We start from the raw sequence: 205817 nt of genomic DNA, 5'->3' as shown, positions 1-205817 counted from the left end.
TCAGCGCCAATGGTACTTGAACCGCAGGGTTCTGGGAGAGTAGGACGTTGCCAAGCACAGTAATAAGGAACCTTTTTGGATGAAAATCTGGAAAGGTTTTTTTTATTTAATGATTTCTAGGCTTGTTAGGCTATACTAATAAGAAGTTTTGATGACCTTTTCAAATAAGGTAAGCAATGAAGAAGCATTAAGTGTTGATATTACTTATAGGGACTGTCATAATATATACTTGACATGAAAAAAGCCCTTTTGATAATATTGCAATCATATATTACGGCAGCTACGAAAATTGAAGGAGGATTATGGTTGTGTGGAATACGAAATTTGAAAAAGAAGGTTTAACCTTTGACGATGTGTTGCTAGTACCGAGAAAGTCGGAGGTTTTTGGAAAAGAGATTGATATTTCTACAAAATTAGCTGACAACATTAAACTGAATATTCCCCTACTTAGCTCTGCTATGGATACTGTTACGGAGTCCAAGTTGGCTATTGCCATAGCAAGAGAAGGTGGAATTGGAATTATTCATAAAAATATGTCCATTGCCCAGCAGGCAGAGGAAGTGGATCGGGTTAAACGGTCGGAAAGTGGAGTTATTACGAATCCTTTTTCTTTGACTGCAGACCATCATGTGTATGATGCCGAAGAGTTGATGGCTAAATACCGCATTTCCGGAGTTCCGGTTGTAGATGAGAATAAAAAATTGGTAGGTATTTTGACCAATCGGGATCTTCGTTTTGTTCATGATTACTCCATCCTGATTGGAGATGTTATGACACGTGAGAATTTGGTAACAGCTCCTGTGGGAACTACGCTGAGTCAGGCGGAGGGGATTTTGCAGAAGCATAAAATTGAAAAACTGCCGATCGTCGATGAGAATAATACGTTAAAGGGCCTTATTACGATTAAGGATATTGAGAAAGCTATCCAATTCCCGAATTCTGCGAAGGACAAGCAAGGGCGTTTACTTGTAGGAGCTGCGGTTGGAGTATCCAAGGATGTAATGGAACGCGCAGAAGCGCTGGTTACAGCAGGAATTGATATGATCGTCGTGGATTCAGCACATGGTCATCATATTCATATTCTTCAAACGGTAAAAAAACTTCGTGAGCAATACCCTACTCTTCCTATATGTGCGGGTAACGTAGCTACTGGGGAAGGGACTAGAGATCTAATTGCAGCAGGAGCCTCGATGGTTAAGGTAGGAATCGGACCAGGTTCTATCTGTACAACCCGAATTATTGCCGGTATCGGTGTCCCACAAATTACGGCAATCTACGACTGCGCATCTGTAGCCAGGGAATATAATGTACCTATTATCGCAGACGGCGGAATTAAGTACTCTGGGGACGTTACAAAGGCTATTGCAGCTGGAGCAAGTGCTGTGATGATCGGAAGTCTGTTTGCGGGTACAGATGAAAGTCCTGGTGAATCGGAAATTTATCAAGGCAGAAAATTTAAGGTATACAGAGGTATGGGTTCTTTGGGTGCTATGAAAGAAGGCAGCAAGGATCGTTATTTTCAAGAAAATGAAAGTAAGCTGGTTCCTGAAGGTATTGAGGGACGCGTTGCTTATAAAGGTCCTTTGGCAGATACAGTGTTTCAACTGATAGGTGGATTACGTTCCGGCATGGGTTATTGCGGGGCAAGCACGATTGATGCCTTGATTAATGAAACGTCTTTTATCAAAATTACAGGTGCGGGCTTGCGGGAAAGCCATCCTCATGATGTGCAAATTACGAAGGAAGCTCCGAACTATTCATAATATGAGTAAGCTGTGAGAAGATGGGGCCTTGCTGGCTGCCATCTTCTTGCTTTTGAACAGGCTTGTTGGCTTGTGGTACAATAAGAAATACGTGTTTGTAGAATGAAAATAGGAGTTGATAGTGTTGTTATTGTCGGTAAGACGCGTGTCGATGGTGTTGGCTACTGCACTGCTTGTCCAAATAGGCTCGATGTCGGTGATCCAATCCCAGCCTGCAATGGCGGCCGAAGCGGTTGATTTGAAGCTGGATGCCAAATCGGCTATTTTGATGGATGCTGCCACAGGACAAATTTTATACGAGTTTAATTCAGACACAGCGCTCCCCCCTGCAAGTATGTCGAAGATGATGACGGAATATTTGGTCATGGAGTCAGTAAAAAGCGGTAAACATAAATTGGATGATATGGTTCCAACGAGTCAATATGCTGCAGATGTCATCGGCTCTGGGGATCTCTTGGCATTTAAAGAGCAAGTTAGTCTTAAAGATATGTTCTCAGCGATGTCGATCTATTCGGCAAATGATGCATCGGTGGCACTAGCAGAGTTTATTAGTGGCAGTACTGAAGAAGATTTTGCGAAAATGATGAACGAGAAAGCTAAGCAGTTTGGATTATCAGATCAGGCCCATTTTATTAATGCAACAGGCTTATCAAGGGCTGATCTAGGCAAATATGCACCCAAGGAATTACAGGGCGAAACCATGCTTACGGCAAAAGATGCGGCACTCATAGCTTATAATCTTATTAAAGATTATCCCGAGATTCTGGAGACGACTAAAATTCCATCGAAGAAATTTCGCGAAAAAGATAAAACGCCAATGATAAATTGGAACTGGATGCTGGAGGGAAATAAGGATAATACGAATTTTAAGAAGTATGCATATCCCGGTCTGGACGGATTAAAAACAGGGTCTACCGACGATGCAGGGTACTGCTTTACAGGTACAGCAGTGCGCAATGGGGTCCGTTTAATCAGTGTGGTAATGGGAACTCCAAAAGAACCAAAGCGTTTTGAGGAAACACGCAAGGTGCTGGATTACGGATTTAACAATTTTGAAAAGAAACAGGTGCTTGCAGCGAATTCGGAAATAGATTCGTTAAAAGTGGTAAATATTAAAAAGGGCATAGAACTGCAAGTTGGTCTTGCTACTCAAGAGGAAGTTTCGTTGGTTGCCAAAAAGGGAGCTGCTCCTGAAGAGTTCAAGATTACGGCTGCAGCCGTGGATGAAAGCAAGCTTGTTGCTCCGATCACCAAAGGTGATGTACTCGGAACGGTGAAAGTAAACTACCAGGGGTACGAAAAGACGACGAATTTAATTGCTACTGCGGATGTGGTACAGGCGAGCTGGTTCAGATTGATGTTCAGAGCAATTGGCAGCTTCTTTAGTGATATGCTCGCAGGCGCCAAGTCCTAAGAAATACCTGCTAACGGATTGTATATTCCATGGTATTCCTGTAAAATGATTGTTTAGTGGTTTGTGGATTTATTAAAAATTATCGTATATATGTTTGGAGGAAACGGAAATGGAAACAGGTACATCGCGTGTAAAAAAAGGTATGGCAGAAATGCAAAAGGGCGGCGTCATTATGGACGTCATGAATGCAGAGCAAGCAAAAATTGCTGAAGCAGCAGGAGCTTCCGCTGTTATGGCTTTGGAGCGAGTGCCTTCGGATATTCGTGCTGCCGGTGGCGTAGCTCGTATGGCTGATCCTACCGTTATGGAAGAAGTAATGAAAGTAGTTACGGTTCCGGTTATGGCTAAAGCGCGGATTGGACACTATGTAGAGGCGAAGATCCTTGAATCCATGGGTGTCGATTATATTGACGAGAGTGAAGTATTAACGCCTGCTGATGAGGTTTATCATATTAACAAAAGAGAGTTTACGGTTCCTTTCGTATGCGGAGCAAGGGATCTTGGAGAAGCTTTACGTAGAATTACTGAGGGTGCGTCGATGCTTCGTACGAAGGGCGAGCCGGGAACGGGTAATATTGTAGAGGCTGTTCGCCATATGCGGATGATTGTCGGTCAAATTAATAAGGTGAAATCGATGTCCAAAGATGAGCTCTTCGCTGAAGCCAAAAACATTGGTGCACCTTATGAACTATTGCTGCAAATTCATGAAACAGGCAAATTACCAGTCGTTAACTTTGCGGCAGGTGGTGTTTCCACTCCGGCGGATGCAGCTTTGATGATGCATTTGGGGGCAGATGGAATTTTTGTAGGATCTGGTATTTTCAAATCGGAGAATCCTGAGAAATTTGCCAAAGCGATCGTGGAAGCGACCACGCATTACACGAATTACGACTTGATCAGAGAAGTATCCAAGAACCTGGGTGCTCCAATGAAGGGTATCGAAATTTCCAAGCTGGATGCGACACAACGTATGCAAGAACGCGGCTGGTAAGGATCGGTTAAGAGGTGACAATGATGAAGATAGGTGTATTGGCTCTTCAAGGAGCAGTAGCTGAGCATATACGATTAATTGAAAAGGCCGGCGGAGAAGGCATTATTGTGAAAACCATTCAACAGCTGGATGAATTGGATGGAATCATCATTCCCGGTGGTGAAAGTACAACGATAGGCAAGCTGATGCGGACGTATGATTTTATCGATAGCTTGCGTGCGTTCTCGAAACAAAAAAAGCCGATCTTTGGTACTTGTGCTGGATTGATTGTGATTGCCAAGGAAATCGAAGGGCAGCCGGAAGCTCATCTTGAGCTTATGGATATGAAGGTAGCCCGAAATGCATTTGGACGGCAGCGTGAAAGCTTTGAAACGAATCTGGTTATTAAAGGAATCGCGGACGATGTTCGCGCCGTATTTATTCGGGCTCCTTTAATTAACGAAGTCGGCCAAGGCGTTGAAGTGTTAGCAACTTATCACGATCAGATCGTTGCTGCGCGTCAAGGGCATCTATTGGCAGCTTCGTTTCATCCTGAGCTGACTGATGATGAACGGATGCATGCTTATTTCCTCGAGATGGTACGTGAAGCGAAGCAGGAGGGGTCTCCTTGTTAGATGTGAAGTTGTTCCGAACCGAAGCCGATTTACAACGCGTAGTGCAGGCGATGAAGAATCGCGGCAAAACGCTGGACGATATCAGTCGTTTTACCGGCCTTGATTCGAAACGTAGAGAACTGCTACAGGAAGTGGAACAGTTAAAGAATCGCCGTAATGTCGTTTCTCAAGAAGTTGCCGCTTTGAAAAAGGCCAAGCAGGACGCAGATGCGCTAATTGAGGAAATGAAGGGTGTCGGCGATCGAATAAAGGTGTTGGACGATGAGATTCGTGTATTGGAAGCGGATCTTAACGTTATCATCATGGCTATGCCGAATATTCCAAACACAAATGTGCCTGTTGGCAGCTCAGAGGAAGATAATGTGGAAATTCGCCGTGTTGGCGAGCCCATTGTATTCTCTTTTGAACCTAAGGCTCACTGGGAAATCGGACAGCAGCTGGGAATTCTTGATTTTGAGGCTGCTGCGAAAGTAACCGGCTCGAGGTTTGTTTTTTATAAAGGCCTTGGGGCGCGTCTGGAACGGGCTCTAATCAATTTTATGATGGATCTGCACAGTGATCAGCATGGGTACGAGGAAATGCTGCCACCGTACATTGTAAACCGCGACAGCTTGACTGGAACCGGACAGCTTCCCAAATTTGAGGAAGATGTATTTAAGCTGGGAGGCACCGATTATTTTCTGATTCCGACCGCAGAGGTTCCAGTAACGAATTTTTATCGTGATGATATTTTGACGAGTGAGCATTTGCCGCAAAAATTCGTCGCCTTCAGTGCGTGCTTTCGTTCAGAAGCCGGTTCTGCTGGTAGGGATACCCGCGGTCTGATTCGTCAGCATCAATTCAATAAGGTTGAGCTGGTCAAGCTTACGGCACCGGAGCAGTCCTACGACGAGCTGGAAAAGCTGACTGCTGATGCGGAAAAGGTGTTGCAGCTGCTTGGCCTTCCTTATCGTGTACTGGACCTGTGTACGGCTGATCTGGGCTTCTCCTCGGCGAAAACGTATGATTTGGAAGTATGGCTGCCAAACAGCGGGATGTATCGCGAAATTTCGTCCTGCAGTAATTTTGAGGATTTCCAGGCAAGACGTGCGAATATTCGCTTCCGCCGTGATGCGAAAGCGAAGCCTGAGTTCGTTCATACCTTGAATGGATCGGGTCTCGCATTAGGTCGTACGGTTGCAGCTATTCTGGAAAACTATCAACAAGAGGACGGAAGTGTGACCATTCCAGACGTACTAAGACCTTATATGAATAATCTCACCAAGATCAGCAAATAATTAGTGAGAAAAGCTTGATAATTGATGCTGTTCTGTGATACAATGCTTTTTGTCACCTGGAGAGGTGGTCGAGTGGTTTAAGGCAGCGGTCTTGAAAACCGCCGAGGTCGTGAGGTCTCCGTGGGTTCGAATCCCACCCTCTCCGCCATTTTATTTAAATGGTATGGATTTAGTGATAAGAGCTAAAATGCTAGGCAGCAAAACGCACTTAGATGCCTTGAATGAAAAGAGAATACCCCTTCCCGTTCTACATAGCTGTTCACAGTCGTGTATCCTTTTAAAAAGGGTATGCGGCTTTTTTAATTTTAATGTCTTTTATTGGCTTTTGTATGCAGGTATATAATATTGCGGTCTATCGCACCTTAAAGGGTGTGGAGGTGTTCAATAGATGATAAAGACGGAAAGCTTGGCTATAGACCAAACTCAATTGGTGAAGGCATGGTCAGACGCGATGCCTACTGTATTGAACTTATCGGATCGAGTAGAGGTAAAAGCTGATGAGGCGGACGCAAATGCCCTGTGGGTGAATATTCAGACAGAAGGCCGATCTTTGTATAGTTTTGATTTTAAATGCGTGTACAAGGACTCCAGAGAGGTTAAGGTAGAGTTTATTGATGTTGAGCAGGACGGAGTCCATGTCAATGAGCAGACTGAAATCATTCAAACACTGATTGAGGATTACGTACGTCATATTCATGAATGTGCGCAACAACTGCATGCTGTAACTCATCATTAAGAAGGAGGCATAGGTATGCCAAAAAATATTGCACAACCGGTCCAATCGCCCAGCGGTGACCGAGGGGAAAATGTTGACCATCAACCGAACAAGCCTTTAGCAGGCTCTAAAAAAGTGAAGCAGGCGAACCATTCCCGACATAATCATGGTGAAGGCTAGTTAAGACACAGTGATTTAGGTGCCAGGTATACAAAAAAGACTGTTGAGGCTGCTCAACAGTCTTTTATCCTACACGCTTGTACGCAAAAAAGGTGATAAGGTCGTATACGGCATGTTGGATTGTTCGATTAAACCGACAAAAGGAAAGGCTAACCTCTTACATATCATTTGTTACATGTTATTTGTAGATAAATGCTGGTAACACTCCATCATCATGCTGTGGGCAACATCTTCATTATCGGTATATCCATAAATGGTACCCCCGACAGCCAGTTCTTCACAAACGTCATCAAAAACCGAACAAATGGTGATCGTGAAATCATTATAAACTACATAGAACCGACAAACATCTGACATGTCGCCACACCTCATTCGTATAGTTTCCTCATTCTACCATGAAGAATTTAAAAAGAAAATATAAATTAATGAGGTCTTTAGGATCGAGGTCACATACTAAATAGCGGTTTTAACTGCCCTTATTTCATACATGCTGTGGTTAGAGCTTATAATATGATCTGGTTTAGGCTGGCCTCTGCTTTTCCTATGACCTTCCAGATGGACCTCACTAGTTTCCCATGCTTTCCAGGCTTCTTCTGATTCCCAACGAATCATGATGATAACCTCTTCATCGCCACGTCTCACTTTTTTCACCAGAATGCTTAAATCGATGAACCCGGGAGACTTTTCGACGGCTCCTTCTTGACTGAAGCGATCAACAACTTTATCGGAGGTACCCTCTTTTACAATTATGGTTATGGTTTCAATTAACATGAATGACACATCCTTCATAAGTGGTAATGAATATCTAATATTTTATTGATAAGGATTATCATTGTCAATTGATATATGAGAGACTGTACGTTTCCATAAATAAAAAGAAGACACGGATTAAGGTGCCTTCTTGTCGCTTGCATGATAATCATAAGCGCTAATATAGGTTGAAATGGAATCTAAGATCTATGCCTGCTGCTGTCCGATTGTATTCAGTTCTGCCATATCCTCTGCGGACAAAACAACTTCAGCAGCCTTTGCGCTATTGGCAATGCTGCTGCCACGACTTGCACCTGGTATCGGAATAATCGCAGGAGAAAGCTGCAAAAGCCAGGCCAGAGCAACCTGTTGAGCAGACACCTCATATTTATTTGCTATACGAGAAAGGACGGGATTGCTGCCGATCTGGCCTGCTTTGCTAATACCATTAAGCGGGCTATAGGGTAAAAAGGCGATTTGATTGGCCTCGCAGTATTTGAGAACATCGATTGATGAATGATCAAACAGATTCATTCGGTTTTGTACGCTGGCAACTTCAATGATCCCTTTGGCCTCCTCCAGATGGGCTACAGACACATTAGAAAGCCCAGCGTGAATCAGCTTGCCTTCCTTTTGCAATTCAGCCAACGCGCCAAGAGATTCTGCAAAAGGAACTGCGGGATCGGGACGATGGAATTGATACAATACGATTGAATCCAAACCGAGTGCCAATAGACTATCCTCGCAAGCTTGACGCAAGTAGTCCGGATGACCGTTCGGTTCCCAGCGTCCATCAGGGCGTGTAAGGCCGCCTTTAGTGGCAACTATCGCTTGGGGATGCTGCTGCAAGGCTTTGGCTAACAATCGTTCATTATGCCCAAAATCATCGTTATTCAAGCAGTAAGCATTGGCTGTATCAAAAAAGGTAATCCCTTGTTCGAGAGCAGTATGTATGGTCTTGATGCCTTCTTCTTCTGAAGGTCTACCGCTGATCGATAAAGGCATACCTCCCATTCCGATAGCGCTAACAGAAAGGCCAGTCGAGCCTAATTGACGGTGTGGAATTGTCATATTCTAAATTCGCCTCCAATAGATCGTGATTTAAGCTGTATTCAGTACAATAGAAGCAGGTGAAGATGATATACAGCTTAATCTATTGTACCAAGTATTTCCATAAGATATAAGTAGTTAAGATAAACTGCGTTAGTTACTTTGATGTAATCGTAAATCAATTCGATACAGGTGGTGAAACTGGTTCAAACAAGTTTGGACTGAGACTTTTTTCTGACGATGCTTTGTGGTACAATATTAGTTACCGCGTGCCCGTAGCTCAGTAGGATAGAGCGATAGTTTCCTAAACTGTAGGTCGGAGGTTCGATCCCTCTCGGGTACGCCATTTCAACCATTCTTATTGATAAGACAAGCCACCTTTAGCGGGTGGCTTTTTTGTGTTGTTCCAAACTAACTGCAAGAGAGTGTCAGCCTTCCTCGAACCCCAACAAGATATAAGCTGAATGAGAGCAACTTAGAAATCGTAGCAAGCTGCTGAAAGATTTTAAAATCGTATTTTTCGATAAAAGATCGTTATTTCTAGTAAAGACACCCTTAATAAATTCATCTATACTCAATTTTGAGAAGGATCATAAAGGGAGTGCATGCGATGAATAACAGAAAGATAGTATTTGATAGTCCGTGGCAGGTGGAAACTATAGAAGAGAATTTCATTAAACAAAGCCTTAAAGAGCAGGAGGTTCTTGTAAAAAAGATATTTTCACTAATTAGCCCCGGAACGGAGCTAGCCATGTTATCCGGTAAAGAAAGCTGGGCTCATTTACCAACCACTCCTGGATATGCATCTGTGAGCAAAATAGTTGAAGTGGGGAACGGCATAAACAATTTTAAATCAGGTGACATTATTTTCCATTATGGAAATCATTCTGAGTTTCAAATTGTTTCTGTAAAAGGGACTTTTCTAAAAGTTCCGGAATACCTCGATTTAAAATGGGTACCCTTCACTCGTATGGCAACCGTAGCATTTACTTCAGTTCGCGTTTCCAAAATTGAGCTTGGCGACTTTGTAAGCGTTACCGGACTTGGGCTTGTTGGAAATATGGCGGCTCAGTTGGCGCAATTACAGGGTGCCAGTGTTATAGGGATAGACTTATCGAAGGAACGGCTTCGGATTGCCAATGAATGTGGTGTAAATTACACCCTTGATGGCAAGGAAGGAAATAAAGAACAAATTACTGAAATCACTAATGGTATTGGAGTATCTACTCATATTGAGGCATCGGGCTTATCTCAAGTAGCAGTAGCAAGTCTTGACTGGATTTCAAAGTTAGGTGAAATCATTTTTCTAGGTACTCCCCGTGGTGAATACGATACGGATGTGACCGACATTTTTAACTACTGCCACCTTTACGGTCGAGGCTGTATCACTTTTAAGGGAGCGCATGAATGGCGCTATCCAATTGAACCCAACGAGTTTGTTAAACACTCTTTAGTCAGAAACTCGAACATTGTATTTGAGCTTATGAAACAGAAGAGGCTGCAAATCGAGCCATTAATTAGCCATGTGCTAAAACCGGAGCAAGCAAAAGAGGCTTATGAAGGATTGAGAATCAATAAAGATCAGTACAATGGTGTTCTCTTTGACTGGTCATAAGGGGAGGAAATCATGATCAAAGGATTAACCCGTTCCGGATTAGGGGTATTTAGGGATGATGAACAGTACATTACGAGGGCTGCCCAATTTGGATTTCAGTCAGTAGATCTTGATCCGTTGGAACTAATCCAGCAGTATGGTGGCGACTACTCCAAGCATTTGTTAGAAAGCAATCGGGTGATTGTCGGAGCATTTGGTCTAACTGTTGATTGGCGAACGACTGACGAGCAGTTTCGCGAAGGACTTAAGTCTCTGGTCGAAACCGCCGAAGCGGCAGTCTCCATGAATTGTTTCAAGTGCTGCACTTATATTTTGCCGTCTACCGACCAGAATGCGGCTGCATTCATGACGACTGCAACACGACGAATAAGGCTTTGCGCCGATATTTTAGGAGCTTTTGGTATCCGATTGGGCCTGGAGTTCGTCGGAAGCCATCATTTGCGGACCAAATGGACCCATCCTTTCATATGGAGTATGGCTGATACTTTGGATTGGATCGATACCATTAATTCGAAAAATGTAGGCCTGTTACTTGATTCTTATCATTGGCATACGAATGGTTTAGATGTCCAGGATCTATTGAATTTAAAGCTGGAGCAAATTGTTCACGTCCACATAAACGATGCCTACAAAGTACCTATTGAAGACCTGCTGGATCATGAACGTCTGTATCCAGGGGAAGGGGGAATCAATCTTGTTGGCTTTTTAAAAAGTTTGAAAACGATAGGATATTCGGGGGTTGTGGCGCAGGAAGTTATATCATCGACGTTGAGCCAGGACTCAACAGAGCTATTGACTCGATCGAAGACGGCTTTTGACAACGTTTTTGGAAATATTTGAAAGCACTTTCATTTGAAAATATGGAGGGGTTAAAATGAAATTTCGAAAAAAAAAATTTACAACTATTCTGGTCATTTTGTTGATTGTCGTAATAAGCTTGTCTGGGTGCGGGAAAGCACTACCCGGCAATGAAACCGGTCCTGCCGGCAAGATTAAGCTGACCTTCGGACATTTTAAAGTGTCAGAGTCGAAGGGTGACCAGTTATTTAGACAAACGCTGGAGGCGTTTAGAAAAGAACATCCTGAAATCGATTTGGTGGAAGAAGCCATCGCCCACGATCCGTACAGGATTAAGATGACGACTCTTGGCGCATCTGGTGAATTGCCCGATTTGTTTATTGCCAATGGCTCCATGCTGATTGACTACATTCCAAAAGGATATGCCGGAACTTTCAATGAAGCTCTGGATAAAGACCCGCAATGGAAAAACAGCTTCTTGCCTAACAGTTTCGATGAATTCAACACCAATGGAAACATTTACGGAGTACCTATTCAAATGTTTTCAGTACATGTGATCTATTATAATAAAGATATTTTTGACAAAGTGGGCATCACCTCATTTCCCCAAACATGGGATGAGTTCCTAGCAGCAATCAAAAAACTAAAAAATAATAATTATATTCCAATTACAATGGGAAATAAATCGAATGTACCGGTAGGTTCGACCTTATTTGGCACATTGGCTGACCGCTTTACGGGGGTTGATTGGTTCAAGGCTCAAAAGGCCGGTACTGCAAAATTTACGGATCCGGATTTTGTAAAGGCATTGGCAACACTGCAGGATCTGGCAAAAATGGGCGCATTTAATCCGGATATCAATAGTATTGACGGTGATCAGGCCAACACACTCTACTTTAACAAACAAGCAGCCATGACCATTAATGGTGCTTGGACAACTGCCGCTATTACGGAAAATGCGCCTGATGATATTAAAAAGGCTACGTTATTGGCTACCTTACCGCCTGTTCCGGGAGGAAAAGGAGACCCAAAAGCAGTTGCCGGGGGATCCGGTTGGTCGTTAGGTTATAACGGAAAGTTAACCGGAGAAAAAAGAGATGCGGCTCTGGCAGTAATTAAAAAGCTTTCCGACGAAGCTTATGGCAAGCAGCTCATCGAAAGTAACGGTCAACCTGCGATAAAAGTCTCGAGCTATGATCAAAACAAAGTCTCTTCGCTAGGTCAGCAGTACTTCAAATTTGTAAGCGACAAAAAGTATACACCGATCTATGATATCCAATTAAGTCCAGCATTGGTCGAAGCGATTTATAAAGGAATTCAGGATCTGCTGATTGGCACAGTCACTCCAGAGGATCTCGCCAAAAAAATTCAGACTGTTCGAGACTCCCAGAAATAGTAGTGAAGGAGTAGATAATTGAATGAGCAGCAGAGTGTTCAAGTTGAAAGCGGGGCCAATGTTTCGTTATTTGGTTCCTATCTTCCTTATTTATATATTTACAATCATACTACCCTTAATGCTCTCTATTTATTTTAGCTTATTGAATGAATCCGGAACCAAATTTGCGGGATTAGACAATTATCTGGCATTGGTTAAGGACCGTGATTTCTGGTATTCATTCAAAAATAATTTAATCATTGTATTGTTTTGTGTTCTAGGGCAAGTCGGAATTGCGTTCATCCTGGCATCTTTGTTTATGTCCAAAATATTGAAATTTTCCAGACTGCACAGGTCTTCCATTTTTTTACCCGTTGTATTAGCTCCTGTAGTGGCAGGATACTTATGGTCGCTCATCTATAATTACCGACTCGGCTTATTAAATCGGTTTCTAAATCTTATGGACATACCAAGCATTCTTTGGTTGGATGAGCCCAAGTATGTGATATATGCCGTTTCGATTCCTTTAATATGGAAGTATATTGGCTTGTATCTCATCATATTTTTGGCGGGTATGCAGAATATCTCGAAAGATGTATTAGAAGCTGCAGATATCGATGGCGCAAGCTGGCTGCAAAAAACAGTTTACGTGATATTCCCGTTACTGAAAAATGTCATACGAGTAGCTCTGATCCTGTGTATATCCGGGACCATGAAAGTATTTGACCACATTTACGTAATGACAGGCGGGGGCCCCGGAACAAGCTCTATGGTGATGGCCCAATACGCATTCAATAATGCCTTTACCATGGGCAAATTGAGCTATGGAAGTACCATCTCCATAGGTATGATGATTTTATCCGCAGTCACCATCTTTGCGATATCAAAACTTATTAATGCTGGGGGAAATAAATGAACAATCCTACGAATATATCGTTGAAGTTTTTTCATGTATTTACGAATATTTTCGTTTTATTATTTTCATTGTCTGCCCTGTTTCCAGTTATATGGATGTTGTATACATCTTTAAAAAGCAATAAGGAATTCAGTCTAAATATTGTGTCATTACCCTCGAACCCTACTTTTATGAATTATGTAAATGCTTTTAAAGTAGGCAAAATTGAATATGCCGTATTCAGCAGTTTGTTTAATACCATTATTGCCGTACCGTTGATTGTCTTGTTTTCCTTTATCCTTGGTTACTTTTTTTCGAGATTTCAGTTTAAAGGTAAGCTTGTCATGTATATCATTTTCTTATCAGGGATGATGATCCCTCTTCATTCATTACTTGTCCCTATTTTTGTGCAATTCAAATGGCTGGGAATGTTAGATAATCGATTTACCTTAATTCTGCCGTATATTGCATTTAATCTGCCTGTGGCAATTTTCTTGTTTGACAGTTTTATCAAAGACATTTCAACTGAAATTGATGAGTCAGCCTATATGGATGGGAGTTCATTCGATAATACGATGTTTAAGATTATTTTCCCAATTTGTCTTCCCATCATGTCAACTGTTACGATCCTTAGCGTTTTAGGAACATGGAATGAGTTCTCCTTTGCCTTAGTATTGAATAAAACGAAAGAATTGTTCACTCTTCCTATCTGGCTAACGTTTTTTAGCAGCCAATTTACTACCGACTACACAGGTAAAATATCCGGTCTTGTCATTACTTCGCTCCCTACTATTATTTTGTATCTGTTCTTTAGCCAGAAAATCATGACTGGGATGACAGCAGGAGCCGTAAAAGGATAGTCAGTATCGCAGTTTTTGATAAAAACTCATTCTTATCGCTAAAGACAGTCCTTTAGCATGATTTTATAATAATAAAGAAATGTAATCTAAAATTTAAATGGAGGCATATACATGACCGAATTTATCGGGAAGATCGCCGTACACGCCATTACTTGGGGACAGGATCACTTCAAAGCTCTCGAGGAGGCTTCGAGGCTAGGTTATAAAGCGATTGAACCTTGGCCTTCCCTTGCTCTTGCGTATGAAGATCGAACGGAGGAATTGAAAGAAGTTTTGGCGCAGCACAGCCTTGTAATGACCGCTTTATACGGAGGGGCATCTGGTGAGACGAAGCGCAAGTTTATTGATCCATCCAAACGGCAGGATATTATTGAGTACAATGTCCGCTTGGCCAAGATTATTTCGAAGTGCGGAGCCGCACATCTGGTTTTTGGCCCTGGAGGTCCGCGTCAGAAACCATCCACTTTGGAAGAGTTGAAGGAAGCTGCGACTACAATAAATGAAGCTGCCAAGCGAACTTATGAACTTGGGGTGAAAGCATGCGTTCATCCTCATCTCGGAACTGAGATTCAAGATGAGAATGAATTAGACATTCTAATGAGCTTATGCGATCCCAATGTAGTGTTTTTTGCTCCTGATACAGCTCATTTAACGGGAGCCGGAATGGACCCTGCAGCAATCATCCGAAGATATGCAGAACGTGTTGCTTATATTCACCTCAAAGATTTGACTTCAAAGGATGCTACAATAGAGGATTTTCCAATGCTGATCGGTAATGAAGCGCTTCCTTTATTTTGCGAGCTTGGACTGGGTACGATCCATTTCCCTCCTGTCGTAGAAGCATTAAAAGAAATCAACTATACAGGCTGGGTTACAGTTGAAATCGATAAATCGACCAGTACTCCTTACCGAAGCTTAGAAATTTGTCGTGATTTCGTAGAACATCATTTACAAATTCCTGTTAGAGGAGTGTGACTCACAATGAGTCATAAGCAGAAAGTTCGCATTGGTATGATCGGATACAAGTTTATGGGCAAAGCTCACAGCCACGCTTATCGAGATCTTCCATTTTATTTTGATTTGGGTATTGAGCCTGTTTTGCAGACTATGGTTGGCCGTGACAAGACTTCCGTCAAGCTTGCATCCGAGAAATTCGGATGGTTATCGTATGAGACAGATTGGCGCCGTTTGATCGAAAGGGAAGATATTGATGTCATTGATATCGGGACTCCCAACAATACGCATGTTGAAATTGCCATAGCTGCAGCAGAAGCAGGAAAGCATATTATTTGTGAAAAGCCATTGGCTCTTAATACGCAGCAAGCTCTAAATATGTTGAAGGCCGTTCAAAAAGCCGGAGTCATCCATATGGTTTCCTATAATTATCGATTTGTACCCGCGATACAATATGCCAAAAAATTAATACAAGATGGGATGTTAGGGGAAATCTATCATTTTAGAGCTCAATATTTGCAAGATTGGATTATGGATCCAGGCTTCCCGTTAGTGTGGCGTTTGCGTAAAGATGTATGCGGTTCAGGATCATTAGGCGACCTTATGGCACATTCTATCGATTTGGCCAGATTTCTTGTCGGTGAAATCAAAGAGGTCACCGGGATGATGGAAACCTTCATCAAGAAGAGACCATTAGGTGAAATGTCAGGAGGATTAAGCGCCAGTATAAGCGGAGAATCATTCGCTGATGTGGATGTGGATGACGCCGTTGCTGCAATGGCAAGATTTGAGAACGGTGCTGTTGGTGTGTTCGAAGCTACCCGGTTCGGAAAAGGGAATAGAAACGGGAATCGACTTGAAATAAATGGTTCGAAGGGCTCGATTCGGTGGGATATGGAAAGTATGAATACGCTTCAGTTATACTTGGAAGAGGATACGCCGGGAATGCAGGGATTTAGATCCATTAATTGCACTGAAAGCGTTCACCCCTATGGCGAGGCCTACTGGCCGGCAGGTCATATTATAGGATATGAGCACACCTTTATAAACCTGATGCATGATTTTATGAAGGGGATATTGACAAATACAAATCCGAATCCAAACTTTGAGGACGGCTACCGGAATCAAGTGATTTTGGATGCGATAGAGAAGTCCGCGTCAGCTGGAAAATGGATGAAAATTAAGTATTAAGGAATATTAGTATGGATGTTGGAGGGGATATAATGGAACCATGGATGAATACTATTACGCCTTTCGTGAGGTCTGTGAAGATTCTTAAATCTTTCTCTCTAGCAGGGGAGTGGATGGATTACGACCATGTTTTTACTTATATCGAACAAGGAGAAGCGGAGTTTTTTTTGGATGGCGTAAAATACTATGTTAAAGAAGGCGACATTCTCCTCATGCATCCATACATGTCACACATTATTCGATCTACTTCAACATTTCCTTTAATTCAATATATTTTCCATTTTGATTTGTATTATGATGAACAACGAGTTGTATGGAAAGAGACCGGTATAACCATGGAACAGCAAAAAATAAGAGTGGAGAAGGAAATGCAGTTTACTTCCATAGCTCCAATAGCCCATGTGCATCTATCGGACCGCATAGATTTAAAGAAAAGATTTTTAATTATGTACAAGGAGTTTTTGGATCGAAACACAGGTTATTTGTTGATCATGAAATCGATATGTTTGGAATTGTTAGTTCTGTTTTTAAAGGGTCAAGCGGAGCCAAAGAAAAAAGAAGGAAAAGTGACTAAGGGCTGGGCAATAATCGAAAGCACGATTAATCATATCAATGAACGTTATTGGGATCCTGAGTTAGATAATGCTTCAATAAGTAAACATGTCGGCATATCGACCAACCATTTATCTTACTTGTTCAAAGAAGAGCTTGGAATTACCATCCATAAATATTTGACCCACATAAGAATTGAACAATCCAAGATAAAAATCATTGAAGGCAAGAAATCATTAACAGCGATTGCTGAAGAATCAGGGTTCTCAAGCATTCATCTATTTAGCCGGTCATTCAAGGCTACGGTCGGTATAATGCCAAGTATGTTTGCAGCGACTCAATCGAAGGTTATAACAAAGTTACAATAAGAAGGAGATTAGCTATGACCCTATTTAAGTTTTCTGTTGGCCCCTGGAACGTCCACGAAGGAGCAGATGCATTTGGACCTGAAGTAAGAAGCTCCATTTCATTCGAGCATAAAATAAGGAGATTCAAGGAAATTGGCTTCTCAGGTATCCAGTTTCATGACGATGATGCTGTTCCTGATATGAATAATTTATCTGAGGAGCAGATTAAGTCGCATGCTCGTGACCTCAAGCATTTTCTGGATACACAAGGACTAGAGGCAGAATTCGTGGCCCCTCGTTTGTGGATGGATTCTCGGACTATTGATGGGGGATTCACCTCCAACTCTGCAAGCGATCGGGAGTTTGCTTTATGGAGGGCACTCCGGTCCATTGATATCGCTAAACAATTGGGTTCCAATAAGCTCGTTTTGTGGCTCGCACGTGAAGGAACTCTCTGTGCTGAGAGTAAGGACCCGGTTTTGAGTTTACATCGATTGAGAGAAGCGGTCAACGCCATACTGGAGTATGATCCTCACATCAAAATCTTGATTGAGCCCAAGCCCAATGAGCCTATCGACCGAAGCTTTATTCCCACCGTCGGACATGTCCTTGGATTTGCCAACGGAACTAAAGACCCCAATCGGGTAGGGGCGCTTCTGGAATCAGCTCATGCTGTGCTCGCCGGGTTAGAACCGGCATTAGAGATGGCTTTCTGCTTGGCACATAATAAACTGTGGGGCGTACATTTAAATGACCAAAACGGGTTGCGTTATGACCAAGACAAATCATTTGGTGTGGAAAATATCCGTTCCGCCTTCAACCAACTCAAGGTGCTTATCGACAATGGATACGGCAAAAACGGGGAATACATTGGTCTTGATGTAAAGGCAATGAGAACACAATCCATTGAGGAATCATTTTGTCATTTGGAAAATAGTTTGAAAATTGTTAAAATGCTGGAGTCTAAGGTCAATCGTTTTAATAAAAATGTGTTGAAGCAATACCAGGAAACGAGAAACTATGAAGCGCTTGAAATGTATGTAATGGAACTTTTACTAGGTGAGAAATAAAGAAAGCTGGAGCATGGCACAAAAGATGAATATGAAAAATGATTCGGAGTGCCTGATGATGTAAACTAAGCGTTGGATACTTATTCGCATTTATTATCAAATATGCAGGTCGCGGCGGAATTAAGCGTTAACTGTCGGTTAATATATTAATGATACGAAATAAACGGACCTCCTGCGGAAAATTGCGGGAGGTTTTTTCTTATGGAATCCCGCTGCCAACATCTGCCTGACGGCCCATAGTGTTCATATGCGAAAAAGAAGTGTTCATTCCTCTCATTTTCGCATCACGCCTATTCTTTTATACTGAAAGAACAAGTTACTTTTGGAAAAAAGGTGGGCACTATGCATACACAACCAACGATAATTCCCTCAAAAAAGCTTCAAAAAAAGGCTCCTTTCACCCTAAAGGGTCGCTGGGAATCACCCATTGCCGGTTACTTATTCATCTCCCCATGGCTTCTTGGATTCTTGCTGTTAACCTTGTGGCCTATGATCCAGTCCATCTATTATTCATTCACTAAATTTACACTGCTGGATGCCCCAGAATGGGTTGGCTTGAGAAATTATGAGCGCATCTTTGCCGATGATGATATTTTCGTTCAGTCACTCCAAGTGACCCTGCTGTTTGTTGTTCTTTCGGTGCCGATCAAGCTATTTAGCGCTCTAATGGTCGCGATGCTACTCAATAAGAAAATCAAAGGTATTTCCATCTACAGAACCTTTATCTACTTGCCCTCCCTTATCGGAAGCAGTATTGCTGTCGCTGTGCTGTGGAAAAATATTTTTGGTATCGATGGATTCATCAATAAGTTTCTAAGTGTGTTTGGCATCAAAGGCATCAGTTGGATCAGTAATCCAAGTACTGCTCTCGCTACACTCATTATTTTAGTTGCTTGGCAGTTCGGCTCGTCAATGGTTATATTCCTTGCAGGCTTGAAGCAAATTCCTGCTGAATTATATGAGGCTTCCTCCGTAGACGGTGCTTCGAAGTTCAGACAGTTCTTTACGATAACCATTCCTATGTTATCACCTGTACTGCTATTCAACCTGGTGCTGCAAACGATCGGTTCATTTCAAATGTTTACGCAGGCCTTCATCATTACTAAGGGGGGTCCGGTGAACTCCACCTATATGTACGCTTTATACTTATACGATCGGGCCTTTTCCCGATATGATATGGGCTATGCTTCCGCACTGGCCTGGATCCTACTTGTGATTATCGCGATATCTACCGCATTAATCTTTGCCTCGTCCCGGTATTGGGTATTCTATGAGACAGAAGGGAGAAAGTAATAATGAGTCCTACACTGCGTCGAACAATCAGTTCCCATCTGTTTTTGTCCTTGTTTAGTATAATCATGGTTTATCCGATTTTGTGGTGGGTTGGAGCCGCGTTCAAATCCAACGAAGAAATGAGTTCACCAAGCTTATTTCCAACACAATGGCTGTGGAGCAACTTTACTGAGGGGTGGGTAGCTCTTCCCAAATATACCTTCACTCATTTTTATATGAATACGTTCGAATTGATTTTTGGATTGTTAATCACCTCGGTGATTTCCTGTTCTTTGGTTGCTTTTGGTTTTGCTAGATTGGATTTTCCGCTTAAAAATATGTGGTTCTCCATTCTCATGGTTACGCTGATGCTTCCGAATCAGGTGACGATGGTTCCGCAGTATATTATGTTCAACGTATTTGGCTGGGTAAACTCCTACCTGCCGTTCTACGTTCCTCACGCACTGGCAGGAGGAATAGGCGGTACGTTCTTTATTTTCCTGCTGGTCCAGTTCATCCGGGCGATTCCTAAAGAACTGGATGAGTCGGCCAAAATGGACGGCTGTACCTGGTTCGGTATCTATTGGAGAATCATAATGCCGCTTACGAAGCCGGCGCTAGTAACGGTTACGATCTATTGCTTTCTGTGGAACTGGGATGATTTCTTCGGACAGTTGCTGTACATCAATTCCGTGGATAAATATACGGTGGGGCTTGCGTTGAAATTGTTCGTGGATAGCCAGTCTGCTCTCCCTTGGGGACAGCTTCTTGCGATGTCATTTCTGTCCATCGTACCTGCTTTGATCCTCTTCTTTCTGGCTCAGCGTCATTTTGTGGATGGCATTGCTTCGGGTGCGGTGAAGGGGTAGAATAAGATCACATTCGTATTGTGAGTAAGGGAAAGCTGCGCTTGAAGGCAGCTTTTTTTCCATTGAGGTTAATGGATAGGAAAGGTGGACCACTGATGAATCTGTTTAAAAGGGTACGAATAGATCGGCTGTTTTTTGGCAGCTTTGCAGCATTTATTGCCGTATTTCTGCTGATTTTCACATGGATTAGCTACAGTATTACGGCCCGTGAGCTAGTGGATAACACGTCCTATTATCAGCAGGATTTATTGAATGAACTGAACAAACAGCTGGATATTCAATTGAAATCAATTGAGCAAATGTCGCTTGCTGCATCTAGAAATATAAATACCATAAGCTATGATCCATTGGATCCAGACTTATTTGGGCGCCTTCGCCGTAAGGATGATATAAGGAATTTGCTGTCGAGTATTACCTATAGTACGACAATGGTGCAGTCTATTGACTTGTATATGGACAATCCCAGCTTAACCGATTCACAAAGTCCAGTTCAGTTTAAAGATATGCAGCATGTGAGGGGGGAATTGTGGTATCCGGAAGTTCAAAATAATGATTTTGCCTGGATTGCCGAGCACACGCTTCCAACGAATAACGGACCGCAGCAATTTATCAGCTTCGCCCGAAAACTATATAATAATTCTGATAAATACTACGGGGTACTGGTCTTGAATGTGAAAGCATCGGCCATTGAGAATCTGGTTCGTGGGGAAACGGATGGGAAACAAAGAAACCGAGTGCTGCTCGATGCCGGCGGCAAGATGATAACTTCCATAGGGAATACCATGCTGTACGAGTCGAGCCTGGATCGAATCCGAGGCAAGGAGGGGAAGTCGGACTACATTCATCTTCCTGATGTAGAAGGAGAGGAAGCCTTACTTGTCTGGAGTAAAGTCCGTTCGGACTGGATGCTGGTCGAAGTGACACCATGGAAGAACATTATTCATGGCAGCGTGCGGCTTGCCTATATTATTGTATCCGTGGGGCTAACAGCTATTTTGATAGCTTCGTTCTTTACTTTGTTTTTATCGAGGCAATTTATCAAGCCGATCCAACTGCTGCTGGCGATCATGGACCGTGTTCCGGCTAATGGGTCTATTACAGATGAGTTGCCAACTGATTACAAGAATGAGTTCGGTAGTTTATTCATCGGGTACCGTAGGCAAATGGAAAGAATAGAGGAGCTCATGCTTTCATTACAAGCACAGCATAGGCGGCAGCGTGAAGCAGAAATTCAAGCACTTCAGGCTATGATCAATCCGCATTTTCTGTACAATACACTGGATCAATTAAACTGGCTCGCCATTGAGTCAGGACAAGAGAAAATCAGTAAAATTTTATCCCTCGTGGGGAAAATGTTTCGAATCGGCCTCTCCAATGGGGAAACGATGATCTCGATTCGCGATGAGATCACTCATGTGGAATGTTATTTGCAAATTCAACAAATTCGCTGGGGGGACCGGATTTCTTTTACAATCGAAATGGATGAAGGGCTAAAGGAACTGTATATTCCCCGATTGACGCTGCAGCCATTTGTGGAAAATGCTTTTATTCACGGATTTCACGGTAGGAAAACAGGCGCAATCCACATTTCAGGGCACGTACGGGATCAAGAGGTCGAGTTTCGTATTATTGATAACGGAGCAGGGATCAAACCAGATTGGGATAGGCAGAAGCCAAGGAAAACAGGTGGTTACGGGATAAGGAATGTAAAGGAACGGATGGCTGCCTATTTTGGGGCACCTTATGGCGTGAGTATGAAGAGCCTGGATGGGGAAGGCACTCAGGCCACCATTTTATTGCCGAGAATACACAATAAACAAGAGGCGGGGGAGCAATTCTATGTGGAGAGTTCTCATTATTGATGACGATTTTCAGGTATTGGAAGGGATGAAGAAGTCGATTCCATGGCAAAAGCTTGAAGCTCAATGGGTAGGCGAGGCAATGGATGGGGTAGAAGGACTCCAAAAGATTCGGGAAACCGATCCCGATATTATCATCACGGATATTTATATGCCTATTATGAACGGCCTTGAGATGATTGAGCAGTTGAAAAGAGAAGAGATCCCCGGCGAGGTGATCATTCTAAGCGGCTATTCGGATTTTCAATATGCGCGTCAAGCGCTGCGTTTGCAGGTGAACGACTATTTATCCAAGCCTGTGACCTTGGATGAGCTCCATGACGTGCTGGAAAAAGTCATTAAAGGGCTTGAAGCCAAGGAATTGAAGAAGCTGGAGCAGGAGGAGGTTCGGCAACGGCTAATGATGTACGAGCCTTTTGTTCAGAAGGAATGGTTGAAATCGGTAATTACCGGGACATTGGACAAGACGGTACCGAGGGAAGGGATGGGATTACCAGAGTCTTCGCATTGGATAGAACACAGCCACTTGGTGATGGGAATCGAGCTCACGAGCACAGATCGGATTTCTAACCTGACCGTATCGGATTGGAGCTTATTTCGGTTTGCCTTTGCTAATATCATTCGTGAAATCCTAGCTGAGGACTGGCCGAAATCTGAATTCATCGAATTGCACAGTCATCATGCTACTATCGTGTTCCATATCGAGCCGCATTCAAGCGATGAAGCACTTACAAGGATTTGCAGGATTGGTGAGAGGATTACGGAATGTATTGACAAGTATCTTAAACTAAAAATACGGACTGGCCTTGGCAGCGTGAAAGCCAACTGGCAGGAGCTCTCCGATTCGACTGATGAAGCCTTTTTAGATTTATTACAGCAGCTGCTTATATCGGGGCAAGGGGAGCCGTCCTTTGTTCCTTGGGAAAAGCAGTCCGCTTTCCGTCCGATCAAATTTTATCAGGAGCTTGCGGCTGCCATTGTTATTTCTAAGGAAGAGGCTACGATCGAGATTATTGATGGTTATATCCAGCAACTGCGGCAGCTGCCTGATATCAACTCGGTTTATCTGCAATATTTGTGTAAGGAGCTTTGGACAATCTTGGCTTATTCTTTATACAGTGCGGGTATTGTGTTAGACGAGCTATTTCCCGACATTGATTTAATAAAGGAAATTGAACAAATTCATACCGTAGAAGAGCTGCGGCCATGGCTGCAGGACAAAATTCATGTTATTGCTTCAAGCCGTCACTGGAATGAGAATTCCAAGCATAAGGAGGCAGTGGATTTTATGATCCATTATGCACATGATCATTATGCAGAAGAGATTAACTTAGAGGATCTGTCCAAGCAGCTTTATTTATCTCGTAACTACTTAAATCGGATTTTTAAAAAGGCGATTGGGGAGACGTTTACAAATTATTTGATACGCACAAGGATGGAAAAGGCTAAAGCCTTATTAATAGAAAGGAAATACATGATTTACGAAATCGCGGAAAGAGTTGGATACAAGAATGTGGCTTATTTTAGCTCCTTATTTAAGAAGTATTACGGGATGAATCCTAGTGAAGTTGGCAAAAAATAATTGTGGGCAATAGTGATACAATTGTGTTCATTACTCTTATTTTTCTTATTCCCGGTCATTTATATAATGAAAGAGTGATGATGGACTGCTGATATAGGAAGGGGTTATAAACATGAATAAGCAGATGAGAGTATGGGGTCTACTGTCCATGACAGCGTTAGCTTCATTAGGATTGGCAGCTTGTGATACGAATAACAAGCCAAGTGAAGAATCTGCCGCATCCAGAGTGGGGGCAACAGATAATAAGCTAGTGAAGCTGCGCATTGTATGGTGGGGCTCGCAAGCAAGGCATGATGCCACTTTGAAGGCATTAGATGCTTATACAAAGAAGTATCCTAATGTTACTTTTGAGCCAGAATTTTCTGGATTTGACGGGTATGCTGAAAAGTTGGCAACCCAAGCCGCTGCTAGAAATGCCCCTGACATTATCCAAATGAATCCTAACTGGTTATTTGAGTATGCTGGTAGGAACCAGTTGGCAGACCTTACCAAGGGTATAAATACGAATGATATTGATAAACCACTTGTAGAATCAGGGATGTATAAAGATAAACTGTATGCGATTCCTCTTGGTAATAATGCTACTGGTATGGTGTACAACAAGAATGCTATTGATAAGTTGGGGATCTCAGCGCCGACCAATGGCTGGACATGGGATCAATATTTCCAATTCGGTAAAGATACCAAAGCGAAGCTTGCTAAAGATAAATATGTTCTTATGGATGCAACCAGCGATTACAATATGTATGCTTCCTATCAAATAAGCCAAGGAAAAGGATATCCTATTACAATAGATGGCAAGTTTAACATCGATAAGGATACGTGGCTTACATTCGTTAAAAAGTATGCTGAGCTTCGTAAAGACGGAGTTGTCCCGCCAGCTGAAATCGCAACGACCGATATCGAGTCAGACGTGAAGATGGATTTGATAAATAATGATACTTTGCTGATGAGGCGAAGTTTTGCAGCACTGTTCCCGGGTTACGATGGGGTTAAGCCTGGAGCCTATACACTTGTGGATCAGCCGAGGGGAGCCCAATCGAGTGGGTTTCTGAAGCCTTCTATGTTCTGGTCGGTGAGCTCGGATTCCAAGTATACCCAGGAAGCCAAAAAGTTTATCGACTGGTTCGTCAACGATACAGAGGCGGCGGATATCCTTACTACGACAAGAGGTGTTCCAGTCTCCAAGAAAGCACTTGCCTACCTGACGCCTAAGCTGACTCCAGCGGACCAGTTGCAGATCGAATTGATCAAGAATGTGGGGCCGGATGCCCAACCATTCAATCCTGGGGCTAAAGGTTGGAGTAATTATACAACCAAGGACTTTAAGGATGTTGGGGAAAAACTGATGTTTGGTAAGATAACTCCAGAGGCAGCATACGATGAGCTTGTAAAAAAAGCGAAGGATTATCAATAGCACTAAAGGTTCAAGCCACTCCTCGGAGTGGCTTTTTTGTATTTATATGCCTGTTGAGCAGCTATGAGCATGAAGGATTTATTGGCACATCGTACGCTTAAGCGATGGTCTTTATGTGAGTATAGACAGTTTAAAGAATAATGACATTATCAAATAGATGCATCTGTCTTTAACTCAAGTTCGGAAGATTAAACAGTAACTGAAGGGCGCTCTCATGCGGGGAACCGTATGTGAACGTCCTCTTTACGTTCAGACGGGAGATCGCTATTTTCCACTTGACTAATCCGTGTATCAATCGGTTATAATGAGAACAAATGTTCTAGTTGTGGAGGTTGTACATATGAATTTGAGTAAGCATTATCGACCGGAATTAACAGAAAAGGAACAATCGGAATTATTCGGACGTTTATCGGTTTCGCAATTTAACAATTTGAGCGTGAAGATTACATTATTCGGAGAGTATGAGGACCGACGAATAACCGGCATCGTAACTGGAATAGACCCGCGGCATCAACTTATTAAAATCGAGACAACGGGTACAAAGTGGGATTGGCATCTTATCGACTTTGCGAATGTAGTTGAGGTTGAGTTTGAATAGAAGCGGTTGTTGCGTTCGTAATTGACGTGTTTCGTTTACTTTGTTACGTCCGCTGAATCATACGTTCAAGATGCATCGCCAAAAAGCCTATTTCATCCTCAGGTACTGTCTTGCCAAGTGAATCATTCAAGTACATAGACAAAACAACCGCTTTCAGGTACGTGTCCCCGTACTCTACTTTGATTTTATCGAGCAGGGGATTCTGAATGGTCTTCCCTTGTTTGACCCGTTCAATTAAGCTCTTCAAATGGCTGATGAAACGGACCGTAGAGAAGGAGTCGTCAAAGCTGTATCCAAGCTCCCTCGCTTCTTCGATGATCTTGGACACCAGCTTGACCACCGTCAACGATTCCGAACCTTTTTCTTTATTGCGCGCTCCGTTAAAATGCATCGCGAGGAAAGCCACCTCATCCTCCGGAAGTGTAACATCCAAATGATCGTTCAAAAAATCGACAGAACGTTTGGCTACCCGATACTCCTCGGGGTACATATACTGGATCTCATAGGCAAACGGATTCGTAATATAAATCCCGCGTTTTTGCCGTTCTACGGCAAAGTTGATATGATCGACAAGCGAGGCATGGATCGTTTCGGAGAATTCGCCCTCGAGCATTCCCTGCGCATAGGCAATGACCTCTTCGGTAATTCCGATAATTTTTACGTCAACGGCGTTCAGAATTTGCTCATAGCTTTTCATAACTTCCGAAGTGTGGAGCAGGAACTCCTGGGTAATAGAAACATCGTCAATAATCATTCCCGGCTCCTTCTTAAACCCGATCCCTTTGCCGAAAGCAATCGAATTTTTTCCGGTGGAAAGGTGCGCCATAACTACATTATGAGAAAGAACATGAATAATCGTGCGCTCAATCATAGGTTACCTCCGCACTATTGGGATTCCGGGTTGCTAGGGACGGTAACAGTTTCTTCATGGATTCTCTGATCTGCTCCGATTCTGTCCCAAATACAAGATGAACATTCCCTTTCCCGAGTCGAATCACTCCAATGGCTCCCAGCTCTTTGAGCTCGGGTTCTTTGATCAAGCTCTCGTCCATAACCAAGAGCCTTAGCCTGGTTATGCATGCATCTACGGAAATGATATTTGAAACGCCTCCGATGTTAAGCAGGATGCTTGCGGTTCGGTCTCTTTTGACCCCGGGAATAATAATCATTTCATCTGCGGTATCCCCTTGAGCACCTTCTTTCGCTAATTCGCTTCCAGGTGTTTCAAAGTGAAAAAATCGTATGAAAGTACGGAAGGTAAAGTAGTACACCACAAAATAGATCAATCCGACAATCAAGATCCAGTAAAGCTTCGACGAAAAATTCAAATTCATCGCCATATCAATAAATCCGGCCGAAAAGCCAAAACCGAGCTTCGCTTGCAGCATGTTCATAATCATCATGGAGCATCCGGTAAGCAGCGCGTGAATCACATAAAGACCTGGTGCGACGAACATAAAGGCAAACTCGATCGGTTCCGTTACCCCGGTAAGAATGCTTGTTAGCCCTGCACTGTATAATACCGGCACGATTGTAGACCGATTGGAAGGGTGCACCCCTTTAATCATGGCGAGCACTGCGGCCGGAAGGCCGAACATCATGACCGGATAGAAGCCTGTCATAAACATTCCAGCTGTAGGATCTCCGGCAAAATAGCGCGTCATATCCCCTGTAACTGCTCTCCCCGCGGGTGTCACGTAATTCCCGATTTGAAACCAGGCGATATTGTTAAGGATATGATGCAACCCTGTTGGGATTAATAGTCTATTCAGAAACCCGTACACGAATACCCCCGGGCTTCCCGCATCTACGATCCACATGCCGAATTGATTAATAGCAATCTGCACGGGCGGCCAAATAAACCCCATGATGACACCGAAAACAACCATGGCAAGAGAGGTGATCAACGGGATGAACCGCCTTCCACCAAAGAAACCGAGCGCCTTCGGCAGCTTAATATTGTGAAATTTCTCGAAAAAGGTTGCTGAAATGACACCGCAGAAAATACCTCCAAGAATGCCCATATCCAATTTCTCCACAACGCCTGGAGCGCCTGTTTCGAAGTGCTTCAGAACATTATTGAAAACCAGATAACCTGCCGTTGCCGCCAAAGCCGCGATGCCTTCACCCGATGTTAAGCCTATCGCAATGCCGATAGCAAACAGCAGCGAGAGATTATCGAATATGGCGCTTCCGCCCGATCCGCATATTTGTGCAAAGTGTAAAAGAATCGGATTGTCGAATTTAATCGAGCCAATGCGCAGCAATATCGCCGCGACAGGAAGGACGGCAATGGGGATCATTAACGAGCGTCCTATTTTCTGCAGCATATACATGAGCCTCATTCCAGCCACCCACTTTTTTCTTAGTATAAAAAATCTTATACGATTTATAAATACCTGTACAATAAGAAATTACACCTCCCTATATCGAATTTTTTCGATGTAGAGTAGGTGCTTCTTATGGGGGAAATCATGCGATTACAATCGTTTCATTTTACGGCGCCAGCAGTAATTCCGCTTGCGATCTGTTTCTGGAAAAAGATGTACATAATGAGAACCGGAACAATCGTGATCAGCAAAGCTGCAAATAACGGTCCCCATTCTGTGCGGTATTGCATCTCGGCTTGCATGACGGCAATTCCGATTGGCAATGTGTATTTCTCCGGATCATTCGTCAGAATGGTTCCGACAATATACTCGTTCCATGTAGTCAGTACGGTCATGATTCCTACCGTAATGAGACCTGGCTGCGAAAGCGGGAGCATGATTCTGAAGAAGGTTCCAAAATCCGAGCACCCGTCAATGGATGCGGACTCTGCAAGCTCCTTTGGCAAGGATTTATAAAATCCTACAAGGACAAAAATCCCAAAAGGCAGCGCGCTCGCCGCATATACCAGTATAAGTCCGGTCCACGTATTGATCAAATGGAGGTCATTAATTAAGAAAAATAAAGGAATAAGCGCCAGGTTAAACGGTACCATCATGGATGCGATGTAAAGTACGTATAAGACGTTGCTGCCCTTAAACACATATCTTGCTAATATATATGCTGTAGTAGCCGCTAAAAGCAGCGACAGCAACGTACTGCCCAATGTAACGACAATCGAATTGATGAAGTAAGTGCCGAAATGATATTTGCTCCATACATAGGAGAAATTCGACCATAATAAAGGCGTTTCCGGCAAAGACCAAGGCTTATTCAAAAAAAATTGCTCATTGTTTTTCAATGCGTCCAACAGCGTCCATAGAAGCGGATAAAGAACACTTACACTCCAAATAAGGAGAACAGATCTGGAAATAAATTTAAGCAGCGGGTTATTGATTTGCTGATTCATGATCCCCCTCCTTCGTAACTGTACTTATCATTGGCCCATCTCAATCGTATCGCGTTTCATCAACCGTTGTAGCACTAGAGTTGTAATGAGCGACATCACGAGAATGACGACCCCGATGGCTGCTCCATAACCAAAGTGATACTGCCTAAAGGCCATTTGATATAAATAAGATCCCATAACCTGAGTGGTGTTGTCGGGTCCTCCGACTGTCATAATCCATACAATAACGAATGAGCCGTTTAGCGTAGTAAACACGATATTCAGAATGGAAACCTTCATTTGCTCCCAAATAAGCGGTACGGTGATGTTTGTAAACTGTCTCCACTGATTGGCACCGTCTATATTGGCCGATTCATAATACGAAGCGGGAATATTCACTATTGCAGCAATCATGAGAATCATATAGAAGCCGATACCGGCCCAAATGGTTGGAGGTAACAGCATCCAGATCGTATGTTGAGGGAAGCCGAGCCAAGTGATATCCACCTTATTTTCTGTAAATAAAGATAGGAAAGCGTTAAGAAAACCAATTTGAGGATTGTATATAAAATTCCACAAAACCCCTATGACAACGACCGAAATAACATTCGGAATAAAAAAGATAGCACGGAAAAAGCCAGAGCCTTTGATGTTGAAGCGTGTAAGAGCCACCGCAAAAAATGTGGCAATAATCATAATTCCAATTACTTTACCTACGACCAAGAAATAATCGTTACCGATAGCAATATGCATAATAGGGTCCGAAAGAAGCTCCTTAAAGTTACCCAGTCCTACGAATTCTTTTGTTTCCGAACCTCCCGACCAATCAAAAAAGGAGTTGTATAACGCCTGCACAACCGGATATACCGTGAACAAGCAGAAGAACAGAAAAGTCGGAATAATGAATGCAGCGATAAATAGCTTCCGTCCCCACTGAGCTGATCTTGTTCTCACTCTTCATTCACCTTCCCTCTTGGCAACTATAGCGGAGGAATCGAAAGAAGATTCCTCCGCACAATCCCATCTCACTTGTTAATGCCTACTTTTTCGCCTTTTTGGCAGCCTCGCTTACGCGTTTTACCCACTCATCCGGCGTAATCGTGCCGATCGTTAATGCAACGGTTGCATCCTCCATCGCTTTGTCTACGTCAGCGTTAAACTTGAAGTCGGGAACTACAACCGTATTGGAGGAAGTTAGGGCAGCCGCTGCATCTTTAACAAAGTTAGGGGCTTTGGAGCTGCTGATATCTCCTTTAATGTTGGAAGGAGCACCGCTTAACTCTGCCCACTGCGAGGCTTGCTCTTTAGAGAATATGAAGACCAGGAATGCTTTTGCCGCTTCCTTGTTTTTTGCTTTTTTCGCAATAGCTACGGTAGCGGTTGAAGTGTATGCAACCACTTTTCCGCCTTTTTCTTGTGTAATGGAAGGGGTAAATCCGAAATCGAAGCCTTTAGGTACGTCTTTTGACATTTCATTAGGCAGCCACAATCCGTTCGGGATGAAAGCGTCTTTGTGCTGCAGGAACAACGATTGGGAATCCGTGTGGTTAATTTGCACCGATGCTTTGTCGATGAATCCTTTATCACGCAGCTGCACGATTTTGTTCAAGCCTGCCAAAACTGCAGGGGTCGAGAAAGCTTCAGCTTTGGATTCGCTCATATTTTCAAGGACTTTGTAGTCGTTGTTGTTGGCAGATACAATTGCCGGGTATAGGAACGCACGGTTAATATAATACGGGTACTTACCAGTATGAATGAAAGGGTTAGTACCGCTTGCTTTAATTTTGTCGCTAACCTCCAAGAATGAAGGGAAATCATTGGGAGTTTCCCAACCCTTCTCTTTGAATAAAGCTTTATCCCAGAAAATACCCCAAGAGTTCAGTACAAGCGGAACCGTGTAAAGCTTACCATCGTACTGATTCGGCTTTTGGGCAAGCAAATCGAGGATTTTGTCGCCGTTTACGTTTTTGGCATCCTTCAGGTATTCGGTTAAATCCTCCAGCTGTCCGTCCGTTACCATCTGACGGTCGTTCAGCTCCGGTCCGTCAATGTAGACGAAGTCAGGCGGAGTGCCGCCAATCCAACGTGGTTTGTTTTGTTCGTTGATTTTGGGCCCGGCGCTCTCTTTAATTTTCAATTCAGGGTTTGCTGCTTGAAAGTCTGCGATTACTTTCTTCCACCATTTATCGCCATAACCGCCGACGAAGTATTGGATTTCGAAATCGCCTGTCAGTTTTGTTGCACCTGCTTTTATTGTGTCTGATCCTGCATTTGGGGTTGAAGGTGCTGTCGGTTTCGCGACTTCTGTAGAGCTGCCGCAGCCGGCAGCCGTTATTGCCAGCATTGCTGTCATTACCGTCAAGGAAAGTTTACGTAATTTCATGAGATCGTTCTCCTTCTTTTATGGTTTGGTGGACTAGTTTGGATCATGCTGCTTCTAGATTACCGCGATTGTTCGGGCTCCCTCCTTTTCAGAATGCTCGAAAACAAAATAAAAAAGGGCATAGTTATAGAAGAAGACTTGCACTCTTCAATAACTAATGCCCTTGTGGTAACATGTTATTAAAATAAATGTATGAAATTGGGTTTTAAACTAATATTTGTTTGGTCAAATAGATATTACTACAAGCTGCGATGATCGTCAATACTAAAATGTAAGCGCTAAGCTTTGGGATCGCAGGGTTAACGTATGGCTTTCCACTCTTATACAGAAGCAGTTTTGGATCCAGTAACGAGCTTGACTCGTTGAATAACCTCATATTCAAGCTGTGTAGTCTTTTGCTCCAATCGCTTACCAATGAAGAATACGTCTACCAATGGCCAGATAAAAGCAGTGAGCCATCCAAATAAGAGTAAGCAGATAGCATAACCGATATCACCAAGATAAAAACGGTGACCTCCTAAAACACCAGTAAACCACCATAACACGTAAGCGATGGTCTTACTTTTTTTTCTAATTTCCACTTCGCTGCCAACCATCGACAACTGTTCTGACGTAAGGTCTCTTTTTAGCATGAGATTATCCAAGATATATTTCTCCTTTTTACGACAAAATTATGTAATATACATACTAATACTGATTAATATACAGCATTTTACAAAAATTTGATAGAAAAATTTATCAATTTTGGTTTTTAAACAAATAAAATCTGAATTGTGACAGAGAGATGAGTCTGCTATTGGCTTGACCAACGTCAATAACAAGATTTCACTTTGCTCGCTATTACCCAGAGATCGCAGAACTTTATTTACTGTCACCACAGGTGTAATATGAAACACATTAAATCAGTAAATATGAAAGACAGATTACCTTATTCGTGCTAACCCCTGATAGGGAAGCGCACTCATTGATAAATATTACAAGTCTGGAGGCTGGTCATGATGCAATATGAATATTTGCTGCGTGTTATATTAGCTGGAATTTGTGGTGCGTTGGTTGGGTATGAACGAAAAAACCGTATGAAGGAAGCGGGGATTCGTACACATTTTGTTGTTGCACTCGGTGCTTCTCTGATGATGATTATTTCTAAATATGGTTTTCAGGACCAAAACGGGTGGGAGAATGTAGCTTTCGATCCATCGCGTATTGCTGCTCAGGTGGTGAGCGGGGTAGGGTTTCTGGGAGCAGGTATGATTTTTATGCAGCGACTGACCATAAAAGGACTTACCACTGCAGCAGGTATATGGGCTACTGCAGGGGTAGGTATGGCTATTGGAGCCGGTTTGTACGTATTGGGGGCAGGCGTGGCTATCATTATTTTTGTCGCTCAAAAGCTTTTACATGGCCGTTTCAATTGGTTATCCTCCCCCAAAACGGAACAGCTGGTTATTCGAATTACGAACGAGCCAGGGGCGACCTCCCAAATTCAACAGCTGCTGGAAGAGAAGCATATTTCCATTCTAAGCTTTCAAGCCGAAAGTAGTGGTATTAGCTCGGAAGACATTACATTGGAGATGATTGTAAGATTTCCGGGCTCTTATGGAGTGGAGCAATTACTGCCGATTGTGCAGGAGGCTTCGTTCGTAAGAGCCGTTGAACTCAAGTAACAACTCAAGTAACAACTCAAGTAACTGAGAAGCAATCCATCCTCTAGCGTAAAGGATACAGCAATTTGGTATGTCACCTTTGTCTACTCCCTTTGTCGGATCAGCTTCGTTAGGCGACCCTCAGCAGTCCATTCAACCACATAGACATCTCCGCGGGAATCTACGCACACTCCGTGCGGGGAGCTAAACTTGTCAGGTCGGAAGTATGCTTTGGGCAGGTTAGGCCATCCTTGTTGTTTGTACGCCTGCTGATCCTCTCCAAGATGGGTGATCAAACGATCGTTCTTATCCAGAATCGTTACGCGGCTGTCCAAATCGGGAATATAGACCTCATCACCGAAAAAATAAAAGCTGCAGGGTAAATCGAGATTATGCTCCATAAAACGTTTGTGCTGACCATCCAGTGTGAATACCTGAATGCGATGGTTTCTACGGTCCGCGACATACAGCTCTGGTTCATTGCCGCGCAAATTGACAGAAATCCCGTGCGGCTCCAGCAGCTGGCCCGGATCGGAGCCGCGGCCTCCCCATGAACGGATATAGCTGCCTTCCGCATTGTACTGGTGAATATAATATTGTCCATATCCGTCAGCCACATAGATGTCTCCATTCGGAGCGACACATACATCTGTGGGAACATAGCGCCGCGAGGCATCATAAACGTCTGGACGGTCGGGCTGTCCTTGCTCCCATATCAGCGTCCCGTCTGTAGTGGTTTTAACCAGGAGCCCGCGCAACCTGTCTGTAAAATACAAATATTCCTTGCCATCCTGATCCTGATGCAGGTAGAAGCCGTGGGCTCCGCCCTCAAATTCCTTGCCCCATGATGTAAGAAAGCGGCCGTCCCTGTCAAACACAATAACGGGGTCCTTACCTGTATGATGCACATAGACATTATCCTGCGAATCAACGCATACGCCGTGGGTATAGCCATAAGCCATGTTTGCAGGCAGTTTACCCCAACCCTCCGCTATTACATAGGCATGTGAAGCACAACCGATCACGTGTGTATTCAATATTCTCATCGATCTCCTCTCCATTGGGATTTACATAATCATATCATTATTTTTGATATACAACTGGAAAATGCTCCCCAGCCAAAATATCTCCCTGTTTAATATCCACATAGGGCAGCATCGGATGTTTTCCGGATGGCTCGTAGCGGGTATGACCCGGCATATAATGGACAGCAATGGCTCGGCGTTTCATATTTGATCGATTATTCGGGCTTCCGTGCCAGGTCAGGGAATGATGATAGCCAACCTGCCCTTTCTTGATCTCAAAGGGAACTGCTGTTAGATCCGCACCTTCCGGGAGTAATTCGGGCTTGCGGTGATAAGGCATAAACTGCTCGTTGCTGGCCAAATATTTTTGCTGATCTCCCCATTTGTGACTCCCCGGAACCATCCACATGCAGCCATTGTCGATAACTGCATCATCAAGGGCAACCCAGGCGCTGACAAGATCTGCAGGCTGAATGATTGGCCACAACGGATGATCCTGATGCCATGCCGTCGGTCCACCAGTTACTGGTGGCTTGTATTGAATCTGATCATGCCATATACGAAGCGTATCGGTCTGACATAGCTGAGCGATCTCTTCGCAAATACGGGAGTGACCTGCGTGCTGCAGAAAGGCCTCACTTACCATCCAGATATTGACGATTTGAATGACCTTCTCGTTGGCGACCATTTTCATCCCGTCATAGGGGGATTCGCCTTCCTTCATATTACGGTTTAGAACCGGCTGCTTGACCGATTTCCCTTCCATAACGAGATCCAGCTCCTCACGCAGCCGTTCAACCTCGCTGTCATCCAGCACAACCCCGCCTTTTAAAAATCCATTCCGTTCAAATTCCTCGATCTGCGCCGCGTTCAGCATGTAGTATTCCCCTCTCATTGAAACCAGCTTATTTGTGGTGATATAGTTAAGTATAAGAACTTGTGAACGGTACGTATTTAGACAAAACCAAGAGGCATTTACACTTTTCCAATATCCTAGTAGGAGTGACTTACTAATGAACGTAGGTTCCCTTCTGACGCTGACGCCAACGATTAATTTCGCTCACCGCAGCCGAGTGGACGCACATGTAACCTGGGGTCCCAGAACGATCCCCGACTGGCAGTTTTTTTATGTTATCGAGGGAGAAGCAGAGTTACTGTATAACCAAAAGCAGCAGCGGATCAGGGCGGGGGAGTGTGTTCTCTTTGGTCCTGACAGCCCGAATCAGCTAAACACCCTTACAGAGGCATTATTTTACAGCATTCATTTCCATTGGTCCCATCCTTCACCAGTACCCGTCCATCCGGCTTACCGCATCCGGGAAAGCTCCTTTGAGGACCTTTCCTGTCAGGCTCCGGCGTATCATATGGATATTCCCGAGCATGGCAGTATCGTCATTCCTCCCTGGTTTGATCTTCCTGAGCTGGAGCAGATATTCTTAAGAATCGTGAAGGAATATCAGCTGGAGCAGCCAGGATATGCCTTCGTGCTGCGAGCTCTGCTGATGGAGCTTATTGCAAGCCTCATGCGTCATGTACTGGATCAATCCTTTACGCGAAAAGCCAGTAAAATAGAGTCGGCGCTTGAAATCATGCGCATCCATCCCGAGCAGCCGTGGACGGTCGAGCAGCTTGCCAATCTGTGCGGCTACCATCCGATCCATTTTACGAAGCTCTTTAAGGAAGAGATGGGTAGAACACCTAAGCATTATTTAATCTCGGAACGGATGAAGCGAGCGAAACAGATGCTTCTTGGTGAGCTGACGCTCAGTGATATTGCCGAACAGTTAAATTACACCAGCATTCACTATTTCAGCAATCAATTCAAAAAGGAAACGGGCCTGAGTCCAAGCGAATTTCGGCAGCAGGGCAGTCGTACTTTTCATTGATCCCATTCAATTTGCTACGGCCAGTAAGGTTATGCTGGTGGATGATGTAATTGTAAGTAAGAACAGACTATGGTTGACAAGGGGACGAAGCCCGCGCTGGATATGGGTTTCGTTTTTTTTGTAGAGTGGAGCTTTAATTCGTAACAAAATGTAAATAAATGTAAAATGTATACTGATTTCACTCTATCTATGTCAGGCAAACCACAAGGGGTTCAACGGCTAACTGTTCACAGATTCTGATAGGAGGAAGAAAAAAAATAATGTCGAACATTAATAGATAGGACGGTCATGCAGGTGGAACGTGTTTTTTGTTGAGCACCTTCATTTCTATTTATTTCATGCGTATAAGGAGAATAGGGTATGAATGTAGGGTCCATGTTTAAACTTAACAATTACACACGCAGCTTGAGAGGGAATTATTTTCGCAAAAGTCTCATTTTTGCCTTAATAATTACTAGTTTGCCAACAGCTATAATTGGAATTAGCACTTATTTTATTGGAATCAAGCAGGTGGAAAAGGAGGTTTATCAGAAAAATCAGTATCAGCTTGAGCAAGTTTTTAAGCGGTTTGATCAGCAGTTCTCACAGCTGGAGATGACCGTGGACAAAGGGGCAGCTAATTCCCTATTCGATGAAAACCTGAGGGACATCAATTTTATAGACGAATTCCGGGTTATTCAGGACATTTACAGACTGCTAGCCGTTGCTCAAAGCTCGGATGCCATGATTATGCGAATCGATTTGTATTTGGAAAATCAACAGCTGCTGGTTTCTAATGACCGGGGTGCCATTCGGCTCAAAGATGAGCCGAACCAGTCGGCCTATGCATCGATTCTGAAATCGGGGGAGCTGATGTATTGGGCTGATGCGGAGAGCTACTCACCGAGTGGAGGGTCTTTGTTTCCTCAAGTGTTGATTCATAAGCTTCCATTTGTCAGTACGCGGCCTTACGGAGCCTTGTTAGTTTATTTGGACAAAAACCTGATCGATAAAGAAATTACGCACCTGACTCCTTATGAGGATGGCATTTCCTTTATTATGAAACCGAATGGCGATTGGATTACGTCCGGTAAAGAGTCAGACTCAGCCAGACAGCCCTTAAAGGATTTCATAAAAAGCAAGGTGATGAAAAACGAAATCAACTCCGATTCATTTACAGTGAAGTGGGAGGGGGCGGAGTATTCAGTTGCCACAGCTACCTTCTCGCGAACAGGTTGGCGATACGTCATCGCAACACCGCTATCCCAATTAGTGGAGCCCATCACGTTAACATCCAAGCTGATGCTGGGTGTCAGTATGCTGGGAGTACTTATAGCAGCTTTGCTGTCCTGGTTTGCTTCGCAGCGTATGTACAGCCCGATCAAGCGGTTGGTTCAAATGTTTGGAGGGAATATCAGCAGCAAAATGCAGGATGAGGATCGGTCTGATGAGATCAAATATATAGAAAACAAATGGCTCAATATTACCCGTGAAAGCCAGCTGTTCCAGTCCCTGTTGGAAGAGAACCGTTACAGTATGAAAAAGGGATTTTTGCTGCAATTGATTCAAGGACAGCTGTATTTCTTTTCTGAAAAGGAGCTGCGGGAGCGAATGGAGGTCCACGGCTGGGATACTGTCGATAAGAAGTTTGCTCTGCTGCTTATTCAATTATCCCCATTTTCGGAAACCAGCAAAAGGTTTGTGGAGGGGGACGAGCAGCTTGTCACCTTCGCAGCAGCTAATATTATTGAGGAGCTTTCTACGGATAAAGTCAACATGGAAACGATCAATCTGCATAACTTAACGGTGTCTTTGCTCGTATCCTTTGAACAGGATAAGCCCAAGGAACAGATCAAGAGCGAGCTTTTCAGATTTTCAAATGAGGTCATCACGATGATTACCAAGTTATTGGGCGTTCATGTTGCGGTAGGGATCAGCAGACCGGTCCATGAGCTGAAGGAGCTGCCAAAAGCCTTGGATGAGGTCAAACAATGCCTGCATTTCCGCAATATTGGGGAGCATGGTCAAATTCTGAGCACAGATGATTTCATTTCGTATGTCAAAGAGAATCTGGACTATCCTTATCAAATTGAAAAAGAGTTCATCCATGCGCTCCAAATGAGGGCTGAGGCAGAAACGATTCAAAAATGGAATGAGTTTATGCTGGTACTAACACAAAATGCCGGGAAGGCCTTTCAGATTCAACAATATATGGCTCAACTGCTCGGCAGTGTTCTACGAGCGATGATGCAGCTGGACGTCGCACATGCCAGCGCGAAGCAAGGTATCAATCTGTATGAGCAGCTGTTCAAGCTCAAAGAAATCGACGAAATCAACAAGTGGTTCGTCAATGTCGTCATTCACCCCTTTCTCCAGACCTTGTCGGAAAAGCAGGGGATCGAGATGAAGCAGACAATCCGCAAGGTTAAGGACATCATTGATCAGGAATATATGAGAGATATTTCGCTGGAATATTTATCAGATAAAATCGGAATTTTACCGAAGAGGTTAAGTGCTGTCTTTGCGGAAGTCACCAATCAAAACTTTATCGACTATGTAACCGAGGTCCGTTTGGAGAAATCCAAGCAGCTGTTAAGAAATACCGATTTGAAGGTTACCGAGATTGCAGCCAGAGTGGGCTACCAGCCCTCTTACTTCAACAAACTATTTAAGAAGTCAGAAGGTATGACACCTGGTGAATATCGGGAATCGGGTTTAGGGCTATAATGCGTTCAGCATATAGCCTTTTTTCGTGCGAAAACACGCCAAAACCAGCCCAAAGGAAAAAGTGATATGCCAGTTAATCATATTGAGAAATTGTTGGATTGTGAGAAATGGCGCTGTCCTGTACATTGAGAGCATGAAACCTGTACATGAAAGAAGGGTGGTAAAGCATGCCAAACACAGTATCAGAATTAGATAAAAAAACCGGGCCAGCAGGAAGCAAAAGTAAATCCCAATTAGCTGTAAAAGACATTCTGCGGGATAAATATTTATACCTGTTAGCCCTTCCTGGAATTCTTTATTTTCTTATTTTCAAGTATATCCCCATGGGTGGCATTCTGATCGCGTTTCAGGAATACTCCCCTTATCAAGGCTTTTTGGCAAGCAAATGGGTGGGACTTGAGAACTTTGAACGCTTCTTTATGGGCAGCGAATTCTGGAATCTCTTTAGAAATACGATGATGATCAGCCTGTTGAATCTCGTGTTTTTCTTCCCGGTACCCATTGTTGTGTCTCTCCTATTAAACGAAGTGAGAAACATGAAATTTAAATCAACGATTCAAAGCGTTGTGTATTTACCCCACTTTTTCTCGTGGGTCATTATCGCGGGCATGACCTTCCTCCTATTTTCCCGTACCGGAGGGATTGTCAATAATGTAGTCGTCATGATGGGCTTCGATAAAATCGATTTCCTGACGAATCCGGATTATTTTTGGATCATGCTTACGCTGCAATCAATATGGAAGGAAGCGGGATGGGGAACTGTTATTTTTTTGGCGGCGATTGCCGGAACGGACCCTGCACTTTATGAAGCAGCCAAGATGGATGGTGCGAACCGATTACACCAAATGTGGTATGTGACCCTGCCAGCCATTAAAAATGTCGTCATTACCTTATTGATCTTGCGTCTTGGACAAGTGATGGACGTAGGCTTTGAACAAGTGTATCTAATGACCAGCAGTGCGGTCTCCAGTGTTTCGGACGTATTTGAAACCTATGTATTCCGAATGGGGGTCAAAAATGGCCAATTCAGCTTTACAACAGCCGTGGGGCTTTTTAAATCGGTAGTGGCCTTGATTCTGGTCGTATCGACCAACTGGTTGGCCAAGAAATTTGGCGAAGATGGCTTATATTAAGGGGGCAGGACAATGAAAAGAAATATCAGGGGATGGACTTTCGACTTTGCGGTCACAAGCATACTTACTTTCGCCGGGGTTATTACGATTATCCCCTTTCTATATATCGTATTGGTATCCTTTGCAACACCTTCAGAATACATCCAAAAAGCGGGAGCATTCATCTTTCCGACTGAATGGACACTAGTGAACTATCAGTATTTATTATCCACCGGAGCCTTTATCCAGGCAGGAGCCAACAGTGCATTCCTTGCTATTGTCGGAACTGTGCTGAGTCTTGCGGTTACATCAAGCTTTGCTTATGCGTTATCCAGAAGGCGGTTGAGGGGCAGAAAGACGTTATTGCTGCTGGTTTTGATCTCGATCTTGTTTAATCCCGGTATTATTCCGCCATATCTGGTTGTCAAAAGTCTCGGGCTCATCAATAGTATCTGGTCATTAATCATTCCTGCGTTAACGAGTGGCTGGTACATTTTCCTGATGAAAAGCTTTTATGACAGTATTCCTGTGAGTTTGGAGGAAGCAGCGAGCATTGACGGGTGTAATGACATGGGAATTTGGGTGAAAATCATTCTCCCTTTGTCATTACCCTCCCTGGCGGCATTTGGACTGTTTTATGCGGTAAGCTATTGGAATGTATTTTTTCACGCGATTTTGTACATTAATGATTTCGACAAGTGGCCGCTTCAGGTGCTGCTGCAAAACATGCTGATCGATTCCTCGACCAGTGGCGGCGACCTTGCCATCCAAATCGCTTCTGAGCAAGAAATGCCGAAGGAAACCTTGAAGATGGCAGCCGTTGTTGTTGCCACAGTACCCATTATTCTGGTATACCCATTCCTGCAGAAACATTTCGCAAAAGGCGTTATGGTTGGCTCTGTTAAGGAATGATATATAAACATGTTGAGGAGGTCATAAAGATGATTTTCAAGAAAAAATCAGTTATGAAGACAATACCGGTCATGTCTGCAGCTGTTTTATTGGTAACAACTGTGGCTTGCAGTTCGAATCCGGGACCGACAAGCAGCACAGGTGACAAAAAAGAAGCACCTACGTCAATCAGCATTATGTCCACTTTCTTCTCGCAGGAGCCCCCAGGTGAAGATAATGTGATTATCAAAGAGATTGAAAAACGCACGAACACGAAGCTGAAAATCACTTGGGTATCGCCGAATAACTATGCCGACAAGCTAAACGTCACGTTGGCGTCAGGGGATTTGCCGGATTTGATTCTTGCCGACTATCCGCAAAGATATCCGTTGGTTAAAAGCATGTCGCAACAGGGGGCTTTCTGGGATCTGACAGCTATGTACAAAAATTATCCGAACCTGGCCAAATTCCCTGAGCTTACCTGGAAAAACCTTGCATTTGGCGATGGTAAAAACTACGGAATTCCACGTGTAAGACCTGTTTATGGGCAAACCGGGTTAAATGTCCGCAAGGATTGGCTGGATAAGCTAGGACTCAAGGAGCCTACCACAACAGATGAGCTGTATGAAGTGATGAAGGCTTTTGCAACCAAGGATCCTGATGGAAATGGAAAAGACGACACCTACGGCTTTCTCGGATATACAGACCCGACAGGTGTAGGGAAATTTAATGTTATTGAAACGGCGTTCACGAAAACCATTGGAGATTGGAAGCTGGAGGATGGGAAATTAACACCTATCATCTTCCTGCCATCACAAAAAGAGGCTCTTGTGTACTTGAATAAGCTGTATGTGGAGAAGCTGATCCCTGAGGATTTCAGTATTCTGAAGCAAACGCAGACGCTGGATATGATGAAGGCAGGAAAAGGTGGTCTGGATGCTGTTCCTATGGACCAGGCTTGGGAATCAACAGCTGAGCTTAGGAAACAAAAACCCGATGCTTATGTGAAACCTCTTACGTCCTTGAACGGTACAACGGTTACAGACCCAGGTTCATTTGGTATGTTCTTGATTCCCAAGAAGGTACCTGAGGCTAAAGTGAAGAAAATCATGGAATTCATGGATTACGGTGCTTCTGATGAAGGCTCCGATTTGGCTAATTACGGCTTTAAGGATGTTCACTTTACGGAGCAGGACGGCTTTAAGATCCCTACGGAGCAAGCTAAGAAAGATAACGTTTCTCAGCAGGCGATGGGACAAATTTTCCTGAAATACGACAAATACCAAAAAGCCTATAAGGCCGGTATTCCTAAAGACTATTACGATCAACACACCAAGATCATTGACGAACGTACTAAATCCGCGGTTCTGGATCCATCGATCGGTGTTGACTCGGATGCCTGGGTCAAATATTGGCCTGAATATCAGAAAAAAATTATCGACATGAAGGTCAAAATGATCGTAGGCAAGGAAACTACCGCCAACTACGACAAGTTTGTTGAACAATTAAAGACAGATGCCAATTTTAATAAAATCATTCAAGAAATGAACGAATCCTACAAAAAGAAAAACGGTTGATCATGAGCTGGACCCATCCTTGTTAATAATGGAGTGAACCTACATGAAATTATCATTTACCACTTTAGGATGTCCCGAGTGGCCCTTAGACAAAATTATTACCAGCGCCGCACAATACGGCTTTGACGCCATTGACTTTAGAGGTTTAACAGGTGAAATGAATATTTACAAGCTTCCCGAATTCTCCGAGCAGGTGGAGCAAACTCTTCAGAAAATCACGGCTGCCGGTCTTCGTGTATCTTGCTTTTCAAGCTCCGTCCATTTATTTTCGCAAGAAAATTTGGAGAAAAATAAGCAAGAGATCACCGAATTTTCGAAGCTCTGCAAGCTTTTTGGTACACGCTATATTCGTGTGTTTGGCGGTAAAATTGGCGATACGAACCGTGAGACGGCTATTCAGCAGGTTGTTCTGCATGTCAGTGAAATGGCCAAGATCGCCAAATCGTATGGGGTTAAGCTTCTGATTGAAACGCATGATGATTGGATTTCTTGCGTAGATATGAAGAAGGTGCTGGAGCAGGTGGATACTGAAGCTGTTGGCGTATTGTGGGATGTCCATCATCCGTATCGAATGGTAGGGGAACAGCCGGAGGATAGCTGGAATGCATTAGGACAATGGATTGAGTACACGCATGTGAAGGATTCACGTGCCGGAGCTAGCGGTGGTGAGGATTTTCAATATTGCTTGACCGGAGAAGGTGATATTCCGCTGAAAGAGATCTACAAGTTATTAATACGTGAAGGTTATAAGGGCTACTTCACATTGGAATGGGAGAAAAAATGGCATCCGGAATTGGAAAATCCCGAGATTGCCTTTCCACAGTATGTACAATATATGCGTAAATTAGCAGCGGAGGTCAACGTATGAATAAGGTCAGAGTAGCAATTATAGGCCAAGGACGCAGTGGTCGGGATATACATGCTTATTCCTTAAGTCAAATTAAAGAGCAATATGAAATTGTTGCTGTAGCGGATCTGTTGGAGGAACGGCTGGAAAGAGCCAAGCAAGAGCTGAATTGCGATGTGTATGCAGATTATCATGATCTTTTTAAGAGAAGCGACCTGGATTTAATTATTAATGCATCCACCAGTAATTTCCATTATTCAATTACCAAAGAGATTTTGGAGCACGGCTTTAACGTTTTATGTGAAAAACCGCTCGCCCGAACGGCAGCCGAGGTCGACATCCTGATTGATACTGCCAAGCGAACAGGGAAACTGCTTGCCGTGTATCAGCAATCGCGGTATGCGCCTGCGTATCGTAAAGTTCAGGAAATTATACAATCTGGCGTTATCGGCAGAGTAGTCCAGGTCAGCATTGCCTATAACAATTTTGCGAGAAGATGGGATTGGCAGACCTTACGCGCGAATAACGGTGGAAATCTCTTGAATACGGGACCCCATCCGGTGGATCAAGCACTCCAGTTTTTTGGTAGTGAGGCGATGCCTGATGTGACTTCCATTATGGACCGTGCGAATACGGCTGGTGATGCCGAGGACTATGTTAAGGTGATCCTGCATGGACAGGGACGTCCTGTCATTGATGTCGAGATTTCCTCCTGCTGCGCCTACCCGAGCTTTACCTATAACGTGCAAGGAACCAAAGGCGGTATCAAGGGAAGCACAACACAACTGAATTGGAAATATTTCAAGCCGGAGGAAGCTGGGGAACTGAAATTAGTGACTACACCTTTGGTCAATGAAAAAAATGAACCAGCCTATTGCCGTGAACAACTGAAGTGGTATGAGGAAAGCTGGGATATCCCTGCAGACCAAGGAAAGGATTTATTCCATACGATGGCACAGAGCTTTTATGGCATGCTGTATGAGACCATCGTACATGGTAAAGCACTTGAGGTTACACCTCAACAGGTACGCCAGCAAATTGCTGTCATGGAAGAATGCCATCGTCAAAATTTGTGATCCAGCTTGGTCAGGATAACAACTCGCTCGTAGATTAAATTGAAGCATATACTTGCAACGCAGGCCACTCGTCAGAGTGGCTTTTTGCGTGCGCCCAGCAGTAGCACTAGAGCAGTAAGAGAGCTATCCCCGAATTGACAGGGGAACCACTTCTGCGACAATAGTACACAATATATAAGTGTAAATAGCTTAATAAATTGAATTACGCGTATTATATAAATTTATTATGTACAATATACTTTGTTTAATGTACAATAAATATTAAATAAAGCGTATTATATATAATTGTATAAGGGGGACTTTAACTTGGGACTTGGTGTAGGTATTAGTGGAATGGGGAGAATCGGAAGGCTGTTGGTCAGGAAAATTTGCTCGGATCAGCAGCCAACGGTTCAGTTAAAAGCACTGAATTGTGTTTATCCGGTTGAGACGATTGCTCACCTTTTGAAATATGACACCGTACACGGAAGATGGGACGCCAATATCTCAGTACGTGATGGAAATTTAATTATTAACGAACAGCAGATTGAAATGATTTCGGAACGGAATCCTGAACGTATCCCATGGGAGCGTTGTGATGTACAGCTAGCTGTTGATGCAACAGGCAAGTTTAATAACAGGGAAGGAGCCAGCAAGCATATCGCAGCGGGTGCATCTCATGTCTTGATCACGGCTCCAGGCAAACAGATGGATCTGACTATCGTGATGGGGGTCAATGATCATGAATATGATCCCGGTAAGCATCGGCTTTTGTCCGCAGCTTCTTGTACAACCAACTGCCTGTCCCCTGTCTTGTTTATACTGGATCAAGCGTTTGAGGTTCAAACAGGTTGGATGACGACCATCCATTCCTACACAGCTGACCAGAATCATTTGGACAATCCTCACAAGGATCTACGGAGAGCAAGGGCTTGTACCGAGTCCATTGTTCCTACAACAACAGGGGTGGGTGAGGCACTTGCAGACGTGCTTCCCCATTTGGCCTCTCATATTCAGGGAATTTCTCTCCGTGTTCCGACACAGGATGTGTCATTGATCGATTTGACAGTGAAGGTTTCTCAGCCCTACAGCTTGGAGCACGTCAAAGCCGTTTTGAAAGAGGCATCGGAGAAAAGTTTATCACCCTATGTTGGTTATACAGATGAGCCTCTCGTATCTGCTGATTATATTGGTTGCGCTAAATCCGCGGTTATCGATGGTCCTTCCATTATGGTCATGCATGATCAAATTAAGGTATTAGCTTGGTATGACAATGAATGGGCCTATGCGAGTCGTGTTGTTGAACTGGTGCAGCGGATATCGGAAAGAGTAGATCAGGTAAGGAAGACTCCACAGCTGACTTAGAGGAGGACTTATGGCGGTTTGATGAGCTGAGCTATTACGAGGAGTGGTTGGAGCTTGAAACGATAAGCCACTCCTCAGAATGGCTTTTTTGGCATGTCATTGACAACTCCAGCAGTTAAGGTTTATTTTTTAGATGGCTGTTGTTCTCAAGAAGGGAGCCGTCCATGAGGAAATTGTCTATCCGATTGTTGAAACCGGAATCATTCCAAAATAAGCTCTTAATGTCTTACATTATGATTATTATGATTTCCGTGCTGGCTGCTTTGCTGATTTATGGAGTTAATTTATACAATCAAACGAGAGGTTATTATGAGGATTTGCTGAACGAGCTGAGCAATCGAACCAATGTCATCTTTAGTGATTTTATTTCCAACGCTTCGCTGAACTCATTTTTTTATTTAACAGATCCCAAGCTGCAATCGATTTTGACCAAAAGGTACCAGTTGGAAAGCAGGGAGCATATAGAGGATACCCTCTACGTTCAGAGAGCGATGGATCAATTGGTGCTGATGAACGGGAATATGGCATCCATCTCCGTCATGGCGCCTAATGGACTTGTTTACTCTAGCATGTCCGCCTCTGAACCCTTAATGAAGCCGACGATTGAGAAAATGAGCAGGCAGGAGCTGCTGAATGGCAACCTGGTCATCTCCTCTCCCTACGAGAACAACACGAGAGGCAACAAAGACAAAATCATATCGATTGTCCGATATTTGACGGATATCAATATGAATAAAACGTTTGAAAGCTATGTGAAAATAGATATTCGCTTCAAAGCTTTGCAAAATATTTTTGGCGGTATTGCCAATACCAACAATGAGCTGGGCACGATTGTCATCGTAGATGGCAAGGTCATTTACCATTCCAACCTTCCGTCTGAAGCTTTGGACAATAAGGAAACTCAGGCAATTGCAGCCCTGTTCAATGATCAAATGAACAATGGGAAAAAATTTCTGAAGCTCAATATGAACCAAGAATCGTATTTATTTAGCGCACGGGTTAACGATATGACCCAATGGAAGGTTATTCATTACATTCCGACAAGGCTTATTGACCAGGCATTCCTCAATAACACTAGGAACTATATGCTGTTAAGTTTGGTTTCTCTGATCGCGGCCATCATGCTCGCCTTGTTTTTTTCCAAACGCTTTATTAAACCGATTCACAAATTGAACAGCGAAATGAAGCTGGTCGACTCCGGATATTTGGACAGGGTGCCGATGCATGAGAACCGAATTGATGAAATCAGTCGATTGGTCACCAGCTACAACGATATGATTCACCGTCTACGGGAAAGCAGAGAGCTTGAGATTGTTTCCGGGCAGCTGCAGAAGCGGGCGGAAATGAACATGCTTCAGGCACAAATCAATCCGCATTTTTTGTACAATACGTTAAATGCTATACATTCCGTAGCCGAGCTGAACAGAGTCAGCGATATTTCGACGATGGCAAGATCTTTATCCGATATGTACCGTTACAATATCAAAACCGGTGATGAAGCAACCCTGCACAATGAACTGGAGCAAATCAAAAATTATATCAGGATTCAGCAAATCCGGTTTCTCGGCAAATTTCAAGTTGTATACGAGATTGATGAGGCGCTGCTTCCCTACAAAATATTAAAATTTTTGCTGCAGCCGTTGGTCGAAAACTCGTTCTATCATGGGCTGGAGCCCAAGGGCGGTAAAGGTACGCTGATCCTGTCTATCACTCAAAAGGGGCATCTGCTTCATATTCGCGTCGAGGATGATGGGGTGGGGATGGATGAGCACAAGCTGGGTGAGCTGAACGAGATCTTTTCCAATCCGTTTCAGGCTGCGAGCCTGGATTCCAAGGATAATTTTGCTTTGCGCAATGTGCATGCCCGTATCAAAAATTTTTATGGTGAAGAATATTGGATCAAGCTAAGCAGCCAACAGCAGGCAGGGACCTCTATTGAAATGACCATACCGGTAGTAAAGGAGTTGGATGCAAATGAGAATACTCGTGGTCGATGATGAATATTTCTCCAGGAAAGCACTGGTTCAGATCGTCCAGGACTGGAACCCGCAGGCTCATGTCTGTGAAGCAGAGGATGGCCAAGAAGCGATAGAACAGCTGCACAACGTGAATCCTCATCTGGTCTTGTCCGATATCCGCATGCCTATTCTTGACGGTATTGGACTGGCGGCCTACATTCATGAGCACCATGGGGACACCATCAATATCATTATTAGCGGCTATGATGATTTTAAATATGCGCAGCAGGCGATTCGTTACAAGGTGGAGCATTATTTACTTAAGCCTGTAGATAAGGAGCATATATGGTCATTGCTGAAGCAATATAGTCATCAAACGGAGCTGTCCTCGGAAAAAAGAATGGAAGAGGGCTTCGCCGCTTTATTGTATGAAGGTACGACAAGTAAGCTTGATCCGGTAGACATGGATGATATCGGCGGTTATGCCATTGCGATCCTGCGGGTCAATGCGGATTATAAAGAGCCAGTCAAACAGCTCATAAAAAAGACGTTGTCAGCCTGCAGCTTGCGATTTGTTACGATTGTTGATAGGCGGTATTCCGGTATGCTCCTGGTATGGATGTACGAGCTGAATCCAGGCTCAGCAGCAGGAGCAGCTGTAAACCAGGAAGGTTTGAAACAGATCATTCGAGATGCACTGCATATGGGCGAATGTCATGTGTGCGTCGGAATAAGTGGAGTACATACGGATATCAAGGAGCTTACGGCTTGTTATAAAGAGGCTAAGAGTGCGCTGCTGTACAGGCTGATCTCAGGGGATAAACGCATTTATGACGCGGAATATGCAGCTATGAACCGGCCCTTCAACTATGGAGCTATCGATGAATGGATTTCGGGCTTATACCACAAGCTGGTGAAGTATCAGACCAAGGAGGCTGTCGAAACACTAAGCCATTTTTTTGCAAATGTTGTTGAGCCCACGTTATCTGTCAATGTGCTCCATGATATGTGCGCCAAAGTAACAACAATGCTCAATTCGGTCATTGAACTGACGAATGCACGAAGCGATGCGGCCGAAGCTTATCTGGAGCAGATAGACCTGCATGAAGTTGATGCTGTACAGGACATTATCGATGAATTTACCCAGGTGATGATCAGGCTCGGCGAAAGACTGGCACAGAACCGAGCCAAAACGGATATGATCGAGGACATTCAATACTATGTACAGCACCATTATCAACAGGACATTATGCTTGAGGATCTGGCAAAAACGATGTATTATACGGACCCGACTTATTTAAGTCGCCTGTTCAAGAAAAAAACCGGAATGCGATTTTCACAATTTCTACTCTCGGTACGGATGCACAACGCCAAAGCCATGCTCGAAAACGATACTTCCCTGAGCATATCCGAAGTATCAAGCGCGGTGGGCTTTAACGATTATTCCTATTTTATCCAAATGTACAAAAAATGCTTCGGGGAAACGCCCGGTAAATATAAAAGCAGCAATCACAGTAATAAGCCTACAGATTCTTGAACGGACTGTAATAGTCATTTTTATCATATTCAAAAAGTCAGCTATCTCCTATTTTACATGAAAGCCCTTAAGTATACTTGAATGGTCAGACAACGAAAGGGGTCAATAGAAATGAATACAGCAGGAAAATGGACTTCTGTGCTACTAGCTTCAACTTTAGCAATTGTAACCGCTTGCTCGAATGAAAATGCTGGCGGATCCGGTGCAGGTAAGGATGGAAAAGCTGAAAGTCCGAGCACAACACCCGCAGGACAAAAGGCGAAAATTGAATATTTTCAGATGAAATCCGAAATGGTCGATGTGGTTAATGAGCTCATCAAAGATTTTCAAAGTAAAAACCCTAACATTACCGTGGAGCAGAACAATGTCCCTAATCCCGAAAATGTATGGACTATGCGTGTTTCTACGGACGATGCTCCTGCAGTATTCACCCACTTCCCTCACAATGCGGTGTTCCAGCAAATGTCCAAGGAGGGCAGAGTCGTTGATTTGACTGGCGGCCCCCTGATGGCTAACGTTTCTCCAGCGCTCGCTGATTTAAGTAAAATTGATGGTAAAAACTATTTGGTGCCAATAGCTGTAGCTACTTTGGGCGTACATTACAATGTCGATATGTTTAATGAGTTAGGTCTGAAAATTCCACAAACCTACGATGAGCTGATTGCAACCGCTGACAAAATCAAAGCAGCCGGCAAAACGCCTTTCTACTTCCATGATAAGGATTGGAATGGAATCCGTCAGGAAGTGGTGTCCCGGATGGGGCTGCAAATTCCAGATGTTCAAAACTTCCTGGATAGCGTGATGAAGGGCAAGGCTCATATCACAGATAACGCTGCCTTCAAGCCTTTTGCCCAAAAATTATACGACCTTCGCAAATATTCGCAAAAGGATGCTTTGGGTACAGGGTACGATGACGCGCTTCGTGAGTTTGCCAACGGTAAATCAGCGATGTGGTACACGGGCATCTGGGCTATTCAACCGATCAAAAAGTCCAACCCTAACTTAAAATTCTCGATGTTCCCGATGCCAGCGGCGGATTCAGCCAATACGAAGGTTCAAGTATCTGTGGATACAGCTATTGGAGTTCCGACCAAAGGGAAAAACCAGGCTGAGGCCAAAAAGTTCATTGAATACATGTCTTCGAAGGAAGTTGTTCAAAAGTACGTCGATTTGAGCGGCTATCCTGCAGCGATTAACGGAGTTACCAATAATAACAAAGAAATTACCAGCTTGAGCGATCTGATTACTGCGGGCAAGGTGTATCCGACAATTGAACGGGTATGGCCGCCAGGAGTTAATGGAGATGTAGGCAAGGCCACTCAGGAAATGTTGGCAACAGGTGATATTGATGGTTATCTGAAAGCTTTGGATAAAATCTTTTACAATAAGCTGAATCAATAACAATAAGGGTACAAACGATGACCCCGCGGCGATGGATATACAGTCGTGGGGTTTTCTATCCCTATCATTCAATTAGAAAGCTTGGAGGTGGACTATGGAGATTGTCAATCATACAGGACTCGCTGTAAAAAAGAAAAAGTCACTAACCGCTAATAAAGCCAGTCTCATTTTCTTTTTGCTTACATTGCCCACCCTGTTGTTATATATCGTTTTCTTTTTATTTCCGGTAGGTATGGGTTTTTACTACAGCATGACGAACTGGGACGGCTTCTCTTTGACTTACCGCTTCATCGGTCTGAAAAACTACATCAATATCATGAAGGATGACCGGTTCCTCGATTCTATGCAATTTACGTTCATCTATACGGCACTGGTCGTGGTCATTAAGCTGTCCATAGCTTTATTGCTGGCTATCCTGCTAAGCGGCAGTCTGAGGCTGCGTGGTTTTTTTCGATCTGTATTTTTCTTTCCTGCCGTATTGAGTATGCTGACGGTCGGGCTCATCTTTAATCAAGTCTTTTATGCGGTGCTTCCGCATGTGGGAGAGGTACTTTCACTGGATTGGTTGTCCAAAAATATCCTGGGAAGCAAAAATACGGCGATGTATGGAATCGCACTAACCAACATTTGGCATGGCATTGCAACGCCGATGGTTATTTTTATTGCTGGACTGTCCAGTGTGCCCAAGGATTTAAAGGAGGCTGCTGTTATTGATGGCGCCAGCCCGCTGCAGCGTTTTTTCTCAGTAACGATCCCATTCCTGATTCCCATGTTAACCGTTAATTTGGTTATTTCCATCAAAGGCGCGCTCACTGTGTTTGATTATATCGTAGCCATGACAGATGGAGGTCCGGCACATGCGACAGAGTCGATGGGCTTTCTGATCTATAAGCATGGGATGACGGAGATGAAATTTGGTTACGGTACCGCCGAGGCCATTTACGTATTTCTAATGATAGCTATAATTTCGTTTATCCAAATCAAGCTGCTTAATCGGAAGGAGGCTGGACAGCTATGAGAATAAGCGGAATCTCTCGAACGGTTTCCTATCTCGTTCTGGCAGTCGGCATGTGCCTGGTACTAGCACCGATGTATTTGACCTTGACCATTGCCATGAAAACACCGGCTGAAACTGCCAAGAACTTTTTTGCATTGCCTTCCGGATTTTATATGGGAAATTTTATAGAGGTCATTCAAAAGGCTAATTTCTTTAAATTTCTTGGCAATTCCGTCTATGTAACGGTTGTTTCTATTCTGCTTATGCTGCTGCTGATCCCCATGGTTTCGTATGCGATATCGCGTAATTTTTCCAAGCGGTATTACAAGCTCCTGTATCTGCTTGTGATGTCCGGTATATTCGTCCCATTTCAAGCTGTCATGCTGCCAATCTATAGACATATGAGCAACCTGAAGATGCTAGATCAGAATGGTCTGATCGTGATGTATGTGACGTTGGCCTTTGCGCAGGGACTTTTCTTATGTGTCGGGTTTTTGAAAAACATTCCGATGGAGCTGGATGAAGCGTCGAAAATCGATGGAAGTGGAGTATGGACGACGTTCACACGAATTATTTATCCATTGATGCTGCCGATTATAGCTACGGTCATTATTTTGAACAGCCTGTGGATCTGGAACGATTTTCAGCTGCCTTTAATTATTTTGAACCGCCATCCCGATTTTTGGACGCTGCCGCTCTTTATTTATAATTTCAAAAGCGAATATTCGTCCAATTTCAATTTGGCATTCGCCGGGTTCTTTATTTCCATGCTCCCTATTATAATTTTATATGGGTTTACGCAAAAATATATTATTGGTGGACTTACGGAAGGAGCGCTTAAATAATGGTATCATCCAATAGGATGAAAACAAATCGTGTTCTGAACATCGCACATCGGGGAGCTTCAGGTTATGCGCCCGAGAATACGCTGGCAGCCTTTGCACGTGCCATTGCGATGAATGCTGATTATTTGGAGCTGGATGTGCAGCTTAGCCGGGACGGCCGACTCGTTGTCATTCATGACCAAACCGTTGATCGTACAAGTGACGGGACCGGCCGTGTGGTTGACTTGACCTTGGAGCAGCTCCGTGAAGTGGATGCCGGCAGTTGGTTTAATAAGAAGTTCACGGGTGAGCGTATTCCAACGCTGGCTGAGGTGCTGCACTTAAGCCGTGGCAAAGCAGGTCTGCTGATCGAAATCAAGTGGGCTTCGATGTACCCGGGTATTGAGCACAAGCTCGCGGATGAACTAATCGCGCATGGTTTGGATAATCCGAACGCCAGCGGGATTATCATTCAATCCTTTGATCAGGAATCACTGAAACGGTTCCATGCGATTCTTCCGAACGTTCCCATCGGAGTGCTTGTTGAAAATCAGAAGGATTTGGTCACAAATAAACTTGCGGAGCTGGCAGCTTTTGCCGACTATATCAATCCTTACATGGGTCTGGCAACCAAAGAAATCGTTGAGGACATACACAGCCAAGGGATGAAGGTATGCTTATGGACGGTCCGTTCACCAGGTGCAGTTAAACCCCTGTTAGAGCTGGGAGTTGACGGACTCATATCGGACTATCCTGATTATATTCGCGGTTAATTTCCCATGCACATTTTATTTCCCGCGCAATATCCAAGGTGAATAACGGGTCGGAGGGTGTGGCAGGAATAAGTTTCAAATCCCATTCATATATACTGATAATGGCATCTATGTTGAGCCGGAGATCACCTATACCCATAGGGGAACGAATGTAATCATTTAATGAATGGGAGTGGTAATGGATGAAACTGCTTAAAACGAAAGTGGCTGTGCTCGCGATATGCACAGCGGTGATGCTTCCGAATGTAGTGGGTGCTGCGACGGCAGCCGATCCGCTGAATACCCCTAATGTAAGCACAACCCCATCCAAGATTCCCCCTATAACAGGTGAAACGAATGTAAACGGTGTCTATGTTCCGGGATATTATGCGATTAATAAAGACTCGAGAGTGGCTTTCATTTATGGAGGCATCGGTGTTGTGGTTGTAAATAAAGGAACGGCATTACCGAAAGGCTCTTATTACATCAATTAAAATTAGAATTTTCATTGATTGGCATCAGGAGAACCAAGCTTTTAATCAACAGAAAAGACGCGTAGTTACGGTTTTTAATCCGTAGCCCTGCGTCTTTTTTGTGCTGAATCGATATCTAACCCATCTTGTCACCTATGCTTCGCGTAAGGTAATATATTAACAGATAAAGTTGGGATTTTGTACCATTCATATCATCAATAAGGCATTTTCGAAGGAGTCCGAGATATGGAAAAAGGTCAAACAAATGGGGATTTTCAGGGATTTGTAGCGCGTCATTACGATGTATGGTTTAAAGATACATACAATGTAATGGATTATCTTTTTTATAAAGGATATGTGATCGACAATCAGGGACCAGCTTTGGAAGTAGGCTGCGGCACTGGTCGGATGCTGCTGCCCTTTGTGCAGGATGGTCTGGAAGTAGAGGGCGTCGATTACTCGGAAGATATGTTGAAGGTATGTAGAAGTAAAGCAGATCAGCTTGGAATTGTGCCCACCTTGTATCATCAGCCTATGCAGAATCTAGATTTGCCACGGCAGTATCACACCATCTTCATACCTGGGAATACGTTCAATCTACTGACGAAGCATGAGGAGGCGTTAGAGGCGTTGCGGCGTCTGCATACACATTTAGTTGATGGGGGTCAGCTAATTTTGACGCTAACCGTGCCGAGAGAGCATATATTGAACGAACAGCCCGATATATGGAAACGCATCGCTGAGGCTCAACGTGAAGATGGGGCTACAATCAGGTTGAGCGAACGGGTTATGTTGGATTATTGGGAACAGCTCAAAACGAATTACAATAAATATGAAGTGTTCATCGAACATACGCTCGTCGAAGTGCATGAGGACACGATTCAACTGCGTTGGTTTTATCAATTGGAATTTGAGCTAATGCTGAAGGCTGCTGGGTTTAATAGTATCGAGGTCACCTATTCACAAGGAAACCGATCCTACATGATGATAAGCGCACGTAAGTAAGGGTCAAATATCCGATTATCCATTTTTATCCGAGTCGGTATAGTAGCTGCTTTGAATAAATTTTTCCATTGCCTGAACCCGCGATTTAACTCCTAATTTTGCATAGATTTTTTTTAAATAATTATCGACCGACCGCTTGCTTACGAAAATTTCATTAGCAACCTGCTCTTGGGTCGCCCCTTTGACGACCAAAGTCATAATTTGGATTTCATCTTTGGTTAGCAGTACTTCTTGAGTGGGCAGACTCTTCATCAGCCGCATGCCGCGGTACAGGGACAAGGGGATCATTGTACAGTCGTCCATAATACACCGAATCATATTTTGGATCACACGCTCGCTCGATTCCTTGGAAATGATACCGCTAACGCCAAGCTCAATCAAATGATTATAAAGGTCAGACACATCGATACCCGTAAAAATAACAATGTGCGTATCTGGAGAGATATCCTTAATTTGTTTGGCTACGCTGCTTCCAAATTGATCCGGGAGGTTGTAATCCAGTATGATCATGTTCGGCTTGTGAAGCGCGGTCATCTCCAGACATGACTTGCCGCTCGCTGCGATGCCTATTACCCGAATATGTTCAATTTGCTCCAATATCGTTTGCGTTGCCTTGGCCATAACGGGATGGTCATCGACAATGAGTATACTTCTTTGCATCTTCAGGCTACCTTTCTCATCGGTATGGTCACAGATAGGTAGACTCCGCTTTCCATATCCTTTCTAATGTTCAACTGTCCGTTTAAAGAAAGAATCCGGCTTCTCATTTGCTCAAGACCTGTTCCGGAGGATCCAATTTCTCTGCTGGTTTCTGACTGGGCCTGCAGCCCAATACCATCATCCTTATAAACAAGCAGGAAGTTATTGCCTTCAGCTGTTAAGGTGATGCTGACTATAGAAGCAAGTGAGTGTTTTTTGGCATTATTCAATAGCTCCTGAACAATCCGGAATACGTGTCTCTTGGCATCCAGATCCCGATCTTCAATCCTTTCGGCCCCTTGGGCCATGAATTCAAGCTGGAATGGACATATGGGAGTCTCGTGCTCTACCAGCTTGCGCAGTGTGTTAATCAGTCCGATTTCATGAAGCAAATGCGGATGCAGCTCAAAGCAGTTTTGACGCAAGTTCGTATTAATAATTTCCACGTAATCGAGAATGCCCTTCATTTGCTCGATGTCTTGTTGAGGGAATTCGGGTTTCTCGATCAAGGAAGCAAATCGCTTTTTGAGAAAAAACAAATCCTGCATGGTCGTATCGTGAAGATCAGTTGCAATCCGCCTGCGCTCGTCCTCTTGAAGCTCAAACATCAGCTTACGGAACCAGACCAATTCCTGCGCACTCTGTTCACTGGGCATTTGTGAAGCCAATTGCTGCAATCTCATATTTAGCTTATGAATCAAATGCATATTTTCCAGACTGACGGCAAGATAAGAAATAATAAAATTTAACCACTGCATGTCTTCCTTGCTTAGTGCTGTATTTGTCTTTTTGTCGGTCATTATCAGATAACTGGTGTACTCCTCATGACGATTAATTTCAAAACGCAGTAAGGAGGGATAATTCCACGCTTCCACATCGGCCGAGCCCTCGATAGCAGGCAAAGAGATTTGGCCTTCAGTAACCGTTTCGATCCTATCTTGATACTTGTAGACGATAGCGGCGCCAAATACTTGCAGCGTATTGACGATATCGACCAGAACCATTTCTTTAAGCTCCCGAAAGCTGGAGATCGAACATAGGTTGTTGGCAATCTTTTTCATGGCACGATTCAAGTAATATTTGCGGGGAAATATAATAAACTCCAGCTTCGTCGTAAAATATTCAAACGAATACAAGATAAAGGCGATAGTCATAACTGTAAAAATAAAGCTGAGTGCTATATGTTGTGAAGTCAACGTGTACTGAAAAATAAGAGTGTGTATAGCCACCAAGCAGATGCTTGGGACGATTGAAAGCATGACTGTAAACAGTACACGACGAAGAACGAGATCAATATCGTAGAGCTTCTTGGCCAGTATTAGATAGGCAAAAGATAAAGGGAAAAACAAGACGAAAATAGAAGTGTACAAAGAACTTACCCAATCATAACTGAAAAGCAATTGGGGAATAAAGGAAAGCAAGGCAAATGGAGAAAACGAGATGACGAGAGACCACCATACCGTCTTAATCATCGTAGCGAGAGGGGTTGATTCTCTGCCATGTTTCCGATAAATAAATAATAGAAAAATAAAATTCAGAAAAAGTCCAATCAAGAAAAATAAAATGACAATTTTCTCATTTATTGTGTAAAAATAATTAGCCATGTTTTCTGATAAAAAGGTTAGCCTTAATACAAAAAGTGTAATTATGGTAACGTACAAAGGTTTCATAATTTTTGAAGAAAAATGTATTTTACCTTTTTCATTGAAAAAAACGATTAAAAAATGAAGGAATACAATAGGAAGGGCGATCATTAAGCTACTTATACAAATTTTCCCGATTGGATCTCCTCTCTGGGATGCGCCTATACAAGCGTAAATAAGGCCAATATTTAAAAAAACCAGCGAAAGAAAACGCGCCGATACGGAATTACGTACCTTTATATAGAGTAAAGCTGCAAAGAAAAGAGTCATGACTGCCTCAATTTGAGGAAGTGCGTCTGTGATTGAACTAGCTTTTAAATTTTCTGTATTTTCTTGAAAAATATTGCCATCTCGGGAAATGGTGATTGTGTCTGCTTGATCAATGGATCTCCACCTTCGTATGGAAAAATAAGTGTCTGGATCTTGACCATTTACATTTTTTATAATATCTCCGACTTGTAAATTGAGTTTTAAGCTGGCACTATCTGTTTCTAATTTACGTATGGACCATTCCTTTTGTTGGTTTTGTGATAACATGATTCCGAGATAAGGATATGTAATCGTGATATAAGTACACCAACCGTATATTAAAACAAGAAGGATTATCGTCATTCGAAAAAAAATTTTTTGTCTCAACTCTAATTTCCCCTTGCTTTTTTATAATTTCTGATATAATAAAATTGTAACATTTGTAAAAAAATGTCGTTAAAGGGGTGGTAATATGTCGAGTGTGGTGTATTCGTCAGAATTACAGCAAGTCGTTCGTACATTTAAGCAATATGATTCACAAAAAGTCATGAACTTCTTCAAGGATAGTAAATGGTTCGAAGCTTGGTCCATTTCCGCAGCAGAAGCGCAAGTTGTTATGAAGACGTTCTCCAGAGCAGCGAATGATCGTATCAAAAAAGCGGTCAACGAAGATTATTGGCAATAATAATTTACTTAATTTTACCAAAATAATAAGAGATTGTATATTGGGACTTCCCTATTATGCAGTCTCTTTTTGTGTTTTGTCTTGGGTCTAAAGATGCAAATATCTTTGTATAGTTTTGCAAACGCTTGGTTTTCTTGTCGAATGACCTTGGTAGAGCAGGATCTATTAACAATAAACAGTAAATTTTGTAAGTATATATATCTATGAGTCTTTAGAACTATAAAGGATTGTATTGCGTTTGTCGAAGTAGAAAAGAAGGTAAAATACCCAGTGAAAGAAAGAATCTGTTTCATATAGGGAAATCGATCACAGATCGAACCTTACAAGGAAGAGAGAAAATCGGAGGATGCAGGGATGAAACTTACACTGTTTAAGAAATTGTTATTTAGTTTTCTGCTTGTGCTATTGCTTCTGTCCACCATCAGCATAACAGCAATTACCAACATGGGCAGCATGGGAACCACCTCAAAAAAGACAACTCAGGTGGGACTGCCTAATGTTATTCTGCTCAGCAATCTGAATCACGATCTGATGGAGCTTGACGATCTCATTCTGCGTATTCAATTGAATATTGAAGATCGAAGCGCTGATCGGGAGATGGAGAGCATTAATTCCAAGGATATGGCTCTATCCCAGCCGGATAAGGCAAAAGCGAAGTTTGAAGAGATTCAGGGGAAAGTAAAGTCCCTCGAGCACATCGGCTCCGAAACAGCGGATAAGGGCCTTATACAATATTTCAATGACAATTGGGCCAAATATGCGGCTGCGTTCCCCTCGCTTTTAACTGAGGTACAGAAACACGGTCAGCAAGGGCTGGATTTGATTCAACAGACGAATCAGCAGGTATCGATATGTACGGTAGTCATCAACGAACTTACCAAAAACAACCAGAAGTATGCGAATGAATGGGGCGAAGAAATGAACACCTCCTATTATTCGGGTGTCATCTGGGTTATCGCACTAAGTATACTTGCGATTTTGGTAGGCTTGACCGTATCCTTTTTAATTGCACGGCATGTTTCCGTACCGATAAGAGCAATGAGCTCGATTGCCAAAAAGGTTTCTGAAGGGGATTTATCTGTCACACACCTCACATTAATTCGCCAGGATGAGATTGGTGAGCTGAGTGCGGCATTTGAACAAATGACACAGCATACACGCACCATGATATTGAAAATTAATGAGCATGCTGATCTGGTAACCGTTTCAGCGGAACAGCTCAAATCAAGTTCGGGAGAAATGCAAACAGCATCCCGTCACATCGCTCAAACCGTTAAAGAAGTGGCTACAGGTGCAGGTGAACAAACGCTCAGCATGGAGGAAACCTCACGCTCCATGGAAGAGGTGGGTGCAGGAATCGGACGTCTGGCGGAAAATGCATCCTCGATTGCGGAGACAGTCGAATCATCCAGACAGCAGGCTGAGCATGGCGGTGCTTCCATTCAAAATGCCGTGGAACAGATGGGCTCGATCAATGAATCGGTCGTTCAAACTGACCATATTATTCAACTGTTGGGAGATAAATCGCAGCAAATTGGGGAAATTCTTCATGCCATTCAGGACATTGCCCAGCAAACCAATCTGTTGGCGCTCAATGCGGCTATTGAGGCAGCGCGAGCAGGTGATCATGGGTTAGGTTTTGCTGTGGTAGCGACAGAGGTTCGCAAGCTGGCCGAGCAATCGAGCCAGTCATCTGGAGAAATTGCAGCGCTGTTAGGTGAAATTCAATACGGAATCGGGGATTCCGCCAATGCCATGACCAAGGTGAAGGAAGAAGTTTTAACAGGGATTGAGCGGGTGCGGGAGACGGAAATTAATTTTGATCATATTTTGCAATCGACCACCCATATTGCCTCGCAGGTTCAGGAAATGGCAGCGACCTCGGAGCAAATGTCGGCAGGAGCCCAGCAAATTACCGCTTCCGTCTTTCAGGTTGCAGAAATTGCACGGAGATCGGCTTCAGCTTCACAAGGAGTGGCCTCATCGGCGGAGCAGCAGCTGCAAGCTACGGACGGTGTAAAATCGTCAGCTCAATCTTTATCCGAAATGACGGAAGAGCTGCATCTTTTGTTGTCCCAGTTTAAGGTTTCTTAATCGTCCAGAAGCATATGTTGTGCGTTCATTTAGAGCCTTGTTTCAGCCATTGCTGGAGCGGGCTTTTTGTTATGGAAAAAAATAATTAGGCGCGTAGTGCAGTGTATTTGCGTAAATATGCGTCTATCGTTATGGAGAGGAGGGGGAGAACGATCACAGAAGAAACCCGATGGATCGAACGGATTGTGGCTGGCGACCACGAAGCTTTTCGCTTATTGATGGATAAATACAATACGTATCTGTTTCACGTTGTTTATTCGGTGCTTCGATCGACTGCGGACGCTGAAGATGTAACCCAGGAAGTGCTGCTCAAAATTTATGCTTCTCTCCCTCGGTACGAGCATAAAGGTTTGAAAACATGGATGACCAGAATTGCCGTGAACAAAGCGATTGATTACAAACGGTCGCTGGAACGAAAGCGGGAGCAGCTGACGGACCAGCTGGAAGAATTGATACCCAACGAGGCTAATGAAACGACAGTAGAGGATGAAGTGCTGCATACACAGCTTCAGCAGCGGGTACGGGACTATTTGCACGAGATGCCGGATAATTACCGCCAAGTGGTGGTTGCCTTCTATATTGAGGATAAAAGCTATCAGGAAATTGCCACAGAGCAAGGCATTGCGTTGAAAACCGTAGAGTCCAAGCTGTATCGGGCCAAGCAATGGATTCGCAAGCATTGGAAGGAGGATGAGCTGATATGAAGCATTATACCGGGGAGCAGTGGATGACTTACGTGGAGCAGGGATTAAATGATGAGGATAATCAACAGATGGAACTGCATCTGATTACCTGTGATTCATGCATGGAGCTGTATATGCAAAGCCTTGAACGGGTAGTCGGCTCGTATCCTTCGCTGTCTGATGAAGCAGCTCTGGCAGACAGGGTCATGTTGGCAATAGAAGCAGCGGATCCCATAAGTCCAAGCTCTACGGCTTCAAGACTAGCTCCATTGGAAGAAGCTGGATTCGGAAGCCAGAAGCTAAGAAACCCGATCACGTGGATGAGAGCTCCGTTGTTCCACTATGCTGTTGCTGCGGTAATCACGCTTGTCCTGATGAGCTCAGGTATATTTCAATCCATAGTGGATCACCCGGTTGGGATAGATAGGGCTTCCAATGGGGATGCGCAGTCGGAAGCAGCGCAGGAGCCTGTATCCGTTTCTAAAAAACTGATGGACAAAACCATCGTTGTGCTGGACTCCATCCAGCCTAAACAAGAAAAAGGGGGAAATCGTTAATGCCATCCAAACATCCGATAACCGCACTGCTGTTATCTTTAATTCCCGGTCTTGGGCATCTGTACATCAACAGGATTATCAGAGCATTTTTCTATGCAGCCAGTTTTTTTGGGCCGTTGCTGTTAGCGTTTCTGATAGTGCTCGCAAAAGGATTACATCGTTATGAAGGGCCGTTGATCATTCTGATCGGTTTCGCTCTTCTGGCAGGGGCAATCAACCTGCTGGATATGTTCATCACGGTTGTGGGGGGCAGAGAGCCGTTCGCAGCGAGGGTCAGGCAGAGCTCGTACGGGGACGATGCGCAGGAATCTTATTATTCAGATAACGCGCAGGCATCTCATGGTGATAATGAACGTGTAAATACTATACTACTGTCCTTTATCCCGGGGCTTGGTCATTTGCAGTTGGGGATGATGCAGCGCGGGCTGGCTTTTTTGATCGCATTTTTTGGTGCCTTGACGATGATCGTATTCGTTGCGTCTGTCACCAACAGTGACCGATTTATCGTGTTTCTAGGGGTTTTGCCCATTATCTGGCTATATAGTCTGTTTGATTGCATCCAACAGCTGCAGCGCAAGAGGCAAGGTGAGATGCTGCTGGACCGGACGTTTCTGGAGGATTTTCAAGCAAGTCGTGAGGATGGCAAGAGAAGTAAAGTTATTGCAACCTTCTTATCCATTGTACCCGGAGTGGGACATCTGTATCTCGGCTTGCAAAAACGCGGACTGCAGCTGATGATCGCTTTCTTTTTGAGCATATATATTCTCGATGTACTGAGGCTTTCCATCTTTTTATTTCTGATTCCGATTCTTTGGTTTTATAGCTTTTTCGATGCGCTTCAGCACATCTCGAAGCAGGGGCAGGAGCCGTTAAAAGATGTCCCGATCGTCGATTGGCTGGTCAATCATCAAAAATGGGTAGGTATGGTGCTGCTCGCTCTAGGGGTCTACTACCTGACCGATGAGATGCTGCTCACTGCATTGGATCGGTGGTTTCCTAAAGAGCAGATTTCGATATTATTTCATCGTTATTTTCAAACTGTAGTCGTCTCGATCCTGCTTATTGGCGGTGGCTTGCGGCTGCTCGCTGGAGGCAACCGCAGACCGTCGGATCACAAGAAACGTTAACCACGTTTCGCCCGCAGCTTGCGGAAAAATTGCGTCAGCAGCAGACTGCATTCTTCCTGCAAGACGCCACTAATAACATCAACCTGATGGTTGAAGCGATCCTCCTGAAGCAAATTCATCAAGGTTCCGGCGCAGCCGGCTTTGGGGTCCACCGTACCGTAGATGACCTGTGGAATACGTGCCTGGACAATCGCCCCGGCACACATGGGGCAAGGCTCCAGGGTGACGTAGAGCTTACAATCAAGCAAGCGCCAAGCTTGCAAATACTCACTGGCCTGCTTGATCGCAATCAGTTCTGCGTGAGCGAGCGGGTCCAGCGTGGATTCTCTTAGATTATAGCCGCGGCCAATAATCTGATTTTGCCATACAACAACAGCCCCGATAGGCACCTCGAGCAGCTCTTCAGCCTTGCGTGCTTCTTCAATTGCGGCCTGCATATATTCAATGTGCTCTTGCACAGGAAACACCTCTTCTAGCAGTTGGGATGTGAATAAACAGGGAACAAATATTCGGTTGTGAACATGCTGTGGATAAAGCTGTGGATAACCCGGTGGTTATGCACAAATCACTTGAAATCGCTGTGGAAAATGCCATTATCCGATAAACTTGCTGCGAATCTCTGCACTGGGAATCATGCAGCTGTCGTACTTGCCGAACCAGCGATACCTGCGCTTGGCAATGAATCGGTAGACAGCGTCTCTAATCGGTTTAGGTATGGCTGTGAACACGGTGAGCAGACGCCAGGCACCCCCTAATCGTTTGCAAATTTGCAAAACTGCCGAAGAATGGGTGTAGACAGAACGTCCTTCACAGAGTATAACCGAATCCAGTGAATCGTTCTCATTCTTCAATATACCGGAGGCTAGCAGTTGTATGGCGTAATCGGATTGAAGTGGAGCAAATCGGAACGTATCGTGCTGATCATGACGTAGAATGAATTGTACCCATCCATTACAAAATCGGCAAACGCCATCAAACAAGACAATTGAATGCGTTTCCAGTGATTGTTCGGGTTTTGGATCATTTTGAGCTGTCATGGCATCACCTTCCCCTTAATTTGGAGCATTATATCACATTTTCATCAAATACAAATGAATTTATTGTAAATTCCATGAAAAAAGCTTGCAGAGATAAAATCGAGAACGTATAATAACAGCATCACCTCATATAGGTATTATGTCCTAAAATGCTGTGATTTTCATCACCAAATGATACCCGTAGGCAAACTTGCTGAAAAGCAAGGACGCAAAGCTCAGGGTCTAAGGTTTCTTGCATGAAGAGACTATGACAGCCTAGCCGCCGATGAAGCTTCACTAGCGGTGTGCAACGGCTGTTTTCCAGACTTGATGTCGGAGAGCGGCCTTTATTATTATATCGGCATGAATCAGGATTGAATTACAGAGATATCAATGTGAGGAGTGGGATGACGATGCTATCCAGATCTGTAACCTCAGGCATAAGTTACGAATACACGGATGAGATATTCAAAAACCCGTCCACTGTCTTGATTCATAGCCGTACTGTTGTGGAGAAAAATGATTTTGTGTCCACAGGTCTGTTATCGTATGCAGAAGGTGACATTTTGGAAATTGAAATTCCTGAATACAAGGTTTTTGAGCTGGGAGATTCGGTGAAACTGACCGTATATTCAGCGGGAGGTATTTTTACATTCCAATCGACTGTGGTGGCCAAGGATGAAGGCTCGCTAATCGTGATTAACCCACCGCAAAATCGGCAGCGGTTTATAGAAAAGCGCAGCAATCCCCGGATTGAGGTCAGTGAAAAGGGCACAATCCATAAGCTGATCCGTCTGGATACGAATGAAAAGCAACCGTTAAGCAAGGCTGTTGGGCTGACCGTTCAAAATATAAGTGTGAGTGGACTTGGATTTACTGTCCGGGACGAGTTCGATCTTGGGCACGATTCAGTCGTAGATGCCGAATTGGATCTGGGCTTTTCATTTCCTTGCGTATGCGAGGTCATCAGACGTGAAAAGATCGAGGGCGGTTATTATTACGGGGCCCAATACGTGCAGCTGGCTTCAGACAAAGCCAATTCATTAAGAGCTTATGTATTGAAAAAACAGGTGGAAGCGCACTTTAGCAAAAAGAATTTGGAAATGATAAAGCGTACATTCAAGTAAATCAATAACGGCATAAGCTTGGTTGACTCCGCCCCTCAGGCGGATTTTTTTGCATAGTGACAATAGTTCTTTAAATGCGATATAATAACTATTTAGGGATACGGAAAACATTTAATTAAGGAGTTGTCCTATACATGGCTTTAAAAGCTGGAATCGTGGGTCTGCCGAACGTAGGAAAATCCACTTTATTTAATGCGATAACACAGGCAGGCGCCGAAATGGCGAACTACCCTTTTTGTACAATTGACCCAAATGTCGGTGTGGTAGAGGTTCCTGATGAGCGTCTGGTTAAGCTGACGGAAATTGTCATACCTAAGAGCGTAGTGCCTACAGCTTTTGAATTTGTCGATATTGCCGGTCTGGTTAAGGGCGCGAGCAAGGGAGAAGGACTTGGCAACAAGTTTCTGGCTCATATCCGTGAGGTGGATGCGATTGTTCACGTAGTGCGCTGCTTCGAGGATGAGAACATTACACACGTATCCGGCGGCATCAATCCGGTTAGCGATATTGAGACGATTAATTTGGAGCTTGTATTGGCGGATATTGAATCGGTTGAAAAACGGATCGAGCGTTCGCGTAAAAATATTAAGGGCGGCGACAAAAAGTATGCAGCTGAGGTCGAATGCCTGGAGCGTGTGAAGGAAGCCTTGTATAACGACCAGCCTGCGCGCAGTGTGGAATTAAGCGCTGATGAGAAGCTGCTGATTCGCGATCTGCATTTATTGACAATGAAGCCGATGCTGTATGCAGCCAATGTAAGTGAGGATGAAGTGGCTACTGCTGATGATAACCCTTATGTGCAAAAGGTTCGCGAGTTCGCCGCGGCTGAAGGTGCGGAAGTTGTGCCGATCAGTGCCAAGGTAGAATCGGAAATTGCGGAGCTGGAAGGCGAGGATAAGGCGATGTTCCTGGAAGAACTCGGTTTGCAGGAATCGGGCTTGAACCGTCTGATTAAAGCCGCTTATCGACTGCTCGGTTTATATACGTATTTTACAGCTGGCGTACAAGAGGTTCGTGCATGGACGATTGTCGAGGGGACCAAAGCACCGCAAGCGGCGGGTGTGATTCATACCGATTTTGAACGTGGCTTTATTCGAGCTGAGGTTGTTGCCTATCAGGATCTGGTCAATGCCGGCTCGATGAATGGCGCCAAGGAAAAAGGCCAGGTACGTCTGGAAGGAAAAGAATACGTCGTGAAGGACGGAGATGTGATGCATTTCCGCTTCAACGTATAGCGAGGCATCGGACGCGGGAACGATGTAAGCATAGTGGTTGGTCATTTGAACCTATACGGATGATGTGGTCTTAACTAACGGATAAGGAGTGATTGGTATGATTGACAAGTTACAGTCGTTGGCAGGTCGCTATGAGAAGCTGAGCGAGCTGCTGTGTGATCCTGACGTAACGAGCGACACAAAGAAGCTGCGCGAGTATTCCAAGGAGCAGTCGGACTTGCAGGAAGCTTATGACGCTTATATCGAATATAAAGGCGTTGTCGAGCAATATGATGCCGCACGGGCAATGCAGAACGAGAAGCTGGATGAGGACATGCGCGAGCTTGTAAAAATGGAGCTGGATGAGCTGTCGGAGCGTAAGACAGAGCTTGAAGAGCGGATTAATATCCTGATGATGCCCAAGGATCCGAATGATGACAAGAACGTCATTGTGGAAATCCGCGGCGCGGCTGGCGGAGATGAGGCGGCATTGTTTGCCTCCGATCTATACCGGATGTATACGAAGTTTGCCGATGTTCAAGGCTGGCGGACTGAGGTTATGGATGTCAGCATGAATGATCTGGGTGGCTTTAAGGAAATTATTTTTTCCATTAACGGCAAGGGTGCCTACAGCAAGCTGAAGTATGAGAGCGGCGCGCACCGTGTGCAGCGGATTCCGACGACGGAATCGGGCGGACGGATTCATACATCGACTTCTACCGTAGCGGTTATGCCGGAGATGGAAGAATTCGATATTGAAATTCATGACAGTGACATCCGTGTCGATACGTTCTGCTCCAGCGGCGCGGGCGGACAGTCGGTTAATACAACCAAATCAGCAGTTCGTGTGCTTCACGTTCCAACGGGGATTATGGCTACTTGCCAGGATGGCAAATCGCAAAACTCCAATAAGGAAAAGGCGCTTCAGGTGCTGCGTGCGCGGATTTTTGATAAGTTTCAGCAGGAAGAAATGAACAAGTATGCGGGCGACCGGAAAAGCAAGGTCGGCACCGGTGACCGCAGCGAACGAATTCGGACTTATAATTATCCGCAAAGCCGTGTGACTGATCATCGTATCGGTCTGACGCTGCATCGTCTGGATGCGGTTTTGAATGGAGATATGGATGAGCTGATTTCCACGCTGACGATTGCCGCGCAATCGGAATTGATGGATCGGGGAGAGCAAGCGTAAACAGATGTCCTTCGAACATAAGTTGACTATTCGTGAAGCCTATGTGGAGGCTTCTTCTTTTTTGTTGCAGCACGGGGCGAGTGAGGCTGCCAACAGTGCAGAGCTGCTGCTGCAGGATCTGCTTGGGTTAACGCGCAGTGAGATGCTGCTTAGCTGGCAGGAGCCATTCCCGCAGGAGCAAGAAGCTCGATGGAGAGAGCTTCTTGCTCGCAGGGCGTCTGGCGAACCGGTGCAGTATATCCTCGGGGAGCAGGAGTTTTATGGGCTCCCCTTCATGGTGACACCAGCGGTGCTGATTCCGCGGCCGGAGACGGAGCTGCTGGTTGAGCAGATCGTGCTGATCGGCAAGCAGCTGTGGCCGGAGATGGTTGTTGGATTGGAAGGAAGCTGCGTGAAATCGGGAGTTGATCGAGATCCGGACTTGGATGAGCAGCCTGCTCAAGGCGGGGCTACTGGTGAAGTCCTGGAGGCGAAGCATAGGGCAGATACCGAAGGTGCAGCTGCAGGTCGGCCGCTTATCGCCGACATTGGTGCCGGGAGCGGGGCGATCGCGGTGAGCCTCGCTGTGCAGTGCCCGCAGTGGCGCGTCATGAGCTCAGACATATCGCCGGCTGCGCTTGCGGTGGCTCAGGCGAATGCGGAGCGCCATGGGGTTGGCGAGCAAGTCACCTTCTTTGAAGGTGACTTGCTCATGCCTTACATCGAGCGCGGCTTGCAGCTCGATGGGGTCGTATCCAATCCGCCGTATATACCGGAGGCGGATGAGGTTGAGCTGCAGCCGGAGGTAAGGCTGCATGAGCCGCGATCTGCGCTGTACGGAGGCGCAGATGGGCTTGATCTGTATCGCCGACTGACGGCACAGCTGGCTGAGCTGGAACGGCTGCCTGCACTGGTTGGTCTTGAGGTGGGTATGGGTCAGGCAGACGAGGTGGCGAAATTACTGAGCCATGCGGGAGAATGGGATGAAATTCGGATCATCCCGGATTTGGCAGGAATTGCACGCCATGTGATTGCGATCCGCTATCCCGTGCGATGATCATCTTGACAGTTGTTTGGTTGACATTAACATAAGAGTGAATCTATCTATGAGAGATAGATTACTAGAATCATAGAATGATAGGTTTAACCTCTCTCGTATCGGTGCATACTGTTACTAGAAAACAAGACGCAGCGAAACGCGAGAGGGAAGGTATCATTCATGAGAAAAAACAACGGTTACCGCCATCATATCTATGTTATATTTGCACTCATCATCCTGATTTGCAGCTGGGAAGCCAATCTTCAGTCCTCTATCATTTTGGCATCAGGAATAGGTTCTGAGGCAGAACGGACGAATGGAGCGGGTAGTATTCCTCAGGAATCGATCCGTCTGCGGATTTTGGCCAATTCCGATTCACCGGCTGACCAATGGATCAAGCGCGAGGTGCGTGATGCCATTATCGAAGAAATGCAGCAGTGGGTTACTGAGCCGCAGGGTATGGAAGCAGCTCGTGCTGCTGTTCGTGCCCATTTACCAGAGCTGGATAGAATCGTTGGCAAGACTCTGGGCCAATATGGATTCACTACTCCTTATCAGGTGGAGCTGGGAGTTGTACCTTTCCCTGCAAAAATGTACGGGAGTCAAATTTACCCTGCTGGCGATTATGAAGCGCTTCGTGTATCGATTGGGGCGGCAGAGGGGCAAAATTGGTGGTGCGTGCTATTCCCTCCGTTATGCTTTGTTGATTCTGAGGTTATTGCCAAACCATCCAAGGAACTCGCTGCAGACGTTGGATCACCTGCTTTGAAGGTGGGACAAAAGACTTCGACAGATCTAAAGTCTGAAGGAAAAAGCAGTCCGTCGGACAAGCTTGTTCAGTCTCAGACTGAAGCAGTACAGCCAGAGATTCATTTCTTTCTGTGGGATTTACTGAAGAAGATATTTGCTTAAAAGATCAAAAACAGGGCAAGCCCTTGAGACCAAATAGATATTATGATGAATACATGCAGGAATTTTGAACCATGAACAATGGATCCTGCACAGATTGGAGGCCTATGCGATGACAAAATTATGGAAAGCTACTGGCGACGATCTGGAGCTCGAGGAGCTGACAGAGCCCGCGCGAATTCTTCGCGAAGGTGGGTTGATCGCGTTTCCTACGGAAACGGTATATGGCCTTGGTGCCGATGCCCGGCAGACAGATGCGGTCAATAAGATTTTCATGGCAAAAGGACGGCCCTCAGATAATCCGCTTATTGTACATATTGCAAATCGGTCTCAAATGGCAGGGCTGGCAGCTCCTCCGGATGAGACTGTTTCGCGTTTGCTGGATCTTTTTTGGCCTGGGCCTCTGACAGTCGTTCTTCCTATCAAACCAGGCGTTCTCTCACCTCTGGTCACAGCAGGCCTGTCTACGGTTGGGCTGCGTATGCCGGACCACCCGGTCGCCTTGCAGCTGCTTAGGGCTGCTGGCTGTCCAGTAGCAGCCCCCAGTGCGAACAGCTCAGGGCGGCCAAGCCCTACAACAGCCGCACATGTGTACGATGATCTGGCCGGTCGAATTGACGGTATTGTGGATGGGGGGGCTACAGGCGTTGGTCTGGAATCCACAGTGGTCGAATACACAGCGCCGATCGGGGATGGAGGAGGCGTGCTTCATATTTTGCGGCCAGGTGGTGTATCGGCTGAGCAATTGATTATGGCGCTGCCTGGCATCGAGGTGCGCGAAGCCTCTGTACACCCGGATTCATCCTTAGCGCCACGCGCCCCTGGGATGAAGTACGCGCACTACGCGCCTCGCGGTGCGATGACCCTCGTTCAGGGCAGCGCTCCTGAACAGGTGCTCGCTCGCCTCCAGCGCGAGCTCGACCAAGCCCACGCACGCGGAGAGCGTACAGGCGTACTCACTTATCGTGAGCACGCCGATGCACTGCGCGCGGATACGGTTGTCGCCTGCGGAAGCCTGGGCGACCTTGAATCCGTTGCGCACGGGCTGTACGCCGCGCTGCGCCAATTCGATGAAGCCGGCGCGGACTTCATCGTAGCCGAAGCCTGCCCCGAATCGGGTATCGGGGCCGCTATTATGAACCGGCTGCGCAAAGCGGCAGCCAACCGTATTATCCACGTGTAGCAGCAGCCATAAGTCCAAACCCAGTCATGATTCTCTACTTGTCCGCATATGTTGATGAAGAACAGGACAGGGGGTCGACAGGAGATGGACTGGGCGTCACCACTGATGGTGGGGCAATTCATAACCATACTGGTCATGGCAGTAGCCTTAGGTCTGGATGCGTTATCGCTGGGTATCGGAATCGGGATGAAGGGCATTCGAAAGTGGGATATCCTCAAGCTGAGCCTGATGATTGCGGTATTCCATATGGTCATGCCGCTTGCGGGTATGTTTATGGGCAGCTATATGGGTTCGTTATTAGGTGGAGTAGCGACGATAGCAGGAGGCATCCTGCTTGTGATTCTTGGTATACATATGATCTACAATTCCTTGAAAGGGGAGGCGGCGAAATCCGTTGATCATAAAACCTTTCTGGGCATGCTGCTGTTTGCGATTAGTGTCAGCATCGATTCATTCTCCGTCGGCGTATCGCTGGGCATGTTTGCCGGTGACCGTGCGCTGACGGTACTGATGTTCGGTACGGTAGGTGGAGTCATGTCCATTACCGGATTGATGCTTGGCCGTAAAGCGGGACGTTGGGTCGGAGAGTACGGGGAAGCCGTAGGTGGAGTCATTCTGCTGGCATTCGGTGCACGCTTTTTATTATGAATCGGATTCAGGGCTACAGCTACATATCCATTTTTACGTCGTTTTGAGGTACAATAGGAATAGGGCTCAACAGCCAATCATCATAGAGGAGAAAGGCGGGGATTTCTAATGAACCGAATATTGTTTGTGTGTACCGGGAATACGTGCCGCAGTCCGATGGCAGAAGGTATGCTTCGCGCGATGTTGAAAGAGCAGGGGATGAATCACATAGAAGTCCGTTCGGCCGGGACCTCAGCGGGTGATGGCTATCCTGTTTCCACTAATGCAGCAGTTATATTGCGGGAAAAAGATGCTTTGCAGGCGATTAGCTCTTCCTCATTAACAGGATCTTTGCTGGATTGGGCAGATGTGGTGCTCACCATGACCACGAGTCACAAGCAGCAAGCGATCCAGCGTTTCCCGGCATTCGTAGACAAGATGCACACACTCAAAGAATTTGTGAGTGATGATCCTTCCGCTAAAGCGCGTATGGACGAGTTGGCTGCGTTGATTGCTGAGCTTCAGTTCAAGCAGTCTTTATCCCAGCAGGTGACGATGGAGGAACGAGCGAGAGTGAGACAACTGGAGCAGTCTTTGCCCGACTATGATATTGCCGACCCGTTCGGCGGATCTTTATCGCTATACAGACAGTGCGCAGCAGAAATCGAGGAATGCCTGCATCGGTTGGTACGACGTCTTAAAGCGTGAGATTTTTTGAAAAAAAGTTCAAGGAAATAGGTTTTTTTACGGCTTTACAGCCTTGATCATTTCCGTTATGATAAGAATAAGAAGCAGGACCTGATGTAACTGGCGACGAGTGGGGCTTACCACAATGGAGCATCGGGGCATACGGCCGGTCGCCTGGGCAAAGAGCATTGCAGTGCTGATAGTGGCATGCAGTATGCTCTTTTTTCGTTTAGGATTCACCATATTTGATTTCATTTTTCTGTACGCATTACGGTATAATGGACAAATTGGATGACAATCAAACTCATCATACGATAGTGTCCAGAAAACTTGTCAGGAGGCGCATCAAATGAAGATAGTAATAGGCTCTGATCATGCAGGCGTTCAGTTGAAGGATGGAATTATTAAGCTTGTGCAATCTTTGGGCCATGATGTGACAGACGTAGGCTGTCATAGCACGGATTCCGTGGATTATTCGGATTATGCGATCGAGGTTTGCAATAAGGTTGCCGCAGGAACGGCCGACAGAGGGATCTTGCTTTGTGGGACGGGAATTGGAATGACGATTGCAGCTAACAAAATCGCCGGCATTCGCTGTGCGCTTGTACACGATCTGTTTTCGGCCCAAATGACCCGTCAGCACAATGATTCCAACGTACTGGCAATGGGGGAACGTATTGTCGGACCGGGACTGGCTGAATCCATTGTGAAGGTTTGGCTCGAAACCGAGTTTTCCAACGGTGAACGTCACGTGAACCGCATTCACAAAGTAATGGAATTGGAAGACAAAGTCACTCCTCAATCGTAATCATTCGTACAGCTTGACGAAGGAGGCAACGGGGTATGGACATTCAGTCACAGGTAGAACAAGTGCTGCGTGAGCTGGTACAGGCAGGTAATATCCAGACAGGACAGCTGCTTGTGATCGGGACGAGTACGAGCGAGGTGATGGGTCATCACATTGGTACTTCAGGCACAGAAACGGCTGCCCAGCCTATCTTCGCTGCGATTGAAGCCGTTCGCGTCGAGGCGGGTTTTTACCCGGTATTTCAATGCTGTGAGCATTTGAATCGGGCGTTAGTCATGGAGCGTGCAGCGATGCTGGCTTACCGGCTGGAGCCGGTGTCGGCGATTCCCGTTCCGCGTGCAGGCGGCTCTATGGCTTCATATGCCTACAAGCATTTGCAGCAGGCCTGTCTCGTTGAAGCCGTGTCGGCCCATGCAGGCATAGATATCGGCGGAACGCTGATCGGGATGCATCTGAAGCCGGTCGCGATACCGCTGCGTCCCTCGATCCGGATCATTGGCCATGCCTCGGTGCAAATGGCCTATACCCGTCCGAAGCTCATTGGTGGTGCTCGGGCTGTATATGTGGTAGATGAGAGTTCTGCTGACAACGGATTTTGTGATTAAACCCAATTAACTATAATGTAGAAGCTTACGAAGTAAGTTTTCTGCGAAAATCTAAAGGAGGATTTTATTATGGAACAATTACGTAAGCAGGACCCCAAAATCGTGGAGGCTATGAATCTTGAAATCGGTCGTCAACGTGACAAAATCGAATTGATCGCATCGGAAAACTTCGTCAGCGAGGCGGTACTGCAAGCAATGGGTACGGTACTGACCAATAAATACGCTGAAGGCTACCCTGGCAGACGTTATTATGGTGGTTGTGAGTATGTAGACATTGTAGAGGACATCGCTCGTGATCGTGCCAAGGAATTATTTGGAGCCGAGCATGCCAACGTACAGCCGCATTCCGGCGCTCAAGCCAACATGGCTGTTTACTTGGCAGCTCTACAGCCTGGAGATACGGTATTGGGCATGAGCTTGGCTCACGGTGGTCACTTGACCCACGGCAGCCCGGTTAATGCATCCGGTATTTTATACAACTTCGTTTCCTACGGTGTTAGCGAAAGCGACTCCCGTATCGATTATAATGATGTGCGCAAAGCGGCATTCAAACATAAGCCTCGTATGATCGTAGCTGGTGCCAGCGCATATCCACGTACGATTGATTTTGAAGCTCTGGCGTCGATCGCTAATGATGTAGGCGCATTGCTCTTTGTTGATATGGCACATATCGCTGGTCTGGTAGCGGCTGGTCTGCATCCAAACCCGGTTCCACATGCACACTTTGTAACGACGACTACCCATAAAACACTTCGTGGTCCTCGCGGCGGTATGATCTTGTGCCGTAAACCATGGGCTGCTGCCATCGATAAAGCTGTATTTCCTGGTACCCAAGGTGGTCCTTTGATGCATATTATTGCTGCTAAGGCTGTATCCTTTGGCGAAGCTTTGCAGCCGGAATTCAAAACTTACGCACAAAAGGTTGTCAACAATGCCAAAGCATTAGCGGAAGCTCTAATTTCCGAAGGTATCGATCTTGTATCCGGTGGTACCGATAACCATTTGATGCTGATCGACCTGCGCAACACGAGCATCAGCGGTAAAGAAGCTGAGCACTTGCTGGATGAAGTTGGGGTTACGGTTAATAAAAATGCGATTCCTTTCGATCCAGCCAAGCCGATGGTAACCAGTGGTGTTCGTGTTGGTACTCCGGCTGCAACTTCCCGCGGTATGGATGAAGAAGCAATGAAAACTATTGCCAAGATCATTGCCTTGACTTTGAAAAATCCAACTGATGCTGCTGTACATGACAAAGTCCGCGGTATGGTTAAAGATTTGACTGCACAGTTCCCTTTGTATCCGGGCCTGTCCTACTAATACCTGATTATCAGGCTCGCCTCCTCAACTAACGAGTGCGATCTATAGACCATAGCCAAGAGGCTGGAGATGATGTAGAGATCTCCGGCCTCTTCATGATTTCAGGAAACGGCCTGGGACCACTCCGAAACTGAGCAGCGATTGACACGCCATGAACGCTCTTCGCATTGGCTTCTATGAGTTCGTACATGAATAGGAACGGTACATTCATTGCGTCCAGCCCGCCTTTTTACGCTGGAGCCTGACAGTCGCTGAGTCTGTCGTCAATGCGCGAAACTTGTTGGGATAACATCTCACAGGTGTGGTATAATAGACGAGATTTGGCGTAAAGGGGAATTGTTTATGGGAAAATTATTTGTGTGTGATCATCCGTTGATCCAGCATAAGCTTACGTACATACGGGATGAATCCACACTAACCAAAGATTTTCGCGAATTGGTAGATGAAGTATCGACACTGATGGCGTACGAAATTACAAGAGACATTCCGCTTGAAACCGTGCAAGTCAAAACACCAGTGACCACGACGGATTGCAAAGTGATTTCGGGCAGAATGCTGGGACTTATCCCGATTTTGCGTGCAGGACTTGGCATGGTAGATGGTATTCTGAGATTAGTACCCGCAGCCAAGGTAGGTCATATCGGCTTGTACCGTGATCCAGAGACACTTGAGCCTGTTGAGTATTATGTAAAGCTGCCTACCGATGTACAGGAACGGGAATTGATCGTGATAGACCCGATGCTGGCAACCGGAGGTTCTGCGAATGCAGCTATAACGGCGCTGAAGAGCAGAGGCTGCTCGCAGATCAAGCTGATGTGCCTCATTGCGGCGCCCGAGGGTATTCACGCTGTACAGCAAACGCATCCCGATGTGGATATATATGTAGCAGCTATTGACGACTATTTGAATGACCACGGTTACATCGTTCCCGGACTGGGAGATGCAGGTGATCGTCTGTTCGGTACGAAATAAAAATCAGCAAGCAGATGAATCTATAACAGAAAATGTACATAGGGGGACAGCCGTCCATGGGTAAAACCAAAGTAATAACGATTTTCGGAACCCGGCCGGAAGCCATCAAGATGGCGCCGCTGGTACTTGAGCTTCAAAAGCATTCTGAATTTATCGACTCACGTGTATGCGTTACCGCACAACATAGGGAATTGCTGGATCAGGTTCTGGAAACATTCCATATTACACCTGACCATGATTTAGATGTCATGAAGGATCGTCAAACATTGAACGAAGTGACCGTACGGGTGCTTCAAGGGCTGGACCCGGTATTCCGCGAAGAAAAGCCGGACCTGGTGCTCGTACACGGAGACACGTTAACGACATTCCTGGCCAGCTATGCGGCTTTCTTACAGCAGATCCAGGTGGGTCATGTGGAAGCAGGTTTGCGTACCTGGAACAAAATGTCACCGTATCCGGAAGAAATGAATCGCCAACTGACCGGCGTATTATCCGATCTGCATTTTGCTCCGACCCAGTTATCTGCCGACAACCTGCGCAAAGAGAATAAGTCAGAGGCAACAATCTTCGTAACAGGAAATACGGTGACAGATGTGTTCCAGTATACGGTGCAGAATGACTTTACCCACAATGTACTGGATTGGGCAGCAGGTAAGCGTCTGATCCTGATGACCGCGCATCGCCGCGAAGCACAAGGTGAGCCACATCGGCAAATTTTCCGTGCCGTGCGTCGGATTGCTGATGAGTTTGACGATATTGCCATCGTGTATCCAGTTCACCCGAGTCCAGCTGTAAGAGAGCCGGCCTACGAAATGCTGGGTGATCATCCGCGTATCAAGCTCGTAGATCCGCTAGATGTACTGGAGCTGCACAATTTATATCCGCATACCCACATGATTTTGACTGATTCCGGTGGGTTGCAGGAGGAAGCTCCTTCGTATGGAGTGCCAGTTTTAGTTCTACGTGAAACAACAGAGCGGCCGGAAGGTATTGATGCAGGAACGCTGGAGCTTGTCGGAACCGACGAAGAGCATGTGTATAATCGAACCCGTGCATTGCTGACAGATCCGGTATTGTATGAAAAAATGAGTCAGGCTGCCAACCCCTACGGCGATGGAAAAGCATCGGAACGGATCGTGCAAGCCATCCTTTACCATTTTGGACATGCTACAGCAAGACCGGAGTCATTCCAACCGTGACAATCCTATGACAAACGTCAGAGCGTGCAGTAGTACTGTTTGGTTTGGAATTGCTAAAAACGTTGATATAACAGCATTTTTAAGAATTTCATCCACAGTTATTTAGAGAGAAAGACAATTGACAAACCCGACGTTGCTTCGTTACAATAAGTGAGGATTCTCAGGAGGGTGTATATGAAACAGCCAAACCGTAATGATAATCCATGGCGTGCAGCTGCTTTAACGACGGCTATCGGAATTGATCTTGTTGTCTGTTTACTGGCAGGGTATTGGTTTGGAGATTGGTTAAGCCAAACACTTGGCGGGCAGTTGTGGTTACTGGGTGGTTTTTTGCTGGGGCTTACGGCTGGAATCATTAGCATTTATTTTATGATTAAGCAGTACGGAGGGCTATAAATGAACGAGTTTACGGCCCATCTGAAAACGTTTCAAAACGTCTTTCTATTTTTCTTATCCTTTTGTCTGGTTGCTTGGGCGCTTTTCGTGGAATACCGACCCTATTCAGCAGGTTTGATGCTGGGGGCTGCCGTTAGTATGATTAACGCAAGGTATCTGGCCTGGAAAATTCGCAAGCTATCGGATAAGGTTATCACCGCTCCACCAGGGCAAGGGATTCCGAGCAAGGCTAACATAGGCTTTCTGACTAGAGCGGCCATAGGAGGTTTGGCGGGTCTTATCGCAGTCCGGTTTCCGGAGCAATTCGCGTTAAGCACAACCGTCGCTGGATACCTTATCGCTCAATTGGCAACACTTGTATTGGGTATTATTTCTGTCAAAAGATCCAAGAAGTAAATCCATCTGTGGAAAGGGGTGAAATTGGAAAACATGGAGCATCAAGTACCGGGAGTAGAATGGTTTGGATTTCACTTTGATCTGTCAGCGCTTCTCATGATTGGAGTGACCAGTGTTCTGGTATTAATACTCGCGATTGCCGGAACGAGTAAAATTTCGGTAACGAATCCTTCGAAGCTGCAAAACTTTATGGAATGGGTTGTAGAGTTTGTTGAAGGGATCATCGGCAGTACTATTGGTTCTAAACATGGGAAGCCGTTTATAGCACTTGGTTTAACCCTAATTATGTACATTTTCATTGGAAACATGCTGGGGCTGCCGTTCTCGGTCGTAACCTCAGATCACGTGTCATGGTGGAAATCACCGACGGCGGATATTGCCGTTACTGCAGCACTTACGGTTATCGTCATTGCGCTTAGCCACTTTCTGGGTATCACACGCAATACGAAGCACTATTTTGCTCATTACTTTGAGTATAAAGGGGTTATGCTTCCGCTGCATTTGATTGAGGTGGTATCCAAGCCGCTGACGCTTGCTTTCCGTCTATACGGAAATATTTATGCAGGTGAAATTATGATTGGTGTCATTTTGGGAGCGGGTTGGTTTGGAATATTCCCTCTAGCCATATGGCAAGGTTTTAGTGTGTTCGTTGGCGCCATTCAGGCATTTGTATTTACAATGTTGACAATGGTTTATATTTCACAAACGTTGATTCACGAAGAGTCTCACTAAGGTACAAGACTTACCTCGGGAAAGTCTCGAGTTATTTATAAAAAAACTTTACAATTTAAGGGAGGATTTTCTTAATGGGAGCTTTAGCATTAGTAGCAGCAGCAATCGTATTTGGTTTAGGGGCACTTGGTGCAGGTATTGGTAATGGTTTGATCGTAGGTCGCGCTTTGGAAGGTATTTCTCGTCAACCTGAACTTCGTGGTACTTTGCAAACAACGATGTTTATCGGGGTAGGTCTGGTAGAAGCAATGCCGGTTGTTGCATTGGTTCTTGCATTCATCTTGATGGGTCGTGCTTAAGAAATCGTTTGGCGGGGATGGTTGCAAAAGCCTCCACGCCTTCGTTTTGCCTACGCTATGAGAAGGGAGTGACGTTACTTGCATATTGAATGGTCCACGTTTTTTATTCAAATCGTAGCCTTCTTGCTTCTATATTTACTGCTGCAAAAGCTGGCGTTCGGTCCTTTGTTTGGCATGATGGAAAAACGCAGACAGCTTGTTAAGGATCAAATTCAAACGGCTGAAAATAACCGGAAGCAGGCTGAGCAATTGTTAGAGGAGCAAAAGCTGGCTCTACAACAGACTCGCAAAGAAGCACAAGACATTATCGAACAAGCTAAACAAATCAGTTCCAAACAAGCAGACGAAATTACAGCTGCTGCACGTGCGGAAGCGACTCGCGTGAAAGACGAAGCGATTCGTGATATTGAGAATGAGAAACATAAGGCGGTTGCCGCCCTTCGCAGCCAGGTTGGCGCGATGTCTGTTCTCATTGCTTCCAAAATTATCGAAAAACAAATTGATGAGAAATCTCAAGAGCAATTGGTAGAGCATTACCTGAAAGAGGTAGGAGGCAACCAATGAGCCAGGATACCATCGTAGCCAAAAGATACGCAAAAGCGCTTTTTGAGCTAGCCAAAGAACAGAACAAGATTGCTCAGGTAGAAGAAGAACTGAAGTTTATCGTAGCGGTTTTAAAGGAAAACAGTGATTTGCACAAGCTGATCAAGCATCCAGGGATCGGGACTGTATCCAAAACAGCGCTGCTGAAAAACATTTTTGAAAGTCAGCTTTCGGAAATTACCTTTAGCACTTTGCTGTTGCTCATCGATAAAGGCAGGGAAGAATTGCTGGAATCGCTAGTTGGTTACTTTGTAACGATTGCCAGTGAGGCTCTTGGTCAGGCAAAAGCCATTGTTTATACGCCGGTCGTTCTTCAACAAGCTGAGCTTGATCATATTGCTGCAACATTCAGCCAATTGGTTGGCAAACAAATTCGTGTTGAAACGGCTATTGATACAAGCTTGTTAGGCGGAATTAAAGTGCGCATCGGTGATCGTCTGTATGACGGCAGTTTATCCGGCAAGCTGGATCGACTGCAAAAATCCTTGAATTCAACTCAAGCACTGTAGATAGGGGTGAGGAAATATGAGTATCAAACCTGAAGAAATCAGTACGCTGATTAAACAGCAAATTGAACAATATAAATCTGACATTCAAGTCGTTGACGTAGGTACAGTTATCACTGTCGGTGATGGTGTTGCTCGTGCGCACGGTCTTGAGAATGTTATGGCAGGCGAATTGCTTGAGTTCCCCAACGGTGTTCTTGGCTATGCCTTTAACTTGGAGGAAAGCAACGTAGGTATCGTTATTTTGGGACCTTTCACGGATATTCGTGAAGGCGATCAAGTAAAGCGTACTGGTCGTATCATGGAGGTTCCTGTTGGTGAAGAATTGATCGGCCGTGTTGTTAACGCGTTGGGTCAACCCGTTGATGGCAATGGTCCTCTGAATACAACAAACACACGTCCGGTTGAATCACCGGCTCCAGGTGTTATGGCTCGTAAATCCGTATTCGAACCGATGCAAACCGGAATTAAAGCGATTGATGCGATGATTCCAGTAGGCCGCGGTCAACGTGAGTTGATCATCGGTGACCGTCAAACAGGTAAAACGGCTATCGCGATCGATACGATTATTAACCAAAAAGGCAACGGCGTGAAGTGTATTTATGTTGCTATTGGTCAAAAACAATCGACTGTCGTTAACGTAGTTGAAACCCTACGTCGTGCTGGCGCTATGGAATACACTATCGTTGTAACAGCAAGTGCTTCCGAGCCTGCTCCAATGTTGTGGCTTGCTCCTTATGCAGGCTGCGCAATGGGTGAATACTTCATGTACAAAGGCGAGCACGTATTGATCGTTTATGATGACTTGTCCAAGCAAGCAGCAGCATACCGTGAGTTGTCGCTCTTGCTTCGTCGTCCACCGGGTCGGGAAGCTTACCCAGGTGACGTTTTCTACCTGCATTCCCGTTTGCTTGAGCGTTCAGCCAAGCTGAGTGATGCACTCGGCGGCGGATCGATCACAGCTCTTCCGTTTATCGAAACGCAAGCTGGTGACGTATCCGCTTATATCCCAACGAACGTTATCTCGATTACAGATGGTCAGATTTTCCTGGAGTCCGATTTGTTCTACTCCGGTCAACGTCCAGCTGTTAACGTAGGTATCTCCGTATCCCGGGTAGGTAGCTCCGCACAAATTAAAGCAATGAAAAAGGTTGCCGGTACGCTGAAGACTGACCTCGCCCAATACCGCGAGTTAGCCGCTTTCGCAGCGTTCGGATCCGATTTGGATAAAGCTACGCAAACTCGTTTGAACCGTGGATTGCGTACATTGGAAATTTTGAAACAAGGCGTTCATCAACCGCTGTCCGTTGAAAAACAAGTCGTTTCGATCTACACGGTTGTTAGAGGACATCTGGATGAATTGCCAGTACAAGATATTCGCCGTTTTGAAGCTGAATTCTTGGCTTTCGTGGATACGAAGCATCCTGAAATTTTCCAAAGTATCCGTGATACGAAAGATTTGACTACGGATAACGAAAATGCTTTGAAAGAAGCGATCAAGCAGTTCCAAAAGGGCTTCGCTACTTCGACTGTATAATAAACAATGAACAAGGGCTTCTCTTTACAGGGAAGCTCGGTGTTCCATTTTAAGTCTTTTAACAGGCTTTTCGAGTGAAGGCTTTTCTTATACAGAGAAGCTTCGAGAGAGAGGTGAGTCAGTTGGCAAAAGGAATGCGCGAAATTAAGCGCCAGATCAAGTCCGTACAAAACACAAAGCAAATCACCAAGGCGATGGAAATGGTAGCTGCATCGAGATTAAGAAAAGCTCAGGCAGCTGCTGAGGCATCACGACCTTACACGGATAAGCTTAAGGAAGTTGTCGGCAGTATCGCTGCAGGCAGCAAAGGTTTGAAGCATCCCATGCTGCAAAATCGTGAAATCAAGAAGACCGGATATCTTGTTGTTACGTCAGACCGCGGTCTCGCTGGTGGCTATAATGCTAACGTACTGCGCAGAGTGATGCAGGAGATCAAGGAAAATCACAAATCACCTAGTGAATATGTGATTTTTGTAATCGGCCGTAAGGGCAGAGATTTCTTCCGTCAACGCAATATCGCGATTGCTGAAGAGGTAACGGGAATTCCTGATTCTCCAAGCTTCGCGGATATCAAATCGATTGCGGCATCGGCAGTGAAAAACTTCGAGAACGGCTCTTTTGACAAGCTGTATCTGGTTTATAACAAATTCGTAAATGCTATCACGCAGGAACCGATGATTAAGCAGCTTTTGCCTATGGAAAACATGGGTGGTGTTGCATCCGTTGCTAACTATGAGTATGAGCCGTCACCTGAGGGTGTACTTGAAGTGTTGCTGCCTAAATATGCGGAAACCTTAATTTATAGTGCGGTATTGGAAGGTAAAGCAAGTGAGTTTGGGGCAAGAATGACGGCAATGAACAATGCGACGAAGAATGCAACCAAGATGATCGGATCCTTGACACTGGTGTATAACCGTGCTCGTCAGGCTTCGATTACACAGGAAATTTCGGAGATTGTTGCCGGTGCAAACGCACAAGCTTAAAACTTGCTAGTAAAGAACGTTTTGCTACAGCAAAACTCAGCACATGCTTACGAAGCAGCTTTATTCAAAAATAAAGCTTTAGGATTTGCTTACGAAGAAAGTTTTGCTTAAGCAAAACTCGAAGGAGGAGAAAACATTGAGCAAAGGACGCGTTGTGAATATAACGGGGCCGGTTGTCGACATTGAGTTCGAACGTGGACAGCTCCCTGAGATTTTGAATGCAATCACAATTGAGAAAAAAGCCGAAAAAGCTGGCGAGCAGGATATCAAGTTAACTGTTGAAGCAGCTGTACATTTGGGCGATAATCTGGTTCGTTGTGTTGCGATGTCAACTACGGATGGTCTTGTTCGTGGTACAGAAGCAATCGATACAGGTGCAGCGATTTCAGTACCGGTAGGTGCAGCAACACTTGGACGTGTATTTAACGTATTGGGTAACCCGATTGACGGTAACGAAGAAGTAGACCGTACATTAACGAGCCCGATTCACAAAAGCGCGCCTGCATTTGAGAACTTGTCAACGCAAGCGGAAATTTTGGAAACAGGTATCAAGGTAATCGACTTGATGGCTCCTTACGTTAAGGGTGGTAAAATCGGCTTGTTCGGTGGTGCCGGCGTAGGTAAAACCGTAACGATGCAGGAATTGATTCACAACATCGCATCCGAGCATGGCGGTATTTCCGTATTTGCCGGTGTTGGTGAGAGAACGCGTGAAGGTAATGACTTGTATCACGAAATGAAAGAATCCGGCGTTATTGACAAAACCGCAATGGTTTTTGGTCAAATGAATGAACCTCCAGGTGCGCGTCTGCGTGTAGCCCTGTCCGGTTTGACAATGGCTGAATATTTCCGTGATCAAGAAGGCCGTGACGTGCTTCTGTTTATCGATAACATTTTCCGGTTTACTCAAGCGGGTTCCGAGGTATCAGCCCTACTTGGACGTATGCCTTCCGCAGTAGGTTACCAGCCAACGCTGGCAACTGAAATGGGTCAATTGCAAGAACGTATTACTTCAACTAAACAAGGCTCTGTAACTTCGATCCAAGCGATCTATGTTCCTGCCGATGACTATACCGATCCGGCTCCTGCTACAGCATTTGCCCACTTGGATGCAACTACAAACCTTGAGCGTAATATTGCTGCAATGGGTATTTTCCCGGCTGTTGATCCACTCGCATCCTCTTCCCGTATTTTGACTCCTGAAATTGTTGGTGAAGAGCACTACAACGTAGCACAAGGTGTTAAGAAAACATTGCAACGCTATAAGGAATTGCTGGATATTATCGCAATTCTGGGTATGGATGAGTTGTCTGAAGAAGACAAGCTTACCGTATACCGTGCAAGACGGATTCAATTGTTCTTCGCTCAACCGCTTCACGTTGCTGAGGCGTTTAACGGGATTCCAGGGCTTTTCGTACCGATTAAAGATACTGTGCGCAGCTTTAAGGAAATTCTTGAAGGTAAGCATGATCATCTTCCGGAGCCTGCATTCCATAACGTGGGTGCAATTGAGCAAGTTATCGAAAAAGCAAAAACCATGTAAGTTCGCATTAGCGAATTGAATGTATGCTACAAATTGAGTTTGCATACGCAAACCATATGAAGTAGAGCTTTCCATATGGAAAGCTCAGATGATGCTTACGAAGTAAAGCTTTCCTTACGGAAAGCTCTTAGGAGGAGTCCAAGTGAGTACTTTCTTGCTGGAAATTGTTACCCCTGAGCGTAAAGTGTACACCGATCAGGTGGACATGATTAGCGTGAAGGGTGCAGAAGGAGAGCTTGGTATTCTGCCAAATCACATCCCTTTGGTGACTCCATTAAAAGTGGCGCCGGTTATCGTGAAACAGGGCGGTAAGCAGCATTATATCGCCGTGAATGGTGGCTTTATGGAGGTACGTAAGGATAAGGTGGTCATATTGGCGGAAAGCGCCGAGCTGCCGGAACAAATTGATGTCGATCGTGCTAAAGAAGCCAAGACGCGTGCTGAACAGCGTATGTCTTCCAAACAGGATCAAGTCGATTTCAAACGCGCTGAACTGGCTTTGCAAAGAGCGGTTAATCGGATCAACGTTTCCAGTAAATCTTAAGGAAACGGACATAAACGGAGGGACACATGTTCCTTCGTTTTTTTGTGTTTTATAAAAAATGTGATATGGAATATTGATTAGACACCTAAACACCCATTTGATATAATTGTGGGGCATATACGAACAGAAGTTATGTGCATGTTCTGATTTGCAAATGAGGGAAGGCTTCGCGATTGCAACTTGGGTGCGCTTACAAGCTTACATGAACTGGACTTTTCTTATAAATCTGACAGCACATTTCCATAAAGCTTAACTATTTATAGCATGGGGAGGCGAGTCGTTCACGATGTATATGAACAATTACGTTGTCGTAGCCATTTTTCTCATTCTTGGTGTATTGCTTCCTGTTGTAGCACTTACAGCAGGCCGTTTCTTGCGTCCTTACAAGCCGCTGGATGAGAAGTATACTACTTATGAGAGTGGTAACGAACCGGTCGGCGAGAGCCATGTGCGCTTCAACATCCGGTATTACTTATTTGCGCTGATGTTTGTCATTTTTGATGTGGAAACTGTATTTTTGTACCCATGGGCCGTTGCTTTTAAGCAACTCGGCTTGTTTGCTGTTGTTGAAATGGCGATTTTCGTAGGACTGCTTGTGGTTGGATTAATTTATGCTTGGAAGAAGAAGGTGCTGCAATGGACTTCAATCTAGAGTCAATTAGTCCGGAAGAAAGAGAAGAGCTGGAGCGCAATGTGTTTATGACAACGCTTGAGCAGGTAAAAGCTTGGGCAAGAAGTAATTCGTTGTGGCCTTTAACCTTTGGATTGGCATGCTGTGCGATTGAAATGATGGGTGCCGGAGCTTCTCACTACGATTTGGACCGTTTTGGCGTTATTTTTCGGACTTCACCAAGGCAATCCGACGTTATGATCGTGGCAGGCACCGTAACCAAGAAGATGGCTCCATTGCTGCGCCGCCTGTACGACCAAATGCCAGAACCCAAATGGGTAATTGCGATGGGCTCCTGTGCCACCGCCGGTGGGCCTTACGTCAAATCTTATGCCGTTGTTAAAGGCGTGGATCAGGTCGTACCGGTTGATGTCTACATTCCAGGCTGTCCGCCGAATCCTGCTGCTTTGATTTATGGAATTAACAAGCTGCAGGAAAAAATTCGTTATGAGGCGAAAACCGGCAAGCAGGTGACTAATCGATGAGTGATGAGCAAAAGAAAGATGAATTGGATACAGATAAACAGAATACGGATAAGCTGAATACAGATAAAACTCTGAAGGAACCACAACTGAACGAAGAACCGCCGAAAGCTGCTGCTGATGCAGCGGCAGATCCATCCACTGTCACCAAGGAACCAGATTCAGCTGTCAGATTACCGACGTCAGGGGAATCGCAATCAGCAGCTTCTGATAAGACGGGTAGCCCAAACACTGAGAGCTCCTCAGTCGAAGCGGCAGAAGCTTCAGGCGCAGCTCCTGGGACTGATGCATCTACAGTAGATGCAGAGCAGGAAGCAAAGGCCAAGGCTGACGCGGAAGCGCGAGCTGCCAGGGCCATCGCGCGAGCCAAAAGGGCTGAGGCGGCAGCAGGAGCGTCTCCTGCTGCAACACCAGGCGCAGCTTCGGCAGAAGCTCCTGCGGGTGACCCTGCGGCAGCGGATGATGAGAAGGAAGCGAAGGCGAAGGCTGCCGCAGAAGCACGCGCTGCTCGTGCCGCTGCCAGAGGCAAGAAAACAGAGGGTGAAGAGGATGCAGGGCCTAAGGTCCCTTCTCCTTTACAGCCGCGGCTGGATCATTGGGTAAAGCTGATCAAGGAGCAGGCGGGCGAGGCTGCGATCGAAGAAGCTTTTATTAATGAAAGGGATGCACATCTGCCTTATGTGATCATTAAGAACGAGCACTGGGCTGGAGTTGCGTTATTGTTGAAGCAGCATTGTGAGCTGAAGCTGAACTATTTGCGAAATGTTTCAGGTATTGATCAGGAAACCCATATGGAGGTTGCCTATCATTTGCTTAGTCTGGATACGAAGGCTGAAATGTGCGTGAAAGTGAAAACGTCTCGTGAAACACCATCCATAGACTCCGTCACACCGATATGGCCAACCGCCAATTGGAATGAGCGTGAGATCTTTGATCTGCTCGGTATTGATTTTCCCGGACATCCGGACTTAAGAAGAATAATGATGTCCGACGATTGGGTCGGCCATCCGCTGCGTAAAGATTATGAAGCGCTTGATCCGGAGGTGTAGAAGCTTTTGATTAGAACGGAAGAATTGCTGTTGAATGTTGGACCTCAGCATCCTAGTACGCACGGGGTGTTTCGAATTGTAGTCAAGCTGGATGGTGAGATCATCACCCATGCTGATCCTGTTATGGGCTATCTTCATAGAGGGACGGAGAAGCTCGCAGAAAATTTATCGTATACCCAAATTATTCCTTACACGGATCGAATGGACTATGTTTCGGCGATGACCAATAACTATGTGCTTGTACACGCAGTAGAAAAGCTGATGGGATTGGAAATACCGGAAAAAGCTGATTTTTTGCGACTTATTGTGATGGAACTGCAGCGGGTTGCCAGTCATTTGGTATGGTGGGGAACTTATTTGCTGGATATTGGAGCGATGAGCCCGTTTTTGTTTGCATTTCGCGACCGGGAAATTATTATTGATCTGTTCAATGAATTGTGTGGTGCCCGTTTAACCTATAATTATATGAGGGTTGGCGGCGTGAAGTGGGACGCTCCCGAGGGCTGGATCGAAAAAGTACGCAAATTCATACCCTACATGAGAGAGAAATTGATTGAGTATGGTAATTTAGTCAGCGGCAATGAGATTTTTCTGGCACGGATCAAGGGTGTTGGTAAGTATGATGCAGAAACAGCGATTGCTTATGGGTTGAGCGGGGCTAATTTGCGCTGTACGGGAATCAATTGGGACATCCGCAAGGATCAGCCTTACTGCTTGTATGACCGGTTCGAATTTGATGTGCCTGTAGGTACCAAAGGGGACTGTTATGACCGCTATTTACTGCGTTTTGAAGAGATGAGACAGTCGCTGCGGATATTGGAGCAGGCCGTCGAGCAGTTTCCTGCAGAGGGTGAAATTATGGGTAAGGTGCCTCGTGTGCTTCGTGCTCCTGAAGGAGAGGTATATGCCCGAATTGAGTCGCCTCGCGGTGAAATCGGATGTTATATCGTGTCCAGGGGCAAGGATAAGCCATATCGGTTGAAGTTTCGCAGACCTTCCTTTGTAAACCTGCAAATATTGCCCAAATTATTGGTTGGAGAAACTATGACCAACCTTATCACGATACTCGGAGGCATTGATATTGTCGTCGGGGAGGTGGACTGCTAATGGCCCAACTGTTAAATGAGCAGTTGACGTGGATCAACTTTGCAATTTTTTTCGCATGGGGCGTCGTCTTGCTGATGGTTGTATTAGGTTTCGTTACGTATGCGATTTATTTTGAGCGTAAGGTTATCGGCTGGATGCAAATGCGTATTGGTCCCAATCGGGTAGGTCCGCTCGGACTCTTGCAATCGGTAGCCGATGTACTGAAGCTGTTAATCAAGGAGGATACGATTCCTCATAAGGCGGAGCGGGAACTGTTTATTTTGGCTCCCGTCATCACGTTTATACCGGCATTTGTCGTTATCGCAGTCATCCCGTTCAGCGATAAGCTGTTCAGTACGAATCTGAATGTCGGGCTGCTGTTCTACGTGGCACTATCGGGAATATCAACGATTGGCATTGTGCTTGGAGGCTGGGCTTCCAACAATAAGTATGCGTTAATCGGCGGTATGCGTTCCGCGGCACAGATGATCAGCTATGAAATTCCGTTGGTCATTTCAGTTATCGGTGTTATCATGATGTCAAGCAGCTTGAACCTGAATGTAATTGCACAGGCGCAGGCGGGGGGATTCTGGCATTGGAATTTCCTTCCCCAAATTATTGGTTTTGCTGTGTTTGTAATTGCTGGAGTGTCAGAGCTGAATCGTACTCCATTTGACCTTCCTGAGGCGGAGTCAGAGTTGGTGGCGGGCTATCACGTAGAGTACAGCGGTTTCCGGTTTGCGTTCTTTATGCTTGCGGAATATGTTTATGTATTCGCTATTGCCGGTCTTGCAACTACGCTGTTCCTGGGCGGATGGCATGCACCTTTTGCTTTTCTTGATTTTATTCCAGGCTTAGTCTGGTTTTTATTGAAATTCTCAACCATCGTTTTCTTCTTGTTCTGGATTCGGGCTACGCTGCCGCGGATTCGCGTCGATCAATTGATGGGATTGGGCTGGAAGGTCCTGCTTCCGTTAGCGTTAATCAATGTTCTCGTTACTGCTGTTTATATGAGCATTGGCTGGTCATAAGCCCTTGCAGTCGGTGTATTTCTTCAAATAGGAAGGGTGAGAATTGATGAAAGGGATAGTGAAAGGACTCAGTGTTACCCTCAAAAGCATGACACAAAAAAAAGTAACCTATGCTTACCCTGAAGTACCGATAAAGATGCCGGACCGGTTTCGGGGAATTCAACATTTTGATCCTGAAAAATGTATTGTGTGCAACCAATGTGCCCGTATTTGTCCAACTGAATGTATTACGCTAACAGGTAAAGCAAATCCGGATCCAGAGAAAAAGGGCAAGGTTATCGATACGTACGATATTAATTTCGAGCTCTGTATTTTGTGCGATTTGTGTACAGAGGTATGCCCGACAGAGGCTATTGTCATGACCAATAACTTTGAGCTTAGTGCTTACAGCCGTGACGATCTCTTTAAAAATATGGCATGGTTAAACGAAAACAATGTGAATGTGCGGAAGGAAAACAATTCAGCGCTTCCGAAAGGCGGGGCTAAGTAGCATGTTGAGCAATATGGGGACTTTTTTGTCCAGCGGCGAGAACATTGCCTTTTTCATCTTTGCTTTAATGGCTATCGGCGGTGCGATCTTTATGCTGAGCTTCACAAAGGTTGTGCATATGGTCGTAGCTATTGCAATGACGTTTATTAGTATGGCTGGCTTGTATGTCATTCTGAATGCCGAGTTTGTCGCTTTTGTGCAGGTGCTGATATATGCAGGCGCCATTTCGATCCTGATGATATTCGGAATTATGATGACCAAGCATCAGGGTGAAGAGATCGAACCAAAACGGCCTGTGTACAATACACTACTCTTCATCGGGGCAGCAGGGCTGTTCGGGGTTCTGTTCTACGCCATCCAAAACACAATGATGCCCACAGGTGAATTCAAAGACGTAGCAGACAACACGCTGGAAATCGGGAAGCTGCTGTTCACGCAACATGTCATTCCGTTCGAAATTATGTCTGTGCTGCTGACGGTGTCTTTTATCGGAGCTATTGTTGTAGCCAAAAGGGAGGAGGATTAATCGTGAGTGGACTGAGTGGATTAGCGATACCTTACTTGACACTGGCGGCTATTTTGTTCTGTATAGGGCTGTATGGCGCTTTGTCCAAAAAGAATGCGTTGATCGTGCTGCTGTCGATTGAACTGATGCTCAACGCGGTCAATTTAAATCTGGTCGCGTTCTCCAAGCTCGGGATACATCCTAACTTAACGGGACAGATTTTTTCTTTGTTCAGTATATCTGTCGCGGCAGCAGAGGTTGCGGTTGGCATAGCGATTTTGATCACGTACTATCGCAACAGAGGCACAACGGATGTTAATGAAATGAATTCGTTAAAACGATAAGACGTTGTTAATGGGGTTCATAACGCTTTCGACGTAAGCTTGCTAAAACAAGCTTGAAGTAACGCTTTCGATGTAGCTTGCTGTGCAAGCTTGAAGGAGGACTTAAATTCATGGTATCGGCCTACTCACAGTACGCCTGGCTTATCCCGTTGTTTCCGTTGCTTTCTTTTTTGATTATGACTGCTGTTGGTCGTCAATTGAAAGATGCAGGAGCCTACATCAGTATTGTTGCCATCTTCGCTTCCTTTGTAGTTTCCCTGATGATTTTTATCGAGCGTTTGGGTGGCAATATCGAAGATTATACATGGAACAAGCTGCAGTGGATTAAGCTCGGAACGGGTTCCCTCACAATGGGATTCGAAATCACAAATTTAAATGCGCTAATGCTGGTTATTGTGACCTTGGTTAGCTTGCTTGTGAACCTGTATTCCAAGGGATACATGCACGGTGACGAGCGAATAAATGTATTTTTTGCTTACATAGCGCTGTTCACCTTCTCTATGCTGGGTCTGGTTATTTCGGAAAATTTGATCGAACTGTACATATTTTGGGAGCTTGTCGGGGTATGTTCGTTCCTGCTTGTCGGTTTCTGGTACTTCAAACCGGAGGCGCGCGCTGCTGCGAAAAAAGCTTTTATCGTTACACGGATTGGCGATGTCGGGCTGCTGATCGCGATATTGCTGTTATTCTGGGCAATGCCAAATCACGCAATGGATTTCACCTCGATTCATAATGCATTTACTACTGGTAAAATTTCCGGTGGCACAGCTACACTGATTGCCATTCTGATCTTTGTGGGTGCTGCGGGAAAATCGGGGCAATTTCCATTTCATACCTGGCTTCCCGATGCGATGGAGGGGCCAACGCCAATCAGCGCGTTGATTCACGCGGCGACGATGGTTGCAGCCGGTGTATATTTGGTTGCCAGAACGTTTGACATTTTCCAGGCTTCGCCAACAGCGCTTCTGGTCGTGGCATGTGTCGGTGGCTTTACGGCTATTTTTGCCGCAACTATTGGTACAGCGCAAAATGATATTAAGCGTATTCTTGCTTATTCCACAGTCAGCCAGCTCGGATATATGATGATGGCTCTTGGAATCGGAACGTCAGTGGCTTATACAGCCGGTATTTTTCATTTACTGACGCATGCCTTCTTTAAAGCCCTATTGTTTCTTGGGGCTGGAAGTGTCATTCATGCTGTCCATACACAGGACATCCATGAAATGGGCGGAGTCGGCAGTAAAATGAAGGTTACCGCATGGACGTTTGGGATCGGAACGCTTGCGCTATCCGGTATTCCTCCTTTGTCTGGATTCTGGTCGAAGGATGCTATATTGTCCGAAGCGTACTCGCACAATATGCCATTATTTTGGGTAGGGCTTATCGCTGCGTTCTTCACCGCATTCTATATGTCAAGATTGTTCTTCCTTGTATTCATGGGCAAGCCACGGAATCAAACCAAGCTGCATGAGTCTCCTACAAGTATGACGCTGCCATTGATTGTTTTGGCTGTACTGGCTGTAGTTGCGGGATTCGTGTTTACACCATTCAGTCCATGGCTCGGCACCTGGCTAAGCGGACATGCAGAGGCGGAACATGCCAATATCGTCGTGATGGTGCTGTCCACACTGGTCGGTTTATTGGGTATCGGACTTGGTTATTTGGTCTATATCAAGCGGTCGATTCCAAGCGATGCCGTATCCAGCCGCGCGCCGTGGCTCGTTCGTTTACTACAGCGTAAATATTATATCGACGAAATCTACCATGCTGTATTCGTAGAGCCGCTCAAAAGCCTTGGCAGTCTGCTCCACCTATTTGATGTGTATGTGGTAGATGGTATTGTTCGATTGGTAAGCTTCTCGGTGGTCGGCGTAGGCAGGGTAGGCTCGCGTCTACAAAACGGACATGTACAAACCTACGGGCTTGCAACGCTGTTGGGTCTGCTTATCTTGATCCTGGCTATAGCCGGAAGGAGGTTCATTAATGCCGGATAGCTTGCACCTCTTATCGCTCATTGCTTTTTCACCACTGATTGGTGTTCTAATACTTCTATTTGTGCCCAAAAGTCAAGGGTTTTGGATCAAAACCATTGCGATCATCACGACACTTATCCCACTGGGGTTGTCCGCGTGGTTGTATGCGGCATTTAATCAACAGGTGGCGGGTATGCAATTCAAAGAGGAATTAAGTTGGATTCAAGTACCGCTAAATCACGAGGTATTAAACGGGATCACTTCATTTTTCTTTGAATTTAAGTATGTGATGGCGGTTGATGGTCTTTCCTTGCCGCTCGTCTTTTTGACAGCATTGGTTGCCTCGATGGCGGCACTTGCTTCGGTGTATATCAAAAAACGCTGGAAGTCGTATTATATTTTATTTTTGCTGCTGGAGACCGGGATGTTCGGTGTGTTTATGGCTCAGGATTTGTTCTTGTTCTTCGTGTTTTTTGAAATTACAATTATTCCGATGTTCTTTCTTATTGGGATATGGGGATACATGGATCGCGAAAGAGCGGCTAATAAATTTCTGATCTACAATGGGGTTGGCTCAGCCATCATGCTGATTGCTTTCCTGATTCTTGTCAGCACGGCGGGCTTTGGACAGATCTCGAATGAGACAGGGACTTCCATATATTACAGCGGGGATATTAGCGTCATAACGAATCATCTGTTCGAATCTGCAGACTCTCCTGTGAACCAGGCGGATATAGAGGCTAATCCGTTCTATATGGGTGCTGGCATGAAATGGACCTTGTTCATTATGCTGTTGGTTGCGTTCGGCATTAAGCTGCCGATTTTCCCTTTCCACACCTGGATGCTCAAGGTGCATACGGAGGCACCGCCTTCTATTGTCATGATCCACTCCGGTATTTTGCTGAAGATGGGGGCTTTTGGTCTAATCCGCTTCGGGATTCTGCTCTTTCCGGAGCAGGCGACGGCATGGGCGACAGTGCTGGCTGTGCTCGGCGTCGTTAATATTTTGTATGGGGCTATTCTGGCTTTTGTACAAAAGGATTTCAAGCTGGTGCTGGCCTACTCGAGTATAAGCCATATGGGTATTGTGCTGCTCGGTATCGCTGCGTTTAATACGATTGGGATGGAAGGCGCAGTGTTTCAACTGGTGTCCCATGGCTTGATCTCGGCGCTTATGTTTCTGCTCGTGGGTGCTATCTATGAACGAACGAAAACAACGATGCTGGATGAGCTTGGCGGCTTGGCGAGAACGGTGCCTTTTATATCGGGAATTTTGTTAGTATCCGGTATGGCTTCACTCGGTCTGCCTGGATTATCTGGCTTTATAAGTGAATTTCTTGTGTTTGTTGGTTTATTTCAAACTGCGAAGATCCTTACCGTGGTTGGAACGCTGGGTGTTATTTTTACGGCTGTTTACATTTTACGAGGGGTCCTGGGTATTACCTACGGCCCGACCAAGGTATTGCCCGAAGGTATTCGCGATGCGCGGTTAGTGGAGGCAATCCCGATGATCACACTGGTTGCTTTTATCGTTGTATTGGGCATATATCCAGCCGTGCTCAGTGAACCTCTGCATCAAACCGTTAATGGCTTCGATCAATTTATCCATACAATAGCAAAGACAGGGGGCTAGACCGGTGGAACAACTACATCTCCAATGGAGCGATCTTGGATATATGACACCGGAGTTGACTCTGGTTATTGCTGCGGTGGTATTATCGTTGCTGGATCTGGTGCTGCCTAAGCGAATCAATCGAACCATGCTGGGCTGGTTATCCTTGGCGAGTATTCTCATTTCTATAGGCTTTGTCATTAGCTTCCTTCAGCCTGTAGAACCGAAGCAGCTGCTTGGTCTCAGCTATAGAATTGATGATTTTGCCAATATCATTAAGCTGATCCTACTTACAGGAGCGGGCTTTGTTACCTTTATGAGTATCGGCCTGATTAAAGAACGCGAAATCCCGCATATTGGCGAGTTTTTCTATTTGCTGCTTCCGGCAACATTAGGTGGTATGATCATGGCCTCCTCAGGGGATCTGATTACCCTATTTGTAGGCCTTGAACTGCTGAGCATTACCTCTTACATCTTGGTCGCGATGCGCAAAAAAGATCTACGGGCCAACGAAGGTGCCTTTAAATATATGGTACTTGGCGGAATTTCCTCGGCTATTATTTTATACGGAATGTCTTTTTTATACGGGATGTCCGGATCGACCAATATTGTGGAAATTCGCAATGCAATCGGTCAAAATGCGGCAGATCTGCTGCCATTGATCTATGTTTCATTTTTCCTGCTGCTGGCAGGCTTTGGATTCAAAATCGCCGCGGCCCCCTTTCATATGTGGGCTCCTGATGTGTATCAAGGGGCGGCTACGCCGGTTACAGCTTTTCTCGCTGTCGTGTCGAAGGCTGCTGCTTTTGCCATCACCTTCCGCATCTTGTATGTGGTATTTGCAGTAGGGCCTTTGAGTCAACTGCCGATTCATGGAGATGTGCTGCTATCGTTAATGGTAGTTGCAGCGCTTGCGATGGTCATGGGTAATTTTACGGCGCTTCGTCAAACGAATATGAAGCGACTGCTGGCATATTCAGGCGTTGCCAATTCCGGTTACCTGTTGGTACCGCTGGCAATCTACTTCTCTGATGTCCATTTCTCCAACTTTTCAGAGTTCGCCTTTTACTTGATTGCCTACCTCTTTATGAACATCGGAATCTTTGCTGTCGTGATGATTATCGAGCATTCTACAGGTGATGAGACAACGAGTGGTCTTGCCGGGTTGTACTATCGGGCACCAGCGACGGCAGTGGGAACTGTGTTTCTCGTGCTTAGTTTAGCGGGACTGCCGATATCGGGTGGATTTTTCGGAAAGCTGTACATTCTACTTGGAACCTTGCAAACACACAATTATTGGCTGGCCGCGGTGATGATCGGGACGAGTGTCGTCTCCTATTACTATTACTTCGGATTGATCCGTCAAATGTTCATGCGTGGTGATATGGAATCACGTGAGGTATTCATTACATGGCCGCTCGGTATTACGCTGTGGTTGTGCGTTGCAGCCAGTATTGTCATGGGGGCTGTGCCGCAGTGGGTGCTGAACTGGATTGAACAAATATTTACGCTAACTCAGGATTTGCTGTTCATAGGCTGATCCTGTCTGGTTAGGAATTCAAGCCCGGTAACTGCGCAATTTGCGCGCTTGCCGGGCTATTTTTATAACATAAGAATTTATAAGTTTTCAGTGGAGCTGAAGGATTCTTATGTTTCAAGAAAACCTACCTCTAAACCGCGATCGCTCATCTTTGAAAGGCCTCGATAGAGGTTTTCTTATTGCTTGTATATGGACCAATTCGTTGTTCATTTCAGAGCTTTCATCTCCATAAAAGCAGAGACATTAGGTACTACCTGGAAAGAGCATTAACAGCTGTAAAGATAATTCGAGTCCACCTGTTTGCTGAAGGAGTCTCTTGGGTAATTACCAGCATGTAATGTTCATAAAACCTCCACTATTTACTATCCCTTTTTCTTCAATCAAGGCAGGTAAATCATATCTCACTATCGAATACAAGAAGGCTACACCATAATGAAGGAAAAGGAATCAAGGATATGCTTCTTAAACAAGTCATCGTGAAGCTGCTACATTGTATTATTGGAGTTGCTCTGTTCACCTCATTCTCAGGTATTATTCATGGAGAAGAGCAAGCTGTCACCATTGCTGCTAGCGGTGATGATCCTTTAGCGGTAAAGCAGTCCTATTTAAAACAAATCCACGCTGAGGAAGCCTGGGACACAGTTAAGGAGAACAATACCATTACAATTGCTATTGTCGATACAGGTGTTGATTTAAAACATCCTGATCTCGTGTCTAACCTTGTTCCTGGAGTAAATCTGATCAATAGTAAACGAACACCGCAGGATGATAATGGTCATGGCACGAATGTTGCAGGGGTAGTTGCTGCAGCAGGAAATAATGACATGGGAATTACCGGTATTTTGTGGAAAGCTCAAATCATGCCGATTAAAGCGTTGGAGTCGGATGGTTCTGGCGGCGAGGCTAAGCTTGCTGAAGGGATTCGATACGCAGTTGATCATGGTGCCAAGATTGTCGTGTTATCTCTCGGATTAAATAAGTATTCCACCCTCATGAGCGAAACTGTCAAATATGCGGAGGAACATGATGTACTACTGGTAGCGGCAACGGGGAATGAAGGTAACAGTGTCAAGTATCCGGCTGCCTACGCTACCGTATTGGCTGTTGGGGGGATGACAGCAGACCGTGTAGCAGATGCCCGTTCCAACAAAGGAATGGAGATTGATCTGGTAGCCCCTTGGGATGTGTTTACAACAGCTCTTGGGGGTTCGTATGAATATAAGGATGGTACCTCCATGGCTGCGCCCCAGGCAGCAGCTGTTGCAGCTCTGGCGTGGAGTCGGCACCCTGAGCTGAAAGCTTACCAAATTCGTCAGCTGCTCAGACAGACGGCAGATAATCTGGGATCACCTGGCTGGAACGCTTCCACAGGTTATGGCTTGCTGCGTGCGGATCGTGCTGTCAGTGAAGCGCCGCTGCTGGATATGTATGAGCCCAACAACCGCAAGGATCAGGCTAAATCGATATCCATAAGCAAGATGCTGACGGCTTCCTTCTCGGACGGTTCCGATCCGGATTGGTTTTACTTTGATGCTCCTTATGATGGAACTGTTCAACTGACGTTTGATTTAGCTGCGGACCAGCAGGTTGCTGTACAGCATACAGATGCTACCGGCGCCTTTACGAGTGTGACGGCGGTTCCGGGTACTCCAATAGATCTGAAAGTAAATAAGGGTCGCAGCTATGTGCTGCTTCAGCTCGCTAATCGCAATTGGAAGCAGGAGGTTCCTTACAAGCTTACAACTGCTTTTCAAATTTATCGTGATCAATTTGAAGATAATGACCGACAGTTCAAAGCTTACGTGCTGCCATCCAAAAGTCAGAGTCTGACCGGCACCTTTCATCAAAATGAGGATCAAGACTGGTTTGAATTTCCTGTTGAGCAATCAGGTAGCTTGAGTATTGAAGTCAGCGCGGATACGGCAAGAATGGATCTGGTGCTGTTCGTGCAAAAGCAAGGCGAAAAAGCCTATACGGTGGACGAGAACGAGGATGGGGGCTCGGAATCCTTGAGTCTTCCTCAAGTATTTCCGGGAAATTATTATATCCGGGTTACGAACGTGAAGGACTACGCATTTCCTATTGCAGGCGAATACACGTTGAAAATTAACTATGATGTCAAGCAAATGGATCCGAATGAGCCGAACAATCGATCTTATCAGGCAACGACGGTTTCCTTAGGCACAGCCTATTATGGTTTAATTGATAAAGTGGATGATCTGGACTGGTTTCAATTCAAGCTGGATGAGGAGAGCATGACCCAGATCGAGCTCACGGATATACCGGATGGCTCGACGATGTTTTTATCCCTATTTGATGGGGCCTTGAAGCCTGTGTATAATACGGATGGAACACTTGAAATTAGGGCAGCACAGCGCTTATCAGCGGGAACGTATTATGTGAAGCTGAGTGCGAACCAACCGTTTGACCGCAGTCTGTACCAATTCATTGTAAATGCTAAGCCGTTAACAGGAGGATTTTCAGATATTCGCGGACATTGGGCACAGGATGCGATTCTTTCTATGAGCGCCAAGCAGATCGTCAATGGTTATGATAATTACACATTTCGACCGGACCAAACGATCACACGTGCTGAAGCGACCGCGATATTGGGGCGTGCCTTTCAACTAACACAGTCCAAAACTATTGCTTATACGGATCTTACAACTAAACACTGGGCATATGATTGGATCGCTCGTGCAGCAGGGCGAGGCATTATCGATGGCTATCCGGACCGTTCGTTTGCTCCTGACCAACCGATCAGCCGAATGGAAATGACCTCTATGATGGCGCGGAGCATGAATATAACGGGCAATCAGCGAGGTGCAGTGCCTTTTACCGATGTGGATGACCAGTATTGGGGCGTCGGCATATTGAGGCAAATGAAAGCTGGAGGATGGATTGGCGGTTACGCTAATGGTTCCTTTCGTCCTGACCAACAAGCCACACGTGCTGAGTTCATCACCATGCTGACGCAAATACTACGGTAACCGTTCTTAAGCGAATGAATCGATCAAGATTGTAATAAAGGAGTCCTCACATGGATTATGTGGAACAAATGAATTCTTCACTTGGTATGAATGGCTTACTGAACATCTTTATTGCTTTGTTCTGCATAGGATTCTCCTGGTGGGCACTGCAAGAGCTGCAGTTGGAACGAATATTGAAAAGACCCAGAGGCATGCAGGCCAAGCTGCTGCAAATTTTGCTTTCTATCGCATTGGGCTATCAGGTTGCCAAATTTATTATTGATTATTTCCATTGGTCCACCTGGCTTCCGGGGATGTTTTGAGTCGAATTCCGCATAAACAAGGTGGATTTTGTCAACAATGGTTAGTATAGCGACCTTAAATTTTTAGTTGGTTTCGAATCCTATCTTACAGATCAGATAGATAAATCAAATTTACACGCTGCAGGTTCAATGCTAAACTAGACAAAGCTTGCATAGAAAACAGCGCAGAGGGGGACCATGATGAACAGAATTATTGTCCGCGGCGGCCGACGATTGTCAGGCAGAGTCAAAATACATGGGGCTAAAAATGCCGTCCTGCCAATTATCGCAGCCTCAATTCTGGGTATAGAGGGAGATAGCGTTATCCATGATGCACCTCCTCTTGATGACGTTATTGTGATTAATAGCGTTCTGGAAAGTATCGGAATTGAAGTCGAATACCATAACGAAACGATACGTATTAATGCACAAAATATTCGTACTTGTGAAGCATCCTATGAACTGGTACGTAAAATGAGGGCTTCATTTTTGGTCATGGGTCCTTTATTAACCCGCATGGGACAGGCGAGAATTTCACTCCCTGGCGGCTGCGCGATTGGTACGCGTCCAATCGATCAGCATTTGAAAGGCTTTGAAGCGATGGGGGCGGAAATTGAGCTTGGTCAAGGCTATATTGAAGCCAGAGTGCAAGGAAGACTGAAAGGCGCCAAAATTTATTTGGATGTAGCCAGCGTAGGGGCTACCGAGAATATTATGATGGCAGCAACCTTGGCTGAAGGGACAACAACGATCGAGAATGCGGCCAAGGAGCCTGAAATCGTTGACTTGGCTAATTATTTAAATGCGATGGGTGCAACGATTCGTGGTGCTGGTACCGGATTGATCCGGATTGATGGCGTGGATAAGCTTAAAGGCGCTGTACATACGGTAATTCCGGACCGGATCGAAGCAGGTACATATATGGTCGCTGCGGCTATTACACGAAGCGATTTGTTTATTGAAGGAGCCATTGCCGATCATTTACGTCCGATTATCTCCAAGCTGCAAGAAATGGGAGTCCAGATCGAGGAAGACGAGAACGGATTACGTGTCTTTACCGACAAACCGCTCAGAGCCGTAGATGTGAAAACATTGCCGTATCCAGGATTCCCTACCGATATGCAGTCCCAGATGATGGCCTTACTGCTAACGGCTGATGGTACGGCCATTGTTACAGAAACTGTGTTTGAAAATCGTTTCATGCATGTTGAGCAGTTGGTTAACATGAACGCTCAAATCAAGGTGGATGGACGAACCGCTGTTATTAGCGGAGGCAGTAGACTGCAGGGAGCCAAGGTTTGTGCGACCGACCTGCGTGCCGGAGCTGCTTTGATTCTGGCAGCGCTTGCCGCAGATGGAGAGACGGAAGTTACAGGAGTTCATCATATTGATCGGGGTTACGTGGATATCGCCTATAAGCTACAGCAGCTGGGTGCCGATATTCAGTGCTTATCCCATAAAGTAGTTCCTGTAGAGGAAGAAGAAGAGCTGCAGCTATTCTCAGTCAGCCCGATATTAGCTTAATTGCGCATAGCGTTTACGAAGAGAGACTCTTTCCGGTTTAAGGAGAGGGTCTTTTCTTTGCACAAGGCTTGTTCTATTCTATCTTTTTGATTCATACAATGAGGTGACTAAGCAGAGTTTCAGGCTCAGTGATCTTGGAGTTGACAAAAGATGGAGGGACAAGCCTTGGACCCAAAGAAAGCAATTCGCCTAGCGCTCCTGTGTTTGTCCAGCTTTGTTGCAGTAGTCGTAGCGGCGCCTTCTATCCTCTGGAAAAATAGTGCGTCGGTGTCGATGCCATCTGTCATATCGGCTAATCCGACTGCCGAGACTGACCCATCGATGCCATCCGTCTATCGACAGGGATCGTCGTCGCTGTATATCCCCGTCTATCTCACAAAGGAGAAAAAGGTAGAGTCACTGCCGCTAGAAACATATGTACGAGGGGTATTGGCTGCGGAAATGCCCATAGAATTCGAGTTAGAGGCGTTAAAAGCTCAGGCGATGGCTGCTCGTACCTATATTATTCGCAAGCAGGTTGAGCAGGAAATGGGTAACCTGCCGCCTGGTGAAGCTCTGGTAACCGATACGATCAATCATCAGGTTTATGTGAGTGATCTCGAGCTCAAAGCACGCTGGGGATCACTGTATGAGGGTAATTCGGACAAGCTCGACCAGGCCATTCGGGAAACAGAGGGAGTTATTCTAACCTATGATGGGAAGCCAATTGAAGCCAATTTTTTCTCTACCAGCAACGGGTATACGGAAAATTCGGAAGATTACTGGAATTCGTATATTCCCTATTTGCGCAGTGTGCCAAGCCCATGGGACCGTATGCTCTCACCACGTTTCAAGGAAACCGTCGAGATGTCGGCGGCTGCTTTAAGAAGTAAGCTGGGCATTAGCAGCACACTCTCTGTTTCTACGGGTAGTGGTAGCGGCTTGCAGGTTGTAGAGCTGTCCCAAGGGCACCGAATCAAGAAGCTGCGGATTGCAGGCAAGGCGTTCAGCGGGCGTGAAGTGCGCGAAAAGCTTGGATTGAATTCATCCCAATTCCAGTGGAGCTGGCAAGGAGACCGCTTGCAGATCACGACTTTTGGTTACGGCCATGGCGTGGGTATGAGCCAATGGGGGGCACAGGGGATGGCCCTTGAGGGACGTAAGGCCGAAGAGATCGTCAAATACTTTTATACCGGAATTGAACTGGGCGAAGCTGCAAACTTCTCAAAAGGAAATAATTTGCAAAAAAAATAGTAGTTTCGCGTATAAAACTCGCAACCGTGGCAACAATGGTTAGCGAGGTGATAGTCTATGAGTGATCAAAAAAGAGATTTACAGACCAAGCAAGAAGCTCCTAAATCAAACACGGGAGCGCAAGGCAATGCAGCATTTTCGTGGAAAAGATTGTTGTCCAAAAAATGGGTATTTCCAGCAACCTACATGGCAGCGGCGGCAATTATCTTAACGTTAATGTGGGTTTATCAAGACGCCGGCAAATCGGTTCTCAAAGGCGAGTTCGGGGTCGGGCAGGATATAGCCAAATCGACAGTAACCGAAAACGTAATGAAGCCTGAAACGCTGCCAGTCAACGTAGCCACAGAAACGATGCAGAGGCCTTTTAAAGAAGCGGGCGAGCTGGAAGTAACCTTGCCTTTCTTTGACAGTAAAGCTTCTAGCGAAGTGCGCCAGGCTGCTATGGTTGAGTACGGGGATACCTTCACTCCACACATGGGTATCGATTATGCCCAACCCGACAATCAGCCCTTTGATGTAGTCGCAGCTATGAGCGGCAAGGTAACGGCAGTAGAGAAAAATCCAATCGTGGGCAACCTGATTGAAATTACGCACAGCAATGGCCTTGTGACCGTATACCAAAGCTTGAATGAGTTGAAGGTCGCTAAGGATGCTGACGTCAAAAAAGGCGATGTCATCGCCAAGGCAGGCCGCAATGAATTGGAAAAAGATCAGGGTGTGCACCTTCACTTTGAAGTTCGTCAAGGCCAGGGCGGCCCTGCTGTGAATCCGGATCCCTTCTTTAGCGAGCATTAATTCCCAGCATAAATGAGTGTTTCTTGGAGCGCAATTGCGCTCTTTTTTTATTTTTAGCGCTTTTTTTGAAAATAATGGTCATATAAAGCTTGTCACGCTTGGAAACAGAGAATATAAGCTAGCTCCCCTCATATAATGTACCAAACTGACTCGAGTAGGGAGGCGAGGGGAGTGCACGATTACATCAAAGAGCGAACCATTAAAATCGGACGTTGCCTAGTGGAAACGAAGCACACGGTTCGCACCATTGCAAAGGAATTTGGTGTTTCAAAAAGCACGGTGCATAAAGACCTGACAGAGCGTTTGCCAGAGATTAATCCCGATCTGGCTAATCAGGTAAAACACATTCTGGAGTATCACAAATCGATTCGTCACCTGCGGGGAGGAGAAGCCACCAAGATTAAATATCGCAAAACCCGTAATCCGAAATCGCATGACAAGCTTGTAACAGCCAAATAATCAGGGAACTGAAAGTCATGAAAAACCTCCCGAAAACACGTCTAATAAAAGAAGCAGGTTTTGTCGATAAAAATGATATAAAAAAAGAGGAATTTGCAATTTAATAGCGAAATTAGTTGAGATAACGGTTATAATAGGAATACCGCTTCTTTTCGAGGATGGACGGTTTTGTTTAGGGAGGAACTTTTCAATGTTAAGCAAGGATATTGGCATCGATCTAGGGACAGCGAACGTCCTTATTCATGTGAAGGGACGCGGAGTTGTGCTGGATGAGCCGTCTGTCGTCGCAATAGAAAGCGATACAAAGCGGGTGTTGGCTGTCGGTGAAGAAGCATTCCGCATGGTGGGACGTACACCAGGGAATATTATCGCCATTCGCCCGCTTAGGGACGGCGTTATTGCCGATTTTGAAATTACAGAAACCATGTTGAAGCATTTTATTAATAAAGTAGGGGGCAAAAAATGGTTCAGTCATCCCAGAATCCTCATTTGTGCCCCTACCAATATTACATCTGTAGAGCAAAAAGCGATTCGTGAGGCCGCAGAACGAAGTGGAGCTCGCGAGGTGTTTTTGGAAGAAGAGCCGAAGGCAGCAGCTATTGGAGCAGGCATGGATATTTTTCAACCCAGCGGCAACATGGTTGTGGATATTGGCGGCGGAACTACAGATGTTGCTGTATTATCGATGGGAGACATCGTTACCTCTTCTTCGGTGAAAGTAGCAGGCGACATGTTTGACTCGACGATTATGAAGTATGTGAAGACCAAGTACAAACTCCTCATAGGGGAACGTACTTCAGAGGATATTAAAATCAGAATCGGAACTGTGTATCCAAGCGGTCGCCGGGAATCGATGGACATACGTGGCAGAGACATGGTCAGTGGCCTGCCGTTAACCATTACTATTAACTCGGAAGAGATTTACGAGGCACTATGGGATCCGGTTTCTTCGATTGTTGCATCGGCAAAAAGCGTGTTAGAGCGAACGCCTCCAGAGCTGTCGGCTGATATTATTGATCGTGGTGTCATTCTTACTGGCGGTGGAGCACTGCTGCATGGTATTGATCAATTGCTGGCGGACGAGCTGAAGGTTCCTGTTTTGATAGCTGAGGATCCTATGCATTGCGTCGTCAAAGGGACGGGTATTATGCTGGACAACCTGGATAAAGTAGTCAAGCGTAAATTTTGATCGAAATTGCCTTCACACCAAATCGCCAGCCTATAAGGGGGAGCCTCGATGTTAAGAGGACTATACACTGCTGCATCTGCCATGATCTCGCAGCAGCGGAAGCATGATATTGTGACCAATAACATCGCGAATATCAATACGCCAGGCTTTAAGCAAGGGTACGGAATTAATCGTTCATTTCCCGAGATGTTAATTTCGAGAATCAATAATGGCCTGGGTGAGCCCGGTGCTGTACCTGTTGGTCGTCTGAATACAGGCGTTATGGCAGAGGAGAATATCGCCTTGCACACACAGGGGGATATGCAGGAGACGAACAATCCGTTTGACTTTGCGCTGGTTTCGAACATTCAATTGCCAGGAGCGACGTTCGATGCATCGGGTAAATACGTAGATGCCAACGGACAGCGGACGATTCAGCCGCAAGCCTTTTTTACAATCCTTAACGATAACGGTGAGCAGCGTTTTTCACTAAATGGGAAGCTGTCTGTAGATGGGACAGGCCAACTCATTACCCCGGATGGTTATCGGGTATTGGGAGGAGATGGGCAGCCAATCCTGCTGCTGGATCCTGCAACACAAACGCCTGTAACCAATTTTCGTATTACGAAGCTTGGACAGTTCACAAATTCCGATGGTTTGTTATTGCAAAATGCAAATAATCAACCGTTGAATCTACTAATTAGCCGTGTTGAGGACCCTAACCAACTGGTGCGTGAAGGAAATGGCTTGTACCGACTTAATGCAGGCAGCGAAGGCTTGGCCAGAGCCGTTAATCCGGATGATCAAGTAGAAGTGCGTCAAGGATTTGTTGAGCGTTCCAATGTGGATGCAAGTCAATCGATGGTGGACATGATGGCGGCATCACGTGCTTATGAAGCGAATCAGAAGGTTGTTCAATTTTATGATCGAAGTATGGACAAGGCAGTTAATGATGTAGGCCGTGTATAATCCATCCTTATGAGGATGTGTCAACAAGCCAGCTTTTATCACAAGGCTTCACAGAAAGCATATTCGGTATCGAATCCTGCAATCAGGTTCGAAGCGCGGTGCCGGTAGGAGGAAACAAGATGAACAACTCCATGATTAATTCATCCGTGTCCATGCATGGGCTTCAGCAAAAGCTGGACATGCTGGCTAATAATATCGCCAATGTTAATACGACTGGTTACAAACGTAAGGAAGCTTCCTTTCAAGATGTTCTTACCAGTTTGAAACAGCAGCCTAAGGGCTTTGAGAAAGAAGGCAGACTTTCCCCTTTGGGTTATAACCAAGGCTGGGGCTCACGGCTCGTACAAGCTCAAATGACAATGCTGCAGGGCTCCCTGAAGGCTACGGAGAACCCTCTGGACACAGCGATTGAAGGCAATGGTATGTATGAAATTAATACTTTTGTGAGAGATGCCAACAATAATTTGATTCCACAGACGGCATGGACCCGTGACGGCTCGTTTGAGCTTACCCCCTCTGGTGCAGACCCTAACACCTTGCTGTTAACCACCAAGGATGGACATTATGTAATGGGCGCAGATGACCAACCGGTTCAGGTTCCGAGCAATCACCGCGTGAATATTCAACCGGACGGCAGAATCATGGCATACGATGATGCTGATAAAACAGCGCCACCTATTGAAGTAGCTCAAATTAAGCTTGTGCGTGTCATTCGTCCACAGCTGCTCCAGCAATTAGGAGATAATTTGTTTACTTTGCCAACAGGTCTGGCCAACCAGCAGGATGTGCTTCAAACTGTTGATGCTGCTAATAACATGGTTGATCCTATTACAATCAAACAAGGCTTTTTGGAACAATCCAATGTGGTTCTATCTGAAGAGATGACAGATTTGATTCAAGTACAACGCGCGTTCCAATTAAATTCCCGAGCCGTTACTTCTTCGGATACGATGATGGGCATTGCGAATAACTTGCGCAACGGCTAGCAGGAACCCTTGAAGTGAGGTTGGTAAATATGGCGGAAGCAAATGATGAAAAGGCTCCAGCACCAGCGCCAGCTCCCAAAAAGAAAGCGAAAGTGCGCAAGAAACGAAGACGCTGGGTTGTTCTTGCCTTGCAATGGATCGGCATTCCTTTATTGTGTATAGTCGCTCTTGGCATTGGTTTGGTCATCGGTTACGTATATATAGGTAAACAACCGATGGACGAGGTATACGAGATTGATACTTGGCGCCACCTGTACGATTTGGTATTTGCCGAGACTTGAATAGCTTGACTTCTGACTCCCTGCCAGGGAGTTTTATTTTTGTTACAACAACGGTATAATAAATGGAAAGGATCAACGTCTTGTGGGGGGAGGGCATCATTTACGTGCGGAACTTACCGAACCTGTTAACACTATGCCGTTTTTTATTAATCCCCCTGTACATACTGGTTTTTGAAGCTGGTTATATGCGTACAGCTTTTCTTGTCTTGCTGGTCGCAGGCTTGACGGATGTATTGGATGGCTACATAGCACGCAGCCGCAATCTGGTCACCCCACTTGGCAGCATGTTGGATCCGCTTGCGGATAAATCGATGATGATTACCGTACTTTTATCATTGGTTTACTCTGGAATGATTTCGTTAGAAGCAGCTATTGCCATGTTTGTGCGTGAGGCGGGAATGATTATCGGCTCGGCCATTTTCCATTTTCGTGGCAAGCAGACCGTTCCGGCTAACGCTATGGGTAAATTAACAACGGTTTTATACTATGTGGCTATTATGCTCATTATTTTTGAATTACCCCTGGCAGAGCTTTATTTATGGTTAGTCATCGCGGTATCCTTTTTGACATCGATCATTTATATTGTCCAGTTCTACAAACTGAATAAACGAGAATTTGAACGTAAATGATGATGGGATCGTTTAAAAAGAGCTTATGTAAGGGTAAGCATAATTCGAAAGCATGCAAACCGATACATAAGCTCCCTTATATCAACCTTCAATACTGCAGATCATGAAGGAATGCTGTTAGTGTAAGTTAAATCGGTACATTTTATACCACACCTTGGAGAGGAGCAATGAAACTGTGTTAGATGCCGTACAAATTCAAGCGATTATACCCCATCGATATCCTTTTTTGCTAGTAGACCGAATTTTAGAGGTAGAAGCAGGTGTCAGTGCCAAGGGGATCAAAAATGTAACGATCAATGAACCGTTTTTTGCGGGACATTTTCCATCATATCCGGTAATGCCGGGCGTGTTGATCGTCGAGGCGCTCGCTCAGGTCGGAACGGTTGCCATGCTATCTTTGGAAGCCAACAAAGGAAAGCTTGGTTTTTTTGCGGGAATTGATGAGTTTCGCTTTCGCGGACAGGTCGTACCTGGAGATACTTTGACGCTTGAGGTTACCATTACACGATTAAAAGGCTCTATCGGCAAAGGTAAGGCTGTTGCCAAGGTAGGCGATAAGATCGTAGCTGAAGGTGGATTAATGTTTGCGTTATCGGATGCAGCCAAAGAATAGGAGATGAATTTATGACGGTACATAATCGAGTTCAAGAATTATATCAGCAATGGATAACAGATCCGGCTATTGATGAGAGTACAAAGGCAGAGCTTAACCAAATTAAAGAGCAGCCGAAGGAAATCGAGGACCGCTTCTATCGTGATCTTGAATTCGGTACGGGGGGGCTGCGTGGTGTTATCGGGGCAGGAACCAACCGGATAAATCGTTATACAGTCGGTCGGGCCACACAAGGACTGGCTGCCTTTGTCAACGCATTGGGAGCAGAGAATCCATCCGTGGTCATCGCCTACGACTCCCGCAATCAATCTCCGGAATTCGCACTGGAAGCTGCCAAAGTATTGGCTGGTAACGGCATTAAAGCCTATGTATTCGAATCGCTGCGGTCAACTCCGGAGCTCTCCTTCTCTGTAAGGGCTTTGCAGGCTTCTGCTGGTATTGTGATCACAGCAAGCCATAATCCACCTGAATACAATGGATACAAGGTGTATGGCTCCGATGGAGGCCAACTCGTTCCTGATCAGGCGGAACAGGTCATTGCTGCTATCCAGCAGGTACAATCCTTTGCAGATGTGAGACGTGAGAAACGGACGACAGCTGAAGCCAAGGGTCTATTGGAGTGGATTGGTCAAGATATCGATGAGCAATATATCAAGACAGTAACCTCCGTGAGCCTTAATTCAGATATCGTGAAGCGGAGTAGCAGTCAGTTTAAAATCGTATTTACGCCGCTGCATGGTGCCGGGAATCTGGCCGTACGAGCAGCCCTAAAAACCATAGGTTTTAGTCAAGTCGTGGTTGTAGCGGAGCAGGAGCTTCCAGATGCTAAATTTTCTACGGTGAAATCTCCAAATCCGGAAGAAAAAGAAGCATTCACACTCGCTATTCGCAAGGCCAAGGAAATGGATGCAGATATTATTATCGGTACGGACCCTGACTGTGATCGGATGGGTGCGGTTGTCAAAGATGAAAAGGGTCAGTATTTTGTCCTGACGGGCAATCAATCGGGCGCGATTATGGTCGATTACCTGCTTAGCAGCCTGAAAAAGCGTGGCCAGCTTCCCAACAATGGTGTTGTCATCAAGACGATTGTGACGAGCGAAATGGGAGCGGCTGTAGCCAAGCATTATGGTGTCGAAACCATTAACACGTTAACCGGCTTTAAATATATTGGTGAAAAAATGTCGCAGTTCGAAGCATCAGGCGAATCGACCTTTTTGTTTGGATATGAAGAGAGCTACGGATACCTCGCTGGTGATTATGCCCGAGATAAGGATGCAGTCATTGCCTCGATGCTGATCTGTGAAGCAGCTGCCTACTACAAAAGCAAGGGGAAAACGTTGTATGACGTTCTTCAGGAGCTTTATGTTCGACATGGCTATTTCCTTGAAAAGCTGGAGTCTCGCACCTTGAAAGGCAAAGATGGCGTTGAGCAAATTCAAGGCATCATGAACAACTGGCGTAATCAACCGCCTACGGAAGTGAATGGGCAAACCGTTACTAAAATCGAGGACTTTTCACAAGGGCTATATGGATTGCCAGTTGAAAATGTGCTGAAATATACATTGGCTGATGATTCGTGGTTTTGCTTGCGGCCATCAGGAACAGAACCGAAAATAAAAGTGTATTTTGCTGTCCGCGGTACAAGCGCAGAAGCAGCCACTGAAGCCATCCAGGGATTAGTTAGCTCCGTGATGAGCAGAGTTGACCAATAATACGGCAGGAGTGAATGTATTGATCGGGCGTTACTTACAATGGAATAAGAAAAGCATGAAGTGGTTATGGTGGCTGGTTATCCTCGGGATGCTGGCCTCCATTCCTGTTGCTTTTGAAAGGTCGCAAACAGAGGAAGGCTCGGGTCGTAAGGTTGAGTTTGTGTTTGATTATCGGGATTTGCTGGAGATAGCAGACCTGCAGACAGACCCGCGGCAATTTGTGAACACACAGCTGAAGGAATTGAAAAAAAGCGGTGTGCATTCAATGGCACTTTATGAAGCGACATTGAACGAATTGCGATTGAGCCGCCGTATCGAAATCTTCTCATCACACGAAGCGACTGCGCTTACGCAAAGTCCGATATCGCCTAACGAGAATTTCACCTATATTTTATTTGCTGAAAAAGAATCGCAGGACAAACTGGAAGCGTTGATTACCAAAGCATTTACGAGTCTGAATGCCAAAGTACGTCCGTGGACCTTCAAAAATCAAAATGGGCTTATTATAGAAATGAGTCGTGATGAAGCCGGACTGGTCACGATGGACCCGGACCCGATTGCATTGCAAACACTTAAGGAACAAGGCTTTCATATCGTTGTTCGCATGTCCAATCGCCGACCTTTCAATGCGGAGCAGATGGAAGTGCTGCTAGCTAATTTGCAAAAGTACGGTGTGACACGCTTCATTGTTGATGGAGAGACTGTGCCTGGTTATGTAAGTGACACTAATCTCAAAAATCTGGACACTATGGCCGAGCTTATGAAGAAATATCAAATTGGGCTGGCGAACATCGAGCTGCAAAAAACGCAGCAAAAGGGCTTTAATCGATTGGCGAAAATGATTCAATACGATGTCGTCCGTCTTCACTCCTTTACTGAGCGAGACGGTGAGAAGCTGACCGAAAACCTGACAGAAGCTGAATTAGCGGATAGAATTCAAGGGGTATCTGACAGATTCGTACTTGCGGTCAAGGATCGCAACATTCGTATGGTTTTTCTGAATGCACGTGCTGTTAAGAACCTTGATAAGGGCAAAATCCTGAATCCTCTGGATTCCCTATACGAAAGCTTAACGGGTACGGATGGAGCTATCAAGCGTATCGAAGCAGCTGGTTATGTAATGGGACCTGCAGGGAAATTTGTATTGGTGCATTCCAACTGGCAATCAGGAGCCAAGCTGCTGCTCTGGATCGGTGCTGTGGCCCTAATTGCACTGACGGTTTCTTATTTTGTTTCCGAAATTACGCTGCTCGTATTTTTACTTGGAATGGTGGGCTCTGCCGGATTATTTGTACTGTCATCCAGTTTATTCGCCCAAGGACTCGCTTTAGGAGCAGGCACATGTGCGCCGATCGTGGCCATGATTATGGCCGTAAGATCTGTTCGCAGCAAATATCAGTCACGCATGGGGTCGCAGTTGGGATATGCGATTTGGCTGCTGCTGAAAACTTCGGCAATATCCGTCATTGGGATCTTTTTTATAGTGGGTCTGCTGAACCAGATTACGTATTCGCTTGTACTGGAGCAATTCCGGGGTGTTAGCCTGCTGCATTTGCTTCCAATAGTAGCGATCGCTTTCTACTGGCTGCTATTCAATGATAGTCTTTCTCACAAGGATAAGCTCAATAAGGCTAAAAAGCTGCTTGCTTCTTATATCAGCGTCCTATGGATTATCGGGGCAGCGGCCATTGCTGCTGCCGGGTTCTATTATTTATCACGAACAGGTAACGAGGGACAGGCCTCAGCCTTTGAAAAGCTGTTCCGTTCCTTCCTGGAAAATACATTGGGCATTCGCCCGCGCACGAAGGAATTTTTAATTGCCCATCCTTTGTTTATTTTGGGTGCTTACCTGGCGGTCAAATATCGTAATGCGGTATTGCTGGTCTTGATTGGAGTCATTGGTCAGGCATCTATCGTAGATACCTTTGCCCATTTGCATACGCCGTTGCTTATTTCATCCGTCCGTATTGTGTACGGTCTAGCATTTGGTATATTGATTGGGATCGGTTATATCGCAGTTTGGGAAATTGTCATAAGGAGTTGGCGTCGTTGGACACCCTTGCTGCTAAAAAGATCGTAATATCAGGGTACTACGGCTTCGATAACAGTGGGGATGAAGCGGTATTGCAATCGATTTTGCTTGCTTTGGAGGAGCAGGGTCGCCAACAGGGTATTCGTTTTATTCCTGTGGTGTTGTCTGCCAATCCGGTCAAAACGAGTCAAACCTATGGTGTCGAAGCCGTGCACCGGATGAGTCCGGGTGCGATGCTTCGAGCGATTCGCAGTGCCGATGGTTTAATTAGCGGAGGTGGCAGCCTGCTGCAGGACGCCACGGGCGCGAAGACAATTCCTTATTATTTGGGAGTTTTAAAGCTAGCCCAGTGGCTTGGGAAGCCGACTTTTATTTATTCGCAAGGGATTGGGCCCGTTTATCGCGGCATGTTCTTTGGGTGGATACGTTCTGTATTTAATCGCTGTTGTCTCGTATCCGTACGAGATACAGAATCAAAGCAGTTGCTGTTAAATATGAAGGTTTCAAGTGAAATTATCGTTGTGCCGGATCCGGTAATGGGGATGCCGCTTAGTGAGGGAGAACAGGGCCAAATCGAACCTTTGCCAACAGATAAGCCAATCATAGGTATATCGGTTCGATATTGGAATCAGGATCGGTCAGAGTTAAAGGCGCTTGCAGAAGCTGTCTCCACGATTTTGAAGCAGACGGATGCGCATATTCGTTTTTTACCCTTTCACCTGCCTTCGGATGAAGAGGCATCCAACGTTATAAAAGCTCAGCTGGGCAGCCAGCATGATGATCGGATTTCGATTTCTCACGGAGCTGCACATCCTCAGCAGATGCTGGCCGAGGTAGGTCGCTGCGATTTGTTGATCGGTATGCGACTGCATTCCTTGATATATGCTGCGTCACAGCAAGTGCCTATGTTGGGGATTTCCTACGATCCGAAGATTGATCAGTTTTTAAATCGTTTGGATATGCTGGCCGTGGCACATACGACTGCGATTCATAATGAGACGGGTGCCAGCATAGTCGCTGAGGCTGTCAAACTATTGGAGCAGCGGTCGAAGTGGCAGGCTGATAAGCAGCCGCTTATCGAACATTTGAAAAATGAAGCACAAACTCCAGCGAAGCAGATCGCATTATTTTTCAATAAAGGAAGGGATCATCATTGACTATACCTAAAGTATCGATATTCGGTGTTCCCTTCTCCAAGTTAAGTATGAATGAGACCGTTAATTTGATTACACATATGATTGAATCCCGGGAACCCCATCAAATTATTACGGCCAATCCGATTATGGTCATGTCGGCTGTGGACAGTTCTGCCTATATGCAGCTTCTTCAAGCGGCTGATTTGGTTGTGCCGGATGGAGCGGGCATCGTATGGGCTGCCAATTATGTGGGGAATCCCGTTGCTGAGCGGGTAACCGGTTTTGATTTACTTCATCGGATGATGCAGCTTGGAGAATCGAAAGGCTGGAAAGTATATTTGTTAGGCGCTTCTCCGGAAATGATAGAAGCAGCGGCCAGCAGTTTAAAACGACAATATCCTGCATTGCAGCTTGTTGGTTACCGTGATGGTTACTTTCAGGCAGATGAGGATGCTGCTGTTATTGCGAATATTCGGGAGCATGATCCGGACATCCTATTGATAGGTCGATCAGCCGATAAGCAGGAGCCGTGGATTGCACAATACAAACAGCAGCTGCGAGTTCCGGTTATTATGGGCGTAGGAGGAAGCTTCGATGTGCTGTCGGGTAAGCTGAAGCGTGCGCCGGTGATTTTTCAAAGGCTCCGTTTGGAGTGGTTTTATCGTCTTCTACAAGAGCCGTGGCGTTACAAAAGAATGCTTGTACTGCCGAAATTCGCAATGAAAGTGATCCGTGAAAAGAAAAATGTGCAAAACATGGGAAAATAGCGTAATTAAGACTGGAAATCAACAACTTTCATTTAAAATGAAGGTAGTAATATGCGCCCGGACGGAGTATAATTTAAATTGCTTTCTGGGCTTTTATAGATACAAAGGGGCTGTGTAAATAGAATGAACGTATTGTACGGAATTGGCTTTGTAGTGGCCTGCTTGATTGCCTTGCTGATGACGCCTTTGGTGAAGCGCTTTGCATTTTGGGTAGGGGCTGTGGATGCACCCAATCACCGGAAGGTACATAGTCGGATCATGCCTAGACTAGGTGGACTTGCTATTTTCATTGCATTTGTAGGAGCGTATTTCGTGGTTTCACCTGCGGTTCAATCCGATGTAGCATTGGGTCTGTTGGTAGGTGGAGCGATTGTCGTGCTGGTGGGAGCCTTGGATGACCGGTTCGACCTTTCCCCAAGAATCAAGCTGCTTGGACAAATTATTGCAGCCTGTGTCGTTGTGTACTCAGGGGTCGTTATTGATTTGGTTAATGTGCCTTTTGGAGATACGATGATTTCCTTGACGTGGCTGTCTGTACCACTTACGATCTTCTGGATTGTTGGCGTAACGAATGCAATCAACTTAATTGATGGCTTAGATGGTTTATCAGCCGGCGTCTCTGGCATTGCGATAACTACGATTCTTGTGCTTGCTTTAATGATGGGGAATGTGACCGTAGTTCTACTCAGTGTCATTCTGCTTGGCAGTATTATTGGTTTCTTATTTTATAATTTTCATCCGGCCAAAATTTTTATGGGGGATTCGGGCGCACTGTTTTTGGGATTTGCGCTGGCTACCTTATCCATTCTAGGGTTTAAGCAATCGATCGTGCTATCTCTGCTGGTTCCTATTATGATACTCGGGGTTCCGATTTCGGATACGCTATTTGCGATATTAAGACGTTGGGTCAATAAAACACCAATCTCCAAGCCGGACAAAAGCCATCTTCACCATTGTCTGCTCCAATTGGGCTTTAGCCATCGGCTTACGGTTTTGATCATCTATGGAATTGCATCGATATTTGGTGCATCAGCAGTTCTTCTATCTTATATGTCGGAGCAAGAAGTTATCTGGGGAATGGTTTTGCTGATTGTCGTGTTGATTGCCATTCTCGTACTGGGTGCGGAAGCGATCGGAATCATCAGCCAAACGAAAAAGCCGGTTTTACGATCACTGCAAAAAATCAGAGTACTGTTAAGCACACGTTCACGTATGACCAAATAAAATGAAAAAGAAGCCTCGAACCCATTAGGTTCGGGGCTTTTGCTTATGTAACAGTTCGGTTGAAATCAAGATATGTACATGGAAAATAATACGTGATGACGTAAACGTATAGTTCGTTGTATACTAAGTTTCGTAAGAGAGGCAATACGAAATTGATAGACAACCTGATATACGATATCAGATGAAATGAGTTGATCAAAAAATAAAAAGTTTTTTTAGAACAGCGCAACTTTTTATACAACGCCGCGTTTAATACATTGAAACACAAAACAGCAGGTTGGTAAGCAAGAGGTTGGATATATTTTGCAACGCACCTCTTTACCTTACTAGGATTGCAGTGTATAATGTACAAGGGTGTACGATTGGCTATCTTTTCATTCTATTGTTTACTAGTTTCTGCAAACTTATACGTTGCAGACCTTAATAAATAAAAAATTCATTTCGCTCAACTCTGGGAAGGGGGTGAAACGGCTAATGAGTGCATCGAGCTATAATCCATCTAAACAGAACTCTAAAAAACCGAAAGATATTCGAGGAGGAGAACAAAAGGTTATGAAGAAAAGTTTATCTACTATTTTATCCCTTGCTATGGCATTCTCGATGTTTTCATCTGTAGCACTTGCTGCAGAAGCTGACGCTACTAAAACATCCGCTGATTTTACGGATCTTAAAGATCTGGACGCAGCTACAAAATTAAAATTTGATGCATTGATTTCCGCTGGTGTATTTGACGGCGTAAAAGAAGGTACCTTTGGTCTTAAAGACGAAATGAACCGTGCTCAATTCGCTAAAGTAGCAGCTTTGATCTTTGGATTGAAAGTTGACACTACTTTGAAAGCTTCATCTTTCACTGATGTTAAATCCGATGATCCAGCTAACGGCTACGCGCTTCCTTATATCGAAGCAGTTAAAGCAGCAGGCATCACTGATGGTTATGCACCTGGTCAATTCAACCCAGCTGGTAAAGTAACTAAAGAACAACTGGCAGCTTTCTTGCTTCGTGGTCTTAACAAAGACGCAGCAGCAAAAGCAACTCCAGGTGTTACTGACACTACTGTATCCGATTGGGCTAAAGGTTATGTAGCATTAGCTCTTCAATTGAAATTGCTGAGCAATGGTACTGACGGTAAATTTGGTGGTACTTCCAATGCAACTCGTGACTTGTTGGTTCTTAGCTCTTCAGAAGCTAAATCCCAATACAAAGGCGCGCCTTTCAATGGTAAATATGCTATCAACTCCTTCAAAGCAACTGACGCTGACAAATTGGCTATTCAATTGAATGGTGCTTTGACTGACGATGCTGCGAAAAACCTGAAGATTGAAATCAAAAACGGTAACGGTCAAGTGGTTACTAACTATACAACTAAATGGAGCGACGACAAAACAACTGCAACGTTGACTTTTGATACGAAGTTCCAAGATGGATCTTTTGTAGCTACAATCAGTGGTTTGACTAACATTGATGATACTGCAAAAACTCAAACAGTTGCAGTAACTAAAGAAAGAATTGCTAAGATCGAATTCTTGACAGCTGCTGAAACATTGCCAAGAACAACTAACAAGTTGAAAATTGAGTTCAAAGCTACTAACCAATATGGTGCTAAATCCAGCTTGACTTATAACAACTTCTCTATCAACACAGGAAGTGATGTAACTGCTGTTGGTGTATCTGGTGAGCAAGCATTTACTCTTCAACAACGTCTTAAATCAAATTTAGCTGCAGGTGCTGCACCTGAAAGTGCTCTGGAAAGAAATGACCGCGTTTCGGTTACTATCATCCATGAGGATTCAGGCGTAACTGCAAACAAAGTATTCGCAATCGGTGAAGCTCAAAACGTAGCTAAAATCGAAGTTGGAGACTTGAAAAACAGCTCTAATGTAAAAATCGATTCCGTAGAAGCACAAAAAGACACGTACCTTGACATTAAAGCTATTGACCAATATGGTATCCAAGTTCAAGATTATGATACGCTGAATAAAGGTGTAACATTCTATTCAACTGAAGGTAACGTTAAGAAAGTGGTTAAAGATGGTAGCAATGATGTATGGTTTACAACTTCAAGCGAAATCGGCGACGATGCAGCGGACCTGAAGTTCCAATACAGCAAAAATGAAGCAAAAGATGCAATTACTTTAAACATCATTGCTAATGGTTCTGGTCAAGCGGTAACTAAAACAGTTAAAGTAACAGCGTCTAAAACTCCAGCAACTGTAGAATTTGGTTCTTACAACTATACTTTGGCTGAAGGCGATGATGTAACAAAAGTTAATAATGATACAGACCTTCAAAAGAAGTTCTATGTACCAATTATCGTTAAAGACGCTAAAGGTGATGTTTTAACTAAGCAAGAAATTGCTGATAAAGCATACAAATTCAATATTTATTCTACTGGTAGCATCAACCTTGCTTCTATTAATGTACCTGATGACAATGGTGGAACAAGATCAACGCCTATCGTACAAACTGGCGAGCATAAAGGTGAAATTGCAATTACGGGTGCTAGCTCCAAAGGTAGTTCGGGTATCGTAGTTTCTCTGCAAGATGCGCCTACTGTGAGAGTGTCGCAAAATATTTCTGTTGGTGAAAAACGTAAAGCTGACAAAATCGCATTCTCCGCAGCTCCTAAAAAGTATCAAGTTAATGGAACTGATAATGAATTGAAATTGAAAATTTATGATCAGCATGGTGGAGAGTTAAAACTGAATGATAACAATTTAAAAGTGAAGTTGGAACTGCAAGCTAATACTTCATTGGAAGGCGCCTATGGATTAAGCTTGAGAAGTAATGATGTTGCTCTTGCAAATGGTGGTAAAGTTGGTTCTGGTGCTGTTGCTACTACGAAGAGATTTGATCTTACACCTTCATCAGTATCGAGAACTGTTTATGCACAAGAGTTTCTTAACGGTGCATACAGCAGTCAAAATCAAGGCTTCTTGAATCTTGAAGATGTATTTGATAAATCTTTCAAATTCTTTACAAACACTAAAGATTCTGCAGGAAATCTGATTACTGCAAAACCTGCTTCATACACATTTACTGCAAGATTGTATGATTTGTCTGGAAGTACAACTAAAGAAATCAACACTGTAACAACTACTCTTGAAGTACTTGATACAGCTGATAGCAAGAACAAACTGAAATACGAAGCTTACATTGATAAAGGTGTTAACAACACGATTCTTGCTGTTGAAGACTACCTGAACAATGGCATCAGCGGTTCAGTTACAAGATCAACTTATGCTAAGCTTACTAAAGAGCTTAAAGTAAGAGCGAAAACTAATAGTGGTGAGGATGTTGCAGTACCGAACACCATTACATCTGTAACTAGCTCCAACCCAAGTGTTGTTGCTGCTGTTGCTGATTCAGCGACAACACCAAACAAATTCATTGTTGGTCTGGATGCAGGAACATCGAAATTACAAGTAGTTTACAAAGATGCTAAGGGTGATGTTTATACTACACCACTTGATGTAACTACGAAGAATGAAGGTCCTGCTATTGCAAGTATTGCTGTTTCAAAATCAGGCAATACAATTTCTAGAGCCCGTATTGATGCAAACATCGCTAACAATTTGTTCGCTTGGGATGATCAACTTTTCAAGAAATTAACAATTAAAGATCAATTTGGTAATGAGTTTGTTTCAGATCGTAATCCGAAAACCCATAAAGATGATGATGGGGCTAATACAACAGATCAATTTGTTCAAAAGCACTCTAGTGTTCTTGGCTTAACATTCTATGCAACTGATGTTATACTAGCTGATAAAGCTTTAACTGTTGCAGCTAATAATACTGTTGAAATTAACAATGATGGTCAAGTTAAATCTGTCGGATCGAACGTTAAAGCATTTACTTTAAATGTTATTGCTCCAAGTGGTGTCACCGCTTCGTCTTCGATTGTTGTGAATAACAATGAAAAGAATTCTGACGGTATAACAATTAAAACTGACGGCGATGGCCCAGCTTACTAATATTTAAACTAAAGGAGACCTTTCGGGGTCTTCTTTTTTTTTACGCTTTATTCAGATATACTTAAAATCATATTGTCTTATGAATAGGAGGAACTGAATGTTTAAATATACCCTAAAAGTTTCGGTTATGGCTGCAATGCTTTGGACAACTTCTATTGTAGTTACTAACGCTGATGGAGTATCAACCAACCCTCAAGCAGGAACCATTGACGACCCCGTTATTACCAAGAGCTATTTTGAACAAAACATTAAATTAAAAGTTGCTGAAGAACTGAACAAGCAAACCATTACGGAAGAAAAAGTTAAACAAATTATTGCAAGTGAACTTTCATCATTCAAGCCAAATCCAGTGGATAGTGGTAAGACAACAACTACTCCCGTAGTGGACGTTCCCAGTCAGACTGGCAGTTCAAACTTATCAGTTATCAAGTTGGACCCAGGCCAATCCATCTACGGCGGGGCAGGAACAGAAATTATCGTTCGAACCGGAAAAGTAACAATTGTTAGCTCAGACGATAATGGGATCCCCGATGTAACCTCGGGTAAAGATATAGCTGCAGGATCAGTTGTTGATTTAAATCATCTGCTTATAGTTCCTCGCGATGGACGAGGTATTAAATCAGACCCTAAACTGAAACAAGATATTTATGTGATGATACGTGGTTCGTATTTGATCACTAATGCTGACGGCAGTAAAGTAACTACATAAATTTTGCCCTATATGACAATAGTTTATACGAGTGCTGATCCGTGTAATGGCCATACTACGATTATCACGGACCGGGAGGTGAATGACTGTGGCTAGTCGTAAGAAAATTGTGCCGGAAAGCCATCAAGCCCTTGATTTACTTAAATACGAAATTGCAGCTGAAATGGGATTGCCGGTAGGTAAATCTTTGGCTGACATGAATGTTGAATTTGCAACGGAACTGGGTGCTATATCCTCAAGTTCAGTCAAGGAAGATTACTGGGGACATATCACATCCAGAGATGCTGGAGCCGTAGGCGGAGCGATTACAAGCAGATTAATTAGGAAAGCCGAAGAAACGATGTTTAGTTTATAATGACTTATATTAAGATTAATTAGAACTCATGCAATTTTATTGACAGTACCCTGCAAATCCAGTAACATAACTAAAGAAGGTCATATTGAATGTAACCTTTTCCGATAGGAAAGGGTTGATTTTTTTGTCCAGGCTTCATCCATCATAGGATTAAGAAGAAGCAATTTTCTACGAAAATTTTAAGGAGGTCGATAGTATATGTCATCAACACCACGCGGTCGACGCTTATTTACATCAGAATCAGTAACAGAAGGACATCCAGATAAAATTTGTGATCAAATTTCTGATGCTGTACTTGACGCATTTTTAGCTAACGACCCCAATGCTCGTGTTGCATGCGAAGTATCTGTTGCAACAGGCTTAGTGTTAGTTATTGGAGAAATCTCAAGTCAATCCGAATATGTAGATATTCAATCTATTGCTCGTCAAACGATCAAGGATATCGGCTACACTCGCGCTAAATATGGTTTCGATTCCCAGACATGCGCTGTGTTGGTTTCTTTGAATGAACAATCTGCTGATATCGCACAAGGTGTTGACCGTGCTCTTGAAGCGCGTGAAGGTTTAATGTCCGATGATGAGATTGAAGCAATCGGAGCAGGAGACCAAGGAATGATGTTCGGATTCGCGGTGAATGAAACTCCTGAGTTAATGCCGCTTCCTATTTCTATTGCACATCAACTTTCACGTAGATTAACAGAGGTTCGTAAAAATGGTACTTTGCCTTACTTACGTCCTGATGGTAAAACTCAAGTAACGGTTGAATACGATGGAGATACACCTGTACGTGTAGATGCTATTGTAGTATCCACCCAGCACAGTGAAGATACAACGTTGGAGCAAATCCAAGCAGATATCAAAGAACATGTCATCAAGCCGATCGTACCTGAGAAATTCCTTGATGCAGATACTAAATATTTCATTAACCCAACTGGCCGTTTTGTAATCGGTGGACCACAAGGGGATGCTGGTTTAACAGGACGTAAAATTATCGTAGATACATACGGTGGGTATGCACGTCATGGCGGCGGAGCTTTCTCCGGTAAAGATCCGACAAAAGTAGACCGTTCAGGTGCTTATGCTGCACGGTATGTTGCCAAGAACATTGTAGCAGCTGGTTTGGCTGATAAATGCGAAGTCCAATTGGCTTATGCCATTGGTGTTGCGCGGCCGGTTTCGATTGCTGTTGATACATTCGGCACAGGAAAAGTTAGCGAAGAAAAGCTGGTTGAAGTGGTTCGTGCACATTTTGATTTGCGTCCAGCTGGTATTATTAAGCAGCTTGAACTTCGTCAGCCTATTTACAAGCAAACTGCAGCATACGGACATTTTGGTCGGACAGACGTCGATCTTCCTTGGGAGCGTACGGATAAGGCTGAGTTGTTAAAACGCGATGCACTTGCATAATATTTTTTGAGACAAGCTCTAAATAAGCTGTAGAAGAAAAGGCAGGTGGGATGATTCCCATCTGTTTTTTGTTTGTCAAGGATCATCATTATTACATATTTGGACACCTTTATATATTTTACGATGCGAATAACGTAACTTTTTGGCTGTTTATAGAGTATATAATGAGTAGAACGGGAATAAGAAGGGAGAACGCAGCGTGGTTAAGCACAATAAATTAGCAATGAAAGCCATAACAATCGCACTATCCGCTATGATTCTTTTATCACCAATTATAACAACTGACAAGGTTTTTGCAGATGAGCCAACGGTTACAGAGGTTAGTCAAGAGATATTAACTTCAGGTGCCATTATGAAAAAATATGTTTGGAAATCGATTCGCAACAAAAAGGAAGTAACTGTGAACGGAAATGTCGTTGAGGTGGATTTGACGAATCCGCTTGTAAAGCTTGATGTCATGAGTGGTACAAACAATCAATTCACGAAAAAACAAAGTGTACTTGGCATGACGACGGAAACTGGAGCCGTTGCCGGTATTAATGGCGATTTTTACAACACGCAAGCTGAAGGCGTCCCGATGGGCCCTGAAATAGCGAATGGACAATTGATGGCAACCCCGCCGTATTTACCGGGTTTCTATACATTTGCGTTATCCAAAAATAATGAGCCTATCGTCGATTTATTTACGTTTCAAGGCAGTGTAACCGCTAAGGATGGATCTAAATTCACATTAGGCGGTATTAACAAAACGTATTACTGGTTTGAGCCAGGTGGTGAGCACAGCCATATTGATGCGATGTTTATGTATACCAATGCGTGGGGACAGGCTGACCGATCCAATGATGGGACAACGGTACCTACCGAGGTTTTGGTAGAAAACGGAGTTATTAAGCAAATTGCAGAAAATACGATCATTAATGTCATAGCGCCGAAAGATGGTTATGTATTGAGATCATCCGGCTTGGCCGCGGATTTTGTTAAGCAGCATATGAAGGTTGGCGATCCACTTACTGTCGATTATTCTGTACTTCCACAGGATGCAAGCAAAACGTATGATACGAAAAACTTTAAAATGATGATTGGCGGCCATACGATTATGGTCGATGAGGGCAAGCCGGCTGAATTTTCGCGGGAAGTCGACAGTTTGTGCTGCAACCGATCGAGAACAGCGATTGGCTATTCGAAGGATCAAAAAACAGCTTACCTTATTACTGTTGATAATGCAGGTGATAGCAAAGGGTTGTCTATGACCGAGCTTCAGCAGTTCATGATCAAAGTAGGCGTATGGAAAGGTATGAATTTGGATGGAGGCGGATCTACACAGCTGGCCACACGTCCTCTCGGAGAAACGACACCGGTTCTTACTAATAAAACAGAAACCGGTATCCAACGTAAGGTTGTGAATGGCGTAGGTGTCTACTCGACAGCACCTAAGGGTGCCGTAAAGGGCCTGGTTATACAAGCACCAAGCTTTTTGTTTGTGAATGAGCAGGCAGCATTGGGCTTTAAAGGCTATGATGAGTATTACAATCCACTGGTGGATACCGATAAAATACCGGCTACATGGTCTATCAGCAATGATGTGGGTACTTTTAAAGATAATATTTTTACACCGAGCAAGCCTGGAACTGCGCAAATTAACGCGTCGTCAGGAACAGGTAAGCAGTCGATTGCCATCGAGGTTGTCGGGAGAGATCAAATTGCCAGTTTGAAAATTAATACCCCTAATATGGTACTGTCCCAAGGGGGCAGCTACAAACTTCCGGTTATAGCCAAAACGAAATCTGGCAAAACCCGAGAGGTGCCTGCTGAATCCATTCAGTGGGAAGTGCTGGGTATGAAAGCAGAGGTTAAGAATGGCATTCTGAATGTCATTGATTTGGCAGGAACGAATCAGGCTCAGCTCATTGCTCGATACGATGGTTTTAGCACCATGCTGACAATCGCCGTAGGCAAGGACAAGGTTTGGTACGATCTGGAGAAGAATGCGGTCATGACGATGTCGCGGAGTAAGCCTGAGGGGGTAACCTCCTCGGTTTATATTAAAGAGGACACGAGTAAGAATCACTATTTGGAATTAAACTATGACTTCACGCAAGGAAAAGGTACGAAATGGGCTTTTGCCGATTTCGATGCCGGAATTCAAGTCGATGGCCAGCCTCAATTTATGAAGCTTAAAGTAAATGGGGATGAAAGTCTCAATGCTTTGAAGACGGAAATTCGGGATAGCGCAGGCAGCGTATTTTATGTGGAACTGGCACCGATCTTGAATTGGAAAGGTTGGCAGGTTGTTACTGAGGACTTGAGCAGCTACAATTTTAAATACCCGATCACAGTAAGAAGCGTTTATGTGGTCAATGAAGAAATTGGACAGGATGAGCGAGCGGCTAAAGGGAAGATTGAACTGGATGACATTACATTTACGTATAAGGGTGATATTGTAACGCCTTCTAACAATCAGGTTAATCTGACCATTAATAAAACAACCGTAGCTGTGAATAAGAAAAATATGACGCTCGAGCAAGCACCCGTCATTGTAAGTGGAAATACGCTGATTCCGATTCGTTTTGTCGCAGATGCATTGGGCGGTACGGTGAAGTGGGATGAGAAAGAGCGTAAAGTGACTGTGATCCGTGGAGATAAGCTTATCGATTTATGGATTGATAATCCGGAGCTTATTATTAACGGCCAAAGAGTAACGGCTGAGGTCGCGCCCAAAATCATGAATAATGTGACTGTCGTTCCACTGCGTATTCTGTCCGAGAATATGGGTTGGAAGGTGACTTGGGACGAGAAAACGCAGCAAATCACCTTACAATAATTAGTTCGTTATAACTTCTTACAAACGCGTCGAAATATGGTACTATATTGCATAGGAGTCTGTTCGGGACTGCACATTTTGACGAGCAGACTTTTGTGTATGGAATCGCTGGAAGGAGTCTGACTGGCATGCAAGTGGATGCTTTGGATCGCGTTATCAAAAATGCGATTGATGTCATGGAAAGTAGCAAATATCAAATTTTCGAAATCTGTGAAAGTGTTCGGTCAGAACGACAAGCTCTGAACAGCGAATTACAGCAGGTTATGGAAGAAACAACAAACACGATTAATAAAGTTGACCGATTTGAAATGGAGTATCGCCGGGCACGCGTGCGTCTTACCGAAGTCAGCCGTGATTTTAAGCGGTTTAAGGAAGACGATATTCGTGCAGCTTATGAGCTTGCGACTCAAATGCAGACGCAGCTTGCCATGCTCAGAGAAAAAGAACTGCATTTGAAGGCAAGACGGGATGATTTGCAAAAGCGAATCAAAAATGTAGATAAGCAGCTTGAGCGTGCCGAGTCGGTCGTGTCCCAGGTTAATGTGGTGCTGGAATATTTGGATGGTGATTTGGATCAGGTTACGCGTTTATTGGAATCAGCCAAAAATCGCCAACTGATTGGGTTAAAAATTATTTTGGCACAAGAAGAGGAACGAAAGCGGATTGCACGGGAAATCCATGATGGATTAGCGCAAACACTGGCTAATGTCGTGCTTCGTACCGAAATAGTTGAACGTATGCTGAACAGGGATACGATTAGTTCCGCCAAGGAAGAGCTTGTCGATTTGAAGATTCAGGTTAGAAGTGGGATCGAAGAGGTTCGTAAAATCATTTTCAATCTTCGTCCGATGGCTCTGGATGATTTGGGCCTTGTCCCGGCACTACGAAAGTTCATTCAGGATTATGAAGAAAAAACAAAAATACGCACCAAAATCGAACTGGCTGGGAAAGAAGCACGGTTGCCTTCGGGAATGGAAGTTGCCATTTTTCGAGTTGTGCAAGAGGCTTTCTCCAATGTATTAAAACATTCGCAAGCTTCCCATGTAACTTTGGAGCTCACCTATCAACAGCAGATGGTGAAAGTAACCGTCAAGGATAACGGGATTGGTTTTGTAGTCGAGCAGATCGATAAAAAAATCGATAAGGGCAGTCATTACGGACTGATGGGAATGCGTGAACGTGTTGAACTGCTGGAAGGCAGAATGGAAGTGGAATCAGACGTAGGTGCAGGGGCCAAGGTCTCAATGCTGATTCCTATCAAACTAGAATCGAAGGAGGGGTAATTATGGAGTTAACAGCAGGGGGTACGAAACGCAATATTCGATTAGTTCTTGCCGATGACCATCAGTTATTTCGCGAAGGTGTCAAGCGGATCTTAAACATGGAAAACGACCTTGAGGTTGTAGGCGAATGCGGTGATGGGATTCAAGTCATCGAACTGTGCAACACGCTCAATCCGGATATCGTCCTTATGGATATTAATATGCCTATTGAAAATGGTGTAGTAGCGACTGGCAAGCTGAAGGAAATTTTTCCGGACATCAAGGTTATCATTTTGTCGATTCATGATGATGAGAGCTATGTGTTTGAAACGCTGCGCAAAGGCGCTTCAGGTTATTTGCTGAAGGACATGGAGGCCGAGTCGTTAATTAACGCGATTCGCTCTGTAGTAGCAGGACATGCTTATATCCATCCCAAGGTGACAGGGAAGTTGATCAATCAGCTGCGGCGTATGACCTATCTGGATGAGGTTGGTGTAGCAGGTGCGGGCATCGTCTCCAAAGAAGCAGGGGTCAAGTACATACATAGCGACAGCAGTCCACTGACAAGAAGAGAAGCGGAAGTATTGCGTTTAATGGCTGAAGGCAAAAGCAATAAGATGATCGGCGAATTTTTGTTTATTAGTGAAAAAACAGTCAAAAACCATGTAAGCAGCATTTTACAGAAAATGGAAGTTGATGATCGTACGCAAGCTGTTATCGTTGCGATCAAAAACGGCTGGGTCACGTTGTAGCCTTAGGAACCAACCAACTCGTCGCGGCATATAATGGCTTAAGGAGGGAGCCGCGATGATGGTGGGGTTATTATGGATTGTGGGCAGTTATGCTGCCAGTATCGTCTTGATGCATTGGTATTATCGGCGGGAGCTGCAGACAAACCCGAAAAAAGTATATGTCTGGTTGATCACGTATAATAATCAAACACAGGTGGAATGGTTCATTCGATCCTTGCAGTTCTTCTCCAAGCTAAAGGGTAGAGATATTCAGATGATTGTAGCGGATCAAGGCTCCACGGATGAAACTTTGGCGATTGCTGAACGGTTACGGGTTACCTATCAAATTGAGATACAAAGCTTTGACGAACAAAATACGCTGGATGAATGGATAGCACGACACGAAGATCAGCAGGTTATGGTAATTCGGCTCGGGCATCAAGAAATTTTAGAAACCGCTTACAAAATGCTGTGAAAATTCAAGTGGTAAGGGTGAGAGATGAAGACGGTCATTTATGCATTAATTAACGATAAAGCTTATTCGTGGCATTTAACTTTGGATGTAAGGGCTGATATGGCCTATTGGTTCGGCGAGCATCCGAATTCTTTGAAAATTTGGGTGCTTGAACCTGCTGTTTCATTTGGACAAGCTCTTACGTTGACTGCCAAGCTGAATGAAATGCAGGAAAGCACCAAGCATGCCAAGGGTTGCTCACCAGACCTTCTGCTGAAGGCGATACAACAACAGGCAGAACGCTTGGACATACCATTAGCGAGACGAGCTGGCAGCTACCAGGGGCTTCTGCTGGAGTGTGACTCCCTGCAATGGAAAGGGTACAGGCAGACGGCGGAAGGAAGTGTCACAGTTCGCCAGGATGAGCTGGATGGGCTTATCAGCATCTTGCAAGGTCGCAGCTTACTTGTAGATGAAACAAATCAATTGATGGAACACCATGCGCTGCAGGAGGCTATGAAGGACCCGTTACTCTATGTGCAAATGGGTTATTTACAGGGTAGGCTGCAGTTGAGTCAAGGCATCAGCTTGCACTATAAGCGAACCTTTCCATCCTTCAACCACAAGCCGGTCTACGAATGCCGACGTTGTGGAGCGGATGCCAAGCACATAGTGATGACGGATTGTTTGTTTTGCGGGACCTCTTGTCCTTATTGCGAGCAGTGTCTGACGATGGGCCGCTCACGCTATTGTTCTATTCTGATTAGTGCACCTGCTAACCCAAATATGGATCAGGAGATGGGTTCGAAGGAAGAAGAGCATGATTTCCAACCCTATATCGAACCTTGGGGATTGAGTAATGTGCAGGCGGAAGCCTCTTATTTAGCATTAACATTTTTGAAAGGAAATAAATGGAAGGCTGGCGCCGAATCCAAATTACATAATAAACCGCAGCAATTTTTGATATGGGCTGTTACTGGCGCTGGTAAGACCGAAATGATTTTTCCGATGATTCAATATATGCTGAGCCGAGGCAAATGCGTTGTAATCGCTACTCCCAGACGTGACGTGGTGCTGGAACTCAGGCCAAGACTGGAAAAAGCTTTTGCTCCGCTGCCTGTAGTCACGTTGTATGGGGGAAGCGAGCAGCGTTGGGATACAGGAACTCTGACGATAGCCACCACACATCAATTGCTGCGATTCGAAGGGGCTTTTGATCTGGTTATTATTGATGAGATCGATGCGTTCCCTTATCACAATAGCCCCATGCTTGAATATGCGGCACGTAAGGTCTGCACGATCGGTGGCGTAACCCTGCTGCTGTCAGCAACACCTCCCAGACAGCTTCAGAGAGCCGCTGAGCGCGGTAGACTTCCTCATGTGAAGGTGGCAGCAAGATATCATCGTCATCCGCTGCCAGTACCCGTCCTGCTGCCCACACCTTCCTTGTCACAGCAGCAAAAACGTGCAGCTATACCGCGCAGCCTTCATGATAAACTCAGCATTTCGTTGAACAGGGGCGCCCAAATTTTTATTTTTGTACCGAAAATCCAGCTTATAGAGCCATTTGTGCAGCTCCTGAGACGGATATTTCCTGGTATTGTCATACAAGGCACCTCCTCCAAGGACGAGCTGCGCGCGCAAAAGGTCATCGATTTTCGCAATAAGAACATCCGTATGTTGGTGACAACGACGATTCTGGAGCGTGGAGTGACGATAGCCAAATCGGATGTATATATTATGGATGCCGATGCCCAGCTATTTGATTCGGCGTCACTCGTGCAAATGGCCGGTCGCGCGGGTCGTTCTGCAGATGACCCGGCAGGTCTGGTATTCTTTGCAGCCAAGGAACGAACACGAGAACAAGTGGAAGCCGTTCGACAAATCAAGGCGATGAACGCCTTAGCCAGAAAGAAGGGATATTTACGTTCAAAGGGAGAACAGAGCCCATGAATACACCGGGAGGAAGATTAACGGAGCAGCACGAAGGACGACATGGCGGTAACCAAACACAAGAAAGTCCCAATAACCCGCGTAATCAAGATTCGGCTTCGGTTAACAGTACTGGAGCACGTATAAGTCAATGGTTATCAGATCGTCTGAAGCAAGCAGAGCGCCTGTTGTCGCCGAGCCGTTATTCCTGCATCGCATGCAGCGGTTCCTATACCAAACGTGGAGAGCTGCCTCTCTGTCATACTTGCAGCGCCTCCATTCCATGGATCTTGCATGTTGAATGCGAATGCTGCGGTCGCCCCGAGATCTGCGGGGATTGCAGTCGGCGCCGAGAGACCTATTTTGTGCAAAATCGCAGTGCTGTCAGCTACAATCCTCTTATGAAGGAATGGTTGGGAATTTTTAAGTACCGAGGCCGCGAAAAGCTGCGAGCCTTGCTCGGCAAAATGCTGCTGCACGCCTATCATATGCATCATAGACAGACTGATCCTCAAAGCGCTGCAGGTTCTTATGTTGAGCTGTTGACCTACGTGCCTTTAAGTGAAAGGCGATTAGCCGAGCGTGGCTTTAATCAAGCCCAGCAGCTAACCGAAGAGCTTGGTCGGTTAACCGGTATTCCGGTAATTGGACTGCTCGAAAGAGTGCGCCATACGGATAAACAAAGCTTCAAGACGCGCGGGGATCGATTGGCCGATTTACAAGGGGTATTTGCGCTTAATCCTGCTGCCCGCAGCAGCTTGCAAATGATGACGGCACGTAAGGCCGTAAGACTGTATGTTATTGATGATGTATATACCACTGGCAGTACATTGAGTGAATGTGCAAAAGTGATCACAATGGAGCTGGATATAGCCGTATACGGGATTAGCTGGGCAAGATAAATATTTATTTCCATAAACGTTCCAAATTATAGTGTACAAGCCTTTGACTTGTAAGCTACACTAGATGTAACATGATGCTATTTTTTGATGTTTCGGAAGGGGATAAAATAATGACTTTAAATGTGGCTAATTGTCAACGTTGTGGGAAAGTCTATTTAAAGAATATGTATGGCATGTGTGGGAATTGTATCAAGGAAATCGATTTGCAGTATGATAAGTGCCTGAAGTATTTAAGAGAGTTTCGTTCCTGCTCAATCACTGAATTAAGCGAAGCCACCGGGGTATCTCATCAGCTCATCACCAAATTTATTCGTGAAGGGCGCATCTCCATCAAAGGCAACCCGAATATGACCTATGATTGTGAAGTGTGCGGTACCGCAATTCGTGAAAATACGATGTGCGAACCATGTCGCTCCAAGCTGGCTAAAGAAACCAACCAGATGCATGAGGATGAAAATCGTAAAAAGCTGCGGGAAGCACAGGAGAACCACAACACATTTAAAATACAGGACCGTTTAAAGGATCGTTTCTAAAACAAGGCATTCTCAAAACTTAATATAAACTTTTGCTGTAACTTCACCGATAAAAGGTATAACGCTTTATCGGTGAAGTTATTTTAATTGAAAGAAGGTGTTTTTCATGAAGATAAATGGAACTAATCGGATCGGTGCCGTTAATCAATATCAAAAGAACCATGATGCTCTGTCTGTCTCCACAACCGGTAAATCCGGTAAGAAGAAAGATCAAGTGGAGATATCGAATGAGGCCAAGGAGCTGTTAGGTTCATTGAATCCTTCAAAGGTGGAACACTCGAAAGAAAAGATTGAATCATTAAAAAATTCAGTCGCAGCAGGAACTTACAAATTGGATGCCAGGACACTTGCAGAAAAGCTTTTTCCGTTTATAAATTAATACTGAATCTAAACAACTAGGTGGATGAGTCGTATGGCATTTCAGGCTTTGATTCAAACAATGACGGCATTCAACGATGTACACGATGCATTGTGCGAGTTGGCTGAAGAGAAGAAGCAGGTGCTCATCCACAACGATGTGGAGAGGCTGACACAAATCGTGGCTAAGGAAAACAAACTGATCAAGCAGCTTGGTGAGTTGGATCAGCAGCGTTTGAAAGTGATTGGAGAATTTTTAATGGAAAAGGGCTACAAGCCTAATCCCAAAGTGACTGTGAGCGATTTAACGAAAATTATTTTTAATATGGAAGAAAAGAAAACATTGCTAGCGCTGCAAAAGCAGCTTCTGGGTACGATACGAAAGCTTAGGGAAATGAATCAATTGAATCAACAGCTAATTGAGCATTCGTTATCTTTCATCGATTATTCTTTGGATCTAATCGTGGGACCACCCGATGATGAAGCCTTTTATCATAAGCCTCAGCACAATGCTCGTGGCAACAACAAGCGACTTGGCATTTTTGATACCAGAGCATAACAGGCACAAGCCTCACACTATACACGAGCACGATCAATTGGAAGGAGACCTCGCGCTATGCGGTCAACATTTGGTGGAATAGAAATATCGAAGCGTGCCTTATTTACACAACAAGAGGCGTTGAATACAACCGGTCATAACGTTGCCAATGCCAACACACGGGGCTATTCCCGGCAGGTAGTTAACATGGTGGCGGCAAAGCCGATGGAAGCCATTGGACTGCAGAGGAGCACAGTTCCAGGACAGATGGGGCAAAGCGTTGAGTTCACTTCTATCACCCGGGTTCGGGAAAATTTTCTGGACTCACAGTATTATAATGAAAACAAATCTTCAGGAGAATGGAATATTCGTCAGGATACACTCGATAAACTAGAGGCTATCATTAATGAACCGTCAGACACAGGTGTTAGACAAGTCGTTCAAAACTTTTGGAATGCTTGGCAGGAACTTAGTAAAGCTCCAGACAATCTGACAGCGCGTGCAGTAGTGAAGGAAAGCGCACTCGCAATGTCGGATGCATTCAATCATACATCCAAACAGCTAAGCAATCTTAACAGCGATTTAACGGATAATATCAATGTGAAGTCAACCTATATTAATTCGACTGCTCAACAGGTCGCTGCGTTGAATAACGAAATTTACCGTATAGAGGGCTTTGGTAATAATGCTAATGACCTGCGGGATCAGCGAAATGTACTTCTGGACGATCTATCGAAAACGATTAATATTACGGTTCAAGAAGATGTCAACGGATATAGAGTTTCTATGGGTGCCCAGGTGCTGGTAGACGGCTTTAATGTCGCATCAACCGTAACTCCGGAATCTCTCCAGGGCAGCTTCGGAGGTGATCTTTCCAGCGGTGAAGTGTACGGTATGATTTACTCACGCGATAAGTTGGTATCTTCTTATTCAAATGAAATAGATACAATGGTTAAAACATTGGTCGAGGGCGATATTAAGGTTACATTGCCTGTAGGTTCGGTTGTACCTGAAGGAACTGCCGTTGGCAGTAAAACCTATTCAGGATCGGTAGCGGATAGAACACTGAAAGAAACAGACAATAGAGAAATCACAGTTAAGGGCTTTAATGGGCTGCATAAGCTTGGTTACAGTATGGATAATGGAAAGGCTGCGTTGGGGACAGATTTTTTCATGAGTTCAAGTGGAACTCTCTCAGCAGCAACGCTTAAGGTCAACCCAACTATAGAGAATGATGTTTCCAAGATTGCGGCATCACTGAGAACTTACGTTGATCCTACAGATAGTGTGGAGAAGGTGGTTCGCGGTAACAACGATATGTCTTTGCTTATAGCTGGATTAAGAGATAAACCATTTAACTTTGACCCTACTGGTTCTGGGGCTGTCGTGTTGAAGGATGGGACCGTAGATGAGTTCTTCCGTGCTGTAGTCGGGCAGCTTGGTGTGCAGGGTCAGGAGGCCAAAAGGCAAGCAACGAACCAGCAGGTTTTGGTTGAACAGGTGGAAGCCAGAAGGCAATCGGTTAGCGGCGTTTCTATGGATGAGGAAATGTCTAATATGATAAAGTTTCAACATGCATATAATGCGGCTGCCAGGGCAATGACAGTATATGATGAAGCGCTGGATAAAGTAATTAACAGCATGGGTGTAGTAGGCAGATAATCTACAAAACTAAGTGAAGTTTGAGGTGAGTCGATTGCAAAGAGTGACACAGTCCATGATGAGCAGCCAATTCCTACGGAATTTGAATACCAACATGAACCAAATGGACAAACTGCAAAATCAGCTGTCAACAGGACAAAGAATTAATAAACCATCGGATGATCCCGTTGGAATAAGCTTCTCCATGCGATATCGCAGTGAATTATCTGCTAATGACCAGTATCAATCCAATGCCAGTGCAGCCACATCCTGGTTGTCGTATACGGATACGGTTCTGGGGCAGGCAGGAGATGTACTCCAGAAGCTAAGGGAGTCAGCGGTCAAGGCTTCTAATGGTACCAATCCGCAGGAGGCTTTGGATACGATTAAATCTGAGGCTTCTCAGCTGTATGAGCAAATGGTGGACATTGGTAATAGCCAGTTTAATGGAAAGTATGTGTTCAATGGCGAACTTACGGATGTGCAGCCATATACATTGGCTAATGCTCAAAATGAGCAAGCTGATGAAGGAACTATTCGCTTTGAGATCGGTGTAGGTGTGAAGATTGGAGTCAATGCATCAGCCAACAAAGCATTTGGATTACCGACAGATCCAGATAATGTATTCAAGATCACACAGGATTTCGTGACTGCCTTGGGAAAAGGAGATTTTACAGGGATTAATAAAGCGATCGGGGATTTCGATTCCCGGATGAACAAGGTACTTGACATGCGTTCGGATACAGGGGCCAAGATGAATAGAATCGAGCTTTCTGAGGATCGCTTGAAGGATGTTGCAATTAATGTTGCGAGTCTTCAATCCAAGACAGAGGATGCCGATATGTCGGTTGTTATTACGAATATGAAGGTTGCCGAGAACGTATATCAAGCTTCTCTTTCCACGGGGGCCAAGATCATCCAACCGAGCCTGGTCGATTTTCTCAGGTAAAAGGAGTCGAATTATATGTTTCCACTACCCTCGATCCAAATTCGTCAGGAGTATGCCCAGATCGGGATTGATGCTGATTCAGGTCAATATGATATTAGACAGCCTCGTCCAACGATGGAGTTGCAGCAAACCTCGACCAAGCTGGAAATGCATCAACCGAATGGTGAATTAGAAATAGATCAAAGTAAAGCGTGGGACGCATTAGGCTTGCCGGGCACGTTGGAGGTTATGAATCGGATCTACAGCCAATCTCGCGACATCGCCTTGCAAGGTATTGCCAGAAGGGTAGAAGACGGTAATCGAATGTACGCTATTCACAAGGGGGGAAACCCAATTGCTGATATAGCGGTGGAGCGCAGCCAGATCACCGGATTCTCAGAATTAGACTTTGTTGGAGAAGCTTCCTATGACAATGTGGATATTCACTTCAATCGTAGGGACCCGGAAATACAAGCAGAGCGAGGCGGGGTCCAGATTAATTCCCAGATCAATCCGCCGGAAATCGAGTACCAACGGGGTAAGCTTGAGTATTCGATGCTGCGGTGGGGCAAGGTCGAGATCATACCACCACAAATTGATACGTTAATGTGAATGTTCACATGCTATGGATTGAAACAGATCTATAGCTTTTTGTTTTTTATTTGAAGGTTGAAAGGATGGAGATGAATGAGATTGTTAACATCAAGATTTGGTGAAGTGGATATTGATAAAGAGAGTACATTTGTTTTCACACATGGACTGCCGGGCTTCGAGGAATTACAGCAATTTACTTTCTTACCCATACAAGAAGATTCGCTCTTTCTATTCATGCAATCCGTAGATCAGGGTGATCTGGCCTTCGTTGTTACGAATCCGTTTGAGTTTTTCACTGACTATGAATTTGATCTGTCGGAAGCGGTTAGAGACGAGCTGCAGATTGTTAAGGATACGGATGTTATCGTGCTAAGTATGGTTTCGGTTCAGGATCATATCCAAGAGGCTACAGTGAATTTGATGGCTCCTATTATAATCAATATTCAGCACAAGCTTGCACGTCAAATTATTTTGCATGGATCATCCTATAGCATTAAGCACAAGCTATTTCCTAATAACCACAAGGAAGAATCCCTGCCTGGTAAGGAGAGTTTCACATGCTAGTACTATCGAGGAAAAAAGGCGAATCCATCATCATTGGAGATCATATAGAGGTTATCATACTGGAAAGTGAAGGCGATGTTGTTAAGATAGGCATCCAAGCGCCAAAGTCTGTCGACGTATATCGAAAAGAAGTGTACGAGCAAATCAAGCAAATGAATCAGGAATCGACAATAAGCCGGAACAAAGCAAGTTACTTAGGTAAAATGTTTAAAAATAAAACGGAACAATGACGAAATACAAATTATTTTAAAAATCGAAGAAATGCTCTAAACAATTCGATGTCGAAATTCGATATATAATATAGGTGCTTCTAATTAGGTGCGGCCGACCTATTAGAATAGTCCAATATAACTAACCACATGGATGTGGTAGTAACTTTCAAGGAGGAAGAACAAATGAGAATTAATCACAACATTGCAGCATTGAACACTCACCGTCAATTAACTAACAACAGCGGTGCAACGAACAAAGCACTTGAAAAATTATCTTCCGGTCTTCGCATCAACAAAGCGGCTGACGATGCAGCAGGTCTTGCAATCTCCGAAAAAATGCGTGGTCAAATTCGTGGCTTGACTACAGCTAGCACGAACGCTCAAGATAGCATTTCCTTGATTCAAACGGCTGAAGGCGCTTTGAATGAAACTCACTCCATCCTTCAACGTATGCGTGAGTTGGCTGTTCAAGCATCCAATGATACAGCAACTGACTCCGACCGTGGCGAGCTTCAAAAAGAAGTTTCCCAGTTGAAATCCGAAGTTGACCGTATTGCCAGCACAACAGAGTTCAATACTAAAAAGTTGTTGAATGGTAGCCTGACTGCTGCAAAAACTGTACAAGGATCCATTGATGTATCCAATAGTTTCAAAGCTGGCGATATCGCAGCAACAGGTGGAACTGCTGGAGCTGGTCTTGTAACTGACATTAGTTCAGCAGCTGCTGGTAAAAATGGTACTGGTTATTCATTAACTGGACAAGCAGCACTAGCTGAAAAAACTGTTATTGAAACAGGTGTCAATGATCAATTTATAATTGAAATTAATGGTACACCTGCTGCTGCTGAAGTGAAAATTGCGGCAAGCTCAGGTGATGGCTACACTCGTTCGCAGTTCGTAGATGCAGTTAACGAGGCTATTAGAACTGCTGTTGGTGCAGCTAATAATGGTAATCAATTCAATCAGGCAGTTGCCAGCTTGACTGCGGACAACCATTTGCAGATTACTACTGTATCAACTGGTAGCTCTTCAGCAATAAAACTTGATGTGAAGGCTTCTGCAACTGCAGGACAAAGCGCGACTCAATCTATGGGCTTTGCAGGAAAAGCTAGTAACATTACAGGTACTGTAGACTTGAAAAATGGTTTTACAACTAGTGCTGCGGGTACAGGTATTGATTTGGATTTCTCTATTCAAATTGGTAAGGGCGCAGCAACGGCTATCTCTTTTGGTTATACGAAGGGTACTAGCTACACATTTGATAAAATTAAAACAGATCTGCAAGATAAATTGGATACGGCATATGGAAAAGATATCGTAAAGGTTGGCGATGACGGTAGTGGGCATCTTTCTTTGACATCTAAGATTGCAACGGATACCTTCAAAGTAACAGCTACTGGTGCTAATTTATTTGGAAGTGCAACACCGGCATCAACTGCAGATACTTTGGCGGCTGCGGCAATTACTAAGGGAACAAATACCACTATTGCTATTGCAGGTGGAACAGTAATATCTAATGGCGCCAACGATCAGCTTAAATTGACTGTTGATGGTGGAACTGCACAAACTATTACTTTAAAAGCTGGGAATTATTCCACTCCTAAAGATCTTGTTAACGAGATCAACAACCAAATTAATAGCAATAGCAATCTGGTTGGCAAAGCGAGAGCAGAGCTTGATAATAATGGTAAGATCCAATTCGTATCGAATACAACTGGCGCTTCTTCCAGCATCACAGTTGATACTTCTTCCTCTGCAAGTGCAACTATCGGATTTGCTGGTGCAGCCGGCGTAATCAATGGTTCAGATATTGCAGCTGGTGTAGATTTTACTGCTGCTGCTAAAAACACAAAATTTGATGTAACTTTAGGAAATAAAACAGTAACCATTGATTTGTTGGGCCAAGATGGAATTAATACGAATGGTGCTGCTGCATCTAAATTGAGCTCACGCGATGCGGTTGTTAAAGCATTGCAAAATCAATTAGATAAATCCTTCGGTGTTGGTGCAATTACAGTCAACACTGTTACTTCTGGTGCAACAGATAAGTTGTCTTTTACAACTAATGCGCGTACATCTACATTTAAAATTGAAGATGGAGCAGCGGGCGGCGGCGCTACAGTATTGACAGGTGCTGCTACTAATTCCGGTTCGGTTTCTTCATCTGGAGTTAACACAAACGCTTATGGAACTGATCTGGTTAAAGGATCTTTATCCACAGGAACTTCACTTTCTACATTAGCCGATGTGGATGGGAATGGTCTAGGCATCAAAGCAGGGAACGTCATCAACATTAGCGGTACACAGAATGGTAAGGGCTTCTCCACTTCAGTAACGGTGAAGGGCGATTCAAGTGTGGCTGATATCTTGAATTCAATGCGCAATCTGGATGCTTTCAAGGGTGCTACAGTTTCCTTGGATACTACTAGTGGTAAAATTCAAGTTACCGGTGCAGATGGAGCTTCGAAGGATATTTCCAACCTGAGCTTCTCAGCACAAAAATCCGCAACCGACACTACGGGTGTAGCAAGCTTTAATACGATTTTCGGTAAATTCACTGAAACTCAACAAGCACAAAATGCAAAATCAGACAATTCATTGACTATGCAAATCGGTGCAAATGCAGGACAATCGCTTAAAGTCGACATCAACGATATGGGTACAGAAGCATTGCGTATTCAGGATGTGGATGTTTCCACGGCAGCTGGTGCACAAACAGCAATCAGCGTAGTGGATAACGCAATTGTTAATCTTTCTTCCGAACGTGCTAAGCTGGGTGCTTACCAAAACCGCTTGGAACACACAATTAACAACTTGGGAACTTCCGCAGAGAACCTGACTTCATCTGAATCTCGTATTCGTGATGTAGACATGGCGAAAGAAATGATGGAGTTTACAAAAAACAACATCTTGTCTCAAGCAGCTCAATCGATGCTAGCTCAAGCAAACCAACAGCCACAAGGCGTACTTCAATTGCTTCGTTAATATTCATACGTATAGACAGAGAGACCTTAGTTTTACTAAGGTTTCTTTTTCTTTATAATATAAGGTAAGTGAGGAATACCTATGGAACGATATTTAGAAGTAATGAAACTCACAGCAGAACTGTCTGAAACTTGTCTGGAAGGGATAGAGCATATTCCGGTACAAATAGAACGGGGATTATTTGAGGAGTCTATGAGGCTATTTGTAGATGTGATTAGTGCGTATTCTCACATTGAACGCTCACTTTTATTAATCGGTAGATTGCTCCCTATGGAGCGTATAGAAGATCTCAATGCTTTAATAATTACGTCTATTGAAGAAATCGTAGATTTGTATGAAAACTTGGAATGGACTAAAGTGTTGTATATTATCAGAACAAGACTAATTGTTATATTTGTTGATTGGAGAAATAGCATACAGACCTTGGTGTTTCCGTATATATTGTCTTAATCTTCACAATTTAGCTGAAAAAATGTGGTATGTATAACTTCATTCTTTACTGCAAAATGTCGATATAGTACTAAGGTATTTAACGACAAAAAGGGGTAGACAAATTATGCGTAATCGAACTTTGCTTGTTCCCAAATATATGAATGAGTTTAATTGTATTGGAACTGCTTGTGAGGATACTTGTTGTGTGGGATGGCGTGTTGAAGTAGATAAACCAACTTATAAAAAATATAACCAATTGGTTAACTCTGATTTGAAGCTGTTGCTGGATAAACATGTTAAGAGGAATCGCTCAAATCCAAGTGACAGTAAATATGCCAAAATCAAGTTAGCTTCTGGTGGTGCATGCCCTATGCTTACTGAGGAACGACTTTGTAAGATTCAAGGCCAGTTAGGAGAAACATACTTATCAGATGTGTGTGCAACGTATCCAAGAGTAACGAACATTGTAAACAATATTATGGAGAAATCCGCAACGATGTCCTGTCCTGAAGCAGCCCGTCTTGCATTGTTAAATCCAGAAGGTATTGAGTTCGATGAGGTTGAAGAATTGGGGGATGTTCGCAGCATCATTTCCAAAACGATTGATACAAGTAACAAAATTATGAGTAATAAACTTGAGCGTTACTTTTGGGAGCTTCGTATTTTTTCCATTCATGTCTTGCAGGACCGGCGTTATTCCTTAACAGATCGTCTAGTCATTCTAGGTTTTTTCTACCAGAAACTTGAAGAGTACAAAAATGATTCTAGAATTAGTGAAATCCCCGTTCTAATTGGTTCGTTCTCCAATATGTTAGAGGACGGTTCAATTAAGGAAAGTTTGTCAGGAGTACCTTCACATGCTGCTGTTCAAATGGAACTTTTAAAGGAGTTAGCTGATGAACGAATATTTTCAGGTGTAAGTAATCAACGTTACTTTGAGTGCTTTGCGGCATTTCTTCATGGAATTCAATATAATTTGGACGATAGCGTTGAAGACATTGCAGAGAGATACGATGAAGCTTATACAAAATATTATTTACCTTTTATGGAAAACTACGAATATATACTTGAGAATTATTTGGTGAATTACGTATACAAGAATACGTTTCCCTTGGGTATGTATAGTTCAGTGTTCGATGAATATGTATTAATGGTACTTCACTATGGTTTAATTAAAATGCATTTAATAGGAATGTCCCGATTCTATAAAGAAAATTTTAATCTTGATTTGGTTATTACGCTTATTCAGTCGTTTGCAAAAACGGTTGAACATAACAATCAGTATATTGGACATATAATGAAATTAATGGAAAAAAACAATTATAAATCAATGGCTTACATGGCGATTTTGATTAAAAACTAAATCAGTATTTTAATATAGGAAATCTAGTTCTTTTATCTAATAAAATAACAACCTCTATCCGATAAACATAGTAATTAGACGAATTGGATGGAGGTTATATTATGAATCATGTAAATGGTGTTAACACATCCGGTGGCACGGATCGATTTATCCCTGTAAGTGTAGTATCAGCTAGTGTAGAATCCTCTACAAATCCAATCAAAGATTCAGAAGCTGCCGTACTTACTATGCAGTCCACTACCGAGCTGAAGCAAGCTCAATTACAAGGGGAGCTTCTTCCGATCAGTGATGAAAATTTTATTAAGGCGATTGATAAGGCACTGAAGGCTATTCAAGGCAGGAATACAACGTTTGAATATTTAGTACATAAACAAACGAAACAAATTGTCATTAAAGTATTGGATAAGGATTCGGGTGAACTCATAAGAGAAATTCCTCCTGAGAAAAGTCTTGATTTCATATCGAAATTGATGGAGAAAGCGGGTCTATTCATTGACCAACGCAGGTAGAGTAATCTAAAACAAGTCAAAGCGGGTGATGAAATATGGCAGTAAGTCGTATGTCTGGATTGGCCTCCGGTATGGATATTGACGCAATGGTCAAGAAGATGATGTCGGCAGAACGTAAGCCTGTTGATAAAATGTCGCAGCAGAAACAGATATTGCAATGGCAGCGTGATGATTATCGTGAAATGAATACCAAGATATCTACTTACCGCAGTGACAAGCTCTCCTCATATAGGCTAGAAGCTACGTTTTCAGTAAAAAAAGCGGAGGTTTCCGGAAGTCCTGACTCGATAAGCGTGACTCCAACCGGGAATGCAGAAGTAGGATCGACCACTATTAAAGTAACAAGTCTAGCTACATCAGCTTCGAACTCTAGTGCCTCCAGTATTAAAGTTACGGACAAAACATTTGATCCAAGTGCTACTCTAGGCAGTCAAGATGACAATTTATTAGGTAATTTTACAAAAACAAACGGTGTGTATGATAAGCAGACCTTCAAAATCAACGGGACAGAAATAACCATAGATCCTGCTGTGGATTCTTTTAACGATGTTGTCAAACGAATCAATACCAAAACCAATGTTACAACCTTGTTCGATTCAGTGACAGGTAAAATTTCATTTAGTGCAAAGAATACGGGACTTACGAATATCAGTACTGATGGAAAAGTAACCAATATGGATAAAATTCAATTCAATGACGTCAAAGGTGACTTCTTAACCAACACGTTGAAGGTGACTACAGCCAGCGGGACAGCGGCGCAGAATGCGGTGTTTACCATTAATGGTTTGGAAACTACCAGAGACAGTAACACGTTTACTGTGAATGGACTCAAGATCACGTTAAAGTCACCGACGACTGGAATAGGTGCTCTTGTTAGTGTGCAAACGGATGTAGATAAAATAGTTGAGAATGTTAAAAGCTTCATAACCGATTACAATGAGATTCTGAAGGCGGTCAATGTTAAGAACAGTGAAGCGCGTTATCGGGATTATACTCCTTTAACCAGTGAACAAAAGACTGATATGAAGGAAGACGATATTAAACTATGGGAGAGCAAAGCAAAGAGTGGATTACTTAAAAATGACACCATTCTAACAACAGCTTCCAGCAATATGAGGTTTGATATGAGTACTCCTATATCAAACGGCAGTAAATATAACTCAATGGCCTCTCTGGGTATCTCAACAGGAGCTTATACTGAGCAAGGGAAATTGTACTTGGATGAAGAGAAGTTGCGAGCAGCATTGGCTGCTGATCCAGAGAGCGTGAAGAACATCTTAACACCCGTTGGCGATGGCACCAATAAATCAACTATGGGAGTAGCCCAACGTTTGTATTCGGATTTGAATAAGACTATCAGCAGCTTTAAGCAAAAAGCAGGGCTTCCCAGCGCCTATGATTCATCCGATCAGGACACCAGCTTGTTAGGAGCACAGCTTAATAGAATAAATAAAGAAATTAATGCCCAGAACAAAAATTTAACCATTATTGAGAACCGTTACTACACACAGTTTTCGGCTATGGAATCAGCTATTAATAAATACAACCAGCAGTCTTCCTATATATCGCAGAACTTTGGATCTGGTAAATAGGCTTATTAAGTTGAAGGGGGGCGTCTCATCATGATGAATTTAAATCAGAATAAGTATATGGAAAACTCCATTCGTACTGCTTCGCCTACACAATTATTGATCATGCTATGCGATGGTGCGATCCGTTTCTGCAAGCTAGGAATGGAAGCAATCAGAAAGAAGGAATACATCGAGGCAGGCTCCCATATTGGAAAAGTCCAAAATATTATTAACGAATTTGTATTGACATTGGATGTCAAATCTCCGGTAGCAGATGGGTTATTAAAGCTGTATGACTATCTTCTCCACCGATTAATAGAGAGTAATATCAAAAAAGATATTGCGATCATAGAAGAGGTCGTACAATTCTTGGTGGATTTGAAAGAAACATGGATAAGTGCTGCAACAGCAATCAGACAGGGAAATACTTCTGGAGCACAGCATGTATAAGGTATTTGAGCAATTAGAGAATGCAACTGTGCAGATGGTACATAATCTGGAGAACGCTACTTTCGAGAGTCTTGTTGAATTCGTTGAGCAGCGTGATTTGCTTGTTGAACAGCTGCGTCAAGCGAATTACGAGGGAGACGAGAGGGAACGTTATAGTACGGTGTCCAAACGCATTCTACAGCATGATGCAGTCATTCTTGCCAAGATGCAGGCGCTTCAAGATGAGGCAGCTCTTCATACTAACAAGTTTACCTCGAGCAAAAAACAAAAATCCGCATACGAAGCGGACTATACCTTTGATGGTGTGTACATGGATAGACGAAAATAGATGCACCCTAATTTTATTAGTACTCGAAGTCACCGTACAAACGGGTTTGTACGGTTATTTTGTATGTCATAAAACTGTAGTTTTTATGGATGTATTAGAGAATATATTCTTATACCTGTGATCCCTGGCCAATATTTCAGTGTATAAACCGGGTGAATTCTGTGGACAATGTGGATAACTCTGTGTACAACTTTTTTGAAAATAGCCATGTAAGCTTATTTCTATTGCATTTGTGCCTGTGAATTAGTTATTAACGTAATGTTAATACGTGAATTTTCTAAATATTTGGCTAACAAACCGTGGATAGAATTGACACCTGGAAAGGGAGGGTGATATATTCAAATTGTGGGTACAATGCGTACTGATTCAATCATAGAGGGGAATGTTTGGCATGCAGGGTAAAGTGAAATGGTTCAATGCAGAAAAGGGATATGGTTTCATCGAGCGTGAAGATGGCGGGGATGTATTCGTGCATTTCTCTGCAATCCAAACAGAAGGTTTCAAATCTTTGGATGAAGGCCAGGCAGTTGAATTTGATATTGTCGAAGGCGCTCGCGGTCAACAGGCTGCTAACGTTACCAAATTGTAGGTTTCGGTCTCTTTTGCCAATATGGCATAGATCATGATTAGATGTAGAGCATTCTTTTATCAGACAGCACCTCGCGGTTTTGTGCGGGGTGTTTTTTATTTGTCCGATTTGCTTGAACTTTATGGATTAAGGTTAAATGTGGAAGAGGATTGTAAAGATTCTTTGAAGATTAACGGGGATTATAGTATACTGGGTTCATGAAAGGAGGAGAAGTACAATGAAATTCAACATCCGTGGACAAAACATCGAGGTAACCGAAGCGCTGAAAGACTATGTTGAGAAAAAGCTGACCAAGCTCGAAAGGTACTTTGAAACTCCCCCTGCTTCAGAAGTAAAAGTAACGTTAAATGTAATTAAAGGATTACAAACCGTAGAGGTGACCATTCCATTAACGGGTGTCGTACTGCGGGCAGAAGTGAAAAACGCCGATATGTATGCTTCCATTGATCTGGTAACGGACAAGCTGGAAAGACAAATTCGCAAACACAAAACCAGAGTGAACCGCAAGATCCGTCAAGAGGGCGGCCTCCAGGATGCATTACGGGTAGATTCACCTGTACTGGTTGAGGAAGAAGATGAAGATTATGAATTGGTGAAGACCAAGAGCTTTTTAATGAAGCCTATGGATATTGATGAAGCCATTCTGCAAATGAATATGGTGGGACATAGCTTCTTCGTATTTTCCAATATGGAAACTGAACAAGTGAACGTCGTCTACAAACGGGATGACGGTAAATACGGCTTGATTGAGCCGGCTAGATAAGACAATGAACCGGGAGCTTGCCTGAATAGGGCAGGCTCCTATTAGATTGATAGAGCTTGAATAGATGAATGCCAGCATATATTGCCAAGGATGGTCAGGGAGAGCTTCTGGCGGTCCTTTTTGCGTAGAGGACGATGACAATTTTCAAGCTTCCTTGCGACTCGCGCTGCAAACTGCTACAATTTAAGGCAAACCGTTTTATAAAAAGGGAGATGGGCCCATGTTAGGACTCGTTAAAAAAATATTCGGCGATTCCAACGAGCGCGAAGTTAAGCGGCTGTGGAAAACTGTCGAAGTCATCAACAAGCTGGAGCCGAGTATCGAAGTATTAAGCGATGAAGAGCTGAGAAATAAAACTGTGGAGTTCAGGGAGCGACTGGAAAAGGACGAAACTCTGGATGATTTGCTGCCGGAAGCTTTTGCCGTCGTGCGTGAAGCGTCCAAGCGTGTATTGAACAAGCGTCACTATGACGTCCAATTAATCGGGGGTATGGTGCTCCATGAGGGCCGTATCGCGGAAATGAGAACCGGAGAAGGGAAAACCCTTGTTGGGACCCTTCCGGTGTATTTGAACGCTCTATTAGGCAAAGGCGTCCACGTGGTGACGGTAAATGATTACCTTGCTCAACGGGATAGCTCGGAAATGGGTAGAATTTACGAATTCCTCGGTATGACGGTAGGTGTAAACCTGAATACCCTGGAGCATGATGAAAAGCAGGCTTCGTATGCTCAGGACATTACCTACGGAACGAATAATGAGTTTGGCTTCGATTACCTGCGTGACAACATGGTGCTGTATAAAGAACAAATGGTACAGCGGCCATTATATTTTGCGGTTATTGATGAAGTGGATTCAATTCTGGTCGATGAAGCGAGAACGCCGTTAATTATTTCGGGACAAGCTGCCAAATCGACAGACATGTATTATATGGCGGATCGCTTCGTGAGTCGGTTAAAGGATGAAGATGATTATATTATCGATGTAAAAATGCGCTCTGTTACCTTAACGGAAGCGGGTGTTACCAAGGCCGAACAGACCTTTAACATTGAAAATTTATTCGATCATGCAAATGTGACGATTAATCACCATATTACGCAAGCCTTGAAAGCTCGTGTCATTATGAAACGTGATGTCGATTACGTGGTTCAAGAAGAAGAAGTCGTGATCGTTGATGAATTTACAGGTCGTATGATGACTGGTCGCCGCTACAGCGAAGGTTTGCACCAAGCGATTGAGGCAAAGGAACAGCTGAAGGTTCAGAATGAATCTATGACATTGGCTACAATTACGTTCCAGAATTATTTCCGGATGTATCGCAAGTTGTCCGGGATGACAGGAACGGCGAAGACCGAGGAAGAAGAGTTCAAAAAGATTTACGGATTGGATGTTATTATCGTTCCTACGAACCGTCCGATGATTCGTCAGGACAACGCGGATATTGTATATAAATCAGTGAACAGCAAGTTCCGTGCCGTTGTAGAAGAAATTGTGAAGAGGCATCAGAACAACCAGCCAATGCTCGTGGGTACGGTGTCCATTGAGAATTCCGAGCGTTTATCCGAGATGTTGAAGCGTAAGGGAATTCAGCATAAGGTACTAAATGCCAAATTCCATGCAGAGGAAGCGGAAATCGTTGCACGTGCGGGTCAGCCGGGTTCGGTGACAATCGCCACCAATATGGCGGGACGCGGTACGGACATCATGTTGGGCGATGGCGTACCAGAAGCGGGCGGATTGCATATTATAGGTACGGAGCGTCATGAAAGCCGTCGGATTGACAACCAGCTGCGCGGTCGTGCGGGGCGTCAGGGCGACCCGGGCTCCTCACAGTTCTATCTATCGATGGAAGATGAGCTAATGCGCCGTTTCGGTGCGGAGAACATCATGGGCATGATGGATAAGCTTGGTTTTGAAGAGGACCAGCCGATTGAGAGCAAGCTGATCTCCCGTGCGGTTGAATCGGCACAGAAGCGGGTCGAGGGTAACAACTTTGACGTGCGGAAGGTCGTCCTACAGTACGATGATGTGATGAATCAACAACGGGAAATTATTTATAAGCAGCGCCGCGAGGTACTTGAATCGGAAAACATTCGTGATATCGCGCTTGGGATGATTTTGCCGGTTGTGGAACGTATTGTAGAAGCGCATTGCCCTTCGGACCTGGTGCCGGAGGAGTGGGATTTGCAGGCTATTGTTGACTACGGAAACGGAACCTTCTTACAGGAAGGTCAACTGACAGCTGAAGAGCTGTGGGGCAAGGAACAAGATGAGATCACGCAGTACATCAAGGATCTCGTTCAACGTATTTATGAAGAGCGCGAGCAGATGATTGGCGAAGAATTTATGCGTGAGTTTGAAAAAGTGGTTGTGCTGCGTGCGGTGGATTCGAAGTGGATGGATCATATCGATGCGATGGACCAGCTGCGTCAAGGGATTCATTTGCGTGCCTATGGCGGTACCGATCCATTGCGTGAGTACCAGTTTGAAGGCTTTGCAATGTTCCAGGAGATGATCCAAAGCATTCAGGAAGAGGTTGCTACCTACATCATGAAGGCGCATGTGGAAATGAATCTGGAGCGTCAGCAGGTCGTCGAAATTCAGGCGGTACCGACGGACGGAGAAATATCTCTAAAAAAACCGGTCGTTAATGACGCCGACAGGATTGGTCGGAATGATCTTTGTCCTTGCGGCAGCGGCAAAAAATATAAACAATGTCATGGTGCTTCGTAAGCACAGTTTAGTAACAGCTACAATAAGCTACAAGGTGCAGGAAAAGGGATGCCGGTGGAATGAACCCGGCTCCTTTTTTTGAATAACAGATCACAATCATAAAGGAGACAACCCTATGTTGGAACCAGAAATAAAGCAGGATTTACGAGAAACAGCGGTGCGTTTGGCTGAGCTTAGGGGGTCTCTTTGACTTAGATCTGAAGCTGGAGCAAATCGCCAACTATGAGGAAAAAATGTCGGCTCCTGATTTTTGGGATGATAATGAGCAGGCACAGAAGCTGATTGCCGAGATGAATGCCATTAAAGGTGATACGGATCATTTCCTGCGGATGGCCGCTGAGTTTGAGGATCTGGAAATGCTGGTAGAGCTGCTTCAGGAAGAGCAGGATGACAGCATGGCAGCCGATATCGTGAAGGGAATCACTGCACTCGTTAAGGAACTGGACAGCTTTCAGCTGCAGTTGCTGCTAAGCCAGCCCTACGACAGGCTAAATGCGATTCTTGAGCTCCACCCGGGAGCAGGGGGTACAGAATCGCAGGACTGGGCGGAAATGCTGCTGCGTATGTATCGGCGTTGGGCGGAGAAGCGTAATTTCAAGGTCGAAGTGCTCGATTATTTGCCTGGCGATGAAGCAGGTGTCAAAAGCGTGACACTGTTGATCAGTGGGCACAATGCCTATGGCTATCTGAAGGCTGAAAAGGGTGTTCACCGATTGGTGCGGATTTCACCATTCGATGCGTCGGGACGACGCCATACCTCTTTTGTATCCTGTGATATTATGCCGGAAATCGATGACGATGTGGAAATTACGATTCGTACCGAGGATCTGAAAATTGATACGTATCGAGCGAGCGGCGCGGGCGGACAGCATATTAATACGACGGATTCGGCAGTACGGATTACGCATATGCCAACCGGAGTTGTAGTGAGTTGTCAGCAGGAACGATCGCAAATTAAAAACCGTGAGAAAGCAATGAAAATGCTCCGTTCCAAATTGTACGAAAGAAAAATCGAAGAGCAGCTGAAGCATCTGGCCGAGATCCGCGGTGAGGTGTCCGATATTGCCTGGGGCAGCCAAATCCGCTCCTATGTGTTTCATCCTTACAGCATGGTCAAGGATCATCGCACTTTGGAGGAGTCCGGCAATATAGGTGCGGTGATGGATGGCGATTTGGATGCCTTTATCGATGCGTATTTGCGTCAGCAGATTAAGCCGAAGGCAACAGAACAGTAAAATCAGTAATCGAAGTTTGGATAAACAGAGCAACTTGTCGTGTAAGTGACTGACAGGGTTCATAATTCATGTATGTTCAGTAAATCCTACACATAACCCATACCAAAACTTGAAAGCAGGGTTGAGGGCAGTGCAGCTGACTAAGAGCTGGAACTTATGCCTAATACAAGGCTTGATGAACAGGTATGGGAAGTGTGTGGATTTTTGTGCTTTCAGCTGAAATGGTCAAGGGTTCGATTGTGTCATTCAGATGAAGACAGACAGGGGTGTGAGCGATGAGAGTGCAGCGGCGAGAGCGGAGAGTGGAGAAGCTCAGGCGCAAGAGCAGGCGTGATATCGTGGTTGAGTATGGACTGCTGTTGTTGGGGTCCATGATCATAGCAGCCGGATTTAATATGTTTCTGAGTCCGAATCAGGTTGCATCCGGAGGGACTTCGGGTATCAGTATTATTGTACAGTCCCTTTTTGGCTTCGAGCCGGCAATAACCCAATGGGTTTTGAATATCCCTTTGGTGATGTTAGGAACGTATCTGCTGGGTCGTCAACACGGGGTCAAAACAGTAATTGGTGCTGTACTGCTGCCGCTGATTATTTTGCTAACCCGAAATTTGCCTGCTTTGACTAATAACCTGCTGTTGGCCAGCATCTATGGAGGTATTTTGCTCGGGATTGGAGTGGGTCTTGTTTTTCGTGGTAAAGGATCTACGGGTGGATTGGATTTGGCTGCACAAATATTGCATAAGTATACAGGACTGAGTCTTGGGTTGGCTATGGCGCTGCTGGATGGCTTTGTCATATTGACTGCGGGAATAGTGTTGTCGCCAGAAAAAGCTCTGTATGCACTCATCGGTCTGTTCGTGACGAGCAAGACCATTAATATTGTGCAGATTGGACTCAGCTACTCCAAGGTTGCCTTTATCATTTCGGATAAATCAGAGGAAATCCGTCAGCAAATTTTATTGGAAATGGATCGTGGGTTGACACAGCTGCAAGCTACAGGAGGATATACGGGACAGAATCGAATGGTTTTGATGGTGGTAGTTGGGCAAACCGAGGTCAACCGTCTGAAAGAATTAGTACAAAAGACAGACCCAACAGCTTTTGTCATATTGAGCGATACACATGAAGTACTTGGGGAAGGATTCAAATTCAATGGTCATGTATAAATGAAGGGGATATGAGGAAAGACGCGACAGGATGACGCCATAAACGTAACATAATCGTAAGAAGCTGAATATATACGAGCACAGTGTAGCATGGTAAAATTCATAGGGGCCTATAACATCTGAATCGCTGTTGTCTATCTTCAGGGAAGCAAGATTTATATATACGATCCTGCAGTTGAGGATTATTTGCAGTGGATTAAGTTTGAATAATTCATTGAATTATTATTCTTTTAAATGTATAATAATACATACTTTATGTTTGGGGGATACGGCTATGTCTATGAAATTAAGAGCTGCTATAATCGGGGCAACAGGATACGGTGGGGTTGAATTAATTCGACTGCTGCTAACGCATCCGCATGTGGAAATAACATCGGTTATTTCTTCATCCAACGCTGGTGCGCCACTTGCCGACGGATACCCGCATTTGAACCAGATTGTACTTGATAAATTGGATGCTATTGATGTGGAGCTTATTAAGCAAAAATCCGATGTTGTCTTTCTGGCGGCACCTCATGGAGTCGCAAGTGGATTGGCACCGCAGCTGATCGACGTTGGACTGAAAGTTATTGATGTATCAGGGGATTTCAGACTGCAATCAGGAGAAACCTACGAGCGATGGTATAAGCACAAGCCGGCTGATCCTGCTTATTTGGCAAAGGCGATCTACGGACTGGCCGAGGTATTTGGCGAAGAGGTAAAAGGATCTACATTTATATCCAATCCAGGCTGCTATCCTACCGCTACCTTGCTCGGATTAGTGCCGATCGTGAAGCAGGGCTGGGCAGACACGTCTTCCATTATAGTTGATGCCAAATCCGGTGTGTCCGGAGCAGGTCGAGGCTTGGGTTTGACAGCGCATTTTTCGGAAATGAATGAAAATTTCCTGGCTTATAAAGTAAATAAGCATCAGCATACTCCGGAGATTGAACAGGTGCTCGGTCGTGTTGCTGGGGAAGAAGTTGTCATTACCTTTACCACACATTTGGTGCCGATGACACGCGGGATTTTATCGACTATTTATGTTAATCTGAAACAGAAGCATACGGAAGATGAAATTATCGATCTTTATCGTCAGTATTATGAAGGACGTCGTTTTGTACGTATTCGCGAGAAGGGCAAATGGCCTGCAACCAAAGAAGTATGGGGCTCGAATTATTGTGATATCGGACTGTCTCTGGATGAGCGGACGGGTCGGTTGACGATCATTTCAGTCATTGACAATATTGTAAAAGGGGCCGGCGGTCAAGCGGTTCAAAACTTGAATTTGATGATGGGCTGGGACGAGGCGACCGGTTTGGCGTTCACTCCTGTATACCCGTAACTCGTAAAATTAAGGAGTAGATGAACAGGTGAGCAAGCAAACAAAGGAACTAGAACTATATTCGGTCGTGCCCGAGGGTTCGATTACGATGCCTCAGGGATTTCGTGCTGGTGGTCTGCATTGCGGTTTGAAAAAAACGAGCCGTTTTGATCTTGGTGTTATTGTCTGCGAGGTTCCCGCACAGGCTGCAGGCGTATATACACTGAATGCGTTTCAAGCGGCGCCGCTGCATGTAACCCGTGAGAGCGTAGCCGTGGAAGGCAAGCTGCAGGTGATGCTGGTTAATAGCGGTAACGCGAATGCTTGCACTGGCAAGCAGGGAGATACGGATGCGCGCGGAATGCGTTCAGCAGCAGCTGAAGCATTTGGTGTAGCGGAGCATTTGGTAGGCGTCACATCAACAGGCGTTATTGGTGAGCTGCTTCCTATGCCGAAGGTGCTTAGCGGTATCGAAAAGCTGCCTGCACAAGTGAAAGCAGATGGTGGAGAAGACTTTTGCCAGGCGATTCTGACGACGGATCTCGTGCAAAAGATGACCTGCGTACAGCTGAACGTTGGCGATAAGACGATACATATCGCGGGATCGGCCAAAGGATCGGGTATGATTCATCCGAATATGGCAACGATGCTTGGATTTATGACGACAGACGCCAATATTGAAAGCGCACAGCTGCAAAAGCTGTTGAACGCCGTAACGGATTCCACTTTCAATATGATAACGGTAGACGGTGATACGAGCACGAACGACATGGTTGTCGTGATGGCGAGCGGTCTGGCTGGTAACGATACGTTAACACCTGAACATCCGGACTGGGCTGCATTCGAAGCGGGCTTTAAATATGTTGGCGAGTATTTAGCCAAAGCGATTGCTCGTGACGGAGAAGGCGCAACGAAGCTGATCGAGGTCACAGTGGCCGGAGCTGCGACACAAGAAGCTGCACGTGCGATCGCCAAAACCGTCATCGGCTCAAGTTTGGTGAAATCCGCCTGCTTTGGCGCTGACGCCAACTGGGGACGTATTATTGCCGCTGTCGGCCGCGCCGGTCAGCCGGTTCAAACGGAAACCGTCGATATCAGCTTGGGCGATATTGTCGTACTGGAGCAATCCCGTCCGGTTAAATTCGATGAAGAACGCGCCGCTGAATATTTAAAAGGTGATCTGGTTGTCATCCATGTCAACCTGCACATGGGTAATGAAACTGCCACCGCTTGGGGCTGCGACCTTACTTATGATTATGTAAGAATTAACGCCGCTTACCGGACATAGGGAACCGAACAATTTTATTTGAACTCAACGAGCTAAAGCAGATTTTTATCCGAATCGTAAACAGCCATAATAACTATGTTAAAAATAATCAAGAAAACGATCACTGTCACTCCCTAGTCACTTTTCCCTGCTGTAAACGATGTGCGAATCGTTACAGCGTGTGCAGAGCGAAGAAATTGCACCCATCACTAAAACCAACTCCAAGCACCCAAATAAGCGTGTCCCGCAGGGACGAAAAGCGCTGACAGCATCACCAAAGTTCGCAAACGTTCCGCGGCCACAAGTAAAGCGTGTCCCTTAAGGGACGAAAGCGATGTAACCATGCAATACCATTAACAAGCACCAACAGCATCAGTATTCCTCGGCTTATAGGGGGAGTCCAGAGGGCACAGCCCTCTGGGGCCCTCCCTATCAGGGAGGGTTTGGGAGGGTAATCACCAATGTTTGTCATGAAATGTGGCGGTAGTACGCTGGCGGCGCTGCCTAATTCTTTTTTTGAAGATATGAAACGACTGCAGGATGAGCAGATCATTCCGGTAATTGTACACGGAGGCGGACCTGCGATCTCGGATACGCTCAGCAAGCTGGGCATCGAAACCGAATTCGTCAATGGGCTACGCAAAACGAACGAAGCCGTACTCAACGTTGTCGAGATGGTTTTATCAGGGCAGATTAATAAAGAGATCGTTCGCAAGATTCAGCTAGCGGGCGCAAAAGCAATCGGCATCTCTGGTGTGGATGGTCATTTGATTCAGGCAGAACCGGTAGCTAATGCCGATGAGGTTGGCTTGGTAGGTGATGTGACCCATGTGAACGCAGAGCTGCTGCAAGGCATCATCAAGCTTGGCTATATGCCGGTAATCGCTCCGGTTGGCCTGGGAGCAGACGGAGGTCAGCGCTACAATATTAATGCCGATACAGCGGCGGGTGCTGTAGCTTCACATCTGGGCGTGGAGAGAATGATTGTCGTGACCGATGTACCAGGCATTATGAAAACGATCAACGGCGAGAAAAAGGTGCTTCCGCTCGTTACCGTGCAGGAAATAAACGAAATGATTACAAGCGGCGATATTTATGGGGGCATGATTCCGAAGGTGCGTGCAGCGATCCAATGCATCCAAGGCAAGGTGAGTGAAGTTGTTATCGTTAACGGAGCAGAGCCGGAAGTGTTGAGCAGAGTCATTAAAGGTGCAGAGATCGGTACACGAATCGTCAGATAGCCGATGACCATGAGTTCCTCAAGCAGCAAGCAAGCGTAATGCAACAACAAACCAATAAATCAGGAAAAGGAGTGAGCTGGCATGGGAGAAGGAGCCAATTCTTTATTTCCGAATTACGGCAGCAGGTACGGGTTGACGTTTGTGAAGGGTGAAGGCAGTCGACTGTGGGATGAGCAGGGCAAGGAATACCTCGACTTGATGAGCGGAATTGCTGTTACGAATCTGGGGCATGTCCCTAAGCAGGTTACCGAGCGTCTGAAAGCGCAGATCGACCAGCTATGGCACACCAGTAATTTATTTCATATACCGAATCAGGAAAAACTGGCTCAATTGCTGACCGCTAACAGTTGTGGCGATGCTGTGTTTTTTTGCAACAGTGGTGCCGAAGCCAATGAAGCGGCGATCAAGCTGGCCCGTCGCTATTTTAATAAAGTACTGGGCAAGCCGGAGCAGTACGAGATTATTACGTTTCAGCAATCTTTTCATGGGCGTACATTAGCGACACTGACGGCAACTGGACAGGATAAGGTAAAAGACGGCTTTGCTCCATTGCCGGAGGGCTTTGTGTTTGCGCCTTATAATGATGCAGAGGCACTGAAGCAGCTAATCGGTCCCAAAACCTGCGCGATTATGCTGGAGATGGTTCAAGGTGAGGGTGGTGTGAACCGCGCTGAGCCGGAGTTCATTAAGCAAGTGACGGCTCTTTGTGAGCAGCATGGGCTGCTATTAATTATTGACGAAATCCAGACCGGAATCGGTCGTACCGGCAAGCTGTTCGCCTATGAGCATTATGGCATTCAGCCGGATATATTTACATTGGCCAAAGGCCTTGGCAGTGGTATGCCGATTGGTGCCATGGTCGGTAAAGAGAAGCTTCGTGAGGCATTCTCTGCAGGCAGTCACGGCTCTACATTCGGCGGCAATTATTTGTCTACAACGGCGGGTGTGGCAACACTGGAGACGATTTTGAATGAAAAGCTGTCCGAGCGCGCGGCAGAAATGGGCGATTATATCGTTAATGAATTGTCGAAGCAATTAGCCGATAACCCATTGGTAAAGGAAGTACGTGGTTTAGGATTGCTGATCGGGATCGAATGCACGCAGCCGGTTGCCGACTTGGTCACAACACTTCAGGAGCAGGCTGTTCTCGTAATCTCAGCAGGGCCGAACGTAATCCGATTGGCACCGAGTCTGTTGATAACGAAGGAAGATGTCGATCGGGGCATATCCGTAATCCGTTCGGTACTTAGCAAACAGGCGGCCGCTGCGGTACAATAAAAGCTGAATTTATTTTTGAGAGGGGCAGAGAACCTTGACAATCACAGAGCAACAACTAGCCGTGGATTTAAAAGGCAGAGATTTTTTGGGTCTATCTGACTTTACAACCGAGGAAATTCAATATTTGCTGGATATGGCGATAGATTTGAAAAAGAAACGTAACGCAGGGGAAGTATTCCATCCTTTGAAAGGCAAGACGTTGGGAATGATTTTTGAAAAGTCATCTACTCGCACAAGGGTTTCTTTTGAAGTCGGGATGTATCAATTAGGTGGTCATGCCTTATTTTTGAGCAGTAACGATTTGCAGCTGGGACGTGGTGAGACGATCTCCGATACAGCACAAACGATGTCTCGCTACCTGGATGGCATCATGATTCGTACTCATGCCCACCGCAAGGTTATTGATTTGGCTCGCGGCGCAACGATTCCCGTTATTAACGGACTGACCGACCGGTCGCATCCGTGTCAGGCATTGGCCGATTATCAGACGATATTGGAGCACAAAGGGCAGCTGCGCGGTTTGAAGGTCGCTTATATCGGGGATGGCAACAACATGGTGCATTCCTTGATCATGGGTGCAGCAAAGCTCGGAATCGATTTTGCGGTAGCTTCGCCTAAGGGCTATGAGCCTAATGAGAAGATTGTAACCTCAGCCGTAGATGTAGCGAACCAGACAGGAGCCAAGCTTTACGTTGGCAATGACGTCAAAGAGGCAGTAGCGGATGCCGATGTTATTTATACCGATGTGTGGGCGAGTATGGGTTTTGAGGAAGAGCAAAAAGAACGTGAAATCGCCTTTAAACAATTTCAGGTGAACGAGGCGCTTGCCAGTCTGGCGAAAAAGGATTACCTGTTCATGCACTGCTTGCCTGCCCACCGTGGCGAAGAAGTCAGCGAGGGTGTTATCGATGGACCGAACTCGATCATTTTTGATCAGGCCGAAAACCGGTTGCACGCCCAAAAAGCGATCATGGCAGCGATTATGTAAAGCACTTATTTGTTCATTTTAATTGTAATTATCAAAGGAGCGCGGAATCAAACATGGCTAAACAAAAAATAGTTCTCGCCTATTCAGGCGGTTTGGACACTTCGGTTATTTTAAAATGGTTAAAAGAAACGTACGATGCTGAAATTATCGCTTTTACAGCAGATATCGGGCAAAAGGATGAGCTGGACGGTCTGGAAGAAAAGGCGCTTGCGACAGGCGCATCCAAAATTTATATCGATGATCTTCGCGATGAATTTGCCAAAGACTTCATTTATCCGATGTTTCAGGCAGGCGCCTTGTATGAAGGCCAATACTTGCTCGGAACAAGCATTGCGCGTCCCTTGATCGCCAAGCGGATGGTCGAAATCGCCCGTCAAGAAGGCGCTACAGCGATTGCCCACGGCGCAACAGGTAAAGGTAATGACCAGGTGCGCTTCGAGCTTACAGCGGCAGCCCTGGCGCCTGAGCTGGAGGTTATTGCCCCATGGCGTCTGGATTCGTTCCGTGAAACCTTCCCGGGCCGTGCGGAAATGATCGCATACGCCGAGAAACACAACATTCCGGTAACGGCTTCGGCCTCCAAGCCTTATTCCACTGACCGTAACCTGCTGCATATCAGCTTTGAGAGCGGCATGCTGGAGGATCCTTGGTTTGATCCAAGCGCAACCTCGAACAAAGACATGTTCGTTTTGAGCGTTGACCCTGAGGATGCGCCGGATCAGGCAGAATACGTAGAATTGAATTTTGAAAAGGGTAACTGTGTAGGGGTTAATGGCGATCTGATGACTCCGCTGCACGTGATGGAGTATTTGAATGAATTGGGCGGCAAGCATGGAGTTGGCCGTGTCGATATGGTAGAGAATCGTTTTGTAGGCATGAAGAGCCGCGGCGTGTATGAAACACCTGGTGGAACGATCCTGTTCACTGCACATCGCAAGATGGAGTCGTTGACGATGGACCGTGAGGTTATGAGCCTGCGTGATTCGTTGATTTCCCGCTATAGCATACTTGTGTATAACGGCTTCTGGTTTGCGCCGGAGCGGTTGGCCGTTCAGGCTTTAGTGGATGAGAGCCAGAAGAATGTAACAGGTACGGTACGCTTGAAGCTGTACAAAGGCAATGTCATCGGAGCGGGTGTTCAAAGTCCTGTCAGCTTGTACAACCCGAACATTGCAACGATGGAAGCTGATCCGACTCAGGCTTATAATCAAGGTGATGCGACCGGATTTATTCGTTTGAACGCTTTACGCTTGAAGGTTTCCTCCGGCGTGGAGCAAAATGCGAAGTCGTAAGTAACGTATCAAGGAAAGCAAAATCCGAGTTGTGAGCAAATAGAAGGCATAGGCTTTTCTGAGCTGTCGCATAAGCAGCTTGGGAAAGCCTTGCATTGTGTATAAGAGACTCAAGATAGAATCAACTATGAACACACGGCTTTCATGCAGAAAGCTGTAAGAGAGGGGCTGTAACGGTGTCAAAGCTGTGGGGTGGACGTTTTACGAAAAAAACCGATCAATTGGTAGAGGAATATACGGCTTCCATTTTGTTCGATAAAGAGTTGGCAGAAGAAGATATACAGGGCAGTTTGGCGCATGTGACCATGCTGGGAACCTGCGGAATTCTTCCTCTGGAGGATGTCGACAAGATCAAAAACGGCTTGCTCAAGGTACAAAGCAAGATCCGTCAAGGGGACATCGAGTTCACGGTAGGCGACGAGGATATTCATATGAATATCGAGAAAGCGCTGATCGAGGAAGTGGGTCCCGTAGGCGGGAAGCTGCACACCGGACGCAGTCGTAACGATCAGGTCGCAACCGATATGCATTTGTATTTGCGTAAGCGCGTTGTTGAGTTTGTCGGGCTGTTGAACAAATTACAAGAGGCACTTCTTGGACAAGCCAGTCAAAACCTGGATACGATTGTGCCGGGGTATACACATTTGCAGCGTGCCCAACCGATTCTGTTTGCTCATCATCTGATGGCTTATGTGTCGATGTTCCAACGTGACATCGAGCGCCTGCAGGATAGCTACAAACGGATTAATGTGCTGCCGCTTGGTGCAGGTGCATTGGCAGGAACAACCTTTCCGATCGATCGTCATTTTGTAGCGCAGCAGTTGGGCTTTGACGGTGTGTACGAAAATTCGCTGGATGCGGTGAGTGATCGTGACTTTATTATCGAGTTTCTGTCAAATGCTTCGATGATCATGATGCATTTGTCACGCTTATCAGAGGAAATGATTCTGTGGTCGTCAACGGAGTTCCGTTTTGTCGAGCTGGACGATGCGTTCTGTACGGGCAGCAGTATCATGCCGCAGAAGAAAAATCCTGATGTGCCTGAGCTGGTTCGCGGCAAAACGGGCCGTGTGTACGGTAATTTGTTTGGTCTGCTTACGGTGCTGAAATCATTGCCGCTGGCCTATAACAAGGATATGCAGGAAGACAAGGAAGGTATGTTCGACACGGTACGGACACTACAGGGCGCGCTTCAATTGTATGCTCCAATGGTCAGTACGATGAAGGTCAACAAGGAACGGATGCGCCAAGCGGTCAATCAGGACTTCTCGAATGCGACCGATATTGCTGATTATCTCGTGAATAAAGGTCTGCCTTTCCGTCAAGCGCATGAAGTGATTGGCAAAACGGTGCTGTATTGCATCCAAAACGGGAAGTTTTTACTCGACTTGAAGATTGAGGAATACCATCAATTTTCCGATCTGTTCGAATCCGATATTTATGCAGTGCTGCAGCCAGAGCAAGTCGTGAATGCACGTAATGTGTACGGTGGAACGGCAACCGGACAGGTTAGTGCTGCCATTAGCCGCGCTGAGGCAGTGAAGCAGCAGACGGATGAGTGGTTCGAGCAGTTTTATAATAAAAGCAAGTAGGCCGTTAATTTAATAAAATTAACTAAAAACCATAAGAACGCTGTTTGGGCGTGTTTATGGTTTTCGGCTTTTTATTAGACAATGAGACTGCCTCCAGGTCAAGATTCCCGACTTTTGGAGACAGTTTTTTGTCACTTTATGTTTAAAAGCAAAAACGGGGGCTTATGTTAAATTGCTTACTATCCCAATTTTTTCAGACTCTTATTTCGCTTTCCAATAAAAATGACTAGTCCTATAATTAATAGGATGAATGAAGGTATTGCAGTTCCAATACCTTGACCAGCCTGTAAATGTGAAAACACTGCGCCTGCCATAAGCAACACTAGTCCTCCTGAGACAAGTAAGGCGATTCGAGGCTTCCAAAACCCAACCAAGAGACCAATGGCTCCCAAAACCTCACATGCACCGACAAAGTACATAAATCCGAGGGAATATCCAAAAGCTTCTGTAAAGAGCTGGCTTTGTTCTGCATTTCCAGTTAGCTTCATGACACCAGTAAGAATAAAAGCAACGACCAGCAATCCTTGAAAGATACGAATGATCCACTTCATATATGCATTCTCCTTTTAGTAGTTATCCTAATTCCTTAGCCCCAAGTCCGATTTTTTTCATCAAATGAATCAACTGCTCTTTTTCTTCATTACTGATAAAGGATAAATTGTGAGATATCGTTTCAACATGTTTTGGGAAAATCTCGTCAAAGAATAATTTTCCTTTCTCAGTAAGGACGACATTTGATGTTCTGCGGTCCGTTGGACTAGCTTCTCTTTTTACCAATGCTTTTGTTTCAAGTTTATCTACTACGTAGGTGATACTCCCACTTGGGATCGAAAAGGTTTCACTAATCTTCTGGACTGGATGAGGTCCTTTACTATAAAGAAGCTCAAGAATCATAAAGTTAACCGGGTCTAACCCGTGACTTACAATATCTTTTTTAACATTTTCGAATACGGTCCTCGAAGCCTTTCCCCATACTCGAATTAACCTTAGATCAAGCTGACTTTGTTCATCCTCTTGAAACATTGATTCCTCTTCCTTTCAAAAAATAAAATTTGTGGTACATTTTTTGAGATTCCGGGTACTATCAGTAATTAACACATCAGTTGGCAGTTTGATTAAGAAAAGACGCACCTCATCCATTACATTACCCTAACATTATATATCCTATAATTAGTTCTTATTTATCCTAACATTAGGATAAATGGTTGTCAATAAGAATTGAATACATTGTCGATACGGTGATCAATTCCGTCTTGAACTCACAAAAAGAGACTGTCAAGTGAAAGAAGCGAAGAGACAATCAAGCCCAAAAAAATTATATGGAACGCTGTTTGGTTGAATGACTTTTGCTAAAGGGTCAAAAAGGAAAAGAGCAGGAGGAGTTTAGAGAGGAACTTGTCCCGTTTTGAAAGACTAGGAGTTGATGGAGAAATCAACTCTTTTTTGTTGGAGGAAGATTCACCTATGATCGAGGGTGCAAAGCTATTTGCAAAAGTGAACTCCAATCCGGCCGTACTTAGACGACTGTTTGGATTGGAGCTTTTTATCTGTACACAGGTCCCTTAATCCCATCCTCGACCAAGGGTACTTCATAAGGCTTGGCTGGTTGAAGCTTGGGATCAGGCTGACCCGAGGGAGTGGTCGGGTATACCGCGATAATCGTCGGCTGTGCGGCATAAGTATCCAGCGAGATACGCTCTTGAGAAATGATCCGGTCTGCTTGTTTCTTATAGCGTATAGTATCCACCACATAACCTGGTTTACCTTCACTAATAAGCTGCTTCTTGCCAGGTGATAAAGTAGGATTAGCCACATAGCGGATTTCGGGCTGAAGCGTGCGAATCGTATGGGATTCGATAGCATACGTCGTATCGATGGGAATTTGACCGAATAGTTTAACAGTCATTTGCCGATCATCTACCGACGTTCGGATGAGCAAGTACTTGTCTGTACTATTGCGAAATTGAAAATTAATGTGCCCAGCAGCAAAGGTCGCATCTTGTCCAAGTGGAACATAGCTGACTGGCAAGGAATGATGGCGTCTTTCGACAATCGTAAGTCCAGCACGCAGTACGGCATTGTAAAGGGTGGAGGATACCTGGCAGATGCCACCGCCGATCCCAGGGACAAGCTTGCCATTTACGATAACAGGCGCCTCCTGAAAGCCGAACCGAGCCTCTGTCTGTGCAATATAGGTTGCATAATCAAAGGTATCCCCCGGTTTCATCAGCAGGTCATGGATCGTCGATGCCGTTGAGCGGACGTTGTGCAGGCGACCTTCGCTCGTTTGCATGAGTGGTGTAGAGAACTCGCTGATTTTGCGATCTACCCCCTGAGCCTGGAGAACGGAAAGCGTGAGGTCTGGCTTTTGGGTCACAAAGGAGAGAGGAATATCGATGGGTTCCACGCTTTCCTCTGATTGGGAAGATATCCGATCCCTGGTCCCCAGTGGACGAATTTCCTTTTGTAATTGCTGTAGTAAAGCGGTCTCGTCTACACGGTTTACTGGCCTATCAGGGATATAGCTGATCTCATCGGTAGGCCCCACAACGCGCTGAGCAGGGCTTGGTTGTTGTCCATACAGAGTGGACAATTGCAGGAGAAGTGCTCCATGAAGGACAGCGGGATCAAATTCGTAACGGAGTGCCTGATGCCGCTCACGCAGTTGCCAACGGGATACCGCACGAGTCCAGGGTGACCCCGTACGGAGCTGTGCCAAGGGCACAAGTGCATCTTCTACGGACACACGAAGACCCAACTGCTCCATCGTAGCAGTGAAGGCTGGTAGCTTCAAATCGGGCAGCGTACTGACCAAACGAATGGGCTGCTGCCGCACAAGCTGTGTGTGTTCGGTAAGCTGCTGCTCAAATTCCATGTAGGTAATTCCACCCACATGCCATTCATCTATTGTATATCCAGCAGGCATTCGATTCTGCAGGCCGTATAGAGCAATCCCCAGACAAGCGATAGCAGTTATCATCAACATATAAACAAACAGGCGTATATAAGGGTTCCGGTATTTCACTATAGGATGCACTCCCTTTTTTGAAAGTACCTTGGCCGTTCAAGAGGTTCTGCTCGTACACTTGATGTATATGCGATCCTCTTGGGGAACTTGACTAGTTCTCTGTTCCAGCAAGAAAACTGAAAAAATGCTGAAAATCATTTCCATACGAAGGAATTTGGCTGTTAGTGTCGAAACCATATAAGCTAGCGAGGTTAATCAGCGTGATGATTCGAACAGGATGGCTATCGTTTACTCAGGTAGCGGGCACGTATAAGAAAATTTATACGTTCTTATCTACTTAAACAATCAGGATGTGATACCGTGATAGAAATGCAAGATGTGTGGAAAACGTACCCAGACGGCAGTCAAGCATTGAAAGGGATCACCGTCAAAGTGAATCGCAACGAATTTCTGTATGTCGTTGGACCGTCCGGCGCAGGAAAATCGACATTTATGAAATTGATTTATAGAGAAGAACGGCCAACCAAGGGGAGTATTTTCGTAAATGGTTTTAACCTGGAGAAGCTTAAGCAGCGCAAAATACCATACGTGAGGCGCAATATCGGCGTTATTTTTCAGGATTATCGGCTGCTGCCCAAGTTGACCGCTTTTGAAAATATCGCTTTTGCGATGGAGGTTATCGAAGCGCCGAAGAAGATCATCAAGAAGCGTGTGCTTGAAGTGCTGGAATTGGTCAAGCTGCGGGATAAGGCGAGCTCATTGCCGACTCAGATGTCCGGTGGCGAGCAGCAGCGGATCGCGATTGCCCGGGCTATCGTGAACAACCCGACGGTTATTATCGCGGATGAGCCAACAGGTAACCTTGATCCCGATACCTCGTGGGGCATTATGAAGCTAATGGAAGAAATTAATTTTCGTGGTACGACCATCATTATGGCAACCCATAATAAAGAAATTGTGAATACGATGCGTAAACGTGTGCTTGCGATTGAAGATGGTCAAATTGCCCGCGATCAGGTCAGGGGTGAATACGGCTATGAGGATTAGCACAGGGTTCCGCCATATTCGCGAGGGCGGTAAAAATGTGATCCGCAATGGCTGGATGTCATTTGCTTCGATCAGTTCGATTTCGATTTCGTTGTTTATTCTCGGTGTCTTTTTGCTGCTGACCTTGAATGTCAACTATTTGGCAGAGCAAATCGAATCACAGGTTGAAATTCGTGTGTATCTGGATGTGGAAATTCCTAAAGATCAAATACAGCCTCTGCAAAATGAAATTAGCGCGATTCCTCAGGTCGACAAGGTGAAATTTGTTTCTAAAGAAGAAGGCATTGTATATTTACGCGAAAAGCTTGGTGAAAGCGGTAAACAACTGCTGGAAGGCTTTGAGGGTGAGAACAATCCGCTGAACGATTCGTTTACTGTCGAGGTTCTGGCACCGCGCGAGGTGGCGAGTGTTGCCCAAATGATTACGGAAATCAATAATAAAAAGCCGACTAAACCGATATATCGTGTCAGCTACGGGCAAGGAACGGTAGAAACGATGTTCAAGGTCACGAAAATTGTCCGTTATGTAGGTCTTGCTATGGTTGCAGGACTGGCGCTCACGGCGATGTTCCTGATCGCGAATACGATTAAGCTGACGATTATCGCGCGGCGGCGTGAAATTGCTATTATGAAGCTGGTGGGAGCGACGAATTCGTTTATTCGCTGGCCATTTTTCATAGAGGGCGCATTGCTTGGCGTGGTAGGTTCAGTCATACCGGTTGGTGTCCTGCTGTACGGCTATTGGCAAATGATGGAGTCCACCCAATTGGATTTAAATTTATTGATGATTAAATTGCTGCCATTTCAACAGATCTACATGACGATGTCATGCTTATTGTTGGGGATTGGAATCTTAATAGGCATTTGGGGAAGTACGTTGTCCGTTCGCAAATTTTTACGGGTCTAAACCGGTTGCTAGTAATCACTTAACGTCCATACCAGTCTAGTCTAATTATGGGGGGAACCGCAGTTTGAAGAAAAATGTGTTAACTTTCATCATATCAGCAGGATTGGTCAGTACGTTAATCGTGCCACAGCTTGCAGGGGCAGCTAGCTCTGCTACTCAGCGAATTGAGCAGGAGCTTAACCAGCTAAGAAAAGGTCTTTCTGATAATCAGAAAAAGGCCGCCGAGTCAAAATCTGCAATTGATAAAATCGCGCAGGAGAAGCAGGCTGTCACTAAGGATCTGAATACGCTGTTAGCCGAGATCGTGACGGCCAATCTGAAGCTGAACGATCTGAATAATCAGATTAGTGCGGGCAAGGAAAAGCTGGCTGTTAACGGCAAAGAGCTGGAAGAGGTTGAGGAGCGTATTGATTCTCGGGACAAGCTGTTGAAGTCGCGTCTTCGATTGATGTATATGAACGGTGTGGTTTCGTATGCGGATGTGCTGCTGAGCTCTACGAGCTTCGGTGATTTTCTGGATCGTTTGAACGCTTTAAATGCTATAGTAAATCAAGATAAGCATATATTGGAGGACAATCGCAAGGACAGAACGGAGAAAGAGGGCAAAGAAAAGCAGATTAAACAGGAGCTGAGTCAGGTTGGGGATTTGTATACCCAGCAGGCTGTTCACAAATCCGATCTGGATAATAAAGAGAAAGAAAAGCAAGTCATGATCGCCAGCCTCTCGCAAAAGGAAAAGGAAGAGAAACATACGCTCGAGGATATTAGTGAAGACTCGGAAAAAAAACTGGTTGAAGAGGCACGCAAGCAGTCGGCGCTCGCTGAAGCGAAGCGCAAAGATGCTGAGGCTGCTGCGGCAGCCGCGGCGGCTAAAGCCAAAGCAAAGGCAGGCAATAGCGCCACCCCTGGCAACAGCACTACTCCTGCTCCGGCAGCACCATTCACAGGAGGTAAATTTGCTTATCCATTAGCAAAAGTGGCTACAATGACCTCAGATTTTGGCTATCGCTCCGATCCGTTTAATGGGAAAAAAACGATGCATAAGGGCATCGACCTCGGAGCTCCCAATGGAACGAGCATTTTGGCTGCTGGTGATGGTGTCGTGATTGTCGCTTCCTGGTGGAGCGGATACGGAAATACGGTTATTATAGATCATGGAAATGGTTATTGGACGTTGTATGGACATATCCGTAACGGGGGGACGGTTGTGGAGAAGGGAGATAACGTCAAACGAGGCCAAAAGGTAGCTGAGGTGGGGTCAACCGGGGAATCAACGGGCAATCATCTTCACTTTGAGGTTCGTATTAACGAGGATCCTGTAGATCCTAAGCCATATCTTCGCTAAACCGCTGTTAATAATTTCTAGAGGCTTGTCATACACTACAAAGACGAGTCCAATAAAGGTAGTCATAAAGGCGGTGTATTTAAAAGTATGAACTTCAAGGGACGTACGGTTATATTATTTGTTTTGTTGGCCATGTTCGCCAGCAGCATCATGACGCTCATGATCGTGAACCCTTCGACATTGGCGGCAGGGTTGAAGGGCGGGGCTGTAGGCTCCACGGTGACGTCCGGACTAAGCACGAAAGACATGAATAAGCTGTCAACTACCTATCAGCTGATTGAAGGCAAATTCTTGTCCCAGGTCGATCATGATAAGGTCATGACGGGTGCGATCAATGGCATGCTTTCCTCGTTGGAGGACCCTTTCACTGTCTATATGGATCAAAAGGAAGCCAAGCAATTCGATGAGAGCATCACTTCCTCCTTTCAGGGAATTGGCGCAGAGGTATCCTCCGAGGAAGGCAAGGTGACGATCGTTTCTCCAATCAAGGGCTCACCAGCGGAAAAGGCGGGATTGCATGCCAATGATGTCATTTTGTCGGTCAATGGAGAGAAGCTGGATGGCTTAACGCTGAATCAGGCGATTATGAAAATCCGCGGACCCAAGGGCACACAGGCCAAGCTGGAAATTGTGCGTTCTGGCTCTTCCGACCCGATTCAAATGACGGTTGTGCGGGATGATATCGACGTTGAAACGGTGTATGCGGAGATGCTTCCGAACAATATTGGTAAAATTGAAATTCGTCAGTTTTCCAGCAATACATCCAAAAGGTTCAAGGATGAGTTAGCAGGTCTTGAAGCCAAAGGGATGAAGGGCTTGGTTATTGATGTTCGGAACGACCCGGGTGGTCTGTTATCGGCAGTTGTTGAAATTGTCGAGCCGTTTGTACCTAAGGGGAAACCCATTGTGAAGATTGAGAACCGCAAGGGTGAGCAGGAGGACACCACCTCCCAGGGCACAGGTAAAAATTATCCCGTGACGGTACTGATCAATAAAGGCAGTGCTAGCGCATCGGAAATATTGGCGGGAGCCCTGCATGATTCCTCCGGCAGCAAGCTGATAGGGGAAACCACATACGGTAAAGGCACGGTGCAGGTTACGTTTGAAAAAGAGATGGGCGATGGCAGCAATATCAAAATGACTGTGTATAAATGGCTGACACCAAGCGGTACCTGGATTCACAAAAAAGGGATCGCGCCTGATATTGCCATTGATCAACCAGCTTATTTTAAAGTAGCTCCGTTAACGAAAAAAGCAACCCTGGTGCAGGATACGAGCAGTGAAGATGTTAAAAATCTGCAAACGATGCTAAAGGGACTTGGCTTGAATCCGGAACGTGCGGATGGCTATTTTAGTGAAAAAACAGCTCTGGCGGTCAAAGCATTTCAGCGGATGCAAAATCTACCGATTACCGGTGAAGTCGATACCGAAACAGCGACACGTCTGGAGAAGATGATTTTGGCAGAAATTAAAGATCCCAAAAATGATCTGCAGCTCAAGGCAGCAACGCAGCATTTGCAGTCCATTATGACCAAATAATAGTTCAAATGTAACAGCAGCAGGAATCTTGATCCGTGGAGTGCGTAAGGTTTATATAAAGAGGTGGGCAGGAATCGGCCTGCTCTGCGTCGAATCATAGTGAGGAGGGTGGATACGTCCGCCTTCCTATTTTATTGTTGCAGAGGGAGCTTTCCACATGAACGTGTTTATGGAGATCGCACTTAAAGGGCTGCAGGCCCTGCTTCAATTACTGATCAATCCTTTTTATTATGTGGGTATATGTTTTGTCATTTTACAATACCGCAGACAAATAAGTCTGGAGCGTAAATTGTTTCATACCAAGCTGCATTCGATACTGTCGCAAACGTGGCAGACGCTGCTGTGGGGCTTGATCGGGGGTATTGCAGCTTCTATTGTGATGGCGTTCATTGGCGCAACGATACAAGTCGAGGCTGTACTTATATTATGGGTTATCGCTCTGCTGCTGCTCTTTATTCGGGTGCGATTTTTATGCTGGGCTTACGCGATTGGGCTTATCGGCATCCTGCAATCGATATGGATATTCATCCCCATCCTACATACAGTAACCGGTCTATCTTGGTTGACGGAGCCTTTGCTTGCATTAAATATGCCCTCCTTACTGGCATTGATTGCGATCTTGCACGTAGTGGAAGCCGTACTGGTTCGCATGAGGGGGGCTCGTACAGGGACACCTATGTTCTACGAAAGCAAACGCGGGAAAATCGTCGGAGGCTATCAGCTGCAGGGATTTTGGCCGGTTGTGTTATTCCTAGTGGTCCCTTTTCAAGGTGGGGGCACATTGCTGCCCTGGACACCACTGCTGGGTGCAGGACTATGGAGCGGAGGCTGGACAATTATCGGTTTTCCGATGATGATCGGGTTTGCTGATATCACGCTATCCCGGCTGCCGGAAGAGAAAGCCAAGCTCAGCTCTAATCTGTTGTTCATGTATGCTGGTGCGGTGCTGGTGCTGGCGGCTCTCGCTTACTTAGGGCCTGTTGCGACATTGATTGCATGTCTGGGCTGCATATTGCTTCACGAAGGATTAAGAATGTACAGCCGTTGGGACGAATCGAATCGAAAGCCGTATTTTGTGGAAGATCCACGCGGATTAAAAATATTGGGAGTCTTGCCTGGAAGTGCTGGGGATGAGATGGGTATACAAGCAGGTGAGATTATCCATAAAGTCAACGGCCTGCCGATTAGGTCCAAACATGAATTGCACCATGCGATGCAGTTGAATTCTGCCTTTTGCAAGCTTGAGGTACTGAACCTGGCTGGAGAGAGTAAATTTTTGAAGAGACCTATGTTCTCTGGAGAGCATCATCAGTTGGGTATTCTTCTCGTTCCCGATCAGGATGCACCTTACTACGTAGAGGAGAAGTCGGTACATTTTTGGAGATATTTACGTAGAAAGCTCCCGGGTACGATAAGCAAATGATGGGAACAAATAGGGCTCCTTTTTAAAGATTCATTCGATTATGTAGAACATATAAAATAAAAATTGTTCCACAAGGAACAAAAAAGCTACCGGAAATTAATTCCGATAGCTTTTTTTACTATCCATACTGAGAGCTGGCTATACAACGTACAAGCTCTGATTTGAACCATGGCCATGCAGGATGGCTCATGATTATGGATTGAAGGCAGATTAACTGATACACTCAACGGATGGTGTTAAGGCTTTGTAGGCTCACGCAATACAATGATTTCAACCCGGCGGTTTTTTGAACGATTCTCAGGGGAATCATTATTGACAACCGGATGCGTATCCGCAAACGCACTGGACATAAATTTTTTGGAATCCAGACCCATCGTATCTGTAAAATAGCGTAGTACAGAAAGCGAACGCTCGGAAGAAAGTCTCCAGTTATCCTTGAACAGCGATCCGGTAGCTAACGGCAGATCATCCGTATGTCCCTCGATACTGATGGTTGAGTCCAAGGTAGGGAATAAACTCGTTAATTGATTCAGAATCGGATAAGCTTCTTTCTTCAAATCGGCTTTACCCAAGTCAAATACAAACAGATCGTTCAAGGTTACGGTAATGCCTCTCGGTGTATTAGCGACAAATACTTGGGATTGCAGGTTTTGCTGCTGTATGTATTGCTGTATTTTTTCCATCAGATCCTGAAGCTGTTTTTCACGAAGCTCTTTTTGTTCCTTATCTTCTTTATCCTTCTTATCCTTGTCGGCACTCTGGTTCTTATTGCCTTCGTCCGCCTTGGATACATTGACACGACCAAGTACTCCATCACCGCCAGGCATCACCGACTCCGCTTTGGTGTATTGGAAATTCAGGGATTGGGCAAGCACGGAGTATTTATCAGTATCGATTTTACTCATCGCATACATGATCACAAAGAAGATTAAGAGCAGTGTAATCAAGTCCGCATATGTGATTAACCATCGTTCATGATTTTCATGTTCAGGATGCTTCTTCTTATTCCTCGCCACCTGGATCACCTGCGCCTTCAGCTTTCTTATGGCTCTGATGCTGGAACGATTTCAGCTTTTTCTTGATCAATTGTGGATTTTCACCGGCTTGCAGAGCCAGTATGCCTTCCAGCATCAATTCCATTTCGGAAATTTGTTCCTTACTGCGAATCTTGATCTTAGTGGCGAGTGGGAGATATATCACGTTGGCTGAGGAAACCCCGTACAAAGTAGCGGTAAACGCTACTGCGATGGCAGGTCCTAATGTGCCTGGATCAGAAAGGTTGCCCAAGACATGAATCAAACCCATAACGGTTCCGATAATCCCCATAGCTGGTGCATATCCACCCGCAGTTTCAAAGATTTTGGCCCAGCCCTCATGATGATGCTCCAGGGCGTCCATTTCCAGCTCCAGGATTTGTCTGGTTAATTCAGGATCGGTACCATCAACAACCATCATCAGTCCATCACGCAAAAAATCGTTCGGGTTTTCCTGAGCCCGCTGCTCCAGCGCGAGAACACCTTCCCGTCTGGCCACAGTAGCCATATCAACAAGCTCTTCAATAATCAGGTTGGGATCACGTTTTTTTTCCTTGAAAGCCATGCCAAGCGCCTTCGGAATTTCTTTCAAACGTGACATCGGAAAGCTGATAGCAACGGCTCCCGCCGTACCTCCAAAAATGATGAGCATGGCGCTGGGGACGATAAGCGCATCGAGATGACCACCATCCCACATATATCCCCCTATCAAAGCACCCAAACCGATAACAAGACCTAAAATCGTTGTTAAATCCACTTTTCCTACCACCCTTACAATGAGTAAAATGCTGGCCTTCTATGGATCAATTATGTCTTGCCTCCAGGGTCAACTTGTTAAAGTTGGAAGCATTCTCAGTTTGCAACAAAAGATGAAAAAAGGTATAATACATGGGAACAGGTATTCCTATGCAGCTCATTGTCGATGGATGTAAGACTTCGTCGAGAGTTGCATATTATTTATCGGAAGCAAGCGGTCAAAAGTTTAGAAAAATTGATCATTCGATGGACGGTGATGGAATGAACGAAGTGACGATGAGCAACAAACCCTTTGAATTGATTTCGGATTATACGCCTCAGGGAGATCAGCCGCGAGCTATAGAACAGCTGCTGCAAAGTATCCAATCCGGACAAAAGCATCAAACGCTGCTCGGTGCGACAGGTACAGGTAAAACGTTCACGGCAGCCCAAGTCATTGCCAAGCTCAATCGGCCAACGCTGTTGATTGCTCATAATAAAACGCTCGCCGCTCAGCTATGCAGTGAGCTGAAAGAATTTTTTCCTAACAACGCAGTTTCTTATTTTGTCAGCTACTATGACTACTACCAACCAGAGGCTTATATTGCTTCTTCAGATACTTTTATTGAAAAAGACTCCAGTATTAACGAAGAAATCGACAAGCTGCGGCACTCCGCGACCAGTTCCTTATTTGAACGGCGTGATGTGATAGTCGTTGCCAGCGTATCGTGTATTTACGGTTTGGGTTCACCAGTTGAATACCGCAATTTGGTTCTTTCGCTGCGAGTAGGCATGGAGCGCTCCCGCAACGAGCTGCTGCATCGTTTAATCGACATCCAGTATCAGCGTAACGATATGAATTTTGTGCGCGGCACGTTTCGTGTTCGCGGTGATGTTGTGGAAATCTTCCCGGCTTCCCATAGTGAGCATGCGGTTCGGGTGGAGCTGTTCGGGGATGAGATTGAACGTATTACAGAAATTGATGTATTAACGGGGGAAATCTTGGGTGAGAGGGACCATATCGCGATCTTCCCGGCTTCCCACTTCGTAACCCATGAGGATACGATGAAACGGGCCCTTGTCAATATCGAACGGGAGCTGGAGGAACGACTGGCGGAGCTCAATGCCAAAGGCAAGCTGCTTGAAGCTCAGCGGCTGGAGCAGCGGACTCGCTACGATATCGAGATGATGCAGGAAATGGGTTTTTGCTCAGGGATCGAGAACTACTCGGGACCGTTAACCTTTCGTGAGTCAGGTGCAACACCTTATACGCTGTTCGACTACTTTCCGGATGATATGCTGATCATGGTCGATGAATCTCATGTGACGCTGCCGCAGATTCGCGGGATGTACAACGGCGACCGTGCACGGAAGGAAGTGCTTGTGGAGCATGGCTTCCGGCTGCCGTCAGCGATGGATAACCGGCCGCTGCGTTTTGAGGAATTTGAGAATAAGGTCACCCAGGCTGTGTTTATATCGGCTACTCCGGGACCGTATGAATTGGAGCATTGTCCGGTCATGGTGGAGCAGATTATTAGACCTACCGGTTTGATTGATCCGATTATAGAAGTGCGGAAGACCAAGGGTCAGATTGATGACCTGCTGGGAGAAATCAATGACCGTATCCGCAGGGATGAGCGTGTGCTTGTTACCACGTTAACGAAGAAAATGTCGGAGGACTTGACTGATTATTTCAAGGAAATCGGCATTAAAGTGCGTTATCTGCATTCCGATATCAAAACATTGGAGCGAATGCAAATTTTACGGGACCTGCGGTTGGGCGTGTTTCATGTTCTCGTCGGTATTAACCTGCTGAGGGAAGGTCTTGATTTGCCGGAAGTATCGCTTGTTGCCATTCTGGATGCCGATAAGGAAGGTTTCCTGCGTTCTGAGCGTTCGTTGATTCAAACGATTGGCCGGGCGGCCCGGAACTCCAACGGACGTGTCATCATGTATGGGGATAAAATTACCGATTCGATGGCTAAAGCTATGGGAGAAACGAGCCGCCGTCGTGAAATTCAGCTCGCCCACAACGAACAGCACGGCATAACACCACAAACGATTCAGAAAAAAGTCCGTGATGTGATCGAGGCCGTCAAGGTTGCCGAGCAAAAGGCTGACTATTTGACTGATATCAAGGGCGCCAAGATGTCCAAAAAGGATAAAATGTCCTTGATTGAACGATTGGAAAAGGAAATGAAGGATGCCGCCAAAAACCTGCAATTTGAACGAGCGGCTGAGCTTCGTGATGCCGTCATGGAATTAAAAGCCGATTTGTAGTGGATAGGAGTAATCGGCTGAATCGTTTATAATGGATAAGATGGCAGACGCTTGACAATCCGTTGAAATCAAAAGGATGGTGTTATGCACGTGATCAGAGACAATATTGTGATCAAGGGCGCGCGAGCGCATAATTTAAAAAATATAGATGTTACGATTCCACGGGATCGTTTTGTTGTACTTACAGGCTTAAGCGGATCAGGCAAATCGTCGCTTGCTTTTGATACCATTTATGCTGAAGGGCAGCGCCGTTATGTAGAGTCGTTGTCTGCTTATGCGCGGCAATTTTTAGGGCAAATGGACAAACCGGATGTGGATTCCATTGAGGGACTGTCTCCGGCGATTTCCATTGACCAGAAAACGACAAGCCGTAACCCGCGTTCTACCGTCGGAACGGTCACCGAGATTTACGATTATCTTCGTTTGTTGTTCGCTCGTATCGGGCGTCCGCATTGTCCCGATCATAAGATCGAGATTACCTCCCAGACCATTGAGCAGATGGTAGACCGGATTATGGAATATCCCGAGAGAACACGTCTGCAGATATTGGCTCCGATCATCTCGGGTCGCAAGGGCGAGCACACCAAGCTGTTGGCTGATATTCACAAGCAGGGCTTTGTGCGCGTGCGCGTGAATGGCGAAACGATGGATTTGTCCGAGAAGATCGAGCTCGATAAAAATAAAAAGCACAATATCGAAGTGGTCGTTGACCGTATCGTCGTTAAGGACGATGTGCAGAGTCGGTTGGCCGATTCGTTGGAAACGGCTCTTAAGCTCGGTGAGGGCAGAGTTCTCGTTGATATTATCGATCAGGAAGAGCTGTTGTTCAGCCAAAACTTGGCATGTCCGGTATGCGGATTCAGCATTGAAGAGCTGGCTCCCAGAATGTTTTCCTTCAACAGTCCTTTCGGAGCATGTCCCGATTGCGATGGATTAGGCAGTAAAATGGTTATAGATCCAGATCTGCTCGTACCGAACCCACAGCTATCGATCGAGCAGGGAGCTTTTGAAGCCTGGGCGGGCAGTACATCGAACTATTATCCGCAGTTCCTGGCAGCCGTATGTGAGCATTACGGGATATCACGGACGACTCCTGTGGCCGACTTAACCCCCGAGCAGATGAAGAAGCTGCTGCTGGGTACAGGCGGTGAGAAGGTACGGTTCCGTTACGAGAATGATATGGGTCTCAGGAAAGAAGCGATGGTTCCGTTCGAGGGAATTATTCATAATCTGGAGCGTCGTTATCGGGATACGTTCTCGGAAGGCATTCGTGAGCATATCGAGAGCTATATGAGCTCGAAGCCGTGCGGCAAATGTAAAGGTCAGCGCTTGAAGGCTGAATCGCTGGCTGTCACCATCAATGAGAAAAATATTGCTTATGTCACATCCTTGTCCATCGGTGACTCAGCGGTATGGTTTGATTCCTTGTCGTTGACGGACAGAGAGATGCAGATCGCCCAATTGATTCTCAAAGAAATCAAGGCACGCCTAGGCTTTCTTGTTAATGTAGGGCTGGATTACCTCACAATGCATCGCGCAGCGGGAACCCTTTCCGGTGGAGAGGCGCAGCGGATTCGATTAGCAACACAGATCGGGTCTAGCCTGATGGGCGTACTCTACATTTTGGATGAGCCCAGCATCGGTCTGCATCAGCGTGATAATGAGCGGTTAATACAGACGCTTGAGCATATGCGCGATCTCGGAAACACCCTGATCGTAGTAGAACATGATGAAGACACGATGATGGCAGCTGACTACATTATCGATATCGGTCCTGGCGCTGGTGTGCATGGCGGAATGGTTGTGTCCCAGGGAACACCACAGGAGATTATGGATGATCCCCATTCGCTAACAGGCCAATATTTAAGCGGCAAGAAATTTATCCCGATTGCTGCCTCCCGACGGGAACCGAATGGGAAATGGCTGGAAATCAAGGGAGCTAAGGAAAATAACCTGCGTAATGTGAACGTTAAGCTGCCGTTAGGTGTGTTCACCTGTGTAACGGGTGTCTCCGGATCAGGCAAAAGTACTTTAATTAATGAAATCTTGTACAAAACCTTAGCCAAGGAATTAAATAGAGCCAAGGTACGCCCAGGTGAGCATAAAGAATTTATCGGACTTGAGCACGTGGACAAGGTGATCGAGATCGACCAATCGCCAATTGGACGAACACCACGCTCCAATCCAGCCACCTATACAGGGGTATTTGACGATATACGCGATTTGTTTGCTACTACGAATGAGGCTAAAGTTCGCGGCTACAAGAAAGGGCGCTTCAGCTTTAATGTGAAGGGTGGACGCTGTGAAGCCTGCAGCGGGGACGGAATCATCAAGATCGAGATGCATTTCTTACCGGATGTGTACGTTCCTTGTGAGATTTGCAAAGGCAAACGGTACAACCGGGAAACATTAGAAATTCATTACAAAGGTAAAAGCATTTCCGATGTGCTGGGTATGACGATCGAGGATTCATGCGAATTTTTCAAAAATGTGCCTCGGATTCATCGTAAGCTGCATACACTTCTTGAGGTAGGTCTCGGTTATATGGACCTGGGACAACCAGCGACAACCTTGTCGGGTGGAGAGGCGCAGCGTGTGAAGCTTGCAGCTGAGCTGTATCGCAGAAGCACAGGCAAAACGATCTATATTCTCGATGAGCCAACAACAGGATTGCATATTCACGATATTGATCGATTGCTTAAGGTGCTGCACAAGCTGGTAGATAATGGGGATAGTGTTCTTGTCATCGAGCACAATCTGGATGTCATCAAGACAGCGGATTATATGATTGATCTCGGTCCCGAGGGCGGCAGCAAAGGCGGTACGATTGTGGCTACGGGAACACCTGAGGAGGTCGTCAAAGTAAAAGGCTCCTATACAGGGAAGTATCTCAAGCCCATTCTGGAGCGAGATAAAGCGAGATCCGCTGAATATATAGAGCAGTTGGCTTAACGTTTTATCACATCAGGAGTTATAAATGTTAGAAGCAATGGACACTGTATAGATACACAGTTGTTTTTGAAAAAGCATCGACGCAAAGGCAAGAAATGTTGACAAAGTTGTTACACTTCAGCAAATCACTTGCACTTCGCAGCTAGTCAAGCTAAGATAGAATATAAGCAATTTTGTAACCATGAGGAGGTCTCTCGATGTTTTTGGCCGAAGAGGCAGCAAAAGCAGCGCAAGCCGCATCAACTTTTAACGGGTTTGACGTATTCGTGATCTTGTTCACGATTGTAATCGCTATTGGTGTTGTACGTTTACTGGCATCTCCTAAAAAAAATATTTTTGCCATCGGGTTCGGTGGAATTAGCTTGGTCGTTTTTTTAGTGATGGATGCTGTAATGGTTATGAGCTGGATGGGTAAACTCTAGGTATTGCAGCACAGGCTTCACGTACTATGAATCTTACCCTATAACGAAGAGAAGCCCTTGGACCCGAGTCCAAGGGCTTTTTGTATGTCTACCAGTTAAACCAATCTATGGCACGACTGCATATTCAGATATGACTTGAAAAAGCCGAGGAACATGAGCCCTCAGCTTTTCAAAACACATATCCTTCAATAATCATCAGTCAAGCCCTCTGTCAAAGCAGAGCCTTACACTGTGATTATACCCACCACATCTCACCAACGGGATCTTTAATCAAAATTTGCTGCAGGTTTTGTACGGCTTTGGTAAAGCCTTCGTCTACAGACATCAAGCCATCCTCGTGCTCAATACTAACCACATAGTCATAGCCCACAAGACGAAGAGCGCTGATGATATCAGCCCATGTTTTCAAGTCGTGACCGTAGCCGACAGTACGGAACTGCCATGCGCGATCCAGCATCAAGGTGTAGGATTGCATGTCGGTAACACCATGCTTATTAACATTAATCGGATCAATAGTCGTATCCTTAGCATGAAAATGATGGATAGCGTTGGCGCGGCCTAATATTTGCACCGCTTGTACTGGATCAATTCCCTGCCACCACATATGACTTGGATCGAGGTTAGCACCGATAACGTCACCTGCAGCTTCACGAAGACGCAACAGCGTAGCTGGTGTATGTACAGAGAAACCACCATGCAGCTCAAGACCGATTTTTACATTGCGGTCAGAAGCGAATTTACCAGTTTCAGTCCAGTAAGGAATAACTTTGTTCGTCCACTGCCAGTCCAGAATTTCCTGATAATCATTCGGCCATGGTGCTACCGGCCAGTTCGGGTATTTGGCACCTTCATGATCGCCCGGGCAGCCAGAGAATGTATTGACGACAGGAACCTCCAGCTTTTCAGCCAGCTCTATCGTTTTGAGGATCGTATTATGATGATCTGATGCAATAGGATGCTGCGGGTGAAGTGGATTACCATGGCAGCTAAGTGCGCTAATAGTGAGCCCGCGGGATTCTACTGCCTTTTTAAAAGCTTTTAGCTTGCCTTCATCAGCCAATAATACTTCCGGATTGCAATGAGCATTTCCCGGGTAGCCACCTGTACCAATTTCAATCGCTTCCAAGCCTTTAGCAGCAATGTAATCGAGGGTTTCTTCAAGAGATTTCTGGGCAAATAATACGGCAAATACGCCTAACTTCATAAGACACCTCCGGAAAAATAAGAAATGTACGCGTGTACGCACTATAGCAAATTATAACATTGTTTGCTTGTTAACTCAAAGTGCAAGATGAGGACATTCATATCTGCAATGGGTATACATTTACTTTCTTACTAGGCGAATGAACAAGCGCGAATGAAAGACCCACATATACTGTACCATTCACAGAGAAGGAGATGATCCATTTGGCTTACAATAACAATTTCCAATGTCCGCCGGCTGACCCGGTTTTTACAGATCCAACGCAGGTGATCCGCAATTTTTACTATCCACAACCGGTACCGGTTATTCATCCTGTTGAAGTTATCAATCGGCATCATTGTGTTCCAGTTCCACATCATTTTGTATCCTGCACTGTCAAAGATGAAGTATGTACAGTTAGCAGCCGTAGTATGAAGAAACGGGACGCAGGCGGTGCCAGAGCAAAGGTATCGCGTACCAAGCTGAAAAAGTAATCAGTGATCCTCCTTCAGGCATTCAGGTGATGGTAAACTCAAACCCATGATAACGTAGCCGGTTCACTCTTTCTATCTAAATGGAGTACCCACAGCTTGCAGAAGGTCGAGCTCAGCGTCTCATGAAAAGAGTCTCTTATCCGGGATAACCGGATAGAGACTCTGGGTACTTGAAAAGAATGGAGTACAGCCGGATCAAGGATTTCTTCCGGTTGAAAACAAGCAAGCGGACTGTCAGTTTTATTCGCATTCAGTTAAAAAGGCCAATTAAACAGTCCGCGGTAAATTTTCCATACGGTTTCGGTGTTACCACTGTAGATAATGACGGAGAAGGTTACAATGGCTTGGGTGAGCGCGCAGCGGGCGAGAAAATAGGTGCGTGATACCTTTTTCTTATTGACTGTCGATTTGCCAAGCAAATTTTCCAATGCGATTACGATTCCGTGATAAAGCCCGTAGAAAAAGTAGAGCCAGCTAAAGCCATGCCAGAGACCGATCAGCACCATAATGAGGATGGACAAGCCTGCTGCTGTCATTTTGCTTGGAGCTTGACGTGAAAAAAACATGAAAATATGCTCGCGAAACCAATCCCCTAGTGTTGCATGCCAATTGCGCCAAAATTGAGTCAAGGTCGGCGACTGGAACGGTTTTTTGAAATTTTCCGGAATATTATAGCCCATTAAGCGACCAAAGCCGATGGCAATATCGGAATAACCTGAGAAATCGAAAAAAATGAGCGCGTAGAACCAGACCATCAGAAATAGTGATTGATGCGTATGGAGCTCACCCTGCTGCATATGGTTGAATACGTCGGTCATCCAGGTGACGATTACGATTTTTTTGAATAACCCTATAATAATTCGTTTGACATTGTCTTCAACCTGCGATGAAGTCAGCTTGTAGGGCTGCTTCGTATCCGCCATAAAATCACGGAATTTAAGAATAGGCCCTGAAGTAAAGGTCGGCACGAAAAGAATATAGTTAGCGTAATCAATCAGCCCGGCACGAGCATCTTTACCGATAAAATAAGCAAAATAATGCGCATCGATAACCTTCAGCACGTTGTAGATCAAACCAAGCAGCATCACCGTATCGAACAACGGGTTTTCAAATATTTGCATTCCGTACATACGCATTCCGCAAACGCCAGCTATGTTCAGTGTGATCAGAGTAATGAACCAGCCTCTGCGCCAGGAGGTGGTCTGACACAAGAATCGAAATGCGATATAATTCACAATCGTATAGATGATGTAAAAGACAAAAAGCTTCTTGCTGAACACCAGCAGGAAGCTGAGGTTGAACGCCAGCAGTAATATGCGTTTATTGTGGGGCCACCAGCGGGTAAGCGCCAGAATGAGAATCATTCCACACATGGCCATGACTGCGTTCATGTTCAAATACCACATAACCTGACTCCCTTGAATGAAAGATGGCCGAGCCTTGAAGAGGCTCAGAACCCCTCGTATATAAACAATCCTTTACCTGTAAAATAGATCAGAACAATAATGAGCATCGCCGTATACACAATTACTTCGACGATTTTGCGAGGGATTGGAGCCATGCGTCAACCTCCTTGGTGAATACGGGAGCCCCGACTTCACGGCTCAAATGGACGAGATCATGAAACTGCGCAGGCTTGTAGGTACTTAGCAGATCCAGCACAGGAACCTGATGCTGAGCGAGCTTTTGATTCACTGTGGTTTGTAAGCCTGCCATATATTTGGGAACCGGATAGGCCGGATTCCAGGGCATCCAAATCACACGTACAGGCAGCTTGTGATCATCGGCATATCGCAAAATAGAATCGAGTGCCTGTAAATTATCTTTGTAGTCAGGCTGTGACATCCAGCCGAAGCGGCGCTCGTAATCATCCCATTTGGTCTTCAGCTCATCATCGGCTTTTTTGCCATAATAAAGCTCCTTATCAATCCAACGAGGCACGTAAGCGAACAGCTTGGAGCGGTTCAGCTCCAGTGTTCCCTCATACAGCTGCCGAACGGCTTCACTGCCGGAATCCCGAAAATAGTCGCGATAAGTATACACATAGGGCTGGTACCAGGGCTTGAACCACTGATAGGTCGGGTCCGTTTCCAGACTGTCGATCATCGTATGTACGTCAATGGCTATCACAAGCTGATCCTCGACATGAAAAAGCTGCCGCTCCAGCAGCGCCTGCAGGTCGGTTAGCTTCCCGTAGGACAATCCCAGCTCAATGAGCCCCGATTTGGATTGCTCTTCGATATAGGCACCTGTGACAGAAGAATTTCCGAAGAAAACCGGACCGTGGTCTAGCCAGCCGTGATGATATAAGGTTTTGGTAAAATCATTTTTGTAAAAGCGCCGCGAGGTGACCATCGGGTCCCAGATCGAGATCAAAACGTCCGATAGCACGAAAGCGGCGAGCAGCAGCAGCACGAAGCTGTTTTTACGGAAAAAGGCGATCAGTTTCATAAGGAACCCACATCTTTGTTTAGTGATAAAGAATTTATAGTACGTTAGTTAGTGATTAAAGATTACGTCAGAGAGCTCGTGCATCATGAATGCATAACGAGTGAGAATCTACAGAGATTTTTGCTGCCAAGCGTGATACTGTTCGCGGAACGTTGCCGGCCAATCGGCTTCATCCAACCCAAACTGTGCCAGGAAAGCAAAAGTCCAGCGTTCAATACCGAAGCCTACACAGCCGGTAACAGCGGGACGTTTACCCATTTTAATTTGAAAGGCATTACCGAACGTGTTGCTGTGGAAATTAATTGATCCGCAGGCAATCGATTTTTTAATGTGGGGTATCGTCAGACGCAGCTCATATTTCATCTCCTGATTGCGTTGAAATGAAGCCTTTGTTTGAAAATCATTGGTGAAAAAAGGATCATTGGCAATTTCAAGCATACAGTCAACATTCCACTCGACAGCTAATTCTTTCATATACTCGATAGCGCGCAGGCGGTTTTCCTTAACAAACTCAGGTTTGCCGACAAAAATAATTTCGCGCATGCTGAAATCCAGCAAACGTCCAAAATCGCTGTGGTTACGAGACTCGAAGCGATGACATTTGGAAATAGCGGAAACGATAAGACCGTCGCCCTCCAGCGTTTCATTTTGCAAGCCCTCATAACAGTGATAGCAGGTCGAAGGGTTCATCGTGAACTTTGGTGACGGCATCGTAGTATTCATATCGAGCGGAGCATCTGGCTTCCAGCCACCGGACTCACGAATGGATTGTGAAAAAGCTTCAATAATGTCCAAGTCCTCACGCAGGTGTGTCAAGAAATGGATATGCTCGGGAAACGATGTAAAATGGTTCGTTTTATTCAGTGTTTCGCAATGAATAACGGCCGGGTAGGATTCTTCCTTGATGCCTTCGAAGCGATTGCCGACCTTAGTGACGAACGAATAGTCAAAAAAGCGCATCAGACTGGAAAACGGTTCACGGAAAATGAACAGGCCTTCCTCCAGAACCTTGATGATTTTGCGGTCTACGAGCTCGGCAATAATATCGCCTTCATAGGGAGTGTTCACCTTTTGCTCGAACAAAATATTTTCTTTGAAGCCAAAATCACCATGTGAAAAACGTTCGATCAAGCGGCGTACTTGTGATTCAATCGCAGCATTGCCTTTGGGTGATTCGTGGACAATATGAATATGATTATTTTCAAGCCGGATATCGCGAATTTGCTCGTCGATGAAGGCGGCCGCGTATTTCAGCTGGCCATGCTGGCTTAATGCCAACCCTTCGAGGGAAACGACGCATTCCATAGGTCATTACCTCACAGTCTTTTTTTGGATGAAGTCGGCGATTTCACGCACGGTATTCATAGAATACAGCATCAGGTCCTGATTCGTCACCTGAATGCCATACGTTTGCTCGATATGAGCAATCAACGCCGTTGCGCCGATGGAGTCCACATAACCGTAATCGAAAAGATGGACATCTGGGGTAAACTCATCGTCATCCGCTTCTATTTCGTAGCGATTGCGGATATGCGATTCTAACTGGGAAAGCAGGTCTTGCATGTGGGTTTCCTCCTTGTTTGGGCAGTTCTGAAAGCTAAGTATAAAGGCGGCAGGTACCGATTAATAATGAATAAGGATCGTCGTTGCTGCGCCAAAATGGGTTACGGTATACAGATCGCTACCATCCTGCTGCACGACCTGAAGCTGATCTCCTACGATATTCAGGGGAACTGCGCTTCTCAGCTGTATTTGCTGCATACCGTCCGATTGAAGCTCAAGCTTCCACTCATTCGGTGCCTTGTGCAGAGTATACGGCACATTGCTGCGCAATAAATGCGGACTGGAAGTCGATAATGAAAAGTCAGCAATAGGGACGGTATTGTCACTAGATGGCTTCGAATTCTCAAAGCGAACGAGTGTAGTTAACGGAACACCTACATACAGCTTATCATTGCGCCAATCGAAAATATCCGATTCTGTTGACAATGGACGATCTGCATAGGCTTGACCACGCTCAATGGAAACGCCAAGTGTTCCTTTGTATTCAGCCGCTTGTTCAGGCACGCCTTGCGTTAGCGGTTTGATGCGAATCATAGGTTCTGTACGCATACCGAACATATGCTTGATTCGATCGAAAACGACTTCACTCCAAGGACGATAAACGGTTACCTGTGTTGTCAAGGTATTGAGTACTGAGCGCGCCATTTGCGTCTCCGACATAAAATTGTAGCTGTGCTGATTGCGAATCTGATCCAAAAATTTCACAAATTCGAGCAGCTCGCCCACTCGGCTTGGAAAATGATATTCGATATGCTCGAAATAATCAATTGGCATATCCTGGGCAATATAGGAATCGAACAAATCCTCCGTCGTATACTGCGGATCAAGACGAAGTACAGGTGCAGGTGTGCTCAGCAGCATAGGTGGCTGGCTTGGCAGACCGGATGTGGAATCTGTCATCAAGAAAGGCATTCCCCAATTGTACTGCACGCCCAGCCGCGGCTCATTAGGGATGTTGGCAGGTCTAAAGCCGAAGTTAAACCATATTCCGGCATCCCGCTCGTTGCGCAGCGTCTGTGTAGGATCAGGGTTATTGATCCGCCAAGTATGCTGGTTGGTTCCCGGCATCTTCCAGGGAATTCCGAGTCGATCAAAGGCTTGCCGATGCAGTGCGAGCTCCTCTTTTTCCTGCGCATCGCTTGTGAAATTATGGACAAATAGATGCGGATACAGTTCGAGATAATGATCCTTACTATATTGAATAAAAGCCTGCAGCTGCTCAGCGTAAGGGAACTTGGGATCATCCACCGTTGTTGGCATCCCGAATTCGAGCTGTCCGACGATCAGATCATCTTTGCCGTCGTGATTCAGATCATACCATAGCGGCACGGAATTATGCCCTCCGACGAGCGCATGATTTCCGAGCTGGTTCAGCGTAGAGCCTTCCAGCACGCCGTCAGCCTGCCATTGACCGTTTGCTTGCTGCGTATACACACGCAGATCGCCTTCCGAGCTGCCGACTACAAGCTCGAGTCGGCCATCGCCATTGACATCGCGCAGCGATGGCGCGGCGTAAGCAGCAGGCAGCCTGAACAGCAGGCTGCCCGGTTCAAAGGCAAGAGGCTGCCTGGCTGCGCCGGAGTTGACGCCGCCTGCGCCTGCGGCGCCCTCGCGGCCCGCTTCGCGATGGCCGCGATAGAGCATTACACCGCCTGCGGCATCCCCGACAATGAGGTCAGGAACGCCGTCGCCGGTGGTGTCACCGATAGCCGCAGCCACAGGTGCTGCGGCACGAATGACCTGCCCGCCCGCAAGCAGCGGGGCAGGCGGTGTAAACGCACCGCCGGCTGCGCCATAGGCGACGGCAAGCGTGCCGTCCGAAAGGCCGAGGATCAAATCCGGCCTACCGTCGGCATTCAGGTCATACGCGGTTACACTTGCGTTGGACCCGGTCTGCAGCGGCTGCCCATTCAGCAGCCGAAGCGGCTCCCGCTTCCCGAAGGCATCTGGCGCCGCGATGCTTGTGCCCTTACGCACTTCACCTGCGCCCGTGCTTTCCGGCAGCACCTGCCCGGCATAAGCTTCAGGCTGTGAGCCTAAGTTAGGGTAGACATAGACCGATCCGTCAGATGACCCGACAATCAGCTCTGGCAGCCCATTGCCATTAAGATCCGCCAGGGCCGGGTAGGCACGATACGGTTCCTGGAAGGCATCTCCCAGTGAGTGATAGTTGGGATCACGTGCCAGCTGAATGGGACGCCCATCGCTTATGAGACGAGTGCCACTGGAATAAAATGAATTCACTGTTTCACCAACAAAAACAGGCTTTTCATTCGTGCCCGTATTCAAGTGAACGGCTACCGATTCCTGCCACAGCCCCCAATGGAAAGAGGAGCGAACGAGTGAAAACGACGGAAGCTGTTTATACTTCTTCAATAGTTCCGCCCATTGAATGCCTTCACCATCCCGAATAGCTTCAATCGCCTCAAAATGATTTTGATGGGCCATCGCGGGTCGGCCGTAAGGACCAAGCACTTTTTTCACACTATAGCCAAAAGTCTCCTTGGACACAAATGCTGCATATTCGCTGCGAAGCAGCGCACTGCCTGTAGAGAAGGTAAAATGAAAGTAAGGCGCCAAGGGCAGCTGGCTGCGATCAAAATATAAGGCGCCAAGGGCAGGCTTACTATTGTTGTTCCTCGTCTCGGCAAGCTTGGTAAAACCCAACGCTGCGTCCATACCGCCAGCCAAATCATAGCCCGTAATATAATAACGATTAGGCAGCAGGGCGCTGCTGACAAATACCGTTCCGTGTCCATAGCGGTTCAAAGCAAACAACGTCGTATCGTTCAGTGTAACGATCGGTTCAGCCGTAGATACGAGCAGGCCTTGTCCCCATGAAAAACGACCTAGATCAGCCAACCCGTCATGCTGCAGGTAATTATCAGTAAACTGACGGAATAACTGCTGGATAGCCTGCAAATTCAGCTCGACCTCGGGATACTGGAAGGATGACCAGCCCGCCTCTTGAGGCTGTGTACTTGCCTTCATCTTATCTGGTGGAGCGAGTCCGACCAATTGTTTGGCACCAATAAAATCTAATGGAAAATCGGATGCCAACCCATTTTCAAGGAACAAATGTCCGCCTTGGGATACATAGCTTTGCAGCATATCGACCTGCTGTACGGATAAAGCTCCATGTAGAGAAGGATCTACATATACAGTATGAAAAGCTTTTAACTGCCGTAAGCTTAGCTTCTCAAGGGGCTGTCGTTCCAGCTGTAAATTGGCAACTAATGACTGGTTCAGCTGTCCGAATGCCGCGGTATCGAAGCTGTCGCCCTTTGTGACATAGACCATGTGAATCGACAAATCCTTATTGGAAACAAAAAGCCATACAAACGCGATAAGGATTATCAGGAGACCGACAGCGGCACCTGTAATCCGGACTTTGGTTAACTTCAAAAAAACCCCTCAATTTTCACTCGGTTAAACTACTCAAATAGTATATCATGGATGCAGACCTTTGTTAACTTATGAGAGACTTGGGCGAAGAGACGTCAAAGTTGAACAAAAGACTAATTTCACAACATTTTTATATGAATTTTGCCTTTTTTGAAGGCAATTCCAGTGGCTTTAGACTTGACAATTCTGTTACACTGTATATATAGAAGCTCGTATTGAGCTGTTTGCATATGGGAGCACGTTCATATTAGAAAGATCACTGCGGGTACTCAGTTTACAAGTACGTGCAAATGGAACAACATTCGGAGGCATATAAGCATGACAACAATTAAACGATCGGATATTGAATTACTGGCACCCGCCGGAGACTGGGATTGTTTACGGGCAGCAGTAGCCAATGGGGCTGATGCTGTATTTTTCGGTGTGGAGAAATTCAATGCGCGGGCAAGAGCGAACAATTTTTTAATGGATGATTTGCCGGATATTATGTCCTTTCTTCATTTGTATGGGGTGAAGGGATTTTTGACATTTAATATATTGGTATTTGAAGAAGAGTTGAGAGAAGCGCAAAAGCTGATTGAAGCCTGTATCGAGGCGGGAGTAGATGCGGTTATCGTCCAGGACCTTGGTCTCGTGAAGATGATCCGCGAGATTTCACCGGATTTCCCTATTCACGGTTCGACGCAAATGACGATCACCTCGCCAGAGGCTGTCGAGTTTACGAAGCCATGGGATATCGAACGGGTCGTATTGGGGCGTGAAAACAACCTTAAGCAGATCAAGCAAATCGGTGATCAGGCAAAGCTGCCGATGGAAGTGTTCGTGCATGGCGCTTTATGCGTATCGTATTCGGGACAGTGCCTGACCTCGGAAATGTGGGGAGGCCGTTCAGCCAATCGTGGAGAATGTGCGCAGGCTTGCCGTTTACCGTATGATTTGATGGTAGATGGAGTGCAAAAGCCGATGGGCGATATCGCCTATTTGCTGTCACCAAAGGACTTGGCAGCGCTTGAGCTGGTTCCCGAGCTGATCGAAGCGGGTGTGACTTCCTTTAAAATCGAAGGCCGTTTAAAAAGCCCTGAATATGTGGCAAACGTAGTTAGCAAGTATCGGCTAGCGATCGACCGCTATTTTGACGGTGGCGATGTAAGACCGAGCAAGGAGGAGCTGCGTGAATTGGAGCAAAGCTTTTCCCGCGGGTTTACGTACGGATTTCTAAAGGGTACAAATAACAAGCAGCTTGTAGAAGGCACCTATCCGAAAAGCCGTGGTATTTATCTGGGTCGTGTGAAGCAAATTTTGCGTGATGGCGTGGTCTGTGAGCTTGAAGCTCCTGTTAAACGCGGTGATGGCATCTGCTTTGACGCGGGGGATCCGACCAAAAAAGAAGAAGGCGGTCGTGTATACGACATCCGCCGTAGAGGTGTGAAGCTGGAGGGTGAAGCGGCAGGTGGATTGATCGAAATTATTGCCGGACGCAACGATGTTGATTTGAAGCGCCTGCATGTGGGGGACCGGATATGGAAAACGAATGATCCGCATCTGGACAAAAGGCTGCGCCAATCATTCGAAAATGATCGGCCTTACCGTACTTTTCCGGTGAATATTAAAGTAACTGGAACGCTGGGCGAACCGCTTCGCAGCTGGTGGACCGATACGCGAACCGGGCATACTGCCTACGTAGAGTCGGAGCTACCGCTGGTACAAGCACAAAAGCGTCCGATGGATGAAGCGTTATTCGCAGAGCAGTTGGGTCGATTGGGCGGCACGATTCTAGAGCTCGGAGAACTTGATGTGCAGCTGGAAGGGGAACTCATCGTACCGATGCGCGAGCTTAACAGCATGCGCCGCAGTGCTGTAGAGCTGCTGGAGACTGAACGTCAGCGTCCGCGGGCATACGTGAAGCGCAGTGTCGATGCTTATGCAGACGTTCCTGCGCAAGCTGCTCCGCAGAAGCAACTTGCTACCGCCGCTCCGCAGGTACGTATGACCGCTTTATGCCGCAGTCTGGAGCAGGTTGAGGCGGCGCTTGCTACCAATGTCGATATGGTGATCGCCGATTTCGAGTTTATTAAGCAATTTCCCGCAGCAGTAGAAGCAGCTCGTCGCGCAGGTAAGCGTATTGCTCTTGCTACTCCGCGCATTCATATGCCGGGGGAAACCGGATATTTCCGTAATATTTCGAAGCTGAAGCCGGATGCGATTCTGGTTCGCAATACAGGAGCTGTTTATTTCTATTTAAAGCAGCGGCTCGAACAGCCGAATGAGCAGCATCCTGAGCTAATCGGAGATTTTTCCCTGAATGTCTCCAATCATAAAACAGCGGCGCTGTTTCTTGAAGCTGGTTTGAATAAAGTTACACCATCTTATGATTTGAATATTCAGCAAATGGTCGATCTGCTGCATGCTGCAGATACCTCGAAGCTGGAGGTCGTCATTCACCAGCATATGCCGATGTTCCATACTGAGCATTGTGTATATTGTACATTCCTCAGCGAAGGAACGGATTATACGAACTGCGGACGTCCTTGCGAGGACCACAGTATTTCACTTCAGGATCGTGTCGGCATGTCACATCCGGTACGAGTTGACGAAGGCTGTCGGAATACGGTGTATAATGCGGTAGATCAATCTGGAGCTGAATATGTACGGAACTTCATGGATCTGGGTATCTCCTCCTTCCGTATTGAGTTTTTAGAGGAGACAGGGGATAAGGTCCAAGAGGTTATTTCCTTGTACGAGCGTGCGTTGAGCGGCGAAATCAGTGGGACTCAAGTATGGAAAACATTGAAGGCAACCAATCAACTGGGTGTCACAAGAGGACAGCTTTTAAATAATAAATAATCAAATTTCGTTGAATATGAAGCAGTTTAGGTCCTTTGTATCAGGTCCTGACTGCTTTTTTGTTGCTTTTTGTAAGAATTTTGTAAGGTCCGATATTGTATGATACAGATAATGTATATATTCATGTAAATATGTGTAAACCCTTTTCTGTTCGGAGGCTACACATTTACTGGATGATCCATGTTCATTGACAAAAGAATAAGAGGAGGAGAAACAATGTTTTTGAAAGAAGCACGCAGTAAGATCAGCTCTGTTCTTGTGTTCACGCTGTTGTTCAGTTTGCTATTGCCTGCATTAGCTTGGGGCGCTGCAGCAGTGCCATTGAAGGACATCGCGGATTCCTACGCGCAAAAGGAAATTCAAAGCTTGGTCGATAGTGGGATAATCAGTGGTTACGAGGATGGAAGCTTTCAACCCCGTAAATCGATTACCCGTGCCGAATTGGCCAAAATCCTCGTGTTGTCCCTTGGATTGAAAGAAAATCCGGACCAAGCGGCTGCCTTCACAGACGTAGACAAAAACAGCTGGTACAGAGGTTTTGTCGGAGCTTTGGTTCAATCCAATATTACACAAGGTAATTCAGCTACAACATTTGCTCCTGATGCTAAAGTAACAAGAGAAGAGCTGGCTGTATTCTTTATACGCGCTCTAGGTCTTGAGGAAACAGCAACCAAGGTAGCTGTTGATGCCAAGGTATCCGATCTGAATACCATTTCCGATTGGGCTAAAGCTCATGTATCGCTTGCTTTCAAAGTAGGCTTCTTGCAAGGGATTGATGATGGAGCAGGCTCTGTCAAATTCAGTCCTAAAGACAACTCGGAAAGACAAGCGGTTGCTCGTCTGGCCTATGAGTTCAAGAACAATAAGGACACTATTATCACTAAGGCAAAAGCGCTTGCTGTTGGAACATTAGCTGTTAGCTCCGCTGTCGTAACGAACAATACAACAGTAGAAGTGACCTTCAATCAAGCAGTAGGTACAGTGTCTGCATCCGATTTCACATTTGATAACAGCTTGACAGTCACCAAAGCAGAGTTGAAATCCGGAAGCACAACGGTAGTTGTTTTAACAACTAGCGTGCAAACAGGCGGAACTGTGTACAAGCTTAGCTACTTAGGCAAAGACACAGGCATTACGGTAACTGGTGCAGCAACTGGCGGAAGCGGAAGCAGCAGCAGTGGTAGCTCCAATAATTCAGTAGCAGATAAGCAGTTGCTCGCAAACGGCGGTATTACGTATAAAAATATCAGATTAACTGCAAGTGATACTTATGGTCCTGCTGATGGTTCCAAGACCATAGTTAAAGGGACTTTGACGCTTGATCCTGGTGAGACAGGCGAAATTACGCTCAGAAACATTGAAGCGGACAATATCGTTGTTGCTTCGGGTAGCCCTAATTCTATTAAATTAGTTAATATTGTTATTGTAGTAGAATTGAAAATTGATACTAACGCGTCCCAAACAGCATTGGTTCGTGTTGTAACAGAGGGAACTACAGTAATAGCTAGCACTTATGTAGGTTCCGGTGCCATTATTGAAGCAACTAAAGGTAGCTTTGGTAATATCAATATCGGAGCGGGAGCTGCAGGCAAAGAAGTTCAACTTAGAGGTACGATTACAGATGCCGTCTACGTGACTAGTCTGGCAGTTAATGTAACTATTAATGTAAATGCTCCAACAACTGGCGGTGGCAGCACTTCCGTGGCAGCATTGAACCTGGGTGCAAACACGAATGTAAAAACGCAGACAGGCTCTACATTAAAATCTTTGGTAGTTACAGCAAATATCAAGGTATCGTTGGATGGCGCGGGAACTATTTCTAAGGTATCCGCAAGTTCCACAGTACCAAGCTTTGCCTTGAATGTGTCTTCAACTGTCAATATTGTAGCATTTACAGTAACTATCACGATCATATTGACTGGTGATACAGATAAAGTTGCGGCTATCTCTATAATCATCAGTGTGGGTGGCGGTAAGGTTGAAGTATCACCTGATAATGCTGATGTAAATGCAACTAAAGACGCATTGGCAATTGGTTATGCAAATGGTGATTCAGCTACATCCGTTAAAAGCAATCTTAACTTGCCAACAACAGGTGTTAATGGAACAACCGTTACATGGTCATCTTCGAACACGGCTGTAGTTGGCAACGACGGTACTATTACGCGTCCGACAGCTGACACATCTGTAACTTTGACGGCGACAATTAGTAAGGGTTCGATTACTGCAACTAAAGCTTTCACTGTTCTTGTTAAAGCTATTGGAAATTCAGAAACAGCTGTGGCTGCAAGTATCAATGCGCTAGCTATTGATTATGCAAATGGTGATTCAGCTACTTCGGTTACACAAAACCTTACTCTCGCAACAACAGACGCAGCAAATGGAACAACCATTACATGGTCTTCCTCGAACACGGCTGTGGTTAGCAACACAGGTGTTGTAGTGCGGCAAGCAGCTGACACAGTAGTAACATTAACAGCTACTGTTAGCAGCGGCAGTAATTCTGGCACTAAAGAATTCCAAGTTACTGTTAAAGCTTCAAATTCAGTAACTACGGTAACTTATCTAACTTACAACACTACTGCTACTGTTTCCGGTGTGGTCTACGGAAAACCAGGAGCGAATGGTACTTCCGCTGATGCTCTTCATATTGCAGCAGGTAACGCTGCGGATTACTTAATTGTAGGATTTAGCGAAAACTTGTCGACAACGCTTGATTTTAGCGGTGCTACATTTACAAGTAATGGAACGGCTGTAACTGCAACCTACACAGTTATTGATACGACATATGCAGCATTTAAGTACAGCGCTACAAGAAGTCCGGGCGAATATAAGCTGGAAATTAATGGATTGAAGAACAAAGCAAATGGCTCGTCATATAACACCGTTACATTCTATGTGTATCAGGATTAGATGCACCTCAAAAAAGAGTCAACCTTCGGGTTGACTCTTTTTCTGTTTGCGGCGAAAATAAAGGAAGATATTGTCGATTGGAGGTTGGAGATGAAAGAAAACAAATGGGTCCTGGGTCTAATCGGCATCATTCTAGCAGCGGCGATCTGGTATATATATCCGATTCTTTTTCCGAAGCAGGTGGAAAGTACGAGTCAGGAATATGTGCAGGCAACGAAGCTGATCAAAGAAGGCAAGCTGGAAGAGGCCAGACCGTTGTTAATGAAAGGAATCGTCAAGGAACCGGGGGAAGGTAAATACCATTTTGCACTTGGCAACATTGCCCGGCAGCAAAACAAGCTGGAGGAGGCGTTGGCCCAATATGATCAAACTATTCAAAAGACACCCGGTACCACAGAAGCGTATAACAACAAAGCCGGAATTTTGATGCTGCAAAATAAACCGGATGAGGCGTTGACGATTATTGAGTTAGGGCTTCAACAAAATCCTGCATTTCAAGATCTGCTATTCAAAAAAGGGCAGCTGCTTTATGTAAAGAAGGATTATGCGCAGGCGATTGCGGTTTTACAGCCACTGAGCAGTGACCCCAATTATGTTGAAGCCTATCGATTTGTGGGGCTATGTCTTCGGGAGCAGCAAAAGTATGATCAAGCGGTCGAACAACTACAAGTATATTTGCAAAAAACACCGCAGACTACGAAGGGCCGTGTTGAAGTCGAACAAGTGGTAGCTGCCATGCAAGCTCAAGTGTCATTGATAAAATAAACGCGTAATGCTCTATTTAATTCTTTTTAATTAGGTTGTGATGGTATGGAAGCAACCTATCCTGTTTGTAGAAATGTTCATTCAGAGTTTTAAGAAATTAGCGGAGAAGAGGGTGAATGATTTATTAAGACAGTCCAAAGAATGACTCAACTCATAAATGAGCAGCGGTATGAGGAAACGGTTTGGAGTATGGAAAGGATTCTTATGGATGGTGGCAGCGTAAGCTTGGAACTTGTCGATCAGCTACCAAACACATGGATCTGTAAATCTGCGTTGCTGCTGCAGCTTCAAGGTGAGCATTGTGCATACAAGGGTGAGCTGGCTGAAGCCTATGCTTTATTGAAACAGGCTGTTCAAGGCTTTGCTAGGATGGGTTTACAGCTCATGATGTTGGATTCGATGGCGCAGTTGGCTGCTGTTTGTTTACGGATTGGAGAATGGCAGGATGCCCAGACATTACTGAAATTTTTACATATGGAGTGGGAAAGGAAAGAGTCTTTCGTGGGGGGGAAGGTTCTTCATGTACTGGCTCGAGGTTCATATTTAATCGATACACTAAAGGGCGAAGACTCTGCGTACAAGGAGGCAGAGGCACTTTTTATACAAGCAGGTGCGAACCTGTGCTGTATGCAGCTATATGCTGACCGCCTGTTGGATCCGATATCTGATGTAAGCGAATTGGAACTGGAGCGAATTGGTATAAATGCAGAGCAGAAATCGAGGCTCGATCCAACGCTGTATACATGGGGACAATTCATTAAAGGCCTTATACATAGCCGACGTGAGCAATGGGAGCAAGCGATTACTGCATTCTCTACCGTGAAAAGTGATGAGCTGTCGTATGAATACGCTGCATTGTATTGGATTCGGAGAATGGAAGCGGAGCTGCTGATTGAGCGTGAGATCGATGATACCTTGTGGAACCAACTGAATCGTCTGGAGACTGCTTTGAGCAGTGATATGCCTATTCAGCTTCAGGTATGTGGTATTCGGTACTTACAAGCCAAATCGCGGGGAAGCCGCATAGACGCAGATCGCTTGCATATTAAACTCCAGGCATGGCTGGAACTGGTCAATAACTCTTCTTATTCGGCTTGGATAGCGCAGTGGGAGCGCAGATGGGAGTCGCGGCTGCGGGTACAGAACGTAACTAAGCCTAATACAGACCGAAGCTGGAATATTAGCTGCTTTGGAACATTGACATTCATCAATGCCGATATAGAAGTTAAAAATGTGAAATGGAAGCGAAAAAAGGCGCTGGAGCTTTTTGTTTATTTGCTCATACAGCCCGATCTGTCAGCGCCAAAGGAACGGGCGATGGAAGTGCTGCTGCAGCAAGTCGACGCAGATAAAATGAATAATCAACTGTATGTAATCATTCATCAGCTTAAGCAAACCTTGAAACAAGAGCTGCGGATGGAGTCGGCTATTGTCATCAAGGATGGGACACTCAGCTTTAATAAACAATTGCTGGGACAGGTCGATTTAGTCAATTATCACAACCTGACACGAATGGGGGATCAGGCCTGGGGAACGGATTATGAGCTTGCAGTCGATTTCTACAATCAAGCAAAGCAGTTGTATGGAGATTTGATTCCCGAGCTGCACTATGTAGATTGGCTTGAGGTTTACCGGGAATCTTTAGTTGACAAACAGGTCGGTATTTTGCGGAAAATGGCGTTGTATTATAGTACCCAAGATAAGCGTGAACTTGCGGAAGTTTACTATGGTCAATGGATAGAGATCCGGCCACTAGAAGAAGAAGGATACCAGGCATTTGTCGAGTTTTTGATTTCAACTGGCCGAGAATCTGAAGCTCGACGTTGGTATGGTAAATGGGAGCAGGTATGTCGCAAAGAGCTGGGTTGGGTACCTTTTTCAGAAATGAGTAAAATGGTTTATGGGGGAAGCTCCACAGGTGTGGTGGAAGATGAAACGAATTAACTAACCTTACCGATATGTATTTACAAAGTGATCCGACAGGGGGAACGAACGAGATGGTACTTCCGATAGCGGAAACTTTATCGATGAAGGTCAGATATTCAGGTTCAGTGATAATATTGGAGCTGAATGGGGATTTGACGATTCAGTTTGACGTATTGTTGTCAAGGTTCCGTGATTCCCCACGAGGTTTGGAGACTGAGAAGCGGGCATTAATTTTGAATTTTTACCGTGTTAGCTCCAGCACTGGCGGAGGGATAGCCGTATTGCTGCGGCTTATTCGCGAACGGGCAATAGGTAATCTCTACACGTTTATGTGCGGTTTATCTACATATCTGGAACGATTGCTCCGAATCGTTGGCTTAACGCAATATGCGATGGTATACCCTGATGAATATACCATCTTGCAGAGGCTTAAGGAAGCTGCTGAATGAACGGATATAAAGTATTAAAGAAAGCTGTGAAATGAGGTCTGCGTAGAGCGGATCTCATTTCACAGCTTTTATTTGTTTTCAGGGATCAAAGTTGTTTTGTTCACTCTTTAGACACATTTTTTTAAGCGAATTTTCAGATTCGTTTAAGCTGGGCTTATTGTTGGGCTTGTATATTATGGTTGCATTGGTTAAGCAGACAGAAAAGTGGACATGGCTTGAAGAAGGTATAATTCGTTTTGAATGGAGGTTTTGAGGTGCTTGAGGTAAAACAGGTCAGCAAATTGTACGAGAACCAAAGAGGGGTCCACAGCATCGATTTTTCCATGAGCCGCGGTGAAATTGTCGGGTTTTTGGGACCAAACGGGGCGGGTAAAACCACGACCATGCGGATGATTACAGGCTATTTGAATCCGACCCATGGATCCATTGCGATTGACGGCTTATCGATGTCCGATCATCCGCGGAAAGCCCGGCAGAAGATCGGATATTTGCCGGAAACGCCACCGCTGTATCCTGAGATGTCGGTACAGTCGTATTTGCAATTTATTGCCGATCTCCGCGGAATTCCAATGAAGCAGCAAAAACACCGGATTGGTGAGGTCATCGAACGTCTTGGCTTACAGGGACGGGAGCGTCAGATTATGCGCAGCTTGTCCAAAGGCTATAAACAGCGGATGGGACTGGCACAAGCGATTCTGCATAATCCCGATTTATTGATTTTGGATGAACCAACCTCGGGATTGGATCCCAAACAGATTATTGAAATTCGTCAGCTCATTCGCGAGCTGGGTGAGAATCATACGGTGCTGCTGAGTACTCATATTCTGCCCGAGATCAATACGTTATGCAATCGGGTGTTGATTATCAATCAAGGGCGCATCGTACTGGATGGACATCCTGATCAGCTGGCGCAATCAATGGGCGAGACGTTTGAGGTCTCGCTTGAAGTAAAAGGGCCGCGCGAGGCTGTATTGGCCGAGCTGCGCAGCCTGCCGCAGATCGCCAGCGTGAAGCCGCTGGCGGATGTACTCGCTGCCGCAGGATCGGCAGCAACCGATTCGGCTGCGCTTGCCCCGCAGCCGAATCCAGACGCGCCCGAGCACGGCGTGGGCGCGGAAGCTGTGCCAGCCGAGCCTGCGGCAGGGCAGGCATTGTCTTCCACGGTCGCGGCGGAGCCGACCGTGCGGGTACTCGTGTCCGCCACGGATCGTGTGGACGTTCGCGAAGCGATCTTTTATCGCATGGCGGAGCGGCGGTATCCCATCCTTGCGATGCGCAAGGAAAGTTTGAGCCTGGAGGATATCTTCCTCAAGCTCACAACGAATGAAGCGATTGATCCCAATACGTCAGGTGATGTTGCATCAGGGAGCCTTGCTAACAATTCATCCCGTCTGGCGAACAAGAGTGGTACCACTGCTTCTTCGGATAAGAGGGGGAATCCAAATGCGTAGAATAGGGGCCATTTGCAAAAAAGAGCTGCAGCTATACTTTTACTCACCAACAGCGTACGCAGCGTTTGCTTTCTTTTTTCTGATTTCAGGCTATTTCTTTAGCGCCAATTTCCTGAACCCGCCTAATATTGTCGATGTTCGCCCGGTGGTTGGTACGGTAACGTTCGTCTTCCTGCTGATTATTCCGCTGCTGACCATGAGACTGATGTCAGATGAACTGCGTCAAGGCACGGATGAGCTGCTGCTGACATCGCCAGCGAGTATCACTGAAATTGTCATCGGTAAGTACTTGGCTGCCGCTGTTGTCCAATTGATGCTTGTGGCAGGCTGCCTGATTTACCCTTGGATTATGAGCGCTTACGGAACGCTGGATCAGCCTATATTTTGGCTATCTTACCTGAGCATGTTCCTGATTGGAGCGGCTATGATGTCCGTAGGACTGTTCGCTTCTTCCTTGTCTGCTCATCAGATGGTTACCGGAATTGTCGCTTTTGCCATATTGTTGATGTTTTGGACGGTGGAATGGTTAGGTGATTTGCTTGGCGGTAAGCTTAAGGACTATCTCGGTCTCTTTTCCATAATCGGCCGTGGTATGAACTTGCAGAAGGGTGTACTGAATTTCGCCGATATTTTGTTTTATGTTACCTTGATTATCGTATTTATTGTGCTCAGCATCCAAGTGCTGGAGAGAAAACGCTGGAGATAATCAGTAAAAAAGCAGTCTCTATGTGCATCATTTTGTTATGCAAAATTCAGTTCATGCTTACGAAGTTAGTTTCGCTAAAGCGAAACTCGAAGTCCATGCTTACGAAGTCAGTTTCGCAAAAGCGAAACTCGAAGGGGGAAAGTCTAAGTGAATAAGTGGATTCGCGGTACGAATGCCGTCGTATTATCGCTTGCGGTAATTGGTATTTTCATCATCCTGACCATTTTTCTCAACTCCACGAAAAATTTGCAGGTTGATTTAACGCAAAACAAAAAGTTCACCCTATCCGATAAAACGACGGAAACGTTAAAATCACTTGATAATGACGTTCATTTCATCACCTTGACGAGTGACCAGACCAATCCGTATATCAAACGCCAGGTGGATGAGCTGATTCAGGAATACAAGAAACGCAATGCCAAAATCGTCTCCGATGATTACGATATCGTAAAGCAGCCGGCAATGGCCAAGCAATACGACGTTGATCCGGGGGGAACACTCGTGTTGGAAAGCGGTACGCAGAAGAAAGTCTTGTATTATTCCGACATGTTTCTGCCTGGACAGCAGCAGGGTGAGTATAAATTTAGCGGAGAAGAGAAGCTGACTCAAGCGCTGGTTAATTTGAATGCCAAAACCAAAAGCAAAATTTATTTCTTGTCAGGTCACAATGAAATTCCGCTTAATAAAATGAATTTGTGGAAGACTGGACTGGAAGGCGAGAATTATGAACTGGCTGATCTGAATTTACTGCGTGAAGGCAAAATTCCTGACGACGCCGAGGTGCTGTTCGTTATCGGTCCGACAACGGATATCAGCGATAAAGAAACAAGCGTTATCAATGAATACTTGAAGGGCAAGGGCAAGTTGTATATCGCACTCGGCTTCAATAAAGATATGGCAACCCAATGGAAAAATATCGATGGCCTGCTGGCCCAATACGGAATCAAGGATCAGCATGCGATAGCGATTGAACCGAAGCAGAGCCAGTTGTACGATCCACTCACGATCATACCTGAATATGGCTTCCATGCAATTACCAAGAAGCTGCAGGATTACAATTTGTTAACGATGATGAATTTGGCTGTATCGATCAATGCGGACCAACCTGTAGCTGATTTTCCAGTTACGGCGATTCTTAAGACGACGGATGCGGCTTATGGGGAAACCGATATCGTTCAGCTCATGAGCAACCGTACGGCCAAGGACGATAAAGATATCAAAGGCCCGCTTAATCTGGGATACGTTGTTGAAACGAAGGAGCAAAAGCCTAAGGCTGTCGTACTGGGTGGTTCCTCATTCTTCGTTGATGAGGTTCTTCAGCAGCAGGGCAATCGTGATTTTGCACTGAACAGCGTAGGCTGGCTGCAGGAGCAGAAGGATCAAGTAACGATTCGTCCTCGTGAAGGTGATGCACTGCAGCAAGCACTGATTACAGGAAGTCAGGCGAATACGATTTTGTACGGTACTTTATTTGCATTCCCGTTACTCTTCCTGGTCGTTGGCGGAACGATTTGGTTGAGGAGGAGAAAAGGATGAAGCGACTCATTCCGACACTTATACTTGTGATCTTGTGTATTGGCGGCTTCTGGTATGCCCAGAGCAAGGATTTTTTCAAGGAGAAGCCGGAACCATCGGTAGCACTTGCCACAATCAATAAGGACGAAGTAGCGAGTTATTCAATAAAAAATGGTGATAACGAGATTGAAATGCAGCGTAAAGACGGGAATTGGACGATGACGAAGCCTTCCCCTCTGCCACTCGATAAGTTTAGCGCAGATGGTTGGGTTGAATCTTTCATTTCCCTCAGCAAAGATAAAACAGTAGATGCAAATGCGGCCGATTTGGCGCCATTTGGACTTGCCAAGCCAGCGCAGCAGTTCAAGGTCACGCTGCAAAATGGTACTGTCCATATGCTTAGTGTAGGTGACCCGGTAGCCATTCAAGGTTTCCATTATGCGATGTTCAGCGGCTCACCGGAGGTATTCCAGCTCAGTGATACGAAGACACAGCCGCTTACCCTGAGCCAAATCGACTTTATGGATAAAAATCCGGTTAAACTTGATTATGAGCAGCTGCGAGCCATGACTGTGGATTGGAAAGGACAGAAATGGACCTTGACCAAAGTCGATGCTGACAAAAAATCGTACGAGTCCGACTGGAAGCTTGGTGAACAGACGCTGAAGGCTGCAGATGCGACCCAGGTTATCGACAAGCTGCAGATGCTCAGTACCGAGCAACCGGCCAAACGTACGGCAGAGATCAAACTGGATGCGCCTGAGCTTCGTGTTGAGGTCAAGCTGGTTGATGCAGCAAAGAAGGAAACCACGGAGGTCTATCTCGGCAAGCAGCAGCAGGACACCGTATGGTTCAGTAAGGAAGGCAGTGAGTGGGCTTACGCCCTTCCAGCGGCTTCCATCCAGGAGCTCGCAGACAAAGGCAATCCGCCAGCACCTCCAGCACAGACTGAGGGACAGCCGACGACAGAGCAGCCCAAAGCGGCCCAATAATCAGTGAAAGGAATCCTGACGATTCCAAATAGAGACCTAAATAGAACCCGTATCGCCCATCAGGGCCATATACGGGTTCTTCCTGCTTATCTCAAGCTTTTTCGATTAAAGAAATACTCTCCTGGAAACAGGATCAAGCGGTGTATACATACTCAACTCAAAAACTGTACCCAATAGATGAGTACAGTCTTTGAGTTGAAACTATGGATAGTAACTCAGGCTTACAGTTAATTGTATCGATTGCCTGTCGTATTCATGGATCGATCATAAGTATTGGAGTTTAATGAATTATTTTCACGGAACGTGTCGTACGTATAGTTATCACGATTTGCATCAGAATCGACCAGCACGAGGATATTGCCCTCATCGACATAATTGTTATACTGCCGAGCCTCATCCTCAGGAATACCCAAACCGATTAATCCGCCAACCAGTCCCCCTGCTCCTGCTCCCACTGCTGCACCTGTAAGTGTAGCTGCTATAGGACCTGCTGCAAGAATCGGTCCGATTCCCGGAATAGCCAGCAATCCAAGACCTGCGAGCAAGCCAGCAGCACCGCCTAACAAACCTCCAGTAGCCGCACCAGTCGCCAGACCTTCTGGAGCTTTTGTTCCGGTTTGATCCGTTACAGCAGCAATATCATCCTTATTTCTGGCAATAATTGAAATATCGTCCGATGTATAGCCTTGACGTTTCAAAGATTCGATCGCTTTCACAGCTTCCTGCTCCGACTTGAAAACACCAACAATTTTCTTTTCGTTATTCATGATTATTACCTCCCTGGATTATGGTTGCTGAATCGGTTAAACCCGTTCACTTCATTGCTTAGGCTCCTACTAGAGGGTCTCCTAGCCTGTATCCAATACGCTGCATTTGAATACCTTGTTGTGCTTTGTAACGCTCGTTGCACTATGTATTTACCCGCTCTTCTGGAAATGAAACTTTGCTTTTTGTATGCGTCTGGCAGACCGACTGAAAGAGGACTTGCTTTTGTTATCAAGGATTTGCGTATGTTTCAGAAGGCTGCTTAGAAAGGTATGTAAGTATGAATACTGCCCTCCTGATCAGTGGAGCTCAATATTTTAGAAAAGTATCATAACTGAAGGAGAGAGGCTCGATGGAAGCGGACAATAGCCAGCAGCAATCAACTACTCATCATGATCTGAACATCGCCTCCTCGGAGCCAGTTCCATCAAGACCCCGGAGAATACGTAATAAACGAAGATTGTATCTTATTCTTCTTTGTGTACTCATTCTATGGCTAACCATCGTCATGATTTATCAGACACATAAACCGCTTCCTCCGGGCCTTTCTATGGAAGGTCCTGTGCATTATGTGAAGGATGTGGAGTTTCTCTACGACCTGACCTACAAAAACCCAGTGCTGCCCGTACAGGAAACGATGATTTTTGATAGGGTGTTCCAGGTTATAGACGAAGCGGAGCAGTTTATTGTGATCGATATGTTTTTATTTAACAGCTACTACAAGGAGGGGACCTTATATACGCCTCTTAGCGGTTTGATGACCGAGAAGCTGCTTGAGCAGAAAAAGCGACATCCTACGATGCCGATTATTTTTATCACGGATGAGGTCAATACGATGTATGGTTCTGCTATGCCTCCAGAGCTGGCGCGATTAAAGGCAGGGGGGATAGAAGTCGTGATCAGTGATGTTAATTCGCTGCGTGATTCGATCCCTTCCTATTCAGCCGTCTGGCGCACATTCGTTCAATGGTTTGGTCAAACTGGCAAGGGCTGGCTGCCGAACCCAATGGTGGATACAGCACCTTCCATGTCGCTGCGTTCCTATTTGAAGCTTATCAACGTAAAAGCAAACCACCGAAAGATAATTGCTACGGAACGAGCACTCATAGTTCCATCAGCCAACGCCCATGATGCCAGTGCCTATAATTCCAACTCTGCCTTTTTAGTTCGTGGGGATATCATCGGGGATGCCTTGGCAAGCGAACAGGCCGTAATCACTTTTTCGAGCGGGGGGAAAGAGATTCCTTTTCCTCAGTACAAGCCTAATGGCCTGGAGGTGGGTGACATTGAAGTTCAGTTGTTGACCGAAGGGAAAATTTACAAGCATGTAATTCAGTCGTTGTCTGAAGCAGGAGCTGGTGATCAGGTATGGATGGGGATGTTTTATTTGGCAGATCGCCAGGTAATCAAGGCAATGATTGAAGCATCCAAACGCGGAGCTGAGCTTCGTCTCATCCTGGACTCGAACCAGAATGCTTTTGGTCGAGATAAAATCGGAGTACCCAATCGACCTGTTGCCCAAGAGCTATTGAACGCTTCAGACAATCGAATCCAAATTCGTTGGTATAATGGCACGAACGAGCAGTACCATACCAAGCTGCTATTTATTGATAAAACCAATCGAATTGTGGTCAATAACGGCTCCGCCAATTTCACGGAACGTAATCTCGATGATTTGAATTTGGAGACCAATCTGGGGATTAACGCTCCCGGAGACAGCAAGCTGGCACTTCAGCTTCGTCAATACTTTAATCGCCTGTGGAACAACGAAGGTGCTCTTTATACATTGGACTATGAAGCCTTCAAGGACAAGACTGTGTGGATCAAAGAGTGGATGTACCGATTACAGGAGTGGCTGGGGGTGACTACTTTTTAAATAGACATACATAACATTTCCACATACTGGACAACCTACCTTTTGTAACCTATGAAAGGAGGGAATGCCTGTGTACACACAACAGCAGAACAACCAACAACAATCCGGGGCTGGAAAGATTAGTACCAAGGAGCTGCTATACGTAACAGATTGCTTGAAAAACGAGGACTTGCTGGCCAAATTGGCTGCACAAGCAGCTACTGAAGCTTTTACGCCGCAGCTGAAGCAGCAATTTATGCAGATCGCTCAAGACCGCCTCAATCATTCCGACCAATTGCTGAGTGCCCTGCAGCAGCAAACGAATTTGACCCACTAAACCGATAGGAGGTGTTAGACTCAATGTATCAATCAAACTATGGGAACCAACAGGCATTTAATCAACAAGCTCAACAAAATCAGCAAGGTCAACAAAATCAACAGGGTAATGTACTGGAGGAACTGGACTGGGGTAACCTGTTATTATCCGAGCTGAAGCGGTGCGCGCGCGAGTATACGACAGCGGCTTTGGAAGCGGTCAATCCAGTTCTATGTCAAACCTTTCAAAAGCTTGCGAATGAAACGATGCAGGATCAAACCCAACTGTTCGGTGTGCTTTCACAAATGAACGGCTATGGATCGGTCCAAATGGCCTCGCAGCAAGAAGTCCAGCAGCAGCTGCAGCAGCAAAGCAGTAAGGTTGAGCAGCTGCACTCCAATGTACAGCAAGCCTTGCAGCAAGCAAATACTTCTGGGGCTGGCTTATACCAGCAGCAAGCAGAGCAGCAGGCCTATCAATCCTATCAGCCTTACCAACAGACGCAGGCCTACTCGTACCCGTCCAATTCCGCATATTCGGGCAATCAAGGGAATCAAGGTTCTTACGGATCTCAGGGGGCGAATAACTCTTCTGGTCCAAATAGCTATGGACAAGGTTATTCGTCCGGGTACTCGAATATGGGTTCCAATTCGGGCATGAACCCAACGCAAAGCAGCGGGTCTGGCTACGGGCAGAACCAGACTTCTTATTCAACCGCTTCCTCGGTCACAGGAGCTTCCAGCGCCAAGTTTGCAGGCTCTGAGAGTCATGAAGCCACACGCGGGGGCAATAGCTTTAATTGGACAGATAATCAGGAAGGTGACAGCTCCTCACAGGGATCAACGTCGCAGTCAACGGCCAATCGGACAAACGATTCGAGCGGCAAATATATATTGTAATTTACTTAATAACAAGGCGGACTCCGGCTATGAGCTAGCGGGGTCTTTTTTTCGTTGAGAACATATGATCGCTCCTGTATAATGAAATGTATATCACACCTATCGCTTACTCTTTTGCGTACATGCTTCGATTTCTTTTCCTATCATGTTCACCTCTCAATGTAATTTTTATCGCAGCATGAGTAGTCTTCAGGATGGCCTGGGATCAGTTGGTGATCCGGTAATAGCCATTTGACACCTGTGGTTGTGTAGCATAGACTAATTTTTATAGCGTCATAATCGAGTATGATAGCGCAGCTAATTATAGAACGAATGCTTAGGGGGCACGGCCTTTTGCTAGTAGATATGAAGCAGTGGAAGCATACTTTCAAGCTGGACCCGGATCGGGAGCTGTCGGACGAACAGCTGGATCGTTTGTGCTTGTCCGGAACAGATGGCATCTTGGTTGGCGGTTCTTCAGGTGTTACCTTTGATAACACAGTCGATCTACTGGCGCGAATTCGCAGATACGAAGTGCCTTGTGTACTGGAAATTTCCACTCAGGAAGCGATTGTACCTGGCTTTGATTTATTTTTTATTCCTATTGTTCTGAATACCCGGGATACGAATTGGATTGTTGGGCATCATCATCAGGCTCTGCGTGAATACGGTGCACTGCTGGATTGGAAGCAGGTTGTGACGGAAGGCTACATTATGATGAATAAGGAATCAACGGCTGCACAGGTCACACAAGCCGACACTGATTTGGATGTCAAAGATGTAGAGGCTTATGCGCGAATGGCAGATCAGCTGTTCCGGTGCCCAATTGTATATATGGAGTACAGTGGAATGTTCGGCGATATGAGGCTTGTGTCTAAAGCACGTGAGGTTATTAAACATGCACGGTTGTTCTACGGCGGGGGAATTGATGGCCCGGATCGGGCCCGTGAGGCCGCTAAGGCTGCGGATACCATAGTTGTAGGCAATGCGGTGTATGATGCATTTGAACAGGCACTGGCTACCGTACAGGCGGTTAAAGACCGTTAACAGCAGTAGCTAGCCGTAATAAAGGAGTAGATACGAAATGAATGAAACGATTGATGTTTTTGCTTCGATACAAACCTTGAACCCCCCGCAAAAGCAAGCCGTTGAGACGGTTGATGGACCTCTTCTGATAATGGCTGGAGCCGGCAGCGGCAAGACCCGTGTGCTGACGCACCGGATTGCTTATTTAATTGCAACTCGCAAGGCGGCTCCATGGAGCATTCTTGCCCTTACGTTTACGAACAAAGCGGCCCGTGAAATGCAGGATCGCGTCAGCAAGCTGGTAGGTCCTGGTGGTCGTGATATTTGGGTATCGACGTTCCACTCGATGTGTGTGCGGATGCTGCGCAAGGATATTTCCCGAATTGGATTTACGTCCAATTTCACGATTCTGGATTCCGGCGACCAACTGTCTGTCATTAAAGCATGCATGAAGGAACTTAACTTTGATCCCAAAAAGTTCGAGCCCAAAGCGGTTCAGGCTGCAATGGGAGCTTTCAAAAATGAATTGAAAACACCAGAAATGGTCGAAAATGCAATCGGCGATTATTTTGACGGTGTCGTGGCCAAGGTATACAAGCTGTATCAAAAAAAGCTTAAGCATAACAACTCGCTCGATTTCGACGATTTGATAATGGTAACGATCCAACTGTTCAAGGAAGAGCCGGATGTACTCGATTTTTATCAAAATAAATTTCAATATATTCACGTGGATGAATATCAGGATACGAACAAAGCGCAGTATATGCTTTGTTTAATGCTGGCGGACAAGCATAAGCGTATTTGTGTTGTAGGTGACAGTGACCAATCGATTTATCGGTGGCGTGGTGCCGATATTAGCAATATTATGAACTTTGAGAACGATTATCCGAATGCCACAACGATTCTGCTTGAGCAAAATTATCGTTCCACCTCGAACATACTGAATGCGGCCAATAAAGTGATTGCCAACAATGCAGGACGCAAAGCGAAGAACCTGTGGACGAGCAAGGACGGTGGTGCCCTAATCCGTTTTTATCAAGCTGATTCTGAGCATGAGGAAGGCTACTTCATTACAAGTGAAGTTAAGAAACGTGTGGATAAGGGCAAAAGATATCAGGATCATGCGATTTTATACCGTACCAATGCACAATCGCGGGTCATTGAGGAAATACTGATTAAATCCGATATACCTTATCAGATCATCGGCGGCATCAAGTTCTATGATCGTAAAGAAATCAAAGATATTCTCGCCTATTTGCGGTTAATTTCCAATCCGAATGATGATATTTCCTTTGTCCGTGTTGTTAATGTGCCCAAGCGCGGTATCGGGGACACGACTGTAGAACGATTGACGGAAGCAGCCGCTCGCCGGGGGATTTCCTTGTTTGCACAGCTGGAGGATATTGATGGCATGGAAATAGGTGCCAAAGCCAAACATGCGTTAACCGATTTTCGCGAAATGATAGATAACATGCACCGGATGGTTGATTATTTATCTGTTACTGAGCTTACAGAAAAGCTGCTCGAACTGACTCAGTACCGAATCGAGCTGCAGCGTGAAAAAACAATCGAATCCACCGCAAGGCTGGAAAATATCGATGAGTTTTTATCCGTAACCATGGAATTTGAAAAGCGCAATGAAGATAAAACCCTGATTGCTTTTCTGACGGACCTCGCCTTAATTGCCGACATCGATACAATGAACGAAACTGAGGAGGAAAAAGCCGATTCCGGCAATGCCGTCGTACTCATGACCATGCACAGTGCCAAGGGACTGGAATTCCCTGTTGTGTTTATTGTTGGTATGGAAGAAGGGGTCTTCCCTCACAGCCGTGCGGCTAACGATTATGAGGAGCTGGAGGAGGAGCGCAGACTTGCTTATGTGGGCATTACTCGGGCTGAGCAGGAGCTGTTCTTAACGTGTGCCAGAATGCGTACATTGTTCGGACGTACCAATATGAATGCACCCTCACGTTTTCTCAAAGAGATTCCTGAGGAATTGCTGGAAATGGCGGCGCCTGCCGGTGTAATTGGCGGTCGTTCAAGCAGTCCCTCCTGGGGGAATAAAGAAGGTCGTTATGGAAGTACTGGCGGTGGCTTCGGTTCCTCAAGCAGCAGTTATGGTGGCGGAGCGGCCGCCCCTGGAGCAGGTAAAAGCGTTACTTTCCGCACAGGAACAGGCAGCCCTTCTTCCGGCGTTACGGTTCGTTCAGCCATTCCGGGTGATCAAACGGGAGCGGGCAGTGGTGCTCAGGTGACTGATTACAAAACAGGCGACAAGGTAGCACATGGTAAATGGGGAATTGGCACCGTCGTGACGATCAAAGGTTCAGGTGATGATACAGAACTGCAGATTGCTTTTCCTGCACCTACGGGTTTGAAGCGTCTCCTTGCCAAGTTTGCACCAATTACCAGGCATAATGAATAAAAGTTTCTACATCAAGGCGCTTCGCAACAATGAGGCGCCGATTTTTACATAGTCGAACCTTGAAAGGATGGTTTTACTTATATGACAGATTCTATGGAGACGATGAAAGCTCTCATTGAAGAAATCTACAGCCACAACCACCTCTATTACACCATGGATCAACCGAGCATCAGTGATGCAGATTACGACTTGCTCTACGACCGTTTGGTCGCAATGGAAAAGGCTACGGGCATTACCCTGCCCAATTCGCCTACTCAGCGCGTAGGAGACCAGATATTAAAGGGCTTTGACCCGCATCGGCACAAATCGCGTTTGTGGAGTCTGGATAAGGCACAAAATAAAGACGAACTAATGATCTGGTACACAAGGGCTTCCAAGCTGGTCAATGAATACAACGATCAGAATGACGAGGACCCGCTGCCGCCGCTTAGCTTTGTCATGGAGTTAAAGTTTGACGGACTGACGTTGAATTTAACCTATGATCATGGTGAGTTGGTTCAGGCTTCAACGCGCGGTAATGGCGTCATTGGTGAGGGGATTCTGGCGCAGGTCAAAACAATTCGTTCCATACCATCAGAAATTCCATACCGTGACGGAATTATCGAGGTTCAGGGCGAAGGGATTATGAACCTGTCCGTACTGGAGGAATACAACAAGACAGCGATAGAACCATTGAAAAATGCCCGGAACGCCGCGGCCGGTGCTCTGCGCAACCTGAATCCAAAGGTGACAGACAGCCGCAAGCTTAACGCCTATTTTTACCAGGTTGGCTATACAGATGGACTCCGCTTTGAGAACCATGAAGCGATGGTTGAATTTTTGCGTAACAATCGCTTCAAGGTCAGCCCATTGGTACAGGTGTTCGATTCTATAGAAGCCGCAGCAGGCGAACTGGACAGCATAACAGCCATGCGCCATACCTATGACTTCCTGATCGACGGAATCGTGATCAAAATCAATGATACCCGCACACGCGAAGTGTTGGGCTATACCGATAAGTTTCCTCGCTGGGCGATCGCCTACAAGTTTGAAGCGGAGGAAGCCATTACAACGCTGTTGTCCGTGTCCTGGGAGGTTGGTCGCACTGGCAAAATAACTCCTGTAGCCAAAGTAGAGCCCGTTGATATCGCTGGAGTCACCGTACAAAACTGTACTTTGAATAATGTCGGAGACATAGAACGCAAGGGACTTAAGCATGCTTTGGGCAGCCAAGTGTTTATTCGCCGTTCCAATGATGTGATCCCTGAGCTGCTGGGCAAGGTTACTGAGGAGATGGATGGGGAAGAGATCGTAGCGCCTGTCAGCTGTCCATCTTGTGGTTCCGTTCTGGAATTGAAGGGAGCTCATTTGTTTTGCTTGAACCGTGTGGAATGCCGTCCGCAGCTGATTGGGCGTATTACGCATTTTGCTTCGCGTGACGCGATGGACATAGAAACCTTCAGTATCATGACAGCAGAGCAGCTGTACGCGGAGCTGAACGTCAAGGATCCTGCCGATCTGTATGACCTGACCTTTGAAGATTTGATCAAGCTGGAGCGATTTGGTGATAAGAAAGCCAAAAACCTGCTTGCCTCACTTGAAAAAAGTAAACAGTGCGATCTCTCGTCTTTCCTGTATGCACTCGGAATTCCGAATACAGGCAAAACAACAACCCGTGTGCTGGCCGACCATTATCGAGACCTGCACAAACTGATGGCTGCTACTCCCGAGGAACTGGTTGCCTTGTACGATATTGGCGGTATTATGGCTGATAGTATTGTTAGCTTCTTCCGCGACCCCCTTATGCAGCGGAGTATCGATCGGCTTCTTCAGGCTGGAGTGACACCTGTAAGTGAAGAAGCGCCAGTAATTATGAATGCTGACAACCCGTTTTTTGGTAAAACCATCGTACTGACTGGTACGCTTTCTATAATGGGACGCGATGAGATGGGCAAAAAGCTGGAAGCATTGGGTGCCAAAATTACAGGCAGTGTATCCAAAAAAACCGATATCGTGATCGCCGGAGAAAGCGCAGGCAGCAAGCTGACCAAGGCTCAGGATCTTGGCATACGTGTGATAGATAATGAACAGGAGTTATTAGAAATGCTGGGCGAAGCTTAGTTTTTGTGATAGTGAATACCGTAAAAAGACAGCGGAGGGAGTCCTTGTGAGAAAGGACATTTTTCCGTTTCTTTGTATAAGAAGCATTATCAAGGTAGTCATCTGTGCAGTTTATCAGGGTGCTGCGGTTTGACCTATCTAAAGCACTTTATTTATACAACACAGGTATGATTTTTACCGAAAGCAGCATCATAAGCAATAGCTGGAATTCGGCGCTAGAATACCATTAGTGATCGGCAACAGAGAGTGAAGAAATAAAATTCAAAAAAGTAGTTGCATTTAGTAAGGTGTTTGTGGTACATTACTTTTTGTCGCTGCGAGGCTAGTGTGATTGAAGCGATAAAGGAATGCAAAATAAGTAATAAAAAAAAGTTGCATTCGTCGGTTGTTTCTGATAAGATAAATTCTTGTCACGGTAAACAAATGACAAAATAATAGTTACTTAATAGTTATTTTTTTGAGTAATGAAAGCTCTTTGAAAACTGAACAAATGATAATTGAATGCCAGTTGTTTTGCATTTTTGAGCTTTAGACAAGCTTACAATATGTACACTAGCATCAAGAGCCTCGGCGCTTGGTGGATATTGTACCTTAATGGAGAGTTTGATCCTGGCTCAGGACGAACGCTGGCGGCGTGCCTAATACATGCA

At 45.3% G+C, this 205817-nt stretch carries 183 protein-coding genes, 2 tRNA genes, 1 rRNA gene and 2 riboswitches; of the genes, 159 read left to right on the top strand and 27 right to left on the bottom strand.

The genetic code is table 11. The annotated features are described in order from the left end of the window. Nucleotides 1-308: 308 nt before the first annotated feature. The 8 genes from guaB to OB236_RS13045 all read left to right on the top strand — a co-directional run bounded on the left by guaB (nt 309) and on the right by OB236_RS13045 (nt 6954). Nucleotides 309-1763 carry an IMP dehydrogenase gene (gene guaB / locus OB236_RS13080; RefSeq protein WP_076233601.1) on the top strand — a complete coding sequence of 485 codons (1455 nt, stop codon included), beginning with the start codon at nt 309-311 and terminating at the stop codon, nt 1761-1763. Between the two features lie 124 nt (nt 1764-1887). Continuing rightward, a complete protein-coding gene (locus OB236_RS13075) occupies nt 1888-3177 on the top strand; it encodes a D-alanyl-D-alanine carboxypeptidase family protein (RefSeq protein ID WP_076233600.1) in 1290 nt (429 codons plus the stop codon). A 109-nt stretch (nt 3178-3286) separates the two neighbouring features. Further along, nucleotides 3287-4168 (top strand): pyridoxal 5'-phosphate synthase lyase subunit PdxS, encoded by an 882-nt coding sequence (gene pdxS, locus OB236_RS13070; RefSeq protein ID WP_076233599.1) that lies wholly within the window; start codon nt 3287-3289, stop codon nt 4166-4168. Nucleotides 4169-4191: 23 nt separating this feature from the next. Beyond that, the gene (gene pdxT / locus OB236_RS13065; protein ID WP_317259339.1) at nt 4192-4782 is read left to right on the top strand and encodes a pyridoxal 5'-phosphate synthase glutaminase subunit PdxT; all 591 of its coding nucleotides are present in this window, start codon (nt 4192-4194) and stop codon (nt 4780-4782) included. Beyond that, a complete protein-coding gene (gene serS / locus OB236_RS13060) occupies nt 4776-6059 on the top strand; it encodes a serine--tRNA ligase (RefSeq protein WP_262684373.1) in 1284 nt (427 codons plus the stop codon). The genes pdxT and serS overlap by 7 nt, the downstream gene beginning before the upstream one ends. 58 nt (nt 6060-6117) lie before the next feature. Next, nucleotides 6118-6207: transfer RNA gene (locus OB236_RS13055), tRNA-Ser, on the top strand. Nucleotides 6208-6447: 240 nt separating this feature from the next. Then, nucleotides 6448-6795, top strand: a complete 348-nt coding sequence (locus tag OB236_RS13050) for a hypothetical protein (RefSeq protein WP_076233596.1) — start codon at nt 6448-6450, stop codon at nt 6793-6795. 15 nt (nt 6796-6810) lie between these two features. Next, on the top strand, nt 6811-6954 hold the full coding sequence (locus tag OB236_RS13045; RefSeq protein WP_076233595.1) for a small acid-soluble spore protein P: 144 nt from the start codon (nt 6811-6813) through the stop codon (nt 6952-6954). A gap of 171 nt (nt 6955-7125) precedes the next feature. Here OB236_RS13045 and OB236_RS13040 read toward each other — a convergent pair whose 3' ends face one another. The 3 genes from OB236_RS13040 to OB236_RS13030 form a co-directional block, all read right to left on the bottom strand. Then, complete coding sequence (locus OB236_RS13040; RefSeq protein ID WP_076233594.1) at nt 7126-7311, bottom strand: hypothetical protein; 186 nt, start codon at nt 7309-7311, stop codon at nt 7126-7128. 96 nt (nt 7312-7407) lie between these two features. Continuing rightward, nucleotides 7408-7725, bottom strand: coding sequence for an antibiotic biosynthesis monooxygenase family protein (locus tag OB236_RS13035; protein ID WP_262684372.1), 318 nt, complete (start codon nt 7723-7725; stop codon nt 7408-7410). 186 nt (nt 7726-7911) lie between these two features. Next, nucleotides 7912-8775 (bottom strand): aldo/keto reductase, encoded by an 864-nt coding sequence (locus OB236_RS13030; RefSeq protein ID WP_262684371.1) that lies wholly within the window; start codon nt 8773-8775, stop codon nt 7912-7914. Between the two features lie 248 nt (nt 8776-9023). Here OB236_RS13030 and OB236_RS13025 point away from each other — a divergent pair. The 16 genes from OB236_RS13025 to OB236_RS12950 all read left to right on the top strand — a co-directional run bounded on the left by OB236_RS13025 (nt 9024) and on the right by OB236_RS12950 (nt 26008). Beyond that, nucleotides 9024-9100 (top strand) — tRNA-Arg (locus OB236_RS13025). Nucleotides 9101-9364: 264 nt separating this feature from the next. Continuing rightward, nucleotides 9365-10369 carry a zinc-dependent alcohol dehydrogenase gene (locus OB236_RS13020; protein WP_262684370.1) on the top strand — a complete coding sequence of 335 codons (1005 nt, stop codon included), beginning with the start codon at nt 9365-9367 and terminating at the stop codon, nt 10367-10369. Between the two features lie 12 nt (nt 10370-10381). Further along, a complete protein-coding gene (locus tag OB236_RS13015; RefSeq protein WP_262684369.1) occupies nt 10382-11209 on the top strand; it encodes a sugar phosphate isomerase/epimerase family protein in 828 nt (275 codons plus the stop codon). Between the two features lie 34 nt (nt 11210-11243). Next, complete coding sequence (locus OB236_RS13010) at nt 11244-12563, top strand: extracellular solute-binding protein (protein WP_262684368.1); 1320 nt, start codon at nt 11244-11246, stop codon at nt 12561-12563. A 22-nt stretch (nt 12564-12585) separates the two neighbouring features. Then, the gene (locus OB236_RS13005; RefSeq protein ID WP_262684367.1) at nt 12586-13458 is read left to right on the top strand and encodes a carbohydrate ABC transporter permease; all 873 of its coding nucleotides are present in this window, start codon (nt 12586-12588) and stop codon (nt 13456-13458) included. A gap of 170 nt (nt 13459-13628) precedes the next feature. Further along, nucleotides 13629-14297 (top strand): carbohydrate ABC transporter permease, encoded by a 669-nt coding sequence (locus OB236_RS13000; RefSeq protein WP_262684366.1) that lies wholly within the window; start codon nt 13629-13631, stop codon nt 14295-14297. A 111-nt stretch (nt 14298-14408) separates the two neighbouring features. After that, a complete protein-coding gene (locus tag OB236_RS12995; protein ID WP_262684365.1) occupies nt 14409-15272 on the top strand; it encodes a sugar phosphate isomerase/epimerase family protein in 864 nt (287 codons plus the stop codon). Between the two features lie 6 nt (nt 15273-15278). Continuing rightward, nucleotides 15279-16442 carry a Gfo/Idh/MocA family protein gene (locus OB236_RS12990; protein ID WP_262684364.1) on the top strand — a complete coding sequence of 388 codons (1164 nt, stop codon included), beginning with the start codon at nt 15279-15281 and terminating at the stop codon, nt 16440-16442. A gap of 32 nt (nt 16443-16474) precedes the next feature. Then, nucleotides 16475-17362, top strand: coding sequence for an AraC family transcriptional regulator (locus OB236_RS12985; RefSeq protein ID WP_262684363.1), 888 nt, complete (start codon nt 16475-16477; stop codon nt 17360-17362). 14 nt (nt 17363-17376) lie between these two features. Further along, entirely contained in the window at nt 17377-18411 is a 1035-nt protein-coding gene (locus tag OB236_RS12980) for a TIM barrel protein (RefSeq protein WP_262684362.1), read from the top strand. A gap of 342 nt (nt 18412-18753) precedes the next feature. Then, the gene (locus tag OB236_RS12975; protein WP_262684361.1) at nt 18754-19704 is read left to right on the top strand and encodes a carbohydrate ABC transporter permease; all 951 of its coding nucleotides are present in this window, start codon (nt 18754-18756) and stop codon (nt 19702-19704) included. A gap of 2 nt (nt 19705-19706) precedes the next feature. After that, the gene (locus OB236_RS12970; protein ID WP_262684360.1) at nt 19707-20552 is read left to right on the top strand and encodes a carbohydrate ABC transporter permease; all 846 of its coding nucleotides are present in this window, start codon (nt 19707-19709) and stop codon (nt 20550-20552) included. Nucleotides 20553-20647: 95 nt separating this feature from the next. Beyond that, nucleotides 20648-22414, top strand: coding sequence for a cache domain-containing sensor histidine kinase (locus tag OB236_RS12965; RefSeq protein ID WP_262684359.1), 1767 nt, complete (start codon nt 20648-20650; stop codon nt 22412-22414). Beyond that, complete coding sequence (locus OB236_RS12960; protein ID WP_262684358.1) at nt 22392-23993, top strand: response regulator; 1602 nt, start codon at nt 22392-22394, stop codon at nt 23991-23993. The genes OB236_RS12965 and OB236_RS12960 overlap by 23 nt, the downstream gene beginning before the upstream one ends. A 112-nt stretch (nt 23994-24105) precedes the next feature. Next, on the top strand, nt 24106-25410 hold the full coding sequence (locus tag OB236_RS12955) for an ABC transporter substrate-binding protein (RefSeq protein ID WP_262684357.1): 1305 nt from the start codon (nt 24106-24108) through the stop codon (nt 25408-25410). A gap of 340 nt (nt 25411-25750) precedes the next feature. Then, a complete protein-coding gene (locus tag OB236_RS12950; protein ID WP_262684356.1) occupies nt 25751-26008 on the top strand; it encodes a YolD-like family protein in 258 nt (85 codons plus the stop codon). Nucleotides 26009-26051: 43 nt separating this feature from the next. Here the strand turns inward: OB236_RS12950 and OB236_RS12945 are convergent, their stop codons facing one another. From OB236_RS12945 to OB236_RS12920, 6 genes are all read right to left on the bottom strand, one after another. Continuing rightward, nucleotides 26052-26879: a PRD domain-containing protein gene (locus OB236_RS12945; protein WP_262684355.1), complete on the bottom strand. Its 828-nt coding sequence runs from the start codon at nt 26877-26879 to the stop codon at nt 26052-26054. Beyond that, complete coding sequence (locus tag OB236_RS12940; RefSeq protein ID WP_262684383.1) at nt 26872-28344, bottom strand: PTS transporter subunit EIIC; 1473 nt, start codon at nt 28342-28344, stop codon at nt 26872-26874. The genes OB236_RS12945 and OB236_RS12940 overlap by 8 nt, the downstream gene beginning before the upstream one ends. Nucleotides 28345-28499: 155 nt before the next feature. Beyond that, a complete protein-coding gene (locus OB236_RS12935; RefSeq protein ID WP_262684354.1) occupies nt 28500-29345 on the bottom strand; it encodes a carbohydrate ABC transporter permease in 846 nt (281 codons plus the stop codon). A gap of 27 nt (nt 29346-29372) precedes the next feature. Then, on the bottom strand, nt 29373-30278 hold the full coding sequence (locus OB236_RS12930) for a carbohydrate ABC transporter permease (RefSeq protein ID WP_262684353.1): 906 nt from the start codon (nt 30276-30278) through the stop codon (nt 29373-29375). A gap of 85 nt (nt 30279-30363) precedes the next feature. Next, complete coding sequence (locus tag OB236_RS12925) at nt 30364-31707, bottom strand: ABC transporter substrate-binding protein (protein ID WP_262684352.1); 1344 nt, start codon at nt 31705-31707, stop codon at nt 30364-30366. Between the two features lie 320 nt (nt 31708-32027). Then, a complete protein-coding gene (locus OB236_RS12920) occupies nt 32028-32351 on the bottom strand; it encodes a TM2 domain-containing protein (RefSeq protein ID WP_262684351.1) in 324 nt (107 codons plus the stop codon). A 351-nt stretch (nt 32352-32702) separates the two neighbouring features. Here OB236_RS12920 and OB236_RS12915 point away from each other — a divergent pair, with 351 nt between their 5' ends. Continuing rightward, a complete protein-coding gene (locus OB236_RS12915; protein ID WP_408638457.1) occupies nt 32703-33371 on the top strand; it encodes an MgtC/SapB family protein in 669 nt (222 codons plus the stop codon). An 83-nt stretch (nt 33372-33454) separates the two neighbouring features. Here the strand turns inward: OB236_RS12915 and OB236_RS12910 are convergent, their stop codons facing one another. After that, nucleotides 33455-34396 carry an NHL repeat-containing protein gene (locus tag OB236_RS12910; protein ID WP_262684350.1) on the bottom strand — a complete coding sequence of 314 codons (942 nt, stop codon included), beginning with the start codon at nt 34394-34396 and terminating at the stop codon, nt 33455-33457. A 37-nt stretch (nt 34397-34433) separates the two neighbouring features. Beyond that, nucleotides 34434-35252: a phytanoyl-CoA dioxygenase family protein gene (locus OB236_RS12905; protein WP_076233581.1), complete on the bottom strand. Its 819-nt coding sequence runs from the start codon at nt 35250-35252 to the stop codon at nt 34434-34436. A 136-nt stretch (nt 35253-35388) separates the two neighbouring features. Between OB236_RS12905 and OB236_RS12900 the strand changes: the two genes are divergently transcribed. From OB236_RS12900 to OB236_RS12825, 16 genes are all read left to right on the top strand, one after another. Next, nucleotides 35389-36261 carry a helix-turn-helix transcriptional regulator gene (locus OB236_RS12900; RefSeq protein WP_262684349.1) on the top strand — a complete coding sequence of 291 codons (873 nt, stop codon included), beginning with the start codon at nt 35389-35391 and terminating at the stop codon, nt 36259-36261. 360 nt (nt 36262-36621) lie between these two features. Further along, nucleotides 36622-38967, top strand: a complete 2346-nt coding sequence (locus OB236_RS12895; RefSeq protein WP_262684348.1) for a helix-turn-helix domain-containing protein — start codon at nt 36622-36624, stop codon at nt 38965-38967. A 167-nt stretch (nt 38968-39134) separates the two neighbouring features. After that, nucleotides 39135-40100 carry an ABC transporter permease gene (locus OB236_RS12890; protein ID WP_262684347.1) on the top strand — a complete coding sequence of 322 codons (966 nt, stop codon included), beginning with the start codon at nt 39135-39137 and terminating at the stop codon, nt 40098-40100. 12 nt (nt 40101-40112) lie between these two features. Then, on the top strand, nt 40113-40991 hold the full coding sequence (locus OB236_RS12885) for a carbohydrate ABC transporter permease (RefSeq protein WP_262684346.1): 879 nt from the start codon (nt 40113-40115) through the stop codon (nt 40989-40991). 29 nt (nt 40992-41020) lie between these two features. Next, nucleotides 41021-42547, top strand: a complete 1527-nt coding sequence (locus OB236_RS12880) for an extracellular solute-binding protein (protein WP_262684345.1) — start codon at nt 41021-41023, stop codon at nt 42545-42547. Nucleotides 42548-42590: 43 nt separating this feature from the next. Next, a complete protein-coding gene (locus OB236_RS12875) occupies nt 42591-43415 on the top strand; it encodes a sugar phosphate isomerase/epimerase family protein (RefSeq protein ID WP_262684344.1) in 825 nt (274 codons plus the stop codon). Next, nucleotides 43412-44470 carry a Gfo/Idh/MocA family protein gene (locus OB236_RS12870; protein ID WP_262684343.1) on the top strand — a complete coding sequence of 353 codons (1059 nt, stop codon included), beginning with the start codon at nt 43412-43414 and terminating at the stop codon, nt 44468-44470. The genes OB236_RS12875 and OB236_RS12870 overlap by 4 nt, the downstream gene beginning before the upstream one ends. Before the next feature lie 306 nt (nt 44471-44776). Then, nucleotides 44777-45814, top strand: coding sequence for a type I glyceraldehyde-3-phosphate dehydrogenase (gap, locus tag OB236_RS12865; protein ID WP_262684342.1), 1038 nt, complete (start codon nt 44777-44779; stop codon nt 45812-45814). A 164-nt stretch (nt 45815-45978) separates the two neighbouring features. After that, nucleotides 45979-47811 (top strand): sensor histidine kinase, encoded by a 1833-nt coding sequence (locus tag OB236_RS12860; protein WP_262684341.1) that lies wholly within the window; start codon nt 45979-45981, stop codon nt 47809-47811. After that, complete coding sequence (locus OB236_RS12855) at nt 47789-49309, top strand: response regulator (protein WP_262684340.1); 1521 nt, start codon at nt 47789-47791, stop codon at nt 49307-49309. Before OB236_RS12860 ends, OB236_RS12855 begins: the two co-directional genes overlap by 23 nt. 111 nt (nt 49310-49420) lie before the next feature. Continuing rightward, nucleotides 49421-50710 (top strand): ABC transporter substrate-binding protein, encoded by a 1290-nt coding sequence (locus OB236_RS12850; protein ID WP_262684339.1) that lies wholly within the window; start codon nt 49421-49423, stop codon nt 50708-50710. 94 nt (nt 50711-50804) lie between these two features. After that, the gene (locus OB236_RS12845) at nt 50805-51728 is read left to right on the top strand and encodes a carbohydrate ABC transporter permease (RefSeq protein WP_262684338.1); all 924 of its coding nucleotides are present in this window, start codon (nt 50805-50807) and stop codon (nt 51726-51728) included. Next, nucleotides 51725-52552, top strand: a complete 828-nt coding sequence (locus tag OB236_RS12840; protein WP_262684337.1) for a carbohydrate ABC transporter permease — start codon at nt 51725-51727, stop codon at nt 52550-52552. The genes OB236_RS12845 and OB236_RS12840 overlap by 4 nt, the downstream gene beginning before the upstream one ends. Beyond that, complete coding sequence (locus OB236_RS12835; protein WP_262684336.1) at nt 52552-53304, top strand: glycerophosphodiester phosphodiesterase; 753 nt, start codon at nt 52552-52554, stop codon at nt 53302-53304. Before OB236_RS12840 ends, OB236_RS12835 begins: the two co-directional genes overlap by 1 nt. Before the next feature lie 182 nt (nt 53305-53486). Then, nucleotides 53487-53777 (top strand): hypothetical protein, encoded by a 291-nt coding sequence (locus OB236_RS12830; RefSeq protein WP_076233573.1) that lies wholly within the window; start codon nt 53487-53489, stop codon nt 53775-53777. 225 nt (nt 53778-54002) lie between these two features. Next, nucleotides 54003-54761, top strand: coding sequence for a class I SAM-dependent methyltransferase (locus OB236_RS12825; protein WP_262684335.1), 759 nt, complete (start codon nt 54003-54005; stop codon nt 54759-54761). 15 nt (nt 54762-54776) lie between these two features. On the opposite strand, the gene OB236_RS12820 is transcribed toward OB236_RS12825, so the two are convergent. Beyond that, a complete protein-coding gene (locus OB236_RS12820) occupies nt 54777-55421 on the bottom strand; it encodes a response regulator transcription factor (protein WP_076233571.1) in 645 nt (214 codons plus the stop codon). A 2-nt stretch (nt 55422-55423) separates the two neighbouring features. Next, nucleotides 55424-57064: a sensor histidine kinase gene (locus OB236_RS12815; RefSeq protein ID WP_262684334.1), complete on the bottom strand. Its 1641-nt coding sequence runs from the start codon at nt 57062-57064 to the stop codon at nt 55424-55426. Nucleotides 57065-57824: 760 nt separating this feature from the next. On the opposite strand from OB236_RS12815, the gene OB236_RS12810 reads away from it, so the two are divergent. The 5 genes from OB236_RS12810 (at nt 57825) to OB236_RS12790 (ending at nt 62498) form a co-directional block, all read left to right on the top strand. Further along, nucleotides 57825-58037 (top strand): hypothetical protein, encoded by a 213-nt coding sequence (locus OB236_RS12810; RefSeq protein ID WP_262684333.1) that lies wholly within the window; start codon nt 57825-57827, stop codon nt 58035-58037. Between the two features lie 354 nt (nt 58038-58391). After that, nucleotides 58392-60131: a methyl-accepting chemotaxis protein gene (locus tag OB236_RS12805; protein ID WP_262684332.1), complete on the top strand. Its 1740-nt coding sequence runs from the start codon at nt 58392-58394 to the stop codon at nt 60129-60131. A 101-nt stretch (nt 60132-60232) separates the two neighbouring features. Further along, nucleotides 60233-60835 carry an RNA polymerase sigma factor gene (locus OB236_RS12800; protein WP_262684331.1) on the top strand — a complete coding sequence of 201 codons (603 nt, stop codon included), beginning with the start codon at nt 60233-60235 and terminating at the stop codon, nt 60833-60835. Next, nucleotides 60832-61371, top strand: coding sequence for an anti-sigma factor family protein (locus OB236_RS12795; protein WP_262684330.1), 540 nt, complete (start codon nt 60832-60834; stop codon nt 61369-61371). The genes OB236_RS12800 and OB236_RS12795 overlap by 4 nt, the downstream gene beginning before the upstream one ends. After that, nucleotides 61371-62498, top strand: a complete 1128-nt coding sequence (locus tag OB236_RS12790; RefSeq protein WP_262684329.1) for a hypothetical protein — start codon at nt 61371-61373, stop codon at nt 62496-62498. The genes OB236_RS12795 and OB236_RS12790 overlap by 1 nt, the downstream gene beginning before the upstream one ends. Here OB236_RS12790 and tadA read toward each other — a convergent pair. Both tadA and OB236_RS12780 read right to left on the bottom strand, forming a co-directional pair. Next, the gene (tadA, locus tag OB236_RS12785) at nt 62495-62956 is read right to left on the bottom strand and encodes a tRNA adenosine(34) deaminase TadA (protein WP_262684328.1); all 462 of its coding nucleotides are present in this window, start codon (nt 62954-62956) and stop codon (nt 62495-62497) included. The genes OB236_RS12790 and tadA overlap by 4 nt on opposite strands. Before the next feature lie 135 nt (nt 62957-63091). After that, entirely contained in the window at nt 63092-63535 is a 444-nt protein-coding gene (locus tag OB236_RS12780; RefSeq protein ID WP_262684327.1) for a thiol-disulfide oxidoreductase DCC family protein, read from the bottom strand. A 173-nt stretch (nt 63536-63708) separates the two neighbouring features. Further along, a riboswitch (cyclic di-GMP riboswitch) is annotated at nt 63709-63802 on the top strand. Between the two features lie 125 nt (nt 63803-63927). Between OB236_RS12780 and OB236_RS12775 the strand changes: the two genes are divergently transcribed. From OB236_RS12775 to argH, 88 genes are all read left to right on the top strand, one after another. Next, nucleotides 63928-64641, top strand: coding sequence for a PilZ domain-containing protein (locus tag OB236_RS12775; protein ID WP_262684326.1), 714 nt, complete (start codon nt 63928-63930; stop codon nt 64639-64641). A gap of 134 nt (nt 64642-64775) precedes the next feature. After that, the gene (ychF, locus tag OB236_RS12770) at nt 64776-65876 is read left to right on the top strand and encodes a redox-regulated ATPase YchF (protein WP_076233563.1); all 1101 of its coding nucleotides are present in this window, start codon (nt 64776-64778) and stop codon (nt 65874-65876) included. 97 nt (nt 65877-65973) lie between these two features. Further along, nucleotides 65974-67047 (top strand): peptide chain release factor 1, encoded by a 1074-nt coding sequence (prfA, locus tag OB236_RS12765; protein WP_076233562.1) that lies wholly within the window; start codon nt 65974-65976, stop codon nt 67045-67047. Nucleotides 67048-67051: 4 nt separating this feature from the next. Then, nucleotides 67052-68083, top strand: a complete 1032-nt coding sequence (locus OB236_RS12760) for a N5-glutamine methyltransferase family protein (protein WP_262684325.1) — start codon at nt 67052-67054, stop codon at nt 68081-68083. A gap of 162 nt (nt 68084-68245) precedes the next feature. Beyond that, the gene (gene spoIIR / locus OB236_RS12755; protein WP_262684324.1) at nt 68246-68977 is read left to right on the top strand and encodes a stage II sporulation protein R; all 732 of its coding nucleotides are present in this window, start codon (nt 68246-68248) and stop codon (nt 68975-68977) included. 109 nt (nt 68978-69086) lie between these two features. Further along, a complete protein-coding gene (locus tag OB236_RS12750) occupies nt 69087-70157 on the top strand; it encodes an L-threonylcarbamoyladenylate synthase (RefSeq protein WP_262684323.1) in 1071 nt (356 codons plus the stop codon). A gap of 84 nt (nt 70158-70241) precedes the next feature. Further along, complete coding sequence (locus OB236_RS12745; RefSeq protein ID WP_262684322.1) at nt 70242-70805, top strand: manganese efflux pump MntP; 564 nt, start codon at nt 70242-70244, stop codon at nt 70803-70805. 108 nt (nt 70806-70913) lie between these two features. Continuing rightward, complete coding sequence (locus tag OB236_RS12740) at nt 70914-71492, top strand: low molecular weight protein arginine phosphatase (protein WP_076233557.1); 579 nt, start codon at nt 70914-70916, stop codon at nt 71490-71492. A gap of 85 nt (nt 71493-71577) precedes the next feature. Next, nucleotides 71578-71658, top strand: a riboswitch (ZMP/ZTP riboswitch). Between the two features lie 162 nt (nt 71659-71820). After that, nucleotides 71821-72279, top strand: coding sequence for a ribose 5-phosphate isomerase B (gene rpiB / locus OB236_RS12735; protein ID WP_076233556.1), 459 nt, complete (start codon nt 71821-71823; stop codon nt 72277-72279). Nucleotides 72280-72314: 35 nt separating this feature from the next. After that, entirely contained in the window at nt 72315-72884 is a 570-nt protein-coding gene (locus OB236_RS12730) for a TIGR01440 family protein (RefSeq protein ID WP_262684321.1), read from the top strand. A gap of 69 nt (nt 72885-72953) precedes the next feature. After that, on the top strand, nt 72954-74201 hold the full coding sequence (gene glyA / locus OB236_RS12725) for a serine hydroxymethyltransferase (RefSeq protein ID WP_262684320.1): 1248 nt from the start codon (nt 72954-72956) through the stop codon (nt 74199-74201). 342 nt (nt 74202-74543) lie between these two features. Next, entirely contained in the window at nt 74544-75173 is a 630-nt protein-coding gene (gene upp / locus OB236_RS12720) for a uracil phosphoribosyltransferase (RefSeq protein WP_076233553.1), read from the top strand. Between the two features lie 56 nt (nt 75174-75229). Next, nucleotides 75230-76372: a non-hydrolyzing UDP-N-acetylglucosamine 2-epimerase gene (gene wecB / locus OB236_RS12715; RefSeq protein ID WP_262684319.1), complete on the top strand. Its 1143-nt coding sequence runs from the start codon at nt 75230-75232 to the stop codon at nt 76370-76372. A 174-nt stretch (nt 76373-76546) separates the two neighbouring features. Next, nucleotides 76547-76768 (top strand): AtpZ/AtpI family protein, encoded by a 222-nt coding sequence (locus tag OB236_RS12710; protein WP_076233551.1) that lies wholly within the window; start codon nt 76547-76549, stop codon nt 76766-76768. Beyond that, nucleotides 76769-77164 carry an ATP synthase subunit I gene (locus OB236_RS12705; protein WP_076233550.1) on the top strand — a complete coding sequence of 132 codons (396 nt, stop codon included), beginning with the start codon at nt 76769-76771 and terminating at the stop codon, nt 77162-77164. It begins immediately after the preceding gene. Between the two features lie 33 nt (nt 77165-77197). Next, nucleotides 77198-77896 (top strand): F0F1 ATP synthase subunit A, encoded by a 699-nt coding sequence (gene atpB, locus OB236_RS12700; protein WP_076233549.1) that lies wholly within the window; start codon nt 77198-77200, stop codon nt 77894-77896. Nucleotides 77897-77970: 74 nt separating this feature from the next. Then, nucleotides 77971-78195, top strand: a complete 225-nt coding sequence (gene atpE, locus OB236_RS12695) for a F0F1 ATP synthase subunit C (protein WP_076233548.1) — start codon at nt 77971-77973, stop codon at nt 78193-78195. Nucleotides 78196-78273: 78 nt separating this feature from the next. Further along, nucleotides 78274-78759, top strand: a complete 486-nt coding sequence (gene atpF, locus OB236_RS12690) for a F0F1 ATP synthase subunit B (RefSeq protein WP_076233547.1) — start codon at nt 78274-78276, stop codon at nt 78757-78759. Then, the gene (locus tag OB236_RS12685) at nt 78756-79307 is read left to right on the top strand and encodes a F0F1 ATP synthase subunit delta (protein ID WP_076233546.1); all 552 of its coding nucleotides are present in this window, start codon (nt 78756-78758) and stop codon (nt 79305-79307) included. The genes atpF and OB236_RS12685 overlap by 4 nt, the downstream gene beginning before the upstream one ends. 16 nt (nt 79308-79323) lie before the next feature. Then, entirely contained in the window at nt 79324-80841 is a 1518-nt protein-coding gene (gene atpA, locus OB236_RS12680) for a F0F1 ATP synthase subunit alpha (protein ID WP_262684318.1), read from the top strand. Nucleotides 80842-80963: 122 nt separating this feature from the next. Further along, nucleotides 80964-81824 carry an ATP synthase F1 subunit gamma gene (gene atpG, locus OB236_RS12675; RefSeq protein WP_076233544.1) on the top strand — a complete coding sequence of 287 codons (861 nt, stop codon included), beginning with the start codon at nt 80964-80966 and terminating at the stop codon, nt 81822-81824. A gap of 136 nt (nt 81825-81960) precedes the next feature. Next, nucleotides 81961-83367: a F0F1 ATP synthase subunit beta gene (gene atpD, locus OB236_RS12670; RefSeq protein ID WP_262684317.1), complete on the top strand. Its 1407-nt coding sequence runs from the start codon at nt 81961-81963 to the stop codon at nt 83365-83367. A gap of 142 nt (nt 83368-83509) precedes the next feature. Then, on the top strand, nt 83510-83911 hold the full coding sequence (locus OB236_RS12665) for a F0F1 ATP synthase subunit epsilon (protein WP_076233542.1): 402 nt from the start codon (nt 83510-83512) through the stop codon (nt 83909-83911). Nucleotides 83912-84197: 286 nt separating this feature from the next. Then, entirely contained in the window at nt 84198-84563 is a 366-nt protein-coding gene (locus OB236_RS12660; RefSeq protein WP_076233541.1) for an NADH-quinone oxidoreductase subunit A, read from the top strand. After that, nucleotides 84548-85066, top strand: coding sequence for a NuoB/complex I 20 kDa subunit family protein (locus OB236_RS12655; protein WP_076233540.1), 519 nt, complete (start codon nt 84548-84550; stop codon nt 85064-85066). The genes OB236_RS12660 and OB236_RS12655 overlap by 16 nt, the downstream gene beginning before the upstream one ends. Then, nucleotides 85063-86112 (top strand): NADH-quinone oxidoreductase subunit C, encoded by a 1050-nt coding sequence (locus OB236_RS12650; protein WP_262684316.1) that lies wholly within the window; start codon nt 85063-85065, stop codon nt 86110-86112. Before OB236_RS12655 ends, OB236_RS12650 begins: the two co-directional genes overlap by 4 nt. 6 nt (nt 86113-86118) lie before the next feature. Next, nucleotides 86119-87219: an NADH-quinone oxidoreductase subunit D gene (locus tag OB236_RS12645; protein WP_076233538.1), complete on the top strand. Its 1101-nt coding sequence runs from the start codon at nt 86119-86121 to the stop codon at nt 87217-87219. Beyond that, nucleotides 87219-88229, top strand: a complete 1011-nt coding sequence (nuoH, locus tag OB236_RS12640) for an NADH-quinone oxidoreductase subunit NuoH (protein WP_262684315.1) — start codon at nt 87219-87221, stop codon at nt 88227-88229. The genes OB236_RS12645 and nuoH overlap by 1 nt, the downstream gene beginning before the upstream one ends. A gap of 46 nt (nt 88230-88275) precedes the next feature. Then, complete coding sequence (gene nuoI, locus OB236_RS12635) at nt 88276-88719, top strand: NADH-quinone oxidoreductase subunit NuoI (RefSeq protein ID WP_262684381.1); 444 nt, start codon at nt 88276-88278, stop codon at nt 88717-88719. 1 nt (nt 88720) lies between these two features. Next, nucleotides 88721-89245, top strand: coding sequence for an NADH-quinone oxidoreductase subunit J (locus tag OB236_RS12630; protein ID WP_262684314.1), 525 nt, complete (start codon nt 88721-88723; stop codon nt 89243-89245). An 11-nt stretch (nt 89246-89256) separates the two neighbouring features. Next, entirely contained in the window at nt 89257-89568 is a 312-nt protein-coding gene (gene nuoK, locus OB236_RS12625; protein ID WP_076233609.1) for an NADH-quinone oxidoreductase subunit NuoK, read from the top strand. A 110-nt stretch (nt 89569-89678) separates the two neighbouring features. Continuing rightward, nucleotides 89679-91562, top strand: coding sequence for an NADH-quinone oxidoreductase subunit L (gene nuoL, locus OB236_RS12620; RefSeq protein WP_262684313.1), 1884 nt, complete (start codon nt 89679-89681; stop codon nt 91560-91562). Further along, on the top strand, nt 91552-93174 hold the full coding sequence (locus tag OB236_RS12615) for a complex I subunit 4 family protein (RefSeq protein WP_262684312.1): 1623 nt from the start codon (nt 91552-91554) through the stop codon (nt 93172-93174). The genes nuoL and OB236_RS12615 overlap by 11 nt, the downstream gene beginning before the upstream one ends. A gap of 43 nt (nt 93175-93217) precedes the next feature. Further along, the gene (locus OB236_RS12610) at nt 93218-94693 is read left to right on the top strand and encodes an NADH-quinone oxidoreductase subunit N (RefSeq protein WP_262684380.1); all 1476 of its coding nucleotides are present in this window, start codon (nt 93218-93220) and stop codon (nt 94691-94693) included. 455 nt (nt 94694-95148) lie between these two features. After that, nucleotides 95149-97683 carry a S8 family serine peptidase gene (locus OB236_RS12605; RefSeq protein ID WP_262684311.1) on the top strand — a complete coding sequence of 845 codons (2535 nt, stop codon included), beginning with the start codon at nt 95149-95151 and terminating at the stop codon, nt 97681-97683. A gap of 50 nt (nt 97684-97733) precedes the next feature. Continuing rightward, nucleotides 97734-97985: a DUF1146 family protein gene (locus OB236_RS12600; protein ID WP_076233530.1), complete on the top strand. Its 252-nt coding sequence runs from the start codon at nt 97734-97736 to the stop codon at nt 97983-97985. 180 nt (nt 97986-98165) lie between these two features. Continuing rightward, nucleotides 98166-99488 carry a UDP-N-acetylglucosamine 1-carboxyvinyltransferase gene (murA, locus tag OB236_RS12595; RefSeq protein WP_076233529.1) on the top strand — a complete coding sequence of 441 codons (1323 nt, stop codon included), beginning with the start codon at nt 98166-98168 and terminating at the stop codon, nt 99486-99488. Nucleotides 99489-99653: 165 nt separating this feature from the next. Then, entirely contained in the window at nt 99654-100721 is a 1068-nt protein-coding gene (gene spoIID / locus OB236_RS12590; protein ID WP_262684310.1) for a stage II sporulation protein D, read from the top strand. 57 nt (nt 100722-100778) lie between these two features. After that, nucleotides 100779-101516 (top strand): M23 family metallopeptidase, encoded by a 738-nt coding sequence (locus OB236_RS12585; RefSeq protein WP_262684309.1) that lies wholly within the window; start codon nt 100779-100781, stop codon nt 101514-101516. Nucleotides 101517-101687: 171 nt separating this feature from the next. Continuing rightward, the gene (gene spoIIID, locus OB236_RS12580; protein WP_076233526.1) at nt 101688-101975 is read left to right on the top strand and encodes a sporulation transcriptional regulator SpoIIID; all 288 of its coding nucleotides are present in this window, start codon (nt 101688-101690) and stop codon (nt 101973-101975) included. Between the two features lie 190 nt (nt 101976-102165). Then, on the top strand, nt 102166-103164 hold the full coding sequence (mreB, locus tag OB236_RS12575) for a rod shape-determining protein (protein ID WP_076233525.1): 999 nt from the start codon (nt 102166-102168) through the stop codon (nt 103162-103164). Nucleotides 103165-103212: 48 nt separating this feature from the next. Continuing rightward, on the top strand, nt 103213-104112 hold the full coding sequence (locus OB236_RS12570) for a flagellar hook-basal body protein (RefSeq protein ID WP_076233524.1): 900 nt from the start codon (nt 103213-103215) through the stop codon (nt 104110-104112). Nucleotides 104113-104231: 119 nt separating this feature from the next. Next, on the top strand, nt 104232-105098 hold the full coding sequence (locus OB236_RS12565; protein ID WP_262684308.1) for a flagellar hook-basal body protein: 867 nt from the start codon (nt 104232-104234) through the stop codon (nt 105096-105098). Nucleotides 105099-105127: 29 nt separating this feature from the next. Beyond that, nucleotides 105128-105379 (top strand): DNA-directed RNA polymerase subunit beta, encoded by a 252-nt coding sequence (locus OB236_RS12560; protein WP_076233522.1) that lies wholly within the window; start codon nt 105128-105130, stop codon nt 105377-105379. Between the two features lie 104 nt (nt 105380-105483). After that, nucleotides 105484-106008, top strand: a complete 525-nt coding sequence (locus tag OB236_RS12555) for a CDP-alcohol phosphatidyltransferase family protein (RefSeq protein ID WP_262684307.1) — start codon at nt 105484-105486, stop codon at nt 106006-106008. 175 nt (nt 106009-106183) lie between these two features. Continuing rightward, the gene (gene fabZ / locus OB236_RS12550; RefSeq protein ID WP_262684306.1) at nt 106184-106621 is read left to right on the top strand and encodes a 3-hydroxyacyl-ACP dehydratase FabZ; all 438 of its coding nucleotides are present in this window, start codon (nt 106184-106186) and stop codon (nt 106619-106621) included. Nucleotides 106622-106632: 11 nt separating this feature from the next. Beyond that, nucleotides 106633-108336, top strand: a complete 1704-nt coding sequence (locus tag OB236_RS12545; RefSeq protein ID WP_262684305.1) for a phospho-sugar mutase — start codon at nt 106633-106635, stop codon at nt 108334-108336. Then, on the top strand, nt 108326-110416 hold the full coding sequence (locus tag OB236_RS12540; protein ID WP_317259338.1) for a DUF5693 family protein: 2091 nt from the start codon (nt 108326-108328) through the stop codon (nt 110414-110416). Before OB236_RS12545 ends, OB236_RS12540 begins: the two co-directional genes overlap by 11 nt. Further along, nucleotides 110386-111525, top strand: a complete 1140-nt coding sequence (gene csaB / locus OB236_RS12535; RefSeq protein WP_262684304.1) for a polysaccharide pyruvyl transferase CsaB — start codon at nt 110386-110388, stop codon at nt 111523-111525. The genes OB236_RS12540 and csaB overlap by 31 nt, the downstream gene beginning before the upstream one ends. Before the next feature lie 47 nt (nt 111526-111572). Next, complete coding sequence (locus tag OB236_RS12530; RefSeq protein ID WP_262684378.1) at nt 111573-112271, top strand: WecB/TagA/CpsF family glycosyltransferase; 699 nt, start codon at nt 111573-111575, stop codon at nt 112269-112271. A gap of 123 nt (nt 112272-112394) precedes the next feature. Beyond that, nucleotides 112395-113495, top strand: a complete 1101-nt coding sequence (locus OB236_RS12525) for a glycosyltransferase family 4 protein (protein ID WP_262684303.1) — start codon at nt 112395-112397, stop codon at nt 113493-113495. Nucleotides 113496-113969: 474 nt separating this feature from the next. Continuing rightward, nucleotides 113970-117467 carry an S-layer homology domain-containing protein gene (locus OB236_RS12520; protein WP_262684302.1) on the top strand — a complete coding sequence of 1166 codons (3498 nt, stop codon included), beginning with the start codon at nt 113970-113972 and terminating at the stop codon, nt 117465-117467. 97 nt (nt 117468-117564) lie between these two features. Then, the gene (locus OB236_RS12515) at nt 117565-118176 is read left to right on the top strand and encodes a hypothetical protein (RefSeq protein WP_262684301.1); all 612 of its coding nucleotides are present in this window, start codon (nt 117565-117567) and stop codon (nt 118174-118176) included. An 82-nt stretch (nt 118177-118258) separates the two neighbouring features. Then, the gene (locus tag OB236_RS12510; RefSeq protein ID WP_076233512.1) at nt 118259-118531 is read left to right on the top strand and encodes an alpha/beta-type small acid-soluble spore protein; all 273 of its coding nucleotides are present in this window, start codon (nt 118259-118261) and stop codon (nt 118529-118531) included. Nucleotides 118532-118729: 198 nt separating this feature from the next. Continuing rightward, the gene (gene metK / locus OB236_RS12505) at nt 118730-119938 is read left to right on the top strand and encodes a methionine adenosyltransferase (RefSeq protein WP_262684300.1); all 1209 of its coding nucleotides are present in this window, start codon (nt 118730-118732) and stop codon (nt 119936-119938) included. Nucleotides 119939-120137: 199 nt separating this feature from the next. After that, nucleotides 120138-122759 (top strand): stalk domain-containing protein, encoded by a 2622-nt coding sequence (locus OB236_RS12500; RefSeq protein WP_262684299.1) that lies wholly within the window; start codon nt 120138-120140, stop codon nt 122757-122759. 128 nt (nt 122760-122887) lie between these two features. Continuing rightward, nucleotides 122888-124042, top strand: coding sequence for a sensor histidine kinase (locus OB236_RS12495; RefSeq protein WP_076233510.1), 1155 nt, complete (start codon nt 122888-122890; stop codon nt 124040-124042). Nucleotides 124043-124044: 2 nt separating this feature from the next. Then, on the top strand, nt 124045-124773 hold the full coding sequence (locus tag OB236_RS12490) for a response regulator (RefSeq protein ID WP_262684298.1): 729 nt from the start codon (nt 124045-124047) through the stop codon (nt 124771-124773). Between the two features lie 55 nt (nt 124774-124828). After that, nucleotides 124829-125227 (top strand): glycosyltransferase family protein, encoded by a 399-nt coding sequence (locus OB236_RS12485; RefSeq protein ID WP_262684297.1) that lies wholly within the window; start codon nt 124829-124831, stop codon nt 125225-125227. A 24-nt stretch (nt 125228-125251) separates the two neighbouring features. Beyond that, nucleotides 125252-127159, top strand: a complete 1908-nt coding sequence (locus OB236_RS12480; RefSeq protein WP_262684296.1) for a DEAD/DEAH box helicase — start codon at nt 125252-125254, stop codon at nt 127157-127159. Then, the gene (locus OB236_RS12475) at nt 127156-128040 is read left to right on the top strand and encodes a ComF family protein (protein WP_262684295.1); all 885 of its coding nucleotides are present in this window, start codon (nt 127156-127158) and stop codon (nt 128038-128040) included. The genes OB236_RS12480 and OB236_RS12475 overlap by 4 nt, the downstream gene beginning before the upstream one ends. 110 nt (nt 128041-128150) lie before the next feature. Further along, the gene (locus OB236_RS12470; protein ID WP_076233506.1) at nt 128151-128573 is read left to right on the top strand and encodes a flagellar protein; all 423 of its coding nucleotides are present in this window, start codon (nt 128151-128153) and stop codon (nt 128571-128573) included. A gap of 106 nt (nt 128574-128679) precedes the next feature. After that, a complete protein-coding gene (gene flgM / locus OB236_RS12465; RefSeq protein WP_076233505.1) occupies nt 128680-128952 on the top strand; it encodes a flagellar biosynthesis anti-sigma factor FlgM in 273 nt (90 codons plus the stop codon). Nucleotides 128953-128985: 33 nt separating this feature from the next. Then, complete coding sequence (locus tag OB236_RS12460; RefSeq protein WP_262684294.1) at nt 128986-129489, top strand: flagellar protein FlgN; 504 nt, start codon at nt 128986-128988, stop codon at nt 129487-129489. Nucleotides 129490-129546: 57 nt separating this feature from the next. Further along, on the top strand, nt 129547-131130 hold the full coding sequence (gene flgK / locus OB236_RS12455) for a flagellar hook-associated protein FlgK (protein ID WP_262684293.1): 1584 nt from the start codon (nt 129547-129549) through the stop codon (nt 131128-131130). Between the two features lie 25 nt (nt 131131-131155). Beyond that, nucleotides 131156-132058 (top strand): flagellar hook-associated protein FlgL, encoded by a 903-nt coding sequence (flgL, locus tag OB236_RS12450; RefSeq protein ID WP_408638455.1) that lies wholly within the window; start codon nt 131156-131158, stop codon nt 132056-132058. Between the two features lie 15 nt (nt 132059-132073). Then, nucleotides 132074-132649, top strand: coding sequence for a DUF6470 family protein (locus OB236_RS12445; protein ID WP_262684291.1), 576 nt, complete (start codon nt 132074-132076; stop codon nt 132647-132649). 75 nt (nt 132650-132724) lie between these two features. Beyond that, nucleotides 132725-133195, top strand: coding sequence for a flagellar assembly protein FliW (gene fliW / locus OB236_RS12440; RefSeq protein WP_262684290.1), 471 nt, complete (start codon nt 132725-132727; stop codon nt 133193-133195). Continuing rightward, nucleotides 133189-133425: a carbon storage regulator CsrA gene (csrA, locus tag OB236_RS12435; protein ID WP_262684289.1), complete on the top strand. Its 237-nt coding sequence runs from the start codon at nt 133189-133191 to the stop codon at nt 133423-133425. The genes fliW and csrA overlap by 7 nt, the downstream gene beginning before the upstream one ends. Nucleotides 133426-133590: 165 nt before the next feature. Beyond that, complete coding sequence (locus OB236_RS39795; RefSeq protein WP_317259337.1) at nt 133591-136392, top strand: flagellin N-terminal helical domain-containing protein; 2802 nt, start codon at nt 133591-133593, stop codon at nt 136390-136392. Between the two features lie 81 nt (nt 136393-136473). Further along, on the top strand, nt 136474-136842 hold the full coding sequence (locus tag OB236_RS12420; protein WP_262684288.1) for a hypothetical protein: 369 nt from the start codon (nt 136474-136476) through the stop codon (nt 136840-136842). A gap of 106 nt (nt 136843-136948) precedes the next feature. Then, entirely contained in the window at nt 136949-138187 is a 1239-nt protein-coding gene (gene fliB / locus OB236_RS12415) for a flagellin lysine-N-methylase (protein WP_262684287.1), read from the top strand. Nucleotides 138188-138288: 101 nt separating this feature from the next. Further along, on the top strand, nt 138289-138696 hold the full coding sequence (locus OB236_RS12410; RefSeq protein WP_262684286.1) for a flagellar protein FlaG: 408 nt from the start codon (nt 138289-138291) through the stop codon (nt 138694-138696). Between the two features lie 35 nt (nt 138697-138731). After that, nucleotides 138732-140288, top strand: a complete 1557-nt coding sequence (gene fliD, locus OB236_RS12405; RefSeq protein ID WP_262684285.1) for a flagellar filament capping protein FliD — start codon at nt 138732-138734, stop codon at nt 140286-140288. Nucleotides 140289-140318: 30 nt separating this feature from the next. Continuing rightward, entirely contained in the window at nt 140319-140717 is a 399-nt protein-coding gene (gene fliS / locus OB236_RS12400) for a flagellar export chaperone FliS (RefSeq protein WP_262684284.1), read from the top strand. After that, nucleotides 140710-141045, top strand: a complete 336-nt coding sequence (locus tag OB236_RS12395; RefSeq protein ID WP_262684283.1) for a flagellar protein FliT — start codon at nt 140710-140712, stop codon at nt 141043-141045. Before fliS ends, OB236_RS12395 begins: the two co-directional genes overlap by 8 nt. A 391-nt stretch (nt 141046-141436) precedes the next feature. Further along, nucleotides 141437-141634, top strand: a complete 198-nt coding sequence (locus OB236_RS12390; RefSeq protein ID WP_076233479.1) for a cold shock domain-containing protein — start codon at nt 141437-141439, stop codon at nt 141632-141634. Nucleotides 141635-141851: 217 nt separating this feature from the next. Further along, complete coding sequence (gene hpf, locus OB236_RS12385) at nt 141852-142397, top strand: ribosome hibernation-promoting factor, HPF/YfiA family (RefSeq protein WP_262684282.1); 546 nt, start codon at nt 141852-141854, stop codon at nt 142395-142397. Between the two features lie 220 nt (nt 142398-142617). Next, nucleotides 142618-145128: a preprotein translocase subunit SecA gene (secA, locus tag OB236_RS12380; RefSeq protein ID WP_076233477.1), complete on the top strand. Its 2511-nt coding sequence runs from the start codon at nt 142618-142620 to the stop codon at nt 145126-145128. 115 nt (nt 145129-145243) lie between these two features. After that, nucleotides 145244-146363, top strand: a protein-coding gene (gene prfB, locus OB236_RS12375) for a peptide chain release factor 2 (protein ID WP_262684281.1) whose coding sequence is annotated in 2 segments (ribosomal slippage) — nt 145244-145315 and nt 145317-146363 — 1119 coding nt in all. Because the reading frame shifts where the segments join, the coding sequence is not laid out codon by codon here. Nucleotides 146364-146638: 275 nt separating this feature from the next. Next, nucleotides 146639-147529, top strand: coding sequence for a YitT family protein (locus OB236_RS12370; protein WP_262684280.1), 891 nt, complete (start codon nt 146639-146641; stop codon nt 147527-147529). A 274-nt stretch (nt 147530-147803) separates the two neighbouring features. Then, a complete protein-coding gene (gene argC, locus OB236_RS12365) occupies nt 147804-148853 on the top strand; it encodes an N-acetyl-gamma-glutamyl-phosphate reductase (protein ID WP_262684279.1) in 1050 nt (349 codons plus the stop codon). A gap of 88 nt (nt 148854-148941) precedes the next feature. After that, nucleotides 148942-150120 (top strand): bifunctional glutamate N-acetyltransferase/amino-acid acetyltransferase ArgJ, encoded by a 1179-nt coding sequence (gene argJ / locus OB236_RS12360; RefSeq protein WP_262684377.1) that lies wholly within the window; start codon nt 148942-148944, stop codon nt 150118-150120. A 440-nt stretch (nt 150121-150560) separates the two neighbouring features. Further along, entirely contained in the window at nt 150561-151340 is a 780-nt protein-coding gene (gene argB / locus OB236_RS12355; RefSeq protein WP_262684278.1) for an acetylglutamate kinase, read from the top strand. Nucleotides 151341-151421: 81 nt separating this feature from the next. After that, on the top strand, nt 151422-152618 hold the full coding sequence (locus OB236_RS12350) for an acetylornithine transaminase (protein WP_262684277.1): 1197 nt from the start codon (nt 151422-151424) through the stop codon (nt 152616-152618). A gap of 34 nt (nt 152619-152652) precedes the next feature. Further along, on the top strand, nt 152653-153606 hold the full coding sequence (gene argF / locus OB236_RS12345) for an ornithine carbamoyltransferase (RefSeq protein ID WP_076233471.1): 954 nt from the start codon (nt 152653-152655) through the stop codon (nt 153604-153606). Nucleotides 153607-153659: 53 nt separating this feature from the next. Continuing rightward, nucleotides 153660-154898 (top strand): argininosuccinate synthase, encoded by a 1239-nt coding sequence (locus tag OB236_RS12340; protein WP_240419874.1) that lies wholly within the window; start codon nt 153660-153662, stop codon nt 154896-154898. A 176-nt stretch (nt 154899-155074) separates the two neighbouring features. Continuing rightward, entirely contained in the window at nt 155075-156490 is a 1416-nt protein-coding gene (gene argH, locus OB236_RS12335) for an argininosuccinate lyase (protein ID WP_262684276.1), read from the top strand. Between the two features lie 179 nt (nt 156491-156669). Here argH and OB236_RS12330 read toward each other — a convergent pair whose 3' ends face one another. The 3 genes from OB236_RS12330 to OB236_RS12320 all read right to left on the bottom strand — a co-directional run bounded on the left by OB236_RS12330 (nt 156670) and on the right by OB236_RS12320 (nt 159515). Then, nucleotides 156670-157041, bottom strand: a complete 372-nt coding sequence (locus OB236_RS12330) for a DoxX family protein (RefSeq protein ID WP_076233468.1) — start codon at nt 157039-157041, stop codon at nt 156670-156672. Between the two features lie 22 nt (nt 157042-157063). Then, a complete protein-coding gene (locus OB236_RS12325) occupies nt 157064-157513 on the bottom strand; it encodes a MarR family winged helix-turn-helix transcriptional regulator (protein ID WP_076233467.1) in 450 nt (149 codons plus the stop codon). A gap of 520 nt (nt 157514-158033) precedes the next feature. Further along, nucleotides 158034-159515 (bottom strand): VanW family protein, encoded by a 1482-nt coding sequence (locus tag OB236_RS12320; RefSeq protein ID WP_262684275.1) that lies wholly within the window; start codon nt 159513-159515, stop codon nt 158034-158036. A 303-nt stretch (nt 159516-159818) separates the two neighbouring features. On the opposite strand from OB236_RS12320, the gene ftsE reads away from it, so the two are divergent. The 5 genes from ftsE to OB236_RS12295 all read left to right on the top strand — a co-directional run bounded on the left by ftsE (nt 159819) and on the right by OB236_RS12295 (nt 165719). Beyond that, entirely contained in the window at nt 159819-160505 is a 687-nt protein-coding gene (gene ftsE, locus OB236_RS12315; protein ID WP_076233466.1) for a cell division ATP-binding protein FtsE, read from the top strand. Beyond that, nucleotides 160495-161412, top strand: a complete 918-nt coding sequence (gene ftsX / locus OB236_RS12310; protein ID WP_262684274.1) for a permease-like cell division protein FtsX — start codon at nt 160495-160497, stop codon at nt 161410-161412. The genes ftsE and ftsX overlap by 11 nt, the downstream gene beginning before the upstream one ends. 64 nt (nt 161413-161476) lie before the next feature. After that, entirely contained in the window at nt 161477-162757 is a 1281-nt protein-coding gene (locus tag OB236_RS12305) for a murein hydrolase activator EnvC family protein (protein WP_262684273.1), read from the top strand. An 87-nt stretch (nt 162758-162844) separates the two neighbouring features. Next, nucleotides 162845-164296 (top strand): S41 family peptidase, encoded by a 1452-nt coding sequence (locus OB236_RS12300; RefSeq protein ID WP_262684272.1) that lies wholly within the window; start codon nt 162845-162847, stop codon nt 164294-164296. A 157-nt stretch (nt 164297-164453) separates the two neighbouring features. Then, nucleotides 164454-165719 (top strand): PDZ domain-containing protein, encoded by a 1266-nt coding sequence (locus OB236_RS12295; RefSeq protein WP_262684271.1) that lies wholly within the window; start codon nt 164454-164456, stop codon nt 165717-165719. Between the two features lie 236 nt (nt 165720-165955). Here OB236_RS12295 and OB236_RS12290 read toward each other — a convergent pair whose 3' ends face one another. Then, nucleotides 165956-166735: an OmpA/MotB family protein gene (locus OB236_RS12290; RefSeq protein ID WP_076233461.1), complete on the bottom strand. Its 780-nt coding sequence runs from the start codon at nt 166733-166735 to the stop codon at nt 165956-165958. Next, nucleotides 166722-167510 (bottom strand): flagellar motor protein, encoded by a 789-nt coding sequence (locus OB236_RS12285; protein ID WP_240419884.1) that lies wholly within the window; start codon nt 167508-167510, stop codon nt 166722-166724. Before OB236_RS12285 ends, OB236_RS12290 begins: the two co-directional genes overlap by 14 nt. Before the next feature lie 260 nt (nt 167511-167770). Between OB236_RS12285 and uvrB the strand changes: the two genes are divergently transcribed. The 3 genes from uvrB to OB236_RS12270 all read left to right on the top strand — a co-directional run bounded on the left by uvrB (nt 167771) and on the right by OB236_RS12270 (nt 173142). Then, nucleotides 167771-169768: an excinuclease ABC subunit UvrB gene (uvrB, locus tag OB236_RS12280; protein ID WP_262684376.1), complete on the top strand. Its 1998-nt coding sequence runs from the start codon at nt 167771-167773 to the stop codon at nt 169766-169768. Between the two features lie 90 nt (nt 169769-169858). Beyond that, on the top strand, nt 169859-172720 hold the full coding sequence (gene uvrA, locus OB236_RS12275) for an excinuclease ABC subunit UvrA (protein ID WP_144026523.1): 2862 nt from the start codon (nt 169859-169861) through the stop codon (nt 172718-172720). Nucleotides 172721-172917: 197 nt separating this feature from the next. After that, the gene (locus tag OB236_RS12270; RefSeq protein ID WP_240419885.1) at nt 172918-173142 is read left to right on the top strand and encodes a hypothetical protein; all 225 of its coding nucleotides are present in this window, start codon (nt 172918-172920) and stop codon (nt 173140-173142) included. Nucleotides 173143-173377: 235 nt separating this feature from the next. Here the strand turns inward: OB236_RS12270 and OB236_RS12265 are convergent, their stop codons facing one another. Continuing rightward, nucleotides 173378-174346: a sugar phosphate isomerase/epimerase family protein gene (locus OB236_RS12265; RefSeq protein ID WP_076233457.1), complete on the bottom strand. Its 969-nt coding sequence runs from the start codon at nt 174344-174346 to the stop codon at nt 173378-173380. Nucleotides 174347-174549: 203 nt separating this feature from the next. Between OB236_RS12265 and OB236_RS12260 the strand changes: the two genes are divergently transcribed. Then, nucleotides 174550-174819: a hypothetical protein gene (locus OB236_RS12260; protein ID WP_262684270.1), complete on the top strand. Its 270-nt coding sequence runs from the start codon at nt 174550-174552 to the stop codon at nt 174817-174819. Nucleotides 174820-175073: 254 nt separating this feature from the next. Here OB236_RS12260 and OB236_RS12255 read toward each other — a convergent pair whose 3' ends face one another. From OB236_RS12255 to OB236_RS12235, 5 genes are all read right to left on the bottom strand, one after another. Further along, nucleotides 175074-176225 carry an MBOAT family O-acyltransferase gene (locus tag OB236_RS12255; protein ID WP_076233455.1) on the bottom strand — a complete coding sequence of 384 codons (1152 nt, stop codon included), beginning with the start codon at nt 176223-176225 and terminating at the stop codon, nt 175074-175076. Between the two features lie 121 nt (nt 176226-176346). After that, nucleotides 176347-177270: a hypothetical protein gene (locus OB236_RS12250; RefSeq protein ID WP_317259336.1), complete on the bottom strand. Its 924-nt coding sequence runs from the start codon at nt 177268-177270 to the stop codon at nt 176347-176349. A 108-nt stretch (nt 177271-177378) separates the two neighbouring features. Continuing rightward, nucleotides 177379-178575 (bottom strand): class-II aminoacyl-tRNA synthetase family protein, encoded by a 1197-nt coding sequence (locus tag OB236_RS12245; protein WP_262684269.1) that lies wholly within the window; start codon nt 178573-178575, stop codon nt 177379-177381. A 6-nt stretch (nt 178576-178581) separates the two neighbouring features. Then, complete coding sequence (locus tag OB236_RS12240; protein ID WP_262684268.1) at nt 178582-178833, bottom strand: acyl carrier protein; 252 nt, start codon at nt 178831-178833, stop codon at nt 178582-178584. A 60-nt stretch (nt 178834-178893) separates the two neighbouring features. Beyond that, entirely contained in the window at nt 178894-182238 is a 3345-nt protein-coding gene (locus OB236_RS12235; protein WP_262684267.1) for an FG-GAP repeat domain-containing protein, read from the bottom strand. A 318-nt stretch (nt 182239-182556) separates the two neighbouring features. On the opposite strand from OB236_RS12235, the gene OB236_RS12230 reads away from it, so the two are divergent. From OB236_RS12230 to OB236_RS12190, 9 genes are all read left to right on the top strand, one after another. Beyond that, complete coding sequence (locus OB236_RS12230) at nt 182557-185082, top strand: U32 family peptidase (RefSeq protein ID WP_262684266.1); 2526 nt, start codon at nt 182557-182559, stop codon at nt 185080-185082. A gap of 216 nt (nt 185083-185298) precedes the next feature. Next, on the top strand, nt 185299-187995 hold the full coding sequence (locus OB236_RS12225) for an immunoglobulin-like domain-containing protein (RefSeq protein WP_262684265.1): 2697 nt from the start codon (nt 185299-185301) through the stop codon (nt 187993-187995). A gap of 90 nt (nt 187996-188085) precedes the next feature. After that, nucleotides 188086-188760: a tetratricopeptide repeat protein gene (locus tag OB236_RS12220; protein WP_262684264.1), complete on the top strand. Its 675-nt coding sequence runs from the start codon at nt 188086-188088 to the stop codon at nt 188758-188760. 189 nt (nt 188761-188949) lie between these two features. After that, the gene (locus tag OB236_RS12215; protein ID WP_262684263.1) at nt 188950-190704 is read left to right on the top strand and encodes a bacterial transcriptional activator domain-containing protein; all 1755 of its coding nucleotides are present in this window, start codon (nt 188950-188952) and stop codon (nt 190702-190704) included. A gap of 53 nt (nt 190705-190757) precedes the next feature. Continuing rightward, nucleotides 190758-191135: an STAS domain-containing protein gene (locus OB236_RS12210; RefSeq protein WP_262684262.1), complete on the top strand. Its 378-nt coding sequence runs from the start codon at nt 190758-190760 to the stop codon at nt 191133-191135. Between the two features lie 254 nt (nt 191136-191389). Beyond that, on the top strand, nt 191390-192586 hold the full coding sequence (locus OB236_RS12205) for an ABC transporter ATP-binding protein (RefSeq protein WP_262684261.1): 1197 nt from the start codon (nt 191390-191392) through the stop codon (nt 192584-192586). Beyond that, on the top strand, nt 192579-193292 hold the full coding sequence (locus OB236_RS12200; RefSeq protein WP_262684260.1) for an ABC transporter permease: 714 nt from the start codon (nt 192579-192581) through the stop codon (nt 193290-193292). Before OB236_RS12205 ends, OB236_RS12200 begins: the two co-directional genes overlap by 8 nt. Nucleotides 193293-193439: 147 nt before the next feature. Beyond that, nucleotides 193440-194828: a GldG family protein gene (locus OB236_RS12195; RefSeq protein WP_262684259.1), complete on the top strand. Its 1389-nt coding sequence runs from the start codon at nt 193440-193442 to the stop codon at nt 194826-194828. Next, the gene (locus tag OB236_RS12190; protein WP_262684258.1) at nt 194825-195799 is read left to right on the top strand and encodes a DUF4340 domain-containing protein; all 975 of its coding nucleotides are present in this window, start codon (nt 194825-194827) and stop codon (nt 195797-195799) included. Before OB236_RS12195 ends, OB236_RS12190 begins: the two co-directional genes overlap by 4 nt. A 227-nt stretch (nt 195800-196026) precedes the next feature. Here OB236_RS12190 and OB236_RS12185 read toward each other — a convergent pair whose 3' ends face one another. Next, entirely contained in the window at nt 196027-196566 is a 540-nt protein-coding gene (locus tag OB236_RS12185) for a general stress protein (protein WP_076233442.1), read from the bottom strand. A gap of 350 nt (nt 196567-196916) precedes the next feature. Between OB236_RS12185 and OB236_RS12180 the strand changes: the two genes are divergently transcribed. The 7 genes from OB236_RS12180 to OB236_RS12150 form a co-directional block, all read left to right on the top strand. Continuing rightward, nucleotides 196917-198440, top strand: coding sequence for a phospholipase D family protein (locus OB236_RS12180; RefSeq protein WP_262684257.1), 1524 nt, complete (start codon nt 196917-196919; stop codon nt 198438-198440). Between the two features lie 70 nt (nt 198441-198510). Beyond that, nucleotides 198511-198756 carry a spore coat protein gene (locus OB236_RS12175; protein WP_076233441.1) on the top strand — a complete coding sequence of 82 codons (246 nt, stop codon included), beginning with the start codon at nt 198511-198513 and terminating at the stop codon, nt 198754-198756. A 23-nt stretch (nt 198757-198779) separates the two neighbouring features. Beyond that, a complete protein-coding gene (locus OB236_RS12170) occupies nt 198780-199634 on the top strand; it encodes a spore coat protein (RefSeq protein ID WP_262684256.1) in 855 nt (284 codons plus the stop codon). 345 nt (nt 199635-199979) lie between these two features. Beyond that, the gene (pcrB, locus tag OB236_RS12165; protein ID WP_408638458.1) at nt 199980-200660 is read left to right on the top strand and encodes a heptaprenylglyceryl phosphate synthase; all 681 of its coding nucleotides are present in this window, start codon (nt 199980-199982) and stop codon (nt 200658-200660) included. Nucleotides 200661-200697: 37 nt separating this feature from the next. Next, nucleotides 200698-203067 carry a DNA helicase PcrA gene (pcrA, locus tag OB236_RS12160; RefSeq protein ID WP_262684254.1) on the top strand — a complete coding sequence of 790 codons (2370 nt, stop codon included), beginning with the start codon at nt 200698-200700 and terminating at the stop codon, nt 203065-203067. Nucleotides 203068-203148: 81 nt separating this feature from the next. Beyond that, on the top strand, nt 203149-205167 hold the full coding sequence (gene ligA, locus OB236_RS12155; RefSeq protein WP_262684253.1) for an NAD-dependent DNA ligase LigA: 2019 nt from the start codon (nt 203149-203151) through the stop codon (nt 205165-205167). 591 nt (nt 205168-205758) lie between these two features. Then, nucleotides 205759-205817, top strand: a 16S ribosomal RNA gene (locus OB236_RS12150); the annotation flags it as partial.

Source organism: Paenibacillus baimaensis (assembly GCF_025567575.1).
The sequence above is the reverse complement of the archived record's forward strand: the minus strand, read 5'-3'. Positions and strand labels throughout refer to the sequence as shown.

Bases quoted from the DNA above. Each gene is read 5' to 3' on its own strand.
- pdxS (WP_076233599.1), top strand. From the start codon at position 3,287: ATGGAAACAGGTACATCGCGTGTAAAAAAAGGTATGGCAGAAATGCAA.
- pdxT (WP_317259339.1), top strand. From the start codon at position 4,192: ATGAAGATAGGTGTATTGGCTCTTCAAGGAGCAGTAGCTGAGCATATA.
- OB236_RS13050 (WP_076233596.1), top strand. From the start codon at position 6,448: ATGATAAAGACGGAAAGCTTGGCTATAGACCAAACTCAATTGGTGAAG.
- OB236_RS13045 (WP_076233595.1), top strand. From the start codon at position 6,811: ATGCCAAAAAATATTGCACAACCGGTCCAATCGCCCAGCGGTGACCGA.
- OB236_RS13040 (WP_076233594.1), bottom strand. From the start codon at position 7,311: ATGTCAGATGTTTGTCGGTTCTATGTAGTTTATAATGATTTCACGATC.
- OB236_RS13035 (WP_262684372.1), bottom strand. From the start codon at position 7,725: ATGTTAATTGAAACCATAACCATAATTGTAAAAGAGGGTACCTCCGAT.
- OB236_RS13030 (WP_262684371.1), bottom strand. From the start codon at position 8,775: ATGACAATTCCACACCGTCAATTAGGCTCGACTGGCCTTTCTGTTAGC.
- OB236_RS13020 (WP_262684370.1), top strand. From the start codon at position 9,365: ATGAATAACAGAAAGATAGTATTTGATAGTCCGTGGCAGGTGGAAACT.
- OB236_RS13015 (WP_262684369.1), top strand. From the start codon at position 10,382: ATGATCAAAGGATTAACCCGTTCCGGATTAGGGGTATTTAGGGATGAT.
- OB236_RS13010 (WP_262684368.1), top strand. From the start codon at position 11,244: ATGAAATTTCGAAAAAAAAAATTTACAACTATTCTGGTCATTTTGTTG.
- OB236_RS13005 (WP_262684367.1), top strand. From the start codon at position 12,586: ATGAGCAGCAGAGTGTTCAAGTTGAAAGCGGGGCCAATGTTTCGTTAT.
- OB236_RS13000 (WP_262684366.1), top strand. From the start codon at position 13,629: ATGAATTATGTAAATGCTTTTAAAGTAGGCAAAATTGAATATGCCGTA.
- OB236_RS12995 (WP_262684365.1), top strand. From the start codon at position 14,409: ATGACCGAATTTATCGGGAAGATCGCCGTACACGCCATTACTTGGGGA.
- OB236_RS12990 (WP_262684364.1), top strand. From the start codon at position 15,279: ATGAGTCATAAGCAGAAAGTTCGCATTGGTATGATCGGATACAAGTTT.
- OB236_RS12985 (WP_262684363.1), top strand. From the start codon at position 16,475: ATGGAACCATGGATGAATACTATTACGCCTTTCGTGAGGTCTGTGAAG.
- OB236_RS12980 (WP_262684362.1), top strand. From the start codon at position 17,377: ATGACCCTATTTAAGTTTTCTGTTGGCCCCTGGAACGTCCACGAAGGA.
- OB236_RS12975 (WP_262684361.1), top strand. From the start codon at position 18,754: ATGCATACACAACCAACGATAATTCCCTCAAAAAAGCTTCAAAAAAAG.
- OB236_RS12970 (WP_262684360.1), top strand. From the start codon at position 19,707: ATGAGTCCTACACTGCGTCGAACAATCAGTTCCCATCTGTTTTTGTCC.
- OB236_RS12965 (WP_262684359.1), top strand. From the start codon at position 20,648: ATGAATCTGTTTAAAAGGGTACGAATAGATCGGCTGTTTTTTGGCAGC.
- OB236_RS12960 (WP_262684358.1), top strand. From the start codon at position 22,392: ATGTGGAGAGTTCTCATTATTGATGACGATTTTCAGGTATTGGAAGGG.
- OB236_RS12955 (WP_262684357.1), top strand. From the start codon at position 24,106: ATGAATAAGCAGATGAGAGTATGGGGTCTACTGTCCATGACAGCGTTA.
- OB236_RS12950 (WP_262684356.1), top strand. From the start codon at position 25,751: ATGAATTTGAGTAAGCATTATCGACCGGAATTAACAGAAAAGGAACAA.
- OB236_RS12945 (WP_262684355.1), bottom strand. From the start codon at position 26,879: ATGATTGAGCGCACGATTATTCATGTTCTTTCTCATAATGTAGTTATG.
- OB236_RS12940 (WP_262684383.1), bottom strand. From the start codon at position 28,344: ATGTATATGCTGCAGAAAATAGGACGCTCGTTAATGATCCCCATTGCC.
- OB236_RS12935 (WP_262684354.1), bottom strand. From the start codon at position 29,345: ATGAATCAGCAAATCAATAACCCGCTGCTTAAATTTATTTCCAGATCT.
- OB236_RS12925 (WP_262684352.1), bottom strand. From the start codon at position 31,707: ATGAAATTACGTAAACTTTCCTTGACGGTAATGACAGCAATGCTGGCA.
- OB236_RS12915 (WP_408638457.1), top strand. From the start codon at position 32,703: ATGATGCAATATGAATATTTGCTGCGTGTTATATTAGCTGGAATTTGT.
- OB236_RS12910 (WP_262684350.1), bottom strand. From the start codon at position 34,396: ATGAGAATATTGAATACACACGTGATCGGTTGTGCTTCACATGCCTAT.
- OB236_RS12905 (WP_076233581.1), bottom strand. From the start codon at position 35,252: ATGCTGAACGCGGCGCAGATCGAGGAATTTGAACGGAATGGATTTTTA.
- OB236_RS12900 (WP_262684349.1), top strand. From the start codon at position 35,389: ATGAACGTAGGTTCCCTTCTGACGCTGACGCCAACGATTAATTTCGCT.
- OB236_RS12895 (WP_262684348.1), top strand. From the start codon at position 36,622: ATGAATGTAGGGTCCATGTTTAAACTTAACAATTACACACGCAGCTTG.
- OB236_RS12890 (WP_262684347.1), top strand. From the start codon at position 39,135: ATGCCAAACACAGTATCAGAATTAGATAAAAAAACCGGGCCAGCAGGA.
- OB236_RS12885 (WP_262684346.1), top strand. From the start codon at position 40,113: ATGAAAAGAAATATCAGGGGATGGACTTTCGACTTTGCGGTCACAAGC.
- OB236_RS12880 (WP_262684345.1), top strand. From the start codon at position 41,021: ATGATTTTCAAGAAAAAATCAGTTATGAAGACAATACCGGTCATGTCT.
- OB236_RS12875 (WP_262684344.1), top strand. From the start codon at position 42,591: ATGAAATTATCATTTACCACTTTAGGATGTCCCGAGTGGCCCTTAGAC.
- OB236_RS12870 (WP_262684343.1), top strand. From the start codon at position 43,412: ATGAATAAGGTCAGAGTAGCAATTATAGGCCAAGGACGCAGTGGTCGG.
- OB236_RS12860 (WP_262684341.1), top strand. From the start codon at position 45,979: ATGAGGAAATTGTCTATCCGATTGTTGAAACCGGAATCATTCCAAAAT.
- OB236_RS12855 (WP_262684340.1), top strand. From the start codon at position 47,789: ATGAGAATACTCGTGGTCGATGATGAATATTTCTCCAGGAAAGCACTG.
- OB236_RS12850 (WP_262684339.1), top strand. From the start codon at position 49,421: ATGAATACAGCAGGAAAATGGACTTCTGTGCTACTAGCTTCAACTTTA.
- OB236_RS12845 (WP_262684338.1), top strand. From the start codon at position 50,805: ATGGAGATTGTCAATCATACAGGACTCGCTGTAAAAAAGAAAAAGTCA.
- OB236_RS12840 (WP_262684337.1), top strand. From the start codon at position 51,725: ATGAGAATAAGCGGAATCTCTCGAACGGTTTCCTATCTCGTTCTGGCA.
- OB236_RS12835 (WP_262684336.1), top strand. From the start codon at position 52,552: ATGGTATCATCCAATAGGATGAAAACAAATCGTGTTCTGAACATCGCA.
- OB236_RS12830 (WP_076233573.1), top strand. From the start codon at position 53,487: ATGAAACTGCTTAAAACGAAAGTGGCTGTGCTCGCGATATGCACAGCG.
- OB236_RS12825 (WP_262684335.1), top strand. From the start codon at position 54,003: ATGGAAAAAGGTCAAACAAATGGGGATTTTCAGGGATTTGTAGCGCGT.
- OB236_RS12820 (WP_076233571.1), bottom strand. From the start codon at position 55,421: ATGCAAAGAAGTATACTCATTGTCGATGACCATCCCGTTATGGCCAAG.
- OB236_RS12815 (WP_262684334.1), bottom strand. From the start codon at position 57,064: ATGGCTAATTATTTTTACACAATAAATGAGAAAATTGTCATTTTATTT.
- OB236_RS12810 (WP_262684333.1), top strand. From the start codon at position 57,825: ATGTCGAGTGTGGTGTATTCGTCAGAATTACAGCAAGTCGTTCGTACA.
- OB236_RS12805 (WP_262684332.1), top strand. From the start codon at position 58,392: ATGAAACTTACACTGTTTAAGAAATTGTTATTTAGTTTTCTGCTTGTG.
- OB236_RS12795 (WP_262684330.1), top strand. From the start codon at position 60,832: ATGAAGCATTATACCGGGGAGCAGTGGATGACTTACGTGGAGCAGGGA.
- OB236_RS12790 (WP_262684329.1), top strand. From the start codon at position 61,371: ATGCCATCCAAACATCCGATAACCGCACTGCTGTTATCTTTAATTCCC.
- OB236_RS12780 (WP_262684327.1), bottom strand. From the start codon at position 63,535: ATGACAGCTCAAAATGATCCAAAACCCGAACAATCACTGGAAACGCAT.
- OB236_RS12775 (WP_262684326.1), top strand. From the start codon at position 63,928: ATGCTATCCAGATCTGTAACCTCAGGCATAAGTTACGAATACACGGAT.
- ychF (WP_076233563.1), top strand. From the start codon at position 64,776: ATGGCTTTAAAAGCTGGAATCGTGGGTCTGCCGAACGTAGGAAAATCC.
- prfA (WP_076233562.1), top strand. From the start codon at position 65,974: ATGATTGACAAGTTACAGTCGTTGGCAGGTCGCTATGAGAAGCTGAGC.
- OB236_RS12760 (WP_262684325.1), top strand. From the start codon at position 67,052: ATGTCCTTCGAACATAAGTTGACTATTCGTGAAGCCTATGTGGAGGCT.
- spoIIR (WP_262684324.1), top strand. From the start codon at position 68,246: ATGAGAAAAAACAACGGTTACCGCCATCATATCTATGTTATATTTGCA.
- OB236_RS12750 (WP_262684323.1), top strand. From the start codon at position 69,087: ATGACAAAATTATGGAAAGCTACTGGCGACGATCTGGAGCTCGAGGAG.
- OB236_RS12745 (WP_262684322.1), top strand. From the start codon at position 70,242: ATGGACTGGGCGTCACCACTGATGGTGGGGCAATTCATAACCATACTG.
- OB236_RS12740 (WP_076233557.1), top strand. From the start codon at position 70,914: ATGAACCGAATATTGTTTGTGTGTACCGGGAATACGTGCCGCAGTCCG.
- rpiB (WP_076233556.1), top strand. From the start codon at position 71,821: ATGAAGATAGTAATAGGCTCTGATCATGCAGGCGTTCAGTTGAAGGAT.
- OB236_RS12730 (WP_262684321.1), top strand. From the start codon at position 72,315: ATGGACATTCAGTCACAGGTAGAACAAGTGCTGCGTGAGCTGGTACAG.
- glyA (WP_262684320.1), top strand. From the start codon at position 72,954: ATGGAACAATTACGTAAGCAGGACCCCAAAATCGTGGAGGCTATGAAT.
- upp (WP_076233553.1), top strand. From the start codon at position 74,544: ATGGGAAAATTATTTGTGTGTGATCATCCGTTGATCCAGCATAAGCTT.
- wecB (WP_262684319.1), top strand. From the start codon at position 75,230: ATGGGTAAAACCAAAGTAATAACGATTTTCGGAACCCGGCCGGAAGCC.
- OB236_RS12710 (WP_076233551.1), top strand. From the start codon at position 76,547: ATGAAACAGCCAAACCGTAATGATAATCCATGGCGTGCAGCTGCTTTA.
- OB236_RS12705 (WP_076233550.1), top strand. From the start codon at position 76,769: ATGAACGAGTTTACGGCCCATCTGAAAACGTTTCAAAACGTCTTTCTA.
- atpB (WP_076233549.1), top strand. From the start codon at position 77,198: ATGGAGCATCAAGTACCGGGAGTAGAATGGTTTGGATTTCACTTTGAT.
- atpE (WP_076233548.1), top strand. From the start codon at position 77,971: ATGGGAGCTTTAGCATTAGTAGCAGCAGCAATCGTATTTGGTTTAGGG.
- OB236_RS12685 (WP_076233546.1), top strand. From the start codon at position 78,756: ATGAGCCAGGATACCATCGTAGCCAAAAGATACGCAAAAGCGCTTTTT.
- atpA (WP_262684318.1), top strand. From the start codon at position 79,324: ATGAGTATCAAACCTGAAGAAATCAGTACGCTGATTAAACAGCAAATT.
- OB236_RS12660 (WP_076233541.1), top strand. From the start codon at position 84,198: ATGTATATGAACAATTACGTTGTCGTAGCCATTTTTCTCATTCTTGGT.
- OB236_RS12655 (WP_076233540.1), top strand. From the start codon at position 84,548: ATGGACTTCAATCTAGAGTCAATTAGTCCGGAAGAAAGAGAAGAGCTG.
- OB236_RS12650 (WP_262684316.1), top strand. From the start codon at position 85,063: ATGAGTGATGAGCAAAAGAAAGATGAATTGGATACAGATAAACAGAAT.
- nuoH (WP_262684315.1), top strand. From the start codon at position 87,219: ATGGCCCAACTGTTAAATGAGCAGTTGACGTGGATCAACTTTGCAATT.
- nuoI (WP_262684381.1), top strand. From the start codon at position 88,276: ATGAAAGGGATAGTGAAAGGACTCAGTGTTACCCTCAAAAGCATGACA.
- OB236_RS12630 (WP_262684314.1), top strand. From the start codon at position 88,721: ATGTTGAGCAATATGGGGACTTTTTTGTCCAGCGGCGAGAACATTGCC.
- nuoL (WP_262684313.1), top strand. From the start codon at position 89,679: ATGGTATCGGCCTACTCACAGTACGCCTGGCTTATCCCGTTGTTTCCG.
- OB236_RS12615 (WP_262684312.1), top strand. From the start codon at position 91,552: ATGCCGGATAGCTTGCACCTCTTATCGCTCATTGCTTTTTCACCACTG.
- OB236_RS12610 (WP_262684380.1), top strand. From the start codon at position 93,218: ATGACACCGGAGTTGACTCTGGTTATTGCTGCGGTGGTATTATCGTTG.
- OB236_RS12605 (WP_262684311.1), top strand. From the start codon at position 95,149: ATGCTTCTTAAACAAGTCATCGTGAAGCTGCTACATTGTATTATTGGA.
- OB236_RS12600 (WP_076233530.1), top strand. From the start codon at position 97,734: ATGGATTATGTGGAACAAATGAATTCTTCACTTGGTATGAATGGCTTA.
- murA (WP_076233529.1), top strand. From the start codon at position 98,166: ATGAACAGAATTATTGTCCGCGGCGGCCGACGATTGTCAGGCAGAGTC.
- OB236_RS12585 (WP_262684309.1), top strand. From the start codon at position 100,779: ATGAGTGATCAAAAAAGAGATTTACAGACCAAGCAAGAAGCTCCTAAA.
- mreB (WP_076233525.1), top strand. From the start codon at position 102,166: ATGTTAAGCAAGGATATTGGCATCGATCTAGGGACAGCGAACGTCCTT.
- OB236_RS12570 (WP_076233524.1), top strand. From the start codon at position 103,213: ATGTTAAGAGGACTATACACTGCTGCATCTGCCATGATCTCGCAGCAG.
- OB236_RS12565 (WP_262684308.1), top strand. From the start codon at position 104,232: ATGAACAACTCCATGATTAATTCATCCGTGTCCATGCATGGGCTTCAG.
- OB236_RS12560 (WP_076233522.1), top strand. From the start codon at position 105,128: ATGGCGGAAGCAAATGATGAAAAGGCTCCAGCACCAGCGCCAGCTCCC.
- OB236_RS12545 (WP_262684305.1), top strand. From the start codon at position 106,633: ATGACGGTACATAATCGAGTTCAAGAATTATATCAGCAATGGATAACA.
- OB236_RS12530 (WP_262684378.1), top strand. From the start codon at position 111,573: ATGAATGAGACCGTTAATTTGATTACACATATGATTGAATCCCGGGAA.
- OB236_RS12525 (WP_262684303.1), top strand. From the start codon at position 112,395: ATGAACGTATTGTACGGAATTGGCTTTGTAGTGGCCTGCTTGATTGCC.
- OB236_RS12520 (WP_262684302.1), top strand. From the start codon at position 113,970: ATGAGTGCATCGAGCTATAATCCATCTAAACAGAACTCTAAAAAACCG.
- OB236_RS12515 (WP_262684301.1), top strand. From the start codon at position 117,565: ATGTTTAAATATACCCTAAAAGTTTCGGTTATGGCTGCAATGCTTTGG.
- OB236_RS12510 (WP_076233512.1), top strand. From the start codon at position 118,259: ATGACTGTGGCTAGTCGTAAGAAAATTGTGCCGGAAAGCCATCAAGCC.
- metK (WP_262684300.1), top strand. From the start codon at position 118,730: ATGTCATCAACACCACGCGGTCGACGCTTATTTACATCAGAATCAGTA.
- OB236_RS12495 (WP_076233510.1), top strand. From the start codon at position 122,888: ATGCAAGTGGATGCTTTGGATCGCGTTATCAAAAATGCGATTGATGTC.
- OB236_RS12490 (WP_262684298.1), top strand. From the start codon at position 124,045: ATGGAGTTAACAGCAGGGGGTACGAAACGCAATATTCGATTAGTTCTT.
- OB236_RS12485 (WP_262684297.1), top strand. From the start codon at position 124,829: ATGATGGTGGGGTTATTATGGATTGTGGGCAGTTATGCTGCCAGTATC.
- OB236_RS12480 (WP_262684296.1), top strand. From the start codon at position 125,252: ATGAAGACGGTCATTTATGCATTAATTAACGATAAAGCTTATTCGTGG.
- OB236_RS12475 (WP_262684295.1), top strand. From the start codon at position 127,156: ATGAATACACCGGGAGGAAGATTAACGGAGCAGCACGAAGGACGACAT.
- OB236_RS12470 (WP_076233506.1), top strand. From the start codon at position 128,151: ATGACTTTAAATGTGGCTAATTGTCAACGTTGTGGGAAAGTCTATTTA.
- flgM (WP_076233505.1), top strand. From the start codon at position 128,680: ATGAAGATAAATGGAACTAATCGGATCGGTGCCGTTAATCAATATCAA.
- OB236_RS12460 (WP_262684294.1), top strand. From the start codon at position 128,986: ATGGCATTTCAGGCTTTGATTCAAACAATGACGGCATTCAACGATGTA.
- flgK (WP_262684293.1), top strand. From the start codon at position 129,547: ATGCGGTCAACATTTGGTGGAATAGAAATATCGAAGCGTGCCTTATTT.
- OB236_RS12445 (WP_262684291.1), top strand. From the start codon at position 132,074: ATGTTTCCACTACCCTCGATCCAAATTCGTCAGGAGTATGCCCAGATC.
- fliW (WP_262684290.1), top strand. From the start codon at position 132,725: ATGAGATTGTTAACATCAAGATTTGGTGAAGTGGATATTGATAAAGAG.
- csrA (WP_262684289.1), top strand. From the start codon at position 133,189: ATGCTAGTACTATCGAGGAAAAAAGGCGAATCCATCATCATTGGAGAT.
- OB236_RS39795 (WP_317259337.1), top strand. From the start codon at position 133,591: ATGAGAATTAATCACAACATTGCAGCATTGAACACTCACCGTCAATTA.
- OB236_RS12420 (WP_262684288.1), top strand. From the start codon at position 136,474: ATGGAACGATATTTAGAAGTAATGAAACTCACAGCAGAACTGTCTGAA.
- fliB (WP_262684287.1), top strand. From the start codon at position 136,949: ATGCGTAATCGAACTTTGCTTGTTCCCAAATATATGAATGAGTTTAAT.
- OB236_RS12410 (WP_262684286.1), top strand. From the start codon at position 138,289: ATGAATCATGTAAATGGTGTTAACACATCCGGTGGCACGGATCGATTT.
- fliD (WP_262684285.1), top strand. From the start codon at position 138,732: ATGGCAGTAAGTCGTATGTCTGGATTGGCCTCCGGTATGGATATTGAC.
- fliS (WP_262684284.1), top strand. From the start codon at position 140,319: ATGATGAATTTAAATCAGAATAAGTATATGGAAAACTCCATTCGTACT.
- OB236_RS12395 (WP_262684283.1), top strand. From the start codon at position 140,710: ATGTATAAGGTATTTGAGCAATTAGAGAATGCAACTGTGCAGATGGTA.
- OB236_RS12390 (WP_076233479.1), top strand. From the start codon at position 141,437: ATGCAGGGTAAAGTGAAATGGTTCAATGCAGAAAAGGGATATGGTTTC.
- hpf (WP_262684282.1), top strand. From the start codon at position 141,852: ATGAAATTCAACATCCGTGGACAAAACATCGAGGTAACCGAAGCGCTG.
- secA (WP_076233477.1), top strand. From the start codon at position 142,618: ATGTTAGGACTCGTTAAAAAAATATTCGGCGATTCCAACGAGCGCGAA.
- OB236_RS12370 (WP_262684280.1), top strand. From the start codon at position 146,639: ATGAGAGTGCAGCGGCGAGAGCGGAGAGTGGAGAAGCTCAGGCGCAAG.
- argC (WP_262684279.1), top strand. From the start codon at position 147,804: ATGTCTATGAAATTAAGAGCTGCTATAATCGGGGCAACAGGATACGGT.
- argJ (WP_262684377.1), top strand. From the start codon at position 148,942: ATGCCTCAGGGATTTCGTGCTGGTGGTCTGCATTGCGGTTTGAAAAAA.
- argB (WP_262684278.1), top strand. From the start codon at position 150,561: ATGTTTGTCATGAAATGTGGCGGTAGTACGCTGGCGGCGCTGCCTAAT.
- OB236_RS12350 (WP_262684277.1), top strand. From the start codon at position 151,422: ATGGGAGAAGGAGCCAATTCTTTATTTCCGAATTACGGCAGCAGGTAC.
- OB236_RS12340 (WP_240419874.1), top strand. From the start codon at position 153,660: ATGGCTAAACAAAAAATAGTTCTCGCCTATTCAGGCGGTTTGGACACT.
- OB236_RS12330 (WP_076233468.1), bottom strand. From the start codon at position 157,041: ATGAAGTGGATCATTCGTATCTTTCAAGGATTGCTGGTCGTTGCTTTT.
- OB236_RS12325 (WP_076233467.1), bottom strand. From the start codon at position 157,513: ATGTTTCAAGAGGATGAACAAAGTCAGCTTGATCTAAGGTTAATTCGA.
- ftsX (WP_262684274.1), top strand. From the start codon at position 160,495: ATGAGGATTAGCACAGGGTTCCGCCATATTCGCGAGGGCGGTAAAAAT.
- OB236_RS12300 (WP_262684272.1), top strand. From the start codon at position 162,845: ATGAACTTCAAGGGACGTACGGTTATATTATTTGTTTTGTTGGCCATG.
- OB236_RS12295 (WP_262684271.1), top strand. From the start codon at position 164,454: ATGAACGTGTTTATGGAGATCGCACTTAAAGGGCTGCAGGCCCTGCTT.
- uvrB (WP_262684376.1), top strand. From the start codon at position 167,771: ATGAACGAAGTGACGATGAGCAACAAACCCTTTGAATTGATTTCGGAT.
- OB236_RS12270 (WP_240419885.1), top strand. From the start codon at position 172,918: ATGTTTTTGGCCGAAGAGGCAGCAAAAGCAGCGCAAGCCGCATCAACT.
- OB236_RS12265 (WP_076233457.1), bottom strand. From the start codon at position 174,346: ATGAAGTTAGGCGTATTTGCCGTATTATTTGCCCAGAAATCTCTTGAA.
- OB236_RS12255 (WP_076233455.1), bottom strand. From the start codon at position 176,225: ATGTGGTATTTGAACATGAACGCAGTCATGGCCATGTGTGGAATGATT.
- OB236_RS12250 (WP_317259336.1), bottom strand. From the start codon at position 177,270: ATGAAACTGATCGCCTTTTTCCGTAAAAACAGCTTCGTGCTGCTGCTG.
- OB236_RS12245 (WP_262684269.1), bottom strand. From the start codon at position 178,575: ATGGAATGCGTCGTTTCCCTCGAAGGGTTGGCATTAAGCCAGCATGGC.
- OB236_RS12240 (WP_262684268.1), bottom strand. From the start codon at position 178,833: ATGCAAGACCTGCTTTCCCAGTTAGAATCGCATATCCGCAATCGCTAC.
- OB236_RS12230 (WP_262684266.1), top strand. From the start codon at position 182,557: ATGACAACAATTAAACGATCGGATATTGAATTACTGGCACCCGCCGGA.
- OB236_RS12225 (WP_262684265.1), top strand. From the start codon at position 185,299: ATGTTTTTGAAAGAAGCACGCAGTAAGATCAGCTCTGTTCTTGTGTTC.
- OB236_RS12220 (WP_262684264.1), top strand. From the start codon at position 188,086: ATGAAAGAAAACAAATGGGTCCTGGGTCTAATCGGCATCATTCTAGCA.
- OB236_RS12215 (WP_262684263.1), top strand. From the start codon at position 188,950: ATGGAAAGGATTCTTATGGATGGTGGCAGCGTAAGCTTGGAACTTGTC.
- OB236_RS12210 (WP_262684262.1), top strand. From the start codon at position 190,758: ATGGTACTTCCGATAGCGGAAACTTTATCGATGAAGGTCAGATATTCA.
- OB236_RS12200 (WP_262684260.1), top strand. From the start codon at position 192,579: ATGCGTAGAATAGGGGCCATTTGCAAAAAAGAGCTGCAGCTATACTTT.
- OB236_RS12190 (WP_262684258.1), top strand. From the start codon at position 194,825: ATGAAGCGACTCATTCCGACACTTATACTTGTGATCTTGTGTATTGGC.
- OB236_RS12185 (WP_076233442.1), bottom strand. From the start codon at position 196,566: ATGAATAACGAAAAGAAAATTGTTGGTGTTTTCAAGTCGGAGCAGGAA.
- OB236_RS12180 (WP_262684257.1), top strand. From the start codon at position 196,917: ATGGAAGCGGACAATAGCCAGCAGCAATCAACTACTCATCATGATCTG.
- OB236_RS12170 (WP_262684256.1), top strand. From the start codon at position 198,780: ATGTATCAATCAAACTATGGGAACCAACAGGCATTTAATCAACAAGCT.
- pcrB (WP_408638458.1), top strand. From the start codon at position 199,980: ATGAAGCAGTGGAAGCATACTTTCAAGCTGGACCCGGATCGGGAGCTG.
- pcrA (WP_262684254.1), top strand. From the start codon at position 200,698: ATGAATGAAACGATTGATGTTTTTGCTTCGATACAAACCTTGAACCCC.
- ligA (WP_262684253.1), top strand. From the start codon at position 203,149: ATGACAGATTCTATGGAGACGATGAAAGCTCTCATTGAAGAAATCTAC.